Here is a 230686-nt window from a genome sequence, read left to right as displayed (position 1 = left end):
TTGTTAATTAAAACACAAAAAGTTGTTGGTCGAATTGATCAATTTTCCGTGTTTTCTAATTTGTAAAATGTTTATTTTTAGTTATTTATATTTTTTTTATGAAGTGTGGTAAATATAGTTTTGTTATTAATAAATGGATGTTTTTTATTGTTTTTAATCTAATTTTTTTGCCGATTTCAGCTCAAGATTTAAATATATTGAAAGCTAAAATGGATACAATTTCTAATGATGATTTGAATTATGAAAAAACCTTACAAGAATTTATTGTATTAAGTAGAAAAGAAAAAAATAATAATTTCCTATTTGAGGGTTATTTACATGCCATACGATGGTATAATGATACATTGATCAGAAAAACGTATTGTGATAGTGCAACTCTTTTAATTCAAAATCAACAAGATGTTAAACTTAAAGTTCGATTTTATCAAACATTAAGTTATGTTTATTTAGTTGAAAGAAATTACTCAAAAACTTTACAACATCAATTTAAAGCACTGGAATTAATCGATAAACATAACGAACCCTATCTATATAATAAATCTTTATATTCAATTGGTGCGACTAAATTGTTTATGGCTAATTATAGAGAAGCGTTAACTTATTTTCAAGAGGCTAGTTCTTATTTTGTTACAAAAACTGATTTATCTCATATTAACGGCTTTATTAATTGTGTTCGCTCTCAAGCTATTTGTAATTATTATTTGAATAACTTAACAGAAGCTAACGATTTATTACTTCATGGGAAAAATAAGTTTCATTATTTAGATAGTAAAGATCGTATTTTAGAGAATGCGTACTTTAATCTGACCCAATCCATGATTGATTTCAAGCAAAAAAAGTATACAGAAAGTGTTAAATTACTCTTAACATCTTTGCCGATAATTATTAAAAATGATGATTTTGCCAACGAAAATTTAATTTATTTTTATCTAGGTAAAAATTATTGGGAATTAAATAACAAAGATTTAGCGATAACGTATTTTAAAAAAATAGATATTCTATTTGGTAGTAAACAATATATAAATGCTCATTTATTAAAAGCATACACTTATTTAATTGAATTTTATAAGCAAGAAAACAATCTAGAAAAGCAGTTATATTACACTAACCAATTGTTAATTGCTACTCAAAACTTTCAAGCTACTCAAGCTTATTTAAGCCATTTTTTTCATTCAGAATTCGATATCAAAAAAATGGAGGCAGAAAAACAACGTCTAGAAAATCAAATTGGTAAAAAACAATTAATTTTAGTTGTTGTTTCTGTAACGGGGATTTTAATTCTAGTTGCTTTTATAATTTTTTATATACGAAGTTTGAGCTTAAAACGATCATATAAGAAAAGATACAAAGAAGTTTTAAGACAAATTGAAGTACGTCGTTCAGAGCGTGTTTTAAAAAATGAGTTCGAAGCTACCCAATGGAAATTTGAAAGTAATAGAGAGTTTTGGCATACATTTGCCATAGATAATTTAGATAAGGGAGTAATAAATGATTCAAAAGAGTTTTTATCAACTCAGCTTATAAAAGACCTTTTTATTAAGCTAGAAAGATTTGAAGAAAATAAATTGTTCACGAAACCCGATTTAACTTTAAATGATTTAGCAGAATATTGTAAGACCAATCGTAGTTATTTATCTCAATATATCAATCAAGTAAAAGAAAAGAGCTTTCCTGATTATATAAATTCACTTCGCATAAATTTATTATTAGATAATTTACAAACAGATTTACAGTTGAAACATTTAAAAACTGAAGTAATTGCCGTAAAATACGGATACGGTAATCGAAAAAGTTTTTCAAATGCCTTTTTGAAAATTACTGGAATTAGTTATTCTTATTTCATACAAGAGTTAAAAACTAAAAATGAGAATTATTATGTTTAATTTTAAATACTTTTTCTTCTTTTCTTTATTCGATAAGCAAAATCATTTTACCTTGAGAATCGGGTAGAAGACGTACGGCAAACATCGTTTTTCGAACAGATTGTAGTATGTAAAAAAGGATAGCGATAGATTTATAATTGTTTTCAAATATTAAATATAAAAAAAACCTGAAATCAATTTGATATCAGGTTTTTAATTTTAGTAATTTATTTGAATAAATGTACTTGAGTCTGCGGAGAAAGAGGGATTCGAACCCCCGGACCTGTTACAGTCAACAGTTTTCAAGACTGCCGCATTCGACCACTCTGCCATTTCTCCTTTGGTCTGTTCTAATGATGTTTGTTTCATTATTACGAGTGCAAATATACTAGCTTTTTCTATATCTGCAAGACTTTTTGATAAAAAAAACTTAGCTGTTTTTTAATTATTAGCTAAGTTTCTAATCCGTAATATTTTATGAAATAAAAAAATTAAAATTTATTTTCAACTTCTGCAGCTGCAAGCATGAAATAATGTAAATCGGTATTTCTCATAAAAGGTTTTTGATTTTGTTGACCTGGTCCAAACATCGCTATTTCTACATAATCTGCCGAGTGATCCATTGAAATCCATCCAACCGAATTGTATTCTTTTTGTATTTCTGCAAATGATTTAAAAGGCAACTTTTTGTAATTATACAAGCCGTCGTCATCCTTATATAAACCTTTATAATAATCAAGTAAATGATCAGCTTGGTCTTTAGTAATCGTGAAACCTAAATTAGCATGTATAAAATCTATTAAATCTTTTTCAGAGGTATCTGATTTTATTTTATTTAATAACGATTCATTGGTTTGGTTGTAATATTGAATCGAATCTAAATGCGCGTCAACATTTTTACCATAAATTAAACCAGGATTCGCATTTCCGTGATCTGTTGTGATGATAACTAAAGTGTTTCCGTCTGCTTTTGCAAAATCCAAAGCTACTTTAACAGCATCATCAAATTGTAATTGGTCGTGAATTAAACCAGCAACATCATTAGCATGAGCTGCCCAATCTACTTTTCCGGATTCGACCTGAAGAACAAAACCTTTTTTGTGAGATTTCATCGCCTCAATAGCCACTTGCGTCATTTCTGCTAAAGTTGGAATTTTAGCTTCTAATTCAGGATTATTTTTTCTATCGATAGCATAGGGTAGTGCATCTTCATCAAAAACACCTAAAACCGGTTTTGAATAATCAATGTTTTTTAAATCAGCTTTTGATTTTGCCACATTATATCCTTCGGCAGAAAAAGCGGCATACATGTCTTTTTTGTCTTTACGAAAATTAGCATCAAAATATTTATTTCCGCCTCCCATTAAAACATCATAACCAATTTTTAAATATTCTTCTGCAATTGCAGATTGGTCGTTTCTACTTTTCATACTAACAGTAAAACCCGCTGGAGTTGCGTGAGTAATGGGGACTGTAGTTACACAACCTGCTTTTTTACCTGCTTTTTTGAACTTCAACCAAATCGGAATCAACTGGTCACCATTGACACTGATATTAATTACTCCGTTTTTAACACGTTCTCCTGAACCCCAAGATGAACTTGCTGCAGCAGAATCTGTAACTATAGATGATGCCGAAGCCATATCCATAATTCCTCTTGAAACGATATTATCTTTATAAGCTTGAATCCAATTTGTAGTTTTTCCTAAAATACGTTCTGAATAAATATTGGCCATATTTAAGGTCCCGGAACTCATTCCGTCACTTACTAAAATGATGATGTTCTTTGCTTTTTTATTTTTATAATTGATTTCATTTTCAATCGGGTGAGCAAATCCTTGTAACGGATTTAATAATGCTGCACCAACACCAGCAATTGAACCAGCTTTGAAAAATTTTCTTCTATCCATTTTGAATTATTTATGCTGCAAATTTATTTTGAATAAAGATATACCAATTAAAATTTACATTAAGTATCTGTTAAAAAAAAGTGGAACTAAAGTTCCACTATGATTTGATTATTTAGTAAATCTTTGAAAGTTTCAGCTTTACGTATTAAATAAGATTCGTCATTATAATATAAAACTTCTGCCGGTCTGTATCTCGAATTGTAATTCGAAGCCATTGAAAAACAATAAGCACCCGCATTTCTAAAACATAAAATATCACCTTCAGAAATTTCTTTGATTCTACGATTATTTGCAAATGTATCTGTTTCGCAAATATAACCAACTACCGAATAGAAACGTTCTTTTCCTTCTGTGTTAGAAATGTTTTCAATGTGATGGTACGAATTGTAAAACATCGGACGAATTAAATGATTAAATCCTGAATCGATTTGTGCAAAAACCGTTGAAGTCGTTTGCTTAACTACGTTTACTTTAGCTAAGAAATAACCCGATTCGCTAACCAAGAATTTTCCAGGTTCAAATACTAAAGTTAATTCTTTTCCGTAATCTTTACAAAAAGCATTAAATTTTGTCGTTAATTTTTCACCTAATTCTTCAATATCAGTTTCTAAATCTCCTACTTTGTACGGAACTTTAAATCCACTTCCGAAATCGATAAATTCTAAATCTTTAAATTGTTTCGCAGTTTCGAATAATATTTCAGAAGCATATAAGAATACTTCGATATCTAAAATATCCGACCCCGTATGCATGTGAATTCCGTTTACCGTCATTTTTGTATTTTCGATAATACGTAAAATGTGTGGTGTTTGATGAATCGAAATTCCAAATTTACTATCGATGTGTCCAACAGAAATATTACTATTTCCACCAGCCATTACATGCGGATTGATTCGAATACAAACCGGAGTTTTTGGATGTTTATGTCCAAATTGCTCTAAAACCGAAAGGTTGTCAATATTAATGTGTACACCAAGTTTGGCAACTTCTTCGATTTCTTCCATCGAAACACCATTTGGAGTAAACATGATTCTTTCAGGTTCAAAACCAGCCTCTAATCCAAGTAAAACTTCTTGGATGGAAACAGTATCTAATCCACTTCCTGCCTTCTTCAATAACTTTAATATAGAAATGTTAGATAAAGCCTTAACCGCATAGTTAATTCTTAAATGTTTAACACCTGCAAATGCATTTGAAAGTCTTGCAAATTGCGATTCAATCTTGTTTCCGTCATAAACATACAACGGACAACCATATTGATTAGATAGTTCTAATAAAATGTTAGAATCCATAAGTTATTGAAATTAAATTTATAAGAACAAAAATATAAAAAAAAATCAGGCTGTAATTTGAGGTTTTGATTTTTGTAAACTAGTCAAAATTTTATTTTTAAAATTATCGATTTGCAAAATATTTAGGGTTAAAAAAAGAATATGAAAGAATTACCATAATAAAATTTGTAAGTGAGTACATAATTCTCATTTTTTCTTAGGTCAATTAGTTCAAGTTTGCTATTTTTGTTTTACTATTAAAAAAGCAAAACATATAAATCATGAATTTACACGAATTTCAAGGTAAACAAATATTATCTAGCTACGGTGTACGTGTACAACGCGGTCACGTTGCAAATACAGCAGAAGAGGCTGTTGAAGCTGCTAAGAAATTAACAGAAGAAACAGGAACAGGATGGCACGTGATTAAAGCTCAAATCCATGCAGGAGGAAGAGGAAAAGGAGGAGGAGTTAAATTGGCTAAAAATTTAGATCAAGTTAAAGAAATTGCTGGTCAAATTATTGGTATGGATTTAATTACACCACAAACTCCACCACAAGGAAAAAGAGTACATAAAGTTTTAGTTGCTGAAGATGTTTACTATCCAGGTGAAAGTGAAACTTCAGAATTCTATATGTCAGTTTTATTAAATAGAGGTAAAGGTCGTAACATGATTATGTATTCTACAGAAGGTGGAATGGATATCGAAGAAGTTGCTGAACATACGCCACATTTAATTTTTACTGAAGAAGTTGATCCAGCTGTTGGATTACAAGGTTTTCAAGCGCGTAAAATTGCTTTTAACTTAGGATTATCTGGTGATGCATTCAAAGAAATGGTTAAGTTTGTTGACTGTTTATACAAAGCTTATGTAGGTTCAGACGCTTCGATGTTTGAAATTAACCCAGTTTTAAAAACTTCTGATAACAAAATTATCGCTGTAGATGCTAAAGTTGACTTAGATGAAAATTCATTATTCCGTCATAAAGATTTAGCTGAAATGCGTGATGTTTCTGAAGAAAATCCAATCGAAGTAGAAGCTAAAGCTGTAGGATTAAACTACGTAGATTTAGACGGAACTGTTGGTTGTATGGTTAACGGAGCTGGATTAGCAATGGCAACTATGGATTTAATTAAGTATGCAGGTTTTGAGCCAGCTAACTTCTTAGACGTAGGTGGAACGGCAGATGCTAAACGTGTAGAAACGGCTTTCCGTATTATCTTAAAAGATCCAAACGTAAAAGCAATCTTAATTAACATTTTTGGAGGAATCGTTCGTTGCGACCGTGTTGCTCAAGGTGTTGTAGATGCTTACAAAAACATGGGTGACGATATTAAAGTGCCAATTATTTTACGTTTACAAGGTACAAATGCTGAATTAGCAAAACAAATTATTGATGAGTCTGGTATGCCAATCTTATCAGCAGTTCAATTCCAAGAGGCTGCAGATCAAGTAAAAGCTGCTTTATCTTAATAATTTAATATAAATTTTAAAGCCCAAATTTAAATTTGGGCTTTTTTTATATCTTTTTTGAAATGAAAAAAATAATAATATTATTTACTTCACTTTTGTTGCTTTCTTGCTCAAATGATGATAATTCAAGTTCAAATCAAATTCCAACGGGTAGTGATTCTGTCAGTTTGATATTTGATAACCAAGAATTTTCAACAACAAATAAAAATACTTCTTTCGAGAAAATACACGTCTATGTTTCGCCGTTTGATTCATTTATCGTATTTATGCTTTCAAATAATGAAAAAGCAGTCGAGGTATCTATCAGTTCACAAGTTGGTTTTGAAGAAGGAAAAACTTATGCAATAAACGGTCGACAAACTTCTAATGTATCAGGTCGATTAACTTATTACTCTACTAATTCAGCTACTAAATGGGCTTCTACAAATAATGAAATCGGAGGTGCTATCACTATTGAAAAATTAGATTATGAAAAAAGAATAATCGCAGCGACTTTTGAATTCGATGCAGCCGAAGAAAATGGAACCATGCATACGATTAGAAACGGTTGGTTTGATTTAAAATTTTAATGTATGAAAAAGTTTATTTTATTTTTAGTTTCGATATTGTTTTTTTCTTGTACTTCAGATAATGAGGTAGAAGCTGTTACCGATTATTGTAACGAACAAGTGGTTGATTTTTATTCGAATGATGTTCTAAATTATAGAAATATAAAAAATAACGCAATTGTAGTTGAGTTTGATTTCAATGTAACAGATAAAAAAATTACTGAAACACTTACAGATTTAAATTTATTTAAATTGCCGTTAAACAATGAAGGTGTACTTTCAAGTATTTATATAAATGTTTTTTCGACTAAAAATACCAAAATGGTTTTGTGTTATTTTAAAGAGGGAAGTTTGTCTTGTGAAAAATTGAATAACTACATAAATCAAATTCAAAGTATAGATGATGTTTCTAGGGTTCAAAAATTATATCAAGGAAATTCGGTATATTCAGTTGTTAAAGAAGGAAATTATATTGAAGTTAAATTAAATACCGAAAGCGATTTAATTAATCTTGAAAATATTGCCAGTCAACATGGATTTGTTGTTACGGAATATAAACCTTTTTCTAGCGAAACAGAAGGGTTGATTTATTATTTAATGGATGAATCCGATGAAAAATCAGTTATAGAAATGTCTCAAATTCTTTCAGAATCCATTTCATATCAATATATAAAACCGTTTATTATTTCTTTTCAACAATAATAAAAATCCTCAAAAAGTACATTACGATTTGAGGATTTTTGCTTTATTTAATTATCGTTTTTCTTTGTTCCCTTACCAGAATTGAATTTAAAAAACTCAACCGGATTTTGTTTTGGTTCAGCTTTTTTGAAATTCTTTTTAAAAGGTTTATCAGACTTACTTACAGGTTTTTTATCATCCTTTTTAAAAGGTTTTGAAAATTTCTTTTCTGTAGATTCTGATTTTTTTTCAGGTGTATTTTTGTGTGATTTGATTACATCCATCGGATTCTTTGGATTTTCTTTTGTTCCTCTTAAATGAATTACCAATCCGTTTAAGAAGTTTCTTAACAACTGATCTCCACATTCCATGTATTTTTCGTGATCTTCGGTTCTGAAAATATTTCCTAATTCACCTTTTGAAATTCTAAAATCAACCAATTCTAAAATCTCAACAATTTGGTCGTCTCTTAATTGTAGAGCAACTCGTAATTTTTTAAATATATCGTTATTTGTCATAAATCTAATTTATTGTGCAAAGATATTGAATATATTATGATTTACGATTATAAAAATAGATTTGGATTTTTTTGTTTTTAATTGGCAAGAAAAAATGAAATTCAATTCAAATAAGAATTCGTATTTTATTAGTACCTTTAGATAAAACAAAAGATTATGAGCAAAAAAACTTTAGTTATCGGGGCAAGCGAAAACGTGCAACGATATTCAAATATGGCCATTCGTAAATTAAAACAATTTGAACACGAAGTCAAAGCTTTTGGTTTGCGTAAAGGCGAAGTGGACGGGGTTGTTATTGATACCGATTTACTTTCGTACGAAAATATAGATATGGTAACTTTGTATCTGAGTCCGAAAAATCAAGAAGCGTATTACGATTATATTTTGGGTTTAAAACCCAAACGTGTGATTTTTAATCCAGGAACAGAAAATCCGGAATTTTATGAAACACTTAAAAATAATGGAATTGATTTTGAAGAAGCTTGTACTTTAGTTCTTCTAAATACGAAACAATATTAAAACAAACGAGCGAGATTAAATCTCGCTCGTTTGTTTTTTTTCTTTAAAACTTATTGCAAATAAAAGCAAGAAAGTTATTAATCCGTTGACGATGATTAATTCGTTATCGAAAACGTAATTCCCAAAAAATAGATTTGAATTCAGACTGATAAATAAGGTAATAAATGGCGAAGCAATACAAATTAATGGAACAAATTTATCATGTACTTTTCTCGATTTCATAAACATACCAAAAGAAAATAATCCTAAAAGAGGTCCGTAAGTGTACGATGCAATTTTGAAAATCATACTTACAACCGATGAATCGTTGATGATGTTGAAAATTATAATGACTACAAACATCAAAAAGCAAAATCCTAAATGAATTAATTTTCGGTTTCTCACATTATTTGGTTTGTTCGCATTTTCGGGTTTGTCCATGCCTAAAAAATCAATACAAAACGAAGTTGTCAAAGCTGTTAAAGCAGAATCGGTTGTGGCAAATGTCGCTGCAATTAAACCTAACAAAAATACGATTGCCGGAATCACCGTTAAATGATTAAATGCAATTTCTGGAAATAATAAATCGGTTCGTGGTTTTCCGGTTATTGCATCAACCGGAACCGAAATTCCTTTAGATTCGGCATAAATATAAAGTAATGCTCCAACGCCTAAGAAGAAAATATTTATGATTACAAAAATTCCTGTAAACGTAAACATGTTTTTTTGAGCTTCTTTGATGTTTTTACAACTCAAATTTTTCTGCATTAAATCTTGGTCTAAACCTGTCATGGCAATGGTTACAAACATTCCACCAAGTATTTGTTTCACAAAATGATATTTGCTTGTAACAAAATCATCCCAAAAGAAAATTTTAGAATAGTTACTTTCTTTAATCGTTTCAAAAGCTTCAATTGCTGAGTAATCCATCGCCATACAAATAAAAATAATGGTTAAGATTACCGATGAAATCAAAAAGAAAGTTTGTAATGTATCGGTTATGATAATGGTTTTTAAACCAGATTTGTAGGTGTAAGCAAAGATTAATCCGAGTGAAATTAAAACAGTTGCTGCAAACGGAATGTTGTAATGGTCAAAAACAAAATACTGAAATACAATTACTACCAAATACAATCTGAATGCAGAGCCAATAGTTCGACTAATTAAGAAAATGGATGCTGCCGATTTGTAACTATAAAATCCCAAACGTTTTTCGAAATATTCATAAATCGAAACTAAATTTAATCGGTAATATAACGGCAAAAGCACGGTTGCGGTTACGATAAAACCTAAAGCATTTCCGAGAACAAACTGAAAATATTTAAATTGCTCTCCGTTTGGTGAACCAACTTCGCCCGGAACTGATATAAAAGTAACCCCAGAAAGTGCCGTTCCAATCATTCCGAAAGCTACTAAATACCATTTTGAATTTTTATTAGCTTGAAAAAAAGCATCGTTACTACTGTCTTTTTTCCCGATGACATTTGAAATTAGAATCAATGTTCCAAAGTAAATAACAATGATTGTTAGAATTATAGTTGGCGTCATGTTTTAAAAATTATTTGTTCAAAAATAAGTATTTTGAGTTGTATATCTACAAAAACTATATTTTTTAAATGGCGTATTTTATATCTTTGCCAAATGAATTTTCCATCAAAACTTTTAGAGAACGCGGTTAACGAAGTTTCGCAATTACCCGGAATTGGTAAACGCACGGCTTTGCGTTTGGTTTTACATTTATTGCGTCAACCTGCAGACCAAACAGCCGGGTTGACTACTGCACTTTTGGGTTTACGAAACGACATTAAATATTGTAAAAATTGCCACACCATTTCTGACCACGATTTATGTGAGATTTGCGAAAATCCGTCGCGTGATGGTTCGATAATTTGTGTGGTTGAAGATATAAGAGATGTAATGGCTTTAGAAAACACTCAACTTTTCAAAGGACATTATCATGTTTTGGGCGGAAAAATTTCTCCGATTGATGGAGTTGCACCAAGTCAACTTAATATTGTTACGTTGATTAATAAAGTTAAAGAAGGGAAAGTTAAAGAAATTATTTTTGCTTTAAGTTCCACCATGGAAGGTGATACCACCAATTTTTATATCTACAAACAAATTAAAGATTTTGATGTAATTACGTCAACTATTGCACGCGGAATTGCCATTGGCGATGAATTGGAATATGCAGATGAAATTACTTTAGGGCGTAGTTTAATTCATCGAGTTCCTTTCGAAAATAGTTTGAAAATGTTATAATTTTCTAGAATTATATTCATTTAAAATTTCAAAAATTTCGGTTTGAGGAATTTCAGTTTGATTCATTTTTGCAGCTAAATCAGGTTCGTCACTTATCAGATTTTTAATTTTTTCAAACAACGACCTGTCAATCCATTTTTTGTGTTTTATCCATTTACCATCTTTTTCGATGTAAGCACATCCATGACTTGCTGCTACAATATTTCTATCGGAATAGGCAATATAATAATTTATTTTTCCTTGGCTTTTAACCGCTACAATATTATTGTTGTTGATTTTTGGTATTGATGTAAAAATATTTTTTTTGTTATTCTCGTCAACAAATTCTAAATACTGAATTTTATCTAGCTTGTAACTTAGTTTCTTTTTGTTTGAAATTAAATGTACTTTTTCATCAACAAACGTATCGATATATACAATATTACATGGATTGTTTACATCGTATTGTAAAATAATAGTTGAAGTTATGGTATCGTTCACATTTTCTTTTAAAACGATTTTTACAGGATTTTCTTTCAAAATTGTAGGTGTTAAAAGTATGATTTTGCTTTTTTGAGTATTACCAATTATTGAAAAAAGAAATGTAATTATTGTTAATGTATAATATTTTGACATGTTTTTTTATTTTAATGTGGTAAATTTTATAAATTTATTAAATTAATGTTTAAATCAAAAAAAATGAAACAGATTCTTTTACTTTTATTGATGGTAGGTTCAAATGTATTTATAGTAAATGCAAGGACAAATTCACATGTTAAAGAAACGCAATCATTAACTCGTTTTATCGACGATAAGATTGTTCTTTATTACAAAGATTTTGATGTTTATATGGATTCGTTTGAATTCAATAATGTAACTTTTAATTATGTTGTTGACGGAGATAGAAATGTTTTGTTTTATGATGATGATGATGATGGTAAACAAACGGTATTGGATTTACAGAATTTTGTTTTAAAAAATTATAAAGAAAAATATTCAAGTTCTGGTATAAAATCGTCATCTCAAGCATTGGTTTACTCCAAAGTTTTAGATGCAGAAAAGTATGATGTTTTACCCGAACCTTTGTTATTTGATAAAAACGAATTTTTTTCAAAAGTAACTTCTACTTTAAATAATAATTCTGATTCTAGTTCATTACCTGAAAATACTAGAGGAGTTACCAAATTTCAATTTGATATTGATGAAAAAGGTATGATTGTAAACGCAAAATATACTTCAGAAGTTGAGGTTGATGGACTTGATTATGTAATTAAATTTTTATACGGTTTAGATAAATGGAAGCCAGCTCAAATAGATGGGAAACCCGTTAAAAGTACCTATGAAATAAAATTGTTTTCAAGTTACAATGCCGATATTCTTCACGCAGATGAACAAAGTAAAATAATTAAAAGTTTGCAATAAAAGTTTGCAATAAAAGTTTAAGTTCCTTTTTAAAGGAACTTTTTTTATGGGATTTTGATTAAAAATCAAACCAATTTATTTAGTATATTCGTTAAAAATCCAACTTATGAAACGAATTGTATATGTACTTAGTTTTGCTTTTGTTTTTATCTCTTGCAAAAAATCTCCATCAAACGAGGTAGATTACGCAACAGATAAAGTTGTTGCTGAAGAAGAAGCAATGTATTCAAACGATGCATTACAAGCACCACAAGCAGCTCCTGAGGCTGCGCCAACAGAATCATCAAATGCTTCAACGGCAATTCCAATTGACCAGAAAATAATTAAAAACGGAAATTTACGTTTTGAAACGGCGGACATGAACAAAACTGCAGCTAAAATTTATGCAGCTTTAAAAACAGTAAACGGTTATGTTCAGTTAGATAGCGAAACAAAAGGTTATAATGAAATTACAAGAAATATTGTAATCCGAGTTCCAAATCAAAACTTTGAAAAATTAGTTAACAATGTAACTCAAGGCATTTCTTATTTTGATGAAAAGCAAATTACCTCTGAAGATGTTACAGAACAATACATTGATTTAGAAGCCCGTTTAAAATCTAAAAAAGAATTAGAAGCTCGTTATATCGATTTATTAAGAAAAGCAAGTAAAGTTTCTGATATCATTGAAATAGAGCAACAAATTAATGTAATTCGAGAAGAAATTGAATCAAAACAAGGTCAGTTGAATTACATGAAAAGTCGTGTTTCGATGAGTACTTTAAATATCACTTTTTACAAACCAACAGCCGATTCAGGGATTACGGTTTCGTACGGAGATAAAATTGTAAATGCATTGAAAGGAAGTGTAAGTTGGATTCCTGGATTCTTCATTGGATTAATTTACATTTGGCCTTTATTTTTAATCGTAGGTTTGGCTTGGTATTTTATCCGTAAAAAATTAAATAAGTCTAAAAAATAAATTGGAATTACAAAACATAAAAACGCTAACTAATTAGGTAGCGTTTTTATGTTTTTTAAAATATGTTTAATAATCCATAAGCCATATGTATTAGAAATTTTTTCTATAAATCTTTTAAAATCAATAGTTGCTGTTTCGTTCGCATTATCAGAAATGGTTCGGATAACTGTAAACGGAATTTGATATTCATAACAAACTTGTGCTACAGCTGCACCTTCCATTTCGGCACATAAAGTTTCAGGAAAATCGTTTAAGATTTTAGAAACTTGTTCTTTCTGATATATAAATTGGTCACCACTAACAATCAAACCCTGATGTAAATTTGGAATTTGGATTTTGAACTCATTCAAATCGTTTTCAGAAATATAATTATGAATATTTTTAGCTTCTAAAAAACTAGAAATTTCATTGGTAGCCGTTTGATTTAATTCAGTATCAGTAGTAAAATACTTTTTGTTTATTAATGGAATTTCATTTTTTGGATACAAAGGAAAAACATCAAAATCGTGTTGTGCTAAATGCGTAGCCAAAACAACATCGCCAACTTTAATATCTTTACGAATTCCGCCAGCAACACCAGTAAAAATCAATTTAGAAATTTTAAATTCTTGAATTAACGTTGTGGTAGTAATAGCGGCAGCAACTTTTCCAATTCTTGAAAATACAAGAACACAGGCTACGTTTTCTAGATGACCAATATAATATTTTCTGTCACCGATTATTCGTGTTTCAGAAATTTGCATTTCTGCAATAATCGCATTTACTTCTTCTGGAATAGCTCCAATAATTCCAATCATAATATTAAATGAATTTAAAAAAAGCTGCCTAAAAAGACAGCTTTGATTTTATAATGAAAATAAAGATTTAATTTCTTGAATTTTATCTAATTTTTCCCACGTGAATAGTTCTACTTCCATTACTTTTTCTTCTCCGTTTGGAGTTGTGAATGTTTTAGAAACTATTTCGTTTTTACGTCCCATGTGTCCGTAAGCAGCAGTTTCGCTATAAATAGGTTGACGTAATTTTAAAGATTGCTCAATAAAATAAGGTCTTAAATCAAATAATTCTTGAATTTTAACTGCAATTTCTGCATCAGAAATAGCAACTTTAGAAGTTCCGTATGTATTTACAAAAACTCCCATCGGTTCAGCAATTCCAATTGCGTAAGAAACTTGTACTAAAATTTCATCAGCAACTCCAGCAGCAACTAAGTTTTTAGCAATGTAACGCGCAGCATAAGCTGCAGAACGGTCAACTTTACTTGGGTCTTTTCCTGAAAAAGCACCTCCACCATGAGCACCTTTTCCTCCGTAAGTATCAACGATAATTTTACGTCCTGTTAATCCAGTGTCACCGTGTGGTCCACCAATAATAAAAACACCAGTTGGGTTTATATGGTAAGTAATTTCATTGTTGAAATACGCTTCGTACTGTGGGTATTTTTTTAATAAGCGTGGAATTAAAATCGAAACAATATCAGATTTTATTTTGTCTTGCATTTCTTTTTCAGCTTTAACTTTTGCTTCTAAAGTTGCATTTTCAGGTTTAATAAAATCGTCATGTTGCGTTGATAAAACAATGGTAACTACCTTTTTAGGTTTGTTGTCATCTCCATATTCTAAAGTTACCTGAGATTTTGCATCAGGTCTTAAATAGGTGATTTCGTTGTTTTCTCTTCTTAACTCAGCTAATTCTTGTAATAATTTATGAGATAAATCTAACGCTAAAGGCATGAAATCCTCTGTTTCATTAGTTGCATAACCAAACATAATTCCTTGGTCACCAGCACCTTGTTCTTCTTTGTTTGATTTATCTACACCTTGGTTAATATCAGCAGATTGCTCATGAATAGCTGATAATATTCCACAAGAATTTGCATCAAACATATATTCGCTTTTTGTATATCCGATTTTTTTAATCGTATCACGAGCAATTTTTTGAACGTCTAAATACGTGTTTGATTTTACTTCTCCGGCTAAGATAACTTGTCCTGTAGTAACTAAGGTTTCGCAAGCTACTTTTGATTCAGGATCAAAGGCTAAAAAATTATCAATTAATGCGTCTGAAATTTGATCCGCAATTTTGTCTGGATGTCCCTCACTAACAGATTCTGAGGTAAAAAAATAAGCCATATATTTTGTTTTATTTTTATTGATTTTACGAGGTAAACTTCAAGGCAACGTAAAAATATGACTAAAGGAATGGATCTGCTTTAGCATTTTTTTTACGAGGTTGCAATCAGTCAAATTTTTCCTCTCAAAGATTAATACCACAAAATTAAGGCTTTATATTCATAAAATAAAGTTAATTGTTTAATTAATTTTCAATTTTAAAAAACATACATTTTTAACAACACGAAAAAAAAATATGTTTTAACTTTGATTAACTTTAAATATAAAAAGATGAAATTTCATACAGCAGAAGATCAATCTACCGTAACTCCTAAAAAAGCATTGGAGTTTTTAAAAGAAGGAAATCAACGATTTGTAGAAAATTTAAAAATGAATCACGATTTATTAGAACAAGTTAATAAATCTCGTGAAAGTCAATTTCCATTTGCTATTATTCTAAGCTGTATTGATAGTAGGACATCTGCAGAATTGATATTTGACCAAGGTTTAGGTGATATTTTTAGTACACGTGTTGCTGGAAATATTATTAACGATGATGTTATTGGTTCGATGGAATTTGCATGTAAAATGGCAGGGTCGAAGTTAATAGTAGTATTAGGACACTCAAATTGTGGTGCCATAAAAGGCGCTTGTCATGATGTAAAATTAGGACATCTAACTAGTTTATTAAATAAAGTTCAGCCTTCAATTCGCGAAATAAAAGAACAATTTCCAACTTTAGATATCAAATCACAAGAAGGAATTGATAAAGTAGCTTTTAACAATGTTCATATCATGAAACAAGAAATTATGAATAGAAGTGTTGTTTTAAACGAAATGTTGAAAAACCAAGAAATCGGTTTGGTTGGTGCGTATTATAAAGTTGAAACGGGCGAAGTAATTTTTATTGATCAAGAAGTTTAAGATGAAAACACCGTTTTATCAACAATTATTGGTAAATAATCATCAATGGGTCGAAAATCAATTGAAATTAGATCCAGATTATTTCAAACATTTATCATTAAAACAAACACCACCTGTATTATGGATTGGTTGTTCAGATAGTCGTGTACCAGCAAACGAAATCATTGGTGCAAAACCTGGAGATGTTTTTGTGCACAGAAACATTGCTAACATGGTTGTTCATAGCGATATGAATATGCTTTCGGTTTTAGATTATGCTGTAAATGTTTTAAAAATTAAACACGTAATTGTTTGCGGACATTATGGTTGTGGAGGTGTAAAAGCTGCTATGGGAAATAATTCGGTTGGTATAATTGACAACTGGATTAGACATATTAAAAATGTTTATCGCTTACATGCTAACGAATTGGACGAAATTCAAGATGAAAATTCACGTTTTAATCGTTTTGTAGAATTGAATGTTGAAGAACAAGTTTATGATTTAGCAAAAACATCTATTGTTCAAAGAGCTTGGGAAAGCGGACAAGAGCTGAGTTTACACGGATGGGTTTACGGATTAAATTCCGGATATGTAACCGACTTAGAAGTAAACATCACTTCGAATGACGAATTAGATGATGTTTATCAATTAAAATTTAAAAAATAAGTTTTAAATAAACTAAGATTTTGTTTTTGTTGTTAATTTTTTATTATATTTATAAATGAATTAATAAAAAACAAAACTATGATTAAATATAATTTAAAATTGATAGGTGGTTCAGTATTTTTACTTGCATCATTATTTTTTGTTTCTTGTCAAAAAGACAATAATTCAAATCAAGGTAAACCTGTTGATCAAAGTAAACTTTCAGAAGCTGAAAAGAAAAACAATGAAATTATTCAAAATTTATTGGATAATGAATCATTCTTTACTCAGGCTACTGCTTTAGGAAAAGAGCGAGCTTCTAAAGCTGAATTGAAGGATTTTTCAACTAATGCGAATGATGTTCATTCGAAAAATTTAGAAAAAATAAAAACAATTTGTACTGAAAAAGGAATTCAGGTTCCAGAAAAACTTTCCAAAGACTTGAATGATAAACTTTACAAGTTAACAGTATCAAATAATGCAGATTTTGATAATTACTACTATCAAAGTTTGTCAAACGATTATAAAGTCAAGATTGATAGTTTTGCAAAATTCATAAACGAGAATACATATCAAAATGCTCAAGACATCTTAATTGAAGTTTCTTCGGTTTATAGTAAGAATTTAGAACAACTAGAAAAAGCTAAATAAGTTTAATATCTAGATTAATACAAAAGTTTAAACAAATTAAAATGAGTTCGATTCAACAATCGAACTCATTTTGTTTTTAGAAACATTTTATTGTAAAATCACAATTGTAAATTCTTGATTCAAAGGATGTAATTCTTCAAAAAGTTTTTCAATCAATTCATTTCCGTAAGCTTTGTAAAATTGAGCAAAGTTTACATTTCGTTCTTGTAAACTTCCTTTCGGAAATAATTCTAATTGCAAATCAACCATTCGATTTAAAGCATCTTCATGTAATTTACGTTCCGCTTTTAATAAGCGTTTTTCTAAATTATCTAAACCTTTTAATTGCTTTTTTTCTTGAGCCAAAACTGCATTTTCAAACGATTTGTCTGTTTTTAATGCTAACGTTTTTAAATCGTTAAATTGTTTATGTAAGAAATTACGTTGTTGTTCAAAGTCGAAATGATTTTCAGATAACGCAACGGTTTTGTTGTGAATTAAAACATCTTTCTTTAAAAATAAATCTTTCCAATTTAATCCTAATTTATCTGCTTTATTCGCTTGTTTTTCACATGCTAATAAAACCGAATTACGAAGTAAAATCATTGGGAACGGAACCTTGAAATAATTAAAAACTTCTTTCAATTCTAACCAATAAGCCAATTCACCTCCGCCACCAATGTAGCATAAATTGGGTAAAATAACTTCTTGATATAAAGGACGTAAAATTACATTCGGACTAAATTTTTCGGGATTGGTTTCAACCAAACTCAAAATTTCTTCTATTGAAAAACTAATGTTGGTATGATTGACTTTGTAAACATCGTTTTCAAGAACAATACGTTCGCGCAAACCGTTTTCGATATAAAATAAGTTAATTTCACGCGGATTTACCTGAATCAAATAATCTTTTAGAATTTCGTAGCTTTTTGCAACTTCATTATGCGATTGTTGTTCAATTAATTCTTTAGAAATATAAGGGGTAAAAAGTGATTTAAGATTTTTATCATCGCCATCAACAATTACCAATCCGTATGAACCAAAAATTTCGTTAGCTAAATAACGTGTTGCATCAGCCAAATTTAGGTGTTTTAAATACGCTTTTTCAAACCAAGTTTTCAATTGCTTGGCATTTTCGCCTAAACCTAAATGTGCAGAAAAAGCTTCGAAAACCTTATCTAAATCTTCTAAATCTAAACGTCCAACCGGACCTGAAGCTTCTTTGTGCCATTGGAATTTTTTGTCTTCGTAATTGAAATAATGAATCTCATCAAAATCGTGGTCTTCAGTTGCCATCCAATACACCGGTACAAAATCAAACGTTGGATATTTTGATTTAAGTTCTTTGGTTAAATTAATTACCGAAATGATTTTGTATAAAAAATACAAAGGCCCCGTAAATAAATTTAACTGGTGACCTGTAGTGATCGTGAATGCATTTGGGTTTTTAAGTAATTCGATATTTACTTTAGTAGCTTCAGAAATTTCAAAATTAGCATATTGATTTGCCAAAGCTTGCGAAAGTATGTTGCGATTGTTTGGAGTGAAATCGGCTTGTTTTTCAAGAATTTGTGCTTCGAAATTTTCTAAATTCGGAAAACGATGATATAACGATTGTACGTTTTTATCTTCGTTTAAATAATCGATCATAAGTTTAGAAAAATATCCAGAATCTTGATAGCTGATACAATCTGATGGCATAATTTTTTTGTTTTTGCTAATTTACTATTTTTTCAGATATGACACTAAAGATTAGTTATAAAGACGAGAGTCTTAACGTAAGTTTATATATTTTGTGATTATATGATTTTGTCTTGCTGAACTTGTTTCAGCATATCATTATAATTAAGTCTTTTATTGTTGAGCTAATTAATCGTATTTTTGCAAAAATTATTTTCAAATTTGGAAACACAAATCTTACTTATTACGCCGCCTTTCACACAATTAAACACGCCTTATCCGGGAACGGTTTATTTGAAAGGTTTTTTGAATACAAAAAATATTTCTTCGTTTCAATCGGATTTAGGTATTGAAGTGATTCTGAAATTGTTTTCTAAAAACGGATTACAAGATTTGTTTGCTTTTATTGCTGAAAATAATTTTGAATTGGGTGAAAATTCCCTGCGTATTGTTGCGCTTCAAGATGATTATATTCAATCTATTGATGCAGTCATTTCTTTTCTTCAAGGAAAAAATCCTACGTTGGCAAATGCTATTGTTCATGACGATTTTCTTCCGCAAGCTTCGCGATTTTCACATCTCGAAGATTTAGATTGGGCTTTTGGTTCGATGGGTTTTCAAGATAAAGCCAAGCATTTTGCGACTTTGTATTTAGAAGATTTATCCGATTTAATTATCGAAACGGTTGATGAAAATTTCGGATTCAGTCGTTATGCCGAACGTTTGGGAAGGTCTGCCAATTCGTTTGATGAATTATATCAAAAACTATATGAGCAACCAACCTATATCGATGAAATTACCTTACAAAGTTTAGCTGATTTAATTACGAAAACCAATCCGAAAATCATTGGTTTTTCTGTTCCATTTCCAGGGAATTTATACAGCGCTTTCAGATGCGCAAAATACATTAAAGCAAATCATCCGAATATTAAAGTGGTGATGGGTGGTGGTTTCCCAAATACCGAATTACGTTCGCTTGCTGATGTTCGTGTTTTTGAGTTTTTTGATTTCATCAATTTAGATGATGGAGAAGCGCCAACAGAACAATTGATTCGTTTTGTGAATAATGAAATTTCTCAATCCGAATTGAAACGTACTTTTTTGTTGGAAAATAATCAAGTAAAATACATCAACAATCCGTTAATTCAAGATTATAAACAAAGTGAAGTAGGTTGTCCAGATTATTCAGATATCGATTTAACTCAATACATTTCGGTAATCGAAGTGGTTAATCCCATGCATCGTTTATGGAGCGATGGTCGTTGGAATAAATTAACCATGGCGCACGGTTGTTATTGGGGAAAATGTACGTTTTGCGATATTTCGTTAGATTATATCAAGGTTTACGAACCTATTGCGGCTAAAGAAATTGTAGATCGTATGGAACAATTAATCGCTACGACCGGAACTACAGGTTTTCATTTTGTAGATGAAGCTGCGCCGCCTGCGTTGATGCGTGAAGTAGCTATTGAAATCATTAAGCGTAAATTAACCGTTTCGTGGTGGACGAATATTCGATTTGAAAAAAGCTTTACGTTAGATTTATGTCGATTATTAAAAGCTTCGGGTTGTATTGCTGTTTCTGGTGGATTGGAAGTTGCTTCAGACCGTTTATTGAAGTTAATTGATAAAGGTGTTACCGTTGAGCAAGTAGCTCGTGTGATTCGAAATTTTACGGAAGCTGGTATTATGGTTCACGCATATTTGATGTATGGTTTTCCTACACAAACAGCTCAAGAAACGATTGATTCTTTAGAAATGGTTCGCCAAATGTTTGAAGTTGGTATTCTGCAATCTGGATTTTGGCATCAATTTGCGATGACGGCGCATAGTCCGGTTGGGATGAATCCGGAAAGTTTTGATGTGATCAATCATTCGACAACTTTAGGAACTTTTGCTAATAACGATATGATTCACGAAGATAAATCAGGCGCAGTTCATGATAAGTTTTCTTTCGGATTGAAGAAATCGTTATTCAATTATATGCATGGTCTATGTTTTGATTTTCCGTTACAAGAATGGTTTGAATTTAAAGTGCCAAGAACGAAAATAACACCTGATTATATCGTTTCGGTTTTAGAAAATGAACCTTTCCAAACGTACAAAGCAACTCAAAAAGTGGTTTGGTTGGGAAGTTTACCAATTTTAGAAACCTTTACGAAAACCAAAAAAGGAAAAACGTTTGAAAAAGCTCGATTAACGTTACATTCCAAACACCATTTATTAGAAATTGAATTGGATTTGGAAGTAGGGCAGTGGTTGCGTAACTTTTTACAAGAATTAAAACAAAGTCCAAAAGGAGTTTTATCATTTGCACAAATGAAACAAAGTTTTGAAACGCAAACATCAGAAGATTTTGAACCTTTTATGTTTACAAAACAAGCCGAACAATTACGAGATTTCGGTTTGTTGATTATATAAAATTGATAGTCAGTTAGTAAACTGATGCTTTTCAAGAAAAAGCTGCATCCTAAATTGTATTAGTAGCAGCTTTTTTTTTGAGATTTTAGAACTTTCTAAGTTAAATTCCCATTTCTATTTGGAAACGGAAATACCAATTGTTTTTTGTAGATGCATCGTGGAAGTGTAATTTATCGTAAGTAACTTCACCTTGAATTTTAAAAGCATGTTCCCAAATATACTTTGTAACACCTAAGCTAAATTGTTTGGTATTAGGAACGTTTAGTTTATAAATTTCACTTGCCACATTTTGTCTTGAATATCTTCCGATAACTTCCCATTTTGAAGGAAATGTATAACTTAATTGATAATCGTTTCCTTCGCCAGCGTAAACATATGAAGTCTCAATTTGACCCACATCATTTGTTCTTGTTGTAATTGGATCATGAGCGTTTCTACTCATATAAGCAAACATTCCAGACCAACCTTGATATTTTAAAATCGCATCAACAAAAACATTTTTTAGTGTTCTAGCTTGAAATAATTCTTTTCCTTGTTGACCTTTATCTAACCAGCTTCCGTTGTTTTGATGATATCCACCAGAAACCATAAGCTTAGGTTTAATTTCACGAGCTAAATCTCCTTCAAAATAATCACCACCTTTAGTAAATGTACCAAAAGGTAAAAGTTCAAGTTTTCCTGTTAAAGCAACATTAGTATCTTTATCAGTAACGTTTCTTCCATTACCTGTAGTAAGCGCCGTTTTTATATTGTAAGAAAATTTATTTTTGTGTTCATTTAAATAATAAACTTGAAAACCAAAATCACGATCGATGTTAAAACTCGCGTTGTTTATCGAACGATCTGTTAATTGTAAAGCTCCAGATGAATTGATACGTTGTCTATTTCCAGGAATTTTTGTTTGTCCAAAAATAAAATTCCAATTTTTATTTGGTTTATAGGTTATCGCAGCATCACGAATCAAGTTTAAATGATCGCCATCATTTACTTTACCAACATCACCCGTTGAAAATGCTAACTGAATAACGTATTGAAATTGCGGACTTCCAACATAGCCATCAAAACGAAGTCTTAAACGTCTAATTTGCGCATCGTAACTTGTTTCTTCGCCTTCAAAATCATAAACTGTTATTCGGTTTTGCATTCTAAATCGAATGTTAAATTGAAATAAACTATCTGCCGAAGTCATTCCTAATCCTTTTCCGTAATTGTAGTAAGGCAACGCGGAAAGTTTGAATTCTTCATCTTCTGTGATTTTAACTTGAGCGTAACTTTGACTTGATAAAGCAAATAATAACAATAAAATAACTTTTTTCATCACATTTATTAATATGTTTTCGCAAAACTATGATTATTTTTGTACCCTCTAATTTAAGTAATATTATTAAAACGTTAAGAAAATGGAACCAAAATATATCGCATATCATTTCACTGTTGAACCTAAGGAAGTTGGAGTTGAAATTTTATTAGCAGAACTTGGCGAAAAAGCTTTTGAAAGCTTCATTGAAACTGAAGAAGGTTTGTCTGCTTTTGTTCAAGAATCGTTATGGACTGAAGATATTTTAGAAGATATTTATATTTTAGATTCAGATGAATTTACGATTTCATATACAAAAGAAGAAATCGAACAAGTAAATTGGAATGAAGAATGGGAAAAGAATTTTGATCCGATTGATGTAGATGGAATTTGTTATGTAAGAGCTCCATTTCATGAGTCAAAAAATGCGCCGTACGAAATTGTTATTGAACCAAAAATGAGCTTCGGAACGGGACATCATGAAACTACATACATGATGATGAAACATCTTTTAGCGATGGACGTGATAGATATGGAAGTTTTAGATATGGGATGCGGAACAGCAATTTTAGCTATCTTAGCTTTGATGAAAGGCGCAAAACATGCCGATGCTATTGATATTGACAATTGGTGTTATTTGAATTCTATCGAAAACGGTGAACGTAATAATATTACCAATATGGATGTTTTTGAAGGTGATGCTTCAATTTTAACTCAAGAACCAACGTATGATTTAGTAATTGCTAACATCAATCGTAATATTTTGTTAGAAGATATGCACGCTTACGTTAAAACAATGAAAGCAAATGCAACCATTTTGTTTAGTGGATTCTATACCGAAGATATTCCTTTTATTCAAGCTGAAGCTGAAAAATTAGGATTAGACTATGTGTCGCAATTAGAACGTAATAATTGGGTTTCATTAAAATTTATAAAAAAATAAAATGAGTACTAAAGAGAAAGTATTAGAAGAGGTTTCTGTAGAAGAATTGTTAGGAAATAACAATGAAATTATTCTGTTTAACGATGATGTAAATACTTTTGATCATGTTATTGAAACTTTAATTCGTGTTTGCAATCACGAAGCTTTACAAGCTGAACAATGTGCTTTATTAGTTCATTACAAAGGAAAATGTACCGTAAAAACTGGAAGCATGAAAGAGTTAGTTCCGATGTGCTCTGCTTTGTTGGATGCAGGTTTAAGTGCGGAAATTCAATAAAAAATTTTCTTTCAGTAGATCAGATTTTAAACTTTGAACGATAAAGGCTATCTTTGTAGCTAATTAATTAAGTAAAATATGAAAGAGCAACAACCAAATTTAATTTTAGAAAATTTTGTAAACAAAATATGCGAAGATGGTGTTGTTTATAGTATGGAAAGCAAAGATGCATTTGCTTTGTGCGGATCGAATCAATTTACAAATGACTCAGGTGAGCCTGTAACTGTTTTTTGTTTTTGGAGTGATGAAAATTTAGCCAAATCTTGTTGTGTAGAAGATTGGTCAGATTTTAAAATTCAAGAAGTTTCCATTTCATCTTTTCTTGAAGATTGGTGTGTTGGGATTTATAACGATAGTTTTTTGGTTGGTTTGGATTTTAATGCACAAATGGTTGGTTTAGAAATCGACCCAATTGATTTGATATTAGCAATAACTAAGAAGCTAAAATCAAAAAAAATAGATTTAGAATTTGAACATTTTAAAAATATTCAAGACATTGAAAACCAAATAAAAAAGATGTTTGGTTAGGATTTTAAAGCTTCATAGAAATATGGAGCTTTTTTATTTAACTAATAATCAAGATGTAAATTGGTATATTTTACGTAAATTTGCTAAATATAAGTCTTTCTATAGCTCTTCCTGAAATTTCTCTTCTCGTTACCTACACCTTGACTTTTACTTTAAAGATTAATCTAAAAATAAAATATGTCAAAAAATCAACAAACTTTTCGTAAATCCGAAATAGCTAAAAACAAATTAAAAAAAAAGCAAGATAAAGTTAAGAAAAAAGAAGAACGAAAAGACAATAACAATAAAGGAAAATCATTAGAAGAACAGTTTGTTTATGTTGACTTTTTAGGTCGTTTAACGAATACGCCACCTGAAAAACAACGCGATTTGAATACAAATAAAGGAGATGAAAGTGATTTTGTTTCAGGTAAAATCAAGTTTATGGACGATGCTAAAAAATTTGGATTTGTTTCAATAACTGCAACTGGTGAAGATGTGTATTTTAGATATGACGATTTAACCAAAGTTGTTAAAAAAGATGAAGTAATTTTATTCAAATATAAAAAAGCATCACGCGGTTTAACCTTAACTGAAATGATGTTTATATAAAACAAAAAATCCGACAATTGTCGGATTTTTTATATCTATAAATTAAGCCATCGTATGAAAAACGTTTTGAACGTCATCATCTTCTTCAATTTTTTCTAAAAGCTTTTCAACATCTGCAATTTGTTCTTCAGTAAGTTCTTTGGTTACTTGCGGAATACGATCAAATCCAGAAGATAAAATTTCTAAACTTCTTTCTTCAAGTTCTTTTTGAATGGCCCCAAAGCTATTGAATGGCCCGTAAATCATAATACCATCTTCATCTTCAAAAACTTCATCAACACCTAAGTCAATTAATTCTAATTCAAATTCTTCTAAATCTAAACCTTCAATTTTAGCAATACGGAAATTACAAGTGTGATCAAACATAAATTCAACAGAACCTTGTGTTCCCATTGTTCCGTTACATTTATTAAAATACGAACGAATATTTGCTACCGTTCTATTATTGTTGTCAGTTGCAGTTTCAATAAGTAAAGCTATTCCGTGTGGAGCGTATCCTTCAAATAAAACTTCTTTATAGTTAGCTGTATCTTTTTCAGATGCCTTTTTAATAGCGCGTTCAACATTCTCTTTTGGCATATTAGCCGCCTTAGCATTCTGAATTACAGCACGTAAGCGAGCGTTACTTTCTGGGTGAGGTCCGCCTTCTTTAACAGCGATAACAATGTCTTTACCAATTCGTGTAAACGTTTTAGCCATCGCAGACCAACGTTTCATTTTTCTAGCCTTTCTAAATTCAAACGCTCTTCCCATTTCTGTTTTTATTTTTATATTTGACAAAATTAACAAAAGGATTTTTTCTAAAAAAAAAAACCACAATTATTTTCCCATTTATGAATAAAAAAATTATAGTTATAGCTCTATTGACAGCTTTTTCTGCAAAATCTCAAGTACATGAAAAGAATGATGTTGAAATTTCGGTTTTAGTTGGTCTTGCGAGTTCTGATTTTTATGGTGCTCCAAGTGCATCAGAATTTGATCCAATTTATACACCAACTTTTGGGATTAACGCAGATTATTATGCGAATAATAGATGGAGTTTACGTTTTGGAATTGAATATAGAACGTTTGGTGCTAAAATTGAAAATTTTGATGGTTATTTTAATCGAGTGACAGAGAATAAAAATAAGCTAAATTATATTTTTGTACCAATTCATGCTAATTGGCATTTCGGAAAAAATAGAAATTGGAACTTAAACTTTGGACCATCTGTTTCTTTTTTAGAATCATCGACTTTTAATGGAACAAAAACAGGAACAGATAATTTATCTAAAGTTCATCTTGGTTTAGGTTTAGGAATTGGTTATAAGTTTGTTTTATCTGAAAAAATTAGTATTGGTATTGAACATCAAGAATATATGAGTTTTATGGGAATTCTTAAAAAAGAACCTTATAATTCATATTATGGAAATATTGGCGCAAGCTTTAACGTAAGATTTATTTATAATTTAAATTCAAAGAAACAAATTGAATAATAAATTTATAAAAAAGTTAGTTGTTTTCAACTAACTTTTTTATAAATGAACTGTATTGTTAAACTCCCTTTTTAAATGGTATATTTGCAAGACTTTAAATACTAAAAAAACTTTTTTCTTTTTCAGAAAAAGACAAGAAAATATATAATGAATTACTTATCAGTAGAAAATATATCTAAATCATTCGGGGCAAGAACCTTGTTCGAAGATGTTTCGTTCGGAATTAATAAAGATCAAAAAGTTGCATTTGTTGCAAAAAACGGATCTGGTAAAACTTCAATTCTTAAAATTATTACAGGAAACGATGCACCAGATAATGGGCAAGTGGTTACTCGTAAAGGAATTCGTGTTGAATTTCTTTCACAAGAACCTTATCTTCAAGATGAATTAACTATTGAAGAAAGTATTTTTGCTTCTGATAACGAAATTTTAAAAGTAATTGAACGTTACGAAAAAGCACTTGAAAATCCAGAAGAAGAAGAAGCTTATCAAGCTGCTTTTGATCAAATGGATTTGTATAATGCTTGGGATTTTGAAACGCAATACAAACAAATTTTATTTAAACTTAAACTTGAAGATTTAAAGCTTAAAGTAAAAAATCTTTCGGGCGGACAGAAAAAACGTTTAGCTTTGGCGATTATCTTAATTAATAAACCTGATTTATTGATTCTAGATGAGCCAACCAACCATTTAGATCTTGAAATGATTGAATGGCTAGAAAGTTATTTTGCTAAAGAAAATATTACGTTGTTTATGGTAACGCACGACCGTTTCTTTTTAGAACGTGTTTGTAACGAAATCATCGAATTAGATAACGGAAAAATATATCAATACAAAGGAAATTATTCTTATTATCTTCAGAAAAAAGAAGAACGAATTGCGGCAGAAAATGCTTCGATCGATAAAGCTAAAAATCTTTTTGTAAAAGAATTAGAATGGATGCGTCGTCAACCAAAAGCGCGTACCACAAAATCAAAATCACGTCAAGATGATTTTTATGTAATTAAAGAAAAGGCAAGTTCGCGTCGTAAAGAACATACAGTTGAGTTAGAGATTAACATGGAACGTATGGGAAGCAAAATTGTGGAACTTCACAGCGTGTCTAAAAAATTCGGTGATAAAGTAATTTTAAACAATTTCAATTACAATTTCAATCGCGGCGAACGTATCGGAATTATTGGTAAAAACGGAACAGGAAAATCTTCTTTCTTGAATATTCTTACGCAAACTACGCAACCAGATTCTGGAAAAGTTGTTGTTGGTGATACCATCAAAATGGGATATTATACGCAAAGTGGAATCAATCCGAAACCAGAGCAAAAGGTAATTGATATTATTAAAGAATACGGAGAATATATTCCGTTAACTAAAGGACGTTTAATTTCGGCAGCTCAATTGTTAGAACGATTTTTATTTGACCGTAAAAAACAATATGACTTTGTTGAAAAATTAAGTGGTGGTGAATTGAAACGTTTGTATTTATGTACGGTTCTAATTCAAAATCCTAATTTCTTGATTCTTGATGAGCCAACAAACGATTTGGATATCGTAACTTTAAATGTTTTAGAAAGTTTCTTGTTGGATTATCCTGGATGTTTGCTAGTGGTTTCGCACGACCGTTATTTTATGGATAAGATTGTTGATCACTTATTTGTTTTCCGCGGCGAAGGTGAAGTTGAAGATTTTCCAGGAAATTATTCCGATTTCCGTGCTTACGAAGATTCGATTGAACCTGTTAAAGAAGAACCTAAAGAAAAGGTGAATTGGAAAGAAAATCAACCGAAGAAAGCAGGTTTAAGTTTTAATGAACAAAAAGAATTTTCTAAAATCGAAAGAGAAATCAAAGATTTAGAATACAACAAAAAACAAATCGAAAATGAATTTGCTGAAGGTAAAGTAGCCGATGATAAAATAGAAGCTAAAGCAAATGAACTTCAAAAAATTATAAAAAGTTTAGAAGAGAAAGAAGAACGTTGGTTTGAATTATCTTCAAAAATTGAATAGTAAAATCGCTCAACAGAGCGATTTTTTTTATATATTTAGTTTTCAACTATTTATATGAATCTATGTTAGTAAAAGTATTTGGAAGTGCCGTTTTCGGTATCGAAGCTCAAACCATAACCATCGAAGTGAATATCGATCAGGGCATCGGTTATCATTTGGTAGGTTTACCTGATAATGCCATAAAGGAAAGTAGTTATCGAATTGCTGCGGCTTTGAAAAATATAAATTATCAACTTCCGGGAAAAAAGATTACGATCAATATGGCTCCTGCCGATTTACGAAAAGAAGGCGCAGCTTATGATTTGCCTTTAGCAATTGGTATTTTAATTGCTTCCTCTCAAATCAAAACCAATATAAATTTAGATAAGATTTTGATTATGGGCGAGCTTTCGTTAGACGGAAGTGTGCAACCCATAAAAGGAACGCTTCCGATGGCAATTAAAGCTAAAGAAGATGGTTTTGAAGCGATTTTTATTCCAAAAGAAAATGAAAAAGAAGCTGCCATTGTTTCTGGATTATCCGTTTTTGGTGTTTCTCATTTGAATGAAATCATCGATCATTTTCAAGAAAAAACATTTATTGCGCAAACTATTTTATCTGAAGATGAATTATTTGCAGAAGAACAAGATGCTTTTCTTTTTGATTTTTCTGAAGTTAAAGGTCAAGAAAGTATTAAACGTGCGATGGAAATTGCTGCAGCTGGTGGTCATAATATTATTTTAATCGGTCCGCCAGGTTCTGGAAAAACCATGTTAGCGAAACGTTTACCAAGTATTTTGCCACCAATGACCATTGATGAAGCTCTAGAAACTACCAAAATTCATAGTATTGTTGGTAAAGTTAAAAATATTGGATTAATCAAACGCCGTCCGTTTCGTTCACCACATCATACAGCTTCTTCGGTTTCGTTGGTTGGTGGAGGAAGTTATCCGCAACCTGGCGAAATTTCGTTGGCTCATAATGGTGTTTTATTTTTGGATGAATTACCCGAGTTCAAACGCGAAGTTTTGGAGGTCATGCGCCAACCATTAGAAGATCGTGAAGTAACGATTTCGAGAGCCAAATTTACGGTTTCTTATCCATCATCTTTTATGTTGGTTGCAAGTATGAATCCCAGTCCGAGCGGTTATTTTAATGATCCGAATTCACCCATGACTTCTTCACCGCAAGAAATGCAACGTTATTTAAGTAAAATTTCTGGGCCACTTTTAGACCGAATCGATATTCATATCGAAGTAAATCCAGTTCCGTTTGAAAAACTTTCAGAAAAATCAATTTCAGAAAAAAGTGAAGAAATCAGAAATAGAGTAGTAGTTGCTCGTAAAATTCAAAGCGGTCGTTTTCAAAATACTAAAGGAATACATTATAATGCACAAATGACAACCAAATTACTTCGTGAGTTTTGTGAATTAGATTCGGATTCCTTACAACTTTTAAAGACAGCTATGGATCGTTTGAATTTATCAGCACGTGCTTATGATCGTATTTTAAAAGTTTCTAGAACCATAGCCGATTTAGATTTTTCTCAAAATATAAAGCCCCAGCATATTGCCGAGGCTATTCAATATCGAAGTTTAGATCGTGATGGTTGGTTGGGTTAATTTTTATTTACAATGTTTTCGTAAATACTATAATTAAAACAGTAAAAAATAGGTAATGTGAATATGATTCCAATTACAAACATAAAAACTCCCATTAAGGCAAATGCTCCTAGTAAAATTAAGTACATCATAATTTTAAAAGGTTTTTGGTTCACTAATGAAATACTTGCTCCAACTGCTTTAAAAATAGATAATTTATCGAAAATAATAAAAGGAACAACAAGTAACGTTAATAAGTGCATTAAAATTAATACAAAATAGTTAACCAACGAAAGCCCAGCATATTCTAATCCTAAAGAAATAGAGCTGAAAATTATTTGTAGTATTAATGTAAATATAAAAACTTTTAAACCTTCAATTTTAGTAAAAAAAGAAAATGCGGTTCCAAATTTAGGTAACTCGTTATGATAAACATCACGAGCCATTTTAATAAATCCTGCTCCAAAAATAGCCATAATTCCATTAATTGTAGCACTGGTTATAATGTAATAAGCTGTGATTTCCGGGCTTAAATCTAAGAGCGCTAATGATTGTAAGAAGCTTTCAATTTCTTTCGGACTTTCAAATATTGTAAAAAGTGAAACCATATAAACACCTCCGAATAACATCAAAATCAATAGTAAAATAGCTCCAGCCGGAATTGCCATTTTTTTATAGATATTAAATGTGTCTTCGTAAACTTGGTTTCCTTCAAAATCGTAACCTTTTTCGATTTTTTCTTGTATTTTATTCATAATTTATTTTTGATGTTTTTTGGAACAATTGAATTGGCTGCAAAAATAGTTTATTTCATAGCGTGAATCAAATGGTTTTATAATAATGTTTATTTAAATATCTATTTCAATTGTTCTCAAAATTTTACCATTTAAATCCATAACATAAATTTTGTTTTTTTTAATTTCTGAAAAATATATTTGATTTAATTTAGAATTATATCTAAGTATTGCAATATGACTTCCACTAATACTTCTTTTTATTTTTGAAATTAATTTTTGTTTTAAATCTATTTTTAATATTTCGTAATTTTGTATGCAAATTAATGTGTGTGAGTTAATTAAATTAAGATTTGTAAGCCAGGTGGAATTTAACAAAGTATCATTTAAAACACTTATTCTTTCAGATGCTTTATTTTTGATATCAAATAAAAAAATACCGTTCGAGTTATTTAAATCTCCATTAAAAAATAAGGTATCATTAAATAGTTCAATATTTCTCATATTATAAGCATTGTACTCAGATAGCTTGATTTTATTCTCTGAATTGTATTCATATATATCAAAACCGTGAGATGCTTTTTTGGCGATCGGTGAATAATTATTGTATTCATTTGATTCTAGATAATAATATTGTTTGGGCTTATTTCCAAATATTCCTTCTATAATGAATGCAGATGAGGCGTAAATTAGGCTGTCTTTTTGTTTTCTTAAGTCATATATATTTAAATTCGAAGTGTAATTTTTTGGATAATCAGTAGAAATAAAAATTATTGAATCTCCAGATTTGTTGAATCTAGGGAAAAAGTTACTTGAAGTTTCTGATTTGATTAAAGATCTTATTTTCTCTCCGTTTATGTCAGAAATATAAATAGAAGTTATACCGTCGGATTTAATTGAAAAAATTATAGAATCAGCATTTGGAGAAACATCAAAACTAATCATTTCGTTTTGTAAATCTTTTCTATAAATGCATTCAGAAAAAAGTACAATTGTTATAAAACATATTAAAAGATAAATTTGTCTCATTTTTTATTTATTTTCATAAAGATAAAAAACGACCTGAAATATTCAGATCGTTTATTCTATAAAAATTTATAAGCAAATCCAAGATTTCCAAATATGTTATACATCTTAAATGAAATGGCCTCAAAATCTTTTTTAAAAACTGGTGTGTTAGCAAAACTTCCATCTAAAGAAAGACTGAATTGAGAATTGATTTTATATTCAATTCCGATTTGTTCTCCAAATTGAAATGTACTTACATCATTTGAAAAATCGTAAATACCAATAGCATCTCCTTCAAAAGTTGCAGGTTCTCCAATAGGTGTTCCTTCTCTAAAAACCCCATCATATATGTAACCATCAAATGATTTATTTAAAGCCGTTGACAAATAAAAGCCACCGTAAACATTCCATTTTTCAGAGATATTCCAAACAAACAAAACAGGTAAAGTCAAGTACGTATTGTTTGCTCTTGTTACAACATGACCAGTAAAATAACCAGTTGTTCTTGCGCCGGAATCATCTTCAATTTGAGTGAAATAATTTTTAACTTCTGCTTGAGTTTTCATCGCACGACTTTCAATTTTTAATCCAACACGAATTCCGTATTTATGTTCATTATGAATCCATTTGGTTGCATTGGCTTCAATACCAAATATATTTGTTGGTTTAAAACTTTCAATTTTTCGAATTTGAGCTGGAATTCCAAGTGGAGAAGCACCTCCCAAAGTCAATTGTAATTTTGCCTGATATTCGATGTTTTCTTTAAAAAAAGATTTAGATTTCGATTCTTTTTTTTCCGTTTCTTGTGCGACTGAAATCAAACTATAGAAAAAAAAGAAAGAGATCGTAATTGCTTTTAGATTATTTTTCATAGTTTAATTAAAAATTAGTTCAATTTCATCTACAATTAGTGTGCTTCCGATTGCACCTGTAAATCGAGCCCCATCAATACTTGACGACATAACAATAGCAAGTACATAATCTTTGTTAGGATCGTAAGTTTTTCCTGCAACCAGTTCAAACGGAAATTCTAATTCTTTCCAAGTTGAAGTTTCAATACGTTGTGCTGACGAAACGCGAGCAATGGCTACATTTCTTGGGTCTTGAAAATCGTGATCGCCGTATAAAAAATTATCTTTATCTCTCGATTCAAAAATAATTGCATAAATATCGAATGTGTCTTTTGCTCCAGGAACAATGTCAAAATCTTCGTTTCTGACTTCATTTCCTGCTTTATATTTGTAAAACGTACGCACCGATTTTGGTAATTCACCAGAATAAGGTAATCCCATTTTGGTCGATTTTAATGTGTTTAAAAGATTGGTTTTAAAACTACCCAAAAATAAATTTCCTGCAGCAATCGGATTACCTGTTGCAGCAGCAAAACTACTCGTATAAACAGTTTGCATTTTAGCTGCTAATCCACCCATTCTTCCTTCGGCAATAGTTGTAGGATATTCGTCTGGAGTTTTATTTCCAGCAACAGTAACATAACCAGAATTTCCGCTTGCCCAATCGTAAATTTTATCTCCGTTAGAACCTGTTGTATAAAATCGGTAATAACGATCTTTATCTGTTAGTTCGGCATGATCAAAAGCGTATTTTGTGCTAAGTTCATCTACATTAAAAGTAATCGTATATGTTTTTTTCCATTTAGGATCTTGAGCTGTAACCACAGCAGTTTGTGCATTTGTATAATCTCTGGTTGTACCGTTTACAGGATCGATTGTAGCATTATTTGATAAAATAAAAATAGGAGATTGTTTGGTTAAATCCACATTTGATTTTACTCTGAATTCTACTGAATTATTGGTAATAATCGGATCAGTTTTTAAATATTCTTGCGGAATAAAGGCTTCTAAAATATCTGCGTTGGTATCAGCTTCTTCTTCTTTTATGCATGATGTCAATAAAAAAGGAGCAAGTAAAAATGCTAAAAGATGTTGCTTTTTCATTTAGTTATTAATGAATTTAATATCATGTAAAATTAATCTAAAATCTACTATTATTAAATCTTTTAAATCAATTTATAAATTTAAAGCTGTTTTATTTTATTATGATAATATTAAGATTACAGTGATGTTAAATTACTATATTGTCTTTATTATTAATAACCTAAAAACAATTTTATGAAAAACAAGTGGCTTATTGCACTTTTCTCAATGTATTCTTTTTTTGGATTTTCCCAAAACACTTCGAATGAAATCTTAAATCTTGATTTTGAAAATGTAAAAGACAGTTTTCCAGTTGGTTATGATGTGTTTGGTCAAGGTAATTATGACATAACCTCCGATTCTAAAATACTTCAAAACGGAAAATACGCAGTTTTAATTCAGAATTCATCTGCTAATAAAGTAGGCGAAAGTTTTAAAGCATTAGCATTTACTTTACCAAAGAATTATAAAGGTAATTTTATTCGTTTGAAAGGATTCATAAAAACTGAAAATGTAACAAATGGTTATGCTGGACTTTGGTTGCGAATCGATCCCGAAATAGGATTTGATAATATGAACGACCGCGGAATTGTTGGAACTACAGATTGGAAAGAATATGAAATTGTTTTGCCACTTGATCCTAAAAATACAAAAAACATAGTAATTGGTGCTTTGCTTGTCGGAGATGGAAAAATGTGGATTGATAATTTGCAAGTCGAAATTGATGATAAAAAAATAGATTCTGATGAGATTGAAGTTTTTGTAAAAGAATTGCTACCGGCCGATAAAGATAAAATGTTTGATAAAGGTTCAAATATTACGATTACTGATTTATCGCAAGAATCTATAACTAATCTTGAATTGTTAGGAAAAGTTTGGGGATTCTTAAAATACCATCATCCAGAAGTTGCAAAAGGAAATTACAATTGGGATTATGAATTGTTCCGTTTCTTACCTCAATATTTAAACGCGAAAAATAATAAGGAACGCGACGTTTTGTTGGTTAATTGGATTAATAATTTAGGTAATATTCCCGAATGTAATAATTGCAAAGTTGTAGCAACTGATGCCGTTTTAAAACCTGAAATGGCTTGGGTAGAAAATTCAAATCTTTCTACTGAATTAAAGAAATCGATTCAATACATTTATCAAAATGCTAAAGTCGATGAGAATTATTATTTGAAGTTTGCCCTTGGTGTTAATAATCCTGAATTTTTAAATGAAAATATTTATGTTGATATGAATTTTCCAGACGATGGATTCAGATTATTAGCACTTTATCGTTACTGGAATATGATGCAGTATTTCAATCCGAATAGACATTTAACAGACAAAGATTGGAATGTTGTTTTAAAAGAATATATTCCTACTTTTTTAAATACCAAAAACAGATTAGATTACGAATTAGCATTCGTTCAAATTATTGGTGATGTAAAAGATACGCACGCCAATTTATGGCGTGGTGGTGTTGAACTTTATAAACTAAGAGGTGAAAATTATGCTCCGTTTCGAGCTGAATTCGTTGAGAACAAATATGTAGTTACCGATTATTATAATCCAGAACATGCCGAAAATGCAAAACTTAAAATTGGAGATATCATCACACATATAAACGGAAAATACGTAACAACGATAATTGACAGTTTACGAATTTACTATCCAACATCAAACGAAGCTTCTTTTTTAAGAAATGTTTCTATTGATTTATTACGTTCGACAGATTCAGAATTGGAACTGAAATACAAATCAAACAATCAAGTAAAAAATCATACAATACCTTTATTTAAAAGAGATGATTTAAATATGTACCACGGGTATAAAATAGATAAAGATGCAAAATCATATAAAATTTTGGAAGGTAATATTGGTTATGTTAGTTTGGCAAATATTAAAGACGATGAAATTCCTTTAATAAAGTCGGACTTCATAAACACCAAAGGAATCATTATTGACATTCGAAATTATCCAAATACATTTGTACCTTTTCAACTTGGTTCTTATTTTGTAACTGAACCCACACCATTTGTTAAGTTCACTTACGGAAGTATGAATAATCCAGGAGAATTTACTTTTGGAGATGGTCCGTTAATTGAAAGTGACGGAAATAAGTATAAAGGAAAATTAGTAATTTTAGTTAATGAGAATTCTCAAAGTTCTTCAGAATATACTGCAATGGCTTTTAAAGCGGTGAAAGACGCAAAGATTATTGGAAGTACAACTGCAGGAGCAGACGGAAATGTTTCTCGTATAAATTTACCTGGTGGTCTTGGAACAATGATTTCTGGAATTGGAGTGTATTATCCTGACGGAAAAGAAACGCAACGAGTGGGTATCGTTCCGGATATTTTTATTCAACCAACCATCGAAGGAATTAAATCAGGAAAAGATGAGGTTCTTTTAAAAGCAATCGAAGTTATTAATAATTAAAAATCATAATGAAAGCAATTTATCTTTTTACAGGTTCTGACGGGCATTCGCATTTTAAAACGGGGTCTATTATCAATCAATCTTTAGTAAAAACAATTTCAATTCAATTTAAAGAAACTCCTGCTTTTTCAACTTATGATTGGCATAATGCTCCGGTTTTACAATATGTGATAACATTGAAAGGAAAGCTTGAATTTAAAATGCACGATAATTCGACTTTCGTTATTGAACCTGGAGATGTATTAATTGCCAATGATTTAACCGGAAGTGGGCATCAATGGAAATTAATTGACGAAAATCCGTGGCAGCGTGCTTATTGCATTTTTGCCGAACCTTTAGATATTGATAAGATTTTTAAAGAAGATGAATAAAATAAAAGTCCGATAGCAATTACTATCGGACTTTTTATATGAAACTTATAATTATTTAATTTTAAAATTATAACCAACACTGAAAGTAATTGGAATTAAAGAATTTTGCATATCAATATATGGACTGTTTTTAACCATATCATAATGGTCAGTAAATTCTTTAGAACGAATTGGGAAATATAATCCGAAATTCAATTTTCCTTTGTCGTTAAATTTCACATTCCCGCTTACACCGAATGAAGGTCCATTTGAAACTTTGTCTAAATGAGGTGCCCCTTCAACTCGTAAAGCTGCATTATAACCATACATCGCTGTTGGACCAAGCGTAACTTTTTTACTTATTTTGATGTTGTAAGTCGCACCAACATTCCAACCTAAATTTACTAGATTATAACCCAAACCACCAAATAAACTAACTTGGTCAATGGGTTTATATTCAATTTTTGCACCTATTCCTCCGTAATCTAATCCAAAACCAGGACCAACATAAATTTCATTTTTAATATTTTCAGAATTTTCTTGTGCATAAATCGAGCTACCTAATAACAAGATAGAAGTGTAAATAAATAATCTTTTCATTTTTTTTGTCTATATAAATTAGATTTCTACTTTTAAAGCAAAATAAATTTTCTCGTCTTTTTTGATGTACAAATAAATCGAATTTTCAATAATTTCCGAGATTTCAATCGAAACTTCATCTTCGTAATTCAATTCATTTAAATAATTTAAATCTAGTACTTTAATAGCGTTGTTTTCTAATATTTCTACAGGAATATAATCCAAACACCATTCTAAATATTTTACATTATTAACATGTTTTACAATGTCTAAATCAGAATATTTGACTTTATAATCTGTAATTTTTTTAGTTTCGATTTTTAAATCAACGCGGTCGTAATCTTTTTCAGTTGCTTTTAAATCAGGATGTTTGGTTAAATGGTCGTGATTAATTGCAATTCCTTCCGGACGTTTTCTTTCTGTATTTAAAACCACCCATAAACTCGAAGCTCCGGCAATTGCTTTTCCGTTTTGAATCATTTGAATATTACGAACCGAACGAACGCCGTCTAAACTTTCAATCCAAGTTTTAACCTCAACTTCTTCATGCCATAAAGGTAAATGTTCAACTTCTAATCGCATTCTACTTAAAACCCAAGCTTGATTACTTTCTTGCATTTCAAAATAACTCATTCCACCTAAATCAGAATGTTTTGCAGCAGTTAATTGAAAAAGATTACTTAATTCGGTATATCTTAAACGAGAGTTTGAGCTACATTGCGAAATGAAAATTTCCCAATTTTTGGTGTAAATCGATTGAAATTTGGGTGATATGGGCATTATTTTAATTGATTTTGTATGTATGTAATGATTTCAGAAACATTGGTTTTATAATCAAACCACTTTGTTGATTCGTTTCTAGTAAACCAAGTCATTTGTCGTTTTGCAAATCTACGGGTATTTTTTTTGATTTCTTCTATCGCAAAGTCAAATTCAATTTCACCATCAAAAAACGAGAAAATTTCACGATAACCAACCGTTTGTAAAGCATTTAGATTTTTATGTTCATACAAAGTTTCAACTTCTTTAAGTAAACCGTTTTGTAACATAAGGTCAACGCGTTTGTTGATGCGTTCGTACATTTCTTCTCTATCAGCTTTTAAACCAATTAAAATAGGAGTGAAGTTTCTCTTTCCTTCGTTTTTATTTAAGAAAGAAGAATAGGCTTTTCCGCTTGACATCGAAACACCAACAAAACGTTTCATTCGTTGTTGATTTATTAAAGTTTGCGGATTTTCTTCGTTTAATTTCTGATAATATTCAGGGTCAAATTTTTTCAATTGATTTTGTAAATATTCAATTCCAAATTCGTCATATTTCTGTTCGATTTCTTTACAGATATTTTCATCAACATCCGGAAAAGAATCAAAACCTTTCAGAATAGCATCAACATACAAACCAGAACCCCCAACAACAACTTGGATGTTGTTTTGTTCAAATAAAGTATCTAAATGTGGTAAAACTTCGCGTTCGTAATCGCCAACATTATAATTTTCGTGAATGGATTTGTTTTGAATAAAATGATGTTTTACCGCCGCTAATTCTTTTGAGTTTGGAACAGCTGTACCAATTTCCATCTCTTTAAAAAACTGACGGCTGTCACAAGAAGTAATTTCTGTATTAAAATATTGAGCTAATTCTATAGCTAATGCGGTCTTTCCGATTGCTGTTGGTCCAACAACAAGTATTAAATAATTTTTATTCATTTTCTATTTTAGTTCCACAATTCGGACAAAAATTAGCGTCTTCATCGTAAATAAAACTTGTACAGTTTTTACAAATTCTTTTCTTTTCTAATTCGGGATTTTGAGAGGTTGCTTTTGCATATTCTGCAGTAACAATTCCCGTCGGAACAGCAATGATTCCGTAACCCATAATCATAATCATCGAAGCAATAAATTGTCCTAAAGGAGTTGTTGGTGCAACATCGCCATAACCAACCGTTGTTAAAGTTACAATACACCAATAAATACTTGTTGGAATGTCCTTAAAACCGTTATGACGACCTTCAATCATAAACATCACGGTTCCTAAAACGATAGAAACGACAACAATGAAATAAATAAAGACAATAATTTTATTTTTACTTGCAATTAAAGCTTCTTTAAGATGGGATTGTTGCCCAATGATTGGCATTAAATTTAAAATTCCAAATAAACGTAAAAGTCTTAAAGCTCTAAAAGCAGCTAAAAAAGATGTGCTTGGAATAAAAAATGATAAATACATCGGTAAAGTTGCTATTAAATCTATGATTCCGTAGAAACTAAAAATGTATTTTAAAGGTTTTTTATTTGAAATAATCCGAAGAATATATTCAATGGTAAAAAAAATGGTAATAATCCATTCACAAACAAAAAAAAACTCGTGATATTTTTGACCAATGCCTTCCATTGAGTCAAACATCACTAAAAATACACTTAACAAAATGACACCTAATAACGATAAATCAAACAAACGACCTAAAAAGGTATTTGCACCATAGATGATGATGTAGATTTCTTGCCTAAGAATTTCGTATTTTGTTTTAATTTTTTTCATTTTAGAAAGAGATTATTTTGTAATCACTTTTCTTATAAAGATAATATTTTATTATGTTTTTTGAATCTTTTGTGTTTGGCATTACTACTAAAATGTTTTTCAGTACTTCTGGATTTAAAATTTGGTAATTCAAATCGTAAAAACAATAGCCTTTAAAAGCACCATCTTCAATAAGCAAAGCACTTTTTTCTGAAACATTTCGACCTTTCATTGAAATAATCATGTTTTTAAACGAATGTTCTACTTCATTAAAATGCGTCAAAAATGCTTTGTTGTAATCTTCTAAAGAAATATCAGAATTTATTTTTTCGGCAAGAATTTCATTTGCTTTTAGTGTGTAAACGATTGCTTCTTGTTGATTTTTAAAAACGTATACATCTTTTTTTCTTCCGTCGATTTTACGAACTTCTAATTGATATTTTCCCTTATTATCTTTATCGATATAAACACCAAATAAAAATGCCGATTTACGTTGAACTTTATTTAAAGTTGGTTTGTTATGAATAATTTCTTCACGTTCTTTAAGCAAAGCAATCAATTCGTTCCCAGTTTCTTCAAAAGTTACCGTAAAAACATCGTGTTGAATACGTTTCGCAATTTTAGAATCGCCAGTAAAATATTGACTTATTTTTTTTCTGATGTTATTACTTTTACCAATTAAAATAATATCACCTTTTTCGTTATGTATGTAAAAAATACCAACTGTTGTAGGTAAATTTTCTAAAATATCAAACAACTTAGGTGAAATTCCATTACTAATTTCATTTTTGATTAATGTTTTTAGAATGGTTTTTTCAGTGTCTTTAGAAAGTAAAAGTTTAAAAAGTTTAAGTGTTGCCATTGCATCTCCACTTGCACGATGACGGTCAGCAATCGGGATTCCTAATGAACGTACTAATTTTCCTAAACTATATGTTTTAACTTCAGGCAAAAGTTGCTTAGAAAGTTCAACGGTACAAAGCGTCTGTTTGACATAATCATATCCTAAACGCTTAAATTCCATTTTTAGAACACGATAATCAAATGCCGCATTATGCGCAACAATGATGCAATCTTTAGTGATTTCGATAATACGTTTAGCTATTTGGTAGAACTTAGGCGCCGTACGAAGCATCGCATTATTAATCCCGGTAAGTTTTACAACAAAAGGTTGAATGGGAATTTCAGGATTCACTAAACTTATAAATTGGTCAACCAATTCAACACCATCAAATTTATAGATGGCAATTTCAGTAATTCCTTCTGCATTAAACTGACCTCCAGTTGTTTCGATGTCTATAATTGCGTACACTTTTTTAAATAAATTATCTTGTTCCAAAAATGCTACTTCCGATACGAACCATTGTACTTCCGCATTCGATAGCAAGTTTATAATCTCCGCTCATTCCCATCGATAAAATTTCGAATGAGCAATTTGTAAGTTGGTAAGGTTTTACATAATCGAAAATGTTTTTCAAATTAGTAAATTCGTTTTTTACAGTTTGTGTATCATCTGTAAAAGAAGCCATTCCCATCAATCCAACAACTTTTATATTTTGTAGGTTTTTAAAAGTATCTGAATGAATTATTTCTAAAACTTCAGCTTCATTTAAACCAAACTTAGTTTCTTCTTTTGCGATGTAAACTTGCAATAAACAATTGATAATTCGATTGTGTTTTTTTGCTTGCTTATCAATTTCGACCAATAATTTTAAGCTGTCAACACCGTGAATTAAATGCACAAACGGAGCCATGTACTTTACTTTGTTCGTTTGTACGTGACCAATCATGTGCCATTGAATATCATCAGGTAATTTTTCTGATTTCTCAGTCATTTCTTGAATTTTATTCTCACCAAAAATACGTTGACCAGCATCGTAAGCTTGTTGTAAATCAGCTACAGGTTTTGTTTTAGAAACTGCAACTAAGGTAACGTTTTCTGGAATTGATTTTTTTATTTCAAGTAAATTTGTTTTTATTGACATTTTAAAAATATTAAAGTTCGTAAATAATTAAACCATTTCTAAATTTAGGTTCAATATAAGTACTTTTTGGAGGCATAGTTAAATCGTTATCGGCTAAATATTTAATTTCTTCGATTGAAGCCGGATATAAATTAAAACCAATTTTGTACGCTCCGTTATCAATTTTATCAATCATTTCCAACAAACTTTTGTTTCCTGGAATATAATCGATGCGGCTATCGGTACGTAAATCTTCAATTCCTAAAATCGGATTTAAGATTTTATCATACAACAATTGCGCGTCTAAAGTTTCTAATTTATTTTCTGATGTTGGAATATCTTTGAGTTGTAACGAATAGAAATTGCCCTCTAAGTACATGCCAAATTCAAATTTTTGAGTTGGTTTCCAAATTTGTTCGTTGCGTTTTATGACAACGAAATCTTTATCTAACAAACTTAAAAAATCAGTTACCGAATGGTTATTTAAATCGTGAACCAAACGGTTGTATTCGTTTATTTTGATGTTGTTTTCTGAAATCAAAAAACTCATAAAATAATCTAATTTAGAATTATTAGCATCTTTATTTTCTTGATGTAATAAATGTGCCGATGCCGAACGATGATGTCCGTCTGCGATATATAAATTATCGAATGAATTGAAAATATTGGTAATAAATTCAATTTCTTTTTCAGAATCTATGCTCCAAAGTGTATGCTTTTCTCTGTTTGTGGTCGAAAAATCATACAGTGGTGCCATTTTTTGTTTGTCAGAAATCCATTGTTGAAGTGCATCATTTTCTGGATACATCATCAAAACGGGTTCTGTGTTAAACTGGGTGATTTTAAAATAATCTTTTAGCGTATCAACACGATATGCTAACGTATTTTCGTGCTTTTTAATTTTGTTCTCTTGATAATCAGTAACCGATGTTCCGGCCATAATTCCAAGAAAGGTGTTTTTTTTAGTTTCTATTTTATACAAATACATGGCAGATTTATCTTGCTTAACAAGAATACCATCGCGTTTAAAATCGTTGTATTTGTTAGCAACCATTTTAAAACGTTCGTTAATACCAATTTTTTGTTGATTGATATACGCCGGACTCATGATGTGTAGAAAAGAAAACGGATTAAAATCTAACCAAGAAGCAAGTTCTGCCGCACTATATTCGTCATACGAACGTGTGGTTACCAAAGCAACTTTATCTGCTGTTGGAAGCACTGCTTTAAAAGGAATTATTTTTGCCATATTTCAAATTTATATAAAATAGAAAGACAATTGAAGAAACTTCAATCGTCTTTTACTAAATTTCTTAAGTTTATAATTAAGAAAACATTTTAGCCACTTTTTCGGCTTTTTTGCTTTCAGAATAATCGTAGAAACCTTCACCAGATTTAACACCTAATTTTCCTGCCATAACCATATTTACTAATAACGGACATGGTGCATATTTAGGATTTTTGAATCCGTCGTACATTACGTTTAAGATAGATAAACAAACATCTAAACCAATAAAATCGGCTAATTGTAATGGTCCCATCGGATGTGCCATTCCTAATTTCATTACCGTGTCAATTTCTTGAACTCCAGCAACATCGTTGTATAAGGTTTCGATAGATTCGTTAATCATTGGCATTAAAATACGGTTTGCCACGAATCCTGGATAATCGTTAACTTCTGTTGGCGTTTTTCCTAATTTAACAGATAAATCCATGATGGTTTTAGTAACCTCGTCTGAAGTGTTGTAACCACGAATGATTTCAACTAATTTCATAATCGGCACCGGATTCATAAAATGCATTCCTATTACACGCTCTGGATTTTTAACCACAGAAGCAATTTGTGTGATAGAAATAGATGATGTATTTGAGGCTAAGATTACGTTTTCGTTACAAACTTCACTTAACTCTTTAAAAATATTTAATTTTAAATTTACGTTTTCTGTAGCTGCTTCAACCACTAAATCAGCATTTACAACTCCGTCTTTAACGTCTGTGTACGTGATGATGTTTTCGATAGTTGCTTTTTTGTCAGCTTCTGTAATTGAACCTTTAGCAATCATACGGTCTAAATTAGAAATGATGGTATTCATTCCTCTTTCAATTGATTTTTCGCTAATGTCAATTAAACAAACTGTAAATCCTTTTTGAGCAAAAGTATGAGCAATTCCGTTACCCATAGTTCCAGCTCCAATAACTGCAATATTTTTCATTATTTGGTTTTTATTATAGAATAGATTGCGAATATAAGTTATTTCGATTAATTTTTAAAACAATCGATAATTCGATATGCAATTCGTAAAGCTTCTGTTCCGTCTTCTAAAGTGACAATCGGTGTTGTATTATTGCTAATCGCATCAGCAAACGTTTCTAATTCATCTAAGATGGCGTTGTTTGCTGGTACATCTGGATTATCGTAATAAATCTGTTTTTTAACTCCTTCTGCATTCTGAAGAATCAAATCAAAATCACCCGGAACTTCAGGTGCATCTTTCATCTTAACGACTTCACAAATCTTATCTAAATAATCAACAGAAATGTAAGCGTCTTTTTGGAAGAAACGTGCTTTACGCATATTTTTCATCGAAATACGACTCGAAGTAATATTAGCAACACAGCCGTTTTCGAATTCAATTCGAGCATTGGCAATATCAGGCGAATCGCTAATTACAGAGGTTCCGGTTGCGTGAACAAAAGTTACTTTAGATTTTACAACGCTTAAAATGGCATCAATATCATGAATCATCAAATCTAAAACCACAGGAACATCTGTTCCGCGCGGATTAAACTCTGCCAAACGATGTGTTTCGATAAACATCGGATTGTGAATTTTGTCTTTCACCGCTTTGAAAGCAGGATTAAAACGTTCGACATGTCCAACCTGGCCTTTTACGTTATATTCTTTAGCTAAAGCAATGATATGTTCTGCTTCTTCGACAGAATTTGAAATCGGTTTTTCTAAAAAAATGTGTTTCCCAGCTTTAATAGCTTCAACAGCGCAATCATAATGCGAAAGCGTTGGTGTAACAATATCAACTACATCAACAGCATTGATAAGTTCAGCTATTGTTTCAAATGATTTATATCCGAATTCAGCAGCTACCTTTTCTGCATTTTCTTTAAATGGGTCGTAGAACCCGACTAGTTCATATTTTTCTGATTGGTTTAGTAATCTTAGGTGAATTTTACCTAAATGACCTGCGCCTAAAACTCCAATTTTTAACATAGAAATATTATTTAATACAAATGTAAAATTTATTTGTTTATGGAAATCATTTAAGTCGTGAAAGTTAGGATAAAGTTTAGTTTAGCTTGGTTAAATAGTAGCTTTGTCGCAAAATATTGTTTAATTTTGAAAAGAAAAAAAGATTAAAATTGAGAGATACTGCCAAACATCAAGGACTTCGAAATCAACTAGTAAGTTTATTACAGCAAAAAGGAATTCACGATATTAATGTGCTGAAAGCCATGCAGGTGATTCCTCGACATTTTTTCTTAGAATCGGGGTTTGAAGATTTTGCTTACCAAGATAAAGCATTTCCGATTGGTGCCGGACAAACCATTTCACAACCCTATACGGTAGCTTTTCAGTCGCAATTATTAGAAGTTAAAACCGATGATAAAATTTTAGAAATCGGAACAGGTTCTGGATATCAAACGGCAGTTTTATGCAAAATGGGTGCAAAGGTTTTTACGATTGAACGTCAGATTGAATTGTATAAAAAAACATCGAAATTGTTGCCCAAATTAGGTTTTAAACCTAAAGTAGTTTCGTTTGGCGATGGTTATAAAGGTTTGGTTACCGATGCGCCTTTTGATGGAATTATTGTAACTGCTGGTGCGCCTTTTATTCCGCAACCTTTAATGGCGCAATTAAAAATAGGAGGTAGGTTGGTGATTCCGGTTGGAGAAGATAAACAAATCATGACTCTGTTGATTCGCAAAACCGAAACTCATTTTGAACAACACGAATTTGGAGATTTTAGATTCGTACCTATGTTAGAAGATAAGAATAGATAAAAAAAATCGGCAACTGCCGATTTTTTTATTTAAACTCTTTTTTCAAACGATCTAAACTGATTTTGTTTTCACGATCTTTAATTGTTTCTCGTTTATCGAATAATTTTTTACCTTTTGCTAAAGCGATTTCTAATTTAGCTAAACCTTTTTCGTTTGTAAATAATCGTAAAGGGATGATAGTTAAGCCTTTATTTTGAACACTTTTAAGTAGCGATTTTAATTCTTTTTTATTTAATAAAAGTTTACGTTCACTTTTTGCTTTGTGATTATAACTTGTTCCGTACGAATATTCCTCAATATGAGAATTAATCATAAACAATTCATTATTCTGAAACTCACAAAAACTATCAGCAATGTTAGCTTTTCCTAAACGAATGGATTTAATTTCTGTTCCAGTTAATACAATTCCAGCAGAATATTTCTCTAGAAATTCGTACTCAAATTTGGCTCTCTTATTTAATATGTTGACTGTTTTTAGCATGTCTTTCTAATAATCTGAATGTTAAAATGTTTTAAGTGTATGTACTTAATCTTTTGGTTGTTCTATAAATGGATAGTTACCAAGTTTACCAGCTAGTTGCTTTGTTTTATAAGCTAAAGCTGAATTTTTGTTATTAAAACAAATAATTGCTATAGTATCTTTCTGCAAAGTTACATAAGAAGTCTTATTTCCTCTCCACCAACCATTATGAAAAGTATATTTATTTCCTACACCTTCTGAAGGTTCAATCATTCGAAGTCCTAGGCCGTAGTTATTGGCACCTTTTTTCTCGTAACTATAACCTTTGAACATTTGTTCTTTCATGTTTTTAGATAAGAATTTGTTAGAATAAAGTGCTTTATCTAATTTTAACATATCTCTTGGTGTGGTATAGATGTTTTTGTCACCATATGTACCGTCAAGATAATCCCAATGCATTTTTTGGTTATTGGCGTGATAAGATTGAGTAACAGTATCTTTGTTTTTAATGTCGTCAAAAACAAAAGTATTGTTCATTTTAAGAGGTTCTAAAATGATTTGTTTTAAGGCTTCCTGAAATGTTTTACCAGTTACTTCTTCTACGATTGAAGCAAGTAAAACATAGTTTGTGTTACAATATTTGAAGCGAGAATCTGTTTTGGATTCTAATTTGATACTTTTTGTTTTTAATATTTCTAAAACATCTTTATTAGTTAAGGTTTTTTTTCTATCCCAAACTCCTGGATTTTCAGTAAAATTTCCATAATATGGAATACCAGAACGATGGTTTAGTAAATGACGAACGGTTATATTTTCATACGGAAAACCTTTTAAATAAACATTTACAGACTCATCTAAATCAATCAATTTCTTATCAGCTAATCTTAAAACACTAATTGAGGTTAAAACTTTACCAACAGAAGCTACGTGCATTGGAGTATTTGCAGAAATTTTTTCTTTATTCGCGTAATTAGAGTAACCAGTATAGTCTTCGTAAATGATTTCTCCATTTTTTGCCATTAAAAAACCACCTGAAAAACTTCCTGTATTGATGTATTTTTTATAATAATTTTCTACTAATTCTGCTGTTTCTAATTTATATTGCGGGCTTACAGGATTAAATTTTACTTCATACTGATTATTATCAGCTTTGAATTCAGAATTAACTTGTGCTAAATCTTTGCTTTTATTGCAAGCACTTAATGTTAATGTTAGGGCAATTAATTTTATATATAGATATTTCATTTTATAATTGGGTATGACAATCACAAATATACAAATTAAGAATTTTTTTGATACTTTAATTTTAATAAAAAAATATTGTTTTTCAAAATACTAGAATGGGTAAAAACAAGCTGTTTTTTAAAAAAAGAAGTATCTTTACGACAAACAAATTTATTATGAGTAACATGAATTGGCAAACTGTAAAAGAGTTTGAAGATATTACGTATAAGAAATGTGATGGTGTTGCACGTATTGCATTTAATCGACCTGACGTTAGAAATGCATTTAGACCAAAAACTACTAAAGAATTATTAGAAGCTTTTAGCGATGCACACGAAGATACATCGATAGGTGTTATTTTACTGTCTTCTGAAGGGCCATCGACAAAAGACGGAATTTATTCTTTTTGTAGTGGTGGCGACCAAAAAGCTAGAGGTTACCAAGGTTATGTTGGTGAAGATGGATATCATCGCTTGAATATTTTAGAAGTTCAACGTTTGATTCGTTTTACACCAAAAGTTGTTATTGCGGTTGTAAATGGTTGGGCTGTCGGAGGAGGACATTCACTTCATGTGGTTTGTGATTTAACTTTGGCAAGTAAAGAGCATGCTATTTTCAAACAAACTGATGCTGATGTAACCAGTTTTGATGGTGGATATGGTTCTGCATATTTGGCAAAAATGGTTGGACAGAAAAAAGCTCGCGAAATTTTCTTCCTAGGACGAAATTATTCAGCACAAGATGCTTATGAAATGGGAATGGTAAATGCTGTTATTCCACATGAAGAATTAGAGCAAACAGCTTATGATTGGGCTCAAGAAATTTTAGAGAAATCACCAATTTCTATTAAAATGTTGAAATTTGCAATGAATTTAACTGATGATGGCATGGTAGGACAACAAGTTTTTGCAGGTGAAGCTACAAGATTAGCTTATATGTCTGATGAAGCTATTGAAGGTAGAAATTCATTTTTAGAAAAAAGAAAACCAAATTTCGAAAAGAAATATATTCCTTAATGAAAAAGCCAAATCAATTTACTGATTTGGCTTTTTAACTTTTAGAAAATTACAGTTCCATTTATCTTTACACCGGTTTCAATAACTTCAAATGATCCCATTGTTGTTACTTCAAAAGTTCCATTAAAAGTAAATTTACATTTAATAACATCTGTACCAGCAACAGAACTCACTATCTGTTCTTGTGTTAATGTATATGTACCAGAAGTACTTGTGTACATCTTTCCATCTCTAGTAATATGTATGCTATTCTCTGATGCTGAATCTGCTAATTGCGAAGAGTTTTTGTTTACAATAAATCCATTAAATTGATTTACGCCATTAGTATATAATAATAAATAAGTATACTCACCATTCATATTTGTTTTTGTAGCAGCACCATTACCATTCTGAAAAGAATTGTTGTTGAGAACTCCTATAAATTCACCTGAAGTAAAATTTAAATTGATACTTTGACCTGATGAATTTCCTGGATTATTAATTGTAGATGATGCGTCCGTTACATAATCTGGAGTGCAAGAAAAAAACAATGAGGCTGTCAAAAGACAAGAAATACTAAAAAAAGTTTTAATTTTTCTCATAAAAGTTAATTTTGATTTAATTTATTTAAGTTAAATTCAAATGTATATAATTAGATTTATATAAGTCTAGATATTTTTATTTATTTTAAAGTAATTGTCTATTTTTGCGATTAAGCATAATTTTACAGATGAAAAAAATTATTTTATTACTATTTATCTTAATTAATTTTTCTGGGTTTTCTCAATCTTTTTTGGACTTTTGTTTTAAATCTAAAGATGTTGATGGGTCAATTTTAATTTATGATGAAAATAAAGATACCTGGTTGTTTAATATTGAAAATGATGTTAAACGAAATTCACCAATTGGTTCGTTATTTAATATTCCAAGTACGTTAATAGCTTTAGATTTAGGTGTTATTTCGAACGATCCTGGAGAAATTATGTATTGGGATGGAGTAAAACGTTATTATTTTGGAACACCTAAATATAATTGGAGTTGTAATACTAATTTAGATGAAGCTTTACTTTATAAAAATGATTGGTATTTTCAGAATGTATCAGATTTAGTTCGACATAAAAATTATGATTTCTTTTTGAAAGATTTAGATGTTACCAATTTAAAATTTAATCATAAAGAAAAATATTATTGGCATTTTGGAAATTTGTTATCAAACCCTGAACAACAAATTAATTTTTTCAGGAAACTATATAAACAAGAATTTTTATTCGATAAAAAGCATCAAAAATATTTGTTTGATAGCATGTTAACCATTAATAATCCCAATTATACCATTCATGGATATGAAACTTTTAATGTGTATAAAGGAGAACGAATTGATTGGTGGGTTGGAGTTTTGAAAACAAAAGAAAATACCTATTATTTTTCAATTCGAATTTTTGAAGATGTAAATAAAACCAAATCAGGTGATTTTAATAATAAGAAATTTGAAATTGCAATTGAAATTTTTAGGCTATTAGGTTATATATAAAAAGCGAATTTGATTTCAAATTCGCTTTATTTTTTTAATTTAAATGCAAAACTATAACCTAAAAATGCCATTGGAATATAAGCAAGAATCAAGTCTGTTAATGTAAACCATGTTGGTGAAGGTACCATGAAAACCATCATAATTCCACCAATTAAAAAAGCTAAACCAATTACCAAGGCTAATATTTTTCGATATGTTTTAGCAATTAAAGCAGTGATAAAAGCTCCAACTAAAGTTCCGATTGCATGAGCTAAAAAGGGAAACAAAAAATGCTTAGGTTCAAATAATGGAATAGCAGCTTTCAAGCCTTCTTCTGTCGTAATATCTATTCCATTTGGTGGAGGAATAATACTTCCACTGATATTGATGATTGACATGTTTACAAAACCACCAATAAATAAACCTAAAATAACTGCTAAAATATTCAGCAAAATCTTTTTCATATTATTAAATATGTTTTTTCATTATTAAACAAGTTGATGTTCCATGAGCGTAAATTTTTCCACTTTCATCAACTAAAGAAGCTTCTATCATTGCAGTAGTTCTACCAGCATGGATTATTTTTCCGACTGCTATCGTTTTACCTGTATTTTGAGTTACAGCTTTTATAAAATTTACTTTTAATTCAAGAGTTGTAAATGTAAATTCGCTTGTCAAAGTGCTCAATAAAGTACATCCCATGGCAGTATCTAATATAGTTGAGATTACACCACCATGTACGGTTCCGACGGCATTATAATGAAAATCTTGAGGAATGAATTCGAAATTTGCTTTACCGAAATCAACTTCATTTATCGCAATGTCTAATGCAGACACAGCAGGAGCTTCAGGAATTTCTCCATTTTGCATTCCTCTTAAATAGTCTAATCCACTTAAATTTTTCGAAAGATTAATTGCTTCAAAACTATCTCCGTAGTTAAATGTTTTTGTTTTATTATGTTTTGGGTGCATCCGTAATTAATTAAAATCTTTTAAATAGTTCATTCCTTCAGTATATAATTCTGTTGGAATATTTTTTGCTTTATAATCAGATGAATCGATCAATTCGCCGTTGTCGTAAAAGTAAAAAATTTGTTCTACAATTCGATCAGTTGCCGCTTTGTTATTAATTTTTTCTATAACTACTAAAACCAATTGATCATTGTCATAATAATAGGTTTTGTTTAAAGAAATTTCATCATGTTGTTCGTATAAAACCGAAAATAATTTTTCTGTATCTAAGAAATAATAGAAAGATGTATTGTAATTTAATTCTTTTCCATTTTTATCGATTAAAGTTCCATTTTTAGTTTCTGGAATAAATGTATTATTTTGAATGATGTTTTGGATTTTACTTTCAATCTCAACAGATTTGTTTTGTTGACCAAAAGAAACTACTGAAAATAGTAGTAAGGCTAAGCTTAAAAATATTTTTTTCATTGGTTTAATTTTATGCGATTAGGTTGATTAGCTACTTCCCAAGCTGTAGCAAATATAAGCTTTATTCGTTGATGCATCTTGTCAAATTCTATTTTATCGAAGGTGTCAGTCGGTTGATGATAATCAACATGTGTGCCGCTGTAATAAAAAATTACAGGAATATTTCTTTTTGCAAAATTGTAGTGATCAGAACGAAAGTACATTTGTTCTGGATGATTGACTTCGTTAAATTCATAATCTAGAATCAATTTTGTGTATTTTTTGTTGGTTGATTCAGATAGATCATGTAATTCTTGACTTAATTTATCTGAACCAATCAGATACAAATAATCTTTGGATTTAGCATGTTTTTGATCAGTTCGACCAATCATATCAATATTTAGATTACAAACGGTATTTTTTAAAGGAAAAAGCGGATTGTTTACATAATAATTTGAACCAAATAAACCATATTCTTCACCTGTGCAATGTAAAAATACGATGCTTCTTTTTGGGCCATTTCCTGCTAGTTTAGCTTTTTGAAATAATCGTGCAATTTCCATAACTGCAGATGTTCCAGAAGCATCATCATCGGCACCGTTAAAAATCTCACCATTTGCCATACCAACATGATCATAATGCGCCGAAATGACTATGTATTCATCCGGAAATTCGCTTCCTTCAATATAAGCTACAACATTTTCGCTATCGTTTAATTTTGGACTAAACATGCGACGCATATTTTTTGAAGGAACCATTTGAAAATAATCTTCGGTTCCGGGTGCTGCTGCAATTTTTAAATCTTTATAATAATCTCTAATAAAATTTGCAGCCATTTTTTGACCAAACTCACCGGTTTTTCTTCCTTCCATTTCATCTGCTGCAAGTACACCTAAATTATTGATTAGATTTTGTTTCGAAACAGAATTGAGATAAAATTCAAGTTGCTCAGTTTCCTTGTTAGACTGTGCATTTATTGTAAAAGTTAAAAAAGCTGTTAAACAAAGTGAAATAACATATTTTCTCATTTCAAATTTTTTATAAAGATAGTATTTTAACTAAAATAAATAACTTTAAATATGTTCTGTATTATTATATTTGTCCAAATTTAATAAGAATGAAAAAAGTTGTTCTGATTACGGGTGGTTCATCTGGAATAGGTAAAAAGGTTGGTGAGTATTTAAATGATAAAGGTTTTATTGTTTATGGAACAAGTCGTAATCCTGATCATGTAAAAAATTCTAAAATTAAATTAGTTGCTTTGGATGTTCGCGATTCGGAATCTATTAAAAAAGCAGTTGCTTCTATTATTCAAATTGAAAAACGATTGGATGTTGTAATCAACAATGCCGGAGTTGGAATTACTGGACCTTTAGAAGAAATTCCTACAGATGAAATCAGAAATAATTTTGAGACCAATGTTTTTGGACCTATAGAAGTTATGAAAGCTGTTTTGCCTCAAATGCGTTTACAAAAAAACGGTTTGATTATCAATGTTACTTCGATTGCTGGATACATGGGTTTACCTTTTAGAAGTGCTTATTCTTCTTCAAAAGGAGCTTTAGAAATTTTAACTGAAGCGATTCGTATGGAAGTTAAATCATTTGGAATTCATATCACAAATGTAGCTCCAGGAGATTTTGCAACAGATATTGCATCGCGTCGTTTTCATGCACCGGTCATCAAAAATTCGCCTTACGAAAAAATTTACGCACAACAATTAGCAACGATTGATGAACACGTAAATGACGGAAATGACCCAATTGAAATGGCTGAAGCAATTTATAAAATCATCAATTTAAAACAACCAAAAGTGCATTATAAAGTCGGAGCTTTTATGCAAAAATTCTCCATTTTTTTGAAAAGAATTCTACCTGATACTGTTTACGAAAAAATACTAATGAATCATTATAAACTATAACCAGAACAATAAATTATTTATGAAAAAAATTATTACAGTTTTATCTCTTTTTACAGGTTTAATATCTAATGCTCAATATGTAAAGCATCAAAAGATTGTGGTTGACGTATCTGCAGGTTATGCCGTTTCATTAAGTTTAGATAGAAATAATGATAAAACTAATTTTAATGTCGATAACATGCACGGTTTAACAATTGATGCGTCTGCATTTTATCGTTTGGGATTTAATTCTATGCACATGGTTGGATTAAAAACTACTTATATAAAAGGGACTAGTTCAAGTGATATTTTTGGAAATTTTGGAGAATTTGGAGAATATGAATCAAATCAGGTACAAAAAAAATACAGCACTTTTTTTATAGGACCTTCATATAGAATGGATTTAACATCTTTTACAGGTAAATTTTCTTCTTCACTTTCAATTACACCAGGTTTTTCTCAAATTGTAGGTGATTTAACCAGTACTAAAGGTGAAGCGACTGTAAAAGCAACTGGTTTTGGAATTGGTCTTTCTGCTGTAAACTCTAGAAGAATTTTTGAATCTTTTGATTGGTTGTTGAGAATTGGATTTAATTATAGTAATTATTCTAAGTTTAAAACTGAAAATTCGGGTTCACAAATGATTGTTAATTCATTTGATAATGTTTCTTTTCATGTTATTCGTGGTGAGTTAACTACAGGTTTTAGTTATAAATTTTAAAAGCAAATAGTTTGTTTATCGATTCAGATTCTTTTATCTTTAAACTTTAAAAAGTGAAAGATGAAATTTTTTATTGATACAGCAAATTTAGCTCAAATTAAAGAAGCTCAAGAATTAGGAGTTTTAGACGGTGTAACCACCAATCCGTCTTTGATGGCAAAAGAAGGAATTACAGGTAAAAATAACATTTTAAAACATTACGTGGATATTTGTAATATCGTAGAAGGTGATGTAAGTGCTGAGGTTATTGCAACTGATTTTGAAGGTATGATTCGCGAAGGTGAAGAACTTGCCGAATTACACGAACAAATTGTAGTGAAAATTCCGATGACTAAAGACGGAATTAAAGCTTGTAAATATTTTTCTGATAAAGGAATTCGTACAAATGTTACTTTGGTTTTCTCTGCTGGCCAGGCATTGTTAGCAGCAAAAGCAGGAGCAACTTATGTGTCTCCCTTCTTAGGTCGTTTAGATGATATTTCTACAGATGGTTTGCAATTGATTGATGACATTCGTTTGATTTATGATAACTACGCTTACGAAACCCAAATTTTAGCAGCCTCTATTCGTCATACCATGCATGTTGTTAATTGCGCAAAAATTGGTGCAGATGTAATGACTGGACCTTTGTCTTCAATCACTGGATTATTAAAACATCCATTAACAGATATTGGATTAGAACAATTTTTAGCTGATTATGCTAAAGGAAATAAATAAATTTTAAAGCCTTCTATTTTGGAAGGCTTTTTTTTGTAAAAATGTTTTTAGAAGTAATTAAAAACTTAAAATTTACTTAAAATTTACTTAAAATTTTAAAATTTGGGCTTTCACTTATACTATGAATTAATAAAAATCAGTAAAAAATAGTATCTTTACTAAATCTCAAAAAATATTTAAAATAAGATCAAAATTAGATATATGCTATTACTTATAATTTCAGTTTTTATTGTTGGCTTTGCTATTTTACTTCTCAGGCCTGCAAAAGATTCAAAGTATTTCAAATTCCTAAGCATTCTACCTTTTAGTTTATTTTTATATTTTTTATATTTCATTCCTGAAATTCAATCTGGACAAAACAGTCTGATTTTTGAAAATCAATGGATTCCAAGTCTTGGAATTTCTTTAGATTTTAAGATTGATGGATTATCCTTACTATTTTCTTTACTTATAACGGGCATTGGAGCGCTTATTTATCTCTACGCTTCATCGTATTTGAATAAAGATCCATACATAAATAGATTTTATTGTTATTTGACCATTTTTATGGGAGCGATGTTGGGTTTGGTTTTGTCTGATAATCTAATTTCGTTATTCATGTTTTGGGAATTAACAAGTATTTCTTCTTTCTTTCTTATTGGATTTAATACCACCAATGAAGAATCGAGAAAAAGTGCACTTTGGGCATTATCAATAACGGGTTTAGGAGGTTTCTTTTTATTAGCTTCATTCGTAATGATGAATTCCATTACAGGAACTTTTTCAATTCAAGAGCTGTTAAGTCAATCAGAAGTACTTCAATCTAATTATCAATATTATGTATTAATCGCTTTCTTTTTATTAGGAGCATTTACAAAATCTGCTCAATTTCCATTTCATTTTTGGCTTCCTGGTGCAATGAAAGCACCAACTCCAGTTTCAGCTTATTTACATTCGGCAACTATGGTAAAAGCTGGGATTTATTTGATTGCGCGTTTCACTCCGATTTTATCAGATGGTGAAGTTTGGAATTTTGTTTTAATGAGTGTCGGTGGAACCACAATGTTAGTTGGAGCTTTTCTGAGTGTTTTTAGAGTTGATATGAAAAGTGTTTTGGCATATTCGACCATTTCAGCTTTAGGGATTCTTGTTTTTTTATTAGGAATTGGTTCAGAAACAGCTTTGTTAGCAGCAGCGACTTTTATATTAGTTCACGCGCTTTATAAAGCTTCTTTATTTATGGTAACCGGAATTGTAGATCACGAAACACACACAAGAGATTTAACCGTTTTGTCTGGATTAAAAAAGAAATTGCCAATTGTTGCTGTATGTGCTGTAATTGCGGCGTTATCTAGTGCTGGTGTTCCATTGACATTCGGATTTATTAGTAAAGAGATTATTTACGGTTCTACTTTTGATTTTGATTATTGGACATACAATAGTGTTTGGATTTTAACAGCGTTAGTATTGGTTACAAATGTATTCTTAACAAGTGCTGGTCTATTAGTTGGAATTCGACCATTCTTTGGGAAACTACCCGAAAAATTTGAAAACATTCATAAACCAGATTATAAACTTTGGTTACCAATTGTGATTTTGTCTGTGTTTACATTGCTTTTTGGAATTTGTCCTTTTCTTGCTGATCAAGGAATTATTTCATCAGTTACCACATCGATTTTACGAAGTTCAGTAACTCAAGAACTTCATTTATGGCACGGTTGGAATACGATTTTACTTCTTAGTGGTGCAACAATCGTATTGGGGACAATGCTTTATTTTGTAATCAAACCTTCGCATAGAACAATTGAAAGATTTGATAAGTTAAATGAAATAGGACCTAAAAGAATAATTACAATTATGGCAAATAATATAAAAATATTTGCCTTCAAATACACACGTTTTTTTCATAACGGATATTTGAGAAGTTATATTTTATTTATCATTGTTTTCATCATTGGAATCGTTGGATATAAACTATTCTCAGATGTAACTTTGAAAATCAATACAAATGATTTATCGCCATTTAGAATTTATGAATTTGTAATTTTTGTTTTAATTATTTCTGCAATTACAGTTATCACGTTAACACAATCTCGATTAACTGCAATTGTTTCATTAGGTGTTGTTGGATTATCAATCTGTTTGATTTTCGTTGTTTATGGAGCTCCAGATTTAGCAATGACGCAGTTTGCAATTGATACTTTGACCGTTGTTTTATTTGTATTGGTATTATTTAAGCTTCCTGCATTTTTGAAATTTAGTAATACAAAAAATAAAATACGAGATGTTATTGTTTCAACTGCTTTTGGAATTTTAATAGCCATGATTACTTTACAAGCATTGGTTTATCCATCAAATAAAGAAGTCAGTAAATTTTATGCAGAAAATGCCTATATCTTGGCAAAAGGAAAGAATGTTGTAAACGTTATTTTAGTTGATTATCGAGGAGTTGATACAATGATCGAAACTATTGTATTGTCAATTGCGGCAGTTGGAGTATTAAGTATTTTAAAATATAAAACAGAAGATGAAGAAAGAAGAGAATAATAGTAGACCCAAACTTGATACGATTATTTTAAAAACAGCAACGAATTATCTTTTACCATTATTGATCATGTTTTCTCTTTTTGTTTTGATTAGAGGGCATTATTTATCTGGTGGAGGTTTTGTTGGAGGCTTAATTGCATCTATTGCATTTGTTTTACATTCATTTGCTTACAACACAAAACGAACCATCTCGTTGTTTAGATTTCGTCCACTTTTTCTAATTCCAATGGGATTGAGTTTGTCGTTATTCAGCGGTTTGTTGCCACTATTAATTTCAAAACCATTTATGACAAGTATTTGGTTTTTAAATAAAGTTGATGTAATCGGTGCATTTGGTTCTGCACTTTTATTCGATCTCGGAGTTTATCTTGTTGTAATTGGAGTTGTTTTAACTATCATATTCACTATTTCTGAAAATGTTTAATATATGGAATTATTATTAGTAATATTAGTCGGTGTACTTTATTCAGCTGGAATTTATATGATGCTTCGTAGAAGTATGGTTAAATTATTAATCGGAATTATTCTACTTGGAAATGGAGTTAACATTCTCATTTTCTTGATGAGTGGGATCACAAAAGGAAAAGCTCCAATTATTCCAGAAGATCAAATTGGATTTCTAGAAGCTTATGCAGATCCAATTCCACAAGCATTAATTTTAACAGCTATTGTAATTAGTTTCGCATTAACAGCTTTTGCTTTAGTTTTATTAAAAAAAGCTTATACATTAACAGGAACAGACGACCTTGATTCGCTAAATATTCAAGATTTAGATATATGACAACAAATTTTATACTTGCACCAATAATCGTTCATTTTATCACAGCCATAATTTTATTATGTTTCTGGAAAAAGGTTTTGGCTCAAAAAATAATTAGCGTAATTGGTAACAGCATTGCTTTTATTTTATGTGTAAAATTATTTGAATTAACTTTAACAAACGATGTACTTGTTTTACAAACCGGAAATTGGAAAGCACCATTTGGGATAACATTTATTTCTGACACTTTAAGTGCAATTATGGTTATGTTAACCGGAATTGTTTCTTTAGCCGTTGGCATTTATTCGACCTCAGCATTAAACGTGAGTCGAATTCGTTTTGGATATTTTTTTACGTTTCATTTATTAATAATGGGACTTTTAGGAGCTTTTTTAACAGGAGATATTTTCAATTTATATGTTTGGTTTGAAGTTGTAATTATTTCATCTTTTATATTAATGACCGTTGGTGGAAAAAAAATGCAGATGGAAGGTGCAATCAAATATGTAACAATGAACATTTTAGCATCATCGATTTTTTTGACTGCAATCGGAATTTTATACGGAATTACTGGTAGTTTAAATATCGCAGATATAGCAATTAAAATTCAAGAAGTAGAAAATAAAGGTTTGGTTACCGTAACATCTTTATTATTTTTTGTAGGTTTTGGAATTAAATCAGCTATTTTTCCATTGTATTTTTGGTTGCCATCATCGTACCATACAACACCTTCGGCAATCGCAGCTATTTTTGGAGGCTTGTTAACAAAAATGGGAGTTTACGCTTTGATTCGTGTCTTTACAATTATTTTTATTCCTGATAATTTCACGACAATTTTGTTTATTGTTATTGCAATTTTAACCATGTTTACTGGAGCTTTAGGAACTTTAAATAAGAAAAACATCCGTAGAATTCTTTCCTATTTAATTGTTTGTCACATCGGATATTTAATTGCTGGAGTTGGTTTGTATACCGAATTAGCCTTTACAGCAATCATATTCTATTTGATTCACGATGTAATTGTAAAAAGTAATATGTTTATGATTACCGGTGTGATTGTAAAAATTCGCGAATCAGTTGATATGACACGTCTGGGAAGTTTACTAAAAGATTATCCAAAGTTTTCAATGCTTGCTGCTTTGGTATTTTTATCACTTGTAGGAATTCCGCCTTTATCAGGATTTTGGCCAAAAATTTTATTATTAAAAGAATCTTTTACTCAAGGAAATTACATCTTACTTCTAACTTTAATTCTAGCAAGTTTTGTTACCTTGTTTGTGATTATCAGAATGTGGATTGAAATTTTCTGGAAAGAATCTCCAAAACCATTAACTGAAGAAATGGATCATTTTACGCCGATGCCAAAATCTGGAAAATTTGCGCTAATTGCTCCAATTGTGTTTCTGACATTCGTATCTTTATTTATAGGATTTGGAGCAAATAATATTTTTAAATTATCAGAAAAAGCCGCATATGAATTAAAGCACAAAGAGATTTACATCGATGCCGTAATGAAAACAAATACATAATGTTACAGAATTTTTTACTAAATATATTGCTAACTTTAGTTTGGGTTGCCTTGACCGGTGAGCTAAACTATACAAATTTTGGGTTTGGTTTTACTGTCGGATTTTTACTTTTATGGTTTTTAAATCGAAGAAGAACTTCAAACCATGATTATTTTTTACGCGTTCCTAAGATTTTTGCTTTTATGTTGAATTTTTTATACGACATGATAAAAGCAAATATTGAAGTTACTATCGACGTTATTACGCCAAATTACAATATGAAACCAGGAATTGTAAAATTCGAAATGGATGCTAAATCTGATTTTGAAATTACCATGTTAGCTAATATGATTGCTCTAACTCCTGGAACTGTTGTTATTGATATTTCAAAAGACAAAAAATACATGTTTATACATGCTATGTATCTAAAAGACATCGATGGATTTAAAAAGAATTTGAAAGAAAGAACTGAAAAAAAACTTCTAGAAATAATTAGATAATGGATATAGAAACGTATTTAGCATATGTGGTTATGCCAATTATATCTTTAGCGATGATAATTGTTTTAGCTCGTTTAATTAAAGGACCTCAAATAGTTGATCGCGTTATTGCATTAGATTTATTAATAACAATCGGAGTTGGATTTATTGCTTTGTTTAGTATTATTACAAACAATTATAACTTTTTAGATGTTGCAATGATTCTTGCACTAATTGCTTTTTTAAGCACAGTAGCTTTTGCCTATTATTTATATAAAAGTAAGAAAAATGACTGATATTTTAATTATGATATTAAGCACGCTTGGTGCATTATTTATACTCGTTGCTTCGGTAGGAATTTATAAAATGCCTGATTTTTATTCACGACTTTCAGTGACTATAAAAGCGGCAACTTTAGGAGTTGGAGCAATTTTGATTGCAGCTGCCTTATATTTTGCTGAATTTTCGGTAACTACCAAAACCATTTCCATTATATTTTTCTTGTTTTTGACAGCTCCAGTTGCTGGTTATCTAATCGGAAAAGTTGCTTATGTAAACGGTACAAAATTATGGAAACATTCGATTATTGATGAAATGAAAGATGATCCGGATAGTTTTTGTACCATGGTCAAAGAAAATGAAGAAGAAGCTCAATCAAAATCCGATTCGAATAAATCCAAATAATATTTATAAGCACATTTAGTTTTTCTAAATGTGTTTTTTATTTAAATTAGAGTTGATGTTTAGTTAATATTCATTTTGTTAGTTTGAAATTATAAAACAACAAAATGAACGCACTTTTTTTTAAATCAACATTTATTTTTTTAACGCTTATTCAATTTAATTGTATGGCTCAAATCAAAAATCCTGTAATTGCACATCGAGGTGCTTGGAAAGAATTTAATTTACCACAAAACTCCATTGCTTCATTAAGAAAGGCAATCGAATTGGAATGTTTCGCAACCGAATTTGATGTGCATTTGACCAAAGATGCTAAAATGGTGGTGAATCATGATCATGATTTTTATGGTTTAGATATTGAAACGCATACTTACGAAGAATTAAATACACGTAAACATCCAAATGGTGAAAAGTTACCAACTGTTGAAGAATATTTATCTGAAGGATTAAAACAAAATAAAACCAAATTGATTTTTGAAATCAAAACTTCTAACATTTCTCTTTCTAGAACTTATTTAATGATCGATTTAATTAAAGATTATCTTGATGATAAAAAGTTAGAAGAGCAAATCGAATTTATATTATTCAGTTATGATGCGTCAATTTACATCAAACAACAATTGCCTAGTTACAAAATATCGTATTTAAATGGCGATAAAACGCCTCAAGAAATCAAACAAATTGGTTTAGACGGAATTGATTACAATCATAAAGTGTATCAAGAAAATAAAAACTATCTAAAAGACGCTCGAAAATTAGGTTTGATTACCAATTCTTGGACAGTTAATAAAGAAGATTTGTTTTTGAAATTACTAGACGAAAAAATAGATGTCATTACTACAGATTATCCAGCTCAATTTCTTGAAATTTATGCTAAACTTAAACCATAAATTAAACTAATTTTCAGCCAAATATTAGTAAAAATAATAACATGTTTAGAAAAAATATAAATCTGAATAAATAAACATAATGTTTTTTGTGAAATATGTTTTTTTACGTTTAAAAATATTAATTTTAGAGCGCTAAAAATCTAATATGGAAACTTTAAATTATGACAAGAAAAGCCTTTCTAATGAAGTGCTTTTAGATTTATATAAAAAATTATTGAAACCTAGAATGATCGAAGAAAAAATGTTGATTTTGATTCGTCAAGGAAAGGTTTCTAAATGGTTCTCAGGAATCGGACAAGAAGCAATTGCAGTTGGGGTAACTTCGGTTTTAGAAAACGATGAATACGTGTTGCCCATGCACCGTAACTTAGGCGTTTTTACTTCAAGAAATATTCCATTACATCGTTTATTTTCGCAATGGCAAGGTAAAGCAAATGGTTTTACTAAAGGTCGTGATCGTTCGTTCCACTTTGGAACGCAAGAATATAAAATCATAGGAATGATTTCGCATTTAGGTCCGCAATTAGGTATTGCAGACGGAATTGCGTTAGCGCATAAACTTCGTAAAGAAAACAAAATTACTGCTGTATTTACAGGTGAAGGTGCAACCTCTGAAGGTGATTTCCACGAAGCATTAAACGTAGCTTCAGTTTGGGATTTACCTGTAATGTTCATCATCGAGAATAATGGTTACGGACTTTCAACGCCTACAAACGAACAATATCGTTGTGAAAACTTAGCTGATCGTGGAGCTGGTTATGGAATGGAAAGTTACATCATCGATGGAAATAACATTCTTGAAGTATATAACAAATTAAACGAGTTAGCTATTTCCATGCGTGAAAACCCTCGTCCAGTTTTAATCGAGATGAAAACGTTTAGAATGCGTGGACACGAAGAGGCGAGTGGTACCAAATACATTCCACAAGAATTATTTGATATGTGGAAAGTGAAAGATCCGGTTGAAAACTATAAAAAATATCTTTTAGAAAACGGCATTTTAACTCCAGAATTAGACGAAGCTTTCCGCGCAGCAATCAAAAATGAAATAGATACAGATTGGCAAAAAGTTCAAGAAGAACCTGCTATCGAAGCAAGTTTAGAAGAAGAGCTTAACGATGTGTACAAACCCTATACTTTTGAAGATTACAAACCTTCAACTCAAACCGAAAACATTCGTTTTATCGATGCGATTTCGCAATCCTTAAAAGAATCGATGGAGAAATATCCAAACATGGTAATCATGGGGCAGGATATTGCAGAATACGGAGGTGCTTTTAAAATTACACAAGGATTTGTTGAAGCTTTCGGAAAAGATCGCGTGCGTAATACGCCAATTTGCGAAAGTATTATCGTTTCAACAGCCATGGGACTTTCAATCAACAAATACAAAGCAGTGGTAGAAATGCAGTTTGCCGATTTCGTTTCAACCGGATTCAATCCAATTGTAAACTTATTAGCAAAATCACACTACCGTTGGTTAGAACATGCCGATGTGGTGGTGCGTATGCCTTGTGGTGGAGGAACTCAAGCAGGACCTTTCCATTCGCAAACTAACGAAGCTTGGTTTACTAAAACGCCAGGTTTAAAAGTAGTTTATCCGGCTTTTCCTGTAGATGCCAAAGGATTGTTAAACACGGCAATCAACGATCCAAACCCTGTAATTTATTTTGAACATAAAGCCTTATATCGTTCAATTCAACAAGAAGTTCCTGTAGATTATTATACTATTCCTTTCGGAAAAGTAGCAATGATTAAAGAAGGAAATGATGTTACCGTGATTTCTTTCGGAGCTGGAGTACATTGGGCTATGGAAACCTTAGAAAAACATCCAGAAGTTTCTGCAGATTTAATCGATTTACGTTCATTACAACCTTTAGATTACGAAACCATTTTTGCTTCGGTTAAGAAAACAGGTAAAGTAATCATTCTTCAAGAAGATACGATGTTTGGTGGAATTGCAAGTGATTTATCGGCTGCTATTATGGAAGAGTGTTTCCAATATTTAGATGCACCAGTTAAACGTGTAGCAAGTTTAGAATCGCCTATTCCGTTTATGAAAAATTTAGAAGAGCAATATTTGCCAAAAGCTCGTTTTGAAAAAGAATTATTAGTACTTTTGGACTATTAATAACACACAACTAAAATATGAATACAATCACATCATCAAACTTTAACTTTCCTGGACAAAAGTCGGTTTATAAAGGTAAAGTTCGTGAAGTTTATAACATCAACGACGATTTATTGGTAATGATCGCTACCGATCGTTTATCAGCTTTTGATGTAGTAATGCCAAAAGGAATTCCTTACAAAGGACAAATCTTAAATCAAATCGCAACTAAGTTTATGAATTTGACTTCGGATATTGTTCCAAACTGGTTAATCGCTACGCCAGATGCTAACGTTGCTGTTGGTCATTTATGTGAACCGTTTAAAGTTGAAATGGTAATTCGCGGTTATTTATCTGGGCATGCAGCTCGTGAATATGCAGCTGGAAAAAGAATGCTTTGTGGGGTTGAACTTCCAGAAGGTTTAAAAGAAAACGATAAGTTTCCAGAGCCAATTATCACACCAACAACAAAAGCTGATTTAGGAACACATGACCAAGATATTTCGCGTGAAGCTATTTTAACAAACGGAATTGTATCAGAAGAAGATTATTTAATTTTAGAAAAATATACCAGAGATTTGTTTCAACGTGGAACTGAAATCGCTGATTCTCGCGGATTGATTTTAGTAGATACAAAATACGAATTTGGTAAAACAAAAGATGGAATTATCGTTTTAATCGACGAAATTCACACGCCTGATTCTTCTCGTTATTTCTATGCAGATGGTTACCAAATGCGTCAAGATAACAACGAACCTCAAAAACAATTATCTAAAGAGTTTGTTCGCCAATGGTTGATCTTAAATGATTTCCAAGGAAAAGAGGGGCAAGTGGTTCCGGAAATGACAGATGATTATATCTATTCAGTTTCTGAACGTTATATTGAGTTATATGAGAAAATCATGGGTGAAGAATTTGTAAAAGCAGACGTTTCGCACATTGAAAATCGTATCGAAGCAAATGTAAATGCCTTTTTAGCATCTTACACAAAATATTAAAAAGTTATGTCAATCATCGAATCATTAAATTGGAGATATGCCGCAAAGAAATTAAACGGCGAAAAAGTCTCTGATGAAAATGTAGCTAAAATAATCGAAGCCGCACGTTTGGCGCCAACATCATCTGGTTTACAACCTTTTGAAATGTTTGTAATCACCAATCAAGAATTAAAAGAAAAGATTCATAAATTATCTTTTAATCAATCGCAGGTTTTAGATTGTTCGCATTTGATTGTTTTTGCAGCTTGGGATCATTATTCGTTAGATCGTATCAATCATTACTTTGATTATTACGAGGCTGAACGCGATCTTGAAAAAGGTTTTTCTGACGGTTATAAAAACGGAGTGACCAAGCAATTAACAGCCATGACTACCGAACGCCAGTTTGAACATGCCGCACGCCAAGTATATATTGCATTTGCATTTGCTATGGCCGAAGCAGCAGCTTTACGAGTAGATTCGTCTCCGATGGAAGGTTTTTTACCTAACGAATTAGATGAACTATTACAGTTTAAAGAGAAAAACTTACGCAGTGTTTTATTACTACCGATAGGTTACAGAGATGAGGTGAATGATTGGCAAGTACAGCTAAAAAAAGTACGAAAAAACACCGACTTTATGGTGCATCACATAAAATAAAACAAAAGCTCGGATGAAAATCTGGGCTTTTACTGTTTTAAATATTCGTAAATCGAATTTATTTCATCTTCAGTCATATAATTTGTAATGTTGTAATGCACACTTAACATGGAATATCCGCTTTTAGATATATTTGTCTTGTAGAAAACTTCGTTATTAGTCCAATTATTAAAAGTCATGTAATCAACACCTCTCAGTTTTGGACCAATTATTTTTTTATCAATTGCGTGACAAGCACTACATTGTTGAGTAAAATTATCTTTTCCGGAAATGTTTTTGTTTAATTCATTTTGTATTTGATGATCAATATCTTCTGTTGATAAATTTGGCGTATTTTCAATCTCCGAATTGTGTTTTTCTGTTTTTGGAGTATTGAATAAGTCACCAAAATTAAAATTTGGAGTCAACGCTTCAACGATAACTAGAATCAAACAAATAGATAAAATTATTATTAACACTTTTTTCATGATAGGTAAGTTGGTTTGGTTTTGATTTTAAGAACCTTAAATTACCATTTTAAATGATTTCTTTTACTATAAATTTTAAAAAAGTTATTTGTATTTAGAATTTTTTTATATTTATCTTCATAAAAAATATCCATGCTATGAAATCAAAAATTATTATTGCTCTATTTTTATTAATCAGTTCATTTTCAAATGCGCAAGAATTAGTTTGGCATACCGATGTTAATAAAGCAATTACCGAATCTAATAAATCAAAAAAACCGCTGTTACTTTTCTTTACCGGAAGTGATTGGTGCGGTTGGTGTATTAAGTTGCAAAAAGAAGTATTTACGCAACCCGATTTCAAAAAATGGGCAAAAGATAATGTTGTTTTGTTGGAATTAGATTTTCCTAGAAGAACTGCACAAGATGAAAGTCTAAAAATGCAAAATGCGCAAATCCAACAAGTTTTTGGTGTTCGAGGTTATCCAACTATTTGGTTTGTAACTGCTCAACTAGAAAATGAAAAAGTAAATTTTGCACCTGTTGGAAGCGTTGGTTATGTTGCAGGCGGGCCTGAAAAATGGATTGAATCTGCAAAAACTATTTTGGCAAGTAAAAAATAAATTGAATTACATAATTTTTTTAGGTTATTAATTAAAAAAGGAGTTGAAAATAAATTTCGACTCCTTTTTGTTATTATAGAACTAGCTATTAATTCGTTTTTTGTTCTTTGTTGAAATAAACTAAGTAATAGTACATTTGTTTTTCTTCATCCCAACCTTTTTCGATAAATTTCTCAGCAGATTCGGCATTAATAAAATCTAACTTAATCTGAACATTTGTATCTAAATTAATGACGTTTTTAATTTTTTTACGTGCATCAGAAACTGCATTATTTGCAATTGGGAAATTGGTAGTATCTTCAATCGAATATTTTTCTCCGCGATCTACTTTATAATTTTTGAACTCAGCTTGTAAATCTGGATTTTCAATTACTTCGTTTAAGAAATTTGTTTCTTCAAATTCATCATTCTTAGCAAAATAGTTTACTGAACGATTCATAAACATCACTTCTTCCTTTTTATCTTCAGCAGGAAGAACGACATCTTTGGCAAAATCTTGAACGAATTTCAAGTATTTTTTCGTCATGAAATTTTCATCTTGAAACGCATCAACACATAAAAAATGTTCCAACCAATAACGCGCATCGTAACGGTTGCTATCGATGGTTAAGATTTTATAACCTTCTTCTTTTTTGTAATTAAAAATAATACAACCTTTGTCAAGTTTGCTAAGATTGATTCCTTGTTGCAAAATCATTTCAAGGTTAGATCCGTTTTCTTCGAATTGTAAGAAATCTGCTTTGATCTCACTTTTGAAGATTCCAATAGCATCAACCACATTATTATCGATAGAAACATTAGTCAAATGTGCAACATAAACTTCCCCGTTTTTAATGTGCGGATGGTTTGATTGATCAAATAAATGCTTGGTTATTTTCTTTGAAATTTCGTGAGAATTATTTGGATTGGTAAATAATTCTGAAGCAAAATTATACATTTCGTTATAATCTAAATCTACATCATGCGTAAATTGAAAATAATTTTCTTCTTTTTCTCGAAAAGATTTAAAGAAATAATCTTTCAATAAAGGCATAATTTCATCATTTACAGTAAAAGTGTTTTCTGATAAAAATATAGCTTCATTTCTACTTTTGTTTCCCACACGATGGATCGATAATGATTCGATTTGTGTATTGAATAAATTGATCATTTGCGTATTTTTTTTGCTAAATTAATAAGTTAAAAAAAGAAAACCTTTTGAGTTTTCTTTAGTTTGATTTTTATTTTGAAAGCTTTTAATATGAATTGTCGTCATAACCGAAGTCAGAAAAATCTTCGCCACCTTCAAACATATCAAAATCTTCATCGTCGTAATCGTCGTCAAAATCTCCAAACATATCATCGTTGGAAAGGGGAGCATTGAAATCTTTTACTGGAGCTTCTGCTGGTAAAACACCATGAGCGAACAACAAAGCAGGAAGTTCAGTTTCTTCGGATTCGTCATTTTTTTCAATAGCTGCTAATTCAACAAAGAAAGTCCACATATTAAACGGATCGTAAACGTATAAAATCTTTGTTTGACTTTCGTATAAAATTTCAGACAATACAATATCTGCCATCGTTTTTTGCTCACCAGGAACATCGCCCATATCAAATAAAGGAATTTCTTCATCCTGAATCCAATCTTCATCACATGTAAAAAACGAACCACCTTCTGAACCATCAAATCCAAAAGCATTTACTAAAGCATTGTGCAAATCTTCTAATGTATTATCGTCAGAAATGGCGATGTCTCTAAAAATATCTTCTTCTGCGTCTAAAATCGCTCTGAATTTATAAATCATAATTGTCAATTATTTGATGTTACAAATGTATTATTTTAAAATGTTAAAACCTTTTTTTTAAAAATGAATTTATAAACAATTTAATTAGTTAAAGGCTTAAAAGATTAGTTCATGTTATTTTTGAATTACCCTATTTATAGCTTCAATTTATTTTTTTCTGTTGAGAATAAACTGTACTTTTATTTTTTTTTTAATTAAACTAAGATGAAATTATCGTTTATATTTTTAATTATTGGAATTCAATTTTTAAGTACGACAAATGTGTTTGCTCAAAATACGAAAACCAAGAAAAGTGAAAAATTGATTAAACCTTATCATCCAGAAGATGATGCAGCAGCTCAAATTAATGCTTTATTAATTCGCGCTAAAAAAGAAAATAAAAATGTCATTCTTCAAGCGGGCGGAAATTGGTGTGTTTGGTGTTTGCGTTTTGATGATTTCAGAAAAAAGAATAAATCTGTACGCGAGAATTTAGCTAAAAACTACTTGTATTATCATTTGAATTATTCGAACGAAAATAAAAATCAAGCTGTTTTTGATAAATATGTTCCTGAAGGTACCAAATTGGGATATCCATTTTTTATTATTTTAAGTAAAAATGGAGAAGTTTTAAAACTTCAAGAAAGCGGATCATTTGAAAACGGAATTACTTACGATGCTCAAAAAGTGATCGATTTTTTGGACAAATACAAAAATTAAATCGGAATGATTGCTTCATGTTGTTTTTCTAAAGAATATAGTTTTAATTCAATATTCTTGTTTGTGAAGTTATGAGTTTTATACTGAAAAGTATTAAATTGAATGGATTACGTATAAATAGAATTATAATTAAATCTCAGATTGTTTAAAGTTTTAAAAGGTGTAAAAAAATATTAATTATGTAAATAAGCTGTTAGGATGAAAATTCAAAAGATATGATTTACTTAATTTCAAGCAAAAAAAATCAGCTTAAATACAAATAGGTTTACAAAATAATTCTATTGTATTTAAGCTGATTTATGAGAAAAAACGGATTCTAACTATCTAAAGATTGTAAAGAAACCAGTTTGGCATACGTTCCGCCAAGGTTTAATAATTCTTCGTGAGTTCCTTGTTCTGCAATTTCCCCGTGATGCATAACTACAATTTTATCTGCTTTTTGGATGGTTGATAAACGGTGTGCAATGACAACCGAAGTTCTGTTTTGCATCATTTTTTCTAAAGCATCCTGAACCAAGCGTTCGCTTTCTGTATCTAAAGCTGAAGTTGCTTCATCTAAAATCATAATCGGTGGATTTTTTAGAATCGCACGTGCAATTGAAATACGTTGTTTTTGACCGCCCGAAAGTTTATTTCCAGAATCTCCAATGTTGGTATTTATGCCTTCTGGAAGATTAGCTACGAATTCGTAAGCATTAGCAATTTTCAAGGCTGTGATAACTTCTTCGTCTGTTGCGTTTAACTTTCCAAGTTTAACGTTATCTGCAATGGATCCGTTAAACATAATTGAATCTTGCGTTACCAATCCCATCTGATTTCGTAATGAATGCATGGTAACATTTTTTATGTTTTCATCATCAAGTAAAATCTCACCATTATTTACATCATAAAAACGCGTTAGTAAATTGGCAATTGTACTTTTCCCCGAACCAGATTGTCCAACTAAAGCAATCGTTTTTCCTTTCGGGATGTCTAGAGAAAAATTCTTTAAAACGGCATCATCATTATAAGCAAAAGTTACGTTTTTAATTTCAATTCCTTTATCGAATGATGAAATTTCTTTTGCATTTTCTTTATTAATAATTGGATTTTTAACTTCTAAAATTTCAAAAACGCGTTCTGCTGCAGCTAATCCATTTTTCATTTGATATGAAGCTTTTGAAATTGCTTTTGCCGGAGTTAAAATGTTATAAGCTAAACCAATATACATTAGGAATTCTGAACCTTTGATTGATTTTTCTACTAAAACTAAATTTCCACCATATATTAATAGAACTCCAATAATCACAATTCCTAGAAATTCACTCATAGGTTGTGCTAAGTTATTTTTCTTAGCAATTGCATTGGTTAACTTAAATAAACGATTCACCGAATCTTTGAATAAATTCGAAAAATAAGCTTCGGCATTGTAAGCTTTAACTACTTTTAATCCACTTAAAGTTTCTTCGGTAATTGAAATCATGTAACCACCTTCTTGTTGTGCCTTGGTTGATTTAGCTTTTAAAGTTTTTCCAATCTTAGTAATAATTAAGGCTGAGATTGGCATAAAAATAAATACAAATAGGGTTAATTTCCAACTAGTGTAAAACATAAATCCTAGCGAGAAAAGTATGGTAAGTGGTTCCTTAATTATTAGTTCTAATATAAGAAAAAAAGACGATTGAACTTCGTTAATATCACTAAGCATGCGAGACATTACATCACCTTTTCTTTTTTCGGAATAATAAGAAACAGGTAATGATACAATTTTGTTGTACATTTTTTCGCGTAAATCACGTAACACACCATTTTTTAATTTGGTGATATTTTGTAAAGCAAAATAATTAGATAAATTTTTTAGTAAGAAAGTAATTAAAACTAGGCTTACTGTAATCATCAATCCATAATAAACACCATATTTATTGGAATATTCGTTTACGTAATAAAATAAATATTCTTGCCAATTTCCAATAGCATCTATAAATCCTGTATATTTTGGGTATTTTGTTACTTTCTCTCCATCTGCAAATAATACTTGCATAACAGGAAAAATAAAGACCATTCCAATGGTACTGAAAAGCGCATATAAAACATTAAAAAAAATGTTTAAGACTACGTTTCTTTTGTACTTTTTAGTGTAAGGAATTATTTTTTTTAAATTGTCGTCCATAAAATTTATAAATTCAAATCTTTGATTATGTTTTCAATTTTGTCAGATAAATAAGCATCTGCATCTTTGATTTCTTCAACATTTTCTATTGGCATATTTGCGCTCATATAGAATTTTATTTTAGGCTCAGTTCCACTTGGGCGAGCACAAATTTTACTACCATCAGCTAAGTAATAAATCAATACGTTTGATTTTGGAAGTTTTAAATCTTCTAATTCTTTCGTATCCATATTTAAAGCTTTTGAACTTTGATAATCTTCAATGAAAACTACGCGTTCACCGTTCAATTCAGAAACCGGATTCTCACGTAAATTCGTCATGATTTGTTTGATTTCGTTTGCGCCTTCAATTCCTTTTTTAGTGATTGAAATCAAATGCTCTTTAAAGTAACCAAAATCAACATATAAGTTTTCTAACTCTTTATATAAACTACTTCCTGATGCTTTTGCAATTGCAGCAATTTCGCAAACCAATAGGGTAGAAGCAACGGCGTCTTTATCACGAACAGCATCGCCAACCATGAATCCGAAGCTTTCTTCACCACCTCCGATGAATTTTAATTCAGGGAAATCTTTAATCATTTTGGCAATCCATTTAAATCCGGTTAAACCGACTTTACATTCAACACCGTAAGCATCTGCTAAATTGAACATCATTGGAGTAGAAACAATCGTTGAGCCGATGAATTCTTTACCTGTGATTTTATCGTTGCGTTTCCATTGTTCTAATAAGAAAGCGGTCATGATTACCATGGTTTGGTTTCCGTTTAATAAAACCATTTTGCCATCGTTGTCACGTACAGCAACTCCTAAACGGTCCGAATCTGGGTCTGTTCCGATTACGATATCTGCATTTGTTTCATCAGCTAATTTCAAAGCCATGGTTAAAGCTTCTGGCTCTTCTGGGTTTGGTGATTTTACCGTTGGGAAATCTCCATTTGGTTCTGCTTGTTCAGTAACGATATTTACATCGGTATAACCTGCTTTAGCTAAAACATTCGGAATAGCTTTAATTGAAGTTCCGTGTAACGAAGTGAAAACAATTTTTAGATTTTCTTTCGCTTCTGCTGGAATATTGAAACTTGCATTTTCGATTGCAGAAATGGCAAAAGCTTCATCAACTTCTGTATTGATGTATTCAATTAACGATTCGTTTGCTTCGAATTTAATATCTTCATATTTTAAGCTTTCGATTAAATCGATAATTTCTTGGTCTTGTGGTGGAACCAATTGTCCGCCATCTTCCCAATAAACCTTGTAGCCGTTATATTCTGGTGGATTGTGTGAAGCTGTTAAAACAATTCCTGCTTGACAGTTTAAATATTTTACTGCAAAAGACAATTCGGGTGTAGGACGTAATTCCGAGAACAAGAATACTTTAATTCCGTTTGCCGAAAAAACATCGGCAACCACTTTAGCTAACGTATCACTGTTATGACGACAATCGTAAGCAATAGCAACTTTGATTTCTTGGTTTTGAAAACTTTGCTTTAAGTATTGCGATAATCCTTGTGTATTTTTTCCTAATGTATATTTGTTGATTCGGTTGGTACCAACGCCCATGATTCCACGCATTCCGCCCGTTCCAAATTCTAAATTTTTATAAAACGCATCTTCTAATTCAGCAGGAGATGAAGTCATTAAATCTTTTACTTTCTCTGTGGTTTCAGAATCGAAAACAGGCGAAAGCCATTGTGTTACTTTTTCTAATATGTTTGATTTGATTTCCATTGGTGTTTATTTTTCAATTTTAAGTGTTTCTGAAACTTTGTATCTTTTTTCTTTCTTATTTGTTTTTAAGATTATTTCTCCTAAAAAACCAGCTAAGAAAAGCTGTGTTCCTAAAATCATCGTTGTTAATGCAATATAAAACCAAGGATTACTTGTGATTAAAATTGCCGGTTCTCCAACGGTTAATTTGTATATTTTGTAAATTCCGATAAACAACGTGGCGCAAAATCCAATAAAGAACATTAAAACGCCTAAAGCTCCGAATAAGTGCATTGGACGTTTTCCGAATTTAGATAAAAACCAAATGGTGATTAAATCTAAAAATCCATTGATAAAACGACTCATTCCAAATTTTGACGTTCCGTATTTTCTAGCTTGGTGTTTTACAACTTTTTCGGTGATTTTATTAAAACCTTCGTTTTTAGCAAGTACCGGAATATAACGGTGCATTTCGCCATAAACGTTGATGTTTTTCACGACTTCGTTTTTGTAAGCTTTTAATCCGCAATTGAAATCGTGAAGTTTTAAATCAGAAGTTTTACAAGCTGCCCAGTTAAATAGTTTTGAAGGTAAGTTTTTTGATAAAACCGAATCAAAACGTTTCTTTTTCCATCCCGAAACTAAATCGTAATTATCATTTACAATCATGCGGTATAATTCTGGAATTTCATCTGGACTGTCTTGTAAATCGGCATCCATGGTAATGATTACATCTCCTTGAGCTTTTTTAAATCCGATATTTAAAGCTTGAGATTTTCCATAATTTTTCTGAAAACGAATGCCTTTTACATTCTCATCTTTTTTTGAAATTTCAGAAATAACATTCCAAGAATTATCAGTACTACCATCATCAATAAATAGAATTTCGTAACTGAAATTGTTTGTTTGCATTACGCGAGCAATCCAATCGTGTAATTCGGGTAACGATTCTTCTTCATTTAATAATGGAATTATGATGGATAAATTCATTCGTAAATTATTTCGTTTGAGGCGTGTTTGAAAATTCAGAACGGTTTCTAAAAATTAAAGCAATTAAAATTCCTGCAACAGAAAGCATTGCAATTCGAATTACCGAAGATGAAATTAGTCCACCAAAAGCTAATGGATTTGTTTTTTGAACTTCTGCAATTGAAGCGGCAATTTCTTCTTGAGTTCCGTTAGATTTCATGATTTGCTCAACATACATATTTCTTAAAGTTTCTTTTAATAATTCCCCTGTTTCAGGATCAATTACACTGTAAATTAAAAATTGTACAATTGTAGAAATAATAATTCCGATAGAAATCGTTAAAATATAGGGAGTAAAAGCTTCTTTAAATGTAATGAAACCACCAATTTTGTATTTAGACAAAGCAGTAGAAATCAATCCGAAAAGGATAATAACAAACAATAAAATGAATCCGTTTGCTGTTGATGCCATAATGTTGTAATCGTAAAAATAAATTCCAACGTTGATTAAACTTAGGATTAAAGCTAGAAATAATCCGAATTTGATTCCAATATTTTTAATTGTTTGATTCATGTTTTTGATAAATATATAAGAATACAAATATAGTAAAATGATAGTTACAGAAATGTTATATTTCTTTGTAAAAAAAGTGGTATAAATGTTTGTGTTTTGAGATTAAATTGTAAATTTGCAATCTGAAATAGAACAAAAATAATTTATAACAAAAAGGTAACGGTTATTTACACCTTTATTCGTAAAGCTTCAAAGTAACTTTTATCCATTAATTAAAAACAAGGTTTATCATGAAAAAAGGTATTCACCCAGAAAATTACAGATTAGTAGCGTTTAAAGATATGTCTAACGAAGACGTATTCATCACAAAATCAACAGTTGAAACTAAAGAAACTATTGAAGTTGATGGAGTAGAGTACCCAGTATTCAAAATGGAGATTTCTAGAACTTCTCACCCATTCTATACAGGTAAATCTAAACTTATCGATACTGCAGGACGTATTGATAAATTCAAAACTAAATACGCTAAATTCAGTAAATAATAAACTGAAATTTACATATAAAAGCCATTCTTTTTTAGAATGGCTTTTTTTGTTTTCGTATTTTTACACCACTATTTTGTACATTTGAAAAAAACATAGACATGAATTATATTTTATACGACGGAGCGGTTAGGAATAATCTTTTACCTTTTACTTTTACTCGTCCAGTTGCTGATATTCGAATTGGAATTTTGACGATTCGTGAAAAATGGGAGAAATTTCTAGGCACAACTACAACTACAATTACAGAAGAATATCTTTCAGAAAAATATCCAATGATTGAATTGGAAGAAAATGTGATGATTAATGCATCTTTTTTACCAAATCCTGAATTGGTTGAATTGATTGAAAATCTTCAAGAAAATCAAGCGATTGTTTATGAAGATGAAATGGTTGCTTTTTTTACGACTAATTCTCAAGATGAGATCGATTTTGAATCGTACGAATTAATTGATTTTGAAGGAGATGTTTTAACAGTTGAACATACTTGGGATATTTTCCAGAAAAACGATGCTGCTATTCGTGCAGATTTTGATCTGTTAACAGCAGATCGTGAATCTGAACCAATTCCTGCGACTGTAAATGTTTTAGGAACTGAACATATTTTTATAGAAGAAGGAGCTGTATTAAATTTCTGTACGTTAAATGCAACTACAGGTCCAATTTATATTGGTAGAAATGCAGAAATTATGGAAGGTTCTGTAATTCGTGGTCCTTTTGCGCTTTGCGAAGAAGCTCAGGTTAAATTAGCGACTAAAATTTATGGAGCTACAACTGTTGGACCGCATTGTAGAGTAGGTGGTGAAGTGAATAATTCTGTTATGTTTGCGTATTCAAACAAAGGGCATGACGGATTTTTAGGAAACGCAGTTTTAGGAGAATGGTGTAATATTGGCGCAGATTCAAATAATTCAAACCTTAAAAATAACTACGAAAGTGTTAAACTTTGGAATTACGAAACAGAACGTTTTGAAAATACAGGCTTGCAATTTTGTGGATTGATGATGGGAGATCATGCTAAATGTGGAATCAATACCATGTTTAATACGGGGACGGTTGTTGGAGTTGCAGCAAATGTTTTTGGGGCAGGTTTTCCAAGAAATTATATTCCTAATTTTACTTGGGGAGGAGCTCAAGGCACGCAAGCATATTTGCCTAAAAAAGCTTTTGAAACTGCTAAAATCGTTATGGCACGTCGTCATGTAGATTTTGATGAAATGGAGCAAGCGATACTTCAACATGTGTTCGATGAAACCAAAGAATGGCAAAAATAAAATCATAAAAAATCCCTATTGACATTTGTTTTTAGGGAATTTTTTGGCAATAAAAGACACTATCTTAAAAGGTGTGTAAGTTTTAAAATAATGGGGTTTGACTTTTAATTAAAGTTGAACCCTTTTTTTTAGATATAGTTAAGAACTGATTGAGGATTAATCCCCAATTTTGGATTGGCATTGACCATTTTTTGGTAGCTTCTCTTAATCCCAAATATACGGATTTTAAAACAGTATCATCCGTAGGGAATGATAATTTATTTTTGGTGTGTTTTCTGATCTTATCATTTAGATTTTCGATTAGATTAGTGGTGTAAATTATCCTTCTGATTTCTATAGGAAAATCAAAGAATACCGTAAGTTCTTCCCAGTTTTCTCCCCAAGATTTTATCGCATATAGATATTTATGATTCCATTTATTAGCAAAATCTTCTAAAGCACTTTTAGCAGCTTGTTTGGTTGGAGCATCATAAATTTGTTTCATATCTTTTGAAAATTCTTTCTTATCTTTCCATACCACATAACGTGCTGAATTTCTGATTTGATGAACCACATACTCAAAACCTATTTTTTTCCATCTTTGTACAATCCTACAGTAAGATAAATTGTCTTATTCATAACCTTTGAACATTCACGAACTTTAAAAACGATACCATCCATCCAAACAATCGAATAAACGGGATCTAATGGTCGATTTTGCCAAGCTATAATATCATTTGAGACCGACTCTGTTATTCGGGATATAGTTGAGATAGAAATATCAAAATTATACACTTCTCTGATTTGTTCTTCAATATCACTAACACTCATTCCTTTAGCATATAAAGATACAATTACATTTTCTAATCCGTCAACTATGTTTTGTCTTTTAGGAACAATCATTGGGTTGAAAGTAGCTTCTCTATCTCTAGGAATTTGAATTTGAGATTCGCCAAAAGAAGTTTTTACTTTTTGTTAGAATATCCGTTTCTAGAATTTGATACGCTTGATTTCTCATGTTTATCATATTCTAGATGTGCATCTAGTTCACCGTTTAAAATCGCTTCTAAACCACGTTTTTGTAATTGAGCAAGGAAACCATTTAGGTCTTCGCCTGTTTTGAATTGCTTTAAAAATTCATCCGATAATAAATCTTCTTTTCTCATAAGACCATATAAATATTTAAGTTTAAACAAAAAAATAATGGGGTTTTAAAATCCCCATTATTTTTTCTGTTTACATAGTTTATGTTATAATGCCTTTGAACTTTAAGACTTCGGTTGCGTTAGGGATTGGAGCGGTATCCTTTTTTTTGTTTTATATTAATTATGAATAAACTTTAAAAATTGGAGATTCTGAAACAAGTTCAGAATGTTCTGTGTTTCTATGCAACTATTTTAACAATAATTTTCTTGATATTTACCATTCGCTTTAGCTATTGCAAACGCTTGTTTTAATAGTTTGTTTGCAATAGCTATTTTAATTACTCTTTCTGGTTTTCCAAGGCTTTTCAATCTGTCGTACATTTCTTTACAAGTTTTGTTACAATGTTTAGCTGACCAACTGCACATATAAAGCAACTTTCTGATTTGTGCTTTACCCATTTTACAAATATGTCCTTTTCCCTTTACACTGGTTCCACTTTGATATATTCTGGGACTAAACCCTACATAAGCGATGAGCTGTTTATAATTCTCAAACTTCTTGAAGTTATCGGTTATCAAAGATAGCATCATTGCGGTTTTTCTACCTATGCCTGGAATACTCTCAATATTCTCGATAGTCTGACCGTATTGCTGTTTTGCTAATCGTTCCATTTCTACTTCGATTTTATGTTTGGTTTTTTCAAGATTGGAAAGATCTTTTTTTATAGTCTTTTCTAAAAATTTGTCTAACGAACCACTGCTTTCAAAGGCTTCTAATTGGCGTTTGTTTTGTTGGATTTGTTTATTTAACAGTTCAACTCGTGTGTATAAATGTCGAAGCTTCGTACAATTTTCACTTTCTTGTTCCCACTGTTTCAAGTCATACTTTTCACCATATTCGGCTATTGTTCTTGCGTCTTTTTTGTCCGTTTTAGCACGATAAAGCATTGTCTGACTAAAACGCTTGATCACCAAAGGATTTTCTACACAAACTTTAATATTCCGACTGCTTAAAAAAGTAGCTAATGGGAAATAATAACTGCCCGAAGCCTCCATAACAACCCAATCTACTTGTTCTATCAAATTTAACAACTGTTTAAATCCTTTTTCTTCATTAGGAAAAACAAAATAATCCCATCGTTCTTTTCGCTTAAAACTTACATCAAAAGTTTGTTTGCTAATGTCAATTCCAATAATTTTACACATACATAAAATGTTTTATCAGAAAAGAAATTACTACACTAATTTACCTATTCTAAATACAGGCTTTATAACCTAATGTTCTGTCCAAATTTTGTAGTAAGGGTAAAGGAACTAACATTCTGAACGGTCTTATATGACAAATGACAATCAATAGTCTTACTTCTTTACCCTTTCTTTTCTTTCTCGATTTACAATATTTAAAAATAACTATTTGCAAACATAGAATGACACTTACAAAGAATAAAAAAAGATATAGCGGAAAGCCCGACCGAGCGGTTTCTACTTAATACAATTTTACTCCTACATATATAATGAGCGAGGGAACGTCCAAAAACTAACCTATCTTTATATTTAAAAGTTTGTAAAACTCTTTTAAAATTGCTGGATGACCTGGCCAAGCTGGTGAAGTCGTTAAATTTCCGTCGGTAATAGCAGCGTCGGCAGCGATTTCTTTATAAACACCACCTGCTAATTTAATATCAGGACCAACAGCCGGATATGCGGTTAAAGTTCTTCCTTTTAAAACTTCGGCAGCAGTTAAAACTTGAATTCCGTGACAAATTGCTGCAACAGGTAAATTTTTATCGAAAAAATATTTTGTAGCCAAAAGTACCCCTTCGTTCAAACGAATGTATTCTGGTGCTCGACCGCCACAAATATATAAACCCGCATAATCTTCAAGATTGATATTTTCGAATGTTTGATTTAACTGAAAATTATGTCCTCTAAGTTCGGCATAAGTTTGAAAACCGACAAAATCATGAATAGCTGTAGCAATGATTTCTCCTTTCTTCTTTCCTGGACAAACTACATCAACTTCACATCCTACTGATAATAAGGCTTGATATGGAACCATGATTTCGTAATCTTCAACAAAATCACCTGCTAACATTAATATTTTTTTTGCCATAATTTCTTTTATTTTTAAGTTTCTTAAATTTATAAAAAATATTAAAATGAAAGAAATAATATCTTGGAACGATTTCGAGAAAATCGATATTCGTGTTGGCACAATTATCGAAGTGAAAATTTTTGAAAAAGCTAAAAATCCGGCTTATCAACTTTGGATTGATTTTGGCGAACTTGGTATTTTAAAATCATCTGCACAAATTACGAAATGCTATTCGCAAACCGAAATCCTTTTTAAACAAGTGATGGCTGTTGTTAATTTTCCTGAAAAACAAATTGCTAATTTTATGAGTCAATGTTTGGTATTAGGTGTTGTTGGAAATGATAAAGATGTTGTTTTAATCGAACCTGAACGCAAAGTGACGAACGGATTTAAAATTGGATAAAAGACGAATAAATTTTACTTTTGCAAAAAAAATCAGCATGAACATAAAATTACTTGCCATCGGAAAAACAGACAATAAAGCTTTACAAACTTTAATTGACGATTATACAAAGCGATTGTCGTTTTATGTTAAGTTTGATTTGGAGGTAATTGCCGATATTAAAAACGTAAAAAACTTATCTGAAAAGCAACAAAAAGAAAAAGAAGGCGAACTGATTTTATCTAAAATTGGAAGTTCCGACCATATGATTTTGTTAGATGAAAATGGTAAAACTTTTTCGAGCGTAGGTTTTTCTGAAGAATTACAAAAGAAAATGAATGCTGGCATTAAAACATTGGTTTTCGTTATTGGCGGTCCTTACGGATTTTCTGATGAAGTTTATAAAAAAGCAAACGGAAAGATTTCTCTTTCCGCTATGACTTTCTCTCACCAAATGGTGCGCTTATTTGTAATTGAACAAATTTATAGAAGTTTTACGATTCTTAAAAACGAACCATATCATCATCAGTAAAAATAAACTTGAATTTTTGGTTGCAAACTATCGTTGGTTGTTACATTAACCATTTCTTGAATAAATTTTTCTGTTGAAATATTTTTATCAAAACTCAAAACTTTTTGTCCTTCAGATTTTTCAGATACAAATTCTAATTGATTAATAGGTAAATAAGCAATTTGATTTTTAATTGAATCCATATATAAAAAATACACCTTTTTTGAATCAGGATGCATGCCCTCAGCATATTTTTTATTTATCAAACGTTGAACATCAGGGACTAATTTTGAGATAGGTAAACTACTTTCGATACTAAAAACCCAATCCGTATTTCCTATTCGATTATTTTCATTAATATCGAAATTTCCTTCGTTAGTTTTGGTAATGTAAATTGGAGATTGTTCAATTAATTCTGTAACAATTGATTTATCAGCTCGAGAAATTTTCATTTCATTTTTAGCACATGAAGCTAAAAACAAAGTCGATAGGATTGGTAAAATCTTAATTATTTTCATACATTTTTTGGATTAATTTCACACATTCAACTGCTTCTTTTACATCATGAGCACGTAATAACTTTGCTCCTTTCATTAACGAAATAGTATGTAAAACAGTAGTTCCGTTTAAAACTTCATTTGGTTCTGTGTTTAAAAATTTATACAACATTGATTTTCGTGACAAAGCAGAAAGTACTGGTAAATTAAATTCGTTTAATAATTCTAGCTTATTTAAAACTTCATAATTCTGATTTAATGTTTTAGAAAATCCAAAACCTGGGTCGAGAATTACATCTACAATTCCGTGTTTTTTAGCTGTGGCAATTCGTTCCGAAAAATAAAACATCATATCTTTCATGACATCCTCATAATCGGTAAATTTTTGCATATTCTGTGGCGTACCTTTCATGTGCATCATTATATATGGTGCTTTATAATTACCCACCACTTCAAACATTTTTTCATCTAAAAATCCGGCAGAAACATCGTTTATTATTGAAGCACCAACTTCAATACATTGTTTGGCAACTTCAGCACGAAAAGTATCAATAGACAAAATTGCTTCAGGAAATTCTTTAGCTAAAGCATTTACAACCGGTAAAATACGTTGAAGTTCTTCACTTTCAGAAACAAAAGGTGCGTTAGGTTGTGTTGAATAAGCTCCAATATCAATTATCGATGCACCTTCAATTAACATTTTTTCGGTTTGTTTTAAAAAAGCATTTTCGGATGTATATTTTCCACCATCGTAAAATGAATTTGGCGTGCAATTTAAAATTCCCATTACTTTCGGAACTTCAAAATCCATCAATTTCCCATTACAATTTATCGTCATTTTTTATTTTATATAAATATCAAACAAATTTAATCAAATTACGATGTATAAAATTTTAAAAGCTGAAGTTTATTCTTATTTTTGATAAAAAATATAGAATTCACAATGAATAATACTTCAGAACAATATAATAACATCATCACCATTTGTAAAAATTTATATTCGAAAAAATTACAAGATTACGGATGTGCTTGGCGTATATTAAGATTGCCTTCTTTAACCGATCAAATTTTTATTAAAGCACAACGCATTCGCAGTTTACAAGAAAACGATGTTAGAAAAGTAGATGAAGACGAAACTTCTGAATTTATTGGAATCATCAATTATTGTGTGATGGCTTTAATTCAAATCGAGAAAGGAATTACAACAAAACCCGACTTAACTAACGAAGAAGCTATTGCGCTTTATGACAAACACATCGAAGAAACTAAAAATTTGATGTTGAATAAAAACCACGATTACGGTGAAGCTTGGCGCGAAATGCGTGTGAGTTCTTGTACAGATATTATTTTACAAAAACTTTTACGTGTTAAACAAATTGAAGATAACCAAGGAAAAACTTTGGTTTCTGAAGGTATTGATGCCAATTATCAAGATATGATTAACTATGCAGTTTTCTCATTGATTTTAATGGGATTAGCTGAAACTAAATAATTAAAAAAATATAACATGAAATTTATAACTCAAATCGCCCGATTTTTTGTAGGATTTTTATTCATTATTTCTGGATTAATTAAACTAAATGATCCCGTTGGATTTTCATTTAAACTAGACGAATATTTTTCTGAAGCTGTTTTCAATCTTCCATTTTTACAACCTTTAGCTTTAAGTATTGCTGTTTTTGTTGTCATAGTTGAAGTTGTTCTTGGCGTTTTATTACTAATTGGATTTAAAAAGAAATTTACTTTATGGAGTTTATTTTTAATGATTTTATTCTTTACATTCTTAACTTTCTATTCGGCTTATTTCAATAAAGTTACAGATTGCGGATGTTTTGGTGATGCTTTAAAACTAACACCTTGGCAATCATTCGGAAAAGATGTGGTTCTTTTAGTTTTGATTTTAATCTTATTTGCTGGACAAAAATATATTTTACCAATATTCAAATCTTCAGGTTTAAATTACGCAGTTTCAATAATCACATTAATTTTATGTGGATATTTAGGATTTCACGTTTTAAATCATTTGCCTGTGATTGATTTCAGAGCTTATAAAGTAGGAACAAATATCCGTAAGGGAATGGAAATTCCAGATGGAGCTCCAAAATCTGAATACGACATCATCTTTAAATACAAAGTTGATGGAGTTGAAAAAGATTTCAAAATGGATGAATTAGCTAATTTACCTGCAAATGCAGAATTCGTTTCGCGTGAAGAAAAACTTTTAGTAAAAGGTTACGAACCGCCAATTCATGATTTTTTTATTGAAAAAGATGGTGAAAATTATTTGGACCAATTTTTAGAAGAACCAAAACTTTTAATGTTTGTGAGTTATAATCTTGATTTAGCTTCAGAAGAAGGATTAGGTAAATTAAACGAAATTTCAAAACAAGCAGAAGATAAAGGTTATCAGGTGATTGCGTTGACAGCTTCAAATATCGAAACAATATCTAAATATAATTCTGAATTTAATTTCAATTTTGATTTCTATTTCTGTGATGCTACAACTTTAAAAACAATTGAAAGAGCAAATCCGAGTTTAGTTGTGGTTGAATACGGTACAATTGTAGAAAAATTACATTGGCAAGATGCTGCTAAATTAACTTTAAAATAATTTGTTACGTTATTTTTTAAATAAATTAGGCTATGGAATATTAACACTTTGGGGTGTTATCACGGTTGTTTTCTTTTTGTTTAATATTTTACCTGGAGATCCAGCTCGAATGATGTTAGACCAAAATGAAAACTCTGAACAATTAGCAATCATCAAAAAGAAATACGGTTTTGATTTACCGATTTCACAACAATATGTAAATTATTTAAATGATTTATCTGTTTTGTCGTTTCATTCAAAAAACACAGATAATTATACGTTCTTTGACCAAGACAAATACAATGGGTTTAAATTATTTAGTACAAAAAATACAGATGTCGTTTTAAAAGCTCCTTACTTAAGAGAAAGTTTTCAAAAAAATGGTAAAAAGGTAACGGACATTATTGCAGAAACATTACCAAATACGATTTTCTTAGCGTTTTTTGCAGTTGGAATTGCAATTTTCTTAGGAATCTTTTTAGGAATTTTGTCAGCTTTATATAAAGACACCGCTTTTGATAAAACCATTGCAATCATCAGTACATTCGGGATGAGTTTACCGTCTTTCTTTTGTGCGATTCTTGCTGCCTGGATTTTTGGTTTTGTGTTAAATGAATATACCGGATTAAACATGACCGGAAGTTTATACGAGGTAGATGATTTTGGCGAAGGCGTTCATTTACAATTAAAAAACAGTATTTTACCAGCGGTAGTTTTAGGAATTCGTCCGCTTGGTGTTGTCATCCAATTAATGCGAAATTCGCTACTTGAAGTTTTAAGTCAAGATTACATCAGAACAGCAAAAGCAAAAGGATTATCAACTGCAAAAATTGTTTATAAACACGCATTAAAAAATGCATTAAATCCAGTTGTTACAGCTGTTTCTGGTTGGTTTGCATCTATGTTAGCAGGTTCGGTTTTTGTCGAATTTATATTCGGATGGAACGGACTTGGTAAAGAAATTGTAGATGCATTAAACAATTTAGATTTGCCTATAATTATGGGATCTGTTTTAGTCATAGCAACAACATTTGTAGTAATTACAATTTTAGTTGATATGATTTATGCTTATTTAGATCCTAAAATAAAATTGAATTAATATGAAAAAGAAAGTTTTAATTACCTTATCTGTATGTGCTATGCTCTTTAGCGCATGTAAAGAAAATAATGAATCTAATATCAAAAAAGATTTAGAATCTATTGATAGTAAAATTGCTAGTGGATTTGATAATCTAAAAGATACATTAAAAATAAAAGACAATAGTAATATCAACTCTGACGAATTTAAAACGGTTACTTTAGATAAAAATTTCACATCCTTAGAAGGAACTGAAATCACATTTAAAAACATTTTAAAAGCGAATGAAGGAAAAACTATTGTTATTGATATTTGGGCATCTTGGTGTCCAGATTGTATCAAAGGAATTCCTTCTATCGAAAAGATGCAAGAACAATTTCCAGATGTAGCTTATGTATTCTTATCTTTAGATAAAACACCTGAAGCTTGGAAAGAAGCGATAGAAAAATATAAACTTAAAGGTTCGCATTATTATTTAAACGAAAAAATGAGTGGCGAATTTGGAAAGTCAATTGATTTAGATTGGATTCCGCGTTACATCATCGTTAATAAAGAAGGAAAGATTGTCGATTATAAATCCATCGCTGCCGATGACAAAACGTTCCTTTTCATTTTAAAAAATTCAGAAAAAAAAGACCAATAATATGAGACATTCAATTGTAGCCGGAAACTGGAAAATGCATAAAAATGCACAAGAAACTTCAGCTTTCTTAAACGAACTAGTAAACGAATTACCAAACGATAAAGAAGTTGAGATCATTGTTGCTCCACCATTCACAAACTTATTAATTGCTACACAACAATTAGAAGGCACAAATATTGGAGTTGCTGCGCAAAACATGCATCAAGCTGAAGGTGGTGCTTTTACTGGTGAAATTTCTGCTGATATGTTGACAAGCATTGGCGTTGACATCGTTATCTTAGGACATTCTGAAAGAAGACAATATTTTAAAGAAACAGACGGAACTCTAGCTAGCAAAGTTGATACAGCTTTAAGACACAAAATGCGTGTTATTTTCTGTGTTGGCGAAGAATTAAAAGATCGTGAATGCAAGCAATTTCAAAATGTCGTTTATTACCAACTAAAAGATGCTTTGTTTCATTTGCCAAAACAAGCTTGGGAAAACATCGTAATTGCTTACGAACCTGTTTGGGCAATTGGAACCGGAGAAACTGCAACGCCAGAACAAGCTCAAGAAATGCATCAATTTATCCGTGAACAGATCGCTCATCAATACGATCAAAACGTAGCTAACAATACTTCTATTTTATACGGTGGAAGCGTGAAACCAGATAATGCTAAAGAAATTTTTTCTAAACCAGATGTTGATGGTGGATTAATTGGCGGAGCTGCTTTAAATCCAAAAGATTTTTCTGCTATTGTTAGCGCAATATAAAGTTTAAAAGCTGTAAATTTATCTACAGCTTTTTTTATTCAAAATGGTTTTGTAAATCAATTTTAAATAATATAAATAAATAATCGATAAATCACAGAAGACATAAATCAATATGGACTTAAACAAATATTTTGAAAGAATTGGTTTTACTGAAGAATGCAAAGTAGATTTTGAAATTTTAAAAAAATTGAATTATCTACATGCAATTACAATTCCATTCGAAAACATAAATCCACTTTTAAAACTACCCGTTAAAATTGATATAAATTCGATTGTAGCGAAATTAGTTTTAAAGAAAAGAGGTGGATATTGTTACGAACAAAATACATTATTTTTACATATTTTAACTGAAATTGGTTTTGAAGTTAGACCTTTAGCAGGACGTGTTGTTTGGAATGATTCAATAAATTCAATTACTTCATTAACACATATGTTTCTGTTAGTGACTTATAATCAAATTGAATATATTATAGATGTTGGTTTCGGAGCGCAAACATTGACTTCACCACTTAAATTTGTTTTAGATGAAGTTCAAGAAACGCCTCATGAAACATACCAAATTATAAAGTTTGAAGATGATTTTGTTTTGCAAACAAGAATAAATAACAACTGGAAATCAATGTATAGATTTAATAAAAATCCGCAATATTTTGTAGATTTTGAAGTTGGTAATTGGTACACTTCTACAAATCCGGATTTCATTTTCACAAACATTCTTTTCCTTTCTAAGGCTGATAAAAATGGTAGATATTCACTTGTAAATAATATTTTTAAAACATATGATTTAAACGGTACATCAAAAACTTTAAAAATTGAAACTATCGAAGAATTAAAAAATATAATTACTTCTGTTTTTAACATCGAAATCTCAGAAGAAGAAGAATTTTTGGATAAAAAACTAAATACATTTCTTTAAGAAGCATTCGTTTTGAAATTCATAATCCAACTATTTATTAAATTAATTGATATGAAAAAACACTTTCTTATATTATTCGGATTGATTACCTCGATTTCTGTTGCGCAAACTAATATTTACGGACCTACGATTTCGTACCAAACGCAAAGTGGAAATATGGCAAAAATTGGTGGTTTTTATTTACATAATTCAAATAATAATTTTACATATAAAATTGATGCAACTGCAAATTTGGCTCATTTTAGAAATAAATTTGTAGCTATTCCAGAAGTTGGATTAACGTATTATCCAAAGACAGATTATTTAATTATACCTATGATTGAAGCAGAAGTTTCGCCTTATACCGTAACTCCAAAAGTTGGATTTTCTGTATTAACAATCATCGATTTTACTTTTGGATATGGAATTGAAACCAACACGAAAAAGGATTTAAAACCTATAGAAGGTTTTACGTTTTCTTTTGGTTTGAATATTCCTTTGAAGTGGTAAAATATATTTAAGACAAAAAAATCGGCTTTTGCCGATTTTTTTGTCTTAATAATTGAAACGTCGTTTTTTATTTAATTCCTTTTCGTTTTCTAAAATTTCTGCAGGAACAACTTTCAAAAATGATGGATGCTGTTCAATTGCGAATTCAATTTTTTCAACAATAACATCAATAGAATCATTATCGTAATCAATATCTAAAGGCTCTTTGATTACCATTGATTGTAGAATTCCTTTCTTCTTTAACCAAATTCCTTTTTTATCAAAAGATCTTCTAAAACCGTCAATCACAATCGGAACAACAATCGGTCGGTGTTCTTTAATAATATGAGCGGTTCCTTTACGTACAGGTTTAAATGATTTGGTTGTTCCTTGCGGAAATGTAATTACCCAACCGTCATTTAAAGCAATTTTAATATTCTCAGTATCATTTGGATTTACAGCTTTTTTTTCTGCAACGTCTTTTCCTTTTTCGCGCCAAGTTCGTTCTACGGTAATCGCACCAGCATAACTCATTATTCGAGGTAGAATTCCAGATTTCATGGTTTCTTTAGCAGAAACAAAATAAATATTCAATTTGGGATTCCAAATGTAAAATACATTTTTAATACTATCAACTCGTCCTTTTAAACTTGCATTAAAAACATGAAACATAGAAACAACATCAGCAAAATAGGTCTGATGATTTGAAATAAAAAGCACATTCGTTTCTGGTAAACTTTTTATAATTTCAGAGCCTTCAATACTTAATTCGTTAAATCCTCTATATCGCTTATGCGTAATAAATCCAAAGATTCTTATGAGCCATTTTTTAAAAAGAAGTACATGCCCGAACGGATCTTTTCTCAATAATCCCATAAATTTCATTTTTAGTACAATCTACAAATTTACAAAAGACTTTTTTATATAACATTATTTATAGTCTGTTTTATTTCACTTAAAATCATTGCAGTTGCTCCCCAAACGATGTGTTCTGAAATTATAAATGCGGGAACTTCAATTTCATTTGCATATGAAGTTGTCATTTTCACATTAGATATCAATCGATTATCTAATAAATCGTGAATTGGTAACTCTAAAATATGAGAAACTTCTCGTGTATCTATTTTTGGTATAATTGTTTCTGTTGTAATTCCCATAAATGGAGAAACTAAAAAATTGCTTGGAGGAATATACAATTCAGAAAATGGCTTTATAATTTCAATTTTATCTCTTGAAATTCCGACTTCTTCTTCCGTTTCTCTCAAAGCAGTTTCTTGTAATGTACTATCAAATATTTCCATTTTACCTCCAGGAAAAGAAATCTGAGCAGAATGTACACCTACATATTCTGAACGAACGATTAATAATAAATAGGTTTGCGTATCTTTGGGGTAAAATAAAGAAAGAACCGCGGATTTTCTAGGATTATGAATGGAATAGTCATAATTTTCATAATATTTTAATCGCTCTAATGGAGCCATTTTTTTATGAGCTTCTGAAGAAAGCAAAGGTTCTTTTTCAATTTTAGGGATTAATTCTAAGAATTTATCGAATAACATAAATCATTTTCTTAAGTAGAAATAAAAGTAAAAAAATTAAATATATTTATATCCTAAAAATAAATTAAAATGTTCAGTAAAGAAGAAGTACAACAACTTAAAAGACAATTTTGGATTGATTTTGCAGAAGCTTATCCAAGAAAATGGTTGTTGTTTGATACAAAAATCAAAGATTTTGCGTTTAAGTTTTATGTAGATAACAAAAAAGCAATGGTAATGCTTGATATTGAATGTAAGGACGATGAAAAACGAAAAATTTATTACGAAAAAATTGAATCTCTTCGAACAATTCTTTGGGAAGAGCATGTTCCTGATGCGCTTTTTGAAAGAAACTTATATTTAGAAAGTGGAAAATTAATCAGTCGTATTTGGGTTGAATTAGATCAAGTGAGTTCAAATAATAAAAAAACTTGGCCACGAATTTTTGAATTCTTCAATGAACAAATGAATGCTTTTGAAATTTTCTTTTATGAATATGAAGATTACATTAAAGATTTGGAATTAAATACCTAAATCAATACATTTAACTTTTACTAAAAACTCGTTGCTAAAAAAAATTTACATACTGTTTTTCTTGATTTTGTGTCTTCAAACAAAAGCACAAAATAGCGATACTATACCTAAAGTAAATTCGGTTGAGAATAATCAAAAACCGCAAAAAAAAAATAACTTTTTTAAATCAATTGAAAATTTAGTTTTCAAAAAAAAATCAACCCAAAAACCGACAACAGTAAAAGAAATTAATAAAGTTGAAACCATCAATTATGGTCCTTTTGAAGGAAAAATCATTCGAAATATTGACATCCAAACCATGGATCCATTTGGTTTTTCGATTGATGATTCGACACAAATACCGAAAAAAAGAATTGAACGACTTGGAAATAAAGCACATTTAAAAACAAAAAAATTTACAATCAGAAATATTTTATTATTTAAGCCTGATCAAAAATTAGATTCTGTAAAAATAAAAGAAAGTGAACGTTTAATGCGTACACAACGTTATATTCGAAGAGTAAAAATCACTCCAATATTAATTCCGAATAATCCTGATTCTGTTGATATCGATATCAAAGTACTAGATGCTTGGAGTATTTACCCAACTGGTTCATTATCTAATTCAGGAGGAAGAATACGTTTGGTTTCTAGAAATTTCGGAGGTTTTGGACACTATTTATCAACACAATACAAAACAAATTTCATACAAAACAAACACGCTTTTCGCGCGCAATATCAAGTAAATAATATCAAAAATACTTTTATCAATGTGGGTGGTTTATACGATATTGACTTTGCTAAAAATCATCAAAAATCAGTTTACGTTGAACGTCCATTTTATTCGCCTCTTGCAAAATATGCTGGTGGAATAACGCTTTCGAAAATTTTCTATAAAGATTCTATTCCTGATGTAAACAACAATTACGAGTTTACGAATATAAAATATAATGTTTATGACGTTTGGGTTGGTAGAGCTTTTAGAATTTCTAAACCCGAAGAAAAAAACATCACAAACTTTATCACATCATTACGATATAATGTAATCAATTATAAAGAGAATCCAATGCCTTCAAATGACCCAGAAGGTTTATATACTGATCAACGTTTTCTTTTAGGTTCACTTGCAATTTCTTCATCGCAATACAAGCAAACTAAATATTTATTCAATTATGGTTTGATTGAAGACGTGAATTATGGTAAAAACTTTTCGATAACTGGAGGTTTGCAATGGAAGAATCGAATTTTAAGACCCTATATAGGTGCGGAATTTTCAATTGGTAAATTTGTTAATGATGATTATTTTGGTGTAAATGTAGAATGGGGAACTTTTTATAACGGAAGCAAAGCTGAACAAAGTGTTTTAAGTATCAAAGGAATGTTTTTCTCAAGAATATATGAATACAGAAATTGGAAATTCAGACAATTTTTCAACCCTGAATTGGTTTATGGTTACAATCGATTGGATTACTCAAAAGATCGAATTAATTTAAATGGAATCGAAAATGGTATTGATGGTTTTTATAGTTATAATTTATTTGGAACCAAGCGTGTTTTGTTGAGTTTTCAAACACAATCTTATGCGCCAGGAAGTATTTTAGGATTTAGATCCAGTCCTTTTTTATCCGCTTCATTAGGATGGTTAGGAGATGAAAACAACAAATTTGTTTCAAATGAAATGTATTCTAAAATAGCCATTGGTATTCTTTTAAATAATGATTATCTAGTTTTTCAGAATATTCAATTTTCAATAGCTCTTTATCCAACAATTCCTGGAAACGGAAGAAACATCATCAAAACAAATAATATACGTAATGATAACTTTGATTTAATGCGTTTCAACTCTGGCCGACCAACTACAGTACCATATCAATAAAAAAAATGATTATCTTTGCAAAATGAAGATGATCCACAAAATACTGTTTTTAATTTTGTTTTCGCAAACTATTTTTGCGCAACAAATCACAGTAAATAATACGTTTACAAACCAACAATTAATCGATGGTTTCATAAACGGAACATGTACTAATGTTTTAAATGTTAATTTCAACGGCTACACTTTTCCTGATGGAATGAAAAGCTGGGGATATTTTAACAAAGCGCAATCAAGTTTTCCTTTCGATGAAGGAATTGTACTGACTACAGGTAAATTATCAGCAGCTCCTGGACCAAGTTTCGCTACTCTAAGCGATGGACCTAGCAGTTGGACTGGAGATATGGATTTACAAAACGCTGTAAATATCAACAATACATACAATGCTTCAAGTTTAATTTTTGATTTTATTCCGACTGCCAATACAATTCGTTTTGATTATATTTTTGCTTCAGAGCAATATTTAATCAACGGAACTCAAAATCAATGTAATTATACAGATGGTTTTGCTTTTATTCTTACGAATATAACTGCCGGAACAACACCTCAAAACCTAGCTTTAGTACCAGGAACAAATACACCAGTAACATCGAGTACAATCCGTGGCGCAGGTGGACTTTGTCCTGCATCAAACGCACAGTATTTTGCTAGTTACAACGACATAAATTCTCCTATTGCATATAATGGAAATACAGTTCCTATGCATGTCGAAACAGCAGTAATTCCAGGAAATACATATCGAATTAAAATCGTAATTGCTGACCAAGGAAATGCACTTTATGATTCTGCTGTTTTTTTAAGAGCAAATAGTTTTAATGCTGAAGTTGATTTAGGTCCTAATAAATTAATTGCAAATAACAACGCATTGTGTGTTAATCAAACTTTAACATTAAATGCAACAACATCTAATGCAACTTATCAATGGTTTAAAAACAATATTTTAATTCCAAATCAAAGTCAAGGTACTTACACTGTAACAGAAGCCGGAATCTATAAAGTAAAAATCACACAACAAAATGGTTGTATTTCTGAAGGTGAAATCACTGTTGAATACGATTTATTTGATTTTGAACAAACAGTTAATTTACAACTTTGTGGAGTAGCTAATGAAAATACCGCTTCTTTCAATATTAATGACGCCATCGAATTAATTACAATTGATCCATTGGACTCAATAAGTTTTTATCAAAATAACAACAATGGAGTTTTATCTGGGGTCATAAATACAGCAATACCTTTTAACGCTACGAATGGAACGCAAGTTTTTGCTCGTATTGTTTCTGAAAGTGGTTGTGAATATGTGGCTACAATTAACTTATTGATCAATTCCGAAAATATTGCTCCAATCAATCAAACGAAATGTGATGCTGATGCTAATTCAACAGATGGATTTACAAGTTTTAATTTGACTGAAATTGCTCAGGAAATTCGTATGCAAAACAATTTCGGTCAAAACCATATGATTGATTTTTATTTAACTACGCAGGATGCAAATAACGAAACCAATCCACTTCCGACTAATTTTACAAATACAATTGCTTATCAACAAGAAATCTTTGCAAAAGTTTCAATTAACGGAACTTGTGTTGCCATTTTAAAAGTTAACTTGAATGTTGTAAATACACAAAACATACCATTACAAGAATTTTCAATTTGTCAAGGTGAAATGTTAACATTAACCGCTTCCAATCAAAATAATAATTACACTTGGAACACTGGAGAAACAGCACAAAGTATTCAAGTTTCTACAGCTGGATTATATACCGTTACCTATTTTTCAATCGAAGGTTGCGAAATTACACAATCATTTAATGTAACTATTTCAAGTGGACCTACAGATGTACAAATAATAACAACTGATTTTAATGAATCTAATAACTCAATAACGATTATTGTCAACGACAACGGTGTTTTTGAATATTCTCTTGATGGAATCAATTATCAATTATCAAATGTTTTCACTGGATTAAGCGTTGGAACTTATACCGTTTATATCCGAGATTTAACTGGCTGTGGAGAAAAAGTTTTAAGTGTTTATATTTTAGATTATCCAAGATTCATTACACCAAATGATGATGGTTTCAATGATACTTGGCGTATTCCAAATTTAACTCGCATGGATCCAAATGCAATTATTTCAATTTTTGACAGATATGGAAAATTATTATACCGAATGAAATCAGAGTTTTCTTGGGACGGTACCAGTAATGGAAAACCAATGCAACCTAGTGATTACTGGTTTTTAGTAAATTTTTCAAATGGTAAAGAATTAAGAGGTCATTTCTCTTTAATCAGATAAAAAATACCCCTTGAAGTATAATCTTCAAGGGGTATTTCATTAATATACAAATTGTAAATTATTTAAACGAAGTAGCTATTTTAAGTAAGGCATCCGGATTTGAAACTCCTTTACTTACATCCATCATTTTAATATCATCATTATCAGAAGTTCCTGTAGAAAGTGGTAATTGCTGTGGAATCTTAGGAGTTTCTCCAAATAAATTTTGATATAAAACAATTGAATTTAAGAAAACCGCATCATTCAACATATGTTTAGAAGTATCCGTAAAACGTAATAAATCTACTTCATTATTCTTAGGATTATAACCTTCTTTTCCTTCATAAGCTGAAGCTAATACAGTAGCAAAATTTATTACTCCAGCATTTGGTAAAGCTTTCGCAGCGTTATTCACATTTTCAATTAAAACAGGCTGATAATCTTTGAAATCAGAACTTCCAAATTCAAAAGGAGCCATTAATTGATATACATAAGTTGCTACACCAGGACTGTTTTTAGCCACTAAGTCATGTAACATTTTAGTATTCGAATTAAATTTATCAACTTCCTGAATCGCGATTGGAGTAGATTCTTGCATGATTACGAAATCAATATAATTTCCATCGGCATCGGTTTGTCCAAACATTTTATCAGCTGCAGATTTATTAGATGAAATAATTTTATCAATTCCTTCACCCATTTGCAACAACGATAAAACTTCAACATTTTTACCATTTTCTTTACAAAGAGCTTCTAAAACTTTTGGAAAACTCACAAAATATTCTGTGTGACTGTTTCCTACAAATAACACACGAACAGTTCCTTCCGATTTAGGAGCTGTTGGTTTTGCAACTGTTTCTTTAGATTCTGAAGATGAATCATTTGAATTTGTTCCATTGGCATCATTTTTCTTATCACAAGAAACTAAAATTGCAATTGCAAATAATGAACTTAATAAAATCATTTTCATAGTGATTGATTTAATTATAAAATATTATTCAAAATTAATAATTTTAAGTTAAAATCAAACTATAAAACAAATAAATGTGTTAATAAATACCAAAAAGAATTTATTTACACAGTTTATTATGAAATCACCAGTAGGCAAAATTATCAAAGACCAAGGACTTTTAGAAGGTTTAAAAATACAAGAAGACTTAAGTAAATTATTAAAGGAATTACATTCTGATTTAATCGAAGCGATGTTACATGACGAACTTGATGCGCATTTAGGTTACTCTAAAAATGAAAAAAATGATAGTAACAATGCGTGTAATGGTTCGACTTCTAAGCGCTTAAAAAGCGAACATGGCGAAACTATAATTTCAGTTCCTTGTGATAGCGACGGAAGTTTTGAATCTATTGTGGTTCCTAAACATCAATCTAAAACCATTCCATCTGAAAATGTGGTAATTCTCTTTACGCTAAAGGGTTAAGTGTATCAGATATCAACAAGAACTTTATGAACTATATGGTTATAAGCTTTCTACTTAATCTATTTCAATTATAACCGACAAGGTTAATCGACAAGGTTAATCGACAAGTTCTTGATTAGCAAAATCGTCCGTTAGACCCGATTTATTGTATTGTTTGGATAGATAGAATCGTATTTAAAGTTCGTCAAGACGGTAAAGTAAACAATAAAACTTTTTATTAAGTTGTTGGTTTGAATCGGGATGGTCACAAGGAAATGCTTGGTATGTGGCTTAGGCAAAATGAATCTGCAGCCTTTTGGCAAGGTGTATTAACAGACTTAAAAGCTCGTGGTGTTGAAAGTATTTTAGTTACAGTAATTGATAATTTAAATCGATTCACACAAGCTACTACACAGATCTGTGTAGTTCATCAACTACTAAGCAATCATGAATTCCGTAATTAAACAATAAAAAAATGAATAAATTAGAAATTCTGCAAGATATGTGGTTTGGAAAGATAAGAAGAAGTTTACTTCAGACATGAACTGATTTACAACGCTCTTAATAGAGAAATGGCAGCTCAAGAATTAGAACGTTTTGCTGAAAAATGGAATCAAAAATATCCGTATGCAATTCAATCTTGGAGAAATAATTATCTCATGTGATTCTATTTTAAATTAGAACTCGATGAGTCTTTGATTTGGGATGAATTTACCGTAATCTTTGATTTCCCAATCGAAATTAGAAAAATTATATACACCACAAATTTAATTGAAAATTTAAACGGTAAAATCAGATAATATACCAAAAACAAGATGGTATTTTCTACTGATGAGGCATTAAAAAAATCAGTATACCTTTCTTTAATGCAAATTACTAAAAAATGGACACAACCAATTCATAATTGGGACGTAATTTTAAATGAATTTTTAGCGATATTTGAAAAAAGGGTTCAACTGTAAAAACAGTCAAACCCATCTTAATTCTGTTTACATAAAATTCTGGACAGTGTTAACAAAATGAATCCGAAACAAAATCGGACTCATTTTTATAACATTTAATTTTTAATCTGTTCAAACTTTTGGGTGCAGTTCAATTTTTAGTTTATTACAAAATGTTTTTTTGCGTGATAAAAAAAACTCCCAAAAATTGAGAGTTTTTAAATTTATTGAATGGTGTAGATTACACTTTCTCTTTTTGCGATGTGAAAATAACCTAAAGGAAAATCATCAGTATTAGTTGTGTTTGTAATATTACCTTTTAATGTTCCGGTTGGTGTTGCAAAAGGATTTCCGCTTGCAGCAGCATTACTAAACATTTTGTTTAAATAATTGTAATAATCTTTATCGATTTTGGTTAACCAATAATAATATGTTACACCTAATTGATCTTCTTCAGCAAAAAATAAATCATAACTTAAATTCCCATTTGTAAATTGGTCGTTACTGATGTTAAACTCATTTTCATCATCATTTTTAATTTGTGAAAGATAATAGTCTTCTTCGTTTGGATCATCTTGATAATAAAAACGAATTTCATAATCTTTACCAGAAAAACCAGCATTGTTTATTTGCTCAACATTTTGAATAATTGGAGCTTGTGTAACATTTGAAAAGGCTTTGTAAACTTTGCCATCATAAGAAATGTTCAATTCATATTCGTTTAAAACATTCGGATTAAAAGCATTGTTTTCATAATTTCCGTTTGATGTGTACGTAAACGGATAATTGATATTTGTATTTAAATCTTTTATTGTAACAGTTGCTGTCGAAATATACTCGTAAGATGTTGCATAAAAAGGAGCCGAATAATACAATCTGATTTTGTTATAATTATTTTCACCAACAAAAATATTGGCGTCAATAACCACACGTTTTTCATACTGATTTAAATCTAAATCAATCACATCTTCACAACTTGTAAAAAATAAACTACAAGCAATTACTAAAGTATATAAGATTTTTTTCATGATTTAAAATTTAAAATTATACGTTACACTTGGTACAATTCCGAAAATAGAAAGTTTAACAGCTTCTGTTTTTTCTCTAAAATCTTCATTTTCTCTAAAGCTGATTGAAGCTGCATTTTTACGTCCGTAAACATTATAAATACTAAAAACCCATTCGCTTTTCCATCTTTTTTTGCTGTCTGGATTGGGAACATAAGTAGCAGAAATGTCTAAATGATGAAATGCAGGTAAACTATAATTGTTTCTTTCATCAAAATCGTTAATCGTTTGGTCTAAAAATTCATATTTAGCAACCGGATACGTTACTGGACGACCCGATTGTAAAATAAAACTTCCGCTTAACGACCATTTTTTGTTTAATTCATAATTTCCAACAATGGTTAAATCATGCGTTCTGTCATATGGTGTTCGATACCATTCTCCATGATTAATTCCGACTTCGCCAGGTGTTTTTCCAATGGTTTTTTGTTCCGATTTTGAAATCGTGTATGCAACCCAACCATTGAATTTACCATAGTTTTTACGGAATAAAAATTCAACTCCGTAAGCTCTTGTTTTTCCGTTAAGTAAAACTTGTTCGATAGCTTTATTTCCGATTAAATCTGCGCCATCAATATAATCTAAACGGTTTTTTCCGTCTTTGTAATACGCTTCAATTTCTAAACTATAATTATTGTCTTTAAAGTTTTGAAAAAATCCAGCCGCATATTGATACACAATTTGTGGTTTCACATACGGGCCACTTGGTTCCCAAATATCTAAAGGTGTCGCAGCATTTGTATTAGAAATTACATGAATGTATTGCGCCATTTTACTGAAACTGAATTTCAAAGATTGCTCTTCTTGGGTTTGTACAGAAAGTGCAATTCTTGGTTCGAAATTATCAAAGAAGCTTATTTTTTTATTTGTACCGTAAAATGTTTGACTAATTGGAGTAGCTTTTTCGTACGCGTCGGTTTGTGGATTATAAATAACTGGATTGTTGTTGGCGTAATTGTTAATTTCTTCTTTACCTAAACGATAAAATTGAGAATAACGAACCCCATAATTCACACGGAAAATGGAACTTAATTCTTGTTCTGCTTCAATAAAAACAGAAGGTTCAAATGCGAATTTATTAGGTATTTTGTAATAATTTACTTGTGAATCTGCAGAAATTGGTTCAATAGTTCCTGGATTAAATTTATAATATTGTGCTTGAATTCCATATTTTAAATCTAACTTATCTGAAATATTTTGGTCAATATGATATTTGAAATCATAATTTGTTAGTCCAGAATTCCAATCAAAACCTACAAAGCCAAGCGTTAAATTATATTGATAATCGGTGAAATTAGCATATAATTTTCCTTTGATGTTTTCGTTGAATCTATGGTTGTAATTTGCAGAAACAATTGTATTACCGAAATTATTATTAAAAGCAGTATTAAATTTAAAAATATCTCTACCAAAATATGAAGTCAAATTTAAGTTGTTGTAGTCGTCAAATTTGTAACTTAATTTGGCGTTTAAATCATAAAAATATGCGGTACTTTTAATATCTGTTAACTTTAAAAATAAATGAGCATAAGAACCTCTTCCAGAAAGTAAATAAGAAAATTTATCTTTAATAATTGGGCCTTCAACAGTTAAACGACTTGATAAAAGACCGATTCCACCATAAGCACTGAAGTTTTCATAACTTCCGACTTTCTGGTCAATTTCCAAAACAGATGAAGCTCTTCCGCCATAACGCGCAGGAATACCACCTTTGTATAATTTGATATTTCGAACCGCATCGTTATTGAAAACCGAGAAAAATCCATACAAATGAGAAGAACTAAATACATTGGTTTGATCTAAAAGCAAAAGATTTTGATCCGAACCACCACCACGAACGTTAAACCCAGAAGTTCCTTCGCCCGAGTTTACAACTCCAGGTAAAAGTAAAATCGATTTTAGAATATCGGTTTCTCCTAAAACAACAGGAAGTTTTTTGATTTCAGCTGCAGTTAATGTATTTACACTCATTTCTGGCTTACGAACATCAATCTTTTTGCCGTCTGCGTAAATTACAATTTCATCTAAATATTCATCTCCTAAACTTTTTAGTTGAATGTTTAAATTTTGATCTTTAGTAATTGTAACGTTTTGTTGAAAACTTTCAAAACCTAAATATTCAGCAAATATGGTATAATCTCCAGCTGCTAAATCGGTTTCAAAATTACCTTGTGAATCGGTAGTTAATTCTCTGTTTATTTCTGAAATGTAAATAACAACATCTGCAAGTGATTCATTGTTATTGTTTTTAACTTTTCCGTTAAGTTTAAAAAGCACTTGAGCAGAGAGCGAATAACTAAAAATAAAGAAAAGTAAAAGATAAAGATTCTTTTTCATTTTTTTGTGTATATGGTTTTTTATTTAATTTGTTTTTTTAGCCATATCGGAAGGATAAATTCCTTTGCCAAATGCGCCCATTTATAATTTTTATAATTTGAATGGTTGATCCATGCCATTTCTTCAATTTCATTTTGAATTTGGATGTTATCTAAGTTAGTATCAATTACTTCAAATAAGTTACCACAAACGCGCGTATTTTTTTCATTAACTGCTTCTGTTTCATGACTACCTAAAAAAACACACTTAGATTCATCAATGTTTAATTGGATTTCTTCTAATAATTCTCTTTTTAAAGTTTCGAAATGATTTTCGTTATTATTTACTTTACCACCAGGTAATTGAAAATAAGTTGAGTTTTTTTTTCGTACCAATAAGATTTCATTTTTTGTATTAAGGATCATTGCCGAAGCAATTGTAATTTTATTCATTTTACTTTTGATATATTTTATTAAAGATGATTTCGAAACATAGTTAAAACTGAGAATTTTTGGTTTTAGTATGTTTAAAAAATTTAAAATTGAAATTTTGATATTCTTTGAATTAAAAAATGCTGTCTGATAATTCTATCTAAACAGCATTTGATTTTTATTTAACTTCTTGAATTTTGAAATCATCTTCAGATTTATATGGCGTGACTTCCATGGTTTTCGTAACGTCAACTTGAGCTTCACCTACAACTTCTTCGTCATAATCTTCTTCATTATAATCTTCTTCATTTTTTATTGCATCAATTTCTTCTTGTGTGTATTGATGATATGTGTTGAATTTTTTGTCCTTTTTGTCGTAAACCAAAGCTTTTTTGAAATATTGTGTTTTAATAATCAAACCGTCACAAGGAGAAGGAACCAATTTTAATTCATCCATATATATTTTTGAACCTACTTTATATGAATTAATAGTTGGTAAGTCATATTCATAATCTTCAATGTATAAAAGTTCACCTTTGTGATTGAAAACTACCAATTTAGAACTTTTGAAATCATTACTTTCTATAATAATTGCTAAATCATCTTCTTCGTTGTCATCATTTGTAAAATCACCAAATGCAAAAACATTTTTGGCACGATCCGATATTTTAGTTAAGAAATAAGTACCGTCTAAAAAGTTGTTATATTCCATAAAATCATAAATATGTGCTTTATAATTATCTGGAATTGCGTCGAATTCTGACACAGAAAATAAACTGTTTATTGCTGCAACTCTTTCTTCTGCAGATAATTCAATTTGCTCATTTTTATAATCTTGTGTTTTTTTATAAACAAAAAAGAAAATTCCAATTCCAAGGGCAATTACTAAAGCAATAATTGAAATAATAATTAGAATTAATTTTTTATTAGATTTTTTTTGAGGTTCAAATGAATTATGTCCAGTCTCAGTTTTATCGTTTAAATTTTCCACTAGTTTCGTTTTTATTTTTTTTAACAAATATAAAATCTAATAATTAAATAAAATGTTATTTTAGTAAAAAAATATATCATGAAAATGAATTATAAAAGTTTTATTATTACTTTTTTTATGTTAACAGGTTGTTATACAATAGATGCTCAAGAAGTTGAACAGAAAAAGAACACGGTTTATTTAGATGTTTCGGCCTTGATAGTTCCTCCAAATCGGTTATCAATCGGTTATATGAGAAATTTTGGTAGTAATTATTTTGCAGGAATTGAATTAGGGCATTCAATAGATAGATACAATGGAAGAAGTAATGGTGATTCGGAAGATTATATGTTGTTTGCTTATCGATTACAGTTTGGATATATTTTTAATCCAAATCAAAGATTTCAAAATTATGTATCTGTAGATTTTATTCAAATCCATCATACAGAAACTTTATTTGATGATTATTTTAAAAGTAGTGAGCGAAATAATCAAGGAAATGAAGTACTATTTGAATATGATGAGATAAAATTTAAACGAGAAAAAATTGCTTTTAATGTAAATTATGGCTTTTTTGCTCATTTTAATAAATCAAAAACTTTTGGTATAAATCCATCTTTCGGTTTTGGAGTTAAATTTGTGGATGTTACTTTTTCTGATCCTGTTAATTTAAGTTTAAGAGACGAAGATTCTAACTTTTGGGATTTTGGTAGTAGATACCGAAAAGAAGGACAACAAACAAATATTAATGGAAATTTACAAGTAAAATTATTTTATAAATTTTAAATGAAAAGCCCACTTTGATAATTTCAAGTGGGCTTTTTCATTAATAAGCTATATTAAATTAAAAGCAATATTCATTTTCTGCGATTACTTTATCAGCAATAATATCGCGTAAAGCAACTACGTTTGGCATATTGTCGTATTTTGTAAAACGGCGTAATCCCATTAACATCATGCGTTGTTCATCACCTTCAGCAAAAGAAGCAATTCCTTCTTTTCCTTTGTTGTTAATGATATCTGTTGCATGGTATAAGTATAAACGTGTCATTGCAATTTGAATTTTTGCAGCATCTTCACCAATTTTAGCAACTAATTTTTCGGTTCTTAAAATGGCAGATTCTGCCATATAAATTTCAATTAACATATCAGATGCAGCCATTAATAATTGTTGGTGTTTATCTAATTCAGTTCCATATTTTTGAACTGCTGATCCAGCAACCATTAAGAAAGCTTTTTTCAATTTCGCTAATAATGCTTTTTCTTCAGCAAATAATTCATCGTAATCTGGAGTTGAAAAATCTGGAATTCCCATTAATTCTTCTCCAACAGCCATTGCAGGTCCTAGTAAATCTACGTGACCTTTCATCGCTTTTTTAATTAACATACCAACAGTTAACATTCTGTTGATTTCGTTTGTTCCTTCGTAAATACGAGAAATACGAGCATCTCTCCAAGCAGATTCCATTGGTGTATCTTCAGAGAATCCCATTCCACCAAAAATTTGAATTCCTTCGTCAGCACAAGATTGTACATCTTCTGAAACTGCAACTTTTAAGATAGAACATTCAATAGCGAATTCTTCAACACCTTTTAATTCAGCTTCTTGATGTGAAGCTCCTTCAGCTAAACGCGCATTGATTCTGTTTTCGATATCTCCAGCAGCTCTGTAAGATGCAGATTCTCCAACATAAGCATTTGTAGCCATTTCAGCAATTTTAGAACGAATAGCTCCGAAGTTTGCAATTGGAGTTTTAAACTGAATGCGTTCGTTAGCGTATTTTACTGAGTTAGTAATCAAACGACGTTGTGAATCTAAACAAGCTGCAGCAAGTTTAATACGACCAACATTTAAGGCATTCATTGCAATTTTAAATCCTTCACCACGACCAGCCAACATATTTTCAACCGGAACTAAGGTATCGTTATAAAAAACTTGACGTGTTGAACTTGCACGAATTCCTAATTTGTGTTCTTCTTCACCTAAAGTGATTCCGTTTGAATTGTTCGGGTCGTATTCAACGATGAATCCCGTAATGTTTTTATCGTCTTCGATACGTGCGAAAACAATCATTACATTACAGAAACCAGCATTAGAAATCCACATTTTTTGTCCGTTGATTTTATAATGCTTTCCGTCTGGAGTTAATTCAGCTTTTGTTTTTCCTGAATTTGCATCAGAACCCGCTCCTGGTTCAGTTAAACAGTAAGCACCAAACCATTCGCCTGAAGCTAATTTAGGAACGTATTTATTTTTTTGTTCTGTTGTACCGTATAAAGTAATTGGCATCGTTCCAATTCCTGTATGAGCTCCGAAAGCAGTAGAGAAAGATCCTGTTGCTCCAGAAATATAATCACAAGTTAACATGGTAGAAACGAATCCCATTCCTAAACCACCAAACTCTTCAGGAACAGCTACGCCTAAGAATCCTAAATCTCCAGCTTTACGCATACATTCTTCTGTGAAGGCGTAATCTTTTTTCTCGAAACGTTCTTTGTTTGGCCAAATTTCGCGGTCAATAAATTCTTTAACTGAATCGCGCATCATAACTTGTTCTTCAGAAAAATCTTCTGGAGTAAAAATGTTTTGTGAAAGGGTTTCTTTTACTAAGAATTGACCTCCTCTTGTGATATTTGCCATAATTTTATGTTTTTAAGATGAAAAGAAATGAAAAAGCTTCCGTCCCTATTTCAAGTTCAACTAATTGTTTGGTTAATCGTTTTTAATAATGTTTTTATTATGCTTTATAAGTAAAGTAGTGTCTTTATTATGTTTTATAAAAAAATGTAGTGTTTTATTATGTTTTACGAATAAAGCAGTGTTTTTATTATGTTTAAAATTGTAGTGTTTTATAATTTATAATAGTTCATAAATACCAGCAGTTCCTTGACCTGTACCTACGCACATAGTTACCATTCCGTATTTGTTACCACGACGTTTCATTTCGTCGAATAACTGAACAGATAATTTGGCACCTGTACAACCTAGCGGATGTCCTAAAGCAATTGCACCTCCGTTAACGTTGATGATTTCTGGATTTAAATCTAACTCACGAATTACAGCTAATGATTGAGAAGCAAATGCTTCGTTAAGTTCGATTAAATCTATTTCGTTTTGTTTTAAACCTGCTTGCAGTAACGCTTTTGGAATAGCTTTTACAGGACCGATTCCCATAATTCGAGGTTCAACACCAGCGGAAGCAAAAGTTACCAAACGAGCAATTGGCTCTAAGTTTAATTCTTTTACCATATCTTCAGACATTACTAATACAAACGCTGCTCCGTCAGACATTTGTGATGAGTTACCAGCTGTAACTGTTCCGTCAGCTGCGAAAACTGGACGTAATTTAGCTAATGCTTCAACACTTGTTCCTGCTCGAGGTCCCTCATCTTTAGAAACGGTGTAAGAAGTTGTTTCTTTTTTACCTTTTTCATTTATAAAGGTTTGATCTACTGTGATTGGAATAATTTGCGAATCAAATTTTCCTTCTGCCTGAGCTTTTAAGGCTTTCATGTGTGATTCAAAAGCAAATTTATCTTGGTCTTCACGAGAAATGTTGAATTGTTTTGCAACAGCTTCTGCTGTTAAACCCATTCCCCAGTAGTAATCTTCATGTCCTTCTTTAGCAACACCGTAATCTGGTGTAGCACGATAACCTCCCATTGGGATAAAACTCATAGACTCAGCTCCACCAGCAATGATACAATGCGCCATTCCTGATTGGATTTTTGCTGTTGCCATTCCGATAGTCTCTAATCCAGATGCGCAATAACGATTTACAGTTACTCCAGGAACATCGTTCACTTTTAATCCCATTAATGAAATTAAACGTCCCATGTTTAAACCTTGTTCTGCTTCTGGCATCGCATTTCCAACCATAACGTCGTCAATACGTTTTTTATCTAATTGTGGCACTTTATTCATCATAAATTCGATGGTTTCGGCAGCCAACTCATCCGGTCTTTTAAAACGGAATAATCCTTTAGGTGCTTTACCTACGGCCGTTCTGTATGCTTTAACTATATATGCTGTTTTCATTTATTTAAGTATTAAGATTGTAGAATTAAGAATTAAGATTTTCTTTGATTTATCATTTGTTTAATGATTTCTTAAGAGCAAAATTCATATTTGAGACTTCTATCAATTTATCTATTATAGGTTGAATCTTTTCGTTATCAACTAGATTTAAACGTTTGGCAAGTATTAATTGTGTTATTAATTCAAATGTAGAACCATTAGCAATTCCTAAAAACTGAATAAATTCTTTATTGTAATTTCTTCCAGCTCCTTCGGCAATATTAGATGGGATAGATACAGCACATTTTTTAATTTGATGAATTAAATTAAACTTTTCATCTTTAGGTAGAAGAGATGATATTTCATATACTTCAACAGCAATTTCCATCGCTTTTTCCCAAATTTTAAGTTTTTCGAAATTATGCATATCCAATTTTTTTTGTCTTAATGCTTAATACTTGTGTCTTAGTACTAATTACGTAACGGTTTCCCTTTTGTTAACATGAATTGGATTCTTTCTAATGTTTTTCTTTCTGTACATAATGATAAGAAAGCTTCGCGCTCTAAATCCAATAAGTATTGTTCGGAAACTAAAGTTGGTTCAGATAAGTCTCCTCCTGCCATAACGTAAGCTAATTTATTAGCAATTTTACGGTCATGTTCCGATATATATTTACCAGCCATCATACCGTCTGTTCCCACTAAGAATGCCCCAAGAGCTTGTTTACCTAAAACTTCAATATCTTTACGACGAACTGGTTGTGTATATCCAGCTTCGGCCATTAATAACGCATGTTTTTTAGCTTCAGCAATTTGACGTGCTTGGTTTACAACAACTACGTCTTTACCTTTTTGTAAGATTCCTAAATCGAAAGCTTCGTAAGCAGAAGTTGCAACTTTAGCTGTACCTACTGTTAAGAAATATTCTTGTAAAACGTTTAATTTAACATCGTTTTTCTTGAATTGGTCTGCAGCACGTAAAGCCATTTCTTTAGAACCACCTCCACCAGGAATAACACCAACACCAAATTCAACCAAACCAATATACGTTTCTGCAGCTGCAACAGCTTTATCGGCATGCATCGTAAGTTCACAGCCACCGCCTAAAGTCATGGTATGAGGAGCAGCAATTACTGGAATTCCTGAATAGCGTACACGCATCATCGTATCTTGGAAAGCTTTGATAGCGAAGTTTAACTCATCGTATTCTTGCTCTACAGCCATCATAAAAATCATACCTAAATTTGCTCCAACAGAGAAGTTTGCACCTTGGTTACCAATTACTAAACCATCGTATTTGCTTTCTGCAATATCAATAGCTTTGTTGATTCCAGAGATTACACCACCACCAATAGAGTTCATTTTAGAGTGGAATTCTAAGTTTAAGATTCCGTCACCTAAATCGTGTAAAGTTGTATCGGAATTACCCCAAACTTTTTTCGCTTCACGAATGTTATCAAGAATGATAAAAGCGTCTTGTCCTGGAATTTTCTTTTGAGATTTAGAAGCGATATCGTAGTAATAATTAGCTCCATCTTTAACTGTATAAAACGATTTGTTTCCAAAATCTAGCATTTCTTGAACCCAAGCCGCAGGTTTTTCACCTAACTCGTTCATAAATTCTAATGCTTTTTCAACACCAACAGCATCCCAAATTTGGAAAGGTCCATGTTCCCAACCAAAACCAGCTTTCATCGCATCGTCAATTTTGTATAAATCGTCCGTGATTTCTGGAACGCGGTTAGATACATAAGCAAATAAACCTGCAAAAGATTTACGATAGAATTCACCCGCTTTATCTTTTCCTTTAACTAAGACTTTAAAACGGTCAACAACCTTATCAATTGTTTTAGTTAATTCTAAAGTTTGGAAAGAAGCTTTTTTGTTTGGACGATATTCTAAAGTTTCTAAATCTAATGATAAAATATCTTTATCTACTTTTTTGTAGAATCCTTGTTTTGTTTTGCTTCCTAACCATTTGTTTTCCATCATGAGGTTGATGAATGAAGGAAGTTTGAAAAGTTCATGAGCTTCGTCAGTCGGACAGTTTTCATATAATCCGTTGGCAACGTGAACTAAAGTATCTAATCCAACCACGTCTACCGTACGGAAAGTTGCTGATTTAGGACGTCCGATAACTGGACCTGTTAGTTTATCAACTTCTTCAATAGTTAATCCCATTTCTTTTACCAAGTGGAATAAACTCATGATTCCGTAAATTCCAATTCTGTTACCAATAAATGCAGGAGTATCTTTAGCTATAACCGATGTTTTTCCTAAGAATTTTTCTCCATAACCATTTAAAAAATCTAAAACTTCAGTCGATGTTTTTGGTCCTGGAATGATTTCAAATAATTTTAAGTAACGAACAGGGTTGAAAAAGTGTGTTCCGCAGAAGTGTTTTTGGAAATCTTCGCTACGACCTTCGCTCATAAACTGAATCGGAATTCCAGAAGTATTTGAAGTAATTAAAGTTCCAGGTTTTCTGAATTTTTCAATTTGTTCGTAAACGGTTTTTTTAATATCAAGTCTTTCAACTACAACTTCAATTATCCAATCAACATCTTTGATTTTAGCTAAATCATCTGTCGTGTTTCCTGTAGAAATTCGGTTTGCAAATTTCTTGTCATAAATAGGAGACGGGTTAGATTTTAAAGATGCTGCTAAATTGTCGTTAACCATTCTGTTACGAACTGCTTTACTTTCTAGAGTTAAACCCTTTTTTTCTTCAGCTTCTGTTAATTGATTTGGAACGATGTCTAATAATAAAACTTCGACACTAATGTTTGCAAAATGACATGCAATACCAGAACCCATAATTCCGGAACCGATAACAGCCACTTTTTTGATAAGTCTTTTCATAATTGGTATGAATATTTAGTTGTTCGTTAATATATTTTTTTCGATGCGATTAGTTCTTGAATGGTTTGATGCATTTCAATAAATTTAACCAATTCATCTTGTGTAAATGTTTCTAAAAGTTTATCATTAAACTGCAAAACGCTACCTTTAGATAAAGCTCTTTTTTCAACTCCAAGTGAAGTAAGATGTATAAAAACACCTCGTCCGTCTTTTGGATTTTTTCTTTTTTCGATTAATCCTTTTTCTTCCATTGTTTTTAGTGTTCGAGTTAAACTCGTTGGTTCCATTCCTAACTTTGGAGCTAAAGATGTTGAAGGAGTTCCTTCTTTATCGATATTTAAAAGAGCATATCCCAAAGCCATTGTTGCACCGTATTTAGAAGCGTCTTCGTTATACATTCTCGCAATGGCCTGCCAAGTAGCTTTAATGACTGAATCTATAGTTTGATTTTTCATAAGCTAAATTTGTAATAACTCAAATATAATAAAAAAATAGTATGCATGCATACTATTTTTTTAAAATTTTATAAGTTTATATATTTTTTATATTATGTTTAAAAAAAATGTTTTTTCATTGGTTTTAATTTATTAAATATGTCCTTTTTAAAAATAAAAGCTTCCTCAAATTTAGAGAAAGCTTTCATTTTTTTTGCAGTTTATTTTATTTCGTAAATCTTATTATGTAACTCTTTATATTTTTCTAAAATTACTTTTCGTTTTAATTTTAAGGTAGGAGTTAATTCACCCGAATCGATTGACCAAACATTTGGAGTTAATTCAAACTTTTTAATTTGTTCCCATTTACCAAATTTCTCATTCAAAGTATCTATTTCAGATTGAATTCTGCCACGAACTTCTTCGTTTTTACAAACTTCTTCTAAGCTAAATCCAGGAGTTATTCCTTTTCGGGTTGCCCATTCTTTAATAAATTCAAAATTGGGTTGAATTAAGGCTGCTGGCATTTTTTGACCTTCACCAACAACCATAATTTGATCGATAAAACGAGATTGTTTCATAGTGTTTTCAATCATCTGTGGTGCAATGTATTTTCCGCCAGATGTTTTAAACATTTCTTTTTTACGGTCGGTTATAAATAAAAAACCTTGTTCGTCAATTTTTCCTATATCACCAGTATGAAACCATCCGTTTATAAAAGCTTCATTCGTTTTTTCTTCATCTTTATAATAACCTTGTGAGATAGATGGACCTTGAGCTAAAATCTCACCATCTTCAGCAATCTTAACTGTTACATTACTTAGAACTTTTCCTACAGAACCAATTCGCCAACCGTTATTTCTTCGGTCATTAACTGAAATTACAGGAGAAGTTTCTGTTAAACCATAACCTTCTAAAACTGGAAGATTTGCAGCTGCAAAAATTTTAGCCAAACGAGGCGAAAGTGGAGCAGAACCAGAAACCATATAATTTAAATTTCCTCCAAGAGCTTCGTGCCATTTTGAGAAAATTAATTTTCTTGCCCATTTAAGTTGCCAATTGTACCATCCGCTATTGGTGTTTGGCACATCGTATTTTTCACCCAAACTCATTGCCCAGAAAAATAATTTCTTTTTTATTCCGGTTAATTCTGAACCTTTTGCATGAATTTTATCGTAAACTTTTTCAAGAACTCGAGGCACAACCGTCATTAATTTAGGTTTGATTTCTTGTAAGTTTTGCGAAATGGTATCAATCGATTCCGCAAAGTTAATCGATACACCGTTGTATTGATAAATGTATAATACGGTTCTTTCAAAAATATGACAACAAGGTAAAAAACTTAATGATGTTGATGTTCCGGGAATAATATCAAAACGTTCTGTACTACCAAGCACATTTGCAATGATATTTTCGTGAGTTAAAAGCACACCTTTTGGTTTACCGGTTGTACCCGATGTATAAATAATGGAAGCTAAATCTGTTGGATGAATGTTATTGCGAACAGCTTCAACTTGGTCTTGGTTAAAAGCTTCGAAACCAGCATTTAAAACTTGTATCCAATTGGCACATCCAGAAATTTCATCAAAACAAAAAATACCTCTTAATTTAGGAATATTCAACTTTACCTTATCTAACTTTTCTAGAATTTCTTTGTCAGATATAAAAACATAAATACTTTCAGAATGTTTAATAATGTATTCATAATCATCCGCGGAAATGGTCGGATAAATCGGTACAGTAACAGCGCCTGTTTGAAGAATACCAATATCCATAATATGCCATTCCGTTCTATTGCTAGAAGTAATAAGTGCAATTTTATCACCTTTTTTAACTCCCATTTGCAACAATGCTCTCGAAACGGCATTTGCTTTGTTTATATAATCTGTAGTAGAAGTAGATTCCCAAACGCCCTTTTGTTTTGTAACAAAAGTCTTATCTAACGGGTAATGTTGAAGTTGATAGTAAGGGATATCAAATAGTCGTGTGATTATAGTGTTCATAATATTTATGTTTTATTAAAAATTTAAATATTCTTAATGCAAAATAGGTATAATAAATTTTAATTCCAACTTTTTTTTATTATGCATAAAAAATAAGGGATTTTATTGTTTATGTACAACAAATCATAAAAAAGAATAGATTATTCATTTTAAAAACGCACCTTTGTAAAAATTTTATAAAAAGAGGATTCTGTATTTAGATAGAATTTCCTCAAACACAGAATGACATTTAAAGATTTACAATTAATAGAACCTATTCAAAAGGCTTTAGAAGCCCAAGGATACGAAAAACCTACACCTATTCAAGAACAAGCAATTCCGCATGTTTTACAAGGAAAAGATTTATTTGGATGCGCACAAACAGGAACAGGAAAAACCGCTGCGTTTGCAATTCCGATTTTACAACAATTAGCAAAACGTGAACCTGAAAAAGGTAAGCGAAAAATAACTACTTTAATCTTAACGCCAACACGTGAATTAGCTACACAAATTGAAGAAAATTTTCAAGAATATGGAAAAAATCTAAATTTGAGAACCACGGTTATTTTTGGAGGAGTTAATCAAAATAATCAAGTAAAAAGATTACAAAATGGTGTTGATATTTTAGTAGCAACTCCAGGACGACTTTTAGATTTAATCAATCAAAAATACATCAGTTTAGCGCACATCGAAATTTTTGTTTTGGATGAAGCTGACCGTATGTTGGATATGGGATTTATTCATGATGTTAAAAAACTTCTAACAATAATTCCTAAAAAACGTCAAACTTTATTTTTCTCAGCTACCATGCCAGATAGTATTTTGAGTTTGGCTAATTCAATACTTACAAATCCGGTTAAAGTTGAGGTAACACCTGCATCTACAACAGCTGAAACCATTCAGCAATCAGTTTATTTTATCGATAAAGAAAATAAAAATTTTTTATTATTAGATAATTTAAGAAAAGATATTGATGATAGTGTTTTGGTTTTTACAAGAACTAAACATGGTGCAGATAAAATAGTTCGTTTTTTAGAAAAGAATAACGTAAAGGCTGCCGCGATTCACGGAAATAAATCACAAAATGCAAGACAACGCGCGTTGGATAATTTTAAATCGAAAGAAATTAAAGTATTAGTCGCAACAGATATTGCAGCTCGTGGAATTGATATTGATAATTTACTTTACGTGATTAATTACGATTTGCCTAATATTCCTGAAACCTACGTCCACAGAATTGGTCGTTCGGGTAGAGCAGGAGCAAAAGGAATTGCCATTTCGTATTGTAATTATGAAGAAAAAGCTTATTTAAAAGATATTCAAAAAATCACTGGAATTCAAGTGCCAGTAATTGAAAATCACCCGTATCCGATGGAAGTATTTGTTGTTGAAAAGAAAGAACAAAAGGCTAGACCAAGTCGTTCGCAACAATCAAATATTAAACCAAAAGAAAAAACGAAAGCCAAAGCAACTGAAAGGTCAAATAAACAAAAACGAAATAGAATTTAAAATTTAAAGCAACCTAGATTTAAGGTTGCTTTTTCTTTATAAAAATAGATGTTATTACAATTGAAATAAAAGTACAACTAATTGAACAAACTATTAGATTTCCAATTTTTAAAGTATTCGGATTTATTTGGATTAATGGTAAAATAAAACAAATTGTGAGTATAAAAATCATAAAGAAATAGCGCAATCCAATTCGATTTTTTGGTTTATTTAATTTTGGTAATCGATGAAAAAGAATCAACATATAGCTTAAACCAATAATTGTACTTAAATGTTGTAAAACTTTTAAAACAGGAATTTCCTTTTGATGAATTGTTAAATTACTTTTCAAAAAGTCAAGTTGATTTACAAAAAATCCGTCATCATGTGTAAAACTATCCCATAAAATATGGCTAAAAGCACCAATTAAAATCGATAAAATTATTTTGATTTTATTATTGTTTAGATAATTCATCCAACTGAAATCATGATAAACAGCAACTCTTGAGTATATATAATTTGGAACATTTTCTATCAATGGTTTTCGAATAATTTGATGAAATAATATCGAAAGTACTAATGAAACAGGTAAACAGAAAAAAAAGATGCCCCAGAAAGTATGACTGAAATTACTATAAATTTTTAATCGTATAAAATACTCAAAATCTGGAGACATACAACCAATAATTAAACCCGTTACAGAAAGTTTGTTTCGGAACGGTAATAAAATTGCTGGATGCGCAAATGTAAATGGCATTAAAACAAACTCATTTGTTGAGGTTCTTGATTAGGTAAACTCAAAAACGGAATGGTTTTATAAATTTCATATTGTCTAATTTCTGGATTGAATTTTCGGATGACAATTGCATCTACTATAAAATTAAAATCTAACGGAAAATTTAAAATTTCTAAGGCTTCTTCAAATTTTACAATTCCTCTTCCAATTGAAATATGCGGGTCAGAACTGATGTGATTGCTTTTGATTGATGTACTTTTCTGAACTTTTTTCATTATCTCGAATAAGACTTTTTTTGAATCCAAATCAGGTTTAATATAGATTGTTTTATTACTTGGATAACTTCCAAAATCAGCGCAATGAACCGAAAACGGAAAAACATTTTCACAGCAACGATTAAGTTGTTTTATAGTAAGTTCAAGTTCTCTTTCGTTAGCAAAAATCTCTTTTATGGTAATATGTGCCATTGCATTTTTACTTTTATAGCTACCTATTTTACTAGCTAATAAATCTTTATATGATTTTATTAGTAAAACAATTTCGGGTTTTGGTACTATTGCAATGCTATATTTTTGATTTAGATTTTCCATAAATCAAAAATAGTAAAGTTGTTTTAATTCTTGATGTTAAGGTTTTAAATCACATCATTATTTATGTAAAATGATTTTAGCACGATTTTTGTTTTATTTCCGATAATTTTTTGTTAACTTTTTATCAATTTAACCAAACTACATGTAATTATGAATATAAAAAACATCTGGATTTTTGTTGTTTTATTGGCTACTCATTTAAATGTCAATGCTCAAGAAATCAAAAAAGAAATAACGGTAAAAGCTGCAACAGTTTATTTATCAAAGGCCAAAGTTTTTGGTGAAACTTCATTGAACTTACAAAAAGGAATTAATCAAATTCGGATTGTTAATTTACCAAATGATTTGATTGACGAAACTTATAAAATAGAAATGAAGAAAGGAACAACTTTAATGTCCATTGTTCCGCATAATAATTATCTTGACAAAGTTGAACCAACTGCTGAAGAAAAAGCTTTGATTGAAGAAGCCAAAAAATTAAACAGAGAAAAAAGTTTAATTGAAATTCAAACTTCAACTCTTGAAGGCGAAAAAAACTTAATCGAAAATAATTTAAAAGTTTCTGAAAGTGACAAGGTAACGCCTCAAGAACAATTAATTAAACTTTCTGATTTTTATTCTACGCGAATGCTAACTATTGAAACACAATTATTTGAGTTGAATGAAAAAATTAGCGATTTACAAACTAAAATTACAGATGTTAATTATAAGATTCAAGAATTTGGAGTTAATAAAAACAAGAATAATAAAGAGCTTTTATTAGAGATTCAATCAGAATCAACTCAAAACGTATCCATAAATATTTCGTATGTTGTAAATAATGCAGGTTGGGTTCCGTCTTATGATTTAAGAGCCATATCTGTAAAAGAACCGTTAGAAATAGTTTATAAAGGTGCTGTGTATCAAAAAACAGGACAAGACTGGAATAACATAAAACTTCATTTATCAACTTATTTACCGATTTATAATCAAGACAGACCAATTTTAAATCCGTTGTATGTAAGTGAATATGTTTCTCAGAATTTTGATATGATATCAGCTAAAGGTTCAAGCGATATGCGAGTTTATGCAAATAGTTATCAAATGCGTGATAAAAAGTCAGAAGAAGTTGCGTTTGATGTTCCTGTTACTCAAGTTGCAGAAAGTCAGATGAATATTTTGTATGAATTAAATTACAATCAAAATATAAAAAGTCAAGACAAAGAGCAATATGTAATTTTGGATAAAAAAACGGTTCAAGCCGAATATAAATATCATGTAGTTCCAAAAGTAAGCAATCAGGTTTATTTAATGGCTTTTGTGAAAAATTGGCAAAACTTAAATTTAATTTCGGGTGAAGCTTCGATATATTTTGATGATAATTATATTGGAAAAACTTCTATTACCACAAATTATATAAAAGATGATTTCCCGATTTCTTTAGGTGTTGACGAACGAATTATTGCAAAACGTTTTAAAATAGAAGATAAAACGGCAACCAAAACATTAAATTCGAATAAATGGGAAACAGAAACTTACGAAATTTCAATTCGAAATAATACAAAAAGTTCCATTGATATCGAAATTTTAGACCAAATTCCGATAAGTGAAAACAGTAAAATTGTTGTAAAAGCTTTGGAACTTGGCGATGGTAATTTTGATAAAGATACTGGTTCAATTCTTTGGAATAGGAATATAGCAAGTGGATCAATGGCTAAAATTCCATTTTCGTATGAGATAAAATATCCAAAAGAATATAATCTTCGATATCATCATTAAGATATTGTATCTTAAAGTATGTAAATTAAAAATATTAGGGCTTGGATTTTGTAATCTGAGCCTTTTTCAAAAATAAGCATAAATTGGTTTAAAACTTACACACTTTTTACTTCTTAGATATAAAGATAATTAAATTTTTGTTTCACATCATTTTTTGTTTTTTTATATATTTTTGTACATGATTTCTATTTGGATTCTTTTTTGTTAATAAAAATACCGTTGAGATTATACAAAGACTACCAATGAATTCAATAATAGACAATGAGGTTTTTAACCAAATGACTGATAAAATTACAGCAACTAGTGGTTCTGCAGAAGCTAGTAAACTTGTTTTTTGACCGCCAATAATTTTGACCGCATTTAGATATGAGAAAAAAGCAATCAATGTCCCAAAAATGATTATAAATGCTATTGCCAAAAATGTTTTTATGTCCCATTCACCTGAAACTTTCCAAGGCGCTTTTACAAAACTGAAGACAATTCCACCAATAAGCATTCCCCAACCAACAATTAAAGCTGAATTATACTTTTTTAATAATTTTTTGGGTTGTAACGTATAAATTGCTAATGTTACTGCAGAAGCAATTCCAAAAAACAAAGCGGTTCCAGAAATCGAAAGTGAATTGAAATTTCCTTTAGTCACTAACAAAAAAGTTCCTATAACGGCTAAAATTATGGCTAATAACTCTAGTTTATTGGGAAATTTTTTAAATTTCAAAGCTAAAAAAACGGCAATAAATATTGGCCCCGCAAATTGTAAAACAGTTGCAGTTGCTGCATTTGAATGTTTAATTGCAGCAAAATAAGTATATTGCACACCAACCATTCCTAATATGCTAAAAGTAAAAAGTTGAATGGCATCTTTTTTATGATACCAAATTTCCAAAATATTATTTTTTGTGCTTTTTGCAAGAATTAAAAGTCCAATGCCCGATAGTAATAATCTCAATGTAATGAGCCATTCTACATTTATTCCTCTATGTTGAAATAAAAATTGTCCTAACGTTCCTGAAATTCCCCAAAATGTTGCAGCTATTATTCCTAATATTATTCCCTTTTTAGTTTTCGTATCCATTAAAATCTATTGTTTTTGCAAAATTGCACTAAAATGATATTGTTTTTTCATTAAATTTGATGATTATTTTGCAATTTTGTTTCATTAATAATTTTTGAATGTTAGATTTATTTGATTATAAAATTTTAAATATTCTTCAAAAGAATAATTTAACTCCACAAAGAGATGTTGGATACGAAATTGGATTATCTGCAGCTGCAGTCCAGAGGCGAATAAAAAAAATGCGCGAATTGGGAATTATCGAAAAAGATATTACTGTAATTGATAGAGAAAAAATAGGAAATAATGTTACTATTCTTGTTGAGATTTTTTTGGACAGCGAAAAAATAGAACAAATAGATGCTTTGAAATATGAATTTGAAAAAGTTTCTGAAATTCAACAATGTTATTATGTTACTGGCGAGTCCGATTTTTTTCTGGTAATGGTTGTTCCATCAATGGCTTATTACGAAAATCTTACCCGAAGCATATTTTTTGGCAATGAAAATATCAAAAAGTTTCGCACAATTGTCGTCATGGGAATTACAAAAAACAGCTTGGAATTGCCTTTAAATTTGTTCAAACCACATGAGAAATAGAATTTAAAATTTGTGTGGACTATACATTTTGTAGTTTTTGTTAACTTATCTCATATTATCGAGTAAAATGACTTATTTTTTAATTTCATAATGTCCTTTTGCTGGTGAAAGACAATCGCCTGTTAATGATTTTAATGACTCAACCCAAATTAAATTATTTTCATTGGTTTCATACCATTTTTTGAAATTATTCTGTAAAAAATATCTATTTTTCTTATTTCCCCTCACAAAATACCAATAAGTGCAATATCCGCATTCGGTACTAAGATTTTGATTTATGATTTCAAAAATAGGAATGTCTTTTATTTTTTCTTTGAGAATTATTAAAGCTACGTCAGCAACTGTATATTCATCACCAAAACTTGGTACATAAACGGCTTCTAATTTGGTTTCATCAGTTAATTTATCAATTAAATCAGGAATATTATCTTTACCTTGTATTACTAAATTCCAAAAAATTTGATCATTACAGTTTTCAATATATGGTATTTCGCGAATGTATTTTATAGATTCAACCGTGTAATTGATGTTTTTTGATTCTTTAGGATTATTTATTTTTTGACTTATACTAGTTGAATTATTTCGCTTAGTACTACTACAACATTGAAAAATAAATATAATTGATAGAAATAGTATAAGTTTTTTCATTTGATATTTTAGTTTAATTTATATTTATTATGAATTTTGGTTTAGAGCATATTGTTCGACAAATCGTAAATAGGTGAGTTAACCAAAAAATAAAACGGAATTTATTTTTATTTTAAAAATTGTAAAAATATTCAATGTAAGAAAACTTCAATATTGATTTTGTAATTACTATTAATAAAAAAACACACTTATTCATTCTCAATAGTTTCCAAATAAATTTTGTTATAATGATGTGTATAATCATCTTTTAAATAATTTCCATTTTGGTATAAATGAATTCCCTTTGTTTTATAGATTTCAAATTGAGGAGTATTATTTTGAACTTTTGCAATTTTTCCAAGATGGTAATAATTTTCAGCAAATTCACTGATGCCTGATTGTTAGAGAAATGCAGTTTAAGCATTTTCGAAATCTTCAAGTTGATAATAGCAAACACCAAGTTGATAATAATCAAAAAGGCCAATTTGATAATTTTCTTTTTCAAATTGTTTTTTTATGATTTCAATAGCTTTTTGTTTTTCATTTAAGGCACTATAACATATTGCTTTAACAATTTGCAAATGATAATAGCCATTTTGTGAATATCCAATGTCATTAAACAATTTTTCTAAATTTTCAAAATCTTCAATCGCTCCTTTATAATCTCTGAAAAATTGGTGTCTACACCATCCACGATACCCAAGGTTTCCTTTTTCGTCCATTTCCAAAATTCTAAATCTATCAGTTTCACCTTTGTAATTCACTATAAATCTAATTCTAATTAAACCTGATTGTTCGGTAAAATTTTGATTTTTATAATTATCAAAAAACGTTTTGTCCAATGCTATTTTTTCACCTTTAAAATTTTAAATTTCATTTGTGCCCCAAAAATATTGAAGTACATTTTTATCAAAACAAAGTTTAAAATTTGGATTATCAGTTTTAGGATCAAATTCAATATCGCCAATATTTACTGGATATTTAGAAATTAATTTTTTGGTTTGACAATTAATCAATATTAAGGAAAGTAATACTAATTTTATTTTCTTCATTTTTGAGTTGGTTTGGTTAAAATTTTAACTAACGTTACGAAGTTTGATGTACTTGCAAAGAAATAATGCTAAAATTTTAAAAATAACTCAAAATAATCTACTTTTTAATGATTTTAAATTTAATAAATAAAATTGAAATAGGTGAGTGCAACAACAACAACAACAACAACAACAACAACAACAACAACAAATATAAGAATTTCCTTAACTCACCATTGCGCTAAACTTGTGTTAACAGTTAGCTATTTTAACGGTGAATTTTTTTCGGTATATTTCTTAAAATTGTTCAAAATCGCTTGCCATCCCTGTTGTTGCATTTCTATTGGGTTTGAACTTTCAGCGTCAAAAATTGTAGTTATTTTTGTTTTACCGTCAAGATTTTCAAACGTTGTTGTTACTTGTCTATTGTCACTCATTGTATAAGTGATTTTTTGTAGGTCAATCACTTCATCATAAATTGCTTCAAAGTTAAATCCAAAATTTCCGTCTTTAGCTTCCATTCTTGCAAAATATTTTCCACCAACCTCTAAATTATTTTCTACCTTTGGACATTGCCAATCATCTGTGGCAAAATTCCATTTTGTGATATGTTCAGGTTTTGTCCAAAAGTCCCAAACTAAGTTAGTATCTTTTGAAATGATAGCTTCAACAATTATTTTCATTTGTCCCTTTTATTTGTGATTTTATTTTCGTTTAAAATATTTTTTTTTGGTTGTACTTTACAATGAAATCAAACAGTCTTGTAATTTATCGAAGAAAAAAAAATCAAATCCGAAACGTTCAATTTAGACTGAATTAAGTTCTTTTTCAAACAACGAGTTAGATTAAGTTTTATTTAAATATCTTTTTAATACTATTCCAAATACTAACTTTCTGTTTAGCCAACACAATTGGTTTTTTACTATCTTGCAGTTGAACGGTATTTTGATTTAAATTGGTATTTGTCCCATCAAGCTTTGTTTTATCCTTTGTAGGAGAGATTTTTAAATCAGTAATTAATTCTATATTTAGCCCTTTACTTTCCAATGTTTCTTTAAATTGTTTTAGAAAAATAGATAAACTGACAGGTAATTTATCTACGTCTGTTAAATCAGCTGCACTATCATAATTTAAAATATTTCTCTCAGTATAATTTTGTTTTTTTATTTGAAGCCTCCAATAATCCCAATTTTCATTAATGGAATTATTTGGGAAAAGTTTGTCAATTTCATAATTCAGAAAATAAACCAATTTATTTAAATCCACATTGTCTGCTTTGCATTCCTTGATAAGTGCCTGTTTAGATAATTCTAATGTTTTTTTATCAAAGCTATGGTTTTGAACTAAATGTATTAAATCAAATAAGTCCTTAAAACGAGGCCTTACCAGTGTTTGGTGTATTTTCCAAGACACTTGTAAACTTAATGGAACAGTGTTAGCTATAATAAAAAATTCTCCATTAATTGGTTTATAAATTAATGAAATTGGCGAGTGGTCAATATCCAAGTTAAATGAAATGTCTATATCAATATCAAGTTTAGTTTCTCCAACCCAACATATTAAATCAGTATTAACTGTTGGAAAATCATCTGCCATAGCATAGTCAATTTTTCTCCAAAATTCATTTTCCTTAAAAGATCTAAATTTTACCCCATCATTTAATTTAAGTTCAGTTATTTCAGTAGCCCATTTATTAAATATTTCTTTTGCAGTATCTTCATCATTGATTTTGTTTAGGTAAACCCAATCAAGGTCAGCAGGAATTCTATCTTTAGAATTATTGAAATATTGTCGAGTTACATAACTACCTTTTAACATAAAAGGAGAATTGATTAAAGCAGCTCTACGAATAAAAGCTTCGTGAGCTATCATCTCAAATTTTTTGTATTCGGTTGTTTCCATTTTTAATTCTCTAATTGAGGTAGCCAGCCTGTATCTAGAAATTTATTGTTATCATAAATACAATATTCTGCTTCTTGTTTAAAAATTGTCCAATTACCTTTTTTAAGGTCTTTTACGAGTTTATTTACTCTGTTTTCAAATTCAATTTTAGATCCAAATTCTCTCAAAGTGATAAAACGTTTATTACTTTCATTTTTTAATGAATTTAATGATAAATGCACGTTGTGTTTTTTACAAATCTCATTTAAATTATCAATTTGAGAATAATCAATTTTCCCGTGCCATTCAAAATATTTTTGAAAAGAAGATTTATAATTTTGAAATAAATCGAAATTTTCTGCAGGAATCTCAATTTTGAGACGTTTAATTATAAAATTCTCTTTAGTTAAATGTTTTGATAATTCGGTAGAAATGGCTAAAACATTTTTAATGTTATCTGAAAATACTATTTTACTAAACATAGGTTGTTTTATAAATTTACCCGCCGAAAGTTCTATCATTAATGGTTTGGCATCAATCTTAGCACATACAGCAATAAACTCATTTTGACGACATGGGGTCAAATAGTTTGTAGTAATATGTATTTCAAATGGTACAATTTTATACACTTTAATAATGTAATTACTCTTTTTTAATAAAATTACTACTAATCGGACATATATTGCCGATTGTAATGGATTAGAAAGTCAAAACTTTTAATCTTGTAGAAGAAAAGTAATAGCCTATTATTTATTAAATTTAAAAAAAATTAATATAAAAGACTAATGTCAGAAAAACACACATAAATTTTTATATTTACTTTAACCTGAAATTTCGTAAAAAAAATTTTAGCCAAAGATGTTTCTCATCAAAAACATAATAATTATACAAATGACAAGATATAATATTCTTTTTGTTCTATTAAATCGTTTAATTTTTTGACCACAGACTATACATTCTTTTTGCGAAATCTTAACAAACTTTAAAGACATAGCTTCATCTATTTTTGGTTTGTTATATTTACTAAAATATCTAGTATCAATTGTGTGATCATCAATATCATATTGAAATAATTTTGTTGAACCACATCGATTACAAGCATTCTCAATGAGTTTTTTTTCTTTTTGGATTAAATTTGAAATTTAATTTTTAGTTAATTTTCTCTTATGAAATATGTAGTTTTTCAGTTCAATTTGCATTTTTTTTCAATATTGAGGAAAACGATAAGTATAGAAATATGCAATTTCCATATCACTTAAAGCATTTAGAAAAGAAAGTATATCCATTTTAAAAAAAAAATCTAGAAAGTGTTTGATATTTTCGCTAAAGTTTAGTGCTTTGTGTTGTAGTTGGAATTATGAATTGAAAGCCCAAACTATAGCTAAAAGCCATTTGAAAAACTAAATTTAATCTTTTGTACATCTGTATAATATGATACAAAACCGTGTAAGCTGTTTTTTTTTTATCGTAGTGTTTATGTTCTACTATAAATTATCAAATCACAACTTAGAGCAATTATGAACGTGTTACCAGTGTCGGAAAAACCGAAAGCTCGTAGCTCACAGGCACCGTTTTTTCCTACAAAAATTTTTACTTTTCTGTCAGGTGATTGCAGATAAATCCTATTCACTAAATATCTTTCAAAGGGTTTGTCATCTGGTTCCGGGTCAGAAATAATCAATGTCCAACCGTCTTGTGTTGTCTTTGATAAATTATCTTCTCCATAAAGTCCGCAAGTATTAATTTCTATGTTTGCTAAAAAGTCAAAACCAACAATTGAATTTGTTGACTTGTTTAATTTGTGCCACCAATCAGAGTCGTCATGTTTTCTTGCAACTTTTTCTCCTGTCTTGCAATCAAAAATACCTTGTCCTTGACTTGACAAAACAATTAAAAAATCTTGGTTGGAAACATATCCAATATTTTCAAGTCCGCCTACTCCAAAAGTGTTTTTATGTGTCCACATATGTTCTGTTTAAAATTACTGTTTATGTGACGAAGCTTGGCGCATGTAGCGAAAAATAAAGCAGAAACTTTATCATTAACCAAAACTAAGCTACGCCTATTTGATTTTTAAATTTAATAATAAAAATTGAAATGACGATTGCGACAAAAAAAAAAAGAAGCTTTCTATATTTACACTAGACTGTCATTTCGAAAAACCGATGTTGTGTATTCAGCTTTTTATTCAGTTTTGTTTAGTGTCCAAATAATTGCTTTTTCCTTTGTTGCTCTGAAAATTGTTATATGACTTTCTTTTGGTTCGTTCGAAAATTTCCATTTGACATTTTCTTTGTTCTCTTTTTTGAAAATGTCAGCTAATTCTTTTGTAAAAGGCGAAATATCTTCTGCATCTGACCCTGCAAACCAAATTCGTTTTTCTGAAGTTGGGAATTTCGCTAAATGTTCTTTTGCCGTTTTTACCAAATAATGATTGTTCCACCAAAGTGATGGGTCAAATGCGATATAATTGTCAAACATTTCTGGTGTTAGAAAAAATGTTTCCATTACAAAAAGTCCTGATGCAGATTCTCCAATTATACTTTTTTCAGATGTTGTTCTGTATCGATTTTTAATTTCAGTGAAAAGTTCGTCTTTGATAAATGCTCTAAATTTATCTGAACCACCAACAACTGGTGCAATTTCTTTGTCTTTCGCTACTTCTGTAAAGCCTGTCAAATCTCTTCTTCGTTGCGTGTTTTCAATTCCGACAAGTATTAAAGGTTTTATTTTCTTTTCTTTAATTAGTTTATCCAAAGTATTTGCAATGTGAGGAAAATCTTCTTTTATTCCACCATCTGCCATATACATTACGGGCAAAGAGTCTTTACTTGCATTATAATTTTCTGGTGTCCAAACATTCACTACTCTTTCTTCTCCAACTTGTTTAGATTGAATTTTAAAAGTTTCGTATTCTGGAATAGGGTCGTTTGGCTGTGATGAGTTTGAGCAACTTGTTAATGTTACAAGTATAAAAATTAAGTTGTAATAAATGAATTTCATATTTTATATTTATTTTTTGTAAAATGTCGTTTTAAATAGACGTACTACGTTTTGGTACTTAACTAAGCAACGAAAAATAAAACTTTACGATTGACCAAAACTAAGCAACGCCTTTTTGATTTTTAAATTTATTAAAAAAATGAAATAAGCGAGTGCAACAAAAAAGAAAATCAACTTCGAATTTAATATTTATTACTCATTGAACCAAACTTGAGTTACCGATAGTTTTACGTCAATAGTTTTAATAAAATTGCCAATAATCCAATTAATAAACATAATGGAGAATAGTACCTTGTGTCGTTTTTTCCAAATTTTGTTTGATCAATTTTCTTGAAGAAACCAATATATTTAAATTCACCAATAGCTCTTAGGATAAAAATACTTGCGATTAACCAAAGTCCATATAGCTGAACAGACTCGAGCAATAATGATCGTTTAAAATCTATTATATTCAACAAAACAACAAGCCCAAAACCTAATAAACCAAATGCAACAATTAATGTTGTTATTATACCTGGCATTCTTGCTTGTGCATTATTTTTTTTAGTTGGTATAACAGAATCATTCCAACGTTTTCCTCCAAATGCCCAGTAAAAATGGATTGAAGCAAGCAATGAAAAAATACTAATTAAAAGAACCGCTATTATTGTTACCATATAGTTTAAATTACGTTTAAGCTGAAAATCTTATCCATACTTTTTTTATTGACTGATTTTGGTGTATTTTTCATTGCCAAATTTCGCAACCATATTCCATACTTATTTTCAATATGTGCCATTTTTCCAATTCTCCAACTTGTATTTACAATCGCAAGTGCTTTTTTTCTTCTTATATTTTCATACTTTTTAAAGGCGTTTCCAATAGGGATATTCTTACTCAAAAGTTCACCTAATACGTACGCGTCTTCAATAGCTTGACAAGCTCCTTGTCCCAAGTTTGGCGTAGTGGCGTGAGCTGCATCACCTACTAAGCATATATTTTTACTTTGCCATTTGTCGATTGGTTTTAGATCAAAAACATCACTCACTATAATTTTCTCTTTATTAGTGACTGAAATTATATTTATAATATCAACATGAAATTCACTAAAATAATCTGCTAAATTTATATTGTTGGGCTCTAAATTTTTTGAATTTGCCAACGCATACCAATACACTTCTTTATCACTTATTTTTACAAAGCCAAAGCGTTTTCCCTTTCCCCAAGCTTCATTAAGCTCGTTATGATATTTTTGAGGTAAATGTGTTTCACAAATACCTCTCCAACAAATTTGTTTTGAGTCGCGTAATGTGCTTTTTTCAAATAATTGATTTCTAACTACTGATTTTATTCCATCTGCTCCAATTACAATGTCACTTTCAATCGTTGAATTGTCTTCAAAAGTCAGCTTCAAAAGTTCTGATTTTTGAATTTTAGAAAGTCGTTTTGATAAATGAATATGGTCAAGACCAAGTTCGTCTATGAGTATTTTTTGTAATACTCCTCTATGAATGGCTGTATTTTGAACATCATATTTCTGTTCGTAAGTACTTAGGTCTATTTTACTCAAATTGTTTAGCTGATCATCTGTAATTTTCATAAACGAGATTTTATTCCCAGCTTTTTCAATTTTGCGATGAATACCTAGTCCTTTAAAGACTTGCATTGCATTATTTGCAATTATAATTCCTGCTCCAACTGATTTAATTTCTTTAGAACCTTCAAAAATGGTTGGCTTGATTCCTTTCTGTTTCAGTATTAAGGCTGTTGTTAATCCGCCAATTCCTGCTCCAATAATACTTATTGTTCCTTTCATTTTAATATTAATTTGATATAATCTGAAAGATAAAATTAGCGATGAAGTCATCAAAAAACGTTCACTTAAGTTAATTAGTGCAAATGCGTTTTCTGATTCTGCTTAATGATTGAGGCGTAATTCCAAGATAACTGGCGAGATGCCTTTGAGGGATTTTTTGAAAAAGTAAGGGATTTTCCTTTAAAAGTTTTAAATATCTGTTTTCAGGAGAATAATACAATAAATCTTCTATTCGTTTTTTTGCAAAAAAATAGACTTGTTCTGTCATTCTTTTCGAAAAAAGTTGCCAGTATATGCTACTGTTAGAAAGCTGATTCCAATTATCATAACTGATTAAACAAACTGTAGAGTTTTCTAATGCTTGTATATTTAGTTTTGAAGTAGATCTACGTAAGAAACTATCATAATCTGTAAAAACGATATCCTCAAGTTGATGGTCAAAGTGAAATAAGAAGTTTATTTCCTCTCCGTTTTCGTTAGAATAAAAAGTTCGCAATGAGCCATCTAATGTTATACCGATAAAGGAACAAATGTCATTTTCTTTAAGGAGATATTCATTTTTCAATACATCCTTAAATTGCAACAATGAATATAGTTCATCAAACAATTCTTCTTTGATTTGAAATGTTTGTATTAATTTATTACGATATATCTGGTTCATAATTTCTGCTTACAACGTTTTCGTAGCTTCATGCAGTTGGGAAATCATAAAAATAAAACTTTACGATTAACAAAAACTTAGCAACTCCATTTTGATTTTTAAATTTAATAAATAAAAATGAAATAGGTGAGTACGTTAAAAAAGTAAACCAACTTTGAGATTAGCCTTTACTCACCATTGCGCTAAACTGTGTTGACGGTAGTTGTTTTCTTGGTTACGATTGTCCCCACGCAAATTAACAATTGTCAAAATTAAGTTTTTTCAAATCTTCTCTTTGAATTGTTACACTAAAAATACTTTCGTTACTAAAACCATTTTCGCCTATTTGTAGAAGTAGAATTTTGTCAGAAAAAGTGATTTCTTCAATTTCTTTTTGTTCATATTGGCAATGTGTATAAATTCCGAATATTTTTGATTTGTCAGAACCTAAAAAATAATCCCATATTTTTACATCTTCGTTTGTTTCTTCTTCCTCATCTTCGTCTTCTAATTCTCTAAATCGTTCTTCCAGTGTTTCAGTATCAGCATAAATTACTTTACCTATATCATTCATTATGTCAGCAAAAAAAATAAGTTGTCCTGACTTTGGTAACAAACCTGAACTGTCAAATGGCGAAAATTGTGCTAAGTCAAGTTGAGCAACAAATCGTAAATCTTTTGGATATTCATTTTCATTTAGTAAATCAACAACTGCTCCACCATAACGAGAGTATCCTAATGGAATTTCTATTTCAGTGTGTTTTACATAATTTTTAAGCATCCAACTTTCGTGTTTCATAGAATGCTGGATAATATTGTATGTTGTCAGCAGTAAAGCTAATAATTTCAAATATTTGTGTTTGTTTTGTCCATTTGATATTTTTTATTTGTGAGGTTGGTCAAACAATTGCCACCAAGGTTTCGAGTCCTAGCGTCAGTGTTGCTAAATTGAAGCGCAAAGTTTCAATTTAGCAAGATTGTGCAAAAGCAAATTTTTATTTACTAAATTAAGAAAAAAAGCTAATGCTCACAGCATTGGCGGCATAAAAAGTACGAACGTTTAACTTAGCCGTTATTCCGATCTTTTGCCAAACTGCTTGTTATGTGATATGCTTATTTGTTCAGCGTTCTCTATGCTTTTTTCGTGATGTATTTTGTTTCTTTGGTTTTGCATTTGATTTCTCAAGGTTTGCAAAGTTTCGTTACAAATTTCCATTGTTATATTGCACTAAATAAAAATCAACATAATAGCTCAACATCGCATCGTCGTGAATTGGGTCAATTTCTGTGCCTTCTTCACGTAAAACATTGATAACGCTAATATTTGAACCAATTATTTTATCAGGTTATTCATCTCTAAATGAATTTTCTGATACAATGATTTTGATTAATTTTTTCATTCTTTATAAGTATTTTTTAATGCTTCAATAACTTCTTCTAATTCATACTATTTTACTGGTACTATTTCTTTTCCGTTGACATCAATAAATCCAAACCGAAAGTCTTGAATTAACGTTTTTTCTATTATTTTCAAAAGGCTTAATTTTTGAGAAAAAAGGGATAGAAACTTCTTTTCTATATAATTACTTTTTTTAATTTCATGAAGCATTGATTTTTATTCCAGCTTTGTTTAAGAATTCAATTTGTTTTTCTAAACATTTATCTTCTAAAACTTCTAATTCACGTTTCTTATTATTTAATTGATTTTTAATTTTTGTTCTTGCAACACTATCTTGCTCAACTACGTACTTTTCTAATAAAGTTGCATATTCAGTCTCAATGACATTAAAATAATTTAAAATTTCTTTATGAAAAGAAGCTGAATTTTCTGTAGGTTCAAAATTTACTTCGATAAAATCTTTGGTTTCTTTACAATATGAAGCTATTCCTTTTACTTGTTTGATTTTAATTTCGTGAGAAAATGTATCGTCTGCGTTTGAATCGAATGCACCATTTGTAAATTTTTCAAAACTTTCATCTAGTCGTTCTTTACAAGAATAAAAATCATGAGCTACTTTTTCGTTATAAGCAAATTCAGCTTTATTAGAGCAAGCAGCTAAACTGAATAGTAACAGCAAAATGATTACAGTAAGATTTGATTTCATTGTATATTTTTTATAATTAAATATAATAAAAAAAATATAAGTACTTGATATACAATACTAATATTCTTTAATCTTAGCATTTTTTTGTAAATTATTTTTGCTGTTTGATGTAGTTATTAGTTTTGTCATCGTATATAAATGTTGCCTTTTCATCGTATGGATTTTTTGTTTTTTCGTCATATCTAAATGATTTTGGATTGGCTTCATCAACAATTTTATCTCTATAATAAACATGTTTGTTGTCTTTACCAAAATTAGAATTTTCGATTGTCGAAAAAGAAGCAACATCTGCTGTAGTTTTAATTAAATTATCTGAGTTGAAATCAGAATAAAAAATTGTTTTTCCATCAGTAAAGTATTGATTGTTAATGTGTTCAAATTTAGAATAATCCAAACCTTCAAGTGTAAATTGATTTCCATTTATGAAAAGTTTGTCATCTGCTTTCAATAATAAAGCATTCGAATTAAATACTTTAACGGATTTTTCGTCTTTTAAATCGATTTTTTGTATTTCTTTATTTTTAAAAAAATAAACGTTTGAATTGGTTCGAATATAATACAAATTAAGCACCTTAAGTTCATCTGTATTTACGTTTTCTGATGTTATCCAATTGTTTTCTAGAAAATAAAGTTTGTTTTTGTCTTTCGAAAAACTTGTATTTAGCATTTCAAAGCTACTTAAATCAGCATCGAATTTTTTATCATTTAAAAATATATGATTTTTATCTTTTGCCCAATTTGCGTATTCTTTACTAATTATTTGATAAGTTAAAGGGTCCGCATTTTCAATTATTTGAAGTTCTAATTTACCACTTTTGGGAATGTCTTTAATCAGATATACATTGTTTTTGTCTTTGAGTAAAGTTGTTAATTTGTTTTCATCTTGATGATTTAATTTTTCAAGTTTAATTGATTCTACCGTAAAAGTTTCGTAATCAACATTTGAAATTGGAAAGTTTTTGTAGTAAAATGTATTTTTATCTTTCGCCCAATATTTTGAGATTATTTCGAAAGTTTCTTTATCTACATTTTCTAATTCTTTTGGTGTGTCTCCAACAAAGAGATTACTAAAATAAAAAACCTTATTTTTATCATAAGTTCCGTAATGATAATATTCTGATTTTTCTTTATTTACAACATTTCCAACTTGATTTGTAAAATCATTGCAACTGAACAAAACAAAAAGTAGATTCAAACATAATCCAATTTTAGCAAAGTATTTGAAATTTTTCATAATTGTGGTTGGTTTAAAAATTATTTCAATTTCATAACTTCTTCAAGCAATAGGGGTAAATTTGTTTCTGGATTTATGACATCGTTATTCCAAAAACTCATCACACAACTCATATAATTTCCGCGAACTTCTTCAGCAACATAATAAATCGTAAGCGTTTTTCCGCCCGACATTCCTGCAAGCATATTTTTTACACCAGTAAAATCGTAAATCACTTTTTTGGCTTTAGTTTCAACATTTTCGAAAACGACATCTACCATTTCTTCAGAAACAATTTTTCCACCTTTATTAGTTAAAGTAAAAGCAAGCTGATTGTCAATTGAGTTTTGCGCACTTTCTAAGGTTTTATGAACAGACCAATTCATTTGTCCATAATAAGGACATTGTATCGAGTTGATATTTTGCCAAGTACAACTACCACCTAATTTAATTTTTCGACCTCCAAAATCAATAATTTCAGTATTCATTGACGAATAATTTTCATTCGGAATTTTATCTTCAATAATTATGTTTACCAATTCTTTTTCCATCTCTAAATCTAAAGTACCAAACTTAGCAAACCAAATAACTGTTATCGATTTATTAGGATTTTCAAGAATGTAATACGATTCGTTCTGAATTAAATGCTCCGTAATTTTTTTTGATTTTGAAACAAAAAGATTATTTAAACGAATCGATTCTAATTTAGATTTAGATTCATTTTGTATATCAAGTTTTTTGAACAATTTTTTTAAACCTTGTTCATTGAAATCATACTTAAATGTTTCTTTTGTAATTACATAACCATCTAAATCGTACCAAGTTTTAGTTCCGTTTTCAATAATTCGGAGTCTTTCTAAAATTTTATTTTCTTGTGCTTGACAAACGCAAGTAAATAGTAATAAGGCTATAAATATTTTTTTCATCTACAGTTTTTTAAAATATATTACTTTTTAAAAGTGTTTTCTAAAATCAAATCAAACGTATCATCATTTGGATAAGGCATTTTTGCTTTGATGAAATTTCCTTCTTTATCAATAAAAATAAATCTCGGAATAGATTCTATGGTATAATCTTTTTCAAATTGTTTGTTATCTTTTATAATCAATTGTTTTACTGTTTTAGATTTACTTTTTGCCTGAGCCAACCAAGAAGTTTTGTTTTGGTCCACACTTAAGGCTATAAAAACTAAATCTGTATTCTTTACATTTTGATTCGCAGCTTTTTCAAAACTTGGCGAAACATATTTACAAGGTCCGCACCAAGTTGCCCAAACATCAATAATAACATATTTACCTTTGTAATCGCTTAAACGTATCGTTTTACCTTCTAAATCAAAAGCTTCAAAGTTTGGCGCAATGGCATTGTCTGACAAACGTTTGGTGTTATTTAAAAGTTTATTTAGGTAATTTATGTTTTCTGTTTTGGTTAAACCCGTTTGATATGTATTAAAAGTTGTAATAGCTTCGTCAGCGTTTTTACTATTTTTAATCATTGAAACTAAATTAATAGTCAAAAGTTTTTCTTTAAATGAATCGTTTGGTAATTTTAAAATCGCATTGAATATTTTGGTGTTTTCATCTAAATCTGAAGTATCATCTTTAATTAAATTATTTATAACTAATGCACGATAACTTCTGTCAAAAAGCATTTGTTCGTCGTTAAACTTAATTTTATGATGTAAAACTTTAAAAGCTTCAAAATCTTCATTCTTAAAATTCGGATTCTGTAATATCGCTTTCTTTTCAAAGTCATTCCACAAATTATAAAAATAAGCCACGATTTGTTTTTCTTGAATCTCTTTATAATCATCGCGAATGATGTAATTATCGCTGGTATATGAATTGGCAAGATTTTTTAATTCGCTCTCATATTCATCAAGAATTGATTCTGAAATCTTTTTAGGTTCATTGTTGTAAAAATCTTTGTCGATATAATACGATGAATTTGAACTGATGTTTTCAATATCAGATAAGTTATTTTCTGCTAATCTTGTACCTGTAATTTTAGCGGTAAACTCTGAACCTTCATGATTCAAATCTAAATGCAACTTGTCGTTTTTTCCAAAAACTAAATTGGTCGAAATACCGTTGTCAAATTTCAAATTGTACTTCGCAAGATTTAAATCCTCATTGATTTGTAACTTAAACGAATCCGAATTTATTGGAATCGTATATAAAGTATCATTAGTTAATAAATCCAGCAAATAAGCTTCTTTAATTTTATCCGTACTTTGAATGGTTCCCGAAATTTCAGTTGTATTGGATTGCATCATTTGATTTGGTTTTAAAATCCAGCAAATCAATCCAAATAAAACGACAAATGTTGTTGTACTAAATGCAATAGTTTTAAAATCTTTAAAAAAGGAAGCTTTGAAAGTTCTAAACGCATATCTTCTAAATCCAACAAATAAAAATAAAAGTCCTAAAGCAATACTTAATCCTTCGGAATAGGTGAAATAATAACCCAAATCACTTGAATAAAACAGCGCATTTTTAACCAGTTTTAGTGGATACCATTTTGGGGTTAAGTTTAAACCAGCTAATATTCCTGACGAAACCAAAAGTAAAAATCCTAATACAATTGATAAAATAAAATTCGAAAATCGTATGCTAAACGAATAAATCAAAGCAGTCAGAAAGAACAAACCAAACCATAAACGAATGCAAGTTTGAATTTCGTCATAACCAATCGAATAAAATGCTAGTGTTTTATTTGGTTGCAAAAAATATAAAACGGCAGCTATAAAAGCAACAGAAATTAAAAAGCAAAATATAGAAATTGCGTTAATAATTAGTAGTTTGAGAAATTTCGCAAAGTAAATGGCGAATTTATTTAAAGGTTGGGTTTCTAAAAGTTGCCAAGTATTATTTTTAAACTCTATTTGTGAAATTCGACTTGCAGAAATAATTACAATTATTGCACTAAAAAATTCAAAAGATTTTTTTAAAATGTTGAAATTGCTTTTGAAATAATTTTCCGGAGCCGTTAAAGATTCATTGTAATCACCATTAATTAGTGTAAATGTTAAAAATATAAATGGAACAATTGCTGCCAAAACAATCGCTGTATAAGTTATATAAGTTCCTTTTAGTTTGATGCCTTCGGTTTTAAAAGCTTTTATAAAATACGATAAATTAGATGCCATTAGTTGTTTTCTGTTAAATTCATAAACCAATCTTCAAGTCCGCCACGTTTAGTTACTTCAAAAATCTGAAAGTCATTTTGAACTAAATTTTGAATCAATTCCGGAATTTCATTCTCATGTTGTAATGTAAATTGTAATCTTTTTGAATCTATTTTCAAAACTTCAAATTTTTCTAATTTCGATTCATATTTAGAAACCTCATCCAACAAAACCTCAACCGTAACGTTTTTATTTTTAAGACTTAAATCAGCCATTGAACCTTCAAACATCAATTTTCCTTGATTGATGATAGCCAAATGCGTGCACGTTTTTTCAATTTCGTTTAATAAATGACTTGAAATCAAAATGGTAATTCCTTTTTCTTTGTTTATGCGTTTGATTAATTCGCGAATTTCAACGATTCCTTGCGGGTCTAAACCGTTTACAGGTTCATCTAAAATCAATAATTCAGGGTCATTTAAAAGTGCCATTCCAATAGCTAAACGCTGTTTCATTCCTAACGAATATTGTTTGGCTTTTTGTTTTTGGAATTTTGCTAATCCGACTAATTCCAACATTTCTTGAATTTTACTTTCAGATACATTCTGAATTGTAGCAATTAATTTTAAATTATTATATCCGCTTAAATGTAAGTAAAGCGTAGGAGTTTCAATAATACTTCCAATTTTTTTAAAGACTTCAGGAAGTTGTTTTTGTAAGGGTTGACCAAATAAATAAATAGATGCTGTATTTTGTTCGTTAATCAAACCCGTTATTAAACGCATGGTTGTAGATTTTCCGGCGCCATTCGGACCTAAAAATCCATAAATACTTCCTTTTGGAATATTTAGAGATAGGTTTTCTAATATTTTTCGTTTTTTATTAAACTGAAAATTTAGATTTTTTGTTTGAATCAGAAATTCATTCATATTTTTTTGTGATAAAAATAACGTTTTTATTCGTTGGTTGGTATTAATTTAAATAGGTGAATGTTTATTTAACATTTGTTGGCATTCTTTTTGATAAATTTAACATATGTAAATTTACTGATTATGAAATGATTATATAAATTAATTCAAAAACCACTTAATTATGAAAAAGTTATTCAAAATTTTAAAACTGTCATCATTTGCAATTGCTACAATAGTAATTGTAAGTTGTAATAAAGATGATAATTCACCAGTTGCAGCAGCTAGTTGTTTACCAACTAATCTTCAAAATGGAGTGATTGCAGCTTATACTTTTGGAAATGGTTCTTTAAATGATTCGTCAGGAAATGGTTATCATTTAACAAATACTACTACAGCTTCTCCTGGAGCTGATAGAGCAGGAAATTCAAATTGTGCGTTCCATTTTACTGAAGCAAATAATGAATTTTTAATTTACTCAAATGCTACTTTTTTAGATAATATTCAAAGTCAACCTTTCTCAATTTCATTATGGTACAAAAATGAAAGTTTAGATCCGAATAAATTTGAAATATTAATGGGAAAAAATACTAACACGCCAATTGGACAATTTTATGTTGGATTACATGATGTTAGAAGACCTGTTTTTTCGATTGACGGAAATTATGCTTGGGCAATAGGTAATCCTCAGGACCAATATACAACACCTCAATGGAGACATTTAGGACTTGTTTTTGATGGAAGTTTCTTGCAAATTTATATTGATGGAGTTTTTAATATCCAGTATTTAAAGCTACCTGCTATATTTAATTTTAATGGAATCCCTGGAAATATTGGCGATTTGTTTTTAGGAAAAAAATATGATGGTTTTTTAGATGATATTGTTATATACAATCGAAATTTAAGTCAAACAGAAATTACGCAATTATATAATTTACCTGCATGTTGTGTGTAATTTCATAAATAAAAATATTATTATGAAAAAGTTATTCAAAATTTTTACACTGTCATCTATTATAATTGCTTCGATAGTAATTGTAAGTTGTAATAAAGATGATAATTCACCAGTTGCAGCAGCTAGTTGTTTACCAACTAACCTTCAAAATGGAGTGATTGCAGCTTATACTTTTGGAAATGGTTCTTTAAATGATTCGTCAGGAAATGGTTATCATTTAACAAATACTACTACAGCTTCTCCTGGAGCTGATAGAGCAGGAAATTCAAATTGTGCATTTCATTTTACAAATGCAAATAATGAATTTTTAACTTATGTAAATCCTGTTTTTTTAAATAATTTTGATTCTCAACCTTTTTCAATTTCTTTATGGTATAAAAATGAAAATATTCAAACTAATGGAGGTTTTGAATTATTGATTGGTAGAGATACAGGAATGCATTGCCCTGATACTTCTGGACAATGGTCAGTTGCTTTATATGATTTGAGAAAACCTGTAATAGGAATTAATAAACATTCTTTATGGGCTTCTGAAATAACTGTAGGTTCTTATGCAGTTTCTCAGTGGCGTCATCTTGTAGTTACTTGTCAAGGAACAAATTTACAACTGTTCGTTGATGGTGTTTCAACTAATTCAGTGGCTGGTTTTGGCTGTGGTGGAGATGACTTTGATGCTGGTAATTTTGGAGATTTATTTTTAGGAAAAGATTTCGATGGCTTTTTAGATGATGTTGTAATATATAATAGAATTCTAAGTCAAACGGAAATTAATCAATTGTATAATTTACCAACTTGTTGTATGTAAATGTCTCAAATAAAAAAGATTATTATGAAAAAAATATTCAAAATTTTAACACTGTTATCTTTTATAATTGCTACGATGGTAATTGTAAGTTGTAATAAAGATGATAATTCTCCAGTTGCTGCAGCCAAATGCTTACCAACTAACCTTCAAAATGGAGTGGTTGCGGCTTACACTTTTGGAAATGGTTCTTTAAATGATTCGTCAGGAAATGGTTATCATTTAACAAATCCAACTTCTGCTTATTCTGATCAAGATAGAGCAGGAAATTCGAATTGCGCTTTCCATTTTATAAGAGGAAATAATGATTTTCTAACTCGAAGTAATGCAACGTTTTTGGATGGTTTTTTAACTCAAGATTTTTCAATTTCATTATGGTATAAAAATGAAAATCCGAGTTTAGTTGATTTCGAATTACTAATTGGAAGAGATGATGGTTTTCATTGTCCAAATACAAATGGACAATGGTCATTGGCTCTTTATGACTTAAAAAAACCAACTTTTGGAATGGATAAATTTTCAATTAATTGGAATTCTAATCCAGTTAATGCAATTCCAGTAGATCAACCGCAATGGCGTCATTTAGTAATTACGAGTAGTGGGTTAAATTTTAGATTGTTCTTGAATGGGGTTGAAACCTCAACATTTACTTCAGGACCTTGCGGACCTAATTCACAAGATTTAGGTGATTTGTTTTTGGGTAAATATTTTGAAGGTTTATTAGATGATGTTATTATTTACAATCGCATCTTGACAGTTAATGAAATAACTCAGTTATATAATTTACCTGCTTGTTGTATGTAATTTTAGTTTTTTTGAATATTAAAAATCCGAGAGTTTTAAGCTAATTAAACTCTCGGATTTTGTTTTATGTTTAAAATTTTAAATCTGTTTTGGTTGAGGTAAAATCAATACCGGAACATCAGAATGATAGGATAATTGCTTACTTAAACTCGAAGTAAACAAGCGTTCAAAGAAGTTTAATTGTCTTTTTACGATGCACATTACATCAATCAAATGTTCATCAATGAAGTAAAAAACGCTTTGTTCTAAATTCGGATTTAAAACCGTATAAATTTTTACTTTATCGTTGTTAAAGTAGTCTTTCCATTTTTTTACGATTGATACAATTTCTCTGTTTTCTTTACGTAAAACATGTAATAATTTTACTTCAGCATCTAATCTCGTAGCTATTTTAATGATTTGGTCAATTCCTGCTTTGTCACTTTCGTTTAGCATAGTTGCAAAACCAAATGAGAATAAACTTCTAAACTTAGCTTTGCCAGGCACGCTTAAAATTGGAATGTCAATACTATTAATGACATTTACGGTATTAGAACCAAGTAATTTTTTTTCTAACGAATGATTTCCGTTGGTTCCCATTACTACGAAATCTATAGCTTCTTCTTTAATAATACGTTTCATATTTCCTAAAAGCAAACCTTCTTCAAAAATGAATGTAAGTTTTACATCTTCTAATTGATAATCTTTAGCAACTTCACGTAATTTAGGACCTTCTTCTTTATAACGTTCAAAATTGTTTAATTCAATACTTTCATAAACACCTTGAATCAATTCAGGTTGACCACCGCTTGTCGTAGATATAATAGGCATTTCGTATGAATGTAAAACAAAAATTTCGGCATCAATACTCTTAGCTAAATGTAAAGCATAAATAAATGCATTCGAAGCTGTATGTGAAAAATCTGTTGGGAAAAGAATTTTTTTCATGATAATGTTGTTTAGTCTAGCCTAAATTACAAAAAAAAGTTTGCATAAAGCAAGTATTTGCTGATATTTTATGTTCAAATAAACCTTTTAATGATTGGGTAATTAATTGTATTTTTGTACAAATATTTAATATTATGATTTTACAAGATACTATTGTTGCTTTAGCTACACCTTCGGGAGCTGGTGCAATTGCAGTGATTCGTGTTTCTGGGCCTAAAGCTATTGAAATTGTAGCACCGTTGTTTCAATCAATTAAAGGAAAAGATTTAACCAAACAAAAATCGCATACCTTACATCTTGGTCATATTATTGAAGGAACAAAGATTTACGACCAAGTTTTAGTTTCATTATTTAAAGGAAGTAATTCTTATACAGGCGAACCAACTGTCGAAATTTCGTGTCACGGATCTACTTTTATCCAACAACAAATTATGCAGTTGTTGCTGCGTAACGGATGTCGTATGGCAACACCGGGTGAATTTACCATGCGTTCATTCCTGAACGGAAAAATGGATTTATCTCAAGCCGAAGCTGTTTCTGATTTAATTGCTTCAGACAATGAAGCGTCACATCAAATTGCGATGCAGCAAATGCGAGGTGGATTCTCAAACGAAATTGCCAAACTACGTGAAGAGTTATTGAACTTTGCTTCTTTAATTGAATTAGAATTAGATTTTTCTGAAGAAGATGTAGAGTTTGCAGATCGTACAGCTTTTCGAGAATTAGTAAATCGAATTGAATTTGTTTTAAAACGTTTGATTGATTCGTTTGCTGTCGGAAATGTAATCAAAAACGGAATTCCGGTTGCTATTGTGGGTGAACCAAATGTCGGAAAATCTACCTTATTAAATGCATTATTAAATGAAGAACGCGCCATTGTTTCAGATATAGCCGGGACAACACGCGATACGATTGAAGACGAATTGGTAATTAACGGAATTGGTTTCCGTTTTATAGATACCGCTGGAATTCGTGAAACTAAAGATGTGGTTGAAAGCATCGGGATTCAAAAAACATTCGAGAAAATTGAGCAAGCACAATTGGTGTTATTTTTAGTTGAAAATTCACGTGCGAATGATTTAGAAGTCCTAAAACGTGAAATTCAAGAAATTAAAAACAAATACCCTCAAAAAGCTTTATTGGTAATTATGAATAAGATGGATTTGTTATCTGAAGAACAAATCTCAACCCTTAATTCTCAAATTTCAAATTTAGTATTGATTTCAGCTAAAAACAAAGTAGGAGTAGAAGAGCTTAAAAATGAATTGTTAAACTTTGTAGATACTGGTGCTTTGCGCAATAACGAAACCATTGTAACCAATACACGTCATTACGATTCGTTATTAAAAGCTCTTGAAGAAATCGAAAAAGTAAAATGGGGATTAGACAGTAATTTATCAGCCGATTTAATGGCGATTGACATCCGTCAAGCATTATACTATTTTGGTGAAATTACTGGTCAAGTAACTAATGATGAGTTGCTTGGGAATATTTTTGCTAATTTCTGTATCGGAAAGTAATTGTTTTTTGTTTAAAATTATAAAACTCACATATGAAAAATTTTTTTTTATTTTTACCAATACTGATTCTATTTTCGTGCGAAAGTTCTGAAATTGACATGAATCAAAATGAAGAATTTGTGCCAGTAATCAAAGATGAATTAATAGCTTCAAATTTAAATCCAACGGTTTTGGAGCGTGTAAAATTTCAATTTAAAATTAAAACAGATGGTTTGCCAATGAATCAACTATATGATTCCTTAACTTTTTCTGTTTCAGGTATTGATAATGAACTTCGCGTTTATAATATTGCTTATGAAGATCCTGGAAATCCGTATGGAAATCCAGCCGAAATGGAATTAGTTAATTGGTATCATTCTTTTTTTGCAGTAGGAAGTTATCAAACTCGTTTATATGGCTATAAAAATAACGTAAAGAAAACTTTAGATGTTTTAGATTTTACAGTTTCTCAACCTAATGATTTTTATAATATAGATTGGCAAAATTTCGTACTTGAAAAGACATCGTATACTAATGATATTAATCATTTTGGATTAACTATAAATGCTAAAATGATTTCAACATCTGCTATTATGGGATCTATATCTGTAGTTGAAGTAACTTGTGGTTGGAAAAATATACCATGGCCATATTCACAAGCTAAAAATGAAGAAAGTAGAGCTATTTTATATAGTAACATGATTGATAGTTACGGTTTGCCAACATATACAGAACAAAACAATTTAAATGAATTGTTTGCAGAATATTTTGATTCAACCCTTCCGACAGATGAAATCATTCATCATATTTGGATAACAGCTAAAAATAAGATAGCACTTTCTGAAATTCGTGTAAACAATGAAACAACATTAGGCTTTAAACTATACGCAGAAAAAAAATAAATAAAAGATTCGGTTATTGCCGAATTTTTTTGTTTAATTGAAAGTTCAATAAATAAAATTCCATTTTTCTGAAAATTTTTCTAAATACCAACGGCTAAGATATTCTGTAATATAAAGCATAGTTAAAGCATTGATGATGCATGAACTGCATTTTCTGTGAAAGCAAAAAAAACGTCTATTAATTTAGTTAGTATTTCTAGTTTTTAGTCTTAACAGTTATGCTAATATTACAGCGAATGAACAAAAGCGAATAATCAGAATAAAAAAACGAGATTCAATTTAGAACCTCGTTTTAGTTTTTTAGTTTACTATCAGTTTTTGAATTAAACCTTCGGAAGTTTTAATAATATAAATTCCTTTTTGATAACTCGAAACATCTATAGAGGAAATATTATTTTTTTTGTAGATGATTTTACCATTGAAATCATAAATTACAACAGAAGCTTCTCTATTAAAATAAACGATATCTCCTTTTGAAGGATTTGGAAAAATATTGAATGTTTTTGGAGCATCAATAATAAAATCTTCTGTAGAAAGTAAAGGTGAATTTACTTCATAAATGGTTAATGTTCCACTAATTTCATTTGCAACAATCACGTAGGCTGTGTTATTTGGACTGTTTTCTCGAGAAATATAAATCAAGCTTTCTGCTCCAAAATCACCAGCATAAGTTGAAGTACTTCTGTTGTTTTTATAATCTACAAAAGTGACATTATTTGGATCTGTAATATTATAAACCATAACTCCACCAATTCTTTCCAATGCAATAAAAGCAAAAGTTTGGTCACTAATTGTGGCTGTAGTTATTCCTTCTGGCTCAGGACCTTTAGCACGACTTCTCGATTTTTTGCTATTTGATTCGTGATCAGAATTAAATAGCGTTGGATAATGTTGTGCAGTATACATTTCAAAATCATCACCGCTATCGTAAACTAGAGTTTGAGTATCTGCATTAAATATAGAAAAAGAACGTGCACCAACAGAATAAATTTCTTCAAAAACACCATCATTATTAGAATCGCCATTTAAGTTTGTTGCTCTAAATCGACCTAAATTATGTGGTTGTTTTAGGATACTTGCATTTGGGAAAACGGTTGCATCTAAATTGTAATTGTTTGAGTTGACAGCAATTCGTTCTTCAAAAGAACCATATTCTTTTTCATCTCCTTCATTTGCTGTAATAATGAAATTTGTATTATTAACTTTGTAAGTCGCAATTGCATCTGGAATGTAAAAAGATTTCACAGGCCAGTTTGCAATTAAAATCTCATTATTATTGTCCGAAGCATCAAAACCATTTCCTGGTAAACTCATGTCTTTTGTACCTAAAGCCCAAAGATTTGTTATTGTCAAAGTAGTTAAATCAATTTCAGCGATTGCATTATTTTCTTGTAAAGTAACCCAAGCTTTTGTTGATGTATGGTCAAATGCAATGTACTCTGGTTCTAAATCTTGAGATAACGTACTTGTACTTTTGGTTTTTCTTATGCCACTTGCAATAAGATTCGTTTCATTAGAATTAAATTGCGTGAAGTTTAAAGTTGTAACATTCGATTGACTGATGTTATTTAATCCATTGGAAACATCAATAATTGAAACACTTCCTTCGGGATCAATACTATAATTGGAATTCGGTTGTCCTTCATTTGCTGTCATAATTTTTGAACCATCTGGCGAAAAAACAATGTTATCAGGTAACACACCAACTGTAACCTGATTGATGTAAGTTCCGTTTGTATTAAAGAAAACGACAGAACCGTTATTAGTTTCAATCGCATTTGGACTTGCAACAGCAACAATTCCATTTTTTACAGCAACGCTTGTAATTCCACCATAAGATGACATGTTAATTGATTGAATAACAGTTGGTAGTAACGGATTTGAAAAATCAATAATATCCAAAACTCCAGAAACACCGCTCGTAACAAACAATCTTTGCGTTGTAGGATCATGTACAACGATTTCTGTTGAACTTGAATTTGCTCCAGAAGGATCAAAACTACCAACATAATCTAAAGTGATTTCGTTTGTAGGAACAGGTGCTAAACGGTCGTTGTCTTTTATATATATTGTAGCTGATGCATTGCCATCAATTTCTAAACCTACAGGATTTTCTAAACTTATTACAAAATATTCAGCTTGTTGTTCCTCTAAATTATCATCAGTAATCGCAAATGAAATTGGATGTGTTGCAGAAGTGTTTTCATTGAAATTAATAGTTTGTGTCACTAAATTATGATCATTCGAATCTGCTGTACTGAACGGAGCTGGTTTCACAATCAAATCAACACTTGAATTCGCTCCTGGGTTTAGAATATTTAAATTCACATTAACCGTTCCAGCATCTTCATTGAAAACATAGAGTTGATTTTGTAAAGAAATTTTTGGAGTCGGAGTTGGACTTGAACCTAAAAGAAAAGCTTCTAACGTAAAATTATCAAATCTATTATTTCCGACTGTTCCACCGTTTCCTTCTGAAAACTCTACTTTTAATTTAAAATTCGGATTGTTATCTGCTAAAGGTAATGAAGAAAAATCTAATGTTTGTAAAGTCGGATCGCCGTCATTTGGATAGATGGTTTGGAACGTTGTGAATGTGTTTCCATCTACAGAATAAGACCATGTTTGAGTTCCCGCTCCAGAACCAGACCTTCTTGTCGCAAATTTAACTACAGGATTTTCATATCCTAAGGTTGATAAAGAAAATATCAACGCACCACCAATCGGATTGTTAAATCGCAAATGTGTACCAGCGACGTCACTGTTTCTTGCGTTTAAATTAAGTAAGTCAAAATTTTGACCAGTTCCATTCGCAAATGCAAATTCTGTTGTCGCTCCTAAAGTGTAACTGATAGAAGATGGTGATGCGATTGAAACATTAGGAGTTGTAATTGAGGAAATCGAACTGTTAGAATTAAAATTCCAATAATGAATTAATGATTGCGCTTGTAATTCTTTTGAAGTTAATAATGCAAAAACGGTTAAGCAACTTAGAGTAAGTTTTTTCATTTTATTAGTTTTTCTAGTTTTGTCAAAAATGAAAAAAAATGTTTTTGTGTTGTTTAATTAATTAATAACTAATGGGTTATTTATGTTATTTGATTGTTATTAACGTTAATTAAAAAGATTTTGTCATAAACAAAAAAACGAGATTCAATTACGAATCTCGTTTTTATATCAACTAAAAGATTAAAACTAATTTGTTCTGCGTCTTTTTATTTCTGTTTGTATCAAGCTTAATTCACGATTAGTTTGTCCAGCAACAGAAGTATTTTCTTCTGCTCTACGAATCAAATATGGAACCACGTCAAAAACAGGTCCGAATGGTAAATATTTAGCAACATTATAATCGTGTTTTGCTAAGTTGTAACTGATGTTGTCGCTCATTCCGTACAATTGACCAAACCACATTCTGTTATCATGATGCGCAATGTTGCGTTCTTGCATCAATCGCATCAACATATACGAACTATCTTCGTTATGAGTTCCAGCAAATAAAGCCATTTTATTATCTAGGTTTTCTAACATATACGTTACGCTTTTATTAAACGTTTCGTCAGTTTGTTCTTTAGTTGCACAAATAGGAGATGGGTACCCTTTTTCTTGAGCGCGTTCGCGTTCTTTTTCCATATAAGCACCACGTACAACTTTTAATCCAATATGGAAACCTTCAGTTAATCCAATTTGGTGAATTTCTTTAATGTAATCAAAACGGTCCCAACGATAGGTTTGAGCTGTGTTAAATACAATAGCTTTTTCTTTGTTGTATTTGCGCATCATATCCAAAGTTAAAGCATCAGCAGCATCTTGCATCCAGCTTTCTTCAGCATCGATAAGCAATAAAACATCTTTTTCGTAAGCCGTTTTACAAATAATATCAAAACGATTTACGATTTTGTTCCACGCAAATTGTTCTTGTGGAGTAAAATCTGCGTTTTCACCTTTCTTAACAAAAAGGTCAAATTTACCAACACCAGTCGGTTTAAAAACAGCAAATGGAATAGCTTGTCTTTCTTTAGCAAATTCAATAGTTTTCAATGTCATTGCTAAAGCGGCATCGAATTGCTCTTCAGATTCTTTACCTTCAACAGAATAATCCAAAACCGAAGAAACCTTTTTCGTGTACATTTTATCTACAACGCTAAGGCAATCTTTTTCGTTAACGCCACCACAAAAATGGTCGAAAACAGTTTTACGAATCATTCCTTCAACAGGGAGTTTATATTTGATAGCAAAATGTGCCAATGACGAACCCATTTTTACTAATGTTGGATGACTAATCATTTTAAATAAAAAATTAGCACGATTTAATTCGGCATTATTTTTTAAAGAAAATGCTACTTCTGTGTTGTTGAATATTTTTTCCATTTCTTTATTAAATAGGCTACAAATATAAATATCATATTATATATATCTATGAAAAATGGCTTAATTTTACAACAAAATTAAAACGTGTCTAATGAACGAAATTCAAGCTGAAAATTACAGTGTTTTTTTTGCAGAGCATGGCTTTCAAAATTTAAGTCAGATTCTAGCAAATGGCGGATATTCTAAAATTTTTATTTTAACTGATTCGAATACGACTGAATATTGTTTACCATATTTTTTACAAAGATTAGAAACTACTTTAGCTTTTGAAATTATTGAGATTGAAGATGGCGAGGTCAATAAAACCATTGAAACTTGTTTTGAAGTTTGGTCAGTTTTGTCGGAATATGAAGCCGATAGAAAAGCCATGTTTATTTCGTTAGGTGGTGGAGTTGTTACCGATTTAGGAGGATTTGTAGCTGCTACATACAAACGTGGAATTGATTTTATTTCGGTTCCTACAACTTTATTAGCAATGGTTGACGCGTCTGTTGGAGGAAAAACAGGAGTAGATTTAAGTGGATTAAAAAATCAGGTGGGTTTGTTTGCAAATCCGCAAATGGTTTTAGTTGATGCTAATTTTTTAGAAACTTTACCTGGCAACGAAATGCGTTCTGGTTTGGCAGAAATGTATAAACACGGTTTAATTGCTGATATTTCGTATTGGAACCAATTGAAAGATTTATCAAATTTTACAACTAATGATTTAGAATTGCTGATTTATCATTCGGTTCAACTTAAAAATGAAATCGTACTTCAAGACCCAAAAGAAAAAAATATTCGTAAAAAATTAAATTTCGGACATACTTTAGGTCATGCAATTGAAAGCTATCATTTGAATAATGACGAGTTACCGACTTTATTACATGGTGAAGCTGTAGCAATCGGAATGATTCTCGAATCAAATCTTTCTTTACAAAAAGGTTATATTTCAGAATTGTTTTATAATGAAATCAAAACGGTTTTAAATGCTGTTTTCCCACAAATTCTATTATCAGAAAAAGACATTGAAGCTTGTTTGCAACTTTTAGTTCACGACAAAAAAAATGAATTAGGTTGTGTCAATTTTACACTTATTAAAGAAAACGGTGTTGCGGTAATTAATGAAGAAGTCACAACCGAAATGATTATAAATGCATTTACCGATTATTTACGTTAAAATTAAAAAAATCGTTAGCAAATCAATATTTTATTTATTTAACTTTGCGCTGTGAATAATAGAAAATTAAATATCGAATTTAGTCAATATAAAATGCCGCAAAAAATGTCGGTACTAAAATCTATTCAGTCTGAATTGTATATTCAATTGAAAGGAATTTTTATTTTGGCTCGCATCACTAATATTTATAGTGAAAAAATGAGTATTGCTTTTGCAAATATTAGAGTTTGATTGTAATTGTTTTTTGGCTTTTAATTCAAATTTTAATCTTAAAAACAATACAATGAATACAAAATATTTCGACTTAATTAATCAAACTTTTTACTTTCCACAAGAAGAATTTACTTTAAATAAAGATAACTTATTGTTCCATAACATCGATTTGATGGGATTGGTTGAACAATACGGAACGCCTTTAAAATTTACGTATTTACCACAGATTTCAAATAACATCAACAAAGCAAAAGGTTGGTTTAGAAAAGCAATGGAAAAGCATAAATATGAAGGTGAATATTTTTACTGCTATTGTACTAAAAGTTCGCACTTTGAATATGTGATGAACGAAGCTTTCAAGAATAATATTCACGTAGAAACTTCTTCTGCATTTGATATTAACATCGTTGAAAACTTATTAGAAACCGGACGTATTGATAAAAATACATACGTTTTATGTAATGGTTTTAAACGCGACCAATATATTGAAAACATTACGCGTTTAATAAATAACGGTCATAAAAAAACCATTCCGATTGTTGATAATTTTGAAGAATTAGATTTACTTCAAGAAGGTATAAAAGGTAAATTCCAAATCGGAATTCGTATCGCATCTGAAGAAGAACCGAAGTTCGAATTTTATACATCTCGTTTAGGAATTGGATATAAAAACATATTACCATTTTACCGAAAAAATATTGTTGAAAATCCGAATGTAGAAGTGAAAATGTTACACTTTTTCATTAATACCGGAATTCGTGATACGTCATATTATTGGAATGAATTATCTAAATGTTTAAAGGTTTACATCAACTTAAAGAAAGAATGTCCAACTTTAGATAGTTTAAATATTGGTGGAGGTTTTCCAATCAAAAATTCATTAGCTTTCGATTACGATTACGCTTATATGATAGATGAAATCATTAATCAAATTAAGATAGCTTGTGATGAGGCTGAAGTTCCAGTTCCGAATATCTTTACAGAATTTGGTTCGTTTACAGTAGGTGAGTCGGGTGGTGCTATTTATAAAGTACTTTACCAAAAGCAGCAAAACGATAGAGAAAAGTGGAACATGATTGATTCGTCTTTCATTACAACTTTACCTGATACTTGGGCAATTAATAAGCGTTTTATCATGCTTGCTATTAACCGTTGGAACGATTCTTACGAGCGTGTACTTTTGGGAGGTTTAACTTGTGATAGTGATGATTATTACAATTCAGAACAAAATTTAAATGCCATTTATCTTCCAAAATATAATAAAGATAAACCTTTGTATTTAGGTTTCTTTAATACAGGTGCTTATCAAGAAACCATTGGAGGTCAAGGCGGAATTCATCACTGTTTAATTCCGCAACCCAAACATATCTTAATAGATAGAGATGAAAATGGAATTGTTGCAACAGAAGTATTTTCACAACAACAAACAGCCGAAGATGTATTAAATATTTTAGGTTACAACAGAAAAAAAGAAGAATAATAATATAAAAAGATATAACCATGAGTAAAGGTCCAGTTAGTCAATTTATTGAAAAAAACTATTTACATTTTAACGCAGCAGCTTTAGTAGATGCAGCAAAAGGATATGAATTACACCTTGCAGAAGGTGGAAAAATGTTGGTTTCTTTAGCAGGAGCAATGTCAACTGCTGAATTAGGAATTTCATTAGCAGAAATGATTCGTCAAGATAAAATCGCGTTCATTTCTTGTACAGGTGCAAACTTAGAAGAAGATGTAATGAACTTAGTTGCACATTCGCACTACAAAAGAATTCCTAACTACCGTGATTTAACTCCACAAGACGAATGGGATTTATTAGAAAATCATTACAACCGTGTAACAGATACTTGTATTCCAGAAGAAGAAGCATTCCGTCGTTTACAATCTCATTTAGAAAAAGCTTGGAAAGATGCAGAAGCTAAAGGTGAACGTTATTTCCCACACGAATATTTATATAAAATCATCTTATCTGGAGCATTAGAACCTCATTACGAGATTGACCCTAAAAACTCTTGGATGATTGCTGCTGCTGAGAAAAATTTACCAATCGTTTGTCCAGGATGGGAAGATTCTACATCAGGTAATATCTTTACATCTTACGTAATTAAAGGTGAATTAAAAGCAAGTACAGTAAAATCAGGAATTGAATACATGGTATATTTAACAGAATGGTACCGTGGTAATTCTGGTGGAAAAGGAGTAGGTTTCTTCCAAATTGGTGGTGGAATCGCAGGAGATTTTCCTATTTGTGTAGTTCCAATGATGTATCAAGATTTAGAGTGGCACGATGTTCCTTTCTGGGCTTACTTCTGTCAAATCTCTGATTCTACAACATCTTATGGTTCATATTCAGGTGCTGTTCCAAACGAAAAAATCACTTGGGGTAAATTAGATACAACAAGTCCAAAATACATCATTGAATCAGACGCTACAATTGTTGCGCCTTTAGTTTTCGCTTACGTTTTAAATCAATAATTTTAATTAAATAAAGTCAAAAAAAAAACTAAAAATAATTTTGTTGTTATAGCATAGCATAGTATTTTTGACTCGAAATAAAGTAAGAATTAAATGAAAAGAATAATTGTTGATTACGCGAAATTAACAAACGAAATCTTAACTATGTTGGTTGAGAAATTTCCTGATGGTTATGATGATGCCGATATCATTCGATTTAAAAATGCTAAAAACGAAATGGTTGAAGCTGTAGAAGTTAGAACTGAAGATACTATTTACTTAGTAAAAGTTAGTACTAAATTAGCTGATCGTATCGTAAACTTTGACGACGAAGAGGAAGAAGATGTTGTAATTCCTGTTGATTCAATCAATGTAAAAGATATTGATTTAGAATCGGATGATGAGGATGAAGAAGAAGAAAAGAAAGACCTTCCTGAATTCGATGATGAAGATGAAGATGCAGAAAAATCTTCAACTGAAGATTTTGATGACGAAGACGAAGACGAAGAATAAACATAAAAAAACTCTCAAGAAATTGAGAGTTTTTTTTATTACCTTTTTTTCGTAACAAAAAAACTCACTGAAATATTTTCAATGAGTTTTTTTATGTTTAATAACTTTGTAAGTTTTATTAAAAATCACCAAAATTAATAGTGTCTTTGTATAATCTGATTGAGTCGTTTTCTAATGTCACCATTAATTTATTATCTACCCAAGAAACTGTTTTTACAGCTTCTCCTACAAAAAATTTCATTTCTTTTCCTTCATTGTCAAATAACGAAATGTATTGTCCTTCGATTTCGATTTTATCGGTGTTTAAAAAATTGTCTGTAAATTGCATATCTGTCTTTTTATTTTGATACGAAATTATAAAAAAATATAAACTAAAGGAAGTCCATTTCGAAATTTCTTTTTCAAAAAGAAAAGTCTATCTTTGAAATATAAAAATATTAAGGAATTATTTAGTTTCATTTCATATGTCAGACGATAAAAAAGTAATTTTTTCGATGTCGAAAGTAAGTAAAACTTACTCTTCAACAAATAAGCAAGTTTTAAAAGATATTTATTTAAGTTTTTTCTATGGTGCTAAAATTGGTATTTTAGGATTAAACGGTTCAGGTAAATCGTCACTATTAAAAATTATTGCAGGTGTAGATAAAAACTACCAAGGCGATGTGGTATTTGCGCAAGGATATTCTGTTGGATATTTAGAACAAGAACCTCAATTAGACGAATCTAAAACAGTTATTGAAATTGTTAAAGAAGGTATGTCTGAAGTTGTTGGAATTTTAGACGAGTTCAATAAAATCAACGATATGTTTGGTTTGCCTGAAGTTTATGAAGATGCAGATAAAATGCAAAAACTTATGGATCGTCAAGCAGAATTACAAGATAAAATTGATGCTGTTGGCGGTTGGGAATTAGATACCAAACTTGCTATTGCAATGGATGCTTTACGTTGTCCAGAACCTGATACTCCCATTAATGTATTATCTGGTGGAGAACGTCGTCGTGTTGCATTATGTCGTTTGTTATTACAAGAACCAGATGTTTTATTATTAGATGAGCCAACCAACCACTTAGATGCTGAATCGGTACATTGGTTAGAGCAACATTTACAACAATATAAAGGAACAATTATCGCAGTAACGCACGACCGTTACTTCTTAGATAATGTTGCTGGTTGGATTTTAGAATTAGATAGAGGAGAAGGTATTCCATGGAAAGGAAATTATTCTTCTTGGTTAGATCAAAAATCACAGCGTATGGCGCAAGAAGAAAAAGTAGCTTCAAAACGTCGTAAAAACTTAGAGCGTGAGTTAGATTGGGTTCGTCAAGGAGCAAAAGGACGTCAAACCAAACAAAAAGCGCGTTTACAAAACTATGATCGTTTATTAAACGAAGATCAAAAAGAATTAGAAGAAAAATTAGAGATTTATATTCCAAACGGACCGCGTTTAGGAACAAATGTAATTGAAGCAAAAGGTGTTGCAAAAGCATTTGGAGATAAATTACTTTATGACGATTTAAATTTCACACTTCCACAAGCCGGAATTGTTGGGATTATTGGGCCAAATGGTGCTGGTAAATCTACTATTTTCCGTATGATTATGGGAGAACAAAATGCTGATGCTGGAGAATTTGTTGTGGGTGAAACAGTGAAAATTGCTTATGTTGATCAATCTCATAAAAATATCGATCCTGAAAAATCTATTTACGAAAACTTTGCTGATGGTCAAGAATTGATTATGATGGGTGGTCGTCAAGTGAATGCCCGTGCATATTTATCTCGTTTTAATTTCGGTGGATCGGATCAGAATAAAAAAGTTTCAGCTTTATCTGGAGGAGAGCGTAACCGTTTGCATTTAGCAATGACTTTGAAAGAAGAAGGAAACGTTTTATTACTAGATGAGCCTACGAATGATTTGGATATCAACACGCTTCGTGCACTTGAAGAAGGTTTAGAAAATTTCGCTGGTTGTGCAGTAGTTATTTCCCATGACCGTTGGTTCTTAGACCGTATTTGTACACATATTTTAGCTTTTGAAGGAGATTCTCAAGTTTATTTCTTTGAAGGTTCATTCTCTGATTACGAAGAAAATCGTAAAAAACGTTTAGGAGATGTTGCTCCAACTCGTATTAAATATAAAAAATTAGTTCGCTAGTTATTAGATATTAAAACCTCAAATTTTTTTTGAGGTTTTTTTATTGAGTTATTGGATTCATTTTTTAAAACGAAAAATGTATTTTTATAGAATCAATCAGGACTAATATTATTAAAAAATTAAATTATGAATCCATCCAAAAAATATTTTAAAACAACTGAAGAGACAAAAAGCCGTATTGTAATTGAAATGGGATATTGTATTGCAACGGATAGAATTACTATAGATGGATTAAAAGTAGGTTATATGTACAGAGAAAATCCTGATGATGCACAAGATAGTGGATGGAGATTTTTTGCTGGAGATGAAGCAGATGAATATGTTAATAATCCTGAAAATATTGGTGTTTTTGATGTAAATACTATTGTACATTATGATAATGATATTATCAAATTCCTTGACTCACCATATGAAACTTCTTTTGTAAGAAATGAAAATGGTGTATTTGAACAAGAAGATTTTGTATTTGAACAAGAAGATTTTTTGTAAGAAAAAAGGAAATATTTGCTCACAATGAAAATTATAAATCAACTTTTTTCGAAGAAATTACCCATTTGGTTTAGATTATTAAATGCAATTATTTTATTGCCATCTATTATATGGCCAATTATTTTTTTTATGTCGATTTTTATTTTCGACAAATCTTTAAACTTAGCTTTAACTTATCTGTTCTTCTTTATAATTAATTTATATCCAATTTATTTAATAGCTATAGCATATTTAAATATTTATATTTACAATAAAAGTAAAGTTCTATCATTGGTAATTCCGATTTTTGTTTTAGTTAGTGTAATTTGGTTAATTATTGAGTTTTTGACGAATTGATTTTAATTTAAATTTAAAAAAATATGGGCTTAGATATGCGTCCGATGGGAAAACCTAAACCAGGTTTTGAAAAACGTTTTAAAGAAATTTATGAAATGATTAATACGAATTTTATTCCAAAACTTACGTTTTTTCAGAAGCTACAAGGAAAAAAGCAACCTACACGTGAAGATTTATTGGAAGAATGGTTTTCAATTCAAAGTTCAACATACGAAACTATTAAAGCACCTAGAGTTGGTAAAGATAAAATTGCAGATGAATGGATTTTAAAAAAGTATGATAGTTTAGATGATAAGCCAAATCTTAATCAATTCATTAAAGATTTACAAGGTTATTATGTTATCGAATTGGCTGAAGAACAAGATGGAGTTCCAGTCTATATTGCTTGGGGACAAGATGAAAATGTTTTTCGTGGAGAATTTTTAAATGATTGCGAAGGAATTATTTCAGAAGATTTAATTTGTGAGGCTTGGAATTCCAAATTAGCTGATGATACTTTAGATTATGGAAATCGTTTAATGTTAGCTACAGATGAATTGGCTAAACAATATAATCTTGAATATTTAAAACACCAAAAAAACGCTCCGGATTTTGAAGAAGATTCTCTTGATTGCAAAGTACATATTTTATATTCATTAGCAAATTGGTTGATTTTTTACGGTAAAAATGGACATGGCTATGAAGCCGATTTTTAATTTTTCATGATAAGATAAAAGAAGCTCATTGAGCTTCTTTTTTTATTGCAATTTTTTCTTTGCTTTTGCACCTAATTGAACAATTTTGTCGGCAGCATTAACTAGATTTCCATTTCCTAAAAACAATTTATTTTTAGCTTTTTCAATATCATTTTTTGAGCGGTCAATATTTTTTTCTATATTCTGAATATCTTCAATAAATCCTACAAACTTATCATAAAGTAACCCAGCTTGTTTAGCAATTTCTAAAGCATTATTTTGTTGTTTTTCATTTTTCCATAACGAATCAATCGTTTTTAAAGTAGCCAAAAGCGTAGAAGTGGTTACAATGACAATATTTTTTTCAAATGCCTGATTGTATAAATTAGGTTCGTTATTTATAGCAAGTGCAAAAGCAGTTTCAATCGGTACAAACATCAAAATAAAATCGGGCGAATTGACTTCGTAAATCTGTTGGTAATTTTTTTCGCTCAATTGTTTGATGTGATTTGCAACCGATAAAATATGCTGTTTCAAGAAATTTTGTTTTTCTGTTTCAATTGTTTCGTTACAATAACGTTCGTAAGCAGTCAACGAAACCTTTGAATCGATAATCATTTTTTTATCATTCGGTAAGTTAATCACAACGTCGGGTTGTAAACGTTTTCCTTCAAAATTAAAACTTTTCTGAATTTCATATTCACGACCTTTTTCCAACCCCGATTTTTCTAAAATACGTTCTAAAATTACTTCGCCCCAATTTCCTTGAACTTTCGAATCACCTTTTAAAGCTTTTGTTAAGTTAATGGTTTCTTGTGTCATTTGTTTGTTTAACGATGACAGAAATGTTATTTGTTCTTTTAATGAAGTTTGCTGAATTAAATGGTCTTTGTGAGTTGTTTCGACACGTTCTTCAAACGATTTTATTTTTACTTGTAACGGATTTAAAATATTTTCAATTTGTATTTTGTTCGTAGCAACAAACTTTTCAGATTTATCATCTAAAATTCGATTGGCTAAATTTTCAAAGGTTTCAGTGAATTTAATTTGTAAAGAATCAATCTCTTTTTTTTGGTCGTCTAGTTTTGATTTTAAAAAGATTAGTTCCGAATTTGCTTTGCTGTATTCACTTAACAAATCATCACGTTCTAGACGTAAATTATCTAAATCATTTTTTGTTTCTAGAAATCTATTTTTCTCAATTTCTAGTTGATATTTATGCTGTTTGTTTTCTGAATTTAAATGGTTAAATTTAGAATTGCTTACTGTTTTTTGAAGTAAAATTCCAATTAAAAAAGCTATTATAAATAGAATGAAATAAATAAGATATGCTGACATTGCTTTTGATTTAAAAAGTAAAAATACGTTTTTTAAATAATTGATAACTTAAAAAATCAAAGTGAATTTTCATTTTGTACCTTTGAAAAAAATATTTCAAAAATGCATCAACATTTTAAATTACATAAGCCGCACGGTTATATTTCACAATTTATTTATGAATTAAAACGTAATAAAAAAAAATTGGGAGAACTATATCCGTTTCCTGAAGGAACTATGGCAATTGGACGTTTAGATGAAGATTCTGAAGGATTGTTACTTTTGACTACAGATGGGTTAATGAGTGAAAAAATCAGAAGTTCGCATTTCGAAAAAGAATATTACGCGCAAGTTGATGGTTTAATTACCGATGAAGCTATCGAGAAACTTCAAAATGGAGTTTTGATTGGTTTTAACGGAACTAAATATTTAACTAAGAATTGCAAAGCTTTTAAATTAGAAGGTCAACCTGATTGGTTGGGAGCAGGAAGACGAATTCGTGATGAACGCCACGGACCAACATCTTGGATTTCGATTACCTTACGTGAAGGAAAATTTCGTCAAGTTCGTAAAATGACTTCAGCAGTCGGTTTTCCAACATTACGATTGGTACGCGTACGTATTGGAAATTATTATTTACAAGGTTTACAACCGGGTGAAGTAGAAGAGTTAAACGCTTTATAAAAATGATGAATTCTCAAAATTTAGCAGCTAAAGAAAATTATCAATTTCAAAAAATTGTTGCCATTGTTGGTGTTTTGTTGTTTGTAATTAAATTCATTGCATGGTATATAACCGATTCGGTTGCTGTTTTAACCGATGCGCTTGAAAGTGTTATTAATGTAGTTAGCGGATTTATCGGTTTGTATAGTTTGTATTTATCATCGTTGCCTCGTGATGAAAATCATCCGTACGGACATGGAAAAGTCGAGTTTATTTCGGCTTCTATCGAAGGAACTTTGATAAGTATTGCTGGTGTTGTCATTATTTACGAAGCCATTCTAAATTTGCAACATCCAAAAGTTATTTCAAAATTAGATTATGGAATTTACTTAATTGCCATAACTGCAATTATCAATTATGTTGTTGGAATGATTGCGGTTAAAAAAGGGAAGAAAAATAATTCGTTAGCTTTGATTGCGAGCGGTAAACATTTACAGTCTGATACTTATTCTACGTTAGGAATTATTATTGGTTTAATTGTAATGTTTTTTACAGATTTGCCTTGGTTAGATAGTGCGGTTGCTTTATTATTTGCAGGTTTCATCATCTTTACCGGTTATAAAATTCTTCGTGAAGCCGTTTCAGGAATTATGGACGAAACAGATGAAGTTCTTTTAAAAGAATTGGTTGAATTCTTAAATAAAGTTCGTCGTCCAAATTGGATAGATTTACATAATTTACGAATCATCAAATACGGAAGTACTTTACACATCGATTGTCACATGACGGTACCTTGGTATTTTAATATTCAAGAAGGTCACGCAGAAGTTGATGCACTCGAAGATTTAGTAAAAGAATATTTTGGTGACCGAATTGAAGTATTTGTGCATTTGGATAGCTGTAAAGAATATTCATGTCAGATTTGTCCGATAAAAGATTGTTCGGTTCGTAAATATGAATTTCAAAAACGTATTGATTTTACTATAGAAAACATTTCAAAAAATGAAAAACATAATCGAAATGTTATCTTAAAATAAATTGTTTGGTATTTCGGTCAAAAACAATTGTATCATCATTAAAGAAATCATCAAAAATTCCCTGGTTGATTAATTCAGCTGGGGAATTATGTTTAAATAGATTTTCTTTCATAATAATGATTTCATCACTTAACTGTATTGCTAAATCTAAATCGTGTGTTGAAAACAACACACATTTATTGGTTTCGTGTGCTAATTTTTGAAGTAACTTAAATAGCGAAACTTTATGAAATAAATCTAAATGTGTCGAAGGTTCATCTAAAATGATGAAAGGTGTATCTTGTGCAATTGCTCGGGCAATCATTACTTTTTGGAATTGTCCATCGCTTAACTCATAATATTTTCGATTTCTTAAATCTGATATTTGAGTTAATTCTAATGCCTTTTCAATCTGATTTTCATCTTCTTTACTAAGCTTTCCTAACCAATTGGTGTACGGTTGTCGTCCTAAAGCAATTAGTTCATAAACCGATAATGAGCTTAAAGGCAGTTTTTCGGTCAATACCAAACTTAAATTTTCGGCCAATTCAGTAGTAGAAAAAGATTCAATTTGTCTTTGATTTAGAAAAACCGAACCGTCCAATGTAGGAATAATCCCAGCAATGGTTTTTAAAAAAGTCGATTTTCCAATTCCATTACTTCCAATTAATGAGATTAATTTACCAGCTTGTAAACTTACATTAATATCTGAAGCAATTATTTTTATTGTTTTATTGCTTTTATATCCGATTTTTAATTGTTTGGTTTTTAAAACTTCCATAATCAAAATTACATCTTTTTCATAATCCAATAAAATCCAAAACAAGCGATAGCTATTAAACCTCCGTTAGTTAACCAAAGCATGTTAAATCCGTAATTACTTGCAATTCGAGTTCCAATTAAAGGAGCAAAAACGTTAGCAATTGAAAACGAAATGGCATTTAAAGCCATGTATGAACCTCGATTTAAATGATTGGAACGATTTGCTGCAACGGTTGCTGTAAATGGCATGACCAAAATTTCTGAAATACAAAGTAAGAACATCGAAAAATAAAGCATTCCAATATGTTGTGACGGAATTAAAACCAAATAAGTTAATCCGCATAGTATACTTCCGATAATTAATATTTTTGCAATTGTATATTTATGTTCAATCCAGTGAACGATTATCATTTCAAGTAAAAAAACGATAATGCCACTAAAAGCAATTAATAAACCTATTTCTTGTTCGCTTAATCCAGCTTCTTCTTTGTAAAATAAAGGAAGTAAGTTTAATATCTGAAAGAAACAAAAGGCATAGAAAGCAACGAAAACACTAAACCAAATATATTTTACATCTCGGTATGCCGATTTTCTTTCGATTGGTTTATCTTCACGTAAATCAGATGCGTTTTGTTTTGGATTTTCGATTCTGTTTTTAAAATAGAAAAAGTAAACCAATCCGGCACAAAAAATCATGATGGCATTGGTATAAAACAACCAACTAAAAGAATAGGCCGCAATGAATCCACCAATAGCTGGTCCAACTGAATACCCTAAATTTAAAGCCATTCGATTTAACGAAAAAGCTCGCGTTAAATTTTCGGGTTTCGCAAAGTTGTAAACCGATGCGCTGTTTGCAGGACGAAGAATTTCTGTAATCGAAGACAACACACCAATCCCAATACATAACGAACCAAAAGTGGTTAATTCGGGTAAATATAAATAAACCGGAATACAAGCAAATAAACTTAAAGTTTGAATTTTGAAAGAACCAAATTTGTCCGTTAAAAATCCACCAACTAATCCACCGATGATTGAACCAATTCCAAAGCAACTTAAAACAATTCCAGCTCTGTCAAGCGAAAAACCCAATTGACTTGTTAAGTAAACACCTAAAAATGGAACAACCATAGCACCGCTTCGGTTAATAAACATAACCAAAGCTAAAATCCAAGTAGCGTTAGATAAACCTTTGTAAGCTTCTATATAATTGTCCCAGTATTTTCTCATATTCCTAAAATTTCTATGCAAAGGTAAATAACCATTTGAAATAAAAACATTTTACATTTGATGAAAATATTAAATTGTTAGTTTTTTATAAATTACTATCTTTGTTTTTCAATTTATTTATTTTCTAAATGAAACCTACAACACAACAATTAACAGACTTAACTACGCAAGTAAGAAGAGACATTTTAAGAATGGTGCATGCCGTAAATTCTGGTCACCCAGGAGGATCTTTAGGATGTGCTGAGTTTTTAGTAGCTCTTTATCAATCGGTAATGGATCGAAAAGAAGGATTTGAAATGGACGGTAAAAACGAAGATTTATTCTTCTTATCAAACGGACATATCTCACCTGTTTTTTATAGTGTATTAGCTCGTAGTGGATATTTTCCTGTGAGTGAATTAGCTACTTTCCGTAAAATTAATACACGTTTACAAGGACATCCAACAACACATGATCACCTTCCAGGTATTCGTATGGCTTCAGGTTCTTTAGGACAAGGATTATCAGTTGCTATTGGTGCTGCGCAAGCAAAAAAATTAAACAACGATGATAAATTGGTTTATGTACTTTTAGGTGATGGCGAATTACAAGAAGGACAAAACTGGGAAGCTATGATGTACGCATCTGCTAAAAAAGTCGATAATTTAATTGCTACTGTTGATTTAAACGGTAAACAAATTGATGGATCTACTGATGAGGTTTTAGCAATGGGAAGTTTAAAAGCTAAATTCGAAGCCTTTGGATGGAATGTTCTTGAGTTGAAAGAAGGTAATAATTTAGAGGCAATTGTTGCAGGTTTAAACGAAGCTAAATCACTTGCTGGAAATCAAAAACCAACTGCAATTTTATTATATACAGAAATGGGTAATGGAGTTGATTTTATGATGCACACACATGCTTGGCATGGTAAAGCTCCAAATAACGAGCAATTAGAAAAAGCATTAGCTCAAAATCCTGAAACTTTAGGAGATTATTAATACCATTTTTAGAAAAGATCAAATGAAAAAATATACAAATACAGGAAGTAAAGATACACGTTCTGGTTTCGGAGCTGGTTTAACTGAATTAGGACAAAAAAACGAAAACGTTGTTGCACTTTGTGCGGACTTGATTGGTTCGTTAAAAATGGATGATTTTAAAAAGAATCACCCAGAACGTTTCTTTCAAATCGGAATTGCAGAAGCTAACATGATCGGAATTGCGGCTGGTTTAACCATTGGTGGTAAAATTCCTTTCACAGGAACTTTCGCAAACTTTTCTACAGGTCGTGTGTACGATCAAATTCGTCAATCGGTTGCTTACTCAGAGAAAAATGTAAAAATTTGTGCTTCTCACGCAGGTTTAACTTTAGGTGAAGATGGAGCAACACATCAAATTTTAGAAGATATCGGGTTAATGAAAATGTTACCTGGAATGACGGTTATCAATACATGTGATTATAATCAAACTAAAGCGGCTACTTTAGCAATTGCAGAACATAATGGACCTGTTTATTTACGTTTTGGTCGTCCGGTAGTTCCTAACTTTATGTCAGCAGATGAACCTTTTGTAATTGGAAAAGCAATTGTATTAAACGAAGGTACAGATGTAACTATTGTTGCAACAGGTCATTTAGTTTGGGAAGCTCTGATTGCTGCTGAAGCTTTAGAAGCAAAAGGGATTTCTGCTGAGGTTATTAATATTCATACAATTAAACCTTTAGATGAAGAAGCTATTTTAAAGTCAGTTGCTAAAACAGGTTGCATCGTAACGGCAGAAGAACACAATTTCTTAGGTGGTTTAGGTGAATCAGTATCTAGAGTTTTAGTTTTAAATAATCCAGCGCCTCAAGAATTTGTTGCAGTTAACGATACTTTTGGTGAATCTGGAACTCCAGAAGAATTGATGGAAAAATACGGATTAAACGCAAATTCAATTATTGAAAAAGCTGAAAAAGTTATTGCAAGAAAATAATTTTATTAAAATAGCATAAACCGTCTTGTATTTTTAAGACGGTTTTTTTTGTATATTTAAGACAAATTTTAACATATAAAAACCAATTATACTTATGAAAAAAATCCTTTATTTTTCTGTATTAATGCTAGCCTTTACAGGTTATTCACAAAAAAGTCAAATTACTTTTGATAATCTTTTAGAATATAGTCTAAATACTAATTCTTCTGAAGAAGAATTAAATGATATGTACAAGATTAAATTATACATGTCTTCTCTAGACAAAATTTTATTATTCGAGGGAGGAAATTTTAATTATTCAAATGCATATTCTTTTTTAAAAGACGGAAAATACTTAACAGTCAATTCTATTTCATTTGATAGAACTGTCAATTTACCAATTGATAATATTTATAATTCACGAAAAGATTCAAAAATGACTGCTTTTTTTAGTAATGAGATTGAATTGGAGAGTATGAATAAAAAAGGCGAATTCAAAGGCAGAACTTGTAATTATTATAAGTTTATAGTTTCTGAAAATTCAGAAAACAATGAATTTTTACCTTTAGAAAATACGTGTTTATGTATTGATGAAAAAAGTAAGGTTAAAAATTTGAAAACGTTACTTCCAAAAGCTAATATGGATGGTTTGATTGTAGCTTATGGACATATTGATTATCCAGGAGAAGCATTTGTTTTAAATGAAATCAAAAAAACGGATATTAAAGTAGATTTTGATTTTGATGAGGGCTATAAAATTTCTTTAGAAAATTTTGCTAAGTATCAAGAAGAAAATGATTACGAAAGTCAATATTATGCAACAGATACAGCAGCTGTTGTAACAGATTCTTATTATAATAATTATTATTCTGATCCTTTATGTAATGGATATGAATATTTTCAAGATTTAGACGAGAATACTAGAAATTATGCACTTAAATTTTACAATCTAGGATGTGAACTTTCTTTAGCTGATTCAGATTATGATTCAAAACCTGATTTAACAAGAGAGCAAGCTATTCAAATTGCAAAGAAACAAAGTCAGTTAATGACTAAACAAGGACAAAAAAATAAAGTAATTAGTAAAGATCAAGCTAAATTATTAACCAAAGCTTTTGAAAAATTATATAAAGAAGCAGATGCTTATGTACCAGTTCAATATGTAGAAGAAGTTGTTGATTATGCTGTAGAATCATCAGATTGGGATACTGAGTCTGTTGTTGATTATGGTTACAGAAACTATGCATCAGATTATAAATCAATGCAAATTGATGTAGTAAATTTAGCAGCTGAATCGGATTACAACGGTGATGTTTCTAATTATATGCCAGATTATTGCTCAAATCTAAAACAAAATGTACCAAATTTTAAAAATCAAGATTTAAAGAAACACGTCTATAATTTAGTTGGGCAAATTTGCGATTTATATTTATATCAGAATGGCGGAAGCGTTGATTATTTTGGAACAATTGATTCAATGCGTAAAAGTTTGTTAGAAATTGAAAATTTGAGAAGTAAACTTTCAAACAACGATTTAAAACTTTTGAATGATTATTTAAATTCTCTAGATTAAATTAAATATTAATAACTGTCTTGTAAAAAAAGGCAGTTTTTTTTATTTTTATATTGATTCACTGAAAGTTGAGTTAATTAAAAAAACATCCAATCCAAAAACAAACACTATGAAAATTTTTTTCAATCTTTTTTTGTTCTTAATATGTAATGTAGTCATTGCTCAAAAAAAAGAAACCATTTTTGTCAAACAATATGATTATCGTTTGAATTCAGAAGTCGGAATTAATTCAGATTATAAAGGCTTGAAATTAAATTTATATGCTGATTCTTCAAATTTAGTTGGTTTACTAGATGTTTATTCGCAATATTTAAAATCAGATTTTACTATTTTTAAAAAAGGAAAACTACTAAAACTTAAACAAACTAATTTAGAAACTACAGAAATTTTTGTAGGGCAAGAACATCATTTGTTTTATAGATTGAAGGATTATGATACTTTAATGAATTCAAAAGTTACATTTAAACCTTTAAATATAAAAGGTACCTTTCTAGATTTTTCATGTGAATATTATAAGTTGAAATCAGATGCATTTGAAGAAAGAAATATGTTTACAAATGATTCTTGCTTTTGTATCGATATCCAAAATAAAGATAAAAATGTAAAATTAATTTTTCCAAATTCGAATATTGATGGGTTAATATTAGCTTACAGTTTTGTTGATAGTTTTGAAAATATGCTCATTTTAAAAGAAATTAAAGATGTTGATTTAAAAACCAATTTTGACTTTGACTCTGAATATATTAAATATCAAAAAACGTTTGATACCTATTTGAAAGAAATAACTAACCAAGAAAATGATGATTTTGAAAAGATTCCATAGAATTAAAAATATTTAGTTTATAAACAATAAAAAAAACAACTTCTCAGTTGTTTTTTTGTTATAGATTAAAATCCTCTGATTTTGGTATAAATTCAATTAAAGAAATCAATTCGTTCGGAATTAAAGTTAGTTTTCTAGTAACTAAATCCATCCAAGCGCCATCTACATTTACGACTGCGCATTTAACATCTTTACTATTATATAATTCATGAGTAATGGAAAATCGATGGTTCTCAGAATTGAATTTTGTCATTAAAACCTTTACATAAACTTCCTCATCCATTCGAACTTCTTTAAAATAAATGGTTTCTTCTTTAAAAAGAATTGGGCCAATTTTGTGTTTTGAGAATTCTTGCATTGAAAAACCAACTTGTTTCATCATGTTGCTTCGCGCTTGCGTACACAAATCTGAATATGCAGAATGTCTTAAGTGTCCGTTTGCATCAATTTGCGACCAAAGAACTTGTCCTTTATAATATATGTGTTCCATTAAATATGTTTTATATTCAAATTTACTATTATTTAAAGATTTTACAAATTTAATTTAATTTAAGATTGGTGTGTTTTTGTTTGCAGCGTGTGTTTTTTTGTAGGGGTTGTTGTTTATTATTGCGTGTTTTTATTTTTTTTATATAAAAAATAGGGGGTGTTGTTAGTTTTTTATTTTTTTTTATTACTTTTGGACTATAAAAATGAAGTCAAACTAAAACACCATATAAAATGTCGTCAATTCGTTTTGAAGCTTTAAAAGCAGCCAGTTCAAGAAAGCCAGTTCATGTTGAAGAATTGGATAAAAAATCACTTATTTTCGGAAGCAATGTTTTTAATGATAAAACAATGCGTCAATTTTTAACTTCTGAAGCATACAAAGCTGTAAAATCAGCAATGGATCACGGAACAAAAATTGACCGTAAACTAGCAGATTATATTGCTTTAGGAATGAAAGAGTGGGCTCTTACTAAAGGAGTAACACATTATACGCACTGGTTTCAACCATTAACAGGAACTACTGCAGAAAAGCACGACGCATTTTTCGAAACTTCTTTCGATGGATCTGATCCAGTTGAAAAATTTGGTGGAAGTCAATTAGTACAACAAGAGCCAGATGCTTCATCTTTCCCAAATGGAGGAATTAGAAATACATTCGAAGCTCGCGGATATACAGCTTGGGATCCAACATCACCAGCATTCATTTACGGAACAACATTATGTATTCCAACAGTTTTTGTTTCTTATACAGGTGAAGCTTTAGATAATAAAACACCTTTATTAAGAGCGTTAACTTCTATCGATAATGCGGCAACAGAAGTTGCTAAATATTTTGATAAAAACGTAAAAAAAGTAACTCCAACATTAGGATGGGAGCAAGAATATTTCTTAGTTGACGTAGCTTTAGCAAATTCTCGTCCAGATATTTTACAAACAGGAAGAACTTTATTAGGACACGTTTCTGCAAAAGGACAACAATTAGAAGATCATTATTTTGGTTCTATTCCAACGCGTGTTTTAAATTACATGCGTGATTTAGAAAACGAATGTATGTTATTAGGAATTCCAGTTAAAACTCGTCATAACGAAGTAGCTCCAAACCAATTTGAATTAGCTCCAATTTTTGAAGAAACAAATTTAGCGGTAGATCACAATTCATTATTAATGGATGTGATGCAAAAAGTAGCTGAACGTCATGATTTTAAAGTTTTATTCCATGAAAAACCTTTCAAAGGAGTAAACGGATCTGGTAAACACAACAACTGGTCTTTAGCTACAGATACTGGAATTAATTTATTAGCACCAGGTAAAACACCAACAAGTAACTTACAATTCTTGACGTTCTTTATCAATACAATCAAAGCTGTATTTACATATGAAGAATTATTAAGAGCTTCAATTGCATCTGCATCAAACGATCACCGTTTAGGAGCTAATGAAGCGCCACCAGCTATAATTTCAATTTTCATTGGTCAACAATTAACTAAAGTTCTTGAAGAATTAGAAGGTGTTTCTCAAGGAAAATTATCTCCAGAGGAAAAAACAGATTTAAAATTAAATGTAGTAGGAAAAATTCCAGATTTATTATTAGATAATACAGACCGAAACAGAACTTCTCCATTTGCTTTTACAGGTAATAAATTTGAATTCCGTGCAGTTGGTTCTACTGCTAACTGTGCTGTTTCTATGACAACCTTAAATACGATTGTTGCAAAACAATTAAAAGATTTCAAAGTTGAAGTGGATACTTTAATCGAACAAAAGGATTTAAAGAAAGACGAAGCTATTTTCAATGTATTGAGAGAATATATCAAACAAACAAAAGCTATTTTGTTTGAAGGAGATGGATATAGCGATGCTTGGGAACAAGAAGCTGCAAAGCGTGGACTAAGTAATCACAAAACGACTCCAGGAGCTTTAAAAGCTAAAGTTTCTCAAAAAGCATTTGATGTTTTTGCAGAAATGAATGTAATGAATCATACAGAAGTTGAATCTCGTTACGAAATTGAATTAGAAGAATATATCAAGAAAATTCAAATCGAAGGACGTGTTTTAGGTGATATCGCTAGAAACCACGTAATTCCAACAGCAATTAAATATCAAAATACTTTGATTGAAAACGTTAAAGGATTAAAAGAAATTTTTGGAGATTCTTTTGAAGAAGTTGCAAAAGAGCAAATCATCATTATCAAGAAAATTTCTACGCATATCGAAGGAATCAATGCTAATGTTCATGCGATGATTGACGAGCGTAAAAAAGCAAATGCGTTAACTTCTGTAGAAGAAATGGCACATGCTTATTGCGATAAAGTAAAGCCTTACTTTGATGTAATTCGTTACCACGCTGATAAATTAGAGTTAGAAGTTGATAACGAGCTATGGACTTTAACTAAATACAGAGAATTATTGTTTACAAAATAATATTGAAACACTTATATATTTACACAAAAACCGATTGAATACACTACCCCCAAAAAGTTAGACACTATTTGGGGGTATTTTTATGGAAAGAAAAGTAAAATACGATTTGGCATTTAAGCTAAATTGAGTAAAAGAAGTATTAGAAAATCATAGATTTGTAAACTTTATTTCATCTCGAGAAGAATTTGATGAAAGTATATCGCGAAAATGGATTTATATAATCAAGAAATAATCAGCTATGAATTAAGCGAGCGTCCTATCTTTAACCGAGTAATTCAAATGCTTAAAAAAGCATTCAAAACAACTAAAGACACTAAATATTTGATATTTCATTCCGACCAAGGATGGCAATATCAAATGAAGCCATATCAAGTTTTATTAAAAAAGAATGGAATCGTACAAAGTATGTCACGCAAAGGAAATTGTTTAGATAATGCCATTATTGAAAATTTCTTTGGCTTATTGAAATCTGAAATGTTTTATATACAAAAATTCTCTTATATTGAAGACTTAAAAAATAAAATAAAACACTATAATAATTATTAAAATAACGAAAGAATAAAATCGAACTTAAACAAAATGAGTCCGATACAATATCGGACTCATTTTTATAACATTTAAATTTTAATCTGTCCAAACTTTTAGGTGCAGTCCAGAAAAAGATTTTTTATTTTTTTACAATCAGTCGGTAATTCATTAAAACAATGGCAAAAAGGATGATGGCAATTCCAATCCATTGAATGAGTAAAACTTGTTCTTTTAATAACATAAAAGCAAATAAAACTGAAACTGGTAATTCTATAGATGAAATGATACTTCCTAAACCAACTCCGGTATTTGGAAAACCCTTGTTTAATAAAATAGGAGGAATAATGGTTCCGAAAACGGATAAGATAATCCCCCAAGTATAAAATATTTCAAAATTAAAATCGCGAACTTGAGCCGAATCCGAAATAAAACCTCTCATAAAATCAAAATTATTTGGACCAATTTGAGTAACAAATCCAAATATAGCCACAATAATTCCACCGCCTAAAAGCATGAATAAACTTCGTTTGGTTGCTTTTAAGTGGGTTGCAACACTGTTTGTTGTGAATAAAGTCATACTAAATGAACAAGCAGCTAAAAATCCAAAGATTAAGCCAGTTGTGTTTAATTCAATATCCGTATTAAGAATATTTGTTGCAAAAGCGGTTCCTAATAAAACCAAAAGAACCGATATGATTTTAGTTAAAGATGGTGCTTTTTTAGTTTGTAAAACTTCGATTAAAACGCCAATCCAAACCGATTGCATTAACATTACAACCGCGATTGAAGCATTGATGTATTTTACACATAAATAATATAAAACGCTGGTGAACCCCATCGAAGTTCCGGCAAGCATTAAGTTTCTTACGTCCTTCGAAGTTGCTTTTTCGTCAGATTGTTTTTTTGTAAAAAAATAAGTTAGTAATAAAATGATAATTCCAAAGGTAAACTGTGAAGCAGTTACTTCTGCAGTTGAAAAACCTTCTTTGTAGGCTAGCTTTACGATGGTTGCTAGCATTCCGTAACTTGTTGCTCCAAGAGCGACAAATAAAATTCCTTTTGTTAAATTCTTCTCCATTAAAATCGTTTCTAAATAGTCGACAAATTTACGAATAATTTTAGGTATCTTTTTCAGTTGCTTGAATAGAGAATTAAAGTGTTGTTTCAGGTTGTGTAAAAAAGTTTTGATGTAAAAGTAAATTTTAAATAAATTATTTTTTTAACCTGCTTTAAAAATATTTTTAGAGAAGAGTTATAATAATCAATAAAATTCTCATATTTGTAGCATAAATATACTGATGCTTTTTATTTTATTTTTTAAGTATAATAGCAAATGTGCAAACAATATAATCTTAACTCAAAAAGGCATATGAAAAAATAAATACTCTTTTGCTAAAATTTTTTTAATGATAAGTAGAGGTACTTCTATAAAACAAAATACATTAAGACGTATCTTGAACCAATGTTTATAAAAAAAATTTAATACTTATTTTAAAGGCTCCTTACTAATAATTTCTTTATATTAATTCATAATCGTTGTTTTGTAAATTATTAATATCAATTCTTTCATTTTTTCTAGTTGCAATTCCTTTTTCTGTTAAAGCACAGAAAAATAATGTTTTGCATTCACAACAACTCATCCAAGAAAATAGAATTGACTCGGATTTACATGTTCTTAAAAATGAAATTAAGAACGAAAACAAGAAAAATGACAAAGGACAGCTTCTCTTGAAGCAAGGCAATGCTTACAAACTCAATCAGGAGTATGTGAAGGCATTAGATAGCTATCGGAAGGCTCTCATGATTTTCAAAGATGAAAAACTTTTGCAAGAAGAATTCTATACATACACCCTTTTCGCTGAGTTATATCGATATGTAAGACAATACGAAAAATCTGAAGATTATTTGAATCTTTGCGAAAAAATCCTTAAAAATAATATCATCAAAGATGACTACTTGGTCAACTATTATAACAGAAAAGCGGCTCTTTTGTTTGGCTACAAAATGAATAAAGACAGTGCTCTTATCTACTCAAAAAAGTCTTTGGAATTATCAGAAAAAATAAAAGATAACGAAAGCGCTTTGGGGTCTATGATGGAGATTGCAGTTATCTATGAACATAAAAAAAAAATACCTGAAAGCCATAAGATTATTGAATATTATTATTGTAGAAACCAAGCAAAATAGTAATAAACAATTGCAGGCAGATGCAATGATTAATCTTTGTAGAAACTATGATTTGATAAAAGATTATAACAATTCTATAAAAGTAGCTTTGGAAGGTTTTCATTTTTCTGAGAAACACAAATTGAGTTATAATCAGTTACGATTTGCAGATCATTTACAATATATGTATGCTCAAACAAACGATTACGAAAAAGCACACAAATTTTTAACAATAAGATTGAATCTTACCGAAGACTATTATCATAAACTTTATAATGAAAAGTTCTTGGAATACGAAGAAAAATTCCAAATGAATGAAAAACAAAAAATCATTAACCAAAAAGAAAAAATACTAAAACAAAAAGATGACGAACTTGCACGTCAGAATTTAATAAAATATGTAATTCTAATTGGGTTGACTATTGTTTTGATTTTTTTAATCATATTGATTTATTACATTCGGATTATCAAAAATAAAAATAAGGAATTGACATTCATCTCGGATCAAAACGAATTTTTGGTAGCCGAGACCCATCATAGAATCAACAACAACCTGCAACTCATTACAATTCTTGTAGAAAATGAGCTAGACAAAGTTTTGGTAACAGATGAAGTAAGCAAAAAAAATATATTAGTAAAGATAGATTCTTTACAACTTTTACACCGTCAGCTATACAGAAATAAAGACAAAAAAGACCTCAATCTAAAAGATTTTTTGCAAGATATTAGAAAAAACATGGGGATTTTGATGTATGATAACAATGTAGATGTACATTTTGAAATAGAAGAATTGGTTATCCCTATTAATCAAGCGATGTATATAGGACTGTTGGTAACAGAGCTATGTATCAATTCTTTGAAACACGCTTTCAATGGACAGTCTGATAAAAAAATAAAGTTGGTGATTACAAAAATTGATGGCAAAATTATTTTTAACTATTCTGATAATAGTAAAAAAACAGATGAGTTACCAAAACTAGTCTTAGTTGACAAACTTTGCAGACAACTGCGAGTAGATTGTACGTCTTCAAACTAATTTGGACACCTTCTTGTAGAAATTAAGATAGTGTTTGGTTTATAAATTTAGTATTTTTTCTTGATTATACAATTGCCTTCTTTTCGCAATTGTTTTTTGTTTAATAACGGCTCTTTGCTCAAGTATTTTATCAGATCTTCCATAATATACATCAGCTGGTGTTAAGTTGTTTAAAGACTCGTGATATCTGTTATTATTGTAATTTTCAACAAATTCATTTAAAGCTTGAGTTAATTCTTCTGGATGATAAAAATGATTCAGTTTAACCACATTTTTCATTGTTCTATGATAACGTTCAATTTTGCCTTGAGTTTGTGGATGCATTGGTTTTCCATGAACTTGTTTCATTTTTAATTGATCTTTCAAATACGTTTTTAATTCGTTTGAAACATAACAGGGACCGTTATCTGATAATAATTTTGGCTTCTGTTTAGTTTTTAATCGAGCCTTTGCAATAGCTGTGTTCACTGTTCTTTTTACATCTTCAACCTTCATAGAATCACACAACTCCCAGTGAATGATATAACGGCTATAATCATCTAAAACTGTACTTAAATAATACCATCCCCATCCAATAATTTTAAAATAAGTAAAATCAGTCTGCCACATCTGATGAACAAATTGTGTTTTATCTTTAAATTCGTTGGACGCAGCTATTAAGATATGATTTGGAGCTGGAATCAATCCACGTTGCTTTAAGATACGATATACACTGGATTCCGATAAATAAATCCCTTGTTCATCGGTAATTTTAAATGCCAATTCTCTTGATGATAATTCGGGATACTCTAAAGCTAATTCAACAACTAAATCTTTTTGAATCTCTGGAATACTATTCCATTGACGATTGGTTAATCTTTGTTTTGGTTTTAAGCCATCGAATCCATTTTCAAGATAACTTTGGTACCATTTATAAAAAGTACTTCGAGAAATTCCATATTCTTTTAAAGTTCCTTTTACACCGAGTTCACTTCGCATTACCTGCTGAATAATTTCGTGTTTTTCAGTAGCTGTTAATCTCATATAACGTTTGAATTGTTTTGCTAATCTAACATATCCAAACTTTTTTTTACAATGTCGTAGCGTAGAACTAAGTCTGCTACCATTTCTTTTAAACGAGCGTTTTCTCTCTTTAATTCAGCTACTTCACCGCTGGTTGCTTCTCGTGTTACATCACCAGATAAACGTTTTTTACCTGCCTCAAGGAATTCTTTATTCCATTTATAAAATTGAGATTGAGTAATGGTGTATTTTCTACATAATTCGGCTATAGAAGTTTCTGCACGTAAAGCTTCCATTACAATTAAAATCTTCTGTTCTGCTGTAAAAATACGACGGGTATTATTACGAATGTCTTTTACAAAAGTTTCTGCGGATTTTTTCTTTGGTGTTCCCATAATTAAAATTACATTTTTTTTAGAAAACACTATCTAAGTTTTTAAATATAAATGTCCACTTTTTGCTGACGATTTACAATAAACAATGCTAACTTAGCCAATCTGGACGGGTTAAATTTGACAAGTATTGGCGGCTTACTAAGTATTAGAGATAATGCTAAATTAACCAATCTTAACGGCTTGTCATCTTTAACTAGTATGTCGGGAGCATTCAGGGTTTCGGGCAATACTATATTAACTGATATTTCGGGAGTTAATAACATCAATCCTTCAGGTTTGACAAGTCTACAAATTTCAACCAATCCTCAGTTAACAGTATGTAATAATAAGTTGGTTTGTTCTTATACAGGGACTAAAACTCTTTTAGGAAATGCGACAGGATGTAATAGTGTGAATGAATTAAATATTATCCCAAATTTCGAAACTTCTGCAACAATTTTTTATGGAGCAACTGCTCCGATATTGGCAAGCACTTCACCAAACGGAGTTATAGGTATTTGGTCGCCTGCGACGGTAGATAATACCACATCAGGTACATACACCTTTACTCCGGCTGTAGGACAATGTGCTACAACTGTTTCTTTTGTAGTAACAGTTAATCCTTGCAATACTATTGCACCTACAGTCACCAATGCTACAGCTTGTGCAGGAGCAACTTCTGCCACTTTGGGAGCAACAACAACTGCAACAGGAAACGCTGTAACCGAAACCATTGATTTAGGTAGCACTGTGGTAGGAGGAAGTTTTAATAATTTTGTTGATTTAAATGGTACAGTTAGCCTACCTGCCGGAGTTACTGTAACATCAGCAAAATTAGTATTTAACGGTGTTACAACAAGTGGAGGAGCTACTGGGTCTTATGTTGTAGATTTCTATGTATCGGTTTCTGGAGCAACTACATTAGCTGAAAGAGTGTTGGCTAATGCTAATAATGTTGTCAATGGCGGTCCTTATAACATTAATTTGCCAAATAGTCTTGTTAACGGAGCGTTTACAGTAAAAATAAGAAATAATGAAGGATTAGGCAATCTTACCATTAACTCTGTAAAGTTAGAATATACTTATACAATGCCACCTGCCACCATCAACTGGTATAATGTAGCAACAGGCGGTACGGTTTTGGCAACTGGTGCAACTTACCAAGTAACCAATACTACGCAACTTAGCACAGCAGAAACTTATACCTATTATGCAACAGCAAACGGTACTTGCGAAAGTGAAAGAACTGCGGTAACGCTTACGGTAAATCCTGCAATTACTCCAGATTTTGCTACAACAGCCACCATTAACTCAGGTGATACTGCTCCAACACTGGCAAGCACTTCTCCAAACGGAATTACAGGAACTTGGTTGCCTGAAACTATAGATAATACCACAACAGGGACATACATCTTTACTCCGACTGCAGGACAATGCGCTACAACTGTTTCTTTTGTAGTAACAGTTAATTCTTTAAATTCTACTCCAGTTCTAACAACTTCTGTTGAAAGTACATCTTTTACAGAAGGTACAGCAGCAGTAATAGATAATGGTATCGTTGTAACCGATGCAAACGATGTTACTTTAGCTTCTGCAATCGTAAGTATTACTAGTGGTTTTAATAGCGGAGAAGATATTTTAAGCTTTACCAATGATGGTTCTACAATGGGAAATATTTCAGGTATTTACAATGCCGCTACCGGAATATTAAGCTTAACTTCTAATGAGGCATCGGCATCCGTAGGACAATGGCAAGCTGCTTTACGAGCTATAACCTATGATAATAGTTCAATTACCCCAAATACAACTAATCGTGTTATTTCTTTTGTTGTAAATGATGGAACTGATAACAGTAATGTTGCAACTAAAACTGTAACCGTTACCGCAGTATATAATGCGCCAACGATTTCGGTTGCTAACGCACCAATTAGTATTAATCAAGGGGAATCTTATAATTATACCCCTATCGTAACCAATCCAGAGAATAACAATTTGGCATTTGATGCCGTTAATTTACCAGATTGGCTTACTGTAGATGTAACTACAGGAAATATTAGTGGTACACCGGGGCAAAATAATGTTGGAACACATCCTTTCCCAACTTATATACGAGTAAGAGATGTTGATGCTGATACCGCTGCTAATCAAGAAAATTGGATTTGGTCTGCATCATTTTACTTAACAGTGATAGATCAAATTGCACCAACTATAACAAGTGTATTGGTTCCTGCAAATGGAACGTATAAAGCAGGAGATCAATTATCTTTTTCATTAAATTTTAATGAATTAGTACACGTAAATACTACTGATGATACTCCACAAGTGGCACTTAATGTTGGTGGTAATAGTCGCTATGCTACCTATGAAACAGGATCAGGTTCTTCTACATTGACTTTTATCCATACCGTGCATTCTGGAGATTTTGATGCCGATGGTGTAACCATAGGAGCATTATCTCTAAACGGAGGAACAATTAAAGACGCTTCACAAAACAATGCTGTACTTACATTGAATAATGTTGGAAGCACAACGAATGTTTTAGTAGATGCTATAGCACCAACGGTGAGTAGCATTAATCGAGTAACTGATGAGGTTACCAATGCTACAACATTAGAGTATCAGGTAGTTTTTTCTAAAAATGTTACTGGAGTAAGTTCTGATGATTTCTCGCTTAATACTGTAGGAGTAGTTAATGGATTTATTTCAGAAGTAAGTGGATCAGAAAACATTTATATTGTAACGGTAACTGATATTACTGGTAACGGATCATTAAGATTAGATATAAATCCAACAGGAACCAATATTGTTGATACTCCTGGAAATGCCATTGCAACAGGATTTACTGAAGGGCAAAAATATATAATCGATCAAGAAGAGCCATCGCTTGCTATCAGTAGTAATCTTTATGCATTAAAGGCTGGAGAAACAGCTATCATAACCTTTACATTTAGCGAAGATCCAGGAACAACTTTTTCATGGAATGGGACTTTGGGTGATGTTACTGTGACTGGTGGAACTTTATCTGCAATTTCAAGCACAGGTTTAACTCGTACAGCAACTTTTACGCCTACAGCAAATATTAACAACGGAACGGTACTTATTAGCGTAAGTGAAGGAAATTATACAGATGCCGTTGGAAATATCGGAGCTGAAGCTGTTTTTTCAAATATCATTTATGATACTCAAATTCCTACAGCAACAATTGTTGTAACAAATGATGTATTATCTATTGGAGAAGATTCTTTGGTAACCATTTCTTTTAATGAAGCAGTTGTTGGTTTTGATAATACCTTTTTAACGCTTTCTAATGGAACGTTATCTAACATAGTCTCTTCAAACGGAGGTATTACTTGGACGGGTACTTTTAGCCCTACAAACAATATAGAAGTTGCTATTAATACAATTACTTTAGATAATACAAGATTGGTTGATTTAGCAGGCAATGTTGGTATTGGTACTACAGAATCGAACAATTATGTCATAGATACCAAAGCTCCTGTTCCAACACTAATTTCTTTACCAACTATTAGTCGACAATGTACCGTTTTACCTTCGGAAATTGCTTTGCCAACAGCAAATGATTTTTATCCAGAGGTTATCACTGCAACAACAACGGATGCATTGTCTTACAGCGAACAAGGAACATATACCATTACTTGGAAGTTTGTAGATGGAAAAGAAAATATTACCACGCAACAGCAAACGATTGTAGTAAAAGATACAACAGCTCCAGTACCAACAGTAGTTAGTTTACCAACAATTACAAAAGAATGTAGAGTTCTAGTAACAGATATTCCTGTACCAACAGCAACAGATAATTGTGCAGGAACAATCACTGCAACTACAACAGATGCATTGTCTTACAGCGAACAAGGAACATATGCCATTACTTGGACGTACGATGATGGAAACGAAAACGTTACCACACAAGTGCAAACGATTGTAGTAAAAGATACAACAGCTCCTTTACCAACAGTAGTTAGTTTACCAACGATTACAAAAGAATGTGCAGTTCTAGTAACAGATATTCCTGTACCAACAGCAATGGATAATTGTGCAGGAACAATCACTGCAACTACAACGGATGCATTGTCTTACAGCGAACAAGGAACATATACCATTACTTGGAAGTTTGTAGATGGAAAAGAAAATATTACCACGCAACAGCAAACGATTGTAGTAAAAGATACAACAGCTCCAGTACCAACAGTAGTTAGTTTACCAACAATTACAAAAGAATGTAGAGTTCTAGTAACAGATATTCCTGTACCAACAGCAACAGATAATTGTGCAGGAACAATCACTGCAACTACAACAGATGCATTGTCTTACAGCGAACAAGGAACATATGCCATTACTTGGACGTACGATGATGGAAACGAAAACGTTACCACACAAGTGCAAACGATTGTAGTAAAAGATACAACAGCTCCTTTACCAACAGTAGTTAGTTTACCAACGATTACAAAAGAATGTGCAGTTCTAGTAACAGATATTCCTGTACCAACAGCAATGGATAATTGTGCAGGAACAATCACTGCAACTACAACAGATGCATTGTCTTATAGCGAACAAGGAACATATACCATTATTTGGACGTACGATGATGGAAACGAAAACGTTACCACGCAACAGCAAACAATTGTAGTAAAAGATACAACAGCTCCTGTACCAACAGTAGTTAGTTTACCAACGATTACAAAAGAATGTGTAGTTCTAGTAACAGATATTCCTGTACCAACAGCAATGGATAATTGTGCAGGAACAATCACTGCAACAACAACGAATGCATTGTCTTATAGTGAACAAGGAACATATACCATTATTTGGACGTACGATGATGGAAACGAAAACGTTACCACACAAGTGCAAACGATTGTAATAAAAGATACAACAGCTCCTGTACCAACAGTAGTTAGTTTACCAACGATTACAAAAGAATGTGTAGTTCTAGTATCAGATATTCCTGTACCAACAGCAATGGATAATTGTGCAGGAACAATCACTGCTACAACAACGGATGTATTAGCTTATAACGAACAAGGAACATATACGATTACTTGGAAGTTTGAAGATGGAAACGGAAACTTTACTACGCAACAGCAAACGATTGTAGTAAAAGATACAACAGCTCCAGTACCAACAGTAGTTAGTTTACCAACAATTACAAAAGAATGTACAGTTCTAGTAACAGATATTCCTGTACCAACAGCAATGGATAATTGTATAGGAACAATCACTGCAACAACAACGGATGCATTGTCATACAGCGAACAAGGAACATATACGATTACTTGGAATTTTGATGATGAAAACGGAAACTTTACTACGCAACAGCAAACGATTGTAGTAAAAGATATAACAGCTCCAGTACCAACAGTAGTTAGTTTACCAACAATTACAAAAGAATGTAGAGTTCTAGTAACAGATATTCCTGTACCAACAGCAATGGATAATTGTATAGGAACAATCACTGCAACAACAACGGATGCATTGTCATACAGCGAACAAGGAACATATACGATTACTTGGAATTTTGATGATGAAAACGGAAACTTTACTACGCAACAGCAAACGATTGTAGTAAAAGATATAACAGCTCCAGTACCAACAGTAGTTAGTTTACCAACAATTACAAAAGAATGTAGAGTTCTAGTAACAGATATTCCTGTACCAACAGCAACAGATAATTGTGCAGGAACAATCACTGCAACAACAACGGATGCATTGTCTTACAGCGAACAAGGAACATATACGATTACTTGGAATTTTGATGATGAAAACGGAAACTTTACTACGCAACAGCAAACGATTGTAGTAAAAGATATAACAGCTCCAGTACCAACAGTAGTTAGTTTACCAACAATTACAAAAGAATGTAGAGTTCTAGTAACAGATATTCCTGTACCAACAGCAATGGATAATTGTATAGGAACAATCACTGCAACAACAACGGATGCATTGTCATACAGCGAACAAGCAACATATACGATTACTTGGAAGTTTGAAGATGGAAACGGAAACTTTACTACGCAACAGCAAACGATTGTAGTAAAAGATACAACAGCTCCAGTACCAACAGTAGTTAGTTTACCAACAATTACAAAAGAATGTACAGTTCTAGTAACAGATATTCCTGTACCAACAGCAATGGATAATTGTGTAGGAACAATCACTGCAACAACAACGGATGCATTGTCTTACAGCGAACAAGGAACATATACGATTACTTGGAAATTTGAAGATGGAAATGGAAACTTTACTACGCAACAGCAAACGATTGTAGTAAAAGATATAACAGCTCCAGTACCAACAGTAGTTAGTTTACCAACAATTACAAAAGAATGTAGAGTTCTAGTAACAGATATTCCTGTACCAACAGCAACAGATAATTGTGCAGGAACAATCACTGCAACAACAACGGATGCATTGTCTTACAGCGAACAAGGAACATATACGATTACTTGGAAGTTTGAAGATGGAAACGGAAACTTTACTACGCAACAGCAAACGATTGTAGTAAAAGATACAACAGCTCCAGTACCAACAGTAGTTAGTTTACCAACAATTACAAAAGAATGTACAGTTCTAGTAACAGATATTCCTGTACCAACAGCAACAGATAATTGTGCAGGAACAATCACTGCAACAACAACGGATGCATTGTCTTACAGCGAACAAGGAACATATACGATTACTTGGAAGTTTGAAGATGGAAACGGAAACTTTACTACGCAACAGCAAACGATTGTAGTAAAAGATACAACAGCTCCAGTACCAACAGTAGTTAGTTTACCAACAATTACAAAAGAATGTACAGTTCTAGTAACAGATATTCCTGTACCAACAGCAATGGATAATTGTGCAGGAACAATCACTGCTACAACAACGGATGTATTAGCTTATAACGAACAAGGAACATATACCATTACTTGGACATACGATGATGGAAACGAAAACGTTACCACGCAACAGCAAACGATTGTAGTAAAAGATACAACAGCTCCAGTACCAACAGTAGTTAGTTTACCAACAATTACAAAAGAATGTAGAGTTCTAGTAACAGATATTCCTGTACCAACAGCAACAGATAATTGTGCAGGAACAATCACTGCAACAACAACGGATGCATTGTCTTACAGCGAACAAGGAACATATACGATTACTTGGAAGTTTGAAGATGGAAACGGAAACTTTACTACGCAACAGCAAACGATTGTAGTAAAAGATACAACAGCTCCAGTACCAACAGTAGTTAGTTTACCAACAATTACAAAAGAATGTAGAGTTCTAGTAACAGATATTCCTGTACCAACAGCAACAGATAATTGTGCAGGAACAATCACTGCAACAACAACGGATGCATTGTCTTACAGCGAACAAGGAACATATACTATTACTTGGAAGTTTGAAGATGGAAACGAAAACTTTACTACGCAACAGCAAACGATTGTAGTAAAAGATACAACAGCTCCAGTACCAACAGTAGTTAGTTTACCAACAATTACAAAAGAATGTAGAGTTCTAGTAACAGATATTCCTGTACCAACAGCAACAGATAATTGTGCAGGAACAATCACTGCAACAACAACGGATGCATTGTCTTACAGCGAACAAGGAACATATACTATTACTTGGAAGTTTGAAGATGGAAACGGAAACTTTACTACGCAACAGCAAACGATTGTAGTAAAAGAATCTCCAATTTCAAATGTATCTTTTGTTAATCAAACGGTGGTCTATAATGGAAATGCTCAAGAAATTACAGTAAGTAGTCTTCCTGAAAACGCAACAGTAACTTACAGTATTTCACCAGATTCAGGATTGTTTAATGCAGCAATAAATGCTGGAGAATATACAGTTACTGCTATTGTTACTCCACCAGCTACTGCTGTGAATTGTGAAAGTTTAACCTTTGTTGCTACTTTGGTTATTGAAAAAGCACCGCAAAACATTCTATTTAGCGATTTAGAAATAGCTCTTTTAGAAGAATCAGATGATTATCAATTAACTGCACAAGCAAGCTCAGGTTTACCTGTAAATTACACATTTACTTATGAGCAAGTAACTCCTGCTGCTATAGTTTCAACTGAAGGATGGGTAGAATTACAACATTCTGGGTCGGTATTTATTTCTGCAAATCAAGAAGGAAATGAAAACTATCTACCTGCAATGTCCGTTGTTAAAGAATTAAAAGTTGAAAGTTTAGACGCTTCATTACATCAAATATTTATTAACGATGCTGTTTATGTTAATCCAGAAGAAACCATTTATTATTTGATGGATTGTGGAGATTCATCTAATGAAGTTTTAGTTCAATTAGAAACAGAATTTGGTGCATCGGTTTCGCCTGCTCATAATTTTGAAATTGAAATGCCAAAACCTGGAATTTACAGAGAAACTATAAACATTATTTCTGAAAATGGTGAAAATGCAAAACAATATAAAATAATTGTAGAAAAGCCATTTGCTTTTGATGAAATCGTGATTCAAAAATTCGACAATACCTTGTTAATAAACAATAATCCTCAAACGAATGGTGGATACAAATTTGTTAAATTTCAATGGTTTAGAAACGATAAACTGGTTGGTGAAGAACAAGTTTATTCTGTAGGAAACAGTAAAGAAGATCTTTTAGACGTAAATGCTTTATATTATGTGGTTTTAACTACCGAAGATGGAGATGTAATTCATACTTGTTCATCGTTTGTGGTGAGAAAAAATAATTTTAAAATTAATATATTCCCAAACCCAGTTAAGGTAAGTGAGAAGTTAGAGATAGTTTTCGATTATCCAACTATCGAATTCCAAGGTGCAAAAGCTTCACTTTATTCTAGTACAGGAATGTTTTTACAATCTGTAACTATTCATGAAAAAGCTTCCTCTTTACAACTTCCAACAAACTTATCTGAAGGAATTTATATGTTGATGATAGAAGTAAACGGAAATCAAGAATTCTTTAAAATAGTTGTGAAACTTTAAAACTAAAATCTTTTGAAAAATAAAATAAATATTATAGTTAGTTGCTGTGCTGCGTTACTTTTGGTAAACGCAGCTCAAGCACAAGAATTACAAATAGAAGCAGGAGGAAGATTTATTCAACAAACTTCAAACAATGGCTTTCCTTTAGCAACAAATTCTGAAGGTTATTCTTTTGGATTAGGCTACAGTTATTATCTGAATTCTAATTTTAGCATCGGTCTTGGGGTTTCTTTTTTAAAGGCTGATTTAAATTATATTGGAAATTCTTTAAAAGGTTCTTATGCAGAAGAAGATATCGAAGGTGATACTTTTGAGTTTAGATATTCAGGTGATTATTACTCAGAAACGGTGAAACAAGAAGTATTGCAAATTCCTTTAACCATTCAGTACGAAACCAAAGGTATTGTAAGTTGGTATTTACGTACAGGAGTTATTTATGGTATTCAAACAGGTAAGTCTAAGTATAAGCTAAACTGGAGAGATTTGAAAACTTCTGGATATTATCCGCAATGGGACGCCGAATTAAACGGGCCAGATTTTATCGGATTTGGAGAGCATGAAAGTTTAAGTCGCAAAGGAACTGTTAAATTACAAAATAGTTTTTCATGGATGATAGAAACAGGTGTAAAACAACAATTAGCGTCTAATAACTATATGTATTTTGGTGTGTTTTTTGAATTGGGACTTAATGACATACGTCCAGAAGGTAACACAGATAATGAAATGATTACATTCACCAATAACATTAACGAACCTTTACAGTATCATAGTGTTTTAGAACAAAAATCGTATCAAGATAAAAAGCTAACCACTTATATGATTGGTTTGAAAATTAAATATGGATTTAATTTTAAATAGATAAGAGAGGTTGTCCTTTTGGGCGGCCTCTTTTTATTTTATAGAGGTTGTAAGCCAGTATTCAAAAAAACAAAGTTTCAATGGCTAGAGCGTATTCTTCGGTTTGTTTTATGGATTGATGACCAAGCACTTCTTTAACGACATGTATTAGAATCCCCATTATTTTGCAACAGAATTTTGATTAGTTTTATAAACTTTGATGATTCTCATGTATAAAAAAAACCTACATTTCTTAAAGATTGCAGGTTTTATAGTTCTTTAGGCATAAATCAATATTAAAACTGATTATTACTTGCGGAGAAAGAGGGATTCGAACCCCCGGACCTGTTACAGTCAACAGTTTTCAAGACTGCCGCAATCGACCACTCTGCCATTTCTCCTTTGGTCTGTACTAATGATGTTTGTTTCATTATTACGAGTGCAAATATAGTGGCTTTTTTGAAAAACACAAGCGTTTTTTCTATAAAATGATAAATTTTTTTATAATCGTTTGTAGATTATTTATTTAGATTTTTCTTGATATTTTAATTTCTATTTGAGTAAACAATGTGGTTTAATGACTAAATATTTTTTTTTGAAAAAATAATAATTGTAATTCGAATAATTTTTTTGAATAAAAAAACACAAAACCCGGAAGATTTTGTGTTTTAAATTTATAGTTTAGAAGTTTTACATTACTGAAGTAGCTGCAAATGCTGTTGCTAATACTGCTAATAAAAATATGATAATAATAATTCCAATTAATGAAATAATTAAACCTGCAATAGCTAAACCTTTTGGTTTTTTAGTCATACCAATTATTGAAAAGATAAGTCCAAGGATCCAAATAATCCAATTGAAAACAGGAACCCAGCAAAGTACAATTGCAACAATTGATAAGATGAAACCTGCCATTCCCATATTATTCTTTTGATTCATCTGTTGATTCATCATAAAAGCTTCAAAATTTGCATTTTGTTGATTTTGCTGAGAATTTGTATTTTCTTTTACTGGCGAAGTTTCTACGATTATTTCTTTTACTTCAGCTACTGGTTCATTAACTACTTCTTGGATTGTAGGTTTTACTTCAATTTCAGATTCAGAAATTTCTTGTTCAATTGCATCATTGACTTCTGTTGTAGTTTCAGAAATCGTTTCTTCAATAATTTCTTCAACTTTTGACGCTTCTTCATTGATAATTTCTTCTACAATTTCTGTAGTTTCTAAATTATCTTGATTTAAATAGTTGTTAATGTTTTCGTTGTTTAATTCGTTTTCTTCTTTGTTCTCGTTCATAACTTTATTTTATTACTTTATGTTTAATTAAATTTCCTTCGTTAGGATCTATTGTATAATAATAAATGGTATTATTTTCTTTCAATACTAGATTGTCAATTTCTGTAAATGAAAAATTTTCACAAGCTGTCGGAATCAAAAAAAGGTCAACGACTGTTTTCCATTCTGATTTTGAATACGTATAAGTTGACATTGAATATGTGCATCCATTCATTGGCGCTTGATAAATTGAAATTTCATCTCCTTTTTTGTTATTTAAATCACCTTCGTTAACTAAAATTGCATTACAACATCCAATTTTAATGGGTTTAATTTTTTTGTTAGAAAATTGAATTTCAAATTCGTCAGACGTTCCATCTTCAATTGGATTGCCAAAACCTTGTTTTATTTTTACTAGTTGAGCTGTTTCTATTTTGCCATCGCCATTAAAATCGCCTTTAATAATTTCACCAATTCTTGAATTACTTCTTTCATTCTGATAAGGAGAAAATAGAATTAGAATGGAAAATAAAAAGGCAATCGAAATCTTAAACATTTTAAATTAAAATTTTCATAAAAATATAATTTTTTTTTAAAGTTTTAATATTTATTTATGATAATCTTTTTGTTAATTTAAAAATGTAAGAATGAATTGTTGTCCAAAGTCTTGAAATTGAATTGTCAAAATAGATTTTAAAAATTCAATCCATTAAGATTATGCTAAAATCCAGTTCCCATAGTTAGTGTATCAAAATCCGATTTAATTACAAAAACAGCTATTATCAAAATAAATACGAGTAATGACGAAATAATTAATCCGGCAATTGCGAGTCCATTTTTTTTTATTTTTCAAACCGATTATCGAAAATATCAATGCAAGAATAAAGATTATTAGATTTAAAATAGGTACCCAAAATAGAAAAATTAAAAGTAATGAAATTAATGAAAACCAACTCATGACAAGCGCAACCAAGGATAAGATAAATCCTGCAATTCCAAAATTACTAGGTTTGTTTATTTCTTTATTTTTCAATAAGCTTCAATGATTTGATTCGATTTGTTAGGTTGATTGATTTGCATTATGATATTATTTAATTGATTTTTTTTTGGTTTTATAAGAATAAATTGATTGTTATAAATTATGTTTTTGGTATTAAAATGTGATGTTTTTTTATTAAATTAAAATATATTTTTGATAATGTTTATATTTTTTTATTAAACATTGTTTTTAATTATATTTGTTACTAAAAAGAATAAATTATGGAGATTTTCCTATTTATAGTTATTGTAGTTTTACTTATTATAATTCTCAATAAGCAACAAAAAATTATTACTAATTTTCAAATCGAAATACGAAATCTTACTTTTAAATTAGATGATTTAAAAAATCAAATCGATAGTAAGTTCAAAACTATTTCTAGTTCAGAAAAAGTTATTCCAAAACAAACCGTTGCTCCATTAGTTGATGAGAAGCCTATTGTTGCCGATGTTGTACTTGAAAGTAAGCAAGAATCAGAAGTTGTAATTTTAAAAGAAGAAGTTGTAACTTCCCCAATTGAAGAAATTAAAATAAAACAAGAAATTCAATCTAAAAGTATTGATCTCGAAATTGCGCAGACAACAAGCAATCAGAATGTTTTAGAAAATCAACCGCAACCTATTTTTGAAACAAAAACGTTTATTCCCAAGAAATCTTGGTTTGAAAAATTCAAAGAGAAAAATCCTGATTTAGAGAAATTTATAGGAGAAAATTTAATCAGTAAAATCGGAATTTTAATTTTGGTTTTGGGAATTAGTTTCTTTGTAAAATACGCTATAGATCGAGATTGGATAAACGAACCAGCACGTGTTGGAATTGGAATTCTTGCAGGTGGAATTGTTATGGCAGTAGCTCATCGTTTACGTAAAAATTTTGCTGCATTTAGCTCGGTTTTTGTTGCTGGTGCAATAAGTATATTTTATTTTACAATCGGAATTGCCTTTCACGATTATCAACTCTTTTCACAAACTGTAGCTTTTGTTATTATGGTTGTGATTACCATCTTTAGTGCATTAGTTTCAGTTTCTTACAATCGTAGAGAATTAGCTATTCTGACTTTAATCGGAGGTTTTTCTGTTCCGTTTATGGTAAGTACAGGTTCGGGTAATTATCAAGTTTTGTTTGGTTACATTGCTATTTTGAATATTGGAATGTTGATTATCTCCTTCTATAAAAAATGGAATATTGTTACGTTATTGGCATTTATTTTTTCATCAATAATATATATTTCTTGGTTTGTTATTGAATTTAATAATCATGAGTTACCGTATCAGGGCGCATTTGTTTTTGCAACGATTATGTATATCATTTTTAGTATTGCTGCTGTAATTAATAATGTAAAAAATAAAGGTGTTTTTACGAAAATAGAATATATCATCATGCTTGTTAATACTTTCTTTTATTTTGGAGTAGGAGCAACCGTTTTCCAAAATTGGCATACAGAATTGAAAGGGATTTTTACTATTTCCCTAGCTTTTTATAATTTGATTTTCTCACTAGTTTTATATCGAAAATTCGGAATCAAAAAAGATGCTATTTATTTTCTTTTAGGATTAGCTTTAACATTTATCACGCTTACAATTCCATTTCAGTTTAACGGTAATTATATTACACTATTTTGGGCTTGCGAAGCTGTATTATTACTTTGGCTTTCGCAGAAATCTAAAATATCGACTTTCAGAGTCGGTGCAATAGTTGTTCAATTTTTGATGATTATTAGTTTGTTTTTAGATTGGACACAAACATATTCAGAATATTCTGATTTGATTTTATATCCTTTTTTAAATAAAATTTTTGTCACTGGTTTACTTGCAATTGCTTCGTTTGTCGTTTCTTATTTTATATTGAAAAAGGAAAACGAACCCATGAAATTTTATTTTTTTGAAATTGATCCAGCTCCTTATAAAAAAGTAGTTTTGGTGTGTTCGTTGGTTATTGGATATTTAGTTGGAATGTTTGAAATTATTTATCAAACTAACTTGTTTTATTCAAACGATGCATCAATTCTTTCGTATGCTGTGGTTTATCATTACGTTTTCACAACGATTTTGGTTTGTTTCTTATTTAAATTTAAAAGTAAAGCAAATAGTATTGTTGCGCTTATTTTATCAGGCATAAACATCTTATTTTATTTATTGATATTCCATAGATTAACATTCAATGAAATTTCAAATAATTTCAATTATAATTACGACAGCAATTCTGCATTTATTGGTCATTATGTAATCTTAGTTTGTATAATTACTTGTATTTATATTTTAATAAAGAATAGAAAAGAAGCTATTTTAACTTCGATTTTGGATACCAAAATTATGCTTTGGATTTTTGCATTTTGCGTGACATTTATTTTGAGTAATGAAATTATGGTTCATTCTTTATATTTTTCGACTGATTTTGTAAATGCGATTGTAACTTCTCAGAACAAAGCTTCGGCTACTACAGCGTATTTTTCTGATTACGAAAGATATTTAGCTTACGATTCAGAATTGATGTTGGTAAAAAAACGTGTGATTAAAGTTGGTTTTCCAATTCTTTGGGGACTATTATCGTTTATTTTCTTAATCATTGGAATCAAAAAACAAATCAAACAATTACGAATTATCGCATTAGCTTTATTAGGATTAACTGTTCTAAAATTGTTTATTTTCGATATCAATGTTTCAGGTCCTGGACGAATTGTAGCTTTTATTTTATTAGGTATTTTGGTACTTATTATTTCATTCGTTTATCAGAAATTGAATAAAAAAAATACAGATGAATCTAAACAACATCAAGATGAAAAAGATACTTAGTTTTTTAATATTTATATCGATTTTTCAATTTTCCTTTGCACAAGAATATCAAGGTAAGATTCAAAAGGTAAAACAAAATGGATTTCATTTAATTGAAATATCGTCAGAGTTACGTTCAGTTGCTCAAAATAATCTTAATCATATTCGAATTTTAGATTCCAAAAAGAATCAAGTGCCTTATGTTTTTTTTAGAGAAAATTCAAACGAATATTTATTTCAAGATTTTCCAATAATTTCAAATGAAGCTATCGAAAATGTAGTAACTAGCGTTGTTATCTCAAATGATAAACAACAAAAAATTAATGAATTGATTTTAAAGATTGCAAATACAGATGGATTTAAAAAATTCAATATTAGTGGAAGCGATGATGGAAAAAAATGGTTTGGATTGGTTAACAATCAAATAATTGAAAATTTAAACGACGCAGGTGATGATTATATTGAACGCAGTTTTAAATTACCTCTAAATAATTATAAGTTTATAAAATTTGTTTTTGTTGATAAAAATTCATTGCCATTAAATATTCTGCAAGCTGGTATTTATTTGGATACTTTTAAACCAAAAAATGTAGTTTCTTTAAAAAACATTTCTCAAAAAGTTCTATCTGATAAAACAAATAAACAAACCAAAATTGAAATTTCGTTTGCTGAACCACAATCAATTGATGGAATTAAATTTATAATTGATTCGGATGATTTTTATATGCGAAAAGCTACAATTTATGTTGAGCAAAAAAGAGAAGAAAAACGCAAAGAGGTTGTTTATAATGATGAAATAATAAGTTTTTACATTAATTCAAATAAATCAAATGTGTTTGAAATACCAAATATTTTTGTGAAAGATTTTTATGTTGTCATTGATAATTCGGACAATCCAGAATTAAAATTCAGTTCTGTAGAATTATTTCAAAATGAAGAAAATTTATTATCAAATTTAAAAACTGATGAAGTTTATTCTATTTTAATTGACAATTCACTACAAGCACCAACTTACGATTTAGAATTTGCTGAAATTGATTATTCTAAAACCTATCCAAAAATTACAGTTTCTGATTTGCAAAAAATTACAAATGAAACAAAAATCGATGGAACCAAAAATTTTTGGCAAACAGCAACATTTATGTGGATTTGTATTGTATTAGCTGTTTTGATTTTAGGTTATTTTTCACTTTCAATGATTAAAGATATGGGAAAAGAAAAATAAACATTAATGTATTGACTAATCTGTTTACAATAAGTTTTTCTAATTTAAGTTGTAAAAGTAAATGTATTATAGTTTATAAATTATCTGAAGGTTTTTTAAGCTTTGTGTAAATAAAAAAAGGAAGTGATTTTTTACACTTCCTTTTTGCTTAAGAGGTAGGTTAAGCTCCATTTTGCGAAAACGATTAAGTTTTCTTTTTCATAGTATTTTTTTTGTAACATAGAAGTAAAAAAATTAGCTCCTTTTGTTGATACAAATTACGTTCATTATTGTACGATAAAAAATCCCTATTTTCAGCTAATTTTAAATTAATTTTCTATTAATTATTCATTTTTTAAGGATAAAGTCGTGGGTGTTATTAATTAAATTAGTAAATTTTAACATTTTATTTGCTAAATGAATACTTGAGGGTAAAAAGGATAATCAAAATGTTTTTATATTTTAATTTATAAAATAAAAAGATCAAAAAATAAAAAAGGAAGTGAATTATTTCACTTCCTTATTATGCTTAAGAGGTAGGTTAAGCTCCATTTAAAAAACAACTTTTTTTCTTTTTCTAATTTTTCTTAACTAAAGATTTTATTAATCTTTTTGTTGATACAAATATCATAAGAATTTTTGGTGTTTTTAATCCCTGAATTCAGCTAAATTTCAATTATTTAAGAAATTATTAAAAATAAAAAAGGAAGTGTTTTATCACACTTCCTTCAAGTAAATTAGAGTTTATTTAAGTCTCAATTAAATAACAATTACTATCTTTTTCAATTTTTTTTAAAATAATATAGGGTTGTAAAGCTATATTTATTATTTCAAATTTAGTTAAGCTAGTTTTATAAAACATCACTGAAAACAGCCATATTCTAATTAATTTGAAGATTTTTATTCAGATTGATTTTGAGTTTATTTCTAAAATTTTAAGATTAAAAAAAGAAAGTGTAAATGCACTTTCTTTTAATTTTAAACCGTTTGGTTTAAGATCTCTTTACTAAATAATTGATCAAATAAATATGATTTCCTTTAACTTCAAATATATTAACTTGAAGTTGTTTTTAAATCCCTGAAAATAGCTATTTTCATTAAACCCCAATTAATCCGTATTCGAAAGCAAGTTTAATTGCTGAACTTAAATTACTTGTTTGGAATTTTTCAATCAAATTTTTTCGATGACTTTCTACAGTATGTGGACTAATGAATAATTTTTCCGCAATTTGATTTGTTGTTAATCCAAATGCAGCTTCGATTAGTATTTCTTTTTCTCGACGTGTCAACTTCGGAACTGTATTGGGTTGATCATTTTCTTTGATTTTCATTTTCTTTTGAGTTTGCGTACAAAAGAATTTTTCACCTTTATAAACTGTTTCTATTCCAATAAGAATTTCATCAATAGAAGCGTTTTTCTGAATATATCCAAAAGCACCTTGACTGATGCAACTATTAATAACTGCTAATTCGTTATGAACACTTAACATAATAATGTATAGTTCGGGCTTGATTTTTGTTATTTTACTTAATATTTCAATACTATTTGCATCTTCTAAATTAATATCTAACAAAAGTACATCGATTTCAGCGTTAGGTAATCCTTCTAAAAGTTCTTTTGCGCTTGAATAACATTCGGTAACTTTAACTGATTTTCTAGTATTTAGTATATTTTTTAATCCTTCTAATAATAAAGGATGATCATCCGTAATAGCAATCTTTATCATATTTTATTTTTTAGGGAAATTAAACTCAAAACTTGTTCCAAGATTTTTTTCTGAATGAACTTCAAAGGTTCCTTTCAAAAAATGTATTCTGGATTGTATATTTAAGAATCCGGCCGAATTTTTAAATTCGAGATTGTTTACTTCAAATCCTATTCCATCATCTTCAACTGTTACTTGATATAAGTTTGTTTCTTCGACAAGTTGTATAATTATGTGTTTGGATTGAGCGTGTTTTATTGCATTGTTGACTAATTCTTGAATAATTCTATATACAAAAAGTTGTTTTTCTGTTTCTAGTGTATTTGTGTAGCTCAAGAAATGTACATGTATTTCGAGATTGTTATTTTTCATTCGAATAGCAAATTCCTTTAAAGCAACTTCTAATCCATATTTGATTATTAAATCAGGCATGAGATTATGAGATACTTTTCTTAGTTTATTAATTGCAAAATCGATATGATCACTAATAACTTTTAATTCTTCGTTTTTAATTTCATTTTTTTTATTTAACAAATCTGAAAGTTGAAGTTTTGTAGCCGATAATAATCCACCGAGACCATCGTGTAAATCTCTTGCAAGTCGTTCTCTTTCTTTTTCTTGACCATCAAGTAAAGATGTAAGTGCCGAAATTTTGGCATGTTGTTTCTCTTTTTCAATGGCAAGTTTGTACGATTTTTCTTTTTCAAGCATTCTTTTTGTTCTTTGTCTTAAAAGAAATAATAATAAGATGACAATAAGAATAATTGATAAAATGATCAGCGCATAAAAATTATTGGTTTGTTCTCTGTAAGCAAGCTTTTCTCGAAATCTGATTACTTCTTTTGATTTTGCTTGAGTTTCAAGTTCTAATAATTTTAACTCTTGTTGCTTTTTTTGAGTAATTAGTTCTGATAAGGTTAATTTTTTTGATTGATTTTCTTCTATTAATTTCAAATTTTTATATTGTGTTTCTCTTTCAAGATTCTGAAAATTTAATAGTTGAATTTGTTGTTCTTTTTTGTCAGTAATTAATTGTAATTTTTCTAATTCTTTTTCTTGTAATTTTTTTTCAAATTCAGCTTCAATTCGTTTACTAGCTTCATGTTGTTGGTAATCGAATACTTCGATATAGATTTTTAAATATTCTTTTTGATATTTACTTACTTCAAAATAATTTTTGTTTAATTCTTCAAGATCAATTAATTTTTGAAGAATATTTAATTCAACATTTGTATCTTTTTTAAAACTATTCTGAATTTGATTTAATGCTTGTAAATAATATGTTTTTGCTTCGTTATAATTTCCTTTTCTTTTTGCAATTTCACCTAAATTTAAATTTGCATTGGCTATATAATTGTATTCATTTTGTTCTGTAGCAATGTCTTTTGCGATATTTGTGTATTTTAATACTTTTTCAGTATAATTCTCTGGATAATAAGCTAAATATAGATTTGCAATATTTATAGAAACATAAGCTAAATCAGAAATATATAGCATTTCATTTTTTTGAAATAAATCAAAGGCTTTTAGGTAGTAAAATTCAACTAAATCGCGATATTTAAGATTTTTAGATTCGATAAATTTATTATCATATAAATGACCAACAGCCATATAAGAAGAGAAAATCTCGTTTTTGTTATCTTGTTTTAATGCGTATTCTAAACTTTTTAAGCTATATTTTTCTTGTAAATCTTCATCTTTCCAATCGCCATAGATTCGTGATAATTCAATGTAAATCGTTGATTTTAGTTTGTAAATTTTCTTTGATTCTGCAGCTAAATTATAATTATTGATCGCATTGATGTAGTTATTTACAGCTTCAACTTTTTTCTGTTTTCTCAAAAAAATCCAAGCATTTACATAATAATAAAAACCTTTTATTTCATATCTATTTGTTTTTTTTGAATGCTTTTCTGCTTCTTTTAAACTCAAATCTGATTTAGAATTTTCTTTACCTAAAAAATATTCAATCGAAAGAATAGAGTATAAATATGAAGTATTCCCATGATCATTATTTTTTTTTGCTAATTCAATATTTTTTATAAGTACAGTAATTGATTGTTCTTTTTTATTATTTATTGACAATGCCTGTGCATATTTTGCCACTACCTCATAATAATCTGGAGATAAATAAGTTTTTGACTTATATTCTTTCTCAATGTTTATTAATGTTTCTTGAGCGTTTGTTACGTTAAAAGAATTAATTAAAATGAAAAATAGTAAGATTTTTTTTAGGTTTTTTAACATAAAAGTTAGGTAATTTTTCTGTTTAATTTGTAAAAAATAATTACAAATATAATTATTTAACTAGATATTTAATCTTAAAAAAAAATTTTTATACTTCTTTTTTTTAAATTAATTTCACGAAAAAAATAAATATGGCTTCAGGTATTTTTGCAATATTAGATGATATTGCAGCTTTGATGGATGATGTTGCAATTGCAAGTAAAATAGCAACAAAAAAAACCGCAGGAATTTTAGGAGATGATCTTGCTGTAAATGCTGAAAAAGCCACTGGTTTTCTATCTTCTAGAGAAATTCCAGTTCTATGGGCAATTACAAAAGGATCGTTTTTAAACAAACTAATAATTGTTCCGATTGCGTTATTGTTGAATTTCTTTTTTCCAGTTGCAATTAAATTTATTCTAATTTTAGGGGGCTGTTATTTAGCTTTTGAAGGTGCTGAAAAAATTATTCACTATATTTTTCATAAAAAGAAAGAAACCGAGCCCGAAGTTGGAACACAGATTGATAATGAGAAAGCTGAAAAAGCAAAGATAAAATCTGCGATTTTAACGGATTTTATTTTATCTGTCGAGATTGTAATCATTGCATTAGGAACAGTGATTGAAAGAGATGCTTCTATAACTGTTCAGATTATATCAGTTTCGGTAGTTGCGTTCCTTGCAACAGTTGGAGTTTATGGAGTGGTTGCCTTAATTGTTAGAATGGATGATGCTGGATATAAGATCATAAAAAAATCCAATAATAAAGGATTTGTTGCTCAATTAGGTCATTTTTTAGTTAAAGCTTTACCTTATGTAATTCGTATTTTAGCTTTCGTTGGGACCATTGCTCTGTTGTTAGTTTCAGGCGGAATTTTTTCGCATAATATTGATTTTTTCCATCATCTTTTACCTAATTTAAACAGTACTATTAAAGAATTTTCTTTAGGATTAATAATTGGATTTATTGTTTTAGCTGTCGTAATGATTACTCAAAAAGCATATAAATTAGCTGTTAAAAAATAAATATGTTTCTATAATATAAAAAAATGTTTCGAATTAAGATTCGAAACATTTTTTTTACTCTTTTAAAAATATATCTTTTGTTAAGATAATTTTAAAACTTACTTTTTTCTCACTGAAAATTTTTATTCATTTAAATTTGATTAACATTTAAAATTTCAATATTGCTGTTTTTTAATGAATTAAAATTATGTTTTTGCTATTGAATTATTGTTAATTATAACCTGTTGGGTGTAATTATTTCAAATAAAATAAATGGAATAGATATTGGTCAATATTCTGAAATTCAGTACCTTGAAGTCGATAAACAAGCCAATATCTATGTCAAATATAGTGAAGAATTATTTTAGAGTTTTAGAAGTTATAAGTTCTTTGGATTGTAAATTAGAGTATAAATCGAACGACTGTAAAAAAAAATGTCTGATTGTGTATTAATTGGAGATAGAGGTTACTTATCTCAAAGTATTCAATTAGATTTGTTTCAAACTGTAAATATCAAATTAGAAACACCAAAAAGAGCTAATCAGAAAGATTACAAACTCCAACCTTATATTTTTAGGAAATCAAGAAAAAGAATTGAGTTGCGAAGCACATCATGGATTCCTAAATTAAAAATAATAACAAATGAATGAACATTATTTTCACAACTATGCGACCAGTTCAGGATTATAAACAATTATGCTAAAACTTTTGAGGGGTTTAAAACAAGACCCGAGAGTTTGCTCGAACAGGCAAAACAATTTTGGCAAAAATAACAGCTTTAACTTTGGTGCTATATATCAATAAATCATCTTTGATAGACCAATAAACAATATTAAAAATCAAACAATTTAATTACATCCAACAGGTTAATTTATACAAAAATGTAGCTTAACTTAATACTGAACTTTTTTTTGCATATACACAGTGTCTGGATTAGAAACCTACTCCTAATCCAAAAGTAAACATAACATCTTCTGAACTTTTAAAAACATTAACTTTTAAAGTTATAGTTTCAATAACATTCATCCATAAACCACCTCCATAACTTGAATGCCATTTATCAGACTTTTCATTATCTTGCCATACACGACCGTAATCATATCCAATAAAACCACCATATGAAAGCGGAATAATGCCGTCATTCCAATCACTTATTTTAAAATTAATGTTTGTAGATTGAGCAAAAGCAGTTCTACCAACAAATCTATTTTGTCTATAACCACGTAAAAAAGTATTACTTCCTAAGTCAGCAGCTTGATAAAAATGATAATGATCTCCAATCATTGTTTTGCCGTAAAATGAAGTTTCCAGAGTAACAATGTTTGAATAAGTTAAAGGAAATAGCACATGCAATTTACTAGTAATCGCTGAATGGTTTTCATTGAAATTTTTTGTATTTGATCTAAAGGCATAATGCAATAAAAATCCTAATCCTAAAGATGGATTTGACTTATGGTTATAATTTTCGAATTCGTATTTTCCTTGAATACCATAAAAAGCTTGTGATTTATAATTATCATGATCGGTATCTAAATTTGTATCAATAAATCGATCATTTGTATTCATAATTTTTACTGATTCGAAAGTTGGTCCAACTAAGAAATTACCACCATTTCTACCCATATAATTATATGATGGTTTGAAATTGTATTGCGCAGTACGAACACGATTATAATTAATTTTAAATAAATCTCTGTTATAGCCAGTTTCATTTCCGTAACCAAAATAGTTTTGGGAAAAATTAGAAGTTGTAGCTACTCCATCAATTTGAAAATACCAACTACGTGAATTATTTTTAAATTTCCCTAAATATTCAACAATAGTTCCTGAAGTTGCAAAATCGATTTTTGCGCGTAAATTGTGTTGTTGAGAAAAAGGATGGTAAATAAATTTTTGCGAAATTAAATTCGCATTAAATCCTAACATAATACCATTATCCTTATTATAATTCAAATCTGGCAATAATGTAAAAGTATTTATTGGAGAATTTCGATAATCATATGAATTTCGATCGTAATTATCTCTAAGTATTTTTCTAGTATTTCTACCAGGAATGATAGTACTTACTTCTGATTTATAATCGTAAATTTTTATTTTGTTTCTACTTGAAATATCGTAATAATCGTGACTTTTTCCTCCTATTAATCGTATTAAAATAGATGATTTCTCACCTGTAACTTCAAATCTATCTTCATCATTAAGACCATAAATCCAAATTTCTTTTGTGACTTTGGGGTCGTAACTATAAGTACGAACTTGTTGCTCTCCAGATTTTTTTAATTGAACTTCTTGAACTACAACTTTTTCTTTTGACGTTTTTATCTTTAATATATTGTCTTTATTTGTGGCTGCAACCACACCATATTTCATTAATTCATGATAATATTTTTCAGTAAAAGCAACTAAATTTTCGCGACGTTCTTTTAAAATTTCTTGAATATCATTTGTTTCTTTAGTTTGAACTTCTAATGGCATTTTAGAAAAAGCTTCAATTATCACTTCATCAGAAATACTAACTACAATTTCTTTCGCTGTTTTTTGCCAATCTTCTAATTTCATGCTCTGTAAAAAAACTTTATCTAAAGGAAATGCCGTCTTGTTCATCCATCTTGGATTACCAAATTTTCCATTAAAGCTTTGCATATGACGCATTGCTGGAGAATACATAATCAATTTTAATAATTTTCCATCAATTTTTGCAAATGCTTGATCTCGATCTCGACCAATTGGTCGGTAAACTACAGAATCACCTTCCCTGAATTCGCTCCAACGCCATTGATCTGCATGACGATCCCAATCTCCAATTAAAAAATCAAAAACGCGAGCTCTCAAATACATTTGTTCATCAACACAATATTTTGAATCTTTTTCGATATTCTGAAGAACATCTTGAGTACTAACAATATCAACAGGATTTCCGAAATTAGGTGCATCAATTTGTGAACTACTTGGACGCTCTTCTATCATATACAGTTCATCACCATAAGAATCGTTATATTTTCCTAAAGCATTTTGTTTTGGAATATAATATAATTTTGGATTTGTATGATATAAATTAGCTGCATCTGCAAAGTCAGCCATAATAAATGGAACATAAGGATGCGATGTGGTATAAAAATCATCAACAAAAGATAAAACATAAGTTTTTTTAAGTTTATCTTTTACATAAACATCTTTAAAAACAGCGGTTTGTAAAAATTGACTTGCATTTTTCTTAACACCTCGCATTACATATTCTTTTCCATTGGCGTCTTCTAATCGCAAAGACATGGATTGATTACCTCCGCCTGAAATTGTTGGTTTCAAACCTCCAAAAATTGTATCAAGATTTACAACCGGAGCAGTTATATCTATACCATAAATAGTTCGATAGTGATTTCCGAAAAGAAATTTATAAAAATCACTCTTTTTAGTTTTCTCTACTCGATATATCGAAGTTGTTTTTTCAGTTTCTAAAACTTCAGGAAAAACTTTAGTATAAGGTTCTTGTTTATAAATTGAACGTTGAAAAACTAGATTTTCTTCATTATTTTCTGTTACATAAAATTTTAACTCGGTTTCTTTATCATCATAAACATCTAAAATTCCATAACCAAATTTACCAACAGAAAAACTAATTGGTTCAATCGCTCTAGCTTCTTCAATCTTTGAAGCTGAACCACTAATTATTTGTTTAACACCTTCTTGTTCGATATATTGTAAATTATGATCATGACCAGAAATAAAAATCACTTGATTTTGGTTCATGGCAATTGTTTTCAATCGCTTAATCAAAGATTGATAAAGTTTATATTGTGTATCAGCTGGACTAGCTCCAGTAGTTTTTCGAAGGTAATTAATTACAGAACCTAAAACAGGCAATGGTATATTTTTAATTGGAAAGATATGTTTTCTAAATGAAAAATAACCTGCATGATCTCCACCAGAAAACAAAGGATGATGAATTGCAACTAATGTTACTTTATTCTGATTTTTGTTAATTAAGCTTTTAAACTCTTCGAAAAAATCTTCACGATTTCTAATTTCACTCTCTTTATTGATATTTTCATATTTATTCCAATCTTGAATAAACCATTCGCTGTCAATGGTAATTAAAGTTATGTCGTCATTGATTTCAATTTTGTCAATAGACTCATATTTCTTTGGCATAAAAGCCTTTTTGTTGTTCAAATGCTTATTAACATAATTCTTCTGTTCAATTAAACCTTCAAGTTTACTATACCAATCATGATTTCCAGCTAAGAAAATTGTTTTACCTTCAAAGTCTTCAACCAGATCTAATTGTTTATTTAAAATTTCTTCTGCCGTTTTACGCGCCGGATTTAAACTATCTGGTAATCCTTTTGGATAAATATTATCACCAAGAAAAAGAACAGTAGTGTTTTTGTCTGAATTAGATATACGTTGCTTAAGAAATTTAAAATTAGGTTCAGAAATTGAATCATTAGCATTTCCTCCATCACCTATCAAAATGAATTTGTGGTTTATGCTTTTCATTGTATCAATTGGAGAAATAGTTTCAGATAATTTACTTCCTTGTTGTTGATGAAAAGTTGCACAAGAATTCAGCAAGATTAGTGCAGAACTAAAAAACAAAAGATGGTAAACTTTATAATTAAATTTCATAAATTTATCTTTTAAAGAAAAACTAAGATGGATATACTCTTAACCGCTGAACAGTTTGTATTTAATTTATTCAAAGATAAACTATCTTCGGAATATCTGTATCATAATTTTACACATACTTTAAATGTTGTATTAGCTGTAGATGAGATAATTAAAGGAGAAAGCATTAACAACGAGGATACATTACATCTAAAAATGGCTGCTTGGTTTCATGATACAGGATATATTATGGGAGGTGAAAATCATGAAGAAAATAGCATCTTTATTTTGAAAGATTTTTTGAATCAATTTCCAAATCATCACTTAAACATCGAAATTATTGCATTGATTATTCGAGCTACAAAATTAGAAAATGTGCCGCAAACCTATTTAGAAATGTGTTTGCGAGATGCTGATTATTATCATTTTACAAAAGAAAATTACTGCGAAACTAATATCCTGCTTAAAAAAGAAATTGAACAAACATATAAAGTAGAAATATCTGACGAAAAATGGTGCTTAGAAAACTTTGAAATGCTTTCTAAAAAACATTGTTTTTATACAGATTATGCTAAGAAACATTGGCAACCAAAAAAAGAAAAAACCATTTTTGAAATCTTTAAACAATTAGAAAATTCACAAAAAAAAGATAAAGAAACCAACAAAGAAATCAAAAAGAAAAAATTAGAAAAACTTGAACGTCCAGAACGTGGAATTGATACACTGTTTCGAACAACATTAAATAATCACACTCAATTAAGTGCAATTGCGGATAGCAAAGCTAATATTTTACTTTCTGTAAATGCGATTATTATTTCGATTGTTTTGACAGCGATAATTCCAAAATTGGATAGCCCAAGAAACACACATTTGATTATTCCAACTTTTATTTTATTAATCTTTAGTGTAATTACAATTGTTTGTACTATTTTATCAACTAAACCTAAAGTTACAAGCGGAACTTTTACTGATGATGATGTTAAAAAGAAGTCCGTAAATTTATTATTTTTTGGTAATTTTTATAAGATGCCTTTAGAAACGTATACCAAAGCAATGAACGATTTAATGATTGATCGAGATTATTTATACGATACTTTAATAAAAGATTTATACTATTTAGGATTAGTTCTTGACAGAAAATATAAAATTTTAAGAGTAGCTTATACCGTGTTTATGATTGGAATTATAGTTTCAGTATCAGCTTTTATTATTGCATTCGCTCGTTTATAAAACATCAAAACATGAAAAATTATTTATTTTTTATTTTATTTTCAATTTCTCAAAATATTTTTTCTCAAAATTTAACAGATTGTAGTAATTGCAATTCAGTGATTTTGAAAGAAAAACAACTTACAGGTAAAAGTTTAGAAGAATTGGCTTTATTACGCAATGAAATATTCGCAAGAAAAGGCTATAATTTTTCTTCTGATCGATTGACAAGATATTTTGAAACTAAAAAATGGTATAAAAAAGTAGATTCAAATCAAATAATAAATTTTTCATAAATTGAATCAAAAAATATTGAATTAATAAAAAATTTAGAATCAAAAGAAAAATCAAAAAGAGATCGTGCGATTCGAGATTTAAAAGAATTAAAAAATGCATTAAATTCTAACAATCAAGCTTTACTTTCTAAATATCTTAAAAAGCTTGAAAACACCGAATATTTTCAAAATCAATTGTCTGATTTAAAAACAACATTAAATTACATAAATCTAGATGGTATTAATTGGAACAAAGATTCTGGATTATATTCAATCTCATTAGATGATGGTTTTGCAGTCTATAAATTTGCAATTCGATTTTTTTATGATACAGTTCAAATTGAATATGGTATGAATAGCCATTCTGAAATTTTTGGTGAATTCGATGATGGCTATTCTGATTATCAATCGGAAGATGAATATCAATCTTGGTATATTTTTAAACTAACAACAGAAGGAATTGTTTTTGAAACAGATCGTGTTGCTGGTTAAATTATTACAAATCTAAATAAGAGAAACGGATATTCTTTTCTAATTGTAATTCTAAATTAATTTCAATTCGCATGGCTCTTAATCCAGATATGTCTTGTAAATCTTCAATTTCAAAATCCTCAATTTTTCCAATAAAAAAGTTTTTTTGAATTAAAAAATTTAAATATCGTTGATATTCCTTTTTATCATTTTCATTTAGATAAACAATGGTCAAAAAGCGAGACCTAACAATTCGTTCTTCTTCATTTTTTTTATTTGCTTTATCTATTCGTTTTTTTATCATTTGAAAACGAACATCACTACTCGAAGCTACATCGAAACGTTTTTCGTCAAATCGAAAACGAATATTTATTGGATAATTATAAACTAAAATTAAAGATGTTAATTCAATTTCTAAATCAGCATTAATAGTATAATGATTTCGAACCATTTCGCACATCGTCTGAATTTGCCACAATCGCAAATTGTATAAATACAAATTATCATATATTAAATCTGGACTGATACTTGAACCTATATAAGCATTATGTTCAATGCCATCTGATTTGAAACGTTCAAAATAATGAGGAAAAACCTTTTGTATTTTTTGCTGAGAAACATCAATTACTTCAGCTAGATCTTTGTTAACTTTAATTATTGCAGCATCATATTTGCTTCTAAAAGGGCAATATTTGGTTAATGTAGAATCTAATTTTTTGGCATAAGATTGCACCAAAGGTTTCATCAATTCAAATTCATCGAATTTTTTTAATACAGGATGAATGTTTTGATTGATGTAATTTTGAATTTGAAATTCAGTATAGGTATTTAAATCATCGATGAATTCATTTTTGTATGAACTTAACTCCGTAAAACGTTGTTCAAACAATAAATTTGAACTCAATTTTCGAGCGTAATCAAACATATTAATCAATTCATTCAATTGGTTTTCGATATCGTTTTTAGTGGCTAGATTTCTTAAATAAGAAGAACCTTTGATATCGGTTTCTCCAAATAAGGGATAAACAAAATCAAATTCAATTTCTTTAAAAACATAATTCACATTATCATTCGAAAATCTGAAATAATTTTTTGCTTCGTCAAGAAATTTCCAATAAACACTAGGATGAATTGTTGTAAACTCACGTTGGATAATTGCTTCGAATTGATTTTTTATTTCACTGTCAATTCGTTCAACAGTGTCATTTATAAAAGGTAAAACAGCATTTATTTTTTTTGAATTAACCGAATGTAACGCATATTTTTTATCGCTTACTACTTCAATAAAACCTTGAAAAGAATCGACTTTATGGAGTTTAGCTAAAATAAAACTTTCAATGTTTTTACTCTTCAATAAAGTAGCGTACAAACTAAATTGAGGTTGAGCAATTAAATTATCAATATCCGAAATACAATAATATTCTGGAGCTTTGACCACTTCTTTAAAAAATTGAATACTTTGAAATTTCAATACTGGATTTTGATCTAATTCTGGATAATTAAAAAAACTGGTAATATTGATATTTCGATTCATTTCAAAAAAACTATCAATAGCATTGTTTAAAAAAACGATTCCAACTTTAAGATTCGGAATTCTGAAAATAGAACGAAATGAACGCTCAACAATATCCATGATACTATTTTCTGCTTCGGATTTTATCAGATTACTTTTTAAGTTAGAAATTGAATTTTCTATAGTAACATCAAAAAGCGTAACTATTCCAAAACCTTTTAAAATCCAACTGTGTTGTGGAAATTTTTCTTTCCAAATTGCTATATTGTCATAATTATCTTTTAACAATCTTATGTCATCATCACTAATTATAATTGCTTTTTCGGTAGGAATAATTTCTACAAAATCAGCGTTGTATGTTATTCGGTAATGTTTTAAAATTCCATCTTTGTCAGGAATATCATAAAAAAGTGGACGTGAAATATCAAAATTCTCACCGTAATATGCATTTAAAATCAAACAACAACTTAGTATATAAAAATCTTCAGTTGCAAAATCTCTAATATTAACTTCAAACGATTCGCCTGCATCATCTAAAATTTGTTGAAAACGTTTTGTGAAATTAAAATTATAATTATGAAAAGGTAAACTAACAGCTTTTATTTCGTTGTATGTCAAGGCAGTCGGAAACAAATCTGCAAGTAGATTATGAATCAATTCAGAATTGTCTTTTATAATTTTTTTGGAAGTTATACCAGAACTCAATTCAGGAATTTTTGCAATTTCTTCTAATAAAGATTTAGCATATTCAACTCTATATTTTGCACCTTTTTCATTTGCAATTTCTTGTAAAGCTTGAATAACTTTATGAAATGATATTACAGAATAATAAGGACTTTCTTCGAAATAATCAACGTTCATTCTTTCAATTTTGGATTTACTAAGATACATTTTTTTTAAAGAAATCAAGTGAACTAACAAAAACTAAGTCGAGTTTCAACAATATTGCTTAAAATTAAAATACATTAATCTTTAAGTTAAATAATCATTTAAAAGTGATTTAGAAGTATCTTTGTTAAACTTGCTAAAACGCACATTAAAAACATTTGATTAAAATTCTTAGCTTACAATGAAATCCTATAATCGAACTAATTTTTTTAAACATACATTTTGTATTTTTAATGAAGTTAATCCAAATGAATTACCAAAAACAAAACCTGATTATATTAGTAAATCTAATAGTTCATATTATTTTACGGAAGATGGTGTTTTTAGAAAATCTAATCATTGGGGTCGAGCTGCAAATTGCCGTTGGAAATTAGTTTCGTCGGATTATAAATCTCAAAATGAAATTGTAGCTTTTGCAAAATGGATTGATTTTTTTCCGAATAACGAAAATGAAAAATTATATTTTATTCGAATTAATTCAAATTTAACAGCAACTTTTCATCACAAATACGAAAACATATTTACAGATAAAGATGTTATACGAACTGCCAAAGATACTTCTAAACGAATGAAACTCATTAGTGAAATTCTAGAAACTAAAACTTGGTGTAAATATATCAAACATACTGATTTTGAAAAATTAAAAGAATTGATGTTAAACGAATTATTATTTACAAACAAATCAATTCAAGATATAAAAAGAGAATTAAATGGGAAGACGTAACGAAACCAATCGATTGGCTTTTAAAAAGAAAGTAGATAATAAAAAGGAAAAAGAAAAAAATTCGCAAGAAAAACGAAAAGAGAAATTAAAAGAAATCATTTCTAAATTCAATAACAAAAATAGTTAAGAAAACATTTTTTAGTTTCATTATTTTTTCGTCTATTTATTCTAGTACATTAAGATTAAAAAAAATGGTACTAAAATTGCAATGAAATAAATATACACCCTAAAATTTTTTATAATGGACGATAATTTTTCACCAAGAGTTAAGGAAGTCATAACTTTCAGTCGTGATGAAGCACTACGTTTAGGGCACGATTATATTGGTACAGAACATATAATGCTTGGCCTTCTACGTGAAGGACAAGGAGAGGCAATTGCTATTCTTCTAAATTTAGATATTGATTTAGCGTTTTTAAGAAATCGCTTTGAAGCATTGGTTCCAGAAAATCCAAACGCAGCTTTTAATGCTGAAAAGAAAAACATTCATTTAACTAAACAAGCAGAAAATGCCCTAAAAAGAGCATTTCTAGAAAAAAAATTATACAAAACAGAGGTAATCAACACTGGTCATATTTTAATGTCAATTTTAAGAAATTCCGATGATCCGACTACAATACTTCTAAATCGTTGTAAAATAGATTATGAAATTTGTAAAGAACAGTTCATTGCAATTTTATCAGACAACGAAAATGAAAATCAAAACGAAACAGAATTTCCTAAAAATGATGCTTTCGATAATGATGGTGACGAAGACAGACAAAATGACAGTTTCTCTAGTGCAAGTTCTCCAGCAAATAAATCAACTAAAAAATCAAACACACCTGTATTAGATAATTTTGGTCGAGATTTAACTGAAATGGCTGAGCAAGGAAAATTGGATCCAATTGTAGGTAGAGAAAAAGAAATTGAACGTGTTTCGCAAATTTTAAGTCGTAGAAAGAAAAACAATCCACTTTTAATAGGTGAACCTGGAGTAGGAAAATCTGCAATTGCAGAAGGTTTGGCATTGCGTATTGTTCAGAAAAAAGTATCGCGTATTTTATTTAACAAGCGTGTAATTACGTTGGATCTTGCGAGTTTAGTAGCAGGAACAAAATACCGTGGCCAATTTGAAGAACGCATGAAAGCCGTAATGAATGAGTTAGAAAAAAACACTGACATCATACTGTTTATAGATGAGATTCATACAATTGTAGGTGCTGGAGGAGCAACTGGTTCTTTAGATGCTTCAAACATGTTTAAACCAGCTTTAGCACGTGGTGAGATCCAATGTGTTGGCGCAACAACTTTAGATGAATTCCGTCAATATATCGAGAAAGATGGTGCACTTGAGCGTCGTTTTCAGAAAGTAATTGTTGAACCAACTTCTGTAGATGAAACCATTACAATTTTAAATAATATTAAAGCAAAATACGAAGACCATCATAATGTTATCTATTCTCCAGAGGCAATTGAAGCTTGTGTGAAATTGACAAATCGCTACATGACTGATCGTTTTCTTCCGGACAAAGCAATCGACGCACTTGACGAAGCTGGATCAAGAGTTCATATTACCAACATCGAAGTTCCTCAAGATATTCTTAATCTTGAAGCGGAACTAGAAAAAGTGCGCGATAGTAAATCTGCTGCAGTAAAACTTCAAAAATATGAAGAAGCTGCTAGCTTACGTGACGATGAAAAACGTGTTGAGAAAGATTTAGCAATTGCTCAAGAACGTTGGGAAGAAGAAGCTAGAAATAATAAAATTACAGTTACAGAAGACAATGTTGCAGATGTAGTTTCAATGATGACCGGAATTCCTGTTAACAAAGTTGCTCAAACTGAAACTAAAAAATTAGCAAACTTGCCAGATGCCATTCGCGGAAAAGTTATTGGTCAAGATGAAGCTGTTGCTAAAATTGCTAAATCAATTCAGAGAAATAGAGCTGGACTTAAAGATCCTAATAAACCAATTGGTTCGTTTATTTTCTTAGGTCAAACTGGAGTCGGTAAAACTCAATTAGCAAAAGTAATTGCTAAAGAAATTTTTGATTCTGAAGATGCTTTAATTCGTATTGACATGAGTGAATACATGGAAAAATTCGCCATTTCTAGATTAGTTGGTGCTCCTCCAGGTTATGTCGGATACGAAGAAGGTGGCCAATTGACAGAAAAAGTAAGAAGAAAACCTTATAGTGTTGTTTTGCTTGATGAAGTAGAAAAGGCACATCCGGATGTCTTTAATATGATGCTTCAGGTTTTGGATGACGGACATTTAACGGATAGTTTAGGACGTAAAGTTGATTTTAGAAACACAATCATCATCATGACTTCAAATGTTGGCGCACGACAATTAAAAGATTTTGGTCAAGGTGTTGGTTTCGGAACTAAAGCAAAACAAGAGCAAGTTGATGATAACACAAAATCAATTATAGAAAATGCACTAAAAAAAGCTTTTGCTCCTGAATTTTTAAATAGAATTGATGATGTTGTGGTATTCAATGCTCTTGAAAAAGAACATATTCATCAAATCATTAACATTGAAATTGCTAAGTTATATAAGCGTGTAAAAGATTTAGGCTATGAAGTTGAACTGACAGAAAAGGCTTTAGATTTTATTGCAGATAAAGGTTTTGATAAGCAATATGGTGCTCGACCTTTGAAAAGAGCTATTCAAAAATATGTAGAAGATTTACTTGCTGAAGAAATCATTACTAACAAAATTTCAGAAGGTGATCACATCATTATTGACAAAATAGAAAATGAAGAAGCTTTAAAAGCTACCGTTGCAAAACAAAAAAAAGAATCTACTAATTAGTAGATTCTTTTTTTGTTTACTATTTTTTTGTTAAATAGCTTACATATATATAAAATAATATTATTTTTAAAACTTCATAATATGTAAAAATTATCAACCATTAAAAATATTAGCTTATGATTAAAAACACAAAACAATTTGCAGTGCTCTTTTTAATCTTGTTTTCGTTAAGTTCGATGACTTGCGAAAGAGATGATGAATGGCGAGGTCCTTCTAATTACAGTGCATCAATAATGACTCGATCAGATTTCGAAAATTCAATAAAAATGACCGCTCCCCAAACAATGAAAAAAGCAGGTAAAATTTATCTTAAAGATAATTATATGTTTATTGGAGATGCGAATCGTGGTTTTCATATATACAATAATGTAAATCCAGAAAATCCCATTTTAATTGCTTTTATTGAAATTCCTGGTGTGACAGATATTGCAATTCGAGACGAAGTTTTTTATGCAAATCAGGCAGTAGATCTAATTGCTTTTAAGTTAAATATAGAGAATCAACAAGTACAACTTTTAAAACGAATTCCAAATACTTTTCCAGAACTAGTTTCGCCTGATGGTTATTTGCAAAATGTTGGTGAAGGTAAAATTGTAGTAGATTGGAACTAAAAAATAATAAAATGAAAAAAATAACTTTAACTTTAATGTGCATCTTTTTTGTTTTATTAACAATAAGTTGTTCTAGTGATAATTCAGGAAATCAAGAATCTGAAGGTTCATCTCAATCAGACGGAAAAGGTGGGTCTTTAGCGACTTTTGCATTAAAAGGTAATTATTTATATACCGTTGATTATCAAAAACTAAATGTATTTAATATTCAAAATAAGGAAAATCCGGTAAAAGTGAATCAAAAAGATGTAGGTTTTAATATCGAAACTTTATATTCTTTAGATAACTATCTGTTTATTGGTTCAAGAAATGGAATGTTTATTTATGATGTTACAAATCCTGAAAATCCAAATTTACTTTCAGAAGCACAACATTTTACAGCTTGTGATCCAGTTGTTGCCAATCAAACACACGCTTTTGTAACATTACATTCAAATACAAATTGTGGCAATAATTTAAACACGCTAATGGTTTATGATATTGCAGATCCAAGAAATCCAGAGTTAATTCATCAAAGAAATCTAACATTTCCAAGAGGTTTAGCATTGCATGACAATTATTTAATTGTCTGTGATGATGAACTGAAAATTTTTAACATCACAAATCCAGCCGAACCAATTCTTGCAAAATCTTTTAATACTAATTTTAAAGATGTAGTAGTTTATAATGATGTGTTATTTGCTTTTGGTGATAAATCGGTTTCTCAGTACAAATGGACAGGAAATGATTTTCTAACATTAGAGCAAATAAGTTCTTTTAGCTATTAAACAAAAAATGGACACTATCCTAAAAAGTGTGTGAGTTAATAATATTGGGGTTTGACTTTTAATTAAAGTTGAACCCTTTTTTCAAATATAGTTAAGAACTGATTGAGGATTAATCCTCAATTTTGGATTGGTATTGACCATTTTTTGGTAGCTTCTCTTAATGCAAAATATACGGATTTTAAAACAGCATCATCCGTAGGGAATGATAATTTATTTTTGGTATATTTTCTGATTTTACCGTTTAAATTTTCAATTAAATTTGTGGTGTATATAATTTTTCTAATTTCGATTGGGAAGTCAAAGAATACGGTTAATTCATCCCAAATCAAAGATTCATCGAATTCCAATTTAAAATAGAATCACATTAGATAATTATTTCTCCAAGATTGAATTGCATACGGATATTTTTGATTCCATTTTTCAGCAAAACATTCTAATTCTTGAGCTGCCATTTCTCGATTTGGAGCGTTGTAAATCAGTTTCATTTCTGAAATAAACTCCTTTTTATCTTTCCAAACCACATATCTTGCAGAATTTCTAATTTATTCATTTTTTTTTTAATTACGGAATTCATGATTGCTTCGCAGTTGATGAACTACTCAGATCTTTGTATTAACTTCGGGAAAAACATTAGTAATAGCTTGTGTTAATCCAATTAAATTATCAGTTATGTAACTAAAATATCTTCAACACCACGAACTTTTATATCTGTTAATACACCTTGCCAAAAGGTAGCAGATTCATTTTGACCAAGCCACATACCAAGAATTTCCTCGTGACCATCCAGATTCAAACCAACAGCTAAACAACTAGTTTTATTGATTACTTAACCACCTTGACGAACTTTAAATACGATTACTTCTATCCAAACAATACAACAAATCTGGTCTAATGGACGATTTTGCCGATCAAGAACTTGTCGGTTATAATTGAAATAGATTAAGTAGAAAGCTTATAATCATATAGTTCATAAAGTTCTTGTTCGATATCTGATATGCTTAATCCTTTAGCGTAAAGATAAATTACCATATTTTCGACTGAAACGCTTTAGAATGATGTTTAGGAACCACAATAGATTCAAAACTTCCGTTGCTATCACGAGGAACTGAAATTATAGTTTCGCCATGTTCACTTTTTAATCATTTAAAAGTCAACCATTACGCACATTGTTACTATCATTTTTTTCGTTTTTAGAGTAACCTAAATGCGCATCAAGTTCGCTATGTAACATCGCTTCGATTAAATCAGAATGTAATTCCTTTAATAATTTACTTAAATCTTCTTGAGTTTTTAAACCTTCTAAAAGTCCTTGGTCTTTGATAATTTTGCCTAGTAGTGTTTTCATAATAAACTGTGTTTAATAAATTAAAAAAAATGAGATGGAGTTGCAAACTCATCTCATTTTCTATTTACACAGTTTTTTGGATACTGCCCTAATCCAAAAGTTTAAATTCATAAACATTTCTACCATTATCTTTTTTCTTTTCTTTTTCGTCGGCAATAAATAAGGTGTTTTTATCTTTGAACGTTAAGGATTCTTTTTGTGAGTTATGATTATATGCTACAAATTTTAGATTATCTTGTTGAAAGGATCCTTCATTTTCAAACGGAATTAAAATTACATTCGTGTGTGTTGTTAATGCAATTTGTTTACTTTCAGGATGATAAGCTGCTCCAGTAATTGCCATACGATCATATGAATTTCCGCTATTTAATTCCGCTATTTTTTGAGCTTTAAAATTACCTGCTTTGTTTGGAATTTTATAAACATAAAAACTGCCATCAAAACCTTTCGATCTATTCTTAGTAAATAAATAAAAAGAAGAATCTATTTCAACAAAAGCTTCACAATCAAAAAACAATTCTTTTTTCTTTGGAGGAAATTCAGTTTGTTCAGGGTAAGCGAAATGTGTGATTTGTGAAGGTGTAATGGTTTTATTGTTTAGATCTGAAAAATTTAATTTATAAATTGCCAAATCTTGTCGTGAATTATCATTGTTTCCAAAATTACCAATATATAAATTTCCTTGGGTATCTATTGTAAAATCTTCCCAATCGGTATTAGTTACGTTATTGATGGAAATCGTTTTTGTCAATTTTCCATTTAAATCAAATGCGTAGATTTCATTTGCATTTCCTTTATCTTCTAGAGCATAAAGTAAATGGTCTGAAGGATGATAAACAAGACCTGAAATTTCATTGTTTTTCTTAGGAAAAGAAAACAAAACATTTAAATCTTGAGATTTAGTTTGACATGATAAAATTAAAAAGAATCCGATGACTGAATAATATCTAAACATATTTCTGATTTTTATTTATCAAAGTTAGAGAAAAGTATATAATTATATGTTAAGTATTTGACAATGTAACTTAGGTAACATTCAATATAATTTTAATATTGGATATTTGCTTCAAATTTATTGAAATATGGAAATAATATATCAGGCTTGGCCTTGGTACGTCGGTGGTCCGATTGTTGCTTTATTAATGATTTTACTTATTTTACTAGGTAAAAATTTTGGAGTTTCTTCAAATTTTAGAACCATGTGCGCTGCTTTAGGTGCCGGGAAAAATTGTGAGTTTTTTAATTTTAATTGGAAAGTACAACGATGGAATTTATTGATTTTAGTAGGGACAATGATTGGTGGTTTTATTGCTTCAAATTATCTTTCTAATAATCAAATTCCTGCTATTTCTTCGCAAACAATAGCTGAACTAAACGCACTTGGCTTTGAAAGTGCTGGAAAAGCATATTCCCCACCAGAATTTTTTAATGTAATGAATTTAAAAAACATCATTTTATTATTAATCGGTGGTTTGTTAGCTGGTTTTGGAACACGTTATGCTGGTGGATGTACTTCTGGTCATGCAATTTCAGGTTTGAGTGATTTACAATTACCTTCTTTAATTGCAGTAATTGGTTTTTTTGTTGGTGGGCTGATCATGTCATTTTTAATTTATCCTTTAATTTTTTAAACTATGAGAAATATAATATATATCACAATAGGAATTATTTTTGGAATTACAATGTACAAAGCTGAGGCAGCTTCTTGGTTCCGAATTTATGAAATGTTTCATTTTCAATCTTTACATATGTATGGATTCATCGGAAGTGCTTTAGTAATTGGAGTTATTGGAACACAATGGATGAAACTTTCAGAAAAGAAAGATGTTGATGGGAATAAAATTACAATTGTACCAAAAGAAAAATCTATAGTGCGTTATTTGTTTGGTGGAATTTTCTTTGGATTGGGATGGGCTTTAATCGGCGCATGTCCTGGACCAATGTTTGTTCTAGTTGGAACTGGTTTATGGTCTATGATGTTTGTAATTGTAGGTGCTATTTTAGGAACATTTTTATATGGTATATTGAGAAATAAGCTTCCTCATTAAAAACTAGGTATGAATGTTTTAAATTAGGATTATATAAATTTTTTTTATACTTATAAAGTCTTAAATAACCTACAACGCCATCTAATTAGATGGCGTTGTGGATTTTTATCTTTTTAAAGTAAAATGTCCTCTCAAATTTTTTCCATTTTGTCTAGTAACTACAAACCAGTAATCGTTTGAAGGTAAAGGTTTTCCGTTTAAGTTTCCATCCCAAGAATCTATATTTTTCATTGTTTTTAATAATTTTCCATTTCTATCAAAAATTGAAATTTCTAAATTTGGTTCAAAATTTCCAAACTCAATTTTCCAAGTGTCATTTTTACCATCATTGTTAGGAGTAAAAAATTTAGGATAATTAAGTAAATAAAAATCTTCTTGTGAAAATCCACATCCATCTAAGTCTTTTACAATAGCAGTGTATTCTCCACTTTTTAATCCTTTAAAAGTATTATTTTTTTGGTAATTAATATCATCAATAGAATATTCAAAATTTCCATAATTATACATTTCAATTGTAATTTCATTTTCAGAATCTGTCCAATCTTGTGTACGTATGTTTTTAATTACAGGAGTAATTGAATGTTTAACTGAAAAATATTTTGTTTGAGTACATGACGTGTTTTCGTAATTTTTTGTTACAGTTACAAAATATTCTCCTTCTTCGGAGATATTTATTATTCGAGTTGTTTCGCCTGTTGACCAATCATAACTATCAAATTCAGCACCGGCATCAATTGAGATTTGTTCGTTTTTACAAATTGAATAACTATTTTTTATATCTAAATTTGGTATTGAGATTAGAGTTAAATTTAATTTTACAACCTGAAAACAATTATTATCAGATTGAATTCTGACAAAAATAGTAGAGTTTGCATTTGTTAAAGTGAAATTTGTAAAGTTTAATATTGCATCTGCATTTATTTGATTATTTGCTCCAGTTAAAGTACTATAATATTCGAAACTGTAATCGTTGTAATTATCAATTAAATACAAAGTATAATCAGTTAAATCAATATTTTCAAAATAATTATTATCAGTATCACAAATAACATCTGAATAATCGTTTGCATTTAATGTATTAATAAATGATATATTAACAGCTAATCGATTTGAACTTTCGCAGTTATTAATAGTTTGAGATGCATAGTAAGTTGTATTATTTACTAAAATTGTATTATTTGGTAAAAGTATCCCATTTTCATTATACCATTTTATATTTGAACCTTCTACAGCAATATTGTTTAATGTTTGATTTTGGTTTTGACAAAATGTTTGATTTTCAGGTCCGTTTGGTTTCTCAATATTTTGAATATTTACTAAAATTGGAATTCTTAAACTTTCACAATTGTTCAAAGTTTGCGATGCATAATAAGTTTGTCCATTGATTAAGTTAGTATTACTTGGAATTAAATTTCCATTTATCAAAGAATCATACCATTTTATATTTTGTCCTTCAATAGAGATTGAATTTATTTTTGGATTATTATCTAAACAGAAAATCTGTGGTGATATTGCTATCGGAGGATCATTTGTAACAATTGACACATGTACTAGTTTTCTTTCACTTTCACAATTACCAAAAGTTTGAGATACATAATAATCAGTATTGTTTTGTAATGATATATTGTTATTTAAAGAAACAGTATCGTTTGGGTTTGAATACCATTTAAGATTTTCTCCTATAGCTTCTAAATTTGCAATCACAGGATTCAAACTTGAACAAAAAATTTGATTTGTGTTAACTAATGGTGCTATTATATCCGAAATACTTACAGTTACAGCCAATCTATTACTTTCAACGCAAGTTCCAACCTGACTTGAAGCAAAATAAGTTTGCCCGTTTTGTAGTGGTGTGTTTGTATTTAATGGTGTTGATGAATTGATTGAATCATACCATTTAATAGAGTCATAATTCGGAGTTAAATCTTGTACTGTTGCTTGTTGAGTATTACAAAAAGTTTGAATACTATCTCCATTCGGTGCATTTGAATTACAGGATTTTATTTTTAATAGAAAACCATCTTCTACAATGGTTACAATATTAACAGAATATAAAGTAGCATTTTCAGTTGGTGAAGGATTAAAATCGCATGTTCTTAAAAATTCACCTGTAATAAATAAATTTTCATTCACTACTTCAACTTTTTTTATGTTTGAAACCATACAAATATTATAAGGACTTTGTAGAGGTACTTCTTGTCCAAATTGAAATGCATTTACAAAGTTTCGATTCATATCTAATTTCAAACTAAACATATTTGAATCACCAAGCAAAGAAAAAATAAAAGTATTATTTGGTGAAGGATCTAAATCTATTGTATTTGTGAATTTACCAGCTAAATAATAGTTTCCATCAGAATCTGATGTAACTGCATCAAACTGAATATTATCATTTCCTTCTTTTTGAAACTTTTTAACATCTAATAAAGATCCATCTAAATTCAAAAATATAAGATATTCAAAATCACCACTTATTTCATAAGAATTTTCAGAAGGATCAACATCAATTGTTGTATAATGATCTTTTTTTCCTAATATTACAATTCCATTTTGATTAACATGAAAGTTATTATAATATTGATTATTAAAAATCTTTTCCCAAATTGTAGCTCCATCATTCGTATCGATATTAATTAAATGATAGTTATTAGAATTATCTATACATAGGTTGATATTTCCATCTGGACGTAAAGCTAATTTATTTTTTATACCAAAATTTATGTTTATTTGTTTTGACCAAATAAGATTTCCGTCATTGTTTATTTTAAATACAAAATTACCAATACCGTTGTTGTTATTTAAATTAAAATTTGGATTATTATTTATATTGACATTTCCAATGAAATATCCTGTTACATAAATGTTATTCTCATTATCAAGTTCGATATCAAACGGAGTAATACTGTTTGAATACCCATAAAATTGAGGAATTGAAATGGTTGATAAAATATTTCCGCTTGGTGAAATTTTGAATATTTTAATAAAATTTTCAATGATATTAAGATTAGTATTTAGTTCGCTTATTGATAAAATCGCATATATATTGCTATCCGTACCAATTTTTACTTTTAAAGCGTGATCACCTGTCTTTAAATTACCAAAGGTATGTCCCCAAATAAAGTTTCCAGCAGCATCTAATTTAAAAAGGTAGGTACCACTAAAGTTTTGTATGTTTGAGTTATCGATAATTAATTCACCATCTGGAGTTGGATCTAAATCAAAATATGATGATCTAGTATCTCCAATAGTGTAACTGTTTTGATTTGTATCTACAGCTATATCAATAACTTCTTCTTTGTATTCATGACTGATACCTTTTATTTGTCTTACCCATTGAAAATCTTGAGCATTTAATTGATATTGAATCAGAAAAAGTAAAAATAAAAGTAAATATTTGTTTCTCATTTTTTTCTTGGTTGATTTAAAAAAATATAATTTTAAACAAAAGTTTTATAAATATAATAAAGCCATCTAATTAGATGGCGTTATGTTTTGTTATCTTTTATAACCTTCAGTAGGTATTTGGACGACATATGTTTTTCCCGGTGTAACTGTAAGAGAAGTATCTCGCATCCAAGGATTATGTAATTTTAAAATTTTATAATTTATCCCTTGATCGAGAGCATATTTTGCTAAATCGGGAATATTTTCTGAAACCGGTAAATTCTTTGTCTTTATTGGGTCATATAAAACATCGTTAGGAAGTTGAAAACCATATTTTCCAGAGTTTTCCATAATTTCTTTAAGTGCTAGAATTCTAAAAACATATCTCGATGTTTCATCTGTCAAAAATAAATCATAATAATCTGTAACACCTTGAGCGTCTATAGATTTTTGAATGCCGCCCATTCCACGATTATATGAAGCTGCTACTAACGTCCAATTTCCAAACTTATTGTAAGCCTTTTTTAAATATTGACACGCTGCTTCTGTAGCTTTAACCACGTCATATCTTTCGTCAATTGAATTAGAAACTTCTAAATTATACTCTTTAGCAGTTTCGGGCATAAATTGCCAAAAACCTTTCGCACCAGCTGATGATGTAGCATTTGTTAAACCACTTTCTATGACAGCTAAATATTTAAAATCATCTGGAATTCCGTGTTTTTTTAAAATAGGTTCAATCTCAGGAAAATATCTGTTAGCTCTCTTTATTATTAAGGTTGTTCCAGAATGTAAATTGATATTGACCGTCATCTCACGATCAAGTCTTTCCTTTACATCAATGATTTTCATAGGAACTTTTTCTCCGCAAAAATTGATATTATTAGGTAAATACACATGATTTTTTACATCTACACTTGTGTAATTTGTTCCTTCTCCTGTAAATTGAGAAAATAAGATACCAGTTGCAATAATACCTGTTACAGTTAGTGATTTTTTAATCCAATTCTTTTTCATAATTTTCATTCAGTATTAAATCGGGAAGATGTTTATTCAGCCATTTTGATTGTAATAATATCAATACATGCGTAGCTTTTGGTAAGAAAATAGCATTTTTAATATATTTTTTAGGAAAAATATGATCTTCTGTACCATGAATATGAACAATGTTTTTGATAGGATTTTGGTTTTCCCACAATAAAACATTTTTAATTCCCCAGTCTAAATAGTTTTTAGAACGAACAGTCAAATATTTTTCATACATTTTAATTCGTTCCTTAATTTTTTTTGAAGATACTATTTTTTTTGTAATATTTTGAAAAAAATCAACAAATCGAGTTGGAAAAAAATGATACAATTTCATCTTCTTTGCAAGCCTAAAATTATCAGGAAATTCAGCAGGATCCTTTACGCTCGAAATAATGATTACTTTTTTGACGCTTATTTGTTTAGCAATTTCTTGAACAATAATTCCTCCAAATGATACACCTATTAAAACGGGATTTTGATGTTTAATCTCTTTTATGATTCTTTTTGTATAATCTTTTAGCGTTTCTTTTTCATTTGGTTCTTTCCAATCCAAGTAAAAACATTCAAATTGATTAGAATCGAGTCTTATTTTTTCAAATATTAAAGGATTTGCGGCCAAACCAGGCATGAAATATACTGGTATTTTGTTCATTTCTTTGTCAAATTACAATTTTAATTTGTATTATATAAAAATAATTGCTTTATTTGTGGATATAAAATAAAAAGTGATATTTTTTTTTATTATCTATATTTAAAATATAAAATTAAGCTAATTATTTATAAACATGTGTTTTCCTAACCAAAAAATACAATATTAATTTTTTAAAAACATTTATTGAAATTATGGAATTTAAAAATAATGAATTATTAAGACAATTCGAGGCACGTTGTGGTGAAAATTTTATTGTAATTGAGTATTCTATACAAGAACGAAAATTATTTTTAACCAAATTACATGAAAATGGATGTGAAGATGAAGAAAAAATATCAAAATTTATAAGCTTAATATTAGATGGAGCAGAAGAACGTAAATTGCGTATCGTTCCTGTAAATTCTAAAATAGTGACATTTTTTAAGAAAAATCCTAGCTATAAAGAATTATTAGCTACTGGTATAAAAATCTAGATTAACCAAAACCAAACAACCAAAACGAAAAACGTGTCTAAATAATTAGACACGTTTTTTATTTATATATTTTTAATTATGAAAAAACAGGTTCATTGATAAAATCAAAACGAACTATGCCATCTTCATCAATTTTTGTTAATTGAATTTCGTGAAGTGTATTTACCAATTCAGGATTCCAAGGTGTTTTTACTTTAACGTAATTTTCTGTAAACCCGTGAATGTAACCTTCTTTGTTTTCACTTTCAAATAAAACCGTATGTTTGGTATTTAATTGACTTTCATAGAAATGTCTGCGTTTTTTTACAGATAAACCACGTAACATTTTACTTCTTTTACTTCTAACATTCATCGGAACGACGCCATCAAATTCAACAGCTTCCGTATTGTCTCTCTCTGAATACGTAAAAACATGAAGATAAGAAATGTCTAAATCATTTAAGAAATTATAAGTTTCTAAGAACAATTCTTCAGTTTCACCAGGAAAACCAACAATTACATCAACTCCGATACAAGCATCTGGCATAACTTCACGAATTTTTGAAACGCGATCTTGATATAATTCTCTCATATATCTACGTTTCATTTTCTTTAAAATTTCGTTACTTCCAGATTGTAGTGGAATATGAAAATGAGGAACGAAAGTTTTACTTGTTGAAACAAAATCAATGGTTTCGTTTTTAAGTAAGTTTGGTTCAATAGATGAAATTCGTAAACGCTCAATTCCATCTACGGTATCTAAAGCCTGAACCAACTCTAAAAAAGTATGTTCGTGTTTTTTATTTCCGAATTCACCTTTACCGTAATCACCAATATTAACTCCTGTTAAAACAATTTCTTTAATTCCTTTAGCAGAAATTTCAGCAGCATTTTGCATCACGTTTTCCATCGTATCCGAACGAGAAATACCACGAGCTAACGGAATCGTACAATAGGTACATTTATAATCGCAACCATCTTGAACCTTTAAGAAAGCACGTGTTCGATCTCCAATCGAATAACTTCCTACATAAAAATCCGCTTCTTCGATTTCGCATGAATGAACTTCGCCCATGTCATTCTTTGAAAGGTCATTTATGTAGTCGGTAATTTTAAATTTTTCAGTTGCTCCTAAAACCAAATCAACTCCGTCAACAGCAGCAAGCTCGTCTGGTTTTAATTGTGCATAACATCCAACAGCAGCAACAAAAGCTTTGTCATTTATTTTTAATGCTTTTTTTACGATCTGTTTAAACTGTTTGTCAGCGTTATCAGTTACCGAACAGGTATTGATGACATAAATATCTGCAACTTCTTCAAAATCGACACGATCAAAACCTTCATCATTAAAATTTCTTGCAATCGTAGAAGTTTCTGAGAAATTCAGTTTACAACCTAAGGTATAAAAAGCTACTTTTTTTCTATTTTCCATATGAATTACCTACTTATTAGTAGTAATTTTGAATTATATTTACTTTGTCCTTTTTAATCACAAAAGGAATTTACAAATTTACATACAAAAATCGGTTTCATGAAATCATTATTTTATTATATATCAACAGTTTGTATCATTTTTTTATTGAATTCGTGTTCAAAAAAGCAAACTTCGAATCAAGAGCTTACTGTTTTTAGATATAATGAAAGTGCAAATATCCAAACTTTAGATCCTGCTTTTTCTAGAAATCAAGCAATAATTTGGCCGTGCAACCAGCTTTTTAATAGCTTGGTTTTGTTAGATAATGAGTTAAATGTAAAACCTGATTTAGCTAAAAGTTGGCAAATTTCTGAGGATGGAAAAACATATCAATTTGTTTTACGTAACGATGTTTATTTTCATAAGCACATCAATTTTGGAAAAGACAGTACGCGACTTGTTGTAGCTCAAGATTTTGAATATAGTTTTAAACGTTTAATTAATGAAGAATTAGCTTCCCCTGGAGCTTGGATTTTTCAGTATGTTGATGATTTTAAAGCTGTAAACGATTCTGTTTTAGAGATTCATTTGCAAAAACCTTTTCCTGCATTTTTGGGATTACTTTCAATGAAGTACGCGTCGGTTGTACCGAAAGAAATTATTGAAGATACAAATATCGAATTTAGAACCAATCCAATCGGAACAGGTCCTTTTCAATTCAAAATTTGGGAAGAAAATATCAAATTGGTTCTGAGAAAAAATCCATTGTATTTCGAAAAAGATGAAAACGGAATTCAATTACCTTATTTAGATGCTGTTGCGATTAGTTTTTTACCAGATAAGCAAAGTGCTTTTTTACAGTTTATACAAGGAAATTTAGATTTTATAAACGGTTTGGACCCTTCATATAAAGACGATTTATTAAATTCAAAAGGTGAGCTTCAAACTAAATATGATAATCAGATTACTTTATTAACAGGTCCATATTTAAATTCAGAATATTTAGGTTTTCGAATGGATGGAACTGATGAAGTAGTTAAAGACAAACGCATTCGTCAAGCTTTGAATATTGGATTCGACCGTCATAAATTATTAGTTTATTTGCGAAATGGAATGGGTTCATCTAAAGTTAAAGGAATTATTCCTGAAGGTTTGGCAGGTTATAATGATGCAAATTTAATTACCTATGATATTGAAAAAGCAAAACAGCTAGTTACGGATTACATAAAAGATAAAAAAACAAAGCCAAAAGTAATGCTTACAACCAATAGTACTTACGTTGATATTTCGGAATATTTACAACGCGAATGGCAAAAAATTGGAATTGATGTCCAAGTTGATGTTTCACCGCCATCAACATTACGACAAAGTATGGCAACCGGTAAAGTTCCGTTTTTTAGAGGAAGTTGGATTGCAGATTATCCTGATGCTGAGAATTATTTATCATTATTTTCAAGTACTAATTTTGCTCCAAACGGACCTAATTATACGCATTTTAAAAATGATGATTTTGATAAATTGTACAAAGAATCTTTTACACAAACTGATATAGAAAAGAGAAAATTAATCTACGAGAAAATGGATAAAATTATTCAAGATGAAGTTCCTGTAATTGTTTTGTTTTATGATAAAGTTATTCGATTTACACACAAAAACATCTCAGGATTTTCAACTCATCCCATGAATTTATTGACGTTAAAAGAAGTAAAAAAGAAAAATAGTAATTAATCAAATGATTTTATATTTGTATAATCTATAAAACTTGTTTTTTGACTAATAATTTGAAGTAATGAATAATTTGACAATCGTTATTATAGATGACGAAAAAAAACTACGAGAACTTTTAAAAACGTATATCGATAAAATTTTTCCAAATCATAAGCACGAAATTATATTATGTAATTCGGTTTCGAGTGGAGTAGAAGCAATCGAAAATTATCTTCCGGATTTGGTTTTTCTTGATATTGAAATGCCAGAAGAAAATGGTTTTGAATTATTTAAAAAAGTAAATAAAGAAACTTTTGAAGTTGTTTTTACAACTGCATACGCCCAATATATGGAACAATCTATTAATGAAATTGGTTGTTTTGGTTATCTTTTAAAACCTTTTGATAAAGAAAAATTAAAAACCATCTTTGAACGTTTTGATTTAAAAGCTACGGATAAAAAATATTTTAAATTCATTAACACCTCTAAAAACAAACGAATGTTAGTACATTTAGACGATATTTTATATTGCAAAGCAGATAATAATTATTCGACTCTTTATTTAAAAGATAATCAATATTTGTTGTCTAAAACATTGCGTGATATCGAAAATAGATTGCCAACTGAAATTTTTAGTCGGGTACACCGTTCATTTATTGTCAATATGTTACATGTCGATTTCTTTGATAAAGATAAAAATGGATTAGTTTTAAAACACGAAATATTTGAAAATGAAGGTTTTATTCCTGTTTCGGCTTCTCATAAAGAAAAAATAGACAAAATGTTTTTATGAAAATAAAAGTTATTATTTTTTTTGTGTTTTTATCCCAATTGATTTTTGGGCAACATGTCGATACAAAAGTAATAACGGCAAATAATGGTTTGTTTTCTAATAACGTTCAGAAAACTTATATAGATTCATCAGGTAACCTTTGGATTGGTTCTCGGGCTGGTTTATCAAAGAAAAACATGAATTCTTTTGAAATTGTTCCTGAAGCTACAAAGTACAAGTTCAACAATATTTTTGATATTATTGAAGACCAAAATAAAAACATGTGGATTGCTGGCTATGGTCAAGGTTTATTATTTTTGAACCATAACGGAAGTAAACTTATTAATACAAACACAGGTTTGGTCGATAATTTTACTCGGTTTTTGTACGAATTTAAAGATGCTATTTATGTTGGAACTTCAAACGGAATTTCAATTATTTCTAAAAAAGATTTTTCTGTAAAAAATCCTAGTTTTCAATCAAATTCCAATCATAAATTTAGTATTACAAGTATTTTTAGTATAAATGATAAAATTTATGCATCGACCATAAATGATGGAATTTACTTAATTGAACCCGATAAATTAACTCTGGTTAGTGATATTAAAAAAGTTTTTTCAACCTTTGTTTTTGAAGATTTATTGTATTTAGGCCTTGAATCAAAATTAATTGTAGTTAATCCAAATACCTTTCAGATTTTAAAAGAATATCCAGTTCCGAGCATTTGGGAATTTATTGTAAATAAAAATCAATTGTATTTTATTTCATCTGGAATTTATGATGGTGATGGTGGTTTTTATCGATTAGAAAATGATAAAATTGTAAATCGAATTCCTGCTTTAAAAATTCCCTTTTTAGATTTAAAAACTTTAAGCCATGATAAAAAAAATGAGCTTTTGTATATCGGAACTCAAAATAACGGTTTAATCCAAATTAATTTAAATTCACCCGTTTTTCATCAAAATGAATTTGAAAATATCTATTCATTATGTTTTCACGATAAAAATGAATTTATATTCAATGAAAACGGATTAAATATTGTTTCTGATGACAAATTAGTTAAACAAATTTCATTAAATAAATTTAAAACTTTTCAATCCAAAAACGATAAAAAATTTAGAAAAGAAACCATAATTCAAAATCACTTTTATCCTATTGATTATAACATTTCGAGCGATAAAATCATTTTTTATCATTCAGAAATTTATAACGATTTTATTTGGGTTGCTTCAAATGTTGGAATTTATAAAATATCTTTAACTGGAGAAATTTTAGGATATTATCCGATTCATGTTTTTCATTTTACTTTTTTCAAAAACAAATTGATAACTGTTGTTCCGTATGGCGGAATTCGAATTTTTGATTCGATTGAAAATATGAATTATCAGTATTTTCATGATTGGAAAAATAGTAACGTTCCTGCAGAAATTGTTAGTATTGCCAAAACAGAAAATGCTGTTTATTTTGCTTCGGCTTTAAGCGGATTATATGAATATAAATCTGGAACTTTTAAATCACTTTTAAATGCAAAAGAGTTTTTAGAACCTAAATTAAAAGCCATAACTATTGGTTCAAACGGAAATTTAATTGTAGTTACAGATTTTAATGATGTTTATGAATTTGAAATCAAAACAAACAAATTAAAAAAAGTCAAACATATTTCGCACAAAAAAATTAAAGGAAGTACTACATCTTTTGTTGAAGAAATTGATGGTGTGTTGTATGTTGGAACAAATTTAGGAATAAATGTTTTTGATAAAGGACGTTATTTTTTTATTGATAAAACACAAGGATTTACAAATTATAACAGTCGTAAAGCTGTTGTTAATGGTAATAAAATTTACGTTTTAACTACGAATGGTTGTTTTGTTTTAGATAATTCGTACTTTAAAAAATCAGACAAATCAAATAATTTGGCTACAATTACATCAATTTATATTAATAACAAAAAATTGTTGCCGTCTGAATTAAGTCAAATCCAAAACGGATTGTCTTTAAGTAATACGCAAAATAACATCACCTTAATTTTTACCGTAAATGGCGAAAAATATCCTGATAAATTAAATTTCAAATATCGATTAAAATCCAATGAACCTTGGATTGATTTGGTAAATGAAAATCAAATAAATTTAAGTTATTTAAATCGTGGTGAGTATAATGTAGAATTACAAATTTTTAATGAAAATACAGGAAATACTTCGATTCAAAGTTTAGTTAAATTCACAATAAATCCGCCATTTTATTTAAATTGGTATTACATCATCATTTTTTCTTTGGTAATTATTATCATTACCATTTTGTTAGTTAAATTACGAATTCGAATCATTAAAAATAATCAGGAAAAAGAAACAGCATTAATTGCATTAAAAACAGAAAAAGAAAAGAAAGAACTTTTGTTTGATAAACAATTGGCAGAAGTTAAACTTCAAGCATTAAAAAGTCAGATGAATTCGCACTTTTTGTTTAACGTTTTGAGTTCCATTCAATATTATATAATCAGTAACGATATGGATAATGCATTGTATTTTTTAGAACGTTTTTCTAGTTTAATTCGAACAACTTTGGATTTTTCTGACCGTAAAACCGTTACTTTAAAACAAGAAATCGATTATTTAGCTCAATATATCGAAATTGAAAATATTCGTGTTGAAAATGAAATTAAATTTATTCTGGATATAGATTCTGAAATCAATCTTAACTTGATTCAGATTGAACCTTTGTTATTGCAACCTTTTATAGAAAATTCAATTGTGCATGCGTTTCCTCCAAATGTTGTCCAACCTAAAATTTTCATCAGAATGGTTAAAATTGAAAATCAAATTAAAATAACCATTGAAGATAACGGTGTTGGTTATAAAGAAAAAAAGAATCAAATACATACTTCAAAAGGAATTTCGATTGTTAAACGTAGGCTTGACCTGACAAAAATGAATTTAAATGAACAAATATCTATATCAAGTTCAGAAAACGGAACAATTGTAATTTTGTTTATTAACTTGTAGAAAATTCATTCACTCAAAAAAAAGGGGCATTCACCAATTTAGTTGTGATTTTTTAATTTGAATTTTTACTTTTGTACTACCAAAGAAAACACTTAGTGAAATAATAAAAATCTCTACACCAAGTTTTTTTTAAAATGATTTTTGCATTTGATAAAATATTTGTTGTTTGTATTGGTGGCGAGACAACTTTAATTTAATTATTAAGTTAATATCATTATAAAAGCTTGTTAGATTTTCTGCCAAGCTTTTTTATTTCTTATTTAACACTTTTAAAAAATTCATCAATTACTTTCCTTATATTTGTTCTATAAGCTGAAATGTTTTGCAAGAAAGACTCAAAAAAATCATAAAAACAATATTAAAATGTTTTTTTATATTTCTGATGTTAATCGTCGGATTAATTCTCAGTTTACAAATTCCTGCAGTTCAGAATTTTGTTAAAGACAAAGCAATCAATTATTTAGAAGGTAAACTTGATACCGAAGTTTCTCTAGAAAAAATTTATGTTGATTTTCCCAACGATATTGTTCTTCAAAATTTCTATCTAAAAGGTAAAGATGTTGACACACTTTTGTTTGTCAATCAATTAAATGTTGGAATTTATTTACCTGATTTAATAAAATCGCAAGCAAACATTTCGAGCATTAATTTAGATGGTGTAAATGCAACTATTAATCGTGATGCAGAGGGAAAATTTAATTTTGATTTTATTTTAGATGCTTTTGCAACAGAAAATGATGAAGATAAAGATTCAAAACCATTTATCATTTCATTAAATAAAATTGATTTAAAAAACATTGATGTAAATTTCAATGACGATATTTCTAAAAATTTCTTTAAAATTCGATTAAATCATTTTCAAACAAAAGTCGAAACATTTGATTTAATTGAAAATAATTATGCAATTAATTCAATTTTAATTGACGGATTTAAATTTAAATTGGACCAAAAAGTAGTTGATAAAATTGTAGCTACTAGCGAAGTTCAAGCTGATTCTGTTTCAGACTCAAAACCATTAAAAATTCAATTAGGTAATATTCAACTTAAAAATTTCGATGTTTCATATTTAGACGAAAATTCTAAAATGAATGCACATGTTATTTTTGAAGATTTAAATACCAATATCAAAAAAATTGATTTAATTAAAAACGCATTTGAAGTTGATAAAGTAAATTTATCTAATGCAACTATTGATTTTTCAATGTTTAGCCAACCAAAAACAACTGTTGTAAATGAGGTTAAAAAGACTGATTCAAGTGATTTGAGTTTTATGTTAAATCAATTAAAATTGAATAATGTAGCTGTAAATTATAACGAAAATTCAGTTAAAGAAACAAATCAAGGTGTTGATTTTAATCATTTGAAATTCAGTAAAATAGATTTTGAATTAAGTGATTTTGTTTTTAATAATTCAGCGATTTATGGCAAAATTGATAAAGTTTTTTTACATGAAAAAAGCGGTTTTCAAGTCAACGAATTTTCTACAGAATTTAAATATGCTGAGAAAACTGCTTATTTAAAAGAAATGATTTTAAAAACACCGAAATCGATTATTCGAGATGAAGTTGTTTTAGAATACAATTCTCAAGATGATTTAACTCAAAACATCGAAAATGTAAAAATTTATGCAAATCTTCCAAATGCTAAAATTGCTTTTTCTGATATTTTGCTTTTAGTTCCTACGTTAAAAAACACACCGCCGTTCAACGAATACGCGAACGCAATTTTAAATGTTGATTCTAAATTAAACGGAAAAGTAAACGATTTACAGATTCAAAAACTCTTGGTTTCTGGTTTAGGAAATGTAAAAGTTAACGCAAGCGGTAATATTAAAAATGCGATGGAACTTTCGAATTTATGGGTTGATTTGCGTTTGAATGAATTTGTTATTTCAGCTTCAGATTTAAATAAATTAGTGCCAAAAGGAACAATTCCAAATACGATTCAATTACCAAATCAGCTAGATTTAAAAGGAAATGCAAAAGGAAGTTTAAATAACTTTCTGGCAGATTTAAAATTACATTCTACTTTCGGAAATATTGACTTAAAAGCTGTTTTAAATCAACAGAAAAAGAATGCCGAAACTTATGTTTTAGATGCTAAAGTTTCTGATTTTAATGTCGGGAAATTAATTAAAAACGATTTACTAGGTAAAATTTCTGCAACGATGAAATTATCTGGTAAAAGTTTTGATTTAGAAAAAGCCGATGCAGTTATTGCTGCACATGTTTCTTCGGCTAAATTTAATTCATATACGTACAAAGATTTTAAATTAAACGGAAAAATTGAACAAGGTGCTTTTGATGTTTCAACAACAATGAATGATGAAAACATTATTTTTGATATTAGCGCAATTGGACATTATTCAGAAAAAGCTCCAAGTTTAAATTTAAAAGGTGATGTAACTAAAATCGATTTATACAGAACAGGTTTCTTTGATGAAACTTTTGCATTAGCTGGTAAAATTTCTGCTGATTTTTCGAATCTAAATCCTAACGAATTAAACGGGAATTTAAGCTTACACGATTTTGCTTTAGCATATAAAACAGGGCTTTATCCTTTAACAAATGTTACTTTGGATGCGATTTCGAATGATGAAAAAAATCAAATTCAATTTCAATCGCAAGTTTTCAATATCGACCTTACCGGAAAATATAAACTGACTGAACTTGCCACGCATTTACAACGAAATGTCAATTCGTATTTTAATTTAAATCTTCCCGAAGAAGTTCTAAAACAAGAATTGACTCCTGCTTATTTTGATGCTACAATTTTAGTTAAAAATGACGATATTTTATCTAAATTTTTACCTGATTTAGAACGTTTTAAAGATATTGAATTAACAGGAAGCTTTAATTCAGAACAAAATAAAATATCGATTCAAAGTAAAATATCTGAATTGATATATGGCGAAAATGTTATTTCTGGAATCGATGTGAATATCGAAAATCAAGACGACTTTTTAGATTATAATTTTTCTATTTCTGGATTAGAAAATAATAATTTTCATTTACAAAACACCAGTTTAACTGGACAAATTAAGGACAATAAAATTGGTTATGATTTACGAGTTCGTGATTTAGAAAATGTTATTCAATATGAAATTAGTGGAAATGTAAGTTCGTTAAATGATGTCATACAGGTTGCTCTAAATGATAATGGATTGAAACTTAATTATGTTGATTGGAACGTGAATCCGGCTAATTATTTTCAAATTTCAGACAAAGGAATTTTAGCTCATGATTTTGAAATTTCTCACGACGGAAGTTTAATTCACATTGATTCAGAAGAAGATATTCCAAACGCGCCGTTAAACATCGATATCAAAGATTTTACTATCGAAACGGTTACCGAAATGATTAAGAAAGATACACTTTTGGCTAGCGGAATCATAAACGGAAAAGCGCAAATCAATGATTTAAAAAATAAAATGACTTTTACTTCTGATTTAAATGTTCAAAAATTAAACGTTTTAGGAAGTAATGTCGGAAATTTAAAAGTTAATGTTGATAACGAATCTGACAGTCGTTTAAGTGCTAATATTGCTTTAAGTGGTTACGATAACGATGTGCAAGCTCTTGGATTTTATGATATAAGCGAAGAAAAATTTGACTTAGAAGTAGATGTGAACCAACTTCAAATGCGAAGTTTACAAGCTTTCTCTCAACAAATGATTTCTGATGCAAAAGGATTTATTTCGGGTCAATTAAATATAACCGGAAACACCGAAAAGCCTTCAATTTTAGGCGATATTAAATTTAATGATACCAGCTTGCATATCAATAGTTTAAATGCAACTTTCAAAAAAATTGACGATAAAATTACATTTACAAACGATGGAATTTCGTTTAATAATTTCAGCATTAGCGACACAGATGATAATGTTTTGACTTTGAACGGAAATGTTCTCACAAAAACATATCGCGATTTTAAATTTGATTTAACTCTTTTTGGACAAGGATTTAAATTAGTCAATTCTGCTAACTCTGGAGATGATATGTTGTATGGAGTTGCAGCTTTGGATGTTAACTTAACGATTAAAGGAAACATGAACTTGCCGAGAGTGAACGGAAATTTAAAAGTTACAAACCAAACAGATTTTACTTTTGTGATGCCTCAATATAGTCCAGCATTACAAGAGCGCGAAGGTATTATTGAATTTATCGACCAAGACCAATTGGTATTAGAAGAAACCATTGTAAAAGACGAAGAAATTACAAATTCTGAAATTACAGGTTTAGATGTTTCTGTAAATATTGAAGTTGATAAAGATGCTAAAATTGCAATTGTTTTAGATAAGATAAATAATGATGTTGTTAAAATTCAAGGTGAAGCACAGTTAACAGGTGGAATTGACCCGTCTGGGAAAACAACTTTAGTCGGAACATACGAAGTGAATCAAGGAACGTATGACATGTCTGTCAATTTTATCAAACGAAAATTTGATATTCAAAAAGGAAGTACCATCGTTTGGAATGGCGAACCAACGAAAGCAGATGTAAATCTTACAGCAATTTATAAGTTAAAAACCGCACCTTTAGATTTGGTTCAGCAACAACTAACTTCAGATGCAACTCAAGATATAAATCTTTATAAACAAAAACTTCCGTTCGAAACGCTTTTGATTATTAAAGGTGAATTAATGAAGCCCGAAATTTCTTTTAATATTGAGTTAGATGAAGATAATTCAAATGTTTCGTCAGAAGTTTTATCAACTGTTAAATCTAAATTAGAACAATTACGAAACGAAGAATCTGAACTTAATAAACAAGTTTTGGCTTTATTAATTTTGAATCGTTTTATTGGCGAAAATCCGTTTGATACCAATGTAAACATTTCGGCTTCAAGTATGGCACGTCAAAGTGTGAGTAAATTACTTTCACAACAATTAAATAGTTTGGCTTCGAGTTTGATTTCGGGAGTTGATATTAATTTTGATTTAGAATCTCAAGATGATTACTCAACCGGTGATAAAAATGTTCGAACTGATTTAAACATTGGAGTTTCTAAAAGTTTATTTCACGACCGACTTAAAGTTACCGTTGGTAGTAATTTTGGATTAGAAGGTGAAAATAGAGAAAACGAACAAACAAATAATATTGCAGGCGATGTTACTATTGAATATAAACTTTCTAAAAACGGACGTTATACATTAAGAGCGTATCGAGTAAACGAATATCAAGTTGCGCTTCAAGGAGAAGTTGTTGAAACAGGACTTGGTTTTGTAATTACTTTAGATTACAATAAGTTTAAAGAAATTTTAAAAAACAAAAACAACGAAAAGAAAAATCAATCAAACTCAACTAAAAAGGCAAACAATGAAAGTAAGTAAATATATTTTTATCGCAACTGCCGTTTTATTAGCTTCTTGTAGTAATACTCGGTATTTAAAAGAAGGCGAAGCTTTGTTTACAGGTTCTGAAATTAATATTATTGGAGACTCGTTATCAAAAACACAAATAACTAAATTAAAAAGTAATTTAGAGAGTCAAATGGTTCCAAAGCCTAATAAATCTATTTTTGGATTACGTCCTAAGTTATTAATCTATAATATTACACCAGAACCTAAAAAAGACAAAGGTTTTAAATATTGGTTAAAATATAAAGTAGGAGAGAAACCAGTTTTACTTAAAAATGTTGATGTAGATTTTATGCGAAGTATTATTGATAATTATTCTGAAAATCAAGGATATTTCAATGTTACTTCCAATTATCAAATTGATTCTTTAAATAAAAAAGCTGAAGTTATTTACAATGTTCAGCCAAAAACGCAGTACAAAATCGGTAAAGTTGTTTTTAAAAATAACGATTCTGAAGTTACAAAAGCAATCGAAAAAACGGCTGACCAATCGCTATTGAAAGTTGGTGCACCGTTTAGTTTAGACGTTATCAAAGAGGAGCGTGTTCGAATAGATAGTGATTTAAAAGAAAAAGGATTTTACTATTTTAATCCGGATGATATTTTGGTTCAAGTCGATTCTACGGTTGGAAATCATAAAGTCGATTTAATCGTAAAAGTTAAAAATAATACGGCTGAATTAGCCACAGAATCTTTTACAATTGACCGTGTTATTGTATTTGCAGATTACAAAATTAATCAAAGTACGACAAGAAGAAGAAATAGAACAATTAATTTAAATCGAATTGATAGTTTACAAAACGATAAAGGAATTACCATTATTGATAGAAAAAAGCTTTTTAAACCAGAGATTTTTGACCATGCTTTATATTTTCAAAAAGGTGATTTATATAATTTAAAGGACCAAAATTTATCATTAAGTCGATTAATCAACCTCGGAACTTTTAAATTTGTAAAAAATGAATTTGTGATTTCAGATTCGTTAAATCATAAATTCGACGCGTATTATTACTTAACTCCAAACGAGTTTAAATCGTTACGTTTTGAGTTTTTAGCGAAAACAAATTCTGCTGGTTATGCAGGAAGTGAGTTGAATTTAAATTGGAGCAACCGCAATTTTTTTAAAGGAGCCGAATTGTTTACAGCTTCTATTTATGGTGGATTTGAATACCAGATTGGCGGAGTTAAAGATGCCAATAATATTTACAGAATTGGTTCTAAATTCAATTTGTTATTTCCGAGAATTATAGCGCCATTTAATTTTAATTCATCGAGTGCTTTCGTCCCACGAACAAAAGTTTCATTGGGTTACGAATATCAAAACCGAACACAGCTTTATACTTTGCATAATTTTTCTGGAGCATTTGGTTATGTTTGGAAAGAAAATATAAGAAAAGAACACGAACTTAATATTGTTGATATTACTTATGTAACTCCAGAATCCATAACTGACAAATACCGTCAGCAAATGGAAAATAACGTTTCGTTACAACGCGTGGTTGAAAAGCAATTGATATTTGGTCCGCATTATGCTTATACCTATACAAACACCATGATTCCTCAAAAAAATACCGTATATTACAAAGGAAGTATTGATTTATCAGGTAATATTATCGGAATTTTATCAGGTGCGAATGTTAGAAAAAACAATCAAAAAGAAATTTTGGGAGTTCCGTACAGCCAATTTGTAAAAACCGAACACGATTTTAGATATTATTTAAAATTAGGAGAGAAATCTCAATTAGCAACTCGTGTCGTTGGAGGAATTGGTTATGCTTACGGAAATTCGGAGTTTATGCCGTTTTCGAGACAATTTTTTATCGGTGGTTCAAATAGTATACGCGCTTTCAGAGCCAGAACTTTAGGACCTGGAAGTTTTGACCCAAGAACAGAATCGGGGACGTTTTTACAAGACCAATCTGGAGATATAAAAATGGAATTCAATATCGAATATCGCAATCATTTATTCGGTTTTGTTAATGGTGCTGTTTTTGTCGATGCAGGAAATGTTTGGAATTTAAACAAAGAACCTTCAAAACCAGGCGGTCAATTTTCGAGTGATTTTTATAGAGAATTAGCGGTTGGAGTTGGAGCTGGTTTACGTTTTGATTTTTCAATTCTAATTTTCAGAACCGATTTGGCATTTCCAGTTCGCGTTCCTTACTATCCGCGCGGTGACCGTTGGAATTTTAAAGATATTGCATTTGGAGATAAACAATGGCGTAGAGATAATTTAATTCTGAATATTGCCATCGGTTATCCATTCTAAAACATAAAGTTTACTTAAAAATTTCCAAAGCAGTTTTTTTATGGTAATTTTATGTCCTTAAGTTAAATTTTGTCCTAAATAAAAATTTAAATGATTTACAAAATTCTTGTCATTGATGATGATGTCTCTTTTTGTTCGATGATTAAAACTTTTTTGAATAAAAAAGGTTTTGAAACATCAGGAGTATTTTCGTTTTTGGAAGCAGAACAATTAATTAAGAAACAAAATTTTGATTTAGTTTTAACCGATGTGCGTTTGCCAGACAGCGACGGCGTTAAAATTCTTCAATTTGTAAAAGATATAAATCCAGAAATTCAAGTTATTTTAATGACGGGTTATGCCGATATTAAAACAGCTGTAAACGCAATGAAATTAGGTGCTTTTGATTATGTTTCAAAACCGATAAATTCGGACGAAATTTTACATACAATCAATCAAGCATTAATTAATAAATTAAATATTGCCGAAGATAAATCGGAGCAAACCAAAGTTTCAAAAACATCGCGAAACAAACAGTTAAACGATTTATCTGTAGTTAAAGGAAAAAGCGAAGTTTCTTTAGAATTACATAAATATATCGATGTAGTTGCTCCGACTAATATTTCAGTTTTAGTTATTGGAGATAGTGGTACAGGAAAAGAAAATATCGCATTTTCAATACATCAGCAAAGTAAAAGAGCTTCAAAACCTTATATTGCAGTTGATTGTGGTGCCATTCCAAAAGAACTTGCCGCAAGTGAATTTTTCGGACATTTAAAAGGTTCTTTTACAGGTGCGATAAATGATAAAATCGGACATTTTGAAGCTGCTAATGGCGGAACTTTATTTTTAGATGAAGTCGGAAATTTATCTTATGAGGTTCAAGTTCAATTATTACGTGCTTTGCAAGAACGTAAAATAAAACCCATTGGAAGTAGTAAAGAAATAGAAGTAGATATTCGTGTAATTGCTGCAACTAATGAAGATTTACAACGCGCTGTTCGCGAAGGTAATTTTCGTGAAGATTTATATCATCGTTTAAACGAGTTTTCTATACAAGCACCAAAGCTATCAGAAAGAGAAAATGATGTTTTACTTTTTGCTGATTTCTTTTTAAAGCAATCAAATACAGATTTAGAAAAAGAAATTATTGATTTTTCTGACGAAGTCAAAAGTATCTTTTTGAATTATGATTGGCCAGGAAATTTACGTGAGATGAGAAATGTAATCAAACGTGCGGTTCTTTTGACTACTTCACCATTTATCGAAAAAGAAGTTTTACCTATTGAAATTTTTAGTCAAAATAAAGTTAGTGAAGATTTGGTCTTTAAATCTGATGAAGAAGATTTGAAGTTGTTTTCTCAAAAAAACGAAGAACAAACGATTATAACCGCTTTAGAAAAAGCAAAATTCAACAAAACTAAAGCTGCACAAATTCTCGGAATTGATAGAAAAACCCTTTATAACAAAATTAAATTATACAACATCGAGCTGTAATTACAGCTCGATTTTTTTATAGAAATAAGTTCTTTAAATTTTAGTATATTTGGTTATAAATCAAACCACTACCAAATGATAAAAGTTATTTATTTTTTATTTTTTTGTACTTTGTTTACTTGTAATGCTCAACATGAACAAAAATCGAAAAAAGACCAAATCATTCAAGAACACGTTTATGATTGCGCAGACAAAATAAATTATTATACAAATCTTAACGATTATCAAAAATGTTTAGATGAAGGAATAAAAAAGGATGCTACAATAGCTTATTTGTGGCAACAAAAAGCAATGCCTTACTTTAAGCTCAAACAATATAAGACCGGAATGGATTTTTTAGACAAAGCAGTTCGTTTGGATTCAAATAGATATTTATCTTATCGAGCTTTTATTAAATGTATCTTTGTAAAAGATTATAACGATGCGATTGTTGATTTTGAACAATGTATCAAAGAAAAAGGAGATAGTTATGAAATGGACCACTCTTATTCTTTTTATATAGGATTATCATACCTTCAATTAAAGGATTTTTTCAAAGCAGAATCTTATTTTGAAAAAACAATATTTAATCAAAAAAAGATGTTTAACGAAGCGCATCATTTGGATTTATTTTATTTAGGAGTAACCAAATATGAACTTGGAAAATATCAAGAAGCAGTAACTATTTTTGATGAAGCATTAAATCAATATCCAAAATTTTCAGATGTAATTTACTATAAAGCTTTGGCTTTAAATAAAATTAATAATGATGATTTCGAAACTTCTAATTTAATTGAAAAAGCTAAAGAATTCGCTTCTAAAGGTTTTACGATTAATGAAGATAATGCGATTTATGAAGAATATCCATATAAAGTAAAATGGTAAAAAATAAACATCGATTTGTTTTCATAGCTCGATGTTTTATTATTAGCACGTTTGATGAAAGTAAACGTATGCAGAACCGTTCCAATAAATCAAACCTCCACCTAATTCAGATTTTGCAATTTCAACAGAAGGATTATTTAAAATCAGTTCACCATTTTTACCATTTCCAGTTTCTTCTTCAACTCCAGGTTCGTTAATTTTATTTCTGTTAATTCTCCAAATATCAATATAATCTTGGTCGTCACTTAACGCATTTTCAAAATTTTTACCAGCACCAAGAATATGAACATCTAAAGTTTTACCGTGAATAATCGCAAAACCTTTCTTACCTGTATTAATTTCATAAATAGGAAGCGCAACGTCTAAATTTCCATCGCCATTAAAATCTTCCTCAAGATATAACGGATTTAATCTATTTTCAACTTTATAATTTTTACCGATTTTTAAATTATCTAAAACCTCTGATTCAATTAGCCATTCAGGTAATCTTTCATAAATATAATATTCTGAATTTGCTATACTATCCAAGTTTTTTGTGATATAAACCGTGTCAATTTGTTTTTCAATTTGAACTTTCTGAGTCGTTTTTTCTTCAATTTTTTTATCTTGACATGCAATTAAAAATAAAATTGGAATCAAGAAAATAGTGTGTTTTATCATTTTTTTAAGTGTTTTCTTTAGTAACTAAGTATTTCTTTTTTTTGTTTTAAGGTAAGAAATGTAATTTTGGATGTGTCTATTTCTTGGTAAATATCGTTTAAAACAATTCCGCATTTCCGAATGGTTCCCCAACGATAAACCTCAACAATAATTATAGAATCTTGTTTTGCAGTTGAACAATTTTCGGTTGAATAATTGTAATTATTTTCTGCTATAAAAAAGTTTTTTCGCTTTGTAAAACATTCATTTTGCAAATATTTAGTTTCTTCAAGGTTGAATTGCATCGAAAAAAATGCACCGAATAAAAATAGTATGATAAATACAATTGGAGTTCCAAATAGCAAACTAATTTTACTGAACATTTTATCTTTTGATGTTTTTTTAGCATCGTAAACAGCTACAATTAATAACGCAAAACAATTTAAAATTGAAATCAAAATCAAAACAGCTACAAAAAAATAATTTGTAGCGTAAATGCCTTGATTTGCTGTTAAACTAAGATGAATTATAAAACTTAATATCATCAAAAAAGGTGCAATCCAAGTAAAATATTTTATTATTTTAAGAATGTTTTGATTTTTCATTCTGATAAAAAATTAATTTATTTAACCTAGAATCAAATCTCAAATTCTAATTTACAATTAAATTTTAAAACATACTTAGTTTATATTTAATTGAAGATAAATAAGCTAAAGCTAGATTTTTAGTTAGAATTCAACTTTTTGAATTTTATTTATAATGTGTTCAATTTCAGATTTTAAAAGGGATACATAATTAATTAAAGTTTCTTTATCAAACTTTTCGGCTTCTCTTTCTAACTTAAAAAGCTTGCCTACAACCGAAATTACTTGAAGTTGTTTAAACATCGGAAGCATTTTATGTGCTACATTTTCAACGGTTTTTAAATCAAAAATTGTTGCTGCATTTTCTAATAGATTTACATTTAATTTTGTTTCATCAATAAAAATTTTGAGAATATTTTTTGCTGCTTCAGAATCGTCTTCACAAAATGATAGAATTTGTGTTAAACTAAAATCGTCAAAATCGTAATTTTTCTTTGTTTCGATTTTATTAGAATTCTGTTCAAAATTGATTTCCAAAACACGATGAATTTCAAATAATAATTTAGCTATTTCAATGGGTTTGTGAATTACCGTTTGGAATCCTAATTTTTGAAATTCTTTTTCGTCTAAATCAATTTTTCCTGTAAATGCAATTACCGGAATGTTCTTGTATTGCTCGTTATTTCTTATTTTTTCAATG

At 29.8% G+C, this 230686-nt stretch carries 204 protein-coding genes, 2 tRNA genes and 5 pseudogenes (1 of these 211 running past the window's edge); 107 read left to right on the top strand and 104 right to left on the bottom strand.

Annotation, left to right across the window (positions count from 1 at the left end):
- The first annotated feature begins 209 nt into the window (after nt 1-209).
- Nucleotides 210-1883: a helix-turn-helix domain-containing protein gene (locus HW119_RS15795; RefSeq protein WP_177766185.1), complete on the top strand. Its 1674-nt coding sequence runs from the start codon at nt 210-212 to the stop codon at nt 1881-1883.
- A gap of 233 nt (nt 1884-2116) precedes the next feature.
- Here HW119_RS15795 and HW119_RS15790 read toward each other — a convergent pair.
- From HW119_RS15790 to lysA, 3 genes are all read right to left on the bottom strand, one after another.
- Nucleotides 2117-2201, bottom strand: a tRNA-Ser gene (locus HW119_RS15790).
- Between the two features lie 152 nt (nt 2202-2353).
- A complete protein-coding gene (locus tag HW119_RS15785; protein WP_177766182.1) occupies nt 2354-3772 on the bottom strand; it encodes an alkaline phosphatase in 1419 nt (472 codons plus the stop codon).
- Between the two features lie 86 nt (nt 3773-3858).
- Nucleotides 3859-5064 (bottom strand): diaminopimelate decarboxylase, encoded by a 1206-nt coding sequence (gene lysA / locus HW119_RS15780; RefSeq protein ID WP_177766179.1) that lies wholly within the window; start codon nt 5062-5064, stop codon nt 3859-3861.
- Nucleotides 5065-5324: 260 nt separating this feature from the next.
- On the opposite strand from lysA, the gene sucC reads away from it, so the two are divergent.
- The 3 genes from sucC (at nt 5325) to HW119_RS15765 (ending at nt 7768) form a co-directional block, all read left to right on the top strand.
- Complete coding sequence (sucC, locus tag HW119_RS15775; RefSeq protein ID WP_177766176.1) at nt 5325-6518, top strand: ADP-forming succinate--CoA ligase subunit beta; 1194 nt, start codon at nt 5325-5327, stop codon at nt 6516-6518.
- Between the two features lie 62 nt (nt 6519-6580).
- Nucleotides 6581-7087, top strand: a complete 507-nt coding sequence (locus HW119_RS15770) for a hypothetical protein (RefSeq protein WP_177766173.1) — start codon at nt 6581-6583, stop codon at nt 7085-7087.
- A 3-nt stretch (nt 7088-7090) separates the two neighbouring features.
- Nucleotides 7091-7768 (top strand): hypothetical protein, encoded by a 678-nt coding sequence (locus HW119_RS15765; protein WP_177766170.1) that lies wholly within the window; start codon nt 7091-7093, stop codon nt 7766-7768.
- A gap of 47 nt (nt 7769-7815) precedes the next feature.
- Here HW119_RS15765 and HW119_RS15760 read toward each other — a convergent pair whose 3' ends face one another.
- The gene (locus HW119_RS15760; RefSeq protein ID WP_177766167.1) at nt 7816-8265 is read right to left on the bottom strand and encodes a DUF1456 family protein; all 450 of its coding nucleotides are present in this window, start codon (nt 8263-8265) and stop codon (nt 7816-7818) included.
- A 156-nt stretch (nt 8266-8421) separates the two neighbouring features.
- Between HW119_RS15760 and HW119_RS15755 the strand changes: the two genes are divergently transcribed.
- A complete protein-coding gene (locus tag HW119_RS15755) occupies nt 8422-8784 on the top strand; it encodes a CoA-binding protein (RefSeq protein WP_177766164.1) in 363 nt (120 codons plus the stop codon).
- A 15-nt stretch (nt 8785-8799) separates the two neighbouring features.
- Here the strand turns inward: HW119_RS15755 and HW119_RS15750 are convergent, their stop codons facing one another.
- Nucleotides 8800-10311: a sodium:solute symporter gene (locus tag HW119_RS15750; RefSeq protein ID WP_177766161.1), complete on the bottom strand. Its 1512-nt coding sequence runs from the start codon at nt 10309-10311 to the stop codon at nt 8800-8802.
- A gap of 93 nt (nt 10312-10404) precedes the next feature.
- On the opposite strand from HW119_RS15750, the gene recR reads away from it, so the two are divergent.
- Nucleotides 10405-11025, top strand: coding sequence for a recombination mediator RecR (gene recR / locus HW119_RS15745; RefSeq protein WP_177766158.1), 621 nt, complete (start codon nt 10405-10407; stop codon nt 11023-11025).
- On the opposite strand, the gene HW119_RS15740 is transcribed toward recR, so the two are convergent.
- Complete coding sequence (locus HW119_RS15740; protein ID WP_177766155.1) at nt 11020-11640, bottom strand: hypothetical protein; 621 nt, start codon at nt 11638-11640, stop codon at nt 11020-11022. The genes recR and HW119_RS15740 overlap by 6 nt on opposite strands.
- Nucleotides 11641-11703: 63 nt before the next feature.
- On the opposite strand from HW119_RS15740, the gene HW119_RS15735 reads away from it, so the two are divergent.
- Together HW119_RS15735 and HW119_RS15730 are read left to right on the top strand one after the other, a co-directional pair.
- The gene (locus HW119_RS15735; RefSeq protein WP_177766152.1) at nt 11704-12426 is read left to right on the top strand and encodes a hypothetical protein; all 723 of its coding nucleotides are present in this window, start codon (nt 11704-11706) and stop codon (nt 12424-12426) included.
- A gap of 106 nt (nt 12427-12532) precedes the next feature.
- Nucleotides 12533-13387, top strand: coding sequence for a DUF4349 domain-containing protein (locus HW119_RS15730; RefSeq protein ID WP_177766149.1), 855 nt, complete (start codon nt 12533-12535; stop codon nt 13385-13387).
- Between the two features lie 29 nt (nt 13388-13416).
- On the opposite strand, the gene HW119_RS15725 is transcribed toward HW119_RS15730, so the two are convergent.
- Complete coding sequence (locus HW119_RS15725) at nt 13417-14184, bottom strand: 5'-methylthioadenosine/adenosylhomocysteine nucleosidase (protein ID WP_177766146.1); 768 nt, start codon at nt 14182-14184, stop codon at nt 13417-13419.
- A gap of 48 nt (nt 14185-14232) precedes the next feature.
- On the bottom strand, nt 14233-15519 hold the full coding sequence (gene metK / locus HW119_RS15720; protein WP_177766143.1) for a methionine adenosyltransferase: 1287 nt from the start codon (nt 15517-15519) through the stop codon (nt 14233-14235).
- 270 nt (nt 15520-15789) lie between these two features.
- On the opposite strand from metK, the gene HW119_RS15715 reads away from it, so the two are divergent.
- The 3 genes from HW119_RS15715 (at nt 15790) to HW119_RS15705 (ending at nt 17698) form a co-directional block, all read left to right on the top strand.
- Nucleotides 15790-16422, top strand: coding sequence for a carbonic anhydrase family protein (locus tag HW119_RS15715; protein WP_177766140.1), 633 nt, complete (start codon nt 15790-15792; stop codon nt 16420-16422).
- A 1-nt stretch (nt 16423) separates the two neighbouring features.
- Entirely contained in the window at nt 16424-17068 is a 645-nt protein-coding gene (can, locus tag HW119_RS15710; RefSeq protein WP_177766137.1) for a carbonate dehydratase, read from the top strand.
- Between the two features lie 78 nt (nt 17069-17146).
- Nucleotides 17147-17698 carry a DUF4142 domain-containing protein gene (locus HW119_RS15705; protein WP_177766134.1) on the top strand — a complete coding sequence of 184 codons (552 nt, stop codon included), beginning with the start codon at nt 17147-17149 and terminating at the stop codon, nt 17696-17698.
- A gap of 87 nt (nt 17699-17785) precedes the next feature.
- On the opposite strand, the gene bshC is transcribed toward HW119_RS15705, so the two are convergent.
- Nucleotides 17786-19378, bottom strand: coding sequence for a bacillithiol biosynthesis cysteine-adding enzyme BshC (gene bshC, locus HW119_RS15700; RefSeq protein ID WP_177766131.1), 1593 nt, complete (start codon nt 19376-19378; stop codon nt 17786-17788).
- A gap of 201 nt (nt 19379-19579) precedes the next feature.
- On the opposite strand from bshC, the gene HW119_RS15695 reads away from it, so the two are divergent.
- Nucleotides 19580-21778 (top strand): B12-binding domain-containing radical SAM protein, encoded by a 2199-nt coding sequence (locus HW119_RS15695; protein ID WP_177766128.1) that lies wholly within the window; start codon nt 19580-19582, stop codon nt 21776-21778.
- A 100-nt stretch (nt 21779-21878) separates the two neighbouring features.
- On the opposite strand, the gene HW119_RS15690 is transcribed toward HW119_RS15695, so the two are convergent.
- Nucleotides 21879-23096: a porin gene (locus tag HW119_RS15690; protein WP_177766125.1), complete on the bottom strand. Its 1218-nt coding sequence runs from the start codon at nt 23094-23096 to the stop codon at nt 21879-21881.
- Between the two features lie 82 nt (nt 23097-23178).
- Here HW119_RS15690 and prmA point away from each other — a divergent pair, with 82 nt between their 5' ends.
- The 4 genes from prmA to HW119_RS15670 all read left to right on the top strand — a co-directional run bounded on the left by prmA (nt 23179) and on the right by HW119_RS15670 (nt 25414).
- Nucleotides 23179-24018, top strand: coding sequence for a 50S ribosomal protein L11 methyltransferase (prmA, locus tag HW119_RS15685; protein ID WP_177766122.1), 840 nt, complete (start codon nt 23179-23181; stop codon nt 24016-24018).
- Between the two features lies 1 nt (nt 24019).
- Nucleotides 24020-24295: an ATP-dependent Clp protease adaptor ClpS gene (locus HW119_RS15680; protein WP_177766119.1), complete on the top strand. Its 276-nt coding sequence runs from the start codon at nt 24020-24022 to the stop codon at nt 24293-24295.
- Between the two features lie 78 nt (nt 24296-24373).
- On the top strand, nt 24374-24823 hold the full coding sequence (locus HW119_RS15675; protein WP_177766116.1) for a DUF2750 domain-containing protein: 450 nt from the start codon (nt 24374-24376) through the stop codon (nt 24821-24823).
- 177 nt (nt 24824-25000) lie between these two features.
- Nucleotides 25001-25414, top strand: coding sequence for a cold shock domain-containing protein (locus tag HW119_RS15670; protein ID WP_177766113.1), 414 nt, complete (start codon nt 25001-25003; stop codon nt 25412-25414).
- A 42-nt stretch (nt 25415-25456) separates the two neighbouring features.
- Here the strand turns inward: HW119_RS15670 and HW119_RS15665 are convergent, their stop codons facing one another.
- Complete coding sequence (locus HW119_RS15665) at nt 25457-26167, bottom strand: YebC/PmpR family DNA-binding transcriptional regulator (RefSeq protein WP_177766726.1); 711 nt, start codon at nt 26165-26167, stop codon at nt 25457-25459.
- 80 nt (nt 26168-26247) lie between these two features.
- Here HW119_RS15665 and HW119_RS15660 point away from each other — a divergent pair, with 80 nt between their 5' ends.
- From HW119_RS15660 to HW119_RS15650, 3 genes are all read left to right on the top strand, one after another.
- A complete protein-coding gene (locus HW119_RS15660; RefSeq protein ID WP_177766110.1) occupies nt 26248-26889 on the top strand; it encodes an outer membrane beta-barrel protein in 642 nt (213 codons plus the stop codon).
- Nucleotides 26890-27036: 147 nt separating this feature from the next.
- On the top strand, nt 27037-28893 hold the full coding sequence (locus HW119_RS15655; RefSeq protein WP_177766107.1) for an ABC-F family ATP-binding cassette domain-containing protein: 1857 nt from the start codon (nt 27037-27039) through the stop codon (nt 28891-28893).
- A gap of 62 nt (nt 28894-28955) precedes the next feature.
- Nucleotides 28956-30494: a YifB family Mg chelatase-like AAA ATPase gene (locus tag HW119_RS15650; RefSeq protein WP_177766104.1), complete on the top strand. Its 1539-nt coding sequence runs from the start codon at nt 28956-28958 to the stop codon at nt 30492-30494.
- Here the strand turns inward: HW119_RS15650 and HW119_RS15645 are convergent.
- From HW119_RS15645 to HW119_RS15630, 4 genes are all read right to left on the bottom strand, one after another.
- Entirely contained in the window at nt 30491-31228 is a 738-nt protein-coding gene (locus tag HW119_RS15645; RefSeq protein ID WP_177766101.1) for a hypothetical protein, read from the bottom strand. The two genes, HW119_RS15650 and HW119_RS15645, sit on opposite strands and share 4 nt — an antisense overlap.
- Before the next feature lie 93 nt (nt 31229-31321).
- Entirely contained in the window at nt 31322-32236 is a 915-nt protein-coding gene (locus HW119_RS15640) for a hypothetical protein (protein ID WP_177766098.1), read from the bottom strand.
- A 56-nt stretch (nt 32237-32292) separates the two neighbouring features.
- Entirely contained in the window at nt 32293-33087 is a 795-nt protein-coding gene (locus HW119_RS15635) for an outer membrane beta-barrel protein (protein WP_177766095.1), read from the bottom strand.
- A gap of 3 nt (nt 33088-33090) precedes the next feature.
- Entirely contained in the window at nt 33091-34170 is a 1080-nt protein-coding gene (locus HW119_RS15630) for a PCMD domain-containing protein (RefSeq protein WP_177766091.1), read from the bottom strand.
- A gap of 174 nt (nt 34171-34344) precedes the next feature.
- Here HW119_RS15630 and HW119_RS15625 point away from each other — a divergent pair, with 174 nt between their 5' ends.
- Both HW119_RS15625 and HW119_RS15620 read left to right on the top strand, forming a co-directional pair.
- Nucleotides 34345-36576 (top strand): S41 family peptidase, encoded by a 2232-nt coding sequence (locus HW119_RS15625; protein ID WP_177766087.1) that lies wholly within the window; start codon nt 34345-34347, stop codon nt 36574-36576.
- A gap of 8 nt (nt 36577-36584) precedes the next feature.
- Complete coding sequence (locus HW119_RS15620) at nt 36585-36947, top strand: hypothetical protein (RefSeq protein WP_218620374.1); 363 nt, start codon at nt 36585-36587, stop codon at nt 36945-36947.
- 51 nt (nt 36948-36998) lie between these two features.
- Here the strand turns inward: HW119_RS15620 and HW119_RS15615 are convergent, their stop codons facing one another.
- From HW119_RS15615 to HW119_RS15575, 9 genes are all read right to left on the bottom strand, one after another.
- On the bottom strand, nt 36999-37526 hold the full coding sequence (locus HW119_RS15615) for a hypothetical protein (RefSeq protein ID WP_177766084.1): 528 nt from the start codon (nt 37524-37526) through the stop codon (nt 36999-37001).
- Nucleotides 37527-37544: 18 nt separating this feature from the next.
- Nucleotides 37545-38285 (bottom strand): acyl-[acyl-carrier-protein] thioesterase, encoded by a 741-nt coding sequence (locus HW119_RS15610; RefSeq protein ID WP_177766081.1) that lies wholly within the window; start codon nt 38283-38285, stop codon nt 37545-37547.
- Nucleotides 38285-39211 (bottom strand): tRNA (adenosine(37)-N6)-dimethylallyltransferase MiaA, encoded by a 927-nt coding sequence (miaA, locus tag HW119_RS15605; protein ID WP_177766078.1) that lies wholly within the window; start codon nt 39209-39211, stop codon nt 38285-38287. The genes HW119_RS15610 and miaA overlap by 1 nt, the downstream gene beginning before the upstream one ends.
- On the bottom strand, nt 39204-40043 hold the full coding sequence (locus tag HW119_RS15600; RefSeq protein WP_177766075.1) for an ion transporter: 840 nt from the start codon (nt 40041-40043) through the stop codon (nt 39204-39206). Before HW119_RS15600 ends, miaA begins: the two co-directional genes overlap by 8 nt.
- Before the next feature lies 1 nt (nt 40044).
- Nucleotides 40045-41334: an exonuclease domain-containing protein gene (locus tag HW119_RS15595; protein WP_177766072.1), complete on the bottom strand. Its 1290-nt coding sequence runs from the start codon at nt 41332-41334 to the stop codon at nt 40045-40047.
- A gap of 13 nt (nt 41335-41347) precedes the next feature.
- Entirely contained in the window at nt 41348-42007 is a 660-nt protein-coding gene (locus tag HW119_RS15590) for a YggS family pyridoxal phosphate-dependent enzyme (protein ID WP_177766069.1), read from the bottom strand.
- A 10-nt stretch (nt 42008-42017) separates the two neighbouring features.
- Nucleotides 42018-43235: a DUF1015 domain-containing protein gene (locus HW119_RS15585; protein ID WP_177766066.1), complete on the bottom strand. Its 1218-nt coding sequence runs from the start codon at nt 43233-43235 to the stop codon at nt 42018-42020.
- A 76-nt stretch (nt 43236-43311) separates the two neighbouring features.
- Nucleotides 43312-44199, bottom strand: coding sequence for a 3-hydroxyacyl-CoA dehydrogenase family protein (locus HW119_RS15580; protein ID WP_177766064.1), 888 nt, complete (start codon nt 44197-44199; stop codon nt 43312-43314).
- Nucleotides 44200-44246: 47 nt separating this feature from the next.
- The gene (locus HW119_RS15575; protein ID WP_177766061.1) at nt 44247-45212 is read right to left on the bottom strand and encodes a Gfo/Idh/MocA family protein; all 966 of its coding nucleotides are present in this window, start codon (nt 45210-45212) and stop codon (nt 44247-44249) included.
- A 149-nt stretch (nt 45213-45361) separates the two neighbouring features.
- On the opposite strand from HW119_RS15575, the gene HW119_RS15570 reads away from it, so the two are divergent.
- Entirely contained in the window at nt 45362-46006 is a 645-nt protein-coding gene (locus tag HW119_RS15570; protein WP_177766058.1) for a protein-L-isoaspartate(D-aspartate) O-methyltransferase, read from the top strand.
- A 25-nt stretch (nt 46007-46031) separates the two neighbouring features.
- Here HW119_RS15570 and smpB read toward each other — a convergent pair whose 3' ends face one another.
- Both smpB and HW119_RS15560 read right to left on the bottom strand, forming a co-directional pair.
- Nucleotides 46032-46487, bottom strand: a complete 456-nt coding sequence (smpB, locus tag HW119_RS15565) for an SsrA-binding protein SmpB (protein WP_177766055.1) — start codon at nt 46485-46487, stop codon at nt 46032-46034.
- 45 nt (nt 46488-46532) lie between these two features.
- A complete protein-coding gene (locus HW119_RS15560) occupies nt 46533-47711 on the bottom strand; it encodes a serine hydrolase domain-containing protein (RefSeq protein WP_177766052.1) in 1179 nt (392 codons plus the stop codon).
- Nucleotides 47712-47866: 155 nt separating this feature from the next.
- Here HW119_RS15560 and HW119_RS15555 point away from each other — a divergent pair, with 155 nt between their 5' ends.
- On the top strand, nt 47867-48706 hold the full coding sequence (locus HW119_RS15555) for a 1,4-dihydroxy-2-naphthoyl-CoA synthase (RefSeq protein WP_177766049.1): 840 nt from the start codon (nt 47867-47869) through the stop codon (nt 48704-48706).
- A gap of 41 nt (nt 48707-48747) precedes the next feature.
- On the opposite strand, the gene HW119_RS15550 is transcribed toward HW119_RS15555, so the two are convergent.
- Complete coding sequence (locus HW119_RS15550; protein WP_177766046.1) at nt 48748-49287, bottom strand: hypothetical protein; 540 nt, start codon at nt 49285-49287, stop codon at nt 48748-48750.
- A gap of 128 nt (nt 49288-49415) precedes the next feature.
- Here HW119_RS15550 and HW119_RS15545 point away from each other — a divergent pair, with 128 nt between their 5' ends.
- Complete coding sequence (locus HW119_RS15545) at nt 49416-50216, top strand: penicillin-binding transpeptidase domain-containing protein (protein ID WP_177766043.1); 801 nt, start codon at nt 49416-49418, stop codon at nt 50214-50216.
- Nucleotides 50217-50242: 26 nt separating this feature from the next.
- Here the strand turns inward: HW119_RS15545 and HW119_RS15540 are convergent, their stop codons facing one another.
- From HW119_RS15540 to HW119_RS15525, 4 genes are read right to left on the bottom strand one after another with little or no spacing between them, the layout of a single operon-like run.
- Nucleotides 50243-50659, bottom strand: coding sequence for a hypothetical protein (locus HW119_RS15540; RefSeq protein WP_177766040.1), 417 nt, complete (start codon nt 50657-50659; stop codon nt 50243-50245).
- A 4-nt stretch (nt 50660-50663) separates the two neighbouring features.
- Nucleotides 50664-51167 carry a PaaI family thioesterase gene (locus HW119_RS15535; protein WP_177766037.1) on the bottom strand — a complete coding sequence of 168 codons (504 nt, stop codon included), beginning with the start codon at nt 51165-51167 and terminating at the stop codon, nt 50664-50666.
- Nucleotides 51168-51173: 6 nt separating this feature from the next.
- Nucleotides 51174-51635: a hypothetical protein gene (locus HW119_RS15530; RefSeq protein WP_177766033.1), complete on the bottom strand. Its 462-nt coding sequence runs from the start codon at nt 51633-51635 to the stop codon at nt 51174-51176.
- On the bottom strand, nt 51632-52642 hold the full coding sequence (locus HW119_RS15525) for a M28 family metallopeptidase (protein ID WP_177766030.1): 1011 nt from the start codon (nt 52640-52642) through the stop codon (nt 51632-51634). The genes HW119_RS15530 and HW119_RS15525 overlap by 4 nt, the downstream gene beginning before the upstream one ends.
- Before the next feature lie 89 nt (nt 52643-52731).
- Between HW119_RS15525 and HW119_RS15520 the strand changes: the two genes are divergently transcribed.
- The 14 genes from HW119_RS15520 (at nt 52732) to HW119_RS15455 (ending at nt 65543) form a co-directional block, all read left to right on the top strand.
- Nucleotides 52732-53535: an SDR family oxidoreductase gene (locus tag HW119_RS15520; RefSeq protein ID WP_177766027.1), complete on the top strand. Its 804-nt coding sequence runs from the start codon at nt 52732-52734 to the stop codon at nt 53533-53535.
- Nucleotides 53536-53554: 19 nt separating this feature from the next.
- Entirely contained in the window at nt 53555-54235 is a 681-nt protein-coding gene (locus HW119_RS15515) for a hypothetical protein (protein WP_177766024.1), read from the top strand.
- 60 nt (nt 54236-54295) lie between these two features.
- Nucleotides 54296-54952, top strand: a complete 657-nt coding sequence (gene fsa, locus HW119_RS15510) for a fructose-6-phosphate aldolase (protein ID WP_177766021.1) — start codon at nt 54296-54298, stop codon at nt 54950-54952.
- A gap of 201 nt (nt 54953-55153) precedes the next feature.
- The gene (locus HW119_RS15505) at nt 55154-57478 is read left to right on the top strand and encodes a putative monovalent cation/H+ antiporter subunit A (protein ID WP_177766018.1); all 2325 of its coding nucleotides are present in this window, start codon (nt 55154-55156) and stop codon (nt 57476-57478) included.
- Complete coding sequence (locus HW119_RS15500) at nt 57459-57902, top strand: Na+/H+ antiporter subunit B (RefSeq protein ID WP_177766015.1); 444 nt, start codon at nt 57459-57461, stop codon at nt 57900-57902. Before HW119_RS15505 ends, HW119_RS15500 begins: the two co-directional genes overlap by 20 nt.
- A gap of 3 nt (nt 57903-57905) precedes the next feature.
- On the top strand, nt 57906-58259 hold the full coding sequence (locus HW119_RS15495) for a Na+/H+ antiporter subunit C (protein WP_177766012.1): 354 nt from the start codon (nt 57906-57908) through the stop codon (nt 58257-58259).
- Entirely contained in the window at nt 58256-59767 is a 1512-nt protein-coding gene (locus HW119_RS15490) for a proton-conducting transporter membrane subunit (protein WP_177766008.1), read from the top strand. Before HW119_RS15495 ends, HW119_RS15490 begins: the two co-directional genes overlap by 4 nt.
- The gene (locus HW119_RS15485; protein ID WP_177765993.1) at nt 59767-60246 is read left to right on the top strand and encodes a Na+/H+ antiporter subunit E; all 480 of its coding nucleotides are present in this window, start codon (nt 59767-59769) and stop codon (nt 60244-60246) included. The genes HW119_RS15490 and HW119_RS15485 overlap by 1 nt, the downstream gene beginning before the upstream one ends.
- The gene (locus tag HW119_RS15480; protein WP_177765990.1) at nt 60246-60521 is read left to right on the top strand and encodes a monovalent cation/H+ antiporter complex subunit F; all 276 of its coding nucleotides are present in this window, start codon (nt 60246-60248) and stop codon (nt 60519-60521) included. The genes HW119_RS15485 and HW119_RS15480 overlap by 1 nt, the downstream gene beginning before the upstream one ends.
- Nucleotides 60514-60909 (top strand): monovalent cation/H(+) antiporter subunit G, encoded by a 396-nt coding sequence (gene mnhG, locus HW119_RS15475; RefSeq protein ID WP_177765987.1) that lies wholly within the window; start codon nt 60514-60516, stop codon nt 60907-60909. Before HW119_RS15480 ends, mnhG begins: the two co-directional genes overlap by 8 nt.
- Nucleotides 60910-61013: 104 nt before the next feature.
- Nucleotides 61014-61796 (top strand): glycerophosphodiester phosphodiesterase, encoded by a 783-nt coding sequence (locus HW119_RS15470; protein ID WP_177765984.1) that lies wholly within the window; start codon nt 61014-61016, stop codon nt 61794-61796.
- A gap of 145 nt (nt 61797-61941) precedes the next feature.
- Nucleotides 61942-63927: a thiamine pyrophosphate-dependent enzyme gene (locus HW119_RS15465; protein ID WP_177765981.1), complete on the top strand. Its 1986-nt coding sequence runs from the start codon at nt 61942-61944 to the stop codon at nt 63925-63927.
- A 17-nt stretch (nt 63928-63944) separates the two neighbouring features.
- Nucleotides 63945-64904, top strand: a complete 960-nt coding sequence (locus HW119_RS15460; protein ID WP_177765978.1) for a phosphoribosylaminoimidazolesuccinocarboxamide synthase — start codon at nt 63945-63947, stop codon at nt 64902-64904.
- Nucleotides 64905-64910: 6 nt separating this feature from the next.
- A complete protein-coding gene (locus tag HW119_RS15455; RefSeq protein WP_177765975.1) occupies nt 64911-65543 on the top strand; it encodes a nitroreductase family protein in 633 nt (210 codons plus the stop codon).
- Nucleotides 65544-65572: 29 nt separating this feature from the next.
- On the opposite strand, the gene HW119_RS15450 is transcribed toward HW119_RS15455, so the two are convergent.
- Entirely contained in the window at nt 65573-66010 is a 438-nt protein-coding gene (locus HW119_RS15450; protein WP_177765972.1) for a c-type cytochrome, read from the bottom strand.
- Between the two features lie 137 nt (nt 66011-66147).
- Here HW119_RS15450 and HW119_RS15445 point away from each other — a divergent pair, with 137 nt between their 5' ends.
- A complete protein-coding gene (locus HW119_RS15445; RefSeq protein ID WP_177765969.1) occupies nt 66148-66612 on the top strand; it encodes a thioredoxin family protein in 465 nt (154 codons plus the stop codon).
- Nucleotides 66613-66700: 88 nt separating this feature from the next.
- Here the strand turns inward: HW119_RS15445 and HW119_RS15440 are convergent, their stop codons facing one another.
- Entirely contained in the window at nt 66701-67762 is a 1062-nt protein-coding gene (locus tag HW119_RS15440) for a nucleoid-associated protein (RefSeq protein ID WP_177765966.1), read from the bottom strand.
- 85 nt (nt 67763-67847) lie between these two features.
- Nucleotides 67848-68396: an IS1096 element passenger TnpR family protein gene (locus HW119_RS15435; RefSeq protein WP_177765963.1), complete on the bottom strand. Its 549-nt coding sequence runs from the start codon at nt 68394-68396 to the stop codon at nt 67848-67850.
- A gap of 204 nt (nt 68397-68600) precedes the next feature.
- Here HW119_RS15435 and HW119_RS15430 point away from each other — a divergent pair, with 204 nt between their 5' ends.
- The gene (locus tag HW119_RS15430) at nt 68601-69095 is read left to right on the top strand and encodes a thioredoxin family protein (RefSeq protein ID WP_177765960.1); all 495 of its coding nucleotides are present in this window, start codon (nt 68601-68603) and stop codon (nt 69093-69095) included.
- Between the two features lie 316 nt (nt 69096-69411).
- Here HW119_RS15430 and HW119_RS15425 read toward each other — a convergent pair whose 3' ends face one another.
- Genes HW119_RS15425 through HW119_RS15410 form a run of 4 tightly spaced genes read right to left on the bottom strand, consistent with a single transcriptional unit; the run spans nt 69412 to nt 74496 of the window.
- Entirely contained in the window at nt 69412-71244 is a 1833-nt protein-coding gene (locus HW119_RS15425; RefSeq protein ID WP_177765957.1) for an ABC transporter ATP-binding protein, read from the bottom strand.
- Between the two features lie 5 nt (nt 71245-71249).
- Complete coding sequence (locus HW119_RS15420; RefSeq protein WP_177765954.1) at nt 71250-72974, bottom strand: phospho-sugar mutase; 1725 nt, start codon at nt 72972-72974, stop codon at nt 71250-71252.
- 6 nt (nt 72975-72980) lie between these two features.
- On the bottom strand, nt 72981-73943 hold the full coding sequence (locus tag HW119_RS15415; RefSeq protein WP_177765951.1) for a glycosyltransferase family 2 protein: 963 nt from the start codon (nt 73941-73943) through the stop codon (nt 72981-72983).
- 7 nt (nt 73944-73950) lie between these two features.
- Nucleotides 73951-74496 carry a DUF4199 domain-containing protein gene (locus HW119_RS15410; protein ID WP_177765948.1) on the bottom strand — a complete coding sequence of 182 codons (546 nt, stop codon included), beginning with the start codon at nt 74494-74496 and terminating at the stop codon, nt 73951-73953.
- A 230-nt stretch (nt 74497-74726) separates the two neighbouring features.
- On the opposite strand from HW119_RS15410, the gene HW119_RS15405 reads away from it, so the two are divergent.
- Both HW119_RS15405 and HW119_RS15400 read left to right on the top strand, forming a co-directional pair.
- Entirely contained in the window at nt 74727-74978 is a 252-nt protein-coding gene (locus HW119_RS15405) for a type B 50S ribosomal protein L31 (RefSeq protein WP_177765945.1), read from the top strand.
- Between the two features lie 101 nt (nt 74979-75079).
- Nucleotides 75080-76252, top strand: a complete 1173-nt coding sequence (locus HW119_RS15400; protein WP_177765942.1) for a GlmU family protein — start codon at nt 75080-75082, stop codon at nt 76250-76252.
- A gap of 82 nt (nt 76253-76334) precedes the next feature.
- Here the strand turns inward: HW119_RS15400 and HW119_RS15395 are convergent.
- From HW119_RS15395 to HW119_RS15385, 3 genes and pseudogenes are all read right to left on the bottom strand, one after another.
- Nucleotides 76335-77397, bottom strand: a pseudogene (locus HW119_RS15395) (transposase).
- Nucleotides 77398-77628: 231 nt separating this feature from the next.
- Nucleotides 77629-78582 (bottom strand): IS110 family transposase, encoded by a 954-nt coding sequence (locus tag HW119_RS15390; RefSeq protein ID WP_177761900.1) that lies wholly within the window; start codon nt 78580-78582, stop codon nt 77629-77631.
- 331 nt (nt 78583-78913) lie between these two features.
- On the bottom strand, nt 78914-79489 hold the full coding sequence (locus HW119_RS15385) for a DJ-1/PfpI family protein (RefSeq protein ID WP_177765939.1): 576 nt from the start codon (nt 79487-79489) through the stop codon (nt 78914-78916).
- Nucleotides 79490-79535: 46 nt separating this feature from the next.
- Here HW119_RS15385 and HW119_RS15380 point away from each other — a divergent pair, with 46 nt between their 5' ends.
- Nucleotides 79536-79874 carry a tRNA-binding protein gene (locus tag HW119_RS15380; RefSeq protein WP_177765936.1) on the top strand — a complete coding sequence of 113 codons (339 nt, stop codon included), beginning with the start codon at nt 79536-79538 and terminating at the stop codon, nt 79872-79874.
- 37 nt (nt 79875-79911) lie between these two features.
- Nucleotides 79912-80385 (top strand): 23S rRNA (pseudouridine(1915)-N(3))-methyltransferase RlmH, encoded by a 474-nt coding sequence (rlmH, locus tag HW119_RS15375; protein WP_177765933.1) that lies wholly within the window; start codon nt 79912-79914, stop codon nt 80383-80385.
- Here rlmH and HW119_RS15370 read toward each other — a convergent pair.
- Together HW119_RS15370 and folP are read right to left on the bottom strand one after the other, a co-directional pair.
- Complete coding sequence (locus tag HW119_RS15370) at nt 80379-80882, bottom strand: hypothetical protein (RefSeq protein ID WP_177765930.1); 504 nt, start codon at nt 80880-80882, stop codon at nt 80379-80381. The genes rlmH and HW119_RS15370 overlap by 7 nt on opposite strands.
- Entirely contained in the window at nt 80869-81699 is an 831-nt protein-coding gene (folP, locus tag HW119_RS15365) for a dihydropteroate synthase (protein ID WP_177765927.1), read from the bottom strand. The genes HW119_RS15370 and folP overlap by 14 nt, the downstream gene beginning before the upstream one ends.
- A 105-nt stretch (nt 81700-81804) precedes the next feature.
- Between folP and HW119_RS15360 the strand changes: the two genes are divergently transcribed.
- The 7 genes from HW119_RS15360 (at nt 81805) to HW119_RS15330 (ending at nt 87331) form a co-directional block, all read left to right on the top strand.
- On the top strand, nt 81805-82353 hold the full coding sequence (locus tag HW119_RS15360) for a DUF1599 domain-containing protein (protein ID WP_177765924.1): 549 nt from the start codon (nt 81805-81807) through the stop codon (nt 82351-82353).
- Nucleotides 82354-82368: 15 nt separating this feature from the next.
- Nucleotides 82369-83472 (top strand): BT_3928 family protein, encoded by a 1104-nt coding sequence (locus HW119_RS15355; RefSeq protein WP_177765921.1) that lies wholly within the window; start codon nt 82369-82371, stop codon nt 83470-83472.
- Between the two features lies 1 nt (nt 83473).
- Nucleotides 83474-84550 (top strand): ABC transporter permease, encoded by a 1077-nt coding sequence (locus tag HW119_RS15350; RefSeq protein ID WP_177765918.1) that lies wholly within the window; start codon nt 83474-83476, stop codon nt 84548-84550.
- A 1-nt stretch (nt 84551) separates the two neighbouring features.
- Nucleotides 84552-85172, top strand: a complete 621-nt coding sequence (locus HW119_RS15345) for a TlpA family protein disulfide reductase (RefSeq protein ID WP_177765915.1) — start codon at nt 84552-84554, stop codon at nt 85170-85172.
- Between the two features lies 1 nt (nt 85173).
- Nucleotides 85174-85926, top strand: coding sequence for a triose-phosphate isomerase (gene tpiA / locus HW119_RS15340; protein ID WP_177765912.1), 753 nt, complete (start codon nt 85174-85176; stop codon nt 85924-85926).
- A 112-nt stretch (nt 85927-86038) separates the two neighbouring features.
- Nucleotides 86039-86842 carry an arylamine N-acetyltransferase family protein gene (locus tag HW119_RS15335; protein WP_177765909.1) on the top strand — a complete coding sequence of 268 codons (804 nt, stop codon included), beginning with the start codon at nt 86039-86041 and terminating at the stop codon, nt 86840-86842.
- A 51-nt stretch (nt 86843-86893) separates the two neighbouring features.
- The gene (locus HW119_RS15330; RefSeq protein ID WP_177765906.1) at nt 86894-87331 is read left to right on the top strand and encodes a hypothetical protein; all 438 of its coding nucleotides are present in this window, start codon (nt 86894-86896) and stop codon (nt 87329-87331) included.
- A 45-nt stretch (nt 87332-87376) separates the two neighbouring features.
- Here the strand turns inward: HW119_RS15330 and HW119_RS15325 are convergent, their stop codons facing one another.
- Both HW119_RS15325 and HW119_RS15320 read right to left on the bottom strand, forming a co-directional pair.
- Nucleotides 87377-88186, bottom strand: a complete 810-nt coding sequence (locus tag HW119_RS15325) for a lysophospholipid acyltransferase family protein (RefSeq protein WP_177765903.1) — start codon at nt 88184-88186, stop codon at nt 87377-87379.
- A 44-nt stretch (nt 88187-88230) separates the two neighbouring features.
- Nucleotides 88231-88869, bottom strand: coding sequence for an NUDIX hydrolase (locus HW119_RS15320; RefSeq protein WP_177765900.1), 639 nt, complete (start codon nt 88867-88869; stop codon nt 88231-88233).
- Nucleotides 88870-88938: 69 nt separating this feature from the next.
- Here HW119_RS15320 and HW119_RS15315 point away from each other — a divergent pair, with 69 nt between their 5' ends.
- The 3 genes from HW119_RS15315 (at nt 88939) to HW119_RS15305 (ending at nt 93533) form a co-directional block, all read left to right on the top strand.
- On the top strand, nt 88939-89382 hold the full coding sequence (locus HW119_RS15315; protein ID WP_177765897.1) for a DUF4268 domain-containing protein: 444 nt from the start codon (nt 88939-88941) through the stop codon (nt 89380-89382).
- A gap of 67 nt (nt 89383-89449) precedes the next feature.
- Complete coding sequence (locus HW119_RS15310; protein ID WP_177765894.1) at nt 89450-91237, top strand: hypothetical protein; 1788 nt, start codon at nt 89450-89452, stop codon at nt 91235-91237.
- Nucleotides 91238-91259: 22 nt separating this feature from the next.
- Entirely contained in the window at nt 91260-93533 is a 2274-nt protein-coding gene (locus tag HW119_RS15305; RefSeq protein WP_177765892.1) for a T9SS type B sorting domain-containing protein, read from the top strand.
- A gap of 58 nt (nt 93534-93591) precedes the next feature.
- On the opposite strand, the gene HW119_RS15300 is transcribed toward HW119_RS15305, so the two are convergent.
- Nucleotides 93592-94482 (bottom strand): hypothetical protein, encoded by an 891-nt coding sequence (locus HW119_RS15300; RefSeq protein ID WP_177765890.1) that lies wholly within the window; start codon nt 94480-94482, stop codon nt 93592-93594.
- Nucleotides 94483-94600: 118 nt separating this feature from the next.
- On the opposite strand from HW119_RS15300, the gene HW119_RS16880 reads away from it, so the two are divergent.
- Both HW119_RS16880 and HW119_RS16985 read left to right on the top strand, forming a co-directional pair.
- Nucleotides 94601-94948, top strand: coding sequence for a transposase (locus tag HW119_RS16880; protein WP_317171492.1), 348 nt, complete (start codon nt 94601-94603; stop codon nt 94946-94948).
- A 140-nt stretch (nt 94949-95088) separates the two neighbouring features.
- A pseudogene (locus HW119_RS16985) lies at nt 95089-95727 on the top strand (transposase).
- 365 nt (nt 95728-96092) lie between these two features.
- Here HW119_RS16985 and HW119_RS15290 read toward each other — a convergent pair.
- From HW119_RS15290 to HW119_RS15275, 4 genes are all read right to left on the bottom strand, one after another.
- Nucleotides 96093-96896, bottom strand: coding sequence for a DUF4249 family protein (locus HW119_RS15290; RefSeq protein WP_177765888.1), 804 nt, complete (start codon nt 96894-96896; stop codon nt 96093-96095).
- A 3-nt stretch (nt 96897-96899) separates the two neighbouring features.
- Nucleotides 96900-99272 carry a carboxypeptidase-like regulatory domain-containing protein gene (locus HW119_RS15285; RefSeq protein ID WP_177765886.1) on the bottom strand — a complete coding sequence of 791 codons (2373 nt, stop codon included), beginning with the start codon at nt 99270-99272 and terminating at the stop codon, nt 96900-96902.
- 20 nt (nt 99273-99292) lie between these two features.
- Nucleotides 99293-99703, bottom strand: a complete 411-nt coding sequence (locus HW119_RS15280) for an NUDIX hydrolase (RefSeq protein ID WP_177765883.1) — start codon at nt 99701-99703, stop codon at nt 99293-99295.
- Between the two features lie 157 nt (nt 99704-99860).
- Entirely contained in the window at nt 99861-100673 is an 813-nt protein-coding gene (locus HW119_RS15275; protein ID WP_177765880.1) for a hypothetical protein, read from the bottom strand.
- Nucleotides 100674-100751: 78 nt separating this feature from the next.
- Here HW119_RS15275 and HW119_RS15270 point away from each other — a divergent pair, with 78 nt between their 5' ends.
- Complete coding sequence (locus tag HW119_RS15270) at nt 100752-101438, top strand: hypothetical protein (RefSeq protein ID WP_177765878.1); 687 nt, start codon at nt 100752-100754, stop codon at nt 101436-101438.
- A gap of 58 nt (nt 101439-101496) precedes the next feature.
- On the opposite strand, the gene HW119_RS15265 is transcribed toward HW119_RS15270, so the two are convergent.
- The 6 genes from HW119_RS15265 to HW119_RS15240 form a co-directional block, all read right to left on the bottom strand.
- Entirely contained in the window at nt 101497-103293 is a 1797-nt protein-coding gene (locus HW119_RS15265; RefSeq protein ID WP_177765876.1) for an acyl-CoA dehydrogenase family protein, read from the bottom strand.
- Between the two features lie 216 nt (nt 103294-103509).
- Nucleotides 103510-104691, bottom strand: a complete 1182-nt coding sequence (locus HW119_RS15260) for an acetyl-CoA C-acyltransferase (RefSeq protein WP_177765875.1) — start codon at nt 104689-104691, stop codon at nt 103510-103512.
- Between the two features lie 52 nt (nt 104692-104743).
- Nucleotides 104744-105097: a four helix bundle protein gene (locus HW119_RS15255; RefSeq protein WP_177765873.1), complete on the bottom strand. Its 354-nt coding sequence runs from the start codon at nt 105095-105097 to the stop codon at nt 104744-104746.
- A 44-nt stretch (nt 105098-105141) separates the two neighbouring features.
- Nucleotides 105142-107532 carry a 3-hydroxyacyl-CoA dehydrogenase/enoyl-CoA hydratase family protein gene (locus tag HW119_RS15250; RefSeq protein WP_177765871.1) on the bottom strand — a complete coding sequence of 797 codons (2391 nt, stop codon included), beginning with the start codon at nt 107530-107532 and terminating at the stop codon, nt 105142-105144.
- Between the two features lie 26 nt (nt 107533-107558).
- Nucleotides 107559-107987, bottom strand: a complete 429-nt coding sequence (locus HW119_RS15245; protein WP_177765869.1) for a MarR family winged helix-turn-helix transcriptional regulator — start codon at nt 107985-107987, stop codon at nt 107559-107561.
- A 200-nt stretch (nt 107988-108187) separates the two neighbouring features.
- A complete protein-coding gene (locus tag HW119_RS15240; protein WP_177765867.1) occupies nt 108188-109969 on the bottom strand; it encodes an AMP-dependent synthetase/ligase in 1782 nt (593 codons plus the stop codon).
- 222 nt (nt 109970-110191) lie between these two features.
- On the opposite strand from HW119_RS15240, the gene HW119_RS15235 reads away from it, so the two are divergent.
- Nucleotides 110192-111457: a DEAD/DEAH box helicase gene (locus tag HW119_RS15235; RefSeq protein WP_177765865.1), complete on the top strand. Its 1266-nt coding sequence runs from the start codon at nt 110192-110194 to the stop codon at nt 111455-111457.
- A 19-nt stretch (nt 111458-111476) separates the two neighbouring features.
- On the opposite strand, the gene HW119_RS15230 is transcribed toward HW119_RS15235, so the two are convergent.
- Together HW119_RS15230 and HW119_RS15225 are read right to left on the bottom strand one after the other, a co-directional pair.
- Nucleotides 111477-112193 carry a DUF4184 family protein gene (locus HW119_RS15230; RefSeq protein ID WP_177765863.1) on the bottom strand — a complete coding sequence of 239 codons (717 nt, stop codon included), beginning with the start codon at nt 112191-112193 and terminating at the stop codon, nt 111477-111479.
- Nucleotides 112193-112762, bottom strand: a complete 570-nt coding sequence (locus HW119_RS15225; protein WP_177765862.1) for a 2'-5' RNA ligase family protein — start codon at nt 112760-112762, stop codon at nt 112193-112195. Before HW119_RS15225 ends, HW119_RS15230 begins: the two co-directional genes overlap by 1 nt.
- Nucleotides 112763-112912: 150 nt before the next feature.
- Here HW119_RS15225 and HW119_RS15220 point away from each other — a divergent pair, with 150 nt between their 5' ends.
- The gene (locus HW119_RS15220) at nt 112913-114520 is read left to right on the top strand and encodes a DUF4139 domain-containing protein (RefSeq protein WP_177765860.1); all 1608 of its coding nucleotides are present in this window, start codon (nt 112913-112915) and stop codon (nt 114518-114520) included.
- A 142-nt stretch (nt 114521-114662) separates the two neighbouring features.
- On the opposite strand, the gene HW119_RS15215 is transcribed toward HW119_RS15220, so the two are convergent.
- Entirely contained in the window at nt 114663-115595 is a 933-nt protein-coding gene (locus HW119_RS15215; protein WP_177765858.1) for a DMT family transporter, read from the bottom strand.
- Between the two features lie 98 nt (nt 115596-115693).
- On the opposite strand from HW119_RS15215, the gene HW119_RS15210 reads away from it, so the two are divergent.
- On the top strand, nt 115694-116173 hold the full coding sequence (locus HW119_RS15210) for an Lrp/AsnC family transcriptional regulator (protein WP_177765856.1): 480 nt from the start codon (nt 115694-115696) through the stop codon (nt 116171-116173).
- A 72-nt stretch (nt 116174-116245) separates the two neighbouring features.
- Here HW119_RS15210 and HW119_RS15205 read toward each other — a convergent pair whose 3' ends face one another.
- From HW119_RS15205 to HW119_RS15125, 17 genes are all read right to left on the bottom strand, one after another.
- Complete coding sequence (locus HW119_RS15205; protein WP_177765854.1) at nt 116246-116821, bottom strand: hypothetical protein; 576 nt, start codon at nt 116819-116821, stop codon at nt 116246-116248.
- A 395-nt stretch (nt 116822-117216) separates the two neighbouring features.
- A complete protein-coding gene (locus tag HW119_RS15200) occupies nt 117217-117642 on the bottom strand; it encodes a tetratricopeptide repeat protein (protein ID WP_177765852.1) in 426 nt (141 codons plus the stop codon).
- A 24-nt stretch (nt 117643-117666) separates the two neighbouring features.
- Entirely contained in the window at nt 117667-117852 is a 186-nt protein-coding gene (locus HW119_RS15195; protein WP_177765850.1) for a hypothetical protein, read from the bottom strand.
- Between the two features lie 242 nt (nt 117853-118094).
- Nucleotides 118095-118514, bottom strand: coding sequence for an SRPBCC domain-containing protein (locus HW119_RS15190; RefSeq protein ID WP_177765848.1), 420 nt, complete (start codon nt 118512-118514; stop codon nt 118095-118097).
- A 169-nt stretch (nt 118515-118683) separates the two neighbouring features.
- Nucleotides 118684-119733 carry a nucleotidyl transferase AbiEii/AbiGii toxin family protein gene (locus HW119_RS15185; protein WP_177765846.1) on the bottom strand — a complete coding sequence of 350 codons (1050 nt, stop codon included), beginning with the start codon at nt 119731-119733 and terminating at the stop codon, nt 118684-118686.
- A gap of 2 nt (nt 119734-119735) precedes the next feature.
- On the bottom strand, nt 119736-120341 hold the full coding sequence (locus HW119_RS15180; protein WP_177765844.1) for a hypothetical protein: 606 nt from the start codon (nt 120339-120341) through the stop codon (nt 119736-119738).
- Between the two features lie 845 nt (nt 120342-121186).
- Nucleotides 121187-121678: a hypothetical protein gene (locus HW119_RS15175; RefSeq protein WP_177765842.1), complete on the bottom strand. Its 492-nt coding sequence runs from the start codon at nt 121676-121678 to the stop codon at nt 121187-121189.
- Between the two features lie 218 nt (nt 121679-121896).
- Nucleotides 121897-122715: an alpha/beta hydrolase gene (locus HW119_RS15170; RefSeq protein ID WP_177765840.1), complete on the bottom strand. Its 819-nt coding sequence runs from the start codon at nt 122713-122715 to the stop codon at nt 121897-121899.
- 227 nt (nt 122716-122942) lie between these two features.
- Nucleotides 122943-123371: a DUF3995 domain-containing protein gene (locus HW119_RS15165; protein WP_177765838.1), complete on the bottom strand. Its 429-nt coding sequence runs from the start codon at nt 123369-123371 to the stop codon at nt 122943-122945.
- Nucleotides 123372-123376: 5 nt separating this feature from the next.
- Entirely contained in the window at nt 123377-124510 is a 1134-nt protein-coding gene (locus tag HW119_RS15160; RefSeq protein ID WP_177765836.1) for an FAD-dependent monooxygenase, read from the bottom strand.
- Between the two features lie 70 nt (nt 124511-124580).
- Nucleotides 124581-125171, bottom strand: a complete 591-nt coding sequence (locus HW119_RS15155) for a Crp/Fnr family transcriptional regulator (RefSeq protein ID WP_177765834.1) — start codon at nt 125169-125171, stop codon at nt 124581-124583.
- Nucleotides 125172-125406: 235 nt separating this feature from the next.
- On the bottom strand, nt 125407-125949 hold the full coding sequence (locus HW119_RS15150; RefSeq protein WP_177765832.1) for a DUF1963 domain-containing protein: 543 nt from the start codon (nt 125947-125949) through the stop codon (nt 125407-125409).
- Nucleotides 125950-126748: 799 nt separating this feature from the next.
- Entirely contained in the window at nt 126749-127255 is a 507-nt protein-coding gene (locus HW119_RS15145) for a hypothetical protein (protein ID WP_177765830.1), read from the bottom strand.
- A 91-nt stretch (nt 127256-127346) separates the two neighbouring features.
- Entirely contained in the window at nt 127347-128489 is a 1143-nt protein-coding gene (locus HW119_RS15140; protein WP_177765828.1) for a DKNYY domain-containing protein, read from the bottom strand.
- Nucleotides 128490-128509: 20 nt separating this feature from the next.
- Nucleotides 128510-129394 carry a hypothetical protein gene (locus tag HW119_RS15135; RefSeq protein WP_177765826.1) on the bottom strand — a complete coding sequence of 295 codons (885 nt, stop codon included), beginning with the start codon at nt 129392-129394 and terminating at the stop codon, nt 128510-128512.
- 20 nt (nt 129395-129414) lie between these two features.
- Complete coding sequence (locus HW119_RS15130) at nt 129415-131616, bottom strand: redoxin domain-containing protein (protein WP_177765824.1); 2202 nt, start codon at nt 131614-131616, stop codon at nt 129415-129417.
- Entirely contained in the window at nt 131616-132524 is a 909-nt protein-coding gene (locus HW119_RS15125; protein ID WP_177765822.1) for an ABC transporter ATP-binding protein, read from the bottom strand. The genes HW119_RS15130 and HW119_RS15125 overlap by 1 nt, the downstream gene beginning before the upstream one ends.
- A gap of 163 nt (nt 132525-132687) precedes the next feature.
- Here HW119_RS15125 and HW119_RS15120 point away from each other — a divergent pair, with 163 nt between their 5' ends.
- The 3 genes from HW119_RS15120 to HW119_RS15110 are packed head-to-tail and all read left to right on the top strand — an operon-like array spanning nt 132688 to nt 135064.
- Complete coding sequence (locus HW119_RS15120; protein WP_177765820.1) at nt 132688-133458, top strand: LamG domain-containing protein; 771 nt, start codon at nt 132688-132690, stop codon at nt 133456-133458.
- 22 nt (nt 133459-133480) lie between these two features.
- Entirely contained in the window at nt 133481-134263 is a 783-nt protein-coding gene (locus HW119_RS15115) for a LamG domain-containing protein (protein ID WP_177765818.1), read from the top strand.
- A 24-nt stretch (nt 134264-134287) separates the two neighbouring features.
- A complete protein-coding gene (locus HW119_RS15110; protein ID WP_177765816.1) occupies nt 134288-135064 on the top strand; it encodes a LamG domain-containing protein in 777 nt (258 codons plus the stop codon).
- Nucleotides 135065-135142: 78 nt separating this feature from the next.
- Here HW119_RS15110 and HW119_RS15105 read toward each other — a convergent pair whose 3' ends face one another.
- Nucleotides 135143-135991, bottom strand: a complete 849-nt coding sequence (locus HW119_RS15105) for a universal stress protein (RefSeq protein ID WP_177765814.1) — start codon at nt 135989-135991, stop codon at nt 135143-135145.
- A gap of 134 nt (nt 135992-136125) precedes the next feature.
- Between HW119_RS15105 and mnmE the strand changes: the two genes are divergently transcribed.
- Nucleotides 136126-137511, top strand: coding sequence for a tRNA uridine-5-carboxymethylaminomethyl(34) synthesis GTPase MnmE (gene mnmE / locus HW119_RS15100; protein WP_177765812.1), 1386 nt, complete (start codon nt 136126-136128; stop codon nt 137509-137511).
- 32 nt (nt 137512-137543) lie between these two features.
- Nucleotides 137544-138392 (top strand): hypothetical protein, encoded by an 849-nt coding sequence (locus HW119_RS15095; protein ID WP_177765810.1) that lies wholly within the window; start codon nt 137544-137546, stop codon nt 138390-138392.
- Between the two features lie 300 nt (nt 138393-138692).
- Here HW119_RS15095 and HW119_RS15090 read toward each other — a convergent pair whose 3' ends face one another.
- A complete protein-coding gene (locus HW119_RS15090) occupies nt 138693-141401 on the bottom strand; it encodes a choice-of-anchor I family protein (RefSeq protein WP_177765808.1) in 2709 nt (902 codons plus the stop codon).
- A 186-nt stretch (nt 141402-141587) separates the two neighbouring features.
- Nucleotides 141588-142760: a proline dehydrogenase family protein gene (locus HW119_RS15085; protein ID WP_177765806.1), complete on the bottom strand. Its 1173-nt coding sequence runs from the start codon at nt 142758-142760 to the stop codon at nt 141588-141590.
- A gap of 91 nt (nt 142761-142851) precedes the next feature.
- On the opposite strand from HW119_RS15085, the gene aroB reads away from it, so the two are divergent.
- The 4 genes from aroB to HW119_RS15065 all read left to right on the top strand — a co-directional run bounded on the left by aroB (nt 142852) and on the right by HW119_RS15065 (nt 147099).
- Nucleotides 142852-143919 (top strand): 3-dehydroquinate synthase, encoded by a 1068-nt coding sequence (gene aroB, locus HW119_RS15080; RefSeq protein WP_177765804.1) that lies wholly within the window; start codon nt 142852-142854, stop codon nt 143917-143919.
- Nucleotides 143920-144202: 283 nt separating this feature from the next.
- Nucleotides 144203-145612 carry an arginine decarboxylase gene (locus HW119_RS15075; protein WP_177765802.1) on the top strand — a complete coding sequence of 470 codons (1410 nt, stop codon included), beginning with the start codon at nt 144203-144205 and terminating at the stop codon, nt 145610-145612.
- Nucleotides 145613-145632: 20 nt separating this feature from the next.
- Nucleotides 145633-146607, top strand: a complete 975-nt coding sequence (locus HW119_RS15070; RefSeq protein ID WP_177765800.1) for a deoxyhypusine synthase family protein — start codon at nt 145633-145635, stop codon at nt 146605-146607.
- 93 nt (nt 146608-146700) lie between these two features.
- A complete protein-coding gene (locus HW119_RS15065) occupies nt 146701-147099 on the top strand; it encodes a DNA primase (protein ID WP_177765798.1) in 399 nt (132 codons plus the stop codon).
- Nucleotides 147100-147217: 118 nt separating this feature from the next.
- On the opposite strand, the gene HW119_RS15060 is transcribed toward HW119_RS15065, so the two are convergent.
- Entirely contained in the window at nt 147218-147427 is a 210-nt protein-coding gene (locus tag HW119_RS15060) for a hypothetical protein (RefSeq protein WP_177765796.1), read from the bottom strand.
- A 136-nt stretch (nt 147428-147563) separates the two neighbouring features.
- Here HW119_RS15060 and ettA point away from each other — a divergent pair, with 136 nt between their 5' ends.
- The 3 genes from ettA to HW119_RS15045 all read left to right on the top strand — a co-directional run bounded on the left by ettA (nt 147564) and on the right by HW119_RS15045 (nt 150772).
- On the top strand, nt 147564-149252 hold the full coding sequence (gene ettA, locus HW119_RS15055; RefSeq protein ID WP_177765794.1) for an energy-dependent translational throttle protein EttA: 1689 nt from the start codon (nt 147564-147566) through the stop codon (nt 149250-149252).
- A 126-nt stretch (nt 149253-149378) separates the two neighbouring features.
- Nucleotides 149379-149741 carry a DUF2185 domain-containing protein gene (locus HW119_RS15050; protein WP_177765792.1) on the top strand — a complete coding sequence of 121 codons (363 nt, stop codon included), beginning with the start codon at nt 149379-149381 and terminating at the stop codon, nt 149739-149741.
- A gap of 359 nt (nt 149742-150100) precedes the next feature.
- On the top strand, nt 150101-150772 hold the full coding sequence (locus HW119_RS15045) for a hypothetical protein (RefSeq protein WP_177765790.1): 672 nt from the start codon (nt 150101-150103) through the stop codon (nt 150770-150772).
- Between the two features lie 42 nt (nt 150773-150814).
- Here the strand turns inward: HW119_RS15045 and HW119_RS15040 are convergent, their stop codons facing one another.
- Nucleotides 150815-152089 carry a DNA recombination protein RmuC gene (locus HW119_RS15040; RefSeq protein ID WP_177765788.1) on the bottom strand — a complete coding sequence of 425 codons (1275 nt, stop codon included), beginning with the start codon at nt 152087-152089 and terminating at the stop codon, nt 150815-150817.
- Between the two features lie 102 nt (nt 152090-152191).
- Here HW119_RS15040 and HW119_RS15035 point away from each other — a divergent pair, with 102 nt between their 5' ends.
- Together HW119_RS15035 and HW119_RS15030 are read left to right on the top strand one after the other, a co-directional pair.
- Nucleotides 152192-152752, top strand: coding sequence for a pseudouridine synthase (locus HW119_RS15035; protein WP_177765786.1), 561 nt, complete (start codon nt 152192-152194; stop codon nt 152750-152752).
- 5 nt (nt 152753-152757) lie between these two features.
- Nucleotides 152758-153768: a cation diffusion facilitator family transporter gene (locus HW119_RS15030; protein WP_177766722.1), complete on the top strand. Its 1011-nt coding sequence runs from the start codon at nt 152758-152760 to the stop codon at nt 153766-153768.
- On the opposite strand, the gene HW119_RS15025 is transcribed toward HW119_RS15030, so the two are convergent.
- Both HW119_RS15025 and HW119_RS15020 read right to left on the bottom strand, forming a co-directional pair.
- Complete coding sequence (locus tag HW119_RS15025) at nt 153755-154528, bottom strand: ABC transporter ATP-binding protein (RefSeq protein ID WP_177766719.1); 774 nt, start codon at nt 154526-154528, stop codon at nt 153755-153757. The two genes, HW119_RS15030 and HW119_RS15025, sit on opposite strands and share 14 nt — an antisense overlap.
- Nucleotides 154529-154536: 8 nt before the next feature.
- A complete protein-coding gene (locus HW119_RS15020) occupies nt 154537-155739 on the bottom strand; it encodes an MDR family MFS transporter (protein ID WP_177765784.1) in 1203 nt (400 codons plus the stop codon).
- A gap of 128 nt (nt 155740-155867) precedes the next feature.
- Here HW119_RS15020 and HW119_RS15015 point away from each other — a divergent pair, with 128 nt between their 5' ends.
- From HW119_RS15015 to HW119_RS15000, 4 genes are all read left to right on the top strand, one after another.
- Nucleotides 155868-156716: a transketolase gene (locus tag HW119_RS15015; protein WP_177765782.1), complete on the top strand. Its 849-nt coding sequence runs from the start codon at nt 155868-155870 to the stop codon at nt 156714-156716.
- 22 nt (nt 156717-156738) lie between these two features.
- Entirely contained in the window at nt 156739-157692 is a 954-nt protein-coding gene (locus HW119_RS15010; protein WP_177765780.1) for a transketolase family protein, read from the top strand.
- Between the two features lie 94 nt (nt 157693-157786).
- On the top strand, nt 157787-159244 hold the full coding sequence (locus HW119_RS15005) for a hypothetical protein (RefSeq protein WP_177765778.1): 1458 nt from the start codon (nt 157787-157789) through the stop codon (nt 159242-159244).
- A 109-nt stretch (nt 159245-159353) separates the two neighbouring features.
- The gene (locus HW119_RS15000; protein ID WP_177765776.1) at nt 159354-160067 is read left to right on the top strand and encodes a hypothetical protein; all 714 of its coding nucleotides are present in this window, start codon (nt 159354-159356) and stop codon (nt 160065-160067) included.
- A 58-nt stretch (nt 160068-160125) separates the two neighbouring features.
- On the opposite strand, the gene HW119_RS14995 is transcribed toward HW119_RS15000, so the two are convergent.
- Nucleotides 160126-160557, bottom strand: coding sequence for an acyl-CoA thioesterase (locus tag HW119_RS14995; RefSeq protein ID WP_177765774.1), 432 nt, complete (start codon nt 160555-160557; stop codon nt 160126-160128).
- Nucleotides 160558-160787: 230 nt separating this feature from the next.
- On the opposite strand from HW119_RS14995, the gene HW119_RS14990 reads away from it, so the two are divergent.
- From HW119_RS14990 to HW119_RS16980, 3 genes and pseudogenes are all read left to right on the top strand, one after another.
- Nucleotides 160788-162977 carry a glutamine synthetase III gene (locus HW119_RS14990; RefSeq protein WP_177765771.1) on the top strand — a complete coding sequence of 730 codons (2190 nt, stop codon included), beginning with the start codon at nt 160788-160790 and terminating at the stop codon, nt 162975-162977.
- Nucleotides 162978-163184: 207 nt separating this feature from the next.
- Complete coding sequence (locus tag HW119_RS14985; protein WP_177765769.1) at nt 163185-163523, top strand: DDE-type integrase/transposase/recombinase; 339 nt, start codon at nt 163185-163187, stop codon at nt 163521-163523.
- Nucleotides 163524-163526: 3 nt separating this feature from the next.
- A pseudogene (locus HW119_RS16980) lies at nt 163527-163598 on the top strand (IS3 family transposase); the annotation flags it as partial.
- Nucleotides 163599-163644: 46 nt separating this feature from the next.
- On the opposite strand, the gene HW119_RS14980 reads toward HW119_RS16980, so the two are convergent.
- Complete coding sequence (locus tag HW119_RS14980) at nt 163645-164583, bottom strand: EamA family transporter (RefSeq protein WP_177765767.1); 939 nt, start codon at nt 164581-164583, stop codon at nt 163645-163647.
- A 458-nt stretch (nt 164584-165041) separates the two neighbouring features.
- Between HW119_RS14980 and HW119_RS14975 the strand changes: the two genes are divergently transcribed.
- Nucleotides 165042-165692 carry a hypothetical protein gene (locus HW119_RS14975; RefSeq protein ID WP_177765765.1) on the top strand — a complete coding sequence of 217 codons (651 nt, stop codon included), beginning with the start codon at nt 165042-165044 and terminating at the stop codon, nt 165690-165692.
- Nucleotides 165658-166707, top strand: a complete 1050-nt coding sequence (locus HW119_RS14970) for a sensor histidine kinase (RefSeq protein WP_177765763.1) — start codon at nt 165658-165660, stop codon at nt 166705-166707. The genes HW119_RS14975 and HW119_RS14970 overlap by 35 nt, the downstream gene beginning before the upstream one ends.
- A gap of 39 nt (nt 166708-166746) precedes the next feature.
- Here the strand turns inward: HW119_RS14970 and HW119_RS14965 are convergent.
- A protein-coding gene (locus HW119_RS14965) for an IS3 family transposase (RefSeq protein WP_410503991.1) occupies nt 166747-168104 on the bottom strand; the annotation gives its coding sequence in 2 pieces (ribosomal slippage) (nt 166747-167789 and nt 167789-168104; 1359 coding nt in all).
- A gap of 117 nt (nt 168105-168221) precedes the next feature.
- Between HW119_RS14965 and HW119_RS14960 the strand changes: the two genes are divergently transcribed.
- Together HW119_RS14960 and HW119_RS14955 are read left to right on the top strand one after the other, a co-directional pair.
- Nucleotides 168222-177065 carry an Ig-like domain-containing protein gene (locus HW119_RS14960; protein ID WP_177765761.1) on the top strand — a complete coding sequence of 2948 codons (8844 nt, stop codon included), beginning with the start codon at nt 168222-168224 and terminating at the stop codon, nt 177063-177065.
- Nucleotides 177066-177077: 12 nt separating this feature from the next.
- The gene (locus HW119_RS14955; protein ID WP_177765759.1) at nt 177078-177923 is read left to right on the top strand and encodes an outer membrane beta-barrel protein; all 846 of its coding nucleotides are present in this window, start codon (nt 177078-177080) and stop codon (nt 177921-177923) included.
- Nucleotides 177924-178218: 295 nt separating this feature from the next.
- On the opposite strand, the gene HW119_RS14950 is transcribed toward HW119_RS14955, so the two are convergent.
- The 3 genes from HW119_RS14950 to HW119_RS14940 form a co-directional block, all read right to left on the bottom strand.
- A tRNA-Ser gene (locus HW119_RS14950) sits at nt 178219-178303 on the bottom strand.
- A gap of 289 nt (nt 178304-178592) precedes the next feature.
- A complete protein-coding gene (locus tag HW119_RS16795; protein ID WP_255497933.1) occupies nt 178593-179198 on the bottom strand; it encodes a hypothetical protein in 606 nt (201 codons plus the stop codon).
- Between the two features lie 4 nt (nt 179199-179202).
- Entirely contained in the window at nt 179203-179733 is a 531-nt protein-coding gene (locus tag HW119_RS14940) for a hypothetical protein (RefSeq protein ID WP_177765757.1), read from the bottom strand.
- A 704-nt stretch (nt 179734-180437) separates the two neighbouring features.
- Between HW119_RS14940 and HW119_RS14935 the strand changes: the two genes are divergently transcribed.
- Both HW119_RS14935 and HW119_RS14930 read left to right on the top strand, forming a co-directional pair.
- Nucleotides 180438-183008 (top strand): DUF2339 domain-containing protein, encoded by a 2571-nt coding sequence (locus HW119_RS14935; RefSeq protein WP_177765755.1) that lies wholly within the window; start codon nt 180438-180440, stop codon nt 183006-183008.
- Entirely contained in the window at nt 182992-184212 is a 1221-nt protein-coding gene (locus HW119_RS14930) for a hypothetical protein (RefSeq protein ID WP_177765753.1), read from the top strand. Before HW119_RS14935 ends, HW119_RS14930 begins: the two co-directional genes overlap by 17 nt.
- A 1076-nt stretch (nt 184213-185288) precedes the next feature.
- Here the strand turns inward: HW119_RS14930 and HW119_RS14925 are convergent.
- Both HW119_RS14925 and HW119_RS14920 read right to left on the bottom strand, forming a co-directional pair.
- Nucleotides 185289-185918, bottom strand: coding sequence for a response regulator transcription factor (locus HW119_RS14925; protein WP_177765751.1), 630 nt, complete (start codon nt 185916-185918; stop codon nt 185289-185291).
- Nucleotides 185919-185921: 3 nt separating this feature from the next.
- Nucleotides 185922-188144 carry a sensor histidine kinase gene (locus tag HW119_RS14920; RefSeq protein WP_177765749.1) on the bottom strand — a complete coding sequence of 741 codons (2223 nt, stop codon included), beginning with the start codon at nt 188142-188144 and terminating at the stop codon, nt 185922-185924.
- A gap of 131 nt (nt 188145-188275) precedes the next feature.
- Between HW119_RS14920 and HW119_RS14915 the strand changes: the two genes are divergently transcribed.
- Both HW119_RS14915 and HW119_RS14910 read left to right on the top strand, forming a co-directional pair.
- Entirely contained in the window at nt 188276-189148 is an 873-nt protein-coding gene (locus HW119_RS14915) for a DUF808 domain-containing protein (protein WP_177765747.1), read from the top strand.
- Nucleotides 189149-189555: 407 nt separating this feature from the next.
- A pseudogene (locus HW119_RS14910) lies at nt 189556-189979 on the top strand (hypothetical protein); the annotation flags it as partial.
- Nucleotides 189980-190060: 81 nt separating this feature from the next.
- Here the strand turns inward: HW119_RS14910 and HW119_RS14905 are convergent.
- Nucleotides 190061-193753 carry a metallophosphoesterase gene (locus HW119_RS14905; RefSeq protein ID WP_177765745.1) on the bottom strand — a complete coding sequence of 1231 codons (3693 nt, stop codon included), beginning with the start codon at nt 193751-193753 and terminating at the stop codon, nt 190061-190063.
- Nucleotides 193754-193780: 27 nt separating this feature from the next.
- Here HW119_RS14905 and HW119_RS14900 point away from each other — a divergent pair, with 27 nt between their 5' ends.
- The 3 genes from HW119_RS14900 to HW119_RS14890 all read left to right on the top strand — a co-directional run bounded on the left by HW119_RS14900 (nt 193781) and on the right by HW119_RS14890 (nt 195708).
- On the top strand, nt 193781-194962 hold the full coding sequence (locus HW119_RS14900; RefSeq protein WP_177765743.1) for a Pycsar system effector family protein: 1182 nt from the start codon (nt 193781-193783) through the stop codon (nt 194960-194962).
- Between the two features lie 11 nt (nt 194963-194973).
- Complete coding sequence (locus tag HW119_RS14895; protein ID WP_177765741.1) at nt 194974-195237, top strand: YARHG domain-containing protein; 264 nt, start codon at nt 194974-194976, stop codon at nt 195235-195237.
- A 174-nt stretch (nt 195238-195411) separates the two neighbouring features.
- A complete protein-coding gene (locus HW119_RS14890; RefSeq protein WP_177765739.1) occupies nt 195412-195708 on the top strand; it encodes a hypothetical protein in 297 nt (98 codons plus the stop codon).
- Nucleotides 195709-195712: 4 nt separating this feature from the next.
- Here HW119_RS14890 and HW119_RS14885 read toward each other — a convergent pair whose 3' ends face one another.
- Nucleotides 195713-198061, bottom strand: coding sequence for a GAF domain-containing protein (locus HW119_RS14885; protein ID WP_177765737.1), 2349 nt, complete (start codon nt 198059-198061; stop codon nt 195713-195715).
- Between the two features lie 208 nt (nt 198062-198269).
- On the opposite strand from HW119_RS14885, the gene HW119_RS14880 reads away from it, so the two are divergent.
- The 5 genes from HW119_RS14880 (at nt 198270) to HW119_RS14860 (ending at nt 202990) form a co-directional block, all read left to right on the top strand.
- Complete coding sequence (locus tag HW119_RS14880; RefSeq protein ID WP_177765735.1) at nt 198270-198812, top strand: hypothetical protein; 543 nt, start codon at nt 198270-198272, stop codon at nt 198810-198812.
- A complete protein-coding gene (locus tag HW119_RS14875) occupies nt 198799-198939 on the top strand; it encodes a hypothetical protein (protein WP_177765733.1) in 141 nt (46 codons plus the stop codon). The genes HW119_RS14880 and HW119_RS14875 overlap by 14 nt, the downstream gene beginning before the upstream one ends.
- A 114-nt stretch (nt 198940-199053) precedes the next feature.
- Nucleotides 199054-201612, top strand: a complete 2559-nt coding sequence (locus HW119_RS14870) for an ATP-dependent Clp protease ATP-binding subunit (RefSeq protein ID WP_177765731.1) — start codon at nt 199054-199056, stop codon at nt 201610-201612.
- Nucleotides 201613-201728: 116 nt separating this feature from the next.
- Nucleotides 201729-202223, top strand: coding sequence for a hypothetical protein (locus HW119_RS14865; RefSeq protein ID WP_177765729.1), 495 nt, complete (start codon nt 201729-201731; stop codon nt 202221-202223).
- An 11-nt stretch (nt 202224-202234) separates the two neighbouring features.
- The gene (locus tag HW119_RS14860; protein WP_177765727.1) at nt 202235-202990 is read left to right on the top strand and encodes an LVIVD repeat-containing protein; all 756 of its coding nucleotides are present in this window, start codon (nt 202235-202237) and stop codon (nt 202988-202990) included.
- A gap of 116 nt (nt 202991-203106) precedes the next feature.
- Here HW119_RS14860 and HW119_RS16975 read toward each other — a convergent pair.
- From HW119_RS16975 to HW119_RS14850, 4 genes and pseudogenes are all read right to left on the bottom strand, one after another.
- Nucleotides 203107-203475, bottom strand: a pseudogene (locus HW119_RS16975) (transposase).
- Between the two features lie 182 nt (nt 203476-203657).
- Nucleotides 203658-203783, bottom strand: coding sequence for a transposase (locus tag HW119_RS16970; protein WP_410503962.1), 126 nt, complete (start codon nt 203781-203783; stop codon nt 203658-203660).
- Between the two features lie 357 nt (nt 203784-204140).
- Complete coding sequence (locus tag HW119_RS16965) at nt 204141-204335, bottom strand: hypothetical protein (RefSeq protein ID WP_410503961.1); 195 nt, start codon at nt 204333-204335, stop codon at nt 204141-204143.
- Between the two features lie 88 nt (nt 204336-204423).
- Nucleotides 204424-205290 carry a hypothetical protein gene (locus HW119_RS14850; protein WP_177765725.1) on the bottom strand — a complete coding sequence of 289 codons (867 nt, stop codon included), beginning with the start codon at nt 205288-205290 and terminating at the stop codon, nt 204424-204426.
- Between the two features lie 127 nt (nt 205291-205417).
- Between HW119_RS14850 and HW119_RS14845 the strand changes: the two genes are divergently transcribed.
- Nucleotides 205418-205966, top strand: a complete 549-nt coding sequence (locus tag HW119_RS14845) for a YeeE/YedE family protein (RefSeq protein ID WP_177765723.1) — start codon at nt 205418-205420, stop codon at nt 205964-205966.
- A 3-nt stretch (nt 205967-205969) separates the two neighbouring features.
- Nucleotides 205970-206383, top strand: coding sequence for a DUF6691 family protein (locus tag HW119_RS14840; protein WP_177765721.1), 414 nt, complete (start codon nt 205970-205972; stop codon nt 206381-206383).
- Between the two features lie 105 nt (nt 206384-206488).
- Here HW119_RS14840 and HW119_RS14835 read toward each other — a convergent pair whose 3' ends face one another.
- From HW119_RS14835 to HW119_RS14825, 3 genes are all read right to left on the bottom strand, one after another.
- Nucleotides 206489-209788, bottom strand: a complete 3300-nt coding sequence (locus HW119_RS14835) for a T9SS type B sorting domain-containing protein (protein WP_177765719.1) — start codon at nt 209786-209788, stop codon at nt 206489-206491.
- A 90-nt stretch (nt 209789-209878) separates the two neighbouring features.
- Nucleotides 209879-210784 (bottom strand): lytic transglycosylase domain-containing protein, encoded by a 906-nt coding sequence (locus HW119_RS14830; RefSeq protein ID WP_177765717.1) that lies wholly within the window; start codon nt 210782-210784, stop codon nt 209879-209881.
- Nucleotides 210765-211448 carry an alpha/beta fold hydrolase gene (locus tag HW119_RS14825; protein ID WP_177765715.1) on the bottom strand — a complete coding sequence of 228 codons (684 nt, stop codon included), beginning with the start codon at nt 211446-211448 and terminating at the stop codon, nt 210765-210767. The genes HW119_RS14830 and HW119_RS14825 overlap by 20 nt, the downstream gene beginning before the upstream one ends.
- Before the next feature lie 191 nt (nt 211449-211639).
- On the opposite strand from HW119_RS14825, the gene HW119_RS14820 reads away from it, so the two are divergent.
- Nucleotides 211640-211921, top strand: a complete 282-nt coding sequence (locus HW119_RS14820; protein ID WP_125017166.1) for a GNAT family N-acetyltransferase — start codon at nt 211640-211642, stop codon at nt 211919-211921.
- A gap of 76 nt (nt 211922-211997) precedes the next feature.
- On the opposite strand, the gene mtaB is transcribed toward HW119_RS14820, so the two are convergent.
- Complete coding sequence (gene mtaB, locus HW119_RS14815) at nt 211998-213332, bottom strand: tRNA (N(6)-L-threonylcarbamoyladenosine(37)-C(2))-methylthiotransferase MtaB (RefSeq protein WP_177765713.1); 1335 nt, start codon at nt 213330-213332, stop codon at nt 211998-212000.
- Between the two features lie 99 nt (nt 213333-213431).
- Between mtaB and HW119_RS14810 the strand changes: the two genes are divergently transcribed.
- The 7 genes from HW119_RS14810 (at nt 213432) to HW119_RS14780 (ending at nt 228763) form a co-directional block, all read left to right on the top strand.
- Nucleotides 213432-215042 carry an ABC transporter substrate-binding protein gene (locus HW119_RS14810; RefSeq protein ID WP_177765711.1) on the top strand — a complete coding sequence of 537 codons (1611 nt, stop codon included), beginning with the start codon at nt 213432-213434 and terminating at the stop codon, nt 215040-215042.
- Nucleotides 215043-215103: 61 nt separating this feature from the next.
- A complete protein-coding gene (locus tag HW119_RS14805; RefSeq protein ID WP_177765709.1) occupies nt 215104-215814 on the top strand; it encodes a LytR/AlgR family response regulator transcription factor in 711 nt (236 codons plus the stop codon).
- Nucleotides 215811-218795, top strand: a complete 2985-nt coding sequence (locus tag HW119_RS14800) for a histidine kinase (RefSeq protein WP_177765707.1) — start codon at nt 215811-215813, stop codon at nt 218793-218795. The genes HW119_RS14805 and HW119_RS14800 overlap by 4 nt, the downstream gene beginning before the upstream one ends.
- A gap of 382 nt (nt 218796-219177) precedes the next feature.
- A complete protein-coding gene (locus HW119_RS14795; protein WP_255497932.1) occupies nt 219178-224127 on the top strand; it encodes a translocation/assembly module TamB in 4950 nt (1649 codons plus the stop codon).
- Nucleotides 224114-226423: a BamA/TamA family outer membrane protein gene (locus HW119_RS14790; RefSeq protein ID WP_177765705.1), complete on the top strand. Its 2310-nt coding sequence runs from the start codon at nt 224114-224116 to the stop codon at nt 226421-226423. The genes HW119_RS14795 and HW119_RS14790 overlap by 14 nt, the downstream gene beginning before the upstream one ends.
- 90 nt (nt 226424-226513) lie before the next feature.
- A complete protein-coding gene (locus tag HW119_RS14785) occupies nt 226514-227899 on the top strand; it encodes a sigma-54-dependent transcriptional regulator (RefSeq protein WP_177765704.1) in 1386 nt (461 codons plus the stop codon).
- Between the two features lie 75 nt (nt 227900-227974).
- Nucleotides 227975-228763 (top strand): tetratricopeptide repeat protein, encoded by a 789-nt coding sequence (locus tag HW119_RS14780; protein WP_177765702.1) that lies wholly within the window; start codon nt 227975-227977, stop codon nt 228761-228763.
- 42 nt (nt 228764-228805) lie between these two features.
- Here the strand turns inward: HW119_RS14780 and HW119_RS14775 are convergent, their stop codons facing one another.
- The 3 genes from HW119_RS14775 to HW119_RS14765 all read right to left on the bottom strand — a co-directional run.
- Nucleotides 228806-229423 carry a hypothetical protein gene (locus HW119_RS14775; RefSeq protein ID WP_177765700.1) on the bottom strand — a complete coding sequence of 206 codons (618 nt, stop codon included), beginning with the start codon at nt 229421-229423 and terminating at the stop codon, nt 228806-228808.
- Between the two features lie 17 nt (nt 229424-229440).
- The gene (locus HW119_RS14770; protein ID WP_177765698.1) at nt 229441-230007 is read right to left on the bottom strand and encodes a hypothetical protein; all 567 of its coding nucleotides are present in this window, start codon (nt 230005-230007) and stop codon (nt 229441-229443) included.
- Nucleotides 230008-230130: 123 nt separating this feature from the next.
- Nucleotides 230131-230686, bottom strand: partial view of a hybrid sensor histidine kinase/response regulator gene (locus HW119_RS14765; RefSeq protein WP_177765696.1) — the 3' portion only. 1898 nt of this gene lie beyond the right edge of the window; the window shows 556 of its 2454 coding nt (coding positions 1899-2454); its start codon lies beyond the right edge, outside the window — the gene reads right to left on this strand; it ends in the stop codon at nt 230131-230133.

This window comes from Flavobacterium sp. I3-2 (assembly GCF_013389595.1).
Classification (GTDB): domain Bacteria; phylum Bacteroidota; class Bacteroidia; order Flavobacteriales; family Flavobacteriaceae; genus Flavobacterium.
This window is presented reverse-complemented; position numbering and strand designations above follow the sequence as displayed.

What these genes read in the sequence shown, in the direction of transcription:
- HW119_RS15110 (WP_177765816.1), top strand. Translation starts at nt 134,288, where the DNA reads ATGAAAAAAATATTCAAAATTTTAACACTGTTATCTTTTATAATTGCT.
- HW119_RS15760 (WP_177766167.1), bottom strand. Translation starts at nt 8,265, where the DNA reads ATGACAAATAACGATATATTTAAAAAATTACGAGTTGCTCTACAATTA.
- lysA (WP_177766179.1), bottom strand. Translation starts at nt 5,064, where the DNA reads ATGGATTCTAACATTTTATTAGAACTATCTAATCAATATGGTTGTCCG.
- HW119_RS15730 (WP_177766149.1), top strand. Translation starts at nt 12,533, where the DNA reads ATGAAACGAATTGTATATGTACTTAGTTTTGCTTTTGTTTTTATCTCT.
- HW119_RS15660 (WP_177766110.1), top strand. Translation starts at nt 26,248, where the DNA reads ATGAATAAAAAAATTATAGTTATAGCTCTATTGACAGCTTTTTCTGCA.
- can (WP_177766137.1), top strand. Translation starts at nt 16,424, where the DNA reads ATGAAAACACCGTTTTATCAACAATTATTGGTAAATAATCATCAATGG.
- HW119_RS15735 (WP_177766152.1), top strand. Translation starts at nt 11,704, where the DNA reads ATGAAACAGATTCTTTTACTTTTATTGATGGTAGGTTCAAATGTATTT.
- HW119_RS15415 (WP_177765951.1), bottom strand. Translation starts at nt 73,943, where the DNA reads ATGAATTTATCCATCATAATTCCATTATTAAATGAAGAAGAATCGTTA.
- HW119_RS14850 (WP_177765725.1), bottom strand. Translation starts at nt 205,290, where the DNA reads ATGTTTAGATATTATTCAGTCATCGGATTCTTTTTAATTTTATCATGT.
- HW119_RS14810 (WP_177765711.1), top strand. Translation starts at nt 213,432, where the DNA reads ATGAAATCATTATTTTATTATATATCAACAGTTTGTATCATTTTTTTA.
- HW119_RS15155 (WP_177765834.1), bottom strand. Translation starts at nt 125,171, where the DNA reads ATGAACCAGATATATCGTAATAAATTAATACAAACATTTCAAATCAAA.
- HW119_RS15215 (WP_177765858.1), bottom strand. Translation starts at nt 115,595, where the DNA reads ATGGATACGAAAACTAAAAAGGGAATAATATTAGGAATAATAGCTGCA.
- HW119_RS14780 (WP_177765702.1), top strand. Translation starts at nt 227,975, where the DNA reads ATGATAAAAGTTATTTATTTTTTATTTTTTTGTACTTTGTTTACTTGT.
- HW119_RS15480 (WP_177765990.1), top strand. Translation starts at nt 60,246, where the DNA reads ATGGATATAGAAACGTATTTAGCATATGTGGTTATGCCAATTATATCT.
- HW119_RS15530 (WP_177766033.1), bottom strand. Translation starts at nt 51,635, where the DNA reads ATGAAAAAAATATTTTTAAGCTTAGCCTTACTACTATTTTCAGTAGTT.
- HW119_RS15535 (WP_177766037.1), bottom strand. Translation starts at nt 51,167, where the DNA reads ATGCACCCAAAACATAATAAAACAAAAACATTTAACTACGGAGATAGT.
- HW119_RS14805 (WP_177765709.1), top strand. Translation starts at nt 215,104, where the DNA reads ATGAATAATTTGACAATCGTTATTATAGATGACGAAAAAAAACTACGA.
- HW119_RS15525 (WP_177766030.1), bottom strand. Translation starts at nt 52,642, where the DNA reads ATGAGAAAATATGTTATTTCACTTTGTTTAACAGCTTTTTTAACTTTT.
- HW119_RS15495 (WP_177766012.1), top strand. Translation starts at nt 57,906, where the DNA reads ATGGAATTATTATTAGTAATATTAGTCGGTGTACTTTATTCAGCTGGA.
- fsa (WP_177766021.1), top strand. Translation starts at nt 54,296, where the DNA reads ATGAAATTTTTTATTGATACAGCAAATTTAGCTCAAATTAAAGAAGCT.
- aroB (WP_177765804.1), top strand. Translation starts at nt 142,852, where the DNA reads ATGAACGAAATTCAAGCTGAAAATTACAGTGTTTTTTTTGCAGAGCAT.
- HW119_RS15045 (WP_177765790.1), top strand. Translation starts at nt 150,101, where the DNA reads ATGGGCTTAGATATGCGTCCGATGGGAAAACCTAAACCAGGTTTTGAA.
- HW119_RS16880 (WP_317171492.1), top strand. Translation starts at nt 94,601, where the DNA reads ATGAAATCACCAGTAGGCAAAATTATCAAAGACCAAGGACTTTTAGAA.
- HW119_RS15580 (WP_177766064.1), bottom strand. Translation starts at nt 44,199, where the DNA reads ATGAAAAATATTGCAGTTATTGGAGCTGGAACTATGGGTAACGGAATT.
- mtaB (WP_177765713.1), bottom strand. Translation starts at nt 213,332, where the DNA reads ATGGAAAATAGAAAAAAAGTAGCTTTTTATACCTTAGGTTGTAAACTG.
- HW119_RS14940 (WP_177765757.1), bottom strand. Translation starts at nt 179,733, where the DNA reads ATGTTTAAGATTTCGATTGCCTTTTTATTTTCCATTCTAATTCTATTT.
- HW119_RS15270 (WP_177765878.1), top strand. Translation starts at nt 100,752, where the DNA reads ATGAAAATGAATTATAAAAGTTTTATTATTACTTTTTTTATGTTAACA.
- HW119_RS15785 (WP_177766182.1), bottom strand. Translation starts at nt 3,772, where the DNA reads ATGGATAGAAGAAAATTTTTCAAAGCTGGTTCAATTGCTGGTGTTGGT.
- HW119_RS14905 (WP_177765745.1), bottom strand. Translation starts at nt 193,753, where the DNA reads ATGAAATTTAATTATAAAGTTTACCATCTTTTGTTTTTTAGTTCTGCA.
- HW119_RS14935 (WP_177765755.1), top strand. Translation starts at nt 180,438, where the DNA reads ATGGAGATTTTCCTATTTATAGTTATTGTAGTTTTACTTATTATAATT.
- HW119_RS15630 (WP_177766091.1), bottom strand. Translation starts at nt 34,170, where the DNA reads ATGAAAAAGCAACATCTTTTAGCATTTTTACTTGCTCCTTTTTTATTG.
- HW119_RS15740 (WP_177766155.1), bottom strand. Translation starts at nt 11,640, where the DNA reads ATGTCAAAATATTATACATTAACAATAATTACATTTCTTTTTTCAATA.
- HW119_RS15085 (WP_177765806.1), bottom strand. Translation starts at nt 142,760, where the DNA reads ATGGAAAAAATATTCAACAACACAGAAGTAGCATTTTCTTTAAAAAAT.
- HW119_RS15330 (WP_177765906.1), top strand. Translation starts at nt 86,894, where the DNA reads ATGAAAAAACACTTTCTTATATTATTCGGATTGATTACCTCGATTTCT.
- HW119_RS15515 (WP_177766024.1), top strand. Translation starts at nt 53,555, where the DNA reads ATGAAAAAAATTATTACAGTTTTATCTCTTTTTACAGGTTTAATATCT.
- HW119_RS15690 (WP_177766125.1), bottom strand. Translation starts at nt 23,096, where the DNA reads ATGAAAAAAGTTATTTTATTGTTATTATTTGCTTTATCAAGTCAAAGT.
- HW119_RS16795 (WP_255497933.1), bottom strand. Translation starts at nt 179,198, where the DNA reads ATGAACGAGAACAAAGAAGAAAACGAATTAAACAACGAAAACATTAAC.
- rlmH (WP_177765933.1), top strand. Translation starts at nt 79,912, where the DNA reads ATGAACATAAAATTACTTGCCATCGGAAAAACAGACAATAAAGCTTTA.
- HW119_RS15320 (WP_177765900.1), bottom strand. Translation starts at nt 88,869, where the DNA reads ATGTTATTCGATAAATTCTTAGAATTAATCCCTAAAATTGAAAAAGAA.
- HW119_RS15655 (WP_177766107.1), top strand. Translation starts at nt 27,037, where the DNA reads ATGAATTACTTATCAGTAGAAAATATATCTAAATCATTCGGGGCAAGA.
- HW119_RS15105 (WP_177765814.1), bottom strand. Translation starts at nt 135,991, where the DNA reads ATGAAAAAAATTCTTTTCCCAACAGATTTTTCACATACAGCTTCGAAT.
- HW119_RS15210 (WP_177765856.1), top strand. Translation starts at nt 115,694, where the DNA reads ATGTTAGATTTATTTGATTATAAAATTTTAAATATTCTTCAAAAGAAT.
- HW119_RS15245 (WP_177765869.1), bottom strand. Translation starts at nt 107,987, where the DNA reads ATGAAAAATCAAACTATAGATTCAGTCATTAAAGCTACTTGGCAGGCC.
- HW119_RS15470 (WP_177765984.1), top strand. Translation starts at nt 61,014, where the DNA reads ATGAACGCACTTTTTTTTAAATCAACATTTATTTTTTTAACGCTTATT.
- HW119_RS15060 (WP_177765796.1), bottom strand. Translation starts at nt 147,427, where the DNA reads ATGCAATTTACAGACAATTTTTTAAACACCGATAAAATCGAAATCGAA.
- smpB (WP_177766055.1), bottom strand. Translation starts at nt 46,487, where the DNA reads ATGCTAAAAACAGTCAACATATTAAATAAGAGAGCCAAATTTGAGTAC.
- HW119_RS14790 (WP_177765705.1), top strand. Translation starts at nt 224,114, where the DNA reads ATGAAAGTAAGTAAATATATTTTTATCGCAACTGCCGTTTTATTAGCT.
- recR (WP_177766158.1), top strand. Translation starts at nt 10,405, where the DNA reads ATGAATTTTCCATCAAAACTTTTAGAGAACGCGGTTAACGAAGTTTCG.
- HW119_RS14995 (WP_177765774.1), bottom strand. Translation starts at nt 160,557, where the DNA reads ATGGAACACATATATTATAAAGGACAAGTTCTTTGGTCGCAAATTGAT.
- HW119_RS15160 (WP_177765836.1), bottom strand. Translation starts at nt 124,510, where the DNA reads ATGAAAGGAACAATAAGTATTATTGGAGCAGGAATTGGCGGATTAACA.
- miaA (WP_177766078.1), bottom strand. Translation starts at nt 39,211, where the DNA reads ATGAATAAAAATTATTTAATACTTGTTGTTGGACCAACAGCAATCGGA.
- HW119_RS15725 (WP_177766146.1), bottom strand. Translation starts at nt 14,184, where the DNA reads ATGATTGGAATTATTGGAGCTATTCCAGAAGAAGTAAATGCGATTATT.
- HW119_RS15500 (WP_177766015.1), top strand. Translation starts at nt 57,459, where the DNA reads ATGAAGAAAGAAGAGAATAATAGTAGACCCAAACTTGATACGATTATT.
- HW119_RS15755 (WP_177766164.1), top strand. Translation starts at nt 8,422, where the DNA reads ATGAGCAAAAAAACTTTAGTTATCGGGGCAAGCGAAAACGTGCAACGA.
- tpiA (WP_177765912.1), top strand. Translation starts at nt 85,174, where the DNA reads ATGAGACATTCAATTGTAGCCGGAAACTGGAAAATGCATAAAAATGCA.
- HW119_RS15175 (WP_177765842.1), bottom strand. Translation starts at nt 121,678, where the DNA reads ATGTGGACACATAAAAACACTTTTGGAGTAGGCGGACTTGAAAATATT.
- prmA (WP_177766122.1), top strand. Translation starts at nt 23,179, where the DNA reads ATGGAACCAAAATATATCGCATATCATTTCACTGTTGAACCTAAGGAA.
- HW119_RS15020 (WP_177765784.1), bottom strand. Translation starts at nt 155,739, where the DNA reads ATGAGAAAATACTGGGACAATTATATAGAAGCTTACAAAGGTTTATCT.
- HW119_RS15345 (WP_177765915.1), top strand. Translation starts at nt 84,552, where the DNA reads ATGAAAAAGAAAGTTTTAATTACCTTATCTGTATGTGCTATGCTCTTT.
- HW119_RS15600 (WP_177766075.1), bottom strand. Translation starts at nt 40,043, where the DNA reads ATGAAAAAAATTAAAACAAAATACGAAATTCTTAGGCAAGAAATCTAC.
- HW119_RS15545 (WP_177766043.1), top strand. Translation starts at nt 49,416, where the DNA reads ATGAAAAAAATTATTTTATTACTATTTATCTTAATTAATTTTTCTGGG.
- HW119_RS15585 (WP_177766066.1), bottom strand. Translation starts at nt 43,235, where the DNA reads ATGGCAAAAATAATTCCTTTTAAAGCAGTGCTTCCAACAGCAGATAAA.
- HW119_RS14900 (WP_177765743.1), top strand. Translation starts at nt 193,781, where the DNA reads ATGGATATACTCTTAACCGCTGAACAGTTTGTATTTAATTTATTCAAA.
- HW119_RS14990 (WP_177765771.1), top strand. Translation starts at nt 160,788, where the DNA reads ATGTCGTCAATTCGTTTTGAAGCTTTAAAAGCAGCCAGTTCAAGAAAG.
- HW119_RS15140 (WP_177765828.1), bottom strand. Translation starts at nt 128,489, where the DNA reads ATGAAAAATTTCAAATACTTTGCTAAAATTGGATTATGTTTGAATCTA.
- HW119_RS15560 (WP_177766052.1), bottom strand. Translation starts at nt 47,711, where the DNA reads ATGAAATATCTATATATAAAATTAATTGCCCTAACATTAACATTAAGT.
- HW119_RS14915 (WP_177765747.1), top strand. Translation starts at nt 188,276, where the DNA reads ATGGCTTCAGGTATTTTTGCAATATTAGATGATATTGCAGCTTTGATG.
- HW119_RS15205 (WP_177765854.1), bottom strand. Translation starts at nt 116,821, where the DNA reads ATGAAAAAACTTATACTATTTCTATCAATTATATTTATTTTTCAATGT.
- HW119_RS16965 (WP_410503961.1), bottom strand. Translation starts at nt 204,335, where the DNA reads ATGAAAACACTACTAGGCAAAATTATCAAAGACCAAGGACTTTTAGAA.
- HW119_RS14795 (WP_255497932.1), top strand. Translation starts at nt 219,178, where the DNA reads ATGTTAATCGTCGGATTAATTCTCAGTTTACAAATTCCTGCAGTTCAG.
- HW119_RS15325 (WP_177765903.1), bottom strand. Translation starts at nt 88,186, where the DNA reads ATGGGATTATTGAGAAAAGATCCGTTCGGGCATGTACTTCTTTTTAAA.
- HW119_RS14875 (WP_177765733.1), top strand. Translation starts at nt 198,799, where the DNA reads ATGGGAAGACGTAACGAAACCAATCGATTGGCTTTTAAAAAGAAAGTA.
- HW119_RS15795 (WP_177766185.1), top strand. Translation starts at nt 210, where the DNA reads ATGGATACAATTTCTAATGATGATTTGAATTATGAAAAAACCTTACAA.
- HW119_RS15440 (WP_177765966.1), bottom strand. Translation starts at nt 67,762, where the DNA reads ATGATCAATTTATTCAATACACAAATCGAATCATTATCGATCCATCGT.
- HW119_RS15610 (WP_177766081.1), bottom strand. Translation starts at nt 38,285, where the DNA reads ATGCCCATATCACCCAAATTTCAATCGATTTACACCAAAAATTGGGAA.
- HW119_RS15490 (WP_177766008.1), top strand. Translation starts at nt 58,256, where the DNA reads ATGACAACAAATTTTATACTTGCACCAATAATCGTTCATTTTATCACA.
- HW119_RS15625 (WP_177766087.1), top strand. Translation starts at nt 34,345, where the DNA reads ATGAAAAACAAGTGGCTTATTGCACTTTTCTCAATGTATTCTTTTTTT.
- HW119_RS15460 (WP_177765978.1), top strand. Translation starts at nt 63,945, where the DNA reads ATGAATACAATCACATCATCAAACTTTAACTTTCCTGGACAAAAGTCG.
- HW119_RS15550 (WP_177766046.1), bottom strand. Translation starts at nt 49,287, where the DNA reads ATGAGAAAAATTAAAACTTTTTTTAGTATTTCTTGTCTTTTGACAGCC.
- HW119_RS14880 (WP_177765735.1), top strand. Translation starts at nt 198,270, where the DNA reads ATGAAATCCTATAATCGAACTAATTTTTTTAAACATACATTTTGTATT.
- HW119_RS14770 (WP_177765698.1), bottom strand. Translation starts at nt 230,007, where the DNA reads ATGAAAAATCAAAACATTCTTAAAATAATAAAATATTTTACTTGGATT.
- HW119_RS15390 (WP_177761900.1), bottom strand. Translation starts at nt 78,582, where the DNA reads ATGTGTAAAATTATTGGAATTGACATTAGCAAACAAACTTTTGATGTA.
- HW119_RS15450 (WP_177765972.1), bottom strand. Translation starts at nt 66,010, where the DNA reads ATGAAAAAAGTGTTAATAATAATTTTATCTATTTGTTTGATTCTAGTT.
- HW119_RS15285 (WP_177765886.1), bottom strand. Translation starts at nt 99,272, where the DNA reads ATGAAAAAGAATCTTTATCTTTTACTTTTCTTTATTTTTAGTTATTCG.
- HW119_RS15190 (WP_177765848.1), bottom strand. Translation starts at nt 118,514, where the DNA reads ATGAAAATAATTGTTGAAGCTATCATTTCAAAAGATACTAACTTAGTT.
- HW119_RS15290 (WP_177765888.1), bottom strand. Translation starts at nt 96,896, where the DNA reads ATGAAAAAAATCTTATATACTTTAGTAATTGCTTGTAGTTTATTTTTT.
- HW119_RS15135 (WP_177765826.1), bottom strand. Translation starts at nt 129,394, where the DNA reads ATGAAAAAAATATTTATAGCCTTATTACTATTTACTTGCGTTTGTCAA.
- HW119_RS15360 (WP_177765924.1), top strand. Translation starts at nt 81,805, where the DNA reads ATGAATAATACTTCAGAACAATATAATAACATCATCACCATTTGTAAA.
- HW119_RS14870 (WP_177765731.1), top strand. Translation starts at nt 199,054, where the DNA reads ATGGACGATAATTTTTCACCAAGAGTTAAGGAAGTCATAACTTTCAGT.
- HW119_RS15195 (WP_177765850.1), bottom strand. Translation starts at nt 117,852, where the DNA reads ATGAAGAAAATAAAATTAGTATTACTTTCCTTAATATTGATTAATTGT.
- HW119_RS15765 (WP_177766170.1), top strand. Translation starts at nt 7,091, where the DNA reads ATGAAAAAGTTTATTTTATTTTTAGTTTCGATATTGTTTTTTTCTTGT.
- HW119_RS14775 (WP_177765700.1), bottom strand. Translation starts at nt 229,423, where the DNA reads ATGATAAAACACACTATTTTCTTGATTCCAATTTTATTTTTAATTGCA.
- HW119_RS15520 (WP_177766027.1), top strand. Translation starts at nt 52,732, where the DNA reads ATGAAAAAAGTTGTTCTGATTACGGGTGGTTCATCTGGAATAGGTAAA.
- HW119_RS15025 (WP_177766719.1), bottom strand. Translation starts at nt 154,528, where the DNA reads ATGGAAGTTTTAAAAACCAAACAATTAAAAATCGGATATAAAAGCAAT.
- HW119_RS15150 (WP_177765832.1), bottom strand. Translation starts at nt 125,949, where the DNA reads ATGAAACACGAAAGTTGGATGCTTAAAAATTATGTAAAACACACTGAA.
- metK (WP_177766143.1), bottom strand. Translation starts at nt 15,519, where the DNA reads ATGGCTTATTTTTTTACCTCAGAATCTGTTAGTGAGGGACATCCAGAC.
- HW119_RS15170 (WP_177765840.1), bottom strand. Translation starts at nt 122,715, where the DNA reads ATGAAATTCATTTATTACAACTTAATTTTTATACTTGTAACATTAACA.
- HW119_RS15615 (WP_177766084.1), bottom strand. Translation starts at nt 37,526, where the DNA reads ATGAAAAGATTATTTATTTACACTTCTATCTTGTTATTAGGTAGCTCG.
- HW119_RS14835 (WP_177765719.1), bottom strand. Translation starts at nt 209,788, where the DNA reads ATGAGAAACAAATATTTACTTTTATTTTTACTTTTTCTGATTCAATAT.
- HW119_RS15185 (WP_177765846.1), bottom strand. Translation starts at nt 119,733, where the DNA reads ATGGAAACAACCGAATACAAAAAATTTGAGATGATAGCTCACGAAGCT.
- HW119_RS15540 (WP_177766040.1), bottom strand. Translation starts at nt 50,659, where the DNA reads ATGAAAAAGATTTTGCTGAATATTTTAGCAGTTATTTTAGGTTTATTT.
- HW119_RS15065 (WP_177765798.1), top strand. Translation starts at nt 146,701, where the DNA reads ATGAAAAGAATAATTGTTGATTACGCGAAATTAACAAACGAAATCTTA.
- HW119_RS15590 (WP_177766069.1), bottom strand. Translation starts at nt 42,007, where the DNA reads ATGTCAATAAAAACAAATTTACTTGAAATAAAAAAATCAATTCCAGAA.
- HW119_RS15635 (WP_177766095.1), bottom strand. Translation starts at nt 33,087, where the DNA reads ATGAAAAATAATCTAAAAGCAATTACGATCTCTTTCTTTTTTTTCTAT.
- HW119_RS14925 (WP_177765751.1), bottom strand. Translation starts at nt 185,918, where the DNA reads ATGATAAAGATTGCTATTACGGATGATCATCCTTTATTATTAGAAGGA.
- HW119_RS15705 (WP_177766134.1), top strand. Translation starts at nt 17,147, where the DNA reads ATGATTAAATATAATTTAAAATTGATAGGTGGTTCAGTATTTTTACTT.
- HW119_RS15070 (WP_177765800.1), top strand. Translation starts at nt 145,633, where the DNA reads ATGAGTAAAGGTCCAGTTAGTCAATTTATTGAAAAAAACTATTTACAT.
- HW119_RS15125 (WP_177765822.1), bottom strand. Translation starts at nt 132,524, where the DNA reads ATGAATGAATTTCTGATTCAAACAAAAAATCTAAATTTTCAGTTTAAT.
- HW119_RS14820 (WP_125017166.1), top strand. Translation starts at nt 211,640, where the DNA reads ATGGAATTTAAAAATAATGAATTATTAAGACAATTCGAGGCACGTTGT.
- HW119_RS15235 (WP_177765865.1), top strand. Translation starts at nt 110,192, where the DNA reads ATGACATTTAAAGATTTACAATTAATAGAACCTATTCAAAAGGCTTTA.
- HW119_RS15145 (WP_177765830.1), bottom strand. Translation starts at nt 127,255, where the DNA reads ATGAAATCAAATCTTACTGTAATCATTTTGCTGTTACTATTCAGTTTA.
- HW119_RS15650 (WP_177766104.1), top strand. Translation starts at nt 28,956, where the DNA reads ATGTTAGTAAAAGTATTTGGAAGTGCCGTTTTCGGTATCGAAGCTCAA.
- HW119_RS15420 (WP_177765954.1), bottom strand. Translation starts at nt 72,974, where the DNA reads ATGGAAATCAAATCAAACATATTAGAAAAAGTAACACAATGGCTTTCG.
- HW119_RS15640 (WP_177766098.1), bottom strand. Translation starts at nt 32,236, where the DNA reads ATGAGACAAATTTATCTTTTAATATGTTTTATAACAATTGTACTTTTT.
- HW119_RS15400 (WP_177765942.1), top strand. Translation starts at nt 75,080, where the DNA reads ATGAATTATATTTTATACGACGGAGCGGTTAGGAATAATCTTTTACCT.
- HW119_RS15095 (WP_177765810.1), top strand. Translation starts at nt 137,544, where the DNA reads ATGAAAAATTTTTTTTTATTTTTACCAATACTGATTCTATTTTCGTGC.
- HW119_RS15410 (WP_177765948.1), bottom strand. Translation starts at nt 74,496, where the DNA reads ATGAATCAAACAATTAAAAATATTGGAATCAAATTCGGATTATTTCTA.
- HW119_RS15015 (WP_177765782.1), top strand. Translation starts at nt 155,868, where the DNA reads ATGAAACCTACAACACAACAATTAACAGACTTAACTACGCAAGTAAGA.
- HW119_RS15240 (WP_177765867.1), bottom strand. Translation starts at nt 109,969, where the DNA reads ATGAACACTATAATCACACGACTATTTGATATCCCTTACTATCAACTT.
- mnmE (WP_177765812.1), top strand. Translation starts at nt 136,126, where the DNA reads ATGATTTTACAAGATACTATTGTTGCTTTAGCTACACCTTCGGGAGCT.
- HW119_RS15620 (WP_218620374.1), top strand. Translation starts at nt 36,585, where the DNA reads ATGAAAGCAATTTATCTTTTTACAGGTTCTGACGGGCATTCGCATTTT.
- HW119_RS15005 (WP_177765778.1), top strand. Translation starts at nt 157,787, where the DNA reads ATGAAAAAAATCCTTTATTTTTCTGTATTAATGCTAGCCTTTACAGGT.
- HW119_RS15405 (WP_177765945.1), top strand. Translation starts at nt 74,727, where the DNA reads ATGAAAAAAGGTATTCACCCAGAAAATTACAGATTAGTAGCGTTTAAA.
- HW119_RS15220 (WP_177765860.1), top strand. Translation starts at nt 112,913, where the DNA reads ATGAATATAAAAAACATCTGGATTTTTGTTGTTTTATTGGCTACTCAT.
- HW119_RS15255 (WP_177765873.1), bottom strand. Translation starts at nt 105,097, where the DNA reads ATGCATAATTTCGAAAAACTTAAAATTTGGGAAAAAGCGATGGAAATT.
- HW119_RS14980 (WP_177765767.1), bottom strand. Translation starts at nt 164,583, where the DNA reads ATGGAGAAGAATTTAACAAAAGGAATTTTATTTGTCGCTCTTGGAGCA.
- HW119_RS15385 (WP_177765939.1), bottom strand. Translation starts at nt 79,489, where the DNA reads ATGGCAAAAAAAATATTAATGTTAGCAGGTGATTTTGTTGAAGATTAC.
- HW119_RS15770 (WP_177766173.1), top strand. Translation starts at nt 6,581, where the DNA reads ATGAAAAAAATAATAATATTATTTACTTCACTTTTGTTGCTTTCTTGC.
- HW119_RS15040 (WP_177765788.1), bottom strand. Translation starts at nt 152,089, where the DNA reads ATGTCAGCATATCTTATTTATTTCATTCTATTTATAATAGCTTTTTTA.
- HW119_RS15030 (WP_177766722.1), top strand. Translation starts at nt 152,758, where the DNA reads ATGAATTCTCAAAATTTAGCAGCTAAAGAAAATTATCAATTTCAAAAA.
- HW119_RS15645 (WP_177766101.1), bottom strand. Translation starts at nt 31,228, where the DNA reads ATGAATAAAATACAAGAAAAAATCGAAAAAGGTTACGATTTTGAAGGA.
- HW119_RS15430 (WP_177765960.1), top strand. Translation starts at nt 68,601, where the DNA reads ATGAAATTATCGTTTATATTTTTAATTATTGGAATTCAATTTTTAAGT.
- HW119_RS15355 (WP_177765921.1), top strand. Translation starts at nt 82,369, where the DNA reads ATGAAATTTATAACTCAAATCGCCCGATTTTTTGTAGGATTTTTATTC.
- HW119_RS15300 (WP_177765890.1), bottom strand. Translation starts at nt 94,482, where the DNA reads ATGAAAATGATTTTATTAAGTTCATTATTTGCAATTGCAATTTTAGTT.
- HW119_RS14830 (WP_177765717.1), bottom strand. Translation starts at nt 210,784, where the DNA reads ATGAAAAAGAATTGGATTAAAAAATCACTAACTGTAACAGGTATTATT.
- mnhG (WP_177765987.1), top strand. Translation starts at nt 60,514, where the DNA reads ATGACTGATATTTTAATTATGATATTAAGCACGCTTGGTGCATTATTT.
- HW119_RS14785 (WP_177765704.1), top strand. Translation starts at nt 226,514, where the DNA reads ATGATTTACAAAATTCTTGTCATTGATGATGATGTCTCTTTTTGTTCG.
- HW119_RS15280 (WP_177765883.1), bottom strand. Translation starts at nt 99,703, where the DNA reads ATGAATAAAATTACAATTGCTTCGGCAATGATCCTTAATACAAAAAAT.
- HW119_RS15305 (WP_177765892.1), top strand. Translation starts at nt 91,260, where the DNA reads ATGAAGATGATCCACAAAATACTGTTTTTAATTTTGTTTTCGCAAACT.
- HW119_RS15090 (WP_177765808.1), bottom strand. Translation starts at nt 141,401, where the DNA reads ATGAAAAAACTTACTCTAAGTTGCTTAACCGTTTTTGCATTATTAACT.
- HW119_RS15035 (WP_177765786.1), top strand. Translation starts at nt 152,192, where the DNA reads ATGCATCAACATTTTAAATTACATAAGCCGCACGGTTATATTTCACAA.
- HW119_RS15680 (WP_177766119.1), top strand. Translation starts at nt 24,020, where the DNA reads ATGAGTACTAAAGAGAAAGTATTAGAAGAGGTTTCTGTAGAAGAATTG.
- HW119_RS14800 (WP_177765707.1), top strand. Translation starts at nt 215,811, where the DNA reads ATGAAAATAAAAGTTATTATTTTTTTTGTGTTTTTATCCCAATTGATT.
- HW119_RS15555 (WP_177766049.1), top strand. Translation starts at nt 47,867, where the DNA reads ATGAGTAACATGAATTGGCAAACTGTAAAAGAGTTTGAAGATATTACG.
- HW119_RS15445 (WP_177765969.1), top strand. Translation starts at nt 66,148, where the DNA reads ATGAAATCAAAAATTATTATTGCTCTATTTTTATTAATCAGTTCATTT.
- HW119_RS15505 (WP_177766018.1), top strand. Translation starts at nt 55,154, where the DNA reads ATGCTATTACTTATAATTTCAGTTTTTATTGTTGGCTTTGCTATTTTA.
- HW119_RS15250 (WP_177765871.1), bottom strand. Translation starts at nt 107,532, where the DNA reads ATGAAAAGACTTATCAAAAAAGTGGCTGTTATCGGTTCCGGAATTATG.
- HW119_RS15265 (WP_177765876.1), bottom strand. Translation starts at nt 103,293, where the DNA reads ATGGCAAATATCACAAGAGGAGGTCAATTCTTAGTAAAAGAAACCCTT.
- HW119_RS14865 (WP_177765729.1), top strand. Translation starts at nt 201,729, where the DNA reads ATGATTAAAAACACAAAACAATTTGCAGTGCTCTTTTTAATCTTGTTT.
- HW119_RS15000 (WP_177765776.1), top strand. Translation starts at nt 159,354, where the DNA reads ATGAAAATTTTTTTCAATCTTTTTTTGTTCTTAATATGTAATGTAGTC.
- HW119_RS15315 (WP_177765897.1), top strand. Translation starts at nt 88,939, where the DNA reads ATGTTCAGTAAAGAAGAAGTACAACAACTTAAAAGACAATTTTGGATT.
- folP (WP_177765927.1), bottom strand. Translation starts at nt 81,699, where the DNA reads ATGACGATAAATTGTAATGGGAAATTGATGGATTTTGAAGTTCCGAAA.
- HW119_RS14845 (WP_177765723.1), top strand. Translation starts at nt 205,418, where the DNA reads ATGGAAATAATATATCAGGCTTGGCCTTGGTACGTCGGTGGTCCGATT.
- HW119_RS15260 (WP_177765875.1), bottom strand. Translation starts at nt 104,691, where the DNA reads ATGAAAACAGCATATATAGTTAAAGCATACAGAACGGCCGTAGGTAAA.
- HW119_RS15050 (WP_177765792.1), top strand. Translation starts at nt 149,379, where the DNA reads ATGAATCCATCCAAAAAATATTTTAAAACAACTGAAGAGACAAAAAGC.
- HW119_RS14895 (WP_177765741.1), top strand. Translation starts at nt 194,974, where the DNA reads ATGAAAAATTATTTATTTTTTATTTTATTTTCAATTTCTCAAAATATT.
- HW119_RS15715 (WP_177766140.1), top strand. Translation starts at nt 15,790, where the DNA reads ATGAAATTTCATACAGCAGAAGATCAATCTACCGTAACTCCTAAAAAA.
- HW119_RS15425 (WP_177765957.1), bottom strand. Translation starts at nt 71,244, where the DNA reads ATGGACGACAATTTAAAAAAAATAATTCCTTACACTAAAAAGTACAAA.
- HW119_RS15435 (WP_177765963.1), bottom strand. Translation starts at nt 68,396, where the DNA reads ATGATTTATAAATTCAGAGCGATTTTAGACGCAGAAGAAGATATTTTT.
- HW119_RS15675 (WP_177766116.1), top strand. Translation starts at nt 24,374, where the DNA reads ATGAAAGAGCAACAACCAAATTTAATTTTAGAAAATTTTGTAAACAAA.
- HW119_RS15380 (WP_177765936.1), top strand. Translation starts at nt 79,536, where the DNA reads ATGAAAGAAATAATATCTTGGAACGATTTCGAGAAAATCGATATTCGT.
- HW119_RS15575 (WP_177766061.1), bottom strand. Translation starts at nt 45,212, where the DNA reads ATGTTAAAAATTGGAGTTTTAGGCGCAGGTCATTTAGGTAAAATTCAC.
- HW119_RS14860 (WP_177765727.1), top strand. Translation starts at nt 202,235, where the DNA reads ATGAAAAAAATAACTTTAACTTTAATGTGCATCTTTTTTGTTTTATTA.
- HW119_RS15455 (WP_177765975.1), top strand. Translation starts at nt 64,911, where the DNA reads ATGTCAATCATCGAATCATTAAATTGGAGATATGCCGCAAAGAAATTA.
- HW119_RS14930 (WP_177765753.1), top strand. Translation starts at nt 182,992, where the DNA reads ATGAAAAAGATACTTAGTTTTTTAATATTTATATCGATTTTTCAATTT.
- HW119_RS15485 (WP_177765993.1), top strand. Translation starts at nt 59,767, where the DNA reads ATGTTACAGAATTTTTTACTAAATATATTGCTAACTTTAGTTTGGGTT.
- HW119_RS15465 (WP_177765981.1), top strand. Translation starts at nt 61,942, where the DNA reads ATGGAAACTTTAAATTATGACAAGAAAAGCCTTTCTAATGAAGTGCTT.
- bshC (WP_177766131.1), bottom strand. Translation starts at nt 19,378, where the DNA reads ATGCCATCAGATTGTATCAGCTATCAAGATTCTGGATATTTTTCTAAA.
- HW119_RS15370 (WP_177765930.1), bottom strand. Translation starts at nt 80,882, where the DNA reads ATGAAAATAATTAAGATTTTACCAATCCTATCGACTTTGTTTTTAGCT.
- sucC (WP_177766176.1), top strand. Translation starts at nt 5,325, where the DNA reads ATGAATTTACACGAATTTCAAGGTAAACAAATATTATCTAGCTACGGT.
- HW119_RS14840 (WP_177765721.1), top strand. Translation starts at nt 205,970, where the DNA reads ATGAGAAATATAATATATATCACAATAGGAATTATTTTTGGAATTACA.
- HW119_RS15750 (WP_177766161.1), bottom strand. Translation starts at nt 10,311, where the DNA reads ATGACGCCAACTATAATTCTAACAATCATTGTTATTTACTTTGGAACA.
- ettA (WP_177765794.1), top strand. Translation starts at nt 147,564, where the DNA reads ATGTCAGACGATAAAAAAGTAATTTTTTCGATGTCGAAAGTAAGTAAA.
- HW119_RS15225 (WP_177765862.1), bottom strand. Translation starts at nt 112,762, where the DNA reads ATGGAAAATCTAAATCAAAAATATAGCATTGCAATAGTACCAAAACCC.
- HW119_RS14985 (WP_177765769.1), top strand. Translation starts at nt 163,185, where the DNA reads ATGGATTTATATAATCAAGAAATAATCAGCTATGAATTAAGCGAGCGT.
- HW119_RS15010 (WP_177765780.1), top strand. Translation starts at nt 156,739, where the DNA reads ATGAAAAAATATACAAATACAGGAAGTAAAGATACACGTTCTGGTTTC.
- HW119_RS15165 (WP_177765838.1), bottom strand. Translation starts at nt 123,371, where the DNA reads ATGGTAACAATAATAGCGGTTCTTTTAATTAGTATTTTTTCATTGCTT.
- HW119_RS15075 (WP_177765802.1), top strand. Translation starts at nt 144,203, where the DNA reads ATGAATACAAAATATTTCGACTTAATTAATCAAACTTTTTACTTTCCA.
- HW119_RS14885 (WP_177765737.1), bottom strand. Translation starts at nt 198,061, where the DNA reads ATGAACGTTGATTATTTCGAAGAAAGTCCTTATTATTCTGTAATATCA.
- HW119_RS15335 (WP_177765909.1), top strand. Translation starts at nt 86,039, where the DNA reads ATGGACTTAAACAAATATTTTGAAAGAATTGGTTTTACTGAAGAATGC.
- HW119_RS15130 (WP_177765824.1), bottom strand. Translation starts at nt 131,616, where the DNA reads ATGGCATCTAATTTATCGTATTTTATAAAAGCTTTTAAAACCGAAGGC.
- HW119_RS15230 (WP_177765863.1), bottom strand. Translation starts at nt 112,193, where the DNA reads ATGCCATTTACATTTGCGCATCCAGCAATTTTATTACCGTTCCGAAAC.
- HW119_RS15665 (WP_177766726.1), bottom strand. Translation starts at nt 26,167, where the DNA reads ATGGGAAGAGCGTTTGAATTTAGAAAGGCTAGAAAAATGAAACGTTGG.
- HW119_RS14825 (WP_177765715.1), bottom strand. Translation starts at nt 211,448, where the DNA reads ATGAACAAAATACCAGTATATTTCATGCCTGGTTTGGCCGCAAATCCT.
- HW119_RS15115 (WP_177765818.1), top strand. Translation starts at nt 133,481, where the DNA reads ATGAAAAAGTTATTCAAAATTTTTACACTGTCATCTATTATAATTGCT.
- HW119_RS14920 (WP_177765749.1), bottom strand. Translation starts at nt 188,144, where the DNA reads ATGTTAAAAAACCTAAAAAAAATCTTACTATTTTTCATTTTAATTAAT.
- HW119_RS15670 (WP_177766113.1), top strand. Translation starts at nt 25,001, where the DNA reads ATGTCAAAAAATCAACAAACTTTTCGTAAATCCGAAATAGCTAAAAAC.
- HW119_RS15120 (WP_177765820.1), top strand. Translation starts at nt 132,688, where the DNA reads ATGAAAAAGTTATTCAAAATTTTAAAACTGTCATCATTTGCAATTGCT.